The following is a 230,686-nucleotide window of genomic DNA, read 5'->3' as shown; positions in this document are numbered from 1 at the left end:
GCCACGACCGGCGACCGGAGTACCGATCGTGACGTCGTCCGTAGCGGCCAATCGAGCCAGCAGCGACGCGAATACCGCGTGTACGACCATGAACAACGATGCGCCGTTTGCGCGTCCCAGCTCCGACATTCCGCGATGCGTGGCAGCGTCGATGTCGAAGGTATACGCCTGTCCTCGACCCGAGGCCTGTGCCGGTCGTGGACGATCCGTCGGCAGTTCGAGCTGTACCGGAGCATCGGCGAGCGCAGCGGTCCAGAATTCGATCTGGCGTGCCATCGTCGACTGCGGATCGTCTTCGGAACCGAGTACATCGCGCTGCCACAGCGTGTAGTCCGCGTACTGGACCGGCAGCGGTGCCCACGACGGAGCGCCGCCGCGAGTGCGTGCCTCGTACGCGACCATGACGTCACGGGTGAGAGGTCCCATGGAGAAGCCGTCGGTGGAGATGTGGTGAACGACGAACAGAAGTACGTAGTCAGCGTCGTCGACGCGATACAGCGCTGCCCGCAACGGAATATCCGCGCTCACATCGAAACCCGCCATCGCGGACGTCGTCACGGCAGTGGGCAATTCGGCAGCCGTCAACGGCAGGGGTACCAAGTCGAGTGCAACGTCGGCAATCGGCAGGATCTCCTGATATCCGACGCCGTCGATGTCCGGGTAGACGGTCCGCAGCACCTCGTGCCGATCGATCACATCGAGCACAGCAGCACTCAGCGCCGCCACGTCCAGATCGCCTGCGATACGAATCGCGACGGGAATGTTATTGACAGCGGATTCCGGCTCGAGACGGTTCAGGAACCACATGCGTTGCTGCGCAAGCGACAACGGGATCCGATCCGGGCGCGTCTGCGGAACCAGCGGCGCAACCGCGCCGGAGCCTGCATGGGCTTCCAGCCGAGCAGCCAGAGCTCCTACGGTCGACGCCTCGAACAGCGCCCGCACCGGCACTGTGGTGTCGAGAGCCTCGCCCAGCCGCGCGGCAACCCGAGTCGCAATCAGGGAGTTGCCACCGAGGTCGAAGAAGTCGTCGTCACGGCCGACCGGCGAAACACCCAATACCTCGGAGAACACCTGGGCCACGATCGATTCAGCTGCGGTGACCGGCGCGACATACGCCTTGGCCGCAAAAGCCGGCGCCGGGAGCGCCTTGGTGTCGGTCTTGCCTGCCGTGGTCAACGGAATGGAATCGAGCACGAGGACTGCGTCGGGAACCATGTAGCCGGTGAGGAACTTCGCGACGGAATCGATCACCGCGGCAGGTTCAATGGCAGCCCCGGCATCGGGAACCACGTAACCGACAAGACGATCACCGAATTCTTCGTCGGTGTGGACTACTGCAACAGCCTGTGCGACGCCCTCACATCGAGACAGTGCTGCTTCGATCTCGCCCAGCTCGATGCGGAATCCACGAATCTTCACCTGGAAGTCGCTGCGGCCCACGTACTCCACCGCGCGGCCGTCGATCCAGCGGACGACGTCGCCGGTGCGGTACAGCCGATCACCGGCGTCGCCGAACGGGTCGGCAACAAATCGACTTGCCGTCAGAGCGGGCTGGCCGAGGTATCCCCTGGCGACCTGGATGCCCGACACATAGAGCTCTCCTGCAACACCGACCGGGACCGGCTGCATCCGGTCGTCGAGGATGCGTGCGGACATTCCGCGAACCGGTCCGCCGATGTTCATCCGATCGAATGCGGTCAGCGTGTCGCTGATATTGCTGGCCACAGTGGATTCGGTGGGACCGTAGGCGTTGAAGAAGCCGCGTACGGAGCCGTCCGGCAGCGGTACCGCCCACTTGGCAACCAGAGCCCGCGGACTTGCTTCACCGCCGACGACAACAACGCGAAGGGCGTCGAGGCCGGCCGGATCCACCGACGCCAATGCGGCGGGCGTGATGAAGGCGTGCGTCACCGCCTCGGAGTTCAGGATTTCGGCCAGTTCGGCGCCGCCGTAGACAGTGGTCGGCGCGATCACCATAGTCGATGCGGCGCCAAATGCCATGAGCAATTCCAACACCGACGCGTCGAAGCTCGGCGACGCGAAGTGCAGCGTGCGGGCGTCTGCGGTCAACTCGTAGCGTTCGACCTGTACGGCGCAGAAATTCGCCACGCCGGCGTTGTCGACGACAACGCCCTTGGGCAGCCCGGTGGTACCGGAGGTGTAGATGACGTACGCGGCGTTTTCGGCACGGATGACGTCTCGCAGCTCCTCGGCACGAATCGGTGCGCCGGACTCCGCAGCCAAGACAGCGTCTTCGAGCGTGATCCAGTTAGATCCGGCGGGAAGCGCTGAGACGAACTCGTCCGTCGTGAGACCGACTGTGGCACCGGAGTCCGAGACCATGTGCGTGATGCGATCAACCGGATAGGTGGGGTCTACCGGCACAAAGGCCGCGCCGGTTTTGGCGACCGCCCACAGTGCGAGCACGGAATCGGCCGATCGCGGAATGGCAATGGCCACTCGATCTTCGGCGCCGACACCGCGGCCGATCAAGACACGAGCCACCTGGGACGAGCGCTCGTCGAGCTCACGGTAGGTGATCGTCTCCCCGGCGTAGCGGAGAGCCTCAGCGTCCGGGTTCACAGCTGCGGCATCGGTGAGAATTCCGGCCAGAGTTCCCGAAACACCGTGCGCTCCACGCACATCGGTCAGCGCAAGTCGCTCAGAAGATTCGAGAATATCGATGTCGCCCACAGCGACTGCGGGGACCGCGACCACGGATTCGAGAATGCGCACGAATCGGCGGGCAAAGCCCTCGACAGTGTCCCGGTCGAACAGATCGGCAGCGTAGGTGAACTCCGCTGCGATTCCCTGAAGTTCGCCGTGCACTCCGATGGACTCGGACACCGACAGTTCGAGATCGAACTTCGCTGTTGTCGTGTCGATCTCGGAGGCCTTGACTGCCAGGCCGGGAAGTTCCAACTCGGTCTGCGCCAGATTCTGCAACGAGAGAACAACCTGGAAGAGCGGATGCCTGGCCTGGGACCTGGCCGGAGCCAGGACGTCGACCAACCGCTCGAAGGGGACGTCTGCGTGGGCAAATGCGCTGAGCGCGGCATCACTCGACGCCGCTAGCAGTTCCGTGAACGGAGCCGACGTGTCGACGGCGGTGCGCAGGACCAGAGTGTTGACGAACATGCCGACCAGATCGTCGAGCGCTGCCTCGCCGCGGCCGGCGACGGGGGTACCCACCGAGATGTCCGACGTCCCACTCAGTCGGGCGAGCAGCACGGCAAGTGCGGCATGCAGCGCCATGAACAGCGTTGCATTGTGCTCCCGCGCAAGGGCATCGAGGCGAACGTGCAGTTCCGGCGCGATATCGAAGGCGAATCGTTCGCCGCGCATCGACGCCACATCGGGTCGTGCCCGGTCTGCGGGCAGTTCGATCCGGTCCGGCAGACCCGCGAGCGTCTCGCTCCAGAACGAAATCTGCTGGGACATCAGTGACGCAGAGTCGTCCTCGGAGCCCAGGACCTCACGCTGCCACAGCGCATAGTCGGCGTACTGCACCGAAAGCGGTTGCCACTGCGGAACAATCCCGTCCTTGCGCGCCGAGTACGCGATCATCACGTCCCGCCCAAGCGGCGCCATCGACCAACCGTCCGCGGCAATGTGGTGAACCATGATCGCCAGCACGTGCTCGGTGTCGTCGAGCGTCAGCAACTGCGCCCGGATCGGCACGTCAATCGTGATATCGAGGGCTGTGGAACCGACTGCGGCAATGGCGTCGTCGAGGCCGGCGGCGTCGACGGACACCACATCGAGCCCCTGGAAGACATCGTCGACGTCGAGAATCGACTGCACCGGACCGGATTCGGTATCCGGGTACACCGTGCGAAGAACCTCGTGGCGCGCCAGCACGTCCTCGAGCGCTGCTTCCATCGCGGCGACGTCGAGGTTTCCACTCAAGTGAAGCGCGAAGGTGATGTTGTACGCCGCGGACTCGGTGTCGTAACGGTTGAGGAACCACATGCGCTGCTGGGCAAGCGACAACGGAATGCTGCTCGGACGCGTCTGCGCGGCGAGCGCGGTGCGCCCACCACTGCCCGCATGTGTCTCCACCCGTGCGGCGAGTGCCTCGACGCTCGACACGTCGAACAACGTGCGGACCGGCACTGTGGTGTCGAGTGCGGCGCCCAATCGCGAGGTGACCTGCGTGGCGACGAGCGAGTTGCCACCGAGAGCAAAGAAGTCGTCATCGAGTCCGACTCGCTCGACGCCGAGAACATCGGCAATGATCTGTGCGACGATTTCCTCGACCGGCGTTGTGGGAGCACGGAATTCGCGCACCTCGAACACCGGCTCCGGCAGCGCGTCCCGGTCGAGCTTGCCGACCGGCGTCAGCGGAACCTCGTCCAAGGCCATGATGACCGACGGAACCATGTAACTCGGCAGGGATTCACCGACAAAACCGGCGAGGCGTTCGGCGTCGAAACTCGCATCGCCTTCGAGTTGAACATAGGAGACCAGGGCGGTGACTCCCGCGATGCCTTCGCGTCCCACAGTCACGGCAAAGCGAACGTCCTCGTGTGCCGTCAGCGCGGCGTCGATCTCGCCGAGTTCGATGCGGAAACCACGTACCTTGACCTGAAAGTCGCTGCGGCCCATGTATTCCAGAACGCCCTGCTCGTTCTCACGAGAGGTGCCGGCCCACCGCACGACGTCACCGGTGCGGTACATCCGGGAGCCGTCCGACGAGTACGGGTTGGCGACAAACCGCTCCGACGTCAGCGCGTAGCGATCGTGGTAGCCACGGGCCAATGCCGCACCCGCAAAATAGAGTTCACCCCTGGTACCGACCGGGACCGGGTGAAGTCGCTCGTCAAGGACAAGCGCCGACATTCCCTCGACGGGGCGGCCGATGTCGATGGGCAGACCTGCCGTGAGGTGCCCGTACGACGAAATGATGGTGGTTTCGGTGGGACCGTAGCCGTTGAAGTACTCACGTCCCGGTGCCCACGTTGCCAGCAGTTCCGGTGTGGTGACGTCGCCGCCGACGGACACTACGGCCAACTCCGGCAGCTCGGCTGCATCCATCGTGCCGAGCACTGCGGGCGTGATAATCGCGTGGGTGACCTGCTCGTCACGCAACAGTGTGGTGAGTTCGGGGCCACCGATGATCGCCGGTGGAACGATGACAAGGGTGGCGCCGGTGGAGAAAGCCACCATCCATTCGAGAACCGACGGATCGAAACTCGGTGAACAGATGTGCAGGAACCGGGACTCCTCGTCGACTCCGTACCGACGCTGTGCGGCATCACGAACACCGCGGAGGCCGCCGTGGGTAACGCTGACGCCCTTGGGCTTTCCGGTGGAACCGGAGGTGTAGATCAGGTAAGCAACGTGCTCGTCGCGCAGCGGCGTGGTTCGTTCGGAATCGACGACCGTGGCACCCGATTGGGCGTCGACGAGGTTCACAGTGGACGGATCGTCCAGTGCCCACCATTCGGCGGCGGCGGGCAGCTGTCCCAGGAACTCGGATGACGTCAAGCCGATTCGTGCCGCAGAATCCGACAGCATGTGGCGGACACGGTCGTCCGGGTAGTTCGGATCGACCGGAACGTAGGCGGCGCCGGTCTTGGCCACTGCCCACACCGCGCGAACCATGTCATAGGATCGCGGAAATGCCAGCGCAACAGTGCTTTCCGGGCCTATGTCACGGGCGATGAGGGCGCGGGCCAACCGCGACGACTGCTCATCGAGCTCACGGTAGGTAACCGAACGTCCCTCGAATCGCACTGCGACCGATTCCGGATCGGCCGCACCCGCGGTGAGGATGCCGGCCAGGCTCGCTCGCGGCATCGCGTCGTCGGAGGCGACGTAGGTGAGGTCGACGAATTCAGTCGGCGAGAGCAGTTCGAGATCTCCGACCGTCGTCGCCGGCCGAGCCGTGACCGCATCGAGAATCCGGACGAAGCGAGTGGCAAACGTTGCTACGGTCGATGCATCGAACAGATCTGTGGCATAGGTGAAGGTAGCGTCCAGGACATCTGAATCGTCGCTTCCTTCAGGACTTTCCGACACCATGAGCTCGAGGTCGAACTTGGCGACAGGAACTTCCAGCTCGGTGGCGACCGCAGTGATCCCCGAGAACTGCAACTGGCGACGTCCACTGATCTCGGCGGTCAACGCGACCTGGAACAACGGATGACGCGACTGGGAACGCGCCGGATTCAGGACCTCGACAAGACGCTCGAACGGCACGTCCGCGTGTCCGTAGGCGTTCAGGCCCGACTCGCGTACCCGGGCAAGCAAGTCTTCGAACGTTTCGCCTGCATCGACCTCGGTCCGCAACACCAAGGTGTTCACGAACATACCGATGACATCGCTCAGCGCTTCGTCGCTTCGACCGCCGACGGGAGCGCCGACGGCAATATCCGTGGTACCGCTCAGTCGGCTGAGCAGCGCCGCATACGCCGCTTGCAGAACCATGAAGAGCGACGCGTTCTTCGAACGTGCCAACGCGTTCAATTTGCGGGTGGTCCGCTCACTGATGGTGAAGTGGTGCTTGGCACCGCGATTGGATGCAACGGCCGGGCGGGGGCGGTCGGTCGGCAGATCCAGCTGGTCGGGTAGCCCAGCCAGCGACTCACGCCAGAAGGAGATCTGACGTGCGGACTCGGACGAAGGATCATCTTCGGATCCCAGGGCCGCGCGTTGCCAGAGCGCATAATCCGCGTACTGCACGGGCAGCGGCGTCCATGCCGGTGCGGTGTGCTCGCTACGTGCGGAGTACGCGACCAGGAGATCACGGGCCAGCGGGCGGAACGACAAGCCGTCGGCCGCAATGTGGTGCAGCACCATGACCAGTACAAAATCGGTGGCTGTGACCTCGAACAACGTGACGCGCAACGGGATCTCGGTTGCCACGTCGAATCCGCGTCCGGCGATCTCGACAGCGGCGGCCTGCACCTCACGCTTGGAAATCCGCTGCGGAGTGAGATCGATCGACACCTGGTCGATCGGCAGAATCACCTGCTGCGCGGTGCCGTCGGTGTCGGGATAGAGCGTGCGCAGCGACTCGTGTCGCTCGAGAAGATCCATCACCGAGGCGTGCAAGGCCGCAGGATCGACAGAGCCGGTCAATCGCACCGTGAACGGAAGATTGTAAACCGGTGTCGACGGGTCGAGCTTGTTGAGGAACCACATTCGCTGCTGCGCCAAGGACACCGGAATGACGTCGGGACGCGGTTTTGCAACCAGTGGCGCCAGTGGCCGAACATTTCCCGCCAACAATTCGGCCCGAGCGGCAAGCGTCGCCACTGTGGTCGATTCGAAAAGCTCGCGCACACCGAGTTGGACGCCCATCGCGGAGCCAACTCTGGTAACCACTTGTGTTGCCACCAAGGAGTTTCCACCGAGTTCGAAGAAATCGTCGTCGAGACCGACTTGCTCCACACCGAGGACGTCGGCAAAAACGTCGGCGACAACTCGCTCGGTATCGGTGCGCGGTTCCCGGTACTGCTTTGCGCTGGCGAAAACAGGTTCCGGGAGCGCTGCACGATCGAGCTTGCCACTGGTGTTGAGGGGCAACGCTTCCAAGACCATCAGTGCAGCCGGAACCATGTACGACGGCAGGCTTCGGCCGGCAAATTCGCTCAGTGCAGCCGAATCGACGGACCGGCCCGGCCCCGGCACGATGTAGCCGACCAACTGGTCGCCTGTCGGTGTCTGCACCACCAGCACGACAGCCTGCGAGACGTCGGGATGCGCGAGCAGCACCGTCTCGATTTCGCCGAGTTCGATGCGCTGGCCGCGGAACTTCACCTGGAAGTCGGTGCGCCCGATGTAGTCGAGGTTGCCGTCGTCACGTCGACGCACGAGGTCGCCGGTTCGGTACATGCGTTCCCCGGCGGGACCGTAGGGGTTTGCCACAAAACGATCGGAACTGAGGTCGGGTCGACCGACGTATCCGCGGGCCAACTGAACTCCGGCGAGGTACAGCTCGCCCGGCTGGCCGATCGGCGTTGCGCGGAGATGCGAATCGAGGACGTAAGCCTGAGTGTTCCACTGCGGCAAGCCGATCGGGACCGACGTGGTGTCGGAGCGGCGAGCCTCGTAATAGGTCACCGAAACCGCAGCTTCGGTGGGGCCGTACAGGTTGTGCAGATCCGCGCTGCACAATTCACGGAAGGCCGTCGCCGTCTCGGGCGGCAATGCCTCACCGATGACAAAGACGTGGCGCAGTGAATCACACGATCCGGCAGGGGCATTCGCGGTGAACAACGTGAGCATCGACGGGACGAAGTCCGTGACGGTGACACGGTGCTCGGCGATCTTTGCCGCCACGTACATCGGGTCACGATGACCGTCTGGGGTCGCGACCACGAGCGTCGCACCGACCCGCAGTGGCATGAAGAATCCCCACAGAGACACGTCGAAGGTGGTGGCAGTCTTCTGCAGATACACGTCCGATGCGCCGAGGTGATACTCGGAGTTCATCCACTGGAGTTGGTTGTTGATCGCCGCGTGGGTGACCGCAACACCCTTCGGACGACCGGTCGAACCCGACGTGTAGATGACATAGGCCGTATTCGAATACCGCAGGGGCGAGACACGATCCGAATCCGTGACGGGACTGGTGTCGAGTTCCGCGTCGTCGAGTTGGTCGATTTCGAGAACTCTGGTTCCGAGGGGCAGGTCCACCTGATCCCGAGCGGTGGTCAGAACACACACCGGCCGTGCGGAATCGAGGATGTACGCCGTTCGATCTGCCGGATGGTCGGGATCGACCGGCACCCAAGCGCCACCGGCCTTCGCGATCGCATACAGTCCGACCATAAGGTCGAGGGAACGCCGAATAGCCAATCCCACAAGGGATTCCGGACCCACGCCGATGTCGATGAGCTTGCGAGCGAGGCCGTTGACCTTCGCGTCGAACTCCGCGTAGGTGAGTGAGCGCCCCTCGAAGATCAGCGCGGTGGCGTCCGGGGTTCGATCGACCTGACGCTCGAACGGTTCGGTGATGGACTGCGAAAGTACGTGGTACCCGGTGCGATTCCAGAGCGCGACTTTCTTGCGCTCCTCTTCGGACGCGATGGGCAGGTCCCATACTCGGCGAGAAGTTTCGGCGGAGATGAACTTTTCGAGGAACTCGACAAACCGCGAATGGTTGCGCTCGGCGACCGACGCGGAGTAGAGGTTGGGATTCGACTCGAAGTCGATGTGCGTCCGGGTGTCGCCGACGCTCTGGTACAGGTTGACACCGAGGTCTTCGATCAAACCCGTTGACAGGATGTGCAATTCACCGACCAGCGGCCCGAAGGCAAGTTCGGTGGAGAACATCATGATGTTGATCCATGGGCCGAAGAATCCGCCCTGACCTGGTCCGTCACCGTCGCGGACCATGTCTTCGTGCCGGTATCGCTGGTGACGCAGGGCGCCCGACATCTCGCTACCGACGGCGTCGAGTAGTTCCTGGACGGTTGTCGTCGAGGTAATCCTCAAGCGCAATGGCACCACGTTGGACACCATTCCGCCGGATCGCCGGAGCACTGCCGTGGTGCGACCCGAGACGGGCAGCGACAGCGATACGTCCTCGCTTCCGGTCATCTGGGCCAGGTACGCGGCAAACGCGGCGACCACCGTGCCGGCGACCGTCGTCTTCTCGACTCGTTCGAGGAATCGCGCGAGCAGTGCTTCTACGTGGTTGGACAGTGCCGCACTGTTGATGCGACTGACCGGAGTCGGCGGAGCGCTGCGACCGGCGAGGCTCGAAATCTCGTCGAGGTCGGCGATCTTCTCGGCCCAGAAAGTGCGGTCGGTGTCGAACCGATGGGAGTTTCGGTAGGTGTTGTCGACCTCGTACACGTCGCGCAGGTCGGATGCCTCGTTGGGCGTGGGCTCACGGCCTTCGACGCGGGCCGAGTACAACTCGGCGACACGGGTGACAAAGGTGGAGGCGCCGAAACCGTCGAGGATCGTGTGATGGACCCGCGTGTACCAGTAGTAACGGTCCTGTTCGAGGCGGAGGATGGTTGCCGAGATCAAGCGGTCTTCGAGCATGTCCACGGGGCGGCTTCGATCTGCGCGCATCCACCGCATTGCCGCGTCGTGCGGGTCTGCCTCACTGCGGACGTCGACATAGCCGACCGAGTCGTCGAGCGTGTCGTCGATGATCTGGAAAGGCTGTGCATCGACTTCGATGATGCGCACGAAGGCCGATCCGATTTCACGGCCGGCGTCGGCGCACGCCGCCCGGAGCACATCGAGCTGCAATGCGCCACGAAGTTCGACGTACTGCGCGATGTTGACAGGGACGCTGGGATCGAGGTGCTGCGCGAACCACATTCCGAGCTGTGCGGCCGAGAGTGGGAATGCGCCAGATCGCTGAACTTCTTCCGGCGAGCTGCCGACCTCCGACTTACCGCTCTCCAGTTTTCCGTTTCCCAGCGACTTCACGCCCACAGCCTCTCTTCCACACCATTACGCACATGCTGTGACGCACATCTCGCCGCCACAACGTGTACCGATCTCATCTACCCTCAATGAGCCAGAACGATCCATCATCTCCGATGGGCCGCAGGCATGACAAAGCCACACCCAGACATATCGAGTTTGAAGTGAAGGTTCGTTACAGCAACAAGCCACAATTCGCCCACCACGAAGACTCGCCTCGAGATCCGACAATCGCAGCGGACACCCCTCCCCTCACCCCCGATCCGACGGTCACGATCGAAGCAGTTCTCGCGCGCAGGCCATCGCGCGCGCGAATCCCCGCGTAACCGCCCGATAAATGTACAGGCTCGGAGAAAACGCAGGAATCGCGCTGTTCACGGGCCCTTTGATACCGACAAAACGACGATCGCACTTCCGTTCGGGCTCCGCGCCAAGTCCCACACACGCAGAAACGCGCCGGCATTGCGCCGACGCGTTTCTCCGTACCTCACAACTCATTCACACGAGCGTAACGCCCGTCACATTCTGCAGGTGCTCGGCGCTGACGGACGGTGCCAGCTCCACCAGCGAAATACCCTCCGGTGTGACATCCAGCACGGCCAGATCGGTGATGATGCGATCTACCACACCTTGGCCCGTCAACGGCAAAGTGCACCGCTCGAGGATCTTCGGGTTTCCCTCCCGGTCGGTATGCTCCATCACCACGATCACGCGGCGAGCGCCGTGGACAAGATCCATCGCGCCGCCCATGCCCTTGACCATCTTGCCGGGCACCATCCAGTTGGCGAGATCACCGGTACTCGACACCTGCATGCCACCGAGGACGGCAGTATCGATGTGGCCGCCACGAATCATGCCGAAGGACAGAGCAGAGTCGAAGAACGCGGCGCCTGGATTGACGGTGACGGTTTCCTTTCCCGCGTTGATGAGGTCGGCGTCGACCTGATCCTCGGTCGGGTACGGCCCGGTGCCAAGGATGCCGTTCTCGCTGTGCAGGACGACCCTCACGCCCTCAGGAAGGTAGCTGGGGATCAGTGTCGGCAGTCCGATCCCCAAATTGACGTATTCGCCCGGCCGCATCTCCGCAGCCGCACGTGCGGCCATCTCGTGTCGAGTCCAACCGACTCGAGTTCCCTCCGGGCTACTCACTTGGCGCCTCCTGAGACGGTTCGCTTCTCGATCCTCTTGTCCTGCACACCCGTATGTACGACGCGTTGGACGAACACACCGGGAAGATGAACGTGTGCCGGGTCGATTGCGCCAGGCTCGACCAGATGTTCCACCTGTGCGATGGTGATCCGACCAGCCATTGCGGCAAGAGGATTGAAGTTCATCGCGGTCTTGTTGAAGACGAGATTGCCTTCGGTATCGCCGTAATCGGCATGCACCAATGCAAAATCCGCGGTGATCGATTCTTCCAACACATAGCGGCGATCCCCGAAAACGGCGGTCGCCTTGGGTGGGGATGCGACGGCAATGGATCCGTCGGAGTTGTAACGCCAGGGCAACCCGCCCTCTTCGATGGGAGTGCCAACGCCGGCCGGTGTGTAGAACGCCGGAATGCCGGCACCTCCCGCACGCAGGCGCTCTGCCAGAGTTCCCTGCGGCGTCAGCTCCACTTCGAGCTCACCCGAAAGGTACTGGCGTGCAAACTCTTTGTTCTCCCCCACGTACGACGCCGTCACCCGGGCAATGCGATGAGCGCTCAGGAGAATTCCGAGGCCGTAATCGTCGACACCGCAGTTGTTGGAAAATACTTCCAGGTCGGTGGCGCCGCCCTCGGCGATGGCCGCGATCAACGCGTCGGGAATTCCGCACAGTCCGAACCCTCCGACGGCAAGAGTGGCTCCGCTGGCGATGTCGGCAACCGCGTCGAGTGCCGAACTCACAACTTTGCTCATGCGTTGTTTCTCCTTACTCGGGGAGGATACCGGCGCGATGCAGCAGTTTCTCGGCGTGACGCAGAACGGGCGCGTCCACCATCTTGCCTTCGAAGGCAAACACGCCACGTTCGTGGGCAACTGCCGCAAGAACCCTTTGTGCCCAGTCGATTTCCGACTCCGACGGAGCGAAGGCTGCGCGGATGACATCGACCTGGCTGGGGTGAATCGCAACCTTGACGTCGAATCCGACGGCAACGGCGTCGGCGGATTCGACGCCCAGTCCGACGAGGTCCTTGATATCGAGGTACACGGAATCGACAGCCAGTCGGCCGTAGCTCTTCGCTGCCAGCAAGGTATTCGAGCGAACGTGCCTCGCAACGTCGCGGTACGAACCGTCCAGATGACGACTGGCATTGCCGCCGAGACCGGCGATCAGGTCCTCAGCGCCCCACATCACGCCGATGGCGTTGGCCGCCAGAGCGATGTCCTGCACGGCAAGTGCGCCGAGCGGTGACTCGACCAGCGCAACGACCTCGGCGGGGGCCAGCGAGAGAACGTCGTCGGCCGATTCGCACTTGGAGAGCATCAAACGCGTGTAATGAGTGCCGTCGAGGGCAAGCAGGTCGAGTTCATGCTCGCGGGTGCCAACGGGATTGACGCGCACCACGGTGCGTTCCGGGTCGAGCGGTGTGTCGATCAGCGCAGTGCGCGCCGCTTCCTTGTCGTCAGCGGCGACGCCGTCCTCGAGGTCGAGAATGACAACGTCGGCTGCCGCTGCAGCTTTCGCATAGCGCTCCGGGCGATCTGCCGGGCAGAACAACCACGCCGGCCCGGGCGGAATCCACGTCACGACGATTCTCCTTGCGGCCTCAACTGCACCAACGTCTTACGAGTTGCCACGGCGACGACGTCGCCGTGCTGATTTCGGCCGGTGTGGACCAACGTCACGATGCCCTCGCCGGGACGGCTCTTCGATTCACGCTTGTCGGCGATCAACGTCTCCGCATACAAGGTATCGCCGTGGAAGAGCGGCTTCGGGAAACTGATGTCCGAGAACCCGAGATTTGCCACGATGGTTCCCTGCGTCAATTGTGCGACCGAAAGTCCCACGATCGTGGACAGCGTGAACATCGAATTGACCAGGCGCACACCGAACTGTGTGTTCTCGCTGTACGCGGCGTCGAGGTGCAGTGCCTGCGTATTCATCGTCAACGTCGTGAACAGCACGTTGTCGGCCTCGGTGACGGTGCGACCTGGGCGGTGCTCGTAGATCGCGCCAAGTTCGAACTCCTCGAACCAGAGTCCGCGCTGAGTGATCTTCTTCGTCTCTGCGTTGTTCATTTGAGAGTTTGTCACAACCCTGCCTCACGTGCGATGAGCATCAACTGCACCTCGGTAGTGCCTTCGCCGATCTCCAGAATCTTACTGTCACGGTAGTGCCGCGCGACTGCGTATTCGTTCATGAATCCGTATCCGCCGTGGATCTGGGTGGCGTCGCGGGCGTTGTCCATGGCAGCTTCGGAGGAGATGAGCTTGGCGATGGATGCCTGCTTCTTGAACGGCTTGCCGGACAGCATCAGTGCGGCTGCGTCGTAGTACGCGGTGCGGGCTACGTGGGCGCGAGCTTCCATGCGCGCGATCTTGAATGCGATGGCCTGGTTCTGACCGATGGGGCGTCCGAATGCCTCGCGCTCCTTCGCGTACTTGATCGACTCGTCGACGCAACCTTGGGCGGCGCCGACGCTCAACGCGGAAATAGCGATACGGCCTTCGTCCAGAATGCGCAGGAAGTTCGCGTAGCCCCGGCCACGCTCACCGAGCAGGTTCTCTTCGGGGACACGGACATCCGCGAAGGTGAGTGGGTGGGTGTCGGACGCATTCCAGCCGACCTTGTTGTATGCAGGCTCAGCCGTGAATCCCGGCGTTGTGGTCGGCACGAGGATCGTCGAGATCTCCTTCTTGCCACCGTCCTTGACACCCGTAACCGCGGTAACCGTCACGAGCTTCGTGATGTCGGTGCCCGAGTTGGTGATGAACTGCTTGTTGCCGTTGATGATCCACTCGCCGCTGTCGAACTTGGCGGTGGTCTTGGTTCCGCCCGCGTCGCTGCCCGCTCCCGGCTCGGTCAATCCGAATGCGGCAAGCGACTTTCCGCTCGTGAGCTGCGGCAGCCACTCTTCCTTCTGCGCGTCGTTGCCGAATCGGTAGATCGGCATGGCGCCGAGGGACACTCCGGCTTCGAGAGTGATCGCAACACTCTGATCAACCTTGCCCAATTCCTCGAGCGCGAGACACAGGGCAAAGTAGTCACCGCCCATTCCGCCGTACTCCTCGGGGAACGGCAGACCGAACAGGCCCATCTCTGCCATCCCGGCAACAACCTCGTACGGGAAGGTGTGGTTGGCGTCGTGCTCGGCGGCAACCGGTGCAACAACGGTCTTGGCGAAGTCCGCAACGGTCTTGGCCAACTGCTGGTACTCGTCCGGAAGCGCTCCGGTGGCAAGGTAATCGGACATCAGGCTTCTTCCTTCTGAGTCGTGTTCTCGGTGTCTTCTTCTGTGACAGGTACGACGCGGGCCAGAATCTGATCCACCATCACCTGATCGCCCTGACGGACAAGCACTTCCACGGTTCCGTCGATCGGCGAGGTCAGCGAGTGCTCCATCTTCATCGCCTCGACGACCACCAGTGACTGCCCTGCCGACACAGCGGCGCCGTTCTCGACGTTGACCGCGATCACAGCACCCGGCATCGGACTGGCGATTTCGGCGTCACCGGCGTGCGCGTCGTCGCCTCGGACGCTGACCTCGGCAACTTCACGGACATGCCAGGTTCCGCCGCCGGCGAGCCACAGCCCACCCGCGGTCTCGGCCACGACAAACGTGCGGCGTCGCCCCTCGATCACCACAGCCAGGTCCGATCCCGTCAAGCCGGCACTGAAGGCCTGCGGCTGCGAACCTTCGACCTCGACCTTTGCGTCTGCGGGAGTCCCGACTATCGACACGTGCGCAATCCGGGTTCCGGCTGACAGGCGGATGCTGGTCGGAGCCGGAGTCCCCACGCGCCATCCGCTGGGAACGTCCCAGGGGTCTGCCGATGCTGCAGTGGTCCACCGAGCCAGCCAGCGATAGGCCGCAGCGGCGATAAGGACTTCGTCGGTGGCGTCTGCCGCAACAAAGTCTTCTACCCGACGATCGAGCAGGCCGGTGTCGAGGTTGCCCGCGATCACATCCGGATCGGCGAGGAGGAAGCGCGCAAATTCGATGTTGGTGACCACGCCGAGAACCGCGGTGTCGCCGAGCGCACGATCGAGCTTGCGCAATGCACCCACGCGGTCGGAAGCGTGAGCGATGACCTTGCTGAGCATCGGGTCGTAGTCACTGCCGACGACGGTTCCCTCGAGGAGGCCCGAATCGACGCGGACGCCTGATCCCGACGGCTCGACGAGTCCGACGACACTGCCACCGGTCGGCAGGAATCCGCGTCCCGGATCTTCGGCATACACACGGGCTTCGATGGCATGCCCGGACATGGTGATATCGCTCTGCTCGAAAGCCAGCTTCTCCCCGGCCGCGACGCGCACCTGCCACTCGACCAGGTCGAGTCCGGTGACCATTTCGGTGACCGGGTGCTCTACCTGTAGTCGGGTGTTCATCTCCATGAAGAAGAACTCGTCAGGCTTGTCGGCCGAGACGATGAACTCGACGGTGCCTGCACCGGTGTAGTCGACGCTACGAGCGGTGTTGCACGCCGCTGCGCCGATGCGATCACGCGTCACCTGATCCAGCAGGGGTGATGGTGCCTCTTCGATGACCTTCTGGTGGCGCCGCTGCAGGCTGCACTCACGCTCACCGAGGTGAACCACGTTGCCGTGCTGATCGGCGAGAACCTGGACCTCGATGTGCCGGGGCCGCAGGACAAATCGCTCGAGGAACAACGTGTCGTCGCCGAACGACGACGCGGCCTCGCGGCGAGCGCTGCGCAGCGCCTCCGCCAGATTGGCCGGATCTTCGACCAACCGCATACCCTTACCGCCGCCGCCCGCCGACGGCTTGACGAGCACCGGGTAGCCGATGTCCTCGGCTGCCACGATCAGTTCCTCGTCCGTCAGGCCCGGCCGCGCGATACCCGGAACTACCGGGACGTCGAATGCCGCCACTGCGTTCTTTGCGGTGATCTTGTCACCCATCACCTCGATGGCACGCTCGTTGGGCCCGAGGAACGCGATCCCGGCCGCGGCGCAGGCTGCCGAGAAGGCCGAATTCTCCGACAGAAAGCCGTAACCCGGGTGAATACCCTGGGCGCCCGTGGCCTTGGCCGCGTCGATCACCTTGTCGATGACGAGGTAGCTCTCGCGTGCCGGTGCAGGCCCGATGTTGACGGCAGTGTCGGCTTCCCAGACGTGGCGCGCATTCGCGTCGGCGTCGCTGTAGACGGCAACGCTGCGAATTCCCAACTCGCGCAACGTGCGAATCACACGAACAGCGATCTCACCACGGTTGGCAACGAGGACGGTATCTATGGTGCGAAGCTCAGTCATCTCTCTCACATCCTGAAGACGCCGTAGGAGACCGGCTCGATCGGCGCGTTTGCACACACCGAAAGAGCCAGGCCGAGAACAGTTCTGGTATCTGCCGGGTCGATCACGCCGTCGTCCCAGAGTCGAGCAGTGGAGTAGTACGGATTGCCCTGAGCCTCGTACTGCTCACGGATCGGCGCCTTGAACGCTTCTTCGTCGTCAGCCGACCACGGGTTACCAGCGCTGTCGAGCTGTTCGCTGCGAACCGTCGAGAGCACCGACGCGGCCTGCTCGCCGCCCATGACCGAGATGCGCGCGTTGGGCCACATCCACAGGAAACGGGGTGAATACGCGCGTCCACACATCGAGTAGTTGCCCGCGCCGTACGAACCGCCGATGACCACCGTCAGCTTCGGAACGCGTGCACACGCGACGGCCGTGACCATCTTGGCGCCGTGCTTGGCAATTCCGCCCGCCTCGTAATCGCGTCCCACCATGAAGCCCGCGATATTCTGCAGGAACAGCAGCGGAACACTGCGCTTGTCGCACAGTTCGATGAAATGTGCCCCCTTCATGGCTGATTCGCCGAAGAGAACGCCGTTGTTGGCGATGATGCCGACCGGATGGCCCTCGATGTGGGCAAAACCGGTGACGAGCGTCTTGCCGTACTCGGCCTTGAATTCCTGGAACGCGTCACCGTCGACAAGCTTGGTGATCACCTCGTGCACGTCGTACGGCGTACGGGGATCGGTCGGGACGACGTCGTAGAGCTCGCTCTGGTCGGCGACCGGTGGAACTGTCGAGATCACGTCCCACGGGCGCTCGGAACGGGGGCCGAGTGTGGCAATGATGTTGCGCACGATGCGAAGTGCGTCGCGGTCGTCCTCGGCCAGATGATCGGTGACGCCCGAAACCTTGGAGTGCAGATCTCCACCGCCGAGCTCTTCTGCTGTCACGATCTCACCGGTCGCAGCCTTCACCAGCGGCGGTCCACCGAGGAAGATGGTGCCCTGATTACGAACGATGACTGCCTCGTCGCTCATTGCCGGTACGTAGGCGCCGCCGGCGGTGCAGGAACCGAGAACTGCCGCGATCTGGGGAATCCCCTTGGCGCTCATAGTCGCCTGGTTGTAGAAGATCCGGCCGAAGTGCTCACGGTCCGGAAAGACTTCGTCCTGACGCGGCAGGAAGGCGCCACCGGAGTCGACCAGGTAGATGCAGGGAAGGTTGTTCTGCAACGCCACTTCCTGCGCACGCAGATGCTTCTTCACCGTCATCGGGTAGTACGTGCCACCCTTGACCGTTGCGTCGTTGGCGACGATGACACATTCGCGCCCCGACACCCGGCCGATTCCCGTGATCACACCGGCACCGGGGCACTCGTCGTCGTACAGGCCGTTCGCGGCCAGCGGCGACAGTTCCAGGAAGGGACTGCCCGGATCGAGCAGTGAATCCACCCGGTCCCGAGGAAGCAGTTTCCCTCGACTGACGTGCCGATCCCTCGATTTCTGGTTGCCGCCGAGGGCGGCTTGAGCCAGTTTCTTCTTCAGTTCTTCCACCAGAACGGTGTGATCGGATCGGTATCCCGACCCTTGCGTGATTCCACTGGGAGTCATCCCGCCGCCTTCGCCATGAGTTAATGCTCGATAACTGAAACTAGATTAACTATGATTAACTGAGTTGTCCAGGTCACACGCGAAGAAAGATCAAAAGAATGCCCTCTGAGCAGGTAACGGCTCCGACCCGGCGCGATCAGATGAAGGCCGATCGCAGACGTCAACTCCTCGGCGCCGCCGCACGCCTGATCGCCGAACGTGGATTCGTGAGCGTTCGACTCGAAGATCTCGGCGCCGCCGCCGGCATCAGCGGACCTGCCGTCTACCGACACTTCCCCAACAAGGATGCCGTCCTGGTCGAACTGCTCGTCGGGATCAGCACCCGGCTGTACGAAGGCGGTTCGGCCGCAACCGAGACAGCTGACTCCCCGACGTCCGCGCTCGACGCCCTCGTCGAGTTCCATCTCGACTTCGCACTCGGTGAACCGGACCTGATCCGCATCCAGGATCGCGACCTCGAAAGCCTGCCGGCCGACGCGCGACGGCAAGTCCGTCAGACGCAGCGCAAATACGTGGAACTCTGGGTCGGCGTCCTCGAACAGCTTGATCCGACGCTCGACGAAGCCGATGCGCGAATCAAGGCCCACGCCACATTCGGCCTGATCAACTCCACTCCGCACAGCGCCAACCCGGCGTCGCCTGCCCGAACGCGCCGCGTCTTGCGCGCTATGACGCTCGCCGCACTGCGCACACCCTGAACCGGACACCGCAAAATCAGTGGCAGACTGGTTACACCAGCTAACAGATGAGGGTGCCGTGCCGAACGTGGAAGACAGCAGTGGAATCAGTCGAACAGATTTCGCCGAACTGCGAACCGAGTTCTCCCGATTCATGATGCTGTACCAATTCGGTATCGCCGAACTGATGACCAAGGTGAATATCCTCAAGGACGAGTTCACCCACATCAATCAGTACAGTCCGATCGAACACGTCGCATCTCGGGTGAAGACGCCGGAGAGCATCATGCGCAAAGCCGAGCGACTCGGCATTCCGATCACCATCGAGGACATCTCGAAGAACATCTTCGACATCGCGGGCGTGCGCATTACCTGCAGCTTCATTTCCGACACCTATCGGATCGCCGAAATGCTCACCAGCCAGTCGGATCTGCGGGTGATCGAGCGCGAGGACTACATCGCGAACCCCAAGCCCAACGGCTACAAGAGTCTGCACCTCATAGTCGAAGTGCCCGTCTTCATGAGCGACCGCGTCCGGTACGTGCCGATCGAACTCCAGATCCGTACCATCGCAATGGATTTCTGGGCCAGTCTCGAGCACAAGATCTATTACAAGTACAACCGGGACGTGCCGGCCGAACTGCTCGACGAGCTCACCGAAGCCGCAGCCGCCGCACACCGTCTGGACGTCAAGATGGAGCGACTCAACGACGAGTTCGCCAAGATCAAAGCTCTCCCCCATCCCGACGACGAGAGCGTCGAACTCGAACTGCCAACTCAGTTTCTCAACGCCCTGCGTCTACAGCGCGGGCTCTGATCTCTGCCTATACAGATTTCTGCCCAGGCAAAAGTGCGCCCTCCTCTCTGAGGAGGGCGCACTTTTCAGACCAAGCGATATGCCTATTTCTTGCCCGTCACGGCGCTGTAGCCGAGGGACAGAACTGCAGCTGCCGCGATGCTGATGATCCAGCGAATCCAGTCAATTCCGCCGGTATCACCCTTGTCCGAGATGGCGCCCCAAACCCAGTATCCGATCAAGGCACCGGCGACACCGAGGACGATGGTGATGATCATCCCGTACTGCTGCTTACCTGGCAGCACCAGGCGCGCAAGGATTCCGATTACTGCACCGAAAATAATGGTCCCGATGATCTGTCCCATGACAGCCCCTCTCACATGTCGTGCATGCGTGCGGCCGAAAAATCTCCGCCCAGTCGAACAATAACCACAGTTACAGGTAACAGTCGCCTGTTGTCCAAATTATTGTCCGAGATGCAACCTGAAATACACGGCCGCCAGATGCGACCGACACACAGCACACTACACGTGGCGACTCATCAGCAATCCACACTTTCGATGCCCTGGAACACCGAAGAAGTTTGATTCCCACCCTGCCGGACAGCATGTAGTTATCTTGTCGCAATCCACCGTCACCGGTGTGAGCGCCGCCAGGAATTCCACCGCTCGAGGAGATTGATCCCTTCACCGGAAAGAGCATCCCGGCGCCGGAGGCCGGTGCACTTACGAGTGCTTCAACGCAGTGATGCGGTCCTCACTCGAGCGCAACAGCACCCGCTCTCCTCCCCACAGCTCGCGCGGTTGCACCCAGGCGCCGACACCGTCGTCTCCATCCGGTTCCACGCGAACCTCCCAGGTGCGCTGACCTGTTCGCGGATTCACTCCGTACACAACCCCTTCGTCGACGACGAGGTCACCGTCCCACAGAATCTCGCCGGTACGTTCGGTGCGGGTGTCCCACAGGGCCTCCCCGTTGGACAGATCAACGAACCGGATCGTAGCGTCGGCGCTCGTCACTGCAACCACATTTCCGATCACCGCCAAGGATTGCGCAGAACCGAACACCTCCCGGTTGGTCCACAGCTTCTTCCCGGTCTTCCGGTCGAAGCCGCTGTCCCCCAGAATGATCGGAGTCGAATCCCCGGCAGGCTGGTCACGGCTGTAGCGCCAACTGAAATACGATCCCGATCCAGCAGACGAGAAATCCGCCCTGGCAAATTCGTGCCCGTACTGATCAATTGCGTACGCTCTTGTCGCCTGCCCATCGTTTTGGCAATCACGTTCCAAAACCAAGGTGACACCGTCGGAAGATGTGTGCGTGGTCGAGCACGTGGTGTAACCGTGCATCCATCGTTGATCGCCGGTCTTCGGATCGAAACCCAAAGTCACGTCGAGGGAAATCAAACCCAGATCGCCGCGCACCGACATCACCGGCTCGACGTAGCCGGATTCCCACGATCCACTGACATCGAATGCCTTGGACCAGTTGGCTTCCGGATCGTCGACGGTTCCACTGTGAACACGAACGTCACTGTCTTCGATATTGCCTTCGAGGGCCAGGACGTCGTCGCCGGCGACAACAGCGATAATCGGTGACCACGGCGTGACAATGTCTCTACGCTCGCCGCTCTCGATGTCGAAAATCGAATACGCGTCGGCGGAGACATACGGCCCGGAGTAGCACAGCAGCGAACCGTCCAGCAGTGTCGGAGAACACCCACCGATATCGACGGCCGACGCTCGCCAGCGCACCGAGCCGTCTTCGGCATCGAGCGCAACCAGTTCCGCGTCGTCGAGTGCGTACGACTGCCGGTTCGGCATACCTGCCATTGTCACGACAACCGAGGCCGCGTCGATGAATCCGCCCATTTCCATGTTGAATTCGGTTCCGCCGAGCGGGCTGCGAAAGACCGCGAACTCCCGTCCGAGAACCTCGGCGGCGTCGACGGACCACAGCGGCGCCCCGACGTCAACGGGTTGGGCGCGGTTCCCGGCATCGACCACGGTAACCACTGCTGCGGTAACGGTGACTATCGCGGCAACTGCCGCGATGCGGAGACGGCCCCGTGGGGAAAGCCGCTCGGTCATCGAATCTCCAGCCCGTCGATCGTCGCGAGAAACTCCAACTGCTCAAAGGTCATCGGTTCGTTCGACGACGCTGCCGACGAACGAACCGACACCCGTGTGCCATCCGGCCGCGTCAGCGCTACCGACCGACTCTGTTTACTCGTTGCTTCCCGAGTGCCTTCACCATTCCCCATCGGCATGACCGAGTAGGAGTCCTCGTCGCGCACGATCACAGCGCCGTCTTCTGCGGTCACCACCGATTTCGGATGCCCGTCGTACGACGGGTCGTACTTGTTCGGCGCCTTGGGAAGTGGCTGCCCGCTGGTGATCGAAACACTCAGATCCGACTCGTTGCCGCCCGATCGCGCAACAAGATCCTGACAGGCGGTGGTGGTGTCGCTCTCGGCCAGAACCAAGGTCCCGAGTGCGGGTTCGAGAGCTGGCATTCCGGGAGGTGCCGCACGCCAACCTGATTGAAGAGCTCTGCCAAGCTCGTCGACGGTGCCGCGATCCAGCTTCCGCCCTGAGGGGTCGAGCGTCGAACCTTGGCAACCGGGCTGGATAGGGGCCGTACCAGGTGGAACCGGAGCTGTAATGCGCAGTTGCGGAAGGCTGACCAGAGCAATCAGCTCCTCGACCGTCAACGGAACCATGCCACTGATCTCAACCCCGGGGCTACCGGAATAGACCGCATCGGTCGCGCTCGCCTGGATGAAGGTCCTGTCCGCGCCGTACAGAAGCGCCGAACGCGACAGAGTCCGAACGCCGTTGGTTTCGCTCCACGTGTCCTGCGCATCCACGACAGAACCATCGGTGAGGGTGCGACGCTCGATGAGCGAGCCGGCTATGCACGGGGGAACCGGACCGGTGTGCGACGTCACCCGGATGCTGAGTGCTCCGACTTTTCCGTCTCGGACCAGCGTCGCGGCGGCCGTCGTGTCCGCCATCTCCTCGAGGGAGAACCCCTCAGGTAGTTCGGACGACTCCGACGGAACGTGGAGCGGCCCGAAATTCAACGATCGTTCCGGGCTTGCGAACTCGATCACGGCGGAAGCCGGCAACGACCGCTGCACGGCTTCGGACATCACGGTTGCCTTGGGCCCGGAGAACCACGGGAACCGTGGATCGTCGTAGGTTTGCGCCCCGCTCGCCCAGTACGAGATCGATGACAAACCGTCGCCGGGCGACTCGACGCTGGTGCATCCCGGGATGCTCGTCGGGTACACCACCGTTGGTGTTACATAGGTGTACTCCGAATTCTCCTCGGCCTGCATCTCCGCGGTCGACTGCGTCGCTTCGACGGACGACGCGGTCAGTTCACCGGAGTCCGCACCGCTCCATCGATCGACTACTCCAGCAAAGACGATGCCGCCGGCCATCAACGAGACCACCGTGAGCGCGACCGTCCACTTGTCTGTCCGATCGGAACCGGATTTCTTGTCGGCCACCAGCCCTCGCAGTTTCCTCAGGGCGCGCCCGGCAGGCGTTGCCTCTCCCCGGACCTGTCGCGGCGGCACCTAATTTCGTTACCAACCGGATGGTTTCCATTGGAGAAGTCATTACACCCTGACAGGTACCGGATCTGCGTCTGGATCCTGTTCGATCGGGATGAGCCGGATCGCTTCGCCCTCGATATCGACGTTGGGCAGGATCTTGTCGAGCCAGACCGGCAGCTTCCACGCCGAGTCTCCGAGAATCGACATGACCGCGGGAATGACGATCATACGAATGATGAAGGCGTCGAAGAAGACTGCCGCGGCAAGTCCGAAGCCCATCATTTTGCTTGTGGTTTCCGACGACAACATGAACGCGCCGAACACCGAGATCATGATGATCGCCGCTGACGCGACCACACGCGCACCGTGGGTGTACCCCGAGATGATGGCGTCCTTTGCCGACAACCCGTGCACGTACTCCTCGCGCATTCGCGTCACGAGGAATACCTGGTAATCCATTGCCAGACCGAAGACAACACCGATCATGAAGATCGGCAGGAACGAGATGATCGGCTGGGTGTGCTGGATCAACCCGAATGCACCCTCTTGGAAGATCGCCACCGTGGCACCGAACGTGGCGCAAATGGAGAACAAGAATCCGAGAGTTGCGGTCAGCGGAACCAAGATCGAACGGAAGACGACCATCATGATGATGAACGCCAACCCGACGACCACAATCAGATACGGAATGAGCGCAGAACTGAGTTTCGACGACATGTCGGCAACAATCGCCGTCTGGCCCGCGACACCAAGTTCGGCACCCTCCGCTTTCACCGTCGATCCGTATTCGCGGATCTGATCCATCAGCTCGTGTGTTTCGGGACCGCTCGGCGACAGCTGCGGAGTCACGGCGATCAGAGCGGAGTTGGCCCCAACGGTTGGGTTGGCCGCGTCGGGTCCGTTGCCGGTCCACATCAGGAGATCAGGCGTAGCGACGTTGTCCAGGCCCTTGATGTACGCAATCGTCTTGGCTGCGACGGGCGTGATGTCGGTCCCCTCGGGAGAGTCGAGAACAACAAATAACTTGCCGTTGACGCCCTCGCCAAAACCTCGCTGCATCAGCGCGAGTGCCGGTTGCTCCTCGTCCTGAGTGAAGGAAAGCCCGAGCTCGAGTTTTGTCATCGGAATCGCGGCGATCACCAGGAGAACCAACGCAATGCCGGCGATAGGCCACGGGTACTTGGTGACCACCTTCGCCCACCGGTGCCCGTTCGATTCCATCGATTCAGGCTCGTCACCGTGACGCAGCCCGGGGATGCGCGGCGAGAAGGCAAAGCGTCCGAAGACCCCGAGAACAGCCGGGATCAACGTGATCGCGCCCAACACCGCGATAATCACGGCGATCGCAGCCGAGATTCCCATCTGGGTGATCATCGGTACACCCACCACGGCCAGCGCTGCCAAGGCAACCACAACGGTCAGGCCGGCGAAGACGACGGACGAGCCGGCAGTGCCCACCGCACGACCGACTGCTGCCTCCCTGCTACCACCCAGATTGAGTTCACTGCGGTACCGCGAGACGATGAACAGCGCGTAGTCGATCGAGACGGCGATGCCGATCATCGTCACGATGCCCGTGACACCTTCGTTGATGTCGAAGAATCCCGCCCCGAGTGTGACGGTCAGAGTTGCGAGTGCGATACCGAGTATCGCGGTGAACAGCGGAATGAACGCCGCGATCAGTGCACCGAAGGCCACGATCATGACGATGAACGCCACCGCGAAGCCGAGCATCTCCGACAGACCGCCAGCAGCCTGGACCTGCATCAGTGAACCGGTGCCCTCGACTTGCAAACCGCCGGTACGGAATTTAGCCATCAGATCGAGGAAAGCCGTTTTGTTGGCCTGGGTTTGATCCTCGATGCGGATCGACTGGTTGAGTTGGATCAACCCCACCTTGCCGTCGTCGCCCAGCACGGCAGAAGCAAGCGCCGGTTCGGCGGCCGCCAGGGTGACTGGATTGACGATCGTCTCGGGATCAACGATGTCCGGGAGAGTCTTTGCCTGCGCGATCAATTGGTCGATCTGATCACTGTGCGCGGCAAGTCCGTCGTCGGCCGCGACAAGAATGCTGGTGGATGCCTTGCTTTGTTGCTCTGCCGCAGCCGCAAAATTCTCGTTCATGAGTTCGGTGGCACGCTGGGAATCCGTGCCGGGAAGATTGAATTCCTTCGAGAATGTCGGGCTGGTGGCGCCGATCGCGCCTGCAACAATCGCGATGACGATCACCCACGTTGCCAACACAAGGTACTTGTGACGGAATGCAAACTTCCCAAGCCTGTACAAATAGGTAGCCAACGCAAGCCTCTTTCGCCGTGGACTCTCGGTGCCACGTCATACGGTACGGTCCGATTCGTTTTATGGCACTCGATATTTGCCAAGAAGCCCCCACGAAAGGCATTCGCATGACACACGGCCAGAGCGTCGACCGCGACCGACTTCTGTCCGGGCAACGACGTCTCGACGCCCTGGGACCGCGATTGACCGGCACCGACGCGCATCATGCGGTGGTCGAGGAAGTCGCCCGCGAGTTCGTGGATCTCGGACTCGAGGTTCACCGTGATTCGCACACCTTCGAGCGTTGGGATCTACCTCAGCGCGCTGACGGACTGCGCATCGAACTGCCGACGGGACCTGTTCAAGTCTCGTCCGCATTCCCCTACTCCGGACTCACCGGGCCGGCTGGAATCACGGCACGTCTGGTCTATCTCAATGCCAGGCGTCCCTCGTGGTCGAAGGCCAAAGGCGCTGTCGCGGTGATCGAAGTTCCCCACGTCGACCTCCCGCGCTCGCTGCTGGTGAGTGAATGGGGACCGATGGTGACGGGCGAGACCCTGCGAAATCCAGTACTCTCCGCGACGCTGTTGGGGCCGAAACTCGAGAAGGCCCGCAAAGCCGGTGTCCTCGGCGTGATCGCGGTGTGGCGTGGCATCGCCCCGGACAACGCTCTGGGACAGTATCTTCCGTTCACCCAGCCGTATCACGATATTCCGGCACTGTGGGTGGCGGGTGACGAGGGCGCACGGGTCGTTGCTGCCGCTCATTCCGGCCAGCTGGCGACTCTGGTTCTGGACGCGACTTTGCATCCCGGAACAACAACCGACACTGTCTGGGCCGTCTCCCCTGGCTCTGCGCCATCAGAAACGATTCTGGTCATCACGCACAGCGACGGGACGAACGGGGTCGAGGAGAACGGCCACCTCGGCATGATGGAGTTGGCTCGCCATGCTGTTGCACAGCCGCATCGACGGTCGTACGTGTTTGTTCTGACCACCGGTCACCTGCGCATTCCTGCGGTGTCCGAACACGGACAGGCAACGTCGACGTGGCTGGAGGCCCACCCTGACATGTGGAAAGGTGAAGCGGGCCAGGCGCGTGCGGTGGCCGGGATAGCAATCGAGCATCTGGGCGCTCTCGGCGACACCGAGGACACCGCACTCGGCACCTATACGTTGGACGCGACCCCGGAACCGGAACTTCTCTATGCGACCAGCCGGGAAGTCCACGACATCGTCGCACCGCTGTGGCGCGACATCGGTAGCGGCGACCGCCGAATCGTCGCCCCCGGCCCCGTCATTCACTTCGGCGAAGGCGAACCACTGTTCGAGCGCAAGATTCCGGCCGTCGCGTTGGTGACAGCGCCGCAATACCTGCTGGGGTTACGCGAACCGGATGCAGCCACACACGTGGACATCGACGTTATGGTGAAACAGGTCCAGAGCTTCCGCGAGCTACTCGACGCCCTCGACGTGACGGACTCCGCAGCTTTCGGCTCGGTGGTCGGGCGGACGGTGTTCGCGAAATTCTCGGCATTGCTGAAGCTGATGCAGATCCTGAAAAAAGCAAAAACTGCTGTGCGCCATTATTAACCGCGGGCGGTCGACAAAGGCGCACAGCAGGTTTCCTACTTGTCGTGAATGATCACGCCACGGATGTTCTTGCCGTCACGCAGATCCTGGTAGCCCTGGTTGACGTCTTCGAGGCTGTACGTGTTGGTGATCAGTTCGTCGAGCTTGAGTTGGCCGGCGTCGTAGAGACGCAGCAGGCGCACGATGTCGTACTGCGGATTCATGGATCCGAACAGCGTGCCCTTGATCGTCTTCTGGTTCAGCGTCAGGTCGGTACCCGACACGTGCACGGTCAGCTTGGCGGGATCGGCGAGTCCCGTGATCACCACGGTGCCACCCTTGCCGATCACGGCCGTCGCTGCACTGACGACGTCCTCGTCGACGGTGCCGACCAGAATCAGTGCGGCGTCGGCGCCCTGTCCCCAGGTCAGCTCGTTGACCTTGACAGCCGCACTCTCGGCGTCCGCAAAGGCATGCGTTGCACCGAATTTCAGTGCGGTCTCACGCTTGAGAGCGACCGGATCGACCACCACGACGTACTTGCAGCCCGCCGCGACGGCACCCTGGACCGCGTTGATACCGAGGCCACCGATGCCGTAGATGACCGCGGTGTCGCCGGCGCGAAGGTTACCGGCGTTGACGGCGGTTCCCCAGCCCGACGGCACACCGCAACCGACGACCACTGCGGTCTCCAACGGAAGCCAGTCGTCGATCTTGACAACCGAGTGCTGCGAGATGGTGGCCCGCTCGGAAAACGTTCCGAGCATGCACATTCCGCCGAAGTCCAGACCGTTGCCGTGGAAACGGAAGGACCCGTCGGGCATGGAACCTTCGAGGATGGTGGCGCCCATGTCACACAGGTTCTGACGACCGGTCGAGCAGTAGCGACACGTGCCGCAGTTCGGGATGAAGCTACAGACGACGTGATCGCCCGGCTTGACCTTCGTGACACCGGGTCCGACCTCTTCGATGATGCCCGAACCTTCGTGCCCGCCGACAATCGGGTAACGCGGCGGGAGATCACCGTCGGTGAGGTGCAGATCCGAATGGCACAATCCGGCAGCGGTGTACTTGATCAGTACCTCACCCACCCCCGGGCCGTCGAGGTCGAGTTCCATGATCTCGAAAGGCTTTCCGGGCTCGAGTAGTACAGCAGCTTTGGTCTTCACTTGTGATCTCCTTGAATTGTCGGGCGAGGGTTCGAAAGTGGGGATGAACTCAGAGAGCGATGTTGACAGCCTTTGTCTGGGTGTAGAGATCGATGGCGGATGCGCCGAGTTCGCGGCCCCAACCGGACTGCTTGTATCCACCGAAGGGCATTGCGGTGTCGAAGCCGTTGTACTGGTTGATCCACACCGAGCCGGCCTTCAGACGCTTGGCCGTGCGGTGGGCCTTGGAAATGTCACGGGTCCAGATACCTGCGGCCAGGCCGTAGATGGAATCGTTTGCGGCAGTGATGGGCCCGTCGTCCGCGTTGAACGGCAGCGCCGCGACGACGGGTCCGAAGATCTCCTCCTGAACGATGGAGAATTCGGGCTTGACGTCAACGAAGACAGTCGGCTCGACGAAGTAGCCCTGATCGCCCCAGCGGTTACCGCCGGTGAGTGCACGTGCGCCGTCGGCGATTCCCTCACGCAGGTATCCGGTGACCTTGTCGAACTGCTCCTGCGACACCAGCGGCCCGAGTTGAGTGGTGGGATCGAGGCCCGGTCCGATCTTGACCTGGCTGGCGGCGTGGGCAACCGCTTCGGTGAACTTCTCGAAGATCGAGTCCTCGACGTACAGACGGGTTCCGGCGACGCAGCACTGACCGTGATTGAACAACCAGGCATTGAGCGAACCTTCCACCGCTGCATCAAAATCTGCGTCGGCGAACACGATGTTGGGGCTCTTGCCGCCGAGCTCGAGGGTCACCTTCTTGAGGTTGCCCTTGGCCGCGTCGACGATCTTCTTGCCTACCTCGGTGGAACCGGTGAATGCGACCTTGTCGACGTCGTCATGACCGGACAGTGCTGCGCCGGCGTCACCGAAGCCGGGAACGATGTTGACAACTCCGGGCGGGAAGCCGGCTTCCTCGAAGACCTCGGCAAGAAGCAGAGCGGTGAGCGGAGTCTGCTCGGCCGGCTTGAGGATCACGGTATTGCCGGCGGCAAGTGCGGGGGCAAGCTTCCACGACGACATCAGGAGCGGGAAGTTCCACGGCACGATCAGACCACAAACACCGATCGCCTCACGCAGTGTGTATGCATGGAACTCGCCGCCGGGAGAGAAGGGCATGGACACATTGACTGTGCTGCCTTCGATCTTGGTGGCCCATCCCGCGTAGTAGCGGAAAACGTCTGCGGCCCAAGCCACATCGACTGCAGTGGCGATGGCAACGGACTTGCCGTTGTCGAGAGCTTCGAGCTGACCGAACTCTTCGGCGCGGGCACTGAGGATGTCGCCGACGCGCCAGATCATCCGCTCGCGCTCATTTGCCTTCATGCGCGACCACGGTCCGTCTTCGAATGCTGCGCGGGCGGCGCGCACTGCACGATCGATGTCTTCGGACTGGCCGTGCGCCACGTCGGTGAGCTTCTGCCCGTCAGCCGGGTTGTAGGTCGAGAAGGTCTTGCCGGAGGCCGCGTCGACAAATTCGCCGTTTATGTACAGCTTCTTCGGTCCGTTCAGGAATCCCTGTACCGCGGAACTGATGGTGTGCTCGGCTACTGCCGTCATCGGAAACTCCCTGAAGTAATGAGGTGCGAATGTGATGCACGCCATACTTCCGCGCTTCCGCGGGTGCTAACTGTCCGAACTTTGTACAACTGGTTTCGGACAGAAATCTAGACAGTGATATCGAGCGCCCGCATCCGCGTGTAGAGGGTGCTGCGGCTGATGCCGAGCTGCGCCGACGCGTGAACCTTGTTGCCGCCACAGTCTTTCAACGCTCCGATGATGGCTTGACGCTCCGCTTTCTCGCGTCCCGCCAACCGCGACACCTTGGTGGTGGTGCGGTAGTCCTCAGGCAGGTCGGCGACGTCGATGCGATTACTCGCACGATCGTCCGCGGCACGACTGAGCACAACGCGCAACTCAGCCAGATTTCCCGGCCAGCTTGCCGCTGCCAGTGATTCGGCAGCACTGGCGGTCAATCTCAGTTCGGGCGAGATCCCTTCCAGCATCGCCTGGGCCAACTCGGCGATCTCGGCTTGTCGCTCGCGCAACGGAGCGATGACGACTCTGGAAGAGCACCGCGAGACGAGAGCCGCGATGGCGGGCGGTAATTCAGCTACTGCGCCGCTGGTCAGTACGATCCTCGGCCCCTCGGCACTAGCGTCGATCAGGTCCGCGACCATGGGCAACACCGAATCGGGAAGGAGCTGTACCTGTTCGATCACAACAACACCCGAACGCTGACGAGCAGCTCGCACGAGATCGGTGACCCATTGCTCACGTCCGTCGAACGCGATTCGCGTCGCGTCATGCCAACTGGCGTCGACACTGCCGACTACGTCCGATGCTGCCGAAGTTCGACCGGAACCTGCCTCACCCGAGATTGCCACTGCGGACGACGACGCCCGCGCCCGCATCAGATCGCGGCGCAGTCGTTCCCCCGGAGACGGAGCCCGCTCGTGCGTTCGACGAATGGGTGCCCGCTCACGCTGGAGTGGTTCGACCAGGAAAAGTGCTCCGCCGTCGGCGCCGGAAATTCGGTCGGCTTGAACTCGCGCGAGTGCACCGGACGCCAATTCGACTGTCACCAATCTCGATTGGTCCGGGTTGAGGTCGGCGATCAGGGACCGCAGCGATACGTGGTCGGCGGTGTCCAGCAGATCAAGAGCCGTTCGGTTGCTCAGCAGGATGTCGTCACCGATGGCCGCGACGGCAATATTGCGCTGATGCGACACTCTCTGGAACGCGTCGACCAACCGCTGCTCCGACGCCTTCGATCCCTCGAGCAAGCGCTTCTCGATGTCCGCCGCCGCCCGCGCAAGGAACGGCGCGAACAGCGGGTTAGCTTGCGAGACAATACCGGTCATGTCGAGAATGCCTTCGACGCGACGTGTCACGGGGTGAAGGATCGGCTGGCCGTAGCAGCTCAATCCCTTGAGACTGTCGAGGAAATGCTCCTCGCCGTGAATCACCACCGCTCGCCCCACCTCGAGCGGCGTGCCGAGGGCGTTGGTGCCGGCATGTTCTTCACCGAATCGTGAACCGTTGACTACACCTAACCGCTCGATCGTCCGCTCGACGAGACGGTCCGAGTACACCGATGCCACAACGCGGCACTCGCGATCTGCCAGCAGGACACAGAATCCGGTGCCCGCGAGCTGCTGGGCAACTTCGTCGAGGACCGGAGAAGCTGCGCGCAGCAACCGGCTCTCGGCGTCCTGGTCGGCGGTATCGACAGCGATCGCCGCGGACGGGTCGACTCCGCTGAGCCGCGAGCGTTTCCAGGAAAGCGCGATCTCGGGCCGAACCGGATCGCGACCTCCTGAAGAATCGAACACGACTCAGCCCTGCCCGATCAGTTCCACCGCCTGTTCGCGCATCGCGATCTTGCGCACCTTTCCGGTGACGGTCATGGGGAATTCGTCGACAACGTGCACGTACCGCGGAATCTTGTAGTGCGCCAATTTACCTGTGCAGTAGGCACGTACGGCGTCGGCATCCAGTTCGGGTGCGCCCTCGCGCATCTGAATCCACACCATCAACTCCTCGCCGTACTTGGCGTCGGGCACACCGATCACCTGCGCGTCGAGGATGTCGGGATGGGTGTACAGGAACTCTTCGATCTCGCGGGGGTACACGTTTTCGCCGCCGCGAATGACCATGTCCTTGATCCGGCCGGTGATCGCGACGTACCCGGACTCGTCCATCACACCGATATCGCCGGTGTGCATCCACCGGGCGGCGTCTATCGCCTCAGCGGTCTTCTCCGCGTTCTCCCAGTACCCGAGCATGACCGAGTACCCACGCGTGCACAGTTCGCCTGGCTCGCCGCGCGGCACCGTCAATCCCGTTGCCGGGTCGACGATCTTGATCTCGAGATGCGGTCCGACGCGTCCGACCGTCTCGGTTCGCTGCTCGATCGAATCGTCCGAGCGGGTCTGCAGCGACACAGGAGACGTCTCCGTCATGCCGTAGCAGATGGATACCTCTGCCATACCCATGCGATCGATGACCTGCTTCATCACCTCGACCGGGCAGGGCGAACCCGCCATGATGCCGGTTCGAAGGGACGACAGATCGAAGCTGTCGAAGTCCGGCAGCGCCAACTCGGCAATGAACATCGTCGGAACGCCGTAGAGGGACGTGCACTTTTCCGCCTGGACGGCTTCGAGCGAAGCGCGCGGATCGAATGCCGGGCCCGGAATGACCATGGCGGCACCGTGACTGGTGCACGCAAGGTTGCCCATCACCATGCCGAAGCAGTGATAGAAGGGCACCGGAATGCACACGCGGTCGACTTCGGTGTAATGGCACAACTCGCCGACAAAATAGCCGTTGTTGAGAATATTGTGGTGACTGAGCGTCGCACCCTTCGGGAAACCGGTAGTGCCCGATGTGTATTGAATATTGATGGCGTCGTCAGCCGAGAGCGCAGCCTGGGCAGCGGCGAGAGGAGCCGGATCGCTTGCCTGCGCCGCCAATCCGTCCGCCAGCACGCCATCCCACTCGGGTGAACCGAGCAGAATCACCGACGTCAGATCAGGGCACTGCGGCCGCACCGTCTCGATCATCGACGCGTAGTCCGAAGTTTTGAAGCTGGCCGCAGACACCAGGGTGGAAATTCCGGCCTGCTCGAGCACGTACTGCAACTCGTGCGAGCGATACGCCGGATTGATGTTGACCAGGATCGCGCCGATCTTTGCCGTCGCATACTGCGTGAACGTCCATTCCGGACAGTTGGGCGCCCAGATTCCCACCCGATCGCCCTTCCCCACACCACGGGAAAGAAGTCCGGCAGCGAGCCCGTTCACCTGCTCGGCGAACTCCCCGTACGTCCATCGTCGACCGCTGGCGTGGTCGATCAACGCATCGCGGTCGCCATGCGCGGAAACCGTGCGATCGAGATTGTCTCCGATGGTGTCGCCCAGCATCGGACCGTCCCATACTCCGGACGTATAGCTGGGCAGCGGCGTACTCATGTGTTCTGTCCTCTCCGGTTACCTGATCAGGCACCTATGAGAGGGGCCGCCGCAGCGGACCCTCTCATCTACGAATTTACTCGATTCGGTGTGATGCACGACATACTTCCCGGTGTGGGGTGTCCGTAACTGTCTGAAGTCCGGACACCCCGCCCGACATCTGTCATCTGTCCTTACAGCGCGTGGTCCTTGGTCTCGACGAGCGCCCAGGTGCAGACGAGACTCACCACACCGAGGATCGCCAGCATGATGCCGATCGCCATGCTTCCGTACGCCGAGGCCAGCGGGGCTGCGATCAGCGGGGGCACCGCGCCGCCCAGGACACCGGCGAGGTTGTAGCCGAGGCCGGCACCGGTGTAGCGGTAGCGGGTCTGGAACATTTCCGGGAGCAGTGCGCCACACGGGCCGTAGGCGATTCCGAAGATCATCAGAGTGCCGAACATTCCGAGGATGAATGCAAGAGGCGTTCCGGTGTCGAGGAGCGGGAACAGAATGAGCGCCCACACCACGGCCAGGCCGCACGAGATCATGATGACCTTGCGACGTCCGATCCGGTCCGAGTACAGCGCGGAGACGATGATCGCGGCGCCGAAGACAAAGGCGGACGCAATACCGACGGACAGGACGAACGGGCGGGAGAACCCGAGCGTCTTGGTGCCGTAGCTCGTGAGGAATGCCGTACCCATGTAGAAGAAGGCAAACAGGCAGGCCAGCGCACCGGCCGAGAGGAGAATTTCCTTGGTCTGGAAACGCCATGCATCCAGGAACGGGAGGGTGCGAGGTGCTTCGTTCTTCTCCGCTGCGACGCGATCAGCTTGCTCCGCCTTGAAGACCGGAGTTTCTTCGATAGCGAGACGCATGTAGAGGCCGATACCGACGAGCACGATGGAGAACAGGAACGGGATACGCCAGCCGTAATCGAGGAATGCCTGGTTTGTGTCGCCGAGAACTGCGCCGGTGATGAGGAACGTGCTGCTCGAGAGAACAAATGCGATGGCCGGACCGAGCTGCGGGAACATGGCGTAGAGGCCGCGTTTACCGGGTGGGGCGTATTCCGCGGTGAGCAGGGTTGCGCCCGCCCATTCACCACCAACTGCAAATCCTTGACCGAATCGCAAGAGCACCAAGATGATCGGAGCTGCAACACCGATGGTCTCAGCGCCGGGCAGCAAACCGATGAGCAGCGTCGAAATACCCATCAGCAACAGAGTGGAGATGAGCGTCTTCTTACGACCGATGCGATCTCCGAAGTGCCCGAACAACATTGCGCCGACCGGCCGTGCGATGAAAGCAACGGCAAAGGTCGCGAACGACGCCACAGTGCCGGCAGTGGCCCCGAGCGCCGGGAAGAAGACCGTCGGAAAGACAAGCGCCGCAGCGGTTCCGTAGATGAAGAAGTCGTAGAACTCAATGGTCGTGCCGATACAACTGGCGATGGCAACTCGCCGCACACTCGTTGTCTTCGCGGGGGCTGCCGCTGTGCCTGCGGCACTCGATCCCCCTGATGGAGAGACTGTGGTCACTCGATTCCTCCGTGGTCCGGTGGTGTTGCCCTGTGGGCCACACCGTCGATAAGAGGAAAGGTAGTGATCCGGCTCACCCCCGCACTACCCCCGAAAGGGGGTGGGGGTGATGCGCATCACTTTTCATGACCTTAAGTAACGAGTTTCACTTCACTACGACACGACAAAGGCCGTCCGACTCCCAGGAAGTCGGACGGCCCCGACAGCGAGAAGCTTCGCTAACTGCAAGAAGCTACGCTCAGTTTTCGGACTTACCAGCTGCCTCGCACAGCTCCTGACGGATCTCCACCCACACCGTGGCGTACGAGTCGATTCCCGGTTCCGCAATCCACTTCGACTCCCCCGCTTGAACTTTCGCAAGCGCGTCGGCGAACAGGTCCTGATACCGCGACAGGCGCGGAACAAACGCGGACAGATCATCGAACACGTTGGACGCGCGGCGGTCCAGATCTGCCAGCGACGCGGCGTCAGCACTGGCGACGAGAGCAGAGAATTCCTCGTCCAACGGCAGGAAGGCTTCGAGGACCTCGAGAATCGAGTCCTCGTCGATGGACACGCGCTCGGCATCGAGCTGATCGTTCAGCTCGGCGAGACCCTTGTCCGTCAGACTGATCTGATTGTCGCTCTCCACCGCCTTACCCTGTTCGACCAGTGCGTCGTACGCGGCCTGTCCGGATGCCGCACTCACTCCCAGGTGCTCGGCAAGAACACCCGATCCGACGCGTTCCTTGAGCCGCACCGACTGAAGCAGCGCCAATTCGTCCACGTTGCCGGCAAAGGCCATCGTTCTCTCCTCATCACGTGCCGCCTGGGCGGCCTCACACTGGTGCGAAATTACCGAAACAGAAATCGCAAGCCCCGACGGGCTCGACAGCAATCACATCACAGAGGCGGCCACACCAGCGCTGCTACCTGCGATCAGCGGCAAATCCGACGCAGCGGCTTTACCAGGCATACGGTATCTTTGGCGCGTGAAGCCGCACCTTGTGTCCGTGGTGATCCCCGCGTACAACGCCATGGACCACATCGGCGAACAGTTGACCGCCCTCACCTCGCAGGATTACGAGGGAGCGCTCGAAGTCATCGTTGCCGACAACGGCTCCACCGACGGCCTCGCAGCATTCATCGCGGACCATCCGTCTACGGAGGCACTCTCCCTCCGTCTGGTGGATGCGTCGGCCGGACGAGGTGGCGGTTACGCCCGCAACGCCGGAGTTGCTGCATCCGGCGGTGATTTCATCGCATTCTGTGACGCAGACGATCGTGTCCACCCATCGTGGCTCAGTGCGATCGTCCGCGCAGCCGAGAACTCGGATGCCGTTGGCGGAGTGGTGGAAACCGCCTCGATCAACTCGAGCGAGGTTGCCACGTGGCGCACTTTCACCGGAACGCAGCTCGGCAGTGGAGATTTCCTCCCCTACGGCATTACCTGCACCTTCGGCATCTGGCGCTCGGCATTCGACAAGGTCGACGGGTTCGATCTCCGATACGTGAATTCCGGTGAGGACATCGACCTCTGCTGGCGCCTGCAATTGGCCGGCATGACGTTGGCGCACGCGCCCGATGCCGTGGTTGCGTACCGTCTTCGTGACACATATCGCGGTACGTGGAATCAAACCCGCGCCTACGGAATTGCCACGGCGCAGTTGTACTCGCGGTTCCGCGAACACGGTCAGCGGCGGACTGCTCCTCGTATCGTCGCCGCGACCGTGCTTGCTCTGCTTCTCTTCAACCCGCTTGTACCCCGCCGGATCTGCCCGATGCCTCGCGGTAGATGGTTCGTCCACGCCGGCAATCTGGTGGGGAAGGTTCAGGGAAGCATCAAATATCGGGTGCTCTTCATCTGAGCACTATTCGAGGGTCAGCACCTCACCCGAGGCCAACTGGTCTGCCCGCGACGTGTCCTTGAGGTCGACACCGGAACGCCCTAGCTTTCGGGCGCCGGTCACCAATCCCGCAACAACGCGTGCTGCCTGCTCGTAGCCCAGACCTTCCGGTGGATGGATGTTGGAGATGCAGTTTCTATCCGCGTCCGTGCGTCCGACTCGTGGGAGATGGGTCAGATAGATCCCGACGCTGTCTGCAACCGAGAGTCCAGGACGTTCGCCGATCAGGACCACAGCAGTCTGCACACCCATTGCCGCCGCGATGTGGTCCCCCAGTGCCACTCTCGAATTGGTTGCTATGACGGGCGGCGCAATCGAATACGTCGTTCCCAGGACGGCGACAAGCGCTGCGAGCAACTGCTCACCGTGATCCATGAGGGCGCGCGGTGAAAGTCCGTCCGCGAGAATGAATCCAATTTCCTTGTCCGACGTTTCGATCGCACGCAGATCAGCCGGTCGGCGTCCCAAATCGGGTCGGCGTAGGTACTCGCTCCGCGTGGACGCGCCGCTGGTGACCACCACCGGCGCCCCGATTCCGACGGCTTCGACCCGCCGAGCGAGAATCTCCGAATCGAGCGGTACGTGAACGGCATCCCGCGCGGCAGCGTGAGCGGCCTTGAACTCGAGCACTCGTGTGGTGGGCAACGAATCTCCGGTGCGGCCCAACCCGATTCGCGACTGCGTTGTCGCACGAAGCGGACTCCAGAAGTCGACAACCGGTGCCGCGTCGTCGCTCATCGGTTCACCGTCAGTGCTCGCAGCGGCGACACGGAGGCATCTACGGGCAACACTCGTCCATCTCCGTCCGTCATCCCCAAACCGTGAAGCCAGGCCTCGAACTCCGGAGCAGGTTGCAGGCCAAGCACCCGTCGCACGTACAACGCGTCGTGGAATGCCAAACTCTGATACCCGAGCATCACGTCGTCCGCCCCGGGAACCGCGATCACAAATGCGGCACCCGCCACTCCGAGCAGGGTCAACAGGTTGTCCATGTCGTCCTGGTCGGCCTCGGCGTGGTTGGTGTAACACACGTCGACGCCCATCGGCAGTCCCAGCAGTTTTCCGCAGAAATGATCTTCGAGGCCTGCTCGGATGATCTGTTTACCGTCGTACAAGTACTCGGGCCCGATGAATCCGACGACGGTGTTGACCAGGAGTGGCTCGAGGTCGCGGGCCACTGCGTATGCGCGAGTTTCGAGAGTTTGCTGATCGACAGGCGCGCCGCCGGTGCCGAGGTGAGCGCCGGAACTGAGCGCCGAACCCTGCCCGGTCTCGAGGTACATGACGTTGTTCCCGACGGTCCCCCGGTGCAAGGACCGACCGGCTTCGTTACCTTCTCGGAGCAGCGGAATATTCACCCCGAAACCGGAATTGGCGCCTTCTGTGCCGGCAATCGACTGGAAGACGAGATCGACCGGTACACCGGATTCGATCAGTCCGATCGTCGTGGTCACGTGGGAGAGCACGCAGGATTGTGTCGGAATCTCGAATCGCTGCCGGATGTCGTCGAGGAGGTGCAACAGATCCGATGTGGCCTGCGGAGAGTCCGTCGCCGGGTTGATCCCGATGACGGCGTCGCCACAGCCCAGGAGGAGACCGTCGAGAGTCGCTGCGGCAATTCCCCGTGGGTCATCGGTGGGATGGTTGGGTTGTAGCCGGGTGCTCAGCCGACCAGGTAGACCGATGGTGGTCCGGAAGCCGGCGGTGACGGTGATCGCCTTCGCGACGGCAATCAGATCCTGATTACGCATGATCTTGCTGACCGCCGCCACCATCTCCGGGGTCAAGCCTGGGCTCACCGCAGCAAGTTGGGTCGCCGCACCTGGCGCCGACGCAGTCTCGAGAAGCCAGTCCCGCAAGCCGCCGACGGTCAGATGCGCGACCGGTTGAAAGGCCAGACGGTTGTGACTGTCGACGATGAGCCGCGTGACCTCGTCGTCCTCGTACGGAACCAGGAGATCTTCCAGAAATACTTTCAACGGAAGATCCGCCAGAACCCATTGGGCAGCAGCACGTTCGGCGTCGGAGTGCGCCGCGCAACCGGCCAGTTCGTCACCTGATCGAAGTGGCGTCGCCTTGGCCATGAGGTCGACGAGGCTCTCGAACGTGTACGTCGTGCCCGAAACCTGTTGGTGGTACATGCTCATTCCAGTTCTTCTTCCGCCTGTGCAAGTACAGCAAACTCCTCATCGGGCGAGTTGGCAACAAGATGATGTCGACTGTAGAGACCGAAATAGGCCATGAGAACACCGAATGCTGCGAGCGTGAGAAGTGCTGCGATCGGATCGACCAAGAACGTGGCGACCACGGATATCGCTGCGACGACAAGAGCAAAAGAAGTGGTGGCAATTCCGCCGGGAGTCCGATACGGACGGGGCATGTTCGGCTCCCGCTTGCGAAGCACGATGTGGCTCACCATCATCAGCACATAGCTGACAGCCGCGCCGAATACCGCCATGTTCAACAGCATCGCGCCTTCTCCGGTGAGCGAGAGGGCAAACCCGATGACTCCCGGGACTACGAGTGCCAGTGTCGGGGCCTTACGCTTGTTTGTCACCGACAGGTTCTTGGGCAGGTATCCGGCACGCGAGAGCGCAAAGGTCTGGCGGGAGTACGCGTACATGATCGAGAAGAAACTCGCGACCAAGCCGGCGAGCCCGATGTAGTTGACGACCTTGGCCGCGCCGCTGTCGCCGAGCGCCTCGACCAACGGGTTACCGGAGGTGGACAATGCGTCGGCACCCAATGCGCCCGTCGCCAGGAAGAGAACGGCTGCGCCCGTGACGATCAGGATCAGCATGCTGATGATGATGCCGCGCGGAACGTTCTTCTCCGGTTCGCGCGCTTCCTCAGCTGCGAGTGGAACACCTTCTACCGCAAGGAAGAACCAGATCGCGAAGGGAACTGCTGCCCAGATTCCGATCAACCCGAAGGGCAGGAACGACGACGACCCAGCAGCGGAAGTATCGACTGCGATGTCGGTGAGATTCGACGAATCGAACAGTCCCACAGCGGAAACCGCAAAGACGACAAGGCCGACGAGAGCAATGGCGGTAATCACGAACATCGCCTTGAGTGCCTCACCCGCACCGGTGAGGTGAATACCGATGAAGATCGCGTACACCGCGAGGTAGACCCACCAACCGTCGGTGATTCCGAACAGATTGAGCGATTCGACGTAAGCTCCGATGAACGTCGCGATGGCGGCCGGTGCGATGGAATACTCGATGAGAATCGCAGTGCCGGTGGCAAATCCACCCCACGGGCCCAACGCTCGACGAGCGAACGTATAACCACCACCAGCAGCGGGGAGCGCCGACGACATCTCGGCCATGCCAAGCACCATCGCCAGGTACATTCCGGCGATGACGACGGCAGCGATCAGCAGACCGCCGAATCCGCCCTCGGCCAGTCCGTTGTTCCATCCGGCATAATCACCGGAAATCACATAGCTGACACCCAATCCGGCCAGCAGCACCCATCCTGCCGTGCCTTTGCGGAGTGTTCGTTTTTCGAGATACGAATTGTCTTCTGCGTGAAAATCGGCGCCGTCGTGGTGCGCGCCTGTCGACTTGTCCGGCACGTGCTCGGAAAGAGACATGTCCATCCTCTGAATCGGTCAAGAATTCAACGACGCCAGTGCCCTGGCGCCGCGTGGCTCAACAGTATGGGTGAGAAGTAACCAACAATCGCCGCGGCGATGACCGGGCTGTAAAACGCTCAGGCTCGTCCGGCCATGCCCGGAACCGGGCACGCGTCCACCGCTTCGGCGACAACCTGAGGAACTGTTGGCGGAAGGGGGCGCACACCGGCCTCCCACTGGGCGCCGACCAAGATCGCGGACGAGTTGAGTGCATCGTTCTCTTGCGCCGTGAAAGCCCGTGCTCGACTGAGGAATCGGAATCCTTCAGGAGACTCCAGACTGAACCCACTGCCCCGGCCGGGCACCACGTCCAGAACCAACTGGGTATGCTTCCACGCTTCGAATTGGGATCCGGAAATCCAGACCTGCACGGCGTCCGTACCCGAGGGCAGGTCGACGGGTATCTCACCGACCCCGAGCCGCAGATCGATGACGCCGAGCAGTACGTCACGGTCACCGACGATGAATTCACCTGCGGGATAACACATCGGCGCGCTGCCGTCGCAGCATCCACCGGATTGATGCATCATCAGTTCGCCGTGGTTTCCGCTGAGGCGGCGCAGAAGATCAGCCGCCCCAGCGGTGGTCACGAGACGGGGTGGAACGACGCCGGCCGTGTCATCAGGTGCGGTGACATCAGTAGCGTCCATTCCAGCCTCCGTGTGTTCGAATCCTCGTGTTGCCTTTATGTGTTGCGCGAAGCGAGGATCAGAAGAAGCCCTGAGCCTTCTGCGCGTAGCTGACCAGGAGGTTCTTGGTCTGCTGGTAGTGCGAGAGCATCATCAGGTGGTTCTCGCGGCCGATACCGGACTGCTTGTATCCACCGAAGGCTGCGTGTGCGGGGTACTGGTGGTACGTGTTGGTCCACACTCGGCCGGCCTGGATGTCGCGGCCCGCACGGTATGCAACTCCACCATCACGCGACCAGACGCCGGCGCCGAGACCGTAGAGGGTGTCGTTGGCAAGTTCGATGGCCTCGTCGTAATCCTTGAAGGACGTGACGGACACGACCGGTCCGAAGATCTCTTCCTGGAAGATGCGCATCTTGTTGTTGCCGGTGAAGACCGTCGGCTGCACGTAGTAGCCGCCGGAGAGGTCGCCGCCCAGCTGAGCCCGCTCACCGCCGGTGATGACCTTGGCGCCTTCGGCCTTGCCGATCTCAATGTAGGACAGGATCTTCTCGAGCTGGTCGTTGCTGGCCTGCGCGCCGATCATGGTCTCGGTATCAAGCGGATCACCTTGGCGCACAGCCTTGGTGCGGATGGCAGCCATTGCGAGGAAGTCGTCGAAAATATCTTCCTGGATCAACGAACGCGACGGGCACGTGCACACCTCGCCCTGGTTGAGCGCGAACATCGTGAAGCCTTCGAGGGCCTTGTCCTGGTAGTCGTCGTTGGCGGCGAGCACGTCGGAGAAGAAGATGTTGGGGCTCTTGCCGCCGAGTTCGAGGGTGACCGGGATCAGGTTCTGCGACGCGTACTGCATGATCAGACGTCCGGTGGTGGTTTCACCGGTGAACGCGATCTTCTTGATACGCGGGCTCGACGCGAGCGGCTTGCCGGCCTCGACGCCGAAACCGTTGACGATGTTGAGAACACCGGCAGGCAGCAGGTCACCGATGATGCCGATGAGGTGCAGGATCGACACAGGAGTCTGCTCTGCGGGCTTGAGGACGATGGCGTTGCCGGCAGCAAGTGCGGGAGCCAGCTTCCAGACGGCCATGAGGATCGGGAAGTTCCACGGAATGATCTGGCCGACTACGCCGAGCGGCTCGTGGAAGTGGTACGCCACGGTGTCGGAGTTGATCTCCGAGAGCGAACCTTCCTGTGCGCGAATCGCTCCCGCGAAGTAGCGGAAGTGGTCGATGGCAAGCGGGATGTCCGCGTTGAGGGTTTCACGGATCGGCTTGCCGTTGTCCCAGGACTCGGCGAGCGCGATGGATTCGAGGTTCTCCTCCATGCGATCGGCGATCTTGTTCAAGATGATGGCGCGCTCGGCGACCGAAGTCTTGCCCCACGCCGGTGCCGCTGCGTGCGCTGCGTCGAGAGCGAGCTCGATGTCTTCGGCGGTGGAACGTGCCACGTCACAGAAATTCTGTCCGGTCACCGGCGTCGGGTTCTCGAAGTACTGACCCTTGACCGGAGCAACCCATTCGTTGCCGATCCAGTTGTCGTAACGAGACTGGAAGGACATGATCGCGTCGGCGGTACCTGGGCGGGCGTACACGGTCATTGCAAGCTCCTATGTAAACATGATCTTCCTGGGCACAGTCCCGAAATCGGTGACTGCAGTCCCACCCCCCGGCGGGGTGTGATTCACAACACTAGGAGTTGCAACGTTGCAAGTACGTTGCGTCGGTGCAACGCGCCCATTCGGTTGGTGCAACGCGCCTGTTCGGCCGGTGCAACGCGCCCGTTCCTCAGAGTCCGAGTTGCCGGTCCAGCAGGTCGATTTTTGCTTTGACCTGCGAATACAGTGCAGATTTTGGGTCGAGCGTCGACAGGTACGCCTCCCAGACGACGGAATCCTCTCGACCATGGACCGAGGTGGTCCACTTGGCGAGAAGGTTGGCGTCGCCACCGCGAAGAAGCGCGGCCTGAACCCGGGTGCGCAATTCGTCCCGGATCGCGTCGATGCCCGGAGCGGTGGAACCACTCAGGACCGGGCCGGAATACAAGCGCATGGCCGTCGCTGCGTCGCCGCGGTCCAGTGCCTTGCGGACATCGTCGACGTCCGTGGCGAACTCGGTGATGATGCGATAGGGCCTCGACGCCAACCGATCGGCGCCGAATACCTTACGAAGGCGAGACATCTCGGCGCGAATAGTCACACCGTCCAATTCACCTTCGTCGAGGAGAACGGCAAGGTGATCTGCGCTGAGTCCTTCCGGATGTTCGGCGAGCAGAAGCAAGATCTCGGCGTGGCGTTGCGAGACCGGAATTCGCTCACCGCCACGGACGAGAGTCGGCCGTCCGCCGCCGAATGTCTCCAGCCTCGGAGCTGAGGCAGTGAGCGGAATCGGCGAATTGAGCAGGTGGAACCGCAGTTCCGATTCGGCGGCGGCCACCGTTGCACGAATCAACGACAGCACTTCCGGGACGGCAACCCGTGGTCCACCGGTGATGTCGATGGCACCGAGAATTTGACCGGTCGTGGGATCGTGGACCGGCGCTGCCGAACAACTCCAGTCGTGCACGGTGCGGTTGAAATGCTCCGAACCGAAAATCTGCACCGAATGATCGAGTGCGAGTGCTGTCCCGGGAGCATTGGTGCCGACGCGGTCTTCACTCCAGTCCGCGCCTTCGACAAAATTCATCGACAGCGCCCGATCCTTGGCGGCACTGTCGCCCTCCACCCACAGCAACCGACCGTGTGCATCGCTGATCGCGATCAACAGGCCGGTGTCCGCTGCATCCTCTACCAGCAGTTTTCGAACTACCGGCCGAATGAGAGACATAGGATGCGACGAGCGATAGCTCTCGAGATCCAGACCTTCGAGCATCTCCGGAGCACCGACAACGTCCGGATCGACGCCCTTGTTTCTACTACGCATCCAGGATTCGAGCACAACCGACCGCACGCGCGAATCGTCCGCTATTGCAGCTCCGTCATGGGCGTCGATGAAGGACTGATGGGCACTCGACAGTCGCCGTGCCAGCACCGCTACGTCATCTCCGGGCCGTACTGCTACCCACGGGTTGCCGTACACAGCCTGTTCACGTGCCATATTCTGTGTTCCTCCGCTCCCCTGCCACTGTAGTGCCGATCACATCACAATGGTGAAGATGGTCGGTTCCTCTTCACGCCCGGGCAGCGCCACGCACCAGTTCACTTGCCCGTTCAGCCAGCATCACCGCAGTCGCATGGGGACCGCGAGTGGGAATCACCGGCATGATCGATGTGTCGACAATACTGAGTGCGTCGACGCCGAAGACACTGCACCGATCGTTGACAACCGCCCCCGGGTCGAACTCCGAACCCATGACGCAACTACCCGACATGTGCAAGGACGTGCCCAACCGCGATTCGATCCACTCGTCCGAGTACTCGATCTCCGGCCGCTGGATCATTCCGGTCTTCGCGATAGTTTCGAGCAGATCCTCGGCGATCCGCATTCCCTGCCGCAGGACTCGACGATCGTGCGAGGAGTCGACGTAGTTGTATCGGATCCGCGGCGATCCGCCCGGCGCCTTCGGATCGAGTTCGACGGTTCCGCGGCTGTGCGGCGCCATCAGCACCACGCCGATCCCGTGGTCCATCTGCGGAATTCCGGGCACCAGATCTGTGAACGACGCTGTGTACGGCCGGATTTCGAGGTTCGCGTCGTTCAGAGTCATCTCCAGAACCGGGGTCTGCGGGCGCAAGATCTCCGGAACCGAATACCGGTAAGGCAGCAACACTTCCGGGTGATCGACAAATCCCTGCCCCACGCCTGGAAGGTCGACCACCACCGGAACATCATGAGCCACAAGCTGATCAGCCGATCCGACGCCGGAATTGAGGAGCAGGAGCGGCGTGGCAACCGCTCCCGAGCACACCACGATGTGACGCCCGTGGATACGACGCAACGCCGTGCCGTCGAGGACATCGACGCCCACTGCCCGCGTTCCGGCGAACACGATCCGCAGCACGGTGACACCCACATCAACGGTGAGATTGCGGCGTCCCATCGCCGGCAACAGGTAGCCGACCGCAGTACTGATACGACGGTGGTCGGAGATATTCAGCGGGACCGGGCCGACGCCGTTCGAATCCGGCGCATTCTTGTCTGCGTCCTCGGGGAAACCGGCCGCAAGGGCCGCGTCGTGGAACCGACTGCTGAGTGGATGCATGTCGTCGAGTTGGCGCCGACGCACCGGAATCGGACCATTGTCACCGTGGTACGGCCCGCCGAAATCGTAATCGTTCTCCGACTTCCGGAAGTACGGCAGCACTTTCTCGTAGCTCCAGGAATCGGGCCAGAGGTCGAAATCTGTACGCGTGGCCCGCGCGAAGTACGCACCATTTACCGCGCCGCTCCCACCGAGAGTTCGCCCACGCGAGACGACGGCACGTCGACTCGGCGTCAACTCGACCGGATACGTCCAGGTGTGTTCACTGGTCGGCCCCACCGGCAGCAAATACGGATCATCGAGGACACCCGGAAGATCAACCGTCGACCGATATCCACTTCCCGCCTCGAGAAGAAGCACCTGCGCGGCTGGGTCCTCACTGAGTCTCGCCGCGACCACACAGCCCGTGGTGCCGCCACCGACCACCACGAAGTCTGCGTGATCCGGAACGCTCACTTGGTGATTCGGGGCTTCAATGCCGCCGGCTCGCGCGCCTCGATCGCACCGCGCCACAGGCCGAATCCATACGCCACGTCGTCAGCCCGTTTGAACAACACGTACCGAACCGGACCCAAACCACCTGGCTCGCGGTGCCGATACCAGTCCACCAGCCCTTCACTGACGGCTGCGGCAATCGCCAATCGCCGGATCTTGCGTGAGCTGATCACAGCCAACAGCGTCACCGGCCAATAGTGACGGCACATCGCCGACGCCAATTGCCAGAACCCGCCCACAAATCCTTGGGCTGTGAGAATCGCCGCGATGCGCGTCGGCTGCTTCAGACCGGTGAACATCTTGCGCAACCGGAACACGGTGAACAGCAAAGCTCCGAGCGCTCCGGCCAACCCCGATTTGGTGAGCGTTGCTGCAGCAACACACGCGAACAGCGTCGAGACCGACATGGCCATGGGCGGCACCGAACCCGGATGCCGCGCAGCCAACGGCGCAGCCCCGGTTCCGTAGAAAGCTCGTCGGCTGAACCATTTACCGAACTGAACCCGGTGGTCATGAGCGACATTGGCAACCGGTTCGTAGCGCAATCGCCAACCGGCAGACTGCAGACGCCAACAAAAATCGACGTCCTCTGCTACCTCGAGGTTTTCATCGAATCCCTCGCAGTCGAGAGCCACGTCGCGCCGCACGATCATGGCCGCACTGGGCACGTATGACACCGGACTGCCGGACTTGACGGCGGCTTCCTTCCGCCCGAGATCCAACGAGGAGCGCATACTTTCGTACCGAGCCAGTGCCGTCCCGTACGGATCGAGGGCCACAATTCGCGGCGCCACCAGCGCCACACCCGGATCACTGAAATGCCCTAGCATCAGCTCGAGCCAGCCGGCTCGCGGAATGACGTCCGAGTCGAGGAATGCCACGAAACGTGTTTGTGCCGAACGCAATCCCGTATTGCGGGCCGACGAAGGACCGCGCGCGTACTCATGCCGGACAACGGTGACCGTTCCGGTACCCGGGTAGTCCCGGCGCGGATCGAGAGGAACGCCGGACCCGTCGTCGACAACGATCACCGCCAGATCCTTGAGGACAGGCAACAACCGCTCGATGCCGGCAACGTTGTCCTTGACCGGAATCACGACAGTGACGTCAGCCGCCGACGGAGTCGACATGGGCCGAGGATTCGCGACGCCCGAATCGAGCAGATGGCGCGCCACCGCAGCGCTCTGCTGATCGACAACCTCGAGGAAGCCGTCGCCGATCATCGCCGCCGCTGTCGGAGCCAATTTGAGCATGCGCGTCGGCGAACCGCCGATGAGCACGCGGCCACCCGAGTACGTGCGAACTTTGGGATCCAACCGAATGCCGAAGCCGTCGGGGAGTCGTTCGGGTCGCATCAGACGATCGTCAGGGAAAACACCGCGAATCGGTTCGGGTAGATCGCCCGCCCCCCATCGGTAACAACCATCACCGAAGCCTCCCATCCGGGCCCGGACTCCACCGGGCCAGTCCATCCGTCACACGTTGCACCAACTCGTCGAAAATGTGTGCGCCGTCCACGGCACTTGCCTGAACTGGATCACCCAGAACACCGTTATCCGACACAGCGACCATACCGCCCGAACGCAATCCTGGCATCAGGTCTGAGATAGGAGAAATATTTCCGACCTCCGCCAGGTTCATATCCACACATTCCGGCGAAAGGTGCAGTAAGAGGCTGGTTTCTGTCTTGCCCGCGTGGGCGTCCGCCCCCGGAACCGCGCAGGGCACCCAGGCTGCATCCCGGCCTTCGTATCGCAACAGCGCCACAGCCTTTGCCAACGCCGGACCGTTTCCGCCGTGTCCGTTGACAAACAGCACCCTCTTCGCCCACCGGAATGCCGACCGTCCGTACTCGACCACCACCATTTCCATGACCTCGGCACCGATGGAAATCGTCCCGGCAAAACCCTCGTGCTCCCCGCTCGCGCCGTACTCGAGGGCTGGGGCAACCACGACGCCAAGAAGCTCGTTCGACACCGCTCTCGCAATTCGGGTATCGGTGTCCAGTGGCAAGTGCGGACCATGCTGCTCGAACGAACCGACCGGAACCACAACGGTGTGCGCAGACCCCTCGAGCCCTGGGCTCGGGATAGCGGACAGTTCACGGGTTTCGGTCATGATGCGATCATATTCGTCGACAGTTCACGCATGGGCAGTGCACGTGGACAACTTGAATCAATGTCTCGAATATTATTGTAAGTCAACATGTCTCGAGCGTCGAATTGTTCAAACGTGTCCGATATGTCCCTAGGAATCGAAATTCTGTTCGATTAGAATTAGTGCATGGACAGTCGGGAAGCGTGGCAATACGACGGCGAGGGTCTCAAGACAGAGATCCTCGACCTCGCCCGCGCCCGGCACCAGATGCAGTCCCGCATGGCCGGTGATGATCACCGAAATGTTCACCCGCGACACACTCGGCGGCCAAGGATTCCGCGCTATCGCGCAGTGGCTGCACCTGTCCACGAATCTCGAGATCGGCGAATGCAGTCAGTTGGTCGGCCTGGCGCGGTTGTTCATGCTCGAACCTGTTGTCGGGCAATCTTTTCACGACGGCGACATCGATGCATTGAAAGCGCGTCAGGTCGCCCACTTCTGCCAGCACCCACCCAAGAACATGAGCCTCGCCGACGTCGAGAAAGCCCGCGACATCCTCCTGACCCTCGCCTCGAAAAAGGTCACCGACTGCGATTCCGTCCGCGCAGCCATCCGCCGGATTCAGAAGCAGTACGGCAACCGCGCCGACGGGGTACCTGCTGGTGAGGATTCTTCAGCTCAACGAGTTCTACGCCTCCCGCGGCCTGTACGGGCGAGTGAGCGTGAAAGGTGACCTCGACGCCGTCAACGGCGCCCGTCTCATCGCGCTACTGTCCGCGCTGTCGGCCCCCACACCGGAGAAGGACGGTGTGAAAGACGAACGCACCCCCGCACTTCGACGCGCCGACGGATTCTGCGAAATGCTGCGCCGCTACGAAGCCGCGGGCCTCGGCCCCATCGAAGGTGGAGTGAAACCGCACCTGACGATCACCGCCACCGCAAAAGACATGACCGATCTCCAAGCGCTCAAAGACATGTTGCCCTCCACCGAGGAACTCGGATACGCGATCACCAACTGGGCCGGCCCCATCAGCCTCGATACCGCCCGCATGCTCGCCTGCGACTGCGAAGTCACCCGAATCCTCCTCGACGACAACGGTGTTCCCCTCAACCACGGCATGAAAGCGCGACTTGCCAGCGTCCCGCAGCGGCGGGCCCTGACGGTTAGGGACGGAGGATGCGCCTTCCCCGGTTGCGGCACCCCACCGGGCTGGTGCGACGCCCATCATCTGATCCACTGGCTCGATGACGGCCCAACGGACCTCGACAACCTGATCCTGTTGTGCGGGCACCACCACCGGATGATGCATCACACGCAGTGGCGTGTCGATATCGGAGACGACCGAAAAACCCGGTTCTATCCACCCATGTCGGTAGACCCGTACCAAGTTCCGGTACCAGGGAACACACCACCAACAGCAGCCTGAAAAAACAACATGTGCACCGGGGCAGAGACATGCCCCGGTGCACACGCCTGCTTACGTCGTTAGAGGTTTACCGCAACCCGATGACCTTCAATGACTGCACTGTGTGAACGCCTCGGCGACAGGGCATCACCAATTCGATAGACCTCGAAGGAACTGCCACGCAGCGTATTCCACAATTCATCCTCCGGCTCCTGCTGCGTCGCGAACACAACCCAGTCCGCCGCCACAGACTCAGGGACTCCAGTGGGATGATGCACCAGTTCGACACTCACAGGACCTTCGCCGTGCACCGCGGTCACCATCAGATCCGTACGCTGAACTATCGACTTCTCATGTGCCCGGCGGTTCCAGCCTTCGAAATCCAAAGTGATACTCAAATCCTGGGCCACGACCATCCCGTTGGTGGCGATCGTGACGGTGCACCCTCGATCTGCCAGGAACTCCGCAACCGACGCGCCCTGATGGAATCCCAGTTCGTCGAACACCAACACCGAACCGGTCGGCAGCACCTTCCCGTCGAGTACGTCGCGCACACCAACCACTCTGCGAAGGTCTCCCGCCCACGTAGGGCGCACTGGCTTTGCTCCCGTAGCCACAACCACCACATCGGGGGCCAACTCGATCAGCCTCTCCGCCGTCACTTCAGTTTCGAGTTCGATAGTGACGCCGTCTCTGCGACATTCGGATTCGAGATTGCAGATCAGATCGCCCAGTTCCCGGCGAGCAGGCATCACGCTGGCAGTACGAATCTGCCCACCGAGAACGGCGTCGCGCTCGAACAGCGTCACCCGATGCCCGCGCTGCGCGGCGGTAGCCGCTGCCTGCAGACCGGCCGGCCCGCCGCCGACAACAACTACGCTGCGACCCTGCAACCGCGGCAGAGGTAAAGCAACGGATTCCCGTCCCGCCCGCGGATTCTCCGTGCAGCCCAACCAACGGTTGAGCCCCATCCGTCCGACGCATTCCTGGTTGCAGGACAGGCAGGTTCGCACCTGCGACGAGTGGCCCGCGCGTGCCTTGTTCACAAAATCCGGGTCTGCGATCTGACCGCGCACTACCCCCACGAGATCGCAGAGCCCCTCGTCCAACGCCTGCTCAGCCTGTTCCGGTGATTTGAATCGGCCGACACCGATCACAGGTAGTGAGACCACTTCCTTGATCGCCGACGGAATGAAGTTCGCGTAACCCTTCGGCACCGCCATCGACGCCTCGATCAAATGCAAAGTCTCTGTGGCCATTCCGATGGCGGTGTTGATGTAGTCGACCTGACCGTCTGCTTCCACCAACTGCGCAGTCATGACCGCGTCAGGCAACTCGATACCGCCCCGGGTTCCTTCGTAACCGCTCAGCCGGACTCCGAGGATTCGATCAGGGCCGATGCCGCGGCGAAGAACGCGCAAGACTTCCAGCAGGAACTGGGCACGGTTCTCGGCAGAACCGCCGTACCGATCCGTGCGTCGGTTTGTCGACGGTGCCAGAAATGCTCGGACAATCGACGACTGCGACGCCTGCAATTCGACGCCGTCGAATCCGCCCGAGATGCAGTTGCGCGCGACCAGCGAAAAACCGTCGAGGATCTCTGCGATGTCGCCGTCGTCAACAGCTTTGGGGACTTCCCGGAACAGTGGATCGGCTATGGCACTGGGCGCCCACAGTGGGAGCCTCGAATACGTTCCGGCGCCCTGTCCCCCATTGTGGTTGACCTGAGCGAGGATCACCGACCCGTGCGCGTGCACGGCATCGGTGATCCGGCGATAACCCTCGACCACCTCGGACCTGTATCCGGCGATCATCTTCTCGTACGGTCGATCCGACGGATGAGTCGAATGTTCCTCACTGATGATCAACCCGGCACCGCCTCGTGCCCTCGCCTCGTAGTACGCGGCATGCTGCGCCGTCGGTAACCCGTTCTCTGCATAGTTCGTCAGGTGCGCAGAGAACACCACCCGGTTACGCAGGGTGAAATCGCGCAGGCGCAGCGGTGTAAAGAGGCGAGGATACGGCGTCATCAGACCTTGGAGTTACCTTGATCAAGAGCGATGTGACTTGCCGTCACGGTGCGTGAACCGTCACCGGCCAACCACACGACGGTATCGGAGATCTCGTCGGGCTCGGCAAAAGCGGTCTCGGTGAGAATGGGGGTGAAGTTCGGGAGATATTGCGGGTAGTTCTGGAACACGGCGAGGGCGCCCTGATCAACGCCCATCGGGGTATTGACCCCGTATGGATGGATGGAGTTGACGCGGATCCTGTACTCCCCCAGTTCCTTTGCCGCCGCCTGAGTGAGACCGACCAAACCGAACTTTGCGCTTCCGTAGTGCGCTTGACCGGGCATCGCCTTAAGTCCGGCGACCGAACTGATCACGACGATCGAACCACCACGGCCACCCTCGATGATGGACGGCACGGCAGCTTTGAGGGTTTTCCACACACCGGTGAGGTTGATGTCGATGAGGGTTTCCCACTGTTCGTCCGACATCTCCCAGAATCGATTCCAGTTGCAGACGCCTGCATTGGCCACCACGATATCGAGTCGACCGAACTGCTCGACACCGTCCTTCACCACAGCGGCAAGCGCGGCACTGTCGCGGACGTCAGCCTCTCGCGCGAGGATCTTGCCGCCCTCGGCTTCGACCAGGCGGACGGTCTCGGCGAAGTCGTCCGAGGTCGCTGCGTCGTACGTGTTGTGCTCGGCGACAGCACTGCAGACGTCGATCGCAATGATCGACGCGCCCTCCCTGGCCAAGCGAATTGCGTGTGAGCGGCCCTGACCACGCGCCGCGCCGGTAATGAATGCAACACGGCCTTCGAGTGAACGTACCTGGGTCATGAGTCGATCCTCTCCACGGAATTGAAACCTGTTCCAGTAGTAAACCCTGCGCGGCGCCCTTCGTGGATGGATTCGAGAACAGTTCTCGGAGCAATCGTGTCGCCGACGGACGCGCGTGCCGAATAAGTGCCCACCGAATAAGTGCCCACCGAATCGTGCAAGGAACTGTCAGGCAATCGAGGCGAGCAGTCGATGACGGTCGCGCACCGGATTTCTGCAGCAACATCCGTGTAGACGTTCTCGATACGCACGCAGCCGTCGACAACCGCACGTACCCGCGAGGAGCAGATACGGTTCACCCCAGCCTGCTGAAGTCTGGTGTTCGCGCCGACAAGGTCGCCACTCATACCCAACCGCGAACCGACGATTGTGTCAGGTGTGACGATCGAGACGTCGAGTCCGCACTCTGCCAACTCCTCCGCAAGCGCAACGGCTACCGGCCCACCCAACGGATCCACAAGAACAACAGGGCCTTTGATCGAATCGCCGCCAAGCTCGAGCGCTCGCGCCGCGTCCATCCAGAGAACGGATGTGTCCACAGAGTACGTCGGCGGCCTGGAAATACTGCCCGACGCGATCACCACACCACCACGGCCTCGAGTGTCGTCGATCCCCGATGAGCTGATTGTGCACTCGGTCAGCATGGTGACACCGCTGCGACGGCATTCGTCCTCGAGCCACTGCGCAAGCAAGAAAAATCGACTGCGCCCCTTCCCCTGCGCAAAGGTTCGGATCATCCCGCCGAACCGCGATGATCGTTCTGTCACGGTGACTGCAGCGCCTCGCCCGGCCAGGATGCGTGCAGCTTCCAATCCCGCAGGTCCGCCCCCGACCACCAGCACCGGGCCGGTAATCGAATCCTGCTCGCGCTCATCAGGATCTGTCGTCTCGAATCCGGCACTCGGATTTCCGACGCACGTCACCACCGGATTACGCGGATCGCGCACAAGGCACGTTTGATTGCACAAGACGCACGGACGTGGCTGATCTCCGCGGGCTGACTTCACCACCAGGTCCGGGTCGGCGATCTGCGCTCGGGTCATTTCCACAAAATCCACGTGCGCGAGCGCATCGTGGGCCTCCGCGATGTCGACGACGCTCCCCTGCAACACAACAGGAACCGAGACTGCGGCCTTGACGATTCGGCACAGTTCACGATTGAAATTCGGTTCTTCGTGGAAGTCCGGGCGATACCCCGCGGCCGAATAGAGACCGCCGCGCACCACAACGAGCAGATCGAGATACCGCTCCAGTTCGCTCGCATGGCCGGCCGCCAGTTCCGGCGTCACACCCGCCCACGGCGCCTGCTCGTCGCACGACAACCGCAGGGAAACAACATGGTTCGCACCGACAGCTTCGCGAACTACCTGCAGGACTTCCCGCAGGAGCGTCAGCCGATCACGTCCGTACCTGTCCTCGCGCGCATTGGTCAGGCCCGAAAGGAACTGCCGCAGAATGCTCCGCGGGCCGGCATCGATCTCGACGCCGTCCATTCCCGAGCTCACGGCAAACGCTGCCGAGGTACGGAAACCTTCGACCACGACATCTATGTCGCTCTCTTCCATCATCATCGGCAACTCGCGTGTCACCGGATCAGCAACCCTCGACGGACCCCACAGAACCGACTGTGAGTAAGCGCTCGATCCCTGCATTCCCGTGTGCCCCAGCCCCGCGAGAACCAAAGTTCCATGCGGCGCGCATGCCGAGGAGATCGCTTGCCAACCCGGCCCACACCGTGATGCCAGCGGTGCCCGCTCGTAGGGCCAGTCGTTCTCCAGAACCGACGCCGTTTCTGTGACGACGATTCCGGCACCGCCCTCGGCGCGGCGCTGGTAGTACGCACGGTGCCGATCCGAGAAGGCTCTCCCCACACCAAGATTGGTCTCGTGTGGACCGAAAACAACCCTGGACCGGACAAGGCGTCCGGCCAGGGTTGTGTGTTCGTGAAGGCTCAACTCACAGCTCGATCAGAGCCAGAGGTTCAGTTCGCGCCCAGCGTGCGGGTGAAGCCTTCCGGAATCACCAGGTCGTCCTTGCTGAGCTCGGTGATGGACGAGTGGCCCAGACCCATGAGTCCCGAGTCGATGCCCATACGCATGAGGTCGAGAACGTTCTCCACACCGGCCTGGCCGTTTGCCGAGAGGCCCCACAGGTACGCGCGACCGAGCATGACTGCCTTAGCACCGAGGGCAAGGGCCTTGACGACGTCGCCGCCGCGTCGGATGCCGCCGTCGAGAACAACCTCCACCTGATCGCCCACAGCTTCGGCGATACCCGGGAGCACGCGGATCGGCGCCGGAGTGCCGTCGAGGTTGTTACCACCGTGGTTGGAGACGGAGATCGCGGAGACACCGGCGTCGACCGCACGCTTGGCGTCGTCGATACGCATGATGCCCTTGAGCATGAAAGGGCCACCCCACTGCTCACGCAGCCACGCGATGTCTTCCCACGTCGGGAGCGGAGTCTGCATCCATTCGCCGTACGCGCCGAAGAACGTCGGTGCCGGCTGACCGGGAGCCGCGAGGTTGGGTGTTGTCAGGTCCGGAATCTTGCCGGTCTTGGCGAACTCCAACAACCACTTCGGGCGCATGATGCCTTCGGGAGCGAACTGGAACATCGCCTTGAGGTCCATCTTCTCAGGGATGGACGGGCTGCCCCAGTCGCGGCCGTACGAGAAGGACCAGTCGGTGGTGATGATCAGGCCCTTGGCACCGGCAGCGCGAGCGCGCTCCATACGCTGAAGGAGCACGTCGCGGCTGCCGACCCAGTACATCTGGAAGAACACCTGCGGGTTGGCCGCAGCGACCTCTTCGATGGACTTGCTGGCAAAAGAACTCAGGCCGATGGCCGTTCCCCGCGCCGCAGCGGCCCGTGCAACCGCCACCTCACCGTCGGGGTGCACTGCCTGCACACCGGTCGGCGAGATCATCACCGGAAGCGAAATGTCCTGCCCCATAATGGTGGTGGCCATGTTCCGCTCGTTCGGCAATCCGGCCGCATGCGGAGCGAAACCCAGTTCGCTGTATGCCGCGACATTGTCGTCGACAGTCAGACCCTTTTCGGATCCGGCCACCAGCGCCGCATACACGGACTTGGGCAACCTCTTCTGCGCACGTCGCTGTGCTTCAGCGACGGTCTCGAAGAATGCGTTCTTTGCCATCAATCAAACCTCTCGTATCGCAAGTAGCCAGAAAAGCTACTTACATTCCCGCTAGCGGGTTTTCGTCACAAATCTTGGCGGGGGGACGCATCATCAGTGTCAAGGGCACCGATGCACGTGGGGTTTTACGTTGACCCGATCGTGAGTGGTCGACACTGGACTTGGGGATCTCTCCCGCGCCGGCCAACGCCATTTCACCGTTTCCGATGACACACTCGGGATCAGGCCCGTCCATCGGCAGTCCGGTGAAGAACTTGGCTGCCATGCAACCGCCGCGGCACGAGTCGTAGTGGTTGCACTTGCTGCAGGCGCCACCGGTCTGCGGCGAACGCAGCTCCTGGAACAGGTCGGAGTGCTGCCAGACATGCTGGAAGCCACCGTCTTTCACGATGTTTCCGGCGAGGAACTGATCGTGAATCGCGAACGGGCATGCGTAGACGTCGCCGACCGGGTCGATCAGGCACACCACGCGGCCCGCGCCGCACAGATTCAAACCGGGCAGTGCATCGCCGAACGCGGAGAGGTGGAAGAAGGAGTCGCCCGTCAGGACGCCCTCACCGTTGGCGACCAGCCAGTTGTAGAGCTCACGCTGCTGCTCGGGACGCGGATGCAGATCGTCCCACACGTCGGCGCCGCGACCCGAAGGACGCAGGCGCGTGATGCGCAGGGTCGCGTCGTACTTGTCCGCGAGAGCCTTGAACTCGTCGAGCTGAGTGACGTTGTGCCGCGTGACGACCACCGAGATCTTGGCGTCCTTGAAGCCGGCTTCCTTCAGGTTGGCAAGCGCACGCTCTGCCATCGCGAACGAACCCGGTCCGCGCACAGCATCATTGACCTCAGCGGTGGCGCCGTCGATGGAGATTTGCACGTCGACGTAGTCGCTGGCCGCAAGGCGTGCCGCGACCTTCTTGTCGATCTTCACGCCGTTGGTGGAGAACTTCACACCAACCTGGTGGTCCGTCGCGTAGTCGACGAGCTCCCAGAAGTCGGAGCGCACGGTCGGCTCGCCGCCACCGATGTTGACGTAGAAAACCTGCATACGCTGCAGCTCGTCGATGATGGCCTTGCACTGCTCGGTGCTCAGCTCGTTGGGGTCGCGGCGGCCCGACGACGACAGGCAGTGCACGCAGGACAGGTTGCAGGCGTAGGTGAGTTCCCACGTCAGACAGATCGGGGCGTCGAGACCGAGTTCGAACTGGTCGACGAGGCGACCCACCGGAGCGGGCGGGGAGGGCTGTTCAAGAACTGAGGTCATGGCTGTGTCCTCGCAAAGAAATGAAGCGGGCGAACGTGCAGAGGGCTGTTCCGCACGTGGGAGCGAGCGAGCGACTCAGACAGGCACAATCATGTGCGAATCTGCGAGAGTGCTCAGCGCGCGGGCATATTGGGGAGCCGCGTCATCTTCGATGCCTTGCGCACGCAGTGCGGACCGGACATCAGGATGGTCTGGCAACGCCTTGACCACCGCAACGATGGTCGTGTTCTTCAGGAACGAGAGCTTGCGCGTTCCGAAGTGGTAGAGCAACGCCCCGAAAGGTTCGGGGCGAAGCGCTACCTGCGGGTGGAGTTTCCACCCCGCATCGAGATTCAAAGCAGGCACGGTCAGTACACGCCGCACATGCCGTCGATCGAAACCTCTTCGACCAGCGATTCTTCGATGAGGTCGTTGTCGAGTGCCTTATTGTCACGATCGGACATGGATTCCTCCTGAATCTGTGGTCACGAGTGGGACTTCACTGTGACTCGGTTCACCACTGTAATGGCATCGAGTGCAGAATGACAGACTGGGAGCAGAAAAAGAATGCGAAGCCGCAGAAACCCGTCCGCTCGGATAGGTCGTCGCCCCTCCACTACCAGGGAGGGGATCAGTACGATCGGCATCGAACTCTTTTCCACACTCGGCTTCAACGAGGTCAGTGTCGACCAGATAGCCGACGCCGCCGGGATCGCTCGCCGGACGTTCTTCCGCTACTTTCCGTCCAAGAACGCCGTGCCATGGGGCGACTTCGACGGTCACCTGGCTCAGATGCGTGAACACTTCAATTCGCTACCCGCGGACATGCCGCTTGTCGACGCCCTCGAATCCGCGCTGCTGACATTCAACACGTTTCCCCCGGAAGAGACTGCTGTGCACCGTAACCGGATGGAACTCATCCTCACCGTGCCCACACTTCAGGCATACTCGGTGGTGATGTACGAAGGCTGGCGCCAGGTTGTCGCCGAGTACGCTGCCAAGCGAATGAACCTCGAACCGACCGATCACGGCCCGCGGACCGTGGGCTACCTTCTGCTCGGTGTCGCGATGGCCGCCTACGAACAGTGGCTCACCGACGACGCACTGGAACTACCCGAACTTCTGCGAACCGGAACGCAGTCCTTGCGGACCGGCATCAGCATCTGAGGAAGGCCCACCATGTCAGCACCCGCCGCACCGGTCATGGATTCACTTGCGCCCTCGACACCCGGGCGATGGTCGTTCGGCCACGTCACGGTCGAGCGGGTGGCATCGGGTCCGCTCACTCTGGACCGTGGTGACGGCACACTTCTGGTGCGGCATTCCCTGACCGCGGACGACCTCAGCGAACGCCTCGTCGCGGGCGTGACCGCTTCGATCCAGGATGCCGACTTCGGGCAGGACGAATTCGAACTCACGATGGTGGGACTGGTTCGCTCCACCGTCGACGGCGCCCTCGAATCATGGACCACGTACTACCGGAACTCACTGCGCGAACTCCTGGACGGCAGCGCCGATTTCGCGCCCATCCACGAGAAGGCGCACGAACTCGTACGCGGCTCCGTCCTCGACCTCGGGTCGTGTTTCGGATTCCTGCCGTTGCGCCTTGCCGGCGCCGGCATGGACGTCACTGCGACGGATATCCTGCCCGGAACCATGATCCTGCTCGACGCGGTTGCCCCCGAACTGGGCATCACGATCAACACACTGATCTGCGACGCCGGCGAGGTACCCGCACCCGACAAGAGTGCGGATACCGTCACGGCAATCCATCTGCTCGAACATGTCGATAATGCCGTGGGAGAGAAGGTGATCGCGCAGGCCATGCGGATCGCCCGAGAACGCGTTGTGATCGCCGTCCCGTTCGAGGACGAGGCAACGGCCTGCCACGGGCACATCCGCACCTTCGACCTCGAATCACTGCGCGCCGTTGGCGAGAAGACCGGCGCGGCGTTCGAGGTGTTCGAGCATCACGGTGGATGGTTGATACTCGACGCTCGGTAGGTGCTAGACGGCATCTTCCTTCAGGGTATGCGCCACTAGAGCATTGGCATGTCCGTGCCCCAGCCCGTGCTCGGACTTCAGCCAGGTAACCAGTTCCATGTGCTTTGTCAGGTCGGAACTGCGAATCAGTTCCTGCCACTCACTGATCGGCCGTCCGTACTTCTTCTCGATCGACGGAAAATACGACGCTGGGCCTTTCACCGGTTCTGTCATGACCCGGAATCTACCGCCACCATGCGCGCGTCGAGCGTCATTTACGACGATCTTGTGAGGTGCGTCGTCATCGTGTAATTCTTGCTCGGCCCGGTCACCGTCCACTCGACGGACCACACAGCCTGCGAATCTGCTGAGCCTTCCTCGATGTCGATGTCGATGCGGCCGCGGTACGTATCTGCGCCGCACAGATGCTCGACGTCGTCCCCGGGCGCCCAGTCGTGAAACTCTCGACCGTCCTCGAAGGTGACCGTCCAATCGCCGTCATGCTGCTCGATGAACAGCGTGCGGAACACGGGCAACTCCAGGTCCCCGTCGAACAAGGTCCCGCTTTCGTACCAGCGAAGTCGGCCGTCACCGGAATCTTCGATGGTGGTTTTTCCCGCGACGCGTTTTGTCGCTTCTGCACGGCGGTCGACGATCCTTCGTTCGAAGTTCCACTCCCCTACCAGGGCGTTTGGATCGAGGTGTTTGTCGTTGACCATCTGCCGATTCTAGTGGCTCGGTAGGTGGCGTATGTTCCGAGTACAGGCCTACCCGCAGGAGATCCAGAAGAACATGAACGATTCTGCCACCCTTCACCATCGCTCCGTCTACGCCGAAGATCTTCGGATCGGCCAGATCATGGAGTTGAATTCGCACACGGTCTCAGAGCAGGAAATTGTCGATTTTGCGAGGCAATGGGACCCGCAGTGGTTCCACACCGACAAAGAGGCTGCCGAATCCGGCGTGTTCGGCGGCTTGATCGGCAGCGGAGTGCATACCTTGGCCATTTGCCAGAAACTTGTGGTCGCAAGCATTTACGACCGATGGAACGTCATTGCCGGCAAGTCCATGCGCGAAGTGCAATTCCTCCGCCCACTCCGCCCCGGCGACACTTTGAGCGGCACGCTCACCGTAGACAATGTGGTACTCGACAAACGCTCGCGTGGCTTGGTGACGACAACTGCCAAATTAGTTGACGCGCAGGGTAATCGCATGTTCCAAGTTGTCACCGACGCGTATCTCCACTGCCGGCCGACCTCGTGACCGAGCATCTACATTCGGATGTCTCGGCGTGCAAACGCAGCAATCGCCGACGCACCGAGAGCTAGTGCCAGAGCGGTCAACACAACCAGCGGCATCGCCGTTACCGCTTCGGCGGGCGCAGTGGGAACGTGCGTGAACGGTGACAGGTCCAGGACTACCTGGGGCAGCTTGAACAACACGCCGAACTGCCCGAGAACGATGCAGGCCGCAAAAATACTCCAGGACAGCGACGACGCAATCGCCGGAAACAGTCCGAAAACGAGAGCCACGACTGCGAGAACGACCAGCACTGCAGGTAGATAGGCCAGTGCCGCGCCCGTCATCCGCACAGTGTTGCCCGCGATGTCGTCGGTAACCAGACCGAACGCGAACCCGGTGAACGCCCCCGCAAGAATGTGCGCGAGCACCACCCCGCCCACGACGGTGCTCACGTGCGAAAGCATCCACTTCCAGCGCGGAAGAGCCGTGGACAACAGTGGTTCCAACCTTCCGGAGGACTCTTCTCCGTGCATGCGGAGAATGCTCTGAACCGCATATGCCGCAATGACTATCGACAGGAACCCCAACGCGGTAGCCAGGTAGGCATCGACCAATACGGCTGATCCCCCACCAAGCTGCTCGAACAGGTCAGCAGTCTGCTGCGACGAACCCACCAACTCGTCGATCTCGTTTCCGACTGCCCCGTAAGAGAATCCGAGAATGACTACCGAGAAGAGCCACCAGAACATCGTCACTCTCTGCATGCGCCACGCCAGACCCCAAGCAGACGGCAACCAGCGCGTCGCAACCGGTGGCCCCGGCCTCGGCTGGACCAGCCCCGCTCCCTGGTCACGATGGCCGATGAGCATGTAGGCAATCGCAATGTGGACGGCGGCAAAACCGAAGAGCAACAGCAGTATCCACCAGGCATTATCGTCGAACGGTCGTATCTGCTGCGCCCACCCGATCGGCGAGAGCCACGACATCCATCCACTGACCACGCGGGTACCGTCGTCGACCACAGTGCTGTCGACGTCGCCGATCGCCCGCAGCATGAACGCAACTCCGATGGCCGCGCCCGCAATACCGTTGGCGGTGCGAGCGCCGTCGGTGATTTGAGCCGCCACAGCCGCAACGCCGGCAAACGCGATACCGGTGCCGCCGATCGACGCTCCCAGTGCCAGCGAACCGTCCGCCGGAAACCCGATGGCCACCAGTCCGACTGCACTGGCAAGAGCCAGAACGATATTCGCACCGATCGTGACAGCAAGCGCCGACGTCAACAGTGCGCGCCTACCGACAACCGCCGCACCGATCATCTCGGCGCGTCCGGTCTCCTCGTTCTGCCTGGTGTGGCGCACCACCGCCAGCGTGCTCATCAACGCCGCGGCCAACGCAAACACCAGAACGCTCTGGCTGGCGACGATCGCGCCCTCGGAGTACCCCGACACGATGCCGTTGGTTGCCAGCGCCACCGGCGAGACCGCGGATCCGACTGCAACGGAACGTAATTCCTCCGGAGTGCTGTAGAGACCACCGACACTGGCAGCGACGAAGACCAGAAACACGGTCAGCGATATCAGCCACACCGGGAGCTGAATCCGATCACGTCGCAACGCAAGCCGAATCAACCGCGATGTTCCGGTGAACTGGGTTCCTTCGTGAACGTCGACCGGGCTGGTCGTGGCAGTCACGGCCGCGCCCCCGATTCCGCTCGCAGATGCTCCGAACTCTCCTTCGCTCGCTCGTCCCCGTAGTGACGCAGGAACAGTTCCTCGAGAGTGGGTGGCGTGGACGTCAGTGCCACGATCCCGAAGCTGACCAGATGTTCCATCAGTGGGCCGAGCCGAACACTGTCGACCTCGCACTTCGCGTGGTCACCGTCGACGAGCACGTCGTACGTACCTTCGAAGGCGTCCAGGCCGGTGACCGGTGTCCGCGTCGTGACAGACACCGAGGTCCGGGTCAGATGCCGCAGTTCCGACAGCGTTCCGGACTCCACCGTTCGCCCTTCGCGGATGATACTGACTCGATCGCACAGCGCTTCCACCTCTGCCAGAATGTGACTCGACAGCAGTACCGTTTTCCCGGCATCGGCCAACTCGTGCACACAGTCCTGGAAAACCGCCTCCATCAACGGGTCGAGACCGGACGTAGGTTCGTCGAGAACATAGAGTTCGACATCCGAAGCGAACGCGGCAACGAGCGCCACTTTCTGCCGGTTACCTTTCGAGTACGTTCTCGCCTTCTTTCTGGGGTCGAGCTCGAAACGATCGAGTAACTCTGCGCGCGTGGACACATCGATCCCGCCTCGCAAGCCGGCGAGCAAGTCGATGGCCTCACCCCCGGTCAAATTCGGCCACAGATTCACCTCGCCCGGCACGTATGCCAGACGCCGATGCAGGGCGACGGAATCACGCCACGGATCGCCGCCGAGGACCGTTGTCTCGCCCGAATCCGAACGCAGCAGGCCGAGCAGTACCCGAATGGTGGTCGACTTGCCCGAACCGTTCGGCCCGAGAAATCCGTGAATCTCGCCTTCGGAAACCTCGAGATCCAAGCCATCCAACGCTCGGGTCGGCCCGAACGTCTTGACCAGGTCTTTTACCGAAACCGCGGCACCCATAAATTCGACCGTACGCTGATTTCACAAATGTGTGAAGATAGAAAAACGTAAAGATCGGACACTCCCCCCAATGACAGACATGACCGACATGACCGACCGATATGAACCGACCGACCATCCCGACGAGAGCCGGCAGTTGGTCGAGCGCCTCTCGCTGGTGCTGATCAACATGGGCTTCCCGCCCATGCCCGCGCGCGTCTGGGCGGCTTTGATGACCAGCAACCAGCAGTCGTCAACTCCCGGCGATCTCGGTGAGGCGCTCGGCGTGAGCCCGGCAGCCATTTCCGGCGCGGTGCGATACCTACTACAGGTCAGTTTGATCGAACGCGTCGCCGTTCCGGGATCGAGGCGTCAGCACTACCGCGTCAGCGTAGACCTGTGGGCCGACGCATTTGTCACCAAACAGTCTGCGCTGTACCAGGTATCGGAAGTGGCAGCAGACGGCATTCGCGTTCTCGGTGAAGGCACCCGCGGCGGCAACCGGATGACCGACCTTCGTGACTTCTTCGACTTCATGGCCGCGGAGATACCGCGGATGCTGGCCGACTGGCGAGCAACTCGCGTCTAGATCAATCCCTGTTTGCTGGCCGCGTACACTGCCTCGGCACGCCGACTCACCTCGAGTTTACGCATGATGTTGCTGACGTGGAACTTCACCGTCGTGGGTGAGATGAACAATCTCTCACCGATCCTGATGTTGGACAACCCGTTTGCGAGCAACCGCAGGACTTCGAGTTCGCGATCCGTCAATCGGTCCTTGGTTGTGGACTGGCCGTTCAACGAGCGCACCACCGCGGAGGCACTACGCGAGTCGAACGCACTCTCACCACGGGAGACCGCCCGAATTGCACGAACCAGTTCTGTGGTGTCGACGTCTTTCACTACGTATCCACGAGCTCCCGCATGCACAGCCCGAACCACCAGTTGGTCGTCGAGAAATGTTGTGAGTACCAGTAATCCGAGTTTCGGATGCGCCACGGACAACTGCGAGCACAGCGTCAATCCCTCGTAGTCCGAACTTGCCGAGAGCTTGAGGTCCATGAGGACGATGTCGGGGCTCACCCGATCGACAACCGACAATGCCTCCGGCAATGACGATGCCTCGCCGACAATGCGCAGGTCGTTCTCCCGCTCGAGCACCGACCGCAGTCCTTGCCGCAGTATCGCGTGATCATCGACGAGCACGATACGAACAACGCGACTCTCGGTGGGCCTCGACGGATCTCTGGGCCCGACGTGGCCGGCGGAGACGGGGCGTGCTGTAGTCATCATTCCTCGATCTCGGTTGTGGGACAGGTATCTTCGCTGTCGGGCTCGGTCGCACCGGCAAGTGGCACCCGAACCAACACTTGGACTCCCCCGATCCTCGCGCGACGAACATCGAGCGTGCCACCCAATTCGCGTGCCCGGGACTGCATGTTGGCCAAGCCCCTGTGCCGCCCGTCGAGATCGTTGCTCGCCGCAAGCTTGAGGATCAATCGCATCCGCGCTGGGTCTCCGTCACCGTCGTCCGAGATGGACAAGACGACGGTATCCGTGCGATAGGTCAACCGAAGAACCGCCCGAGTGGCGTGGGCGTGAACGGCCGCGTTGAAGAGTGCTTCACCCGCGATCCGTAGCAATGCATGTTCGGTGCCACCGGGAAGCTCGGCCGGCGTGCCCCCGACTCGGAGACTTACGGCCAATTCGTCGGGCATGTGGACCACGCTGAGCTGCTCGAGCATCTCCGGCAACGACGTCCGGTCTTCGTCCGACGAGTGGTTGAGCGCGTAGATCGCCGAGCGCAGTTGCTCCACTGCCCGCCTGGTCAGATCCTTTGCCAGATCCAGTCTTTCACTTCGCTCGGCGTCGGGAATGTCACTGCGACACACTTCGATCTGCATACCCGCCGACAGCACCGCCTGGGTCACGCTGTCGTGCAGCTCACGGGCGATGCGGTGGCGTTCGTCGTCGACGACCTGGTGCCGGTGCGCCACCCCGAGTTGACGTTGTGTCGACTCCAGCTCGCTGTTTCGCACCGCCAGATCGGCGGCAGTTCGATTGGCCTCGGCAAATGCCTCTTCGGCACGCGTCAACAGAAGTTGCCCACGCTGATACAAAGCCGAATTCTGCAGCGCAACAGCCGTTTGACTGGCCAAGATGCTGAGAACGGCGCCATCCGTGGAATCGAGAGTGCGATTCTGCGGAGTCCACGCTGCAAAGGCGCCGACAACACCACCCCCGAGCACGATCGGCACAAACGCGTAATGCGGATCGACCACGGAATTCGATTCGATACTGCCGCACCGAATGTCGTTGAGGCAATCCACCACGTCATCCGGCAGCGGCGGACCCTCGACGTTGTCGACCAGGAACGGAGTGGCGTCCGGGCCGAGAACCAATCGTCGCGGCCCCGCGTCGGGCAAGGTGCCATCGGCGAGCGCAAAGACCACCCACTGCGCACTCAAATGAGCACGCGCCGCCTCGGCAACAGCACAGACCAATGTCTCCGGTCCGTCGACTGTTCGAACCAGCGCCCGCGAAATCAACTCCAACGCATGCACGACGCGCTCGAGCCGTTCGGCAGCGCCGCGGTACTGCGGATAGAAAGTGCTCTTCCCCGAACGCAATCCGGTGAGCCTGGACAGGTCTGCGGTCATGATCTCGCCCGATTCACAGTGCGCTCCGGAACAAGGCCACCATCTGTTCCTGTGTGGCTTCACGCGGATTGGTGGACATGCACGCATCACGCAGTGCAAAACTTGCCAAGCGGCTCAAGTCTTCTTCCCGAACACCCAATTCCGCCAAACCCTTCGGGACACCGACCTCACGGGCAAGCCGCTCGACGCGATCCGCCACAGCCAACGCGGCTTCTTGCGCACTGCCACGTTGCTCCGGAAGGTTCAGCGCCGCAGCAATTGCCACGAACGGTGCCGCGTCGGTCGTGGAATTGAAGCGAATGACGTGCGGAAGCAAGATCCCGTTGATGACGCCATGAGGGAGATCGAGCATGCCGCCCACTTGATGACTCATCGCATGAGCCGCGCCGAGAATCGCGTTGGTGAAGGCAAGTCCAGCTTCGAGACTCGCCTGAGCCATGACGGATCGGGCTTCCATTTCCATCGGCTCGTGAATCGTGCGCACCAGATTCTCGGTGACCAAGCCGACTGCCCGCAGTGCGTGATGATCCGTGAGCGGATTGTGGGCGAGCGATACAAAAGCCTCGATACCGTGCGTCAACGCATCCAATCCGGTTGCGGCATTGAGCCACTCGGGCATCGTTGTCAGCAAGCGTGGATCGATGACCGTGACATCGGGAACCAACGCTCGCCCGATGATCGTGATCTTCGTGCCCCGGGCAGTGTCCGTGACGATGCAGAACTGAGAAACATCTGCTCCCGTACCCGACGTGGTCGGGACCATCACCAGGGGCGGAATCGGCTTGGTCGCCTGATCGACACCCTCGTAGTCGAGGATGTTTCCGCCGTTTGCGGCCAGAACCGCAACACCCTTTGCCGCATCGATGACAGACCCACCGCCGAGCGCGATGATGACGTCGCACTCGCCCTCCTGGTACACCTCGAAGCCGGCCGCGATCTCGTAGTCCTTGGGGTTGGGAGTCAGTCCCGCCCAGACCGTCGGCTGCAGCCCCTGCTCGGCCAAGTGCGCCTCGAGTTCACTGACCCATCCCGATTCGACCAGGCCGGGATCGGTAACGAGAAAGGGGCGAGAACCGCCGAATCGGAGAGTTGCGTGAGCGGCTTCGACCAGGGAACCGATGCCGAACACAATTTCCGGAGCGTGGAACTTGACCAATCTGGCAGCAGTGTCTCGGCGGTGCTCACCTGCGTCATGACGGTGCTCACCTGCGTCACGACGGTGTTCACCTGCGTCAACGACATCCGGAACATCCACCGACACGGCTCCCACTCTCCTCTCACCCGGCGCCGAGTCTGTGATCCACTTAACAAGCGCCGGTTCCGAGACTACGCGGGCATCGACGGACACACACCCGCCCAAGGAGAGGTGAATACCTACCCGATCGGGTAGGTGCTGTGTTTACGCCTCGGCCGCGCCTCCACGGAGGTCCTTACTCGTGACGACGACGATCCCGTCTGCCGATAACCACGAACACGATGCCGGCGAGCAAGCCGACCACGGTCGGTCCGAGGACCAAACCCGAATACAACCACGGGGCAGGCTCTGCGGGGAACAGGTCCATGAAACCGGGTCCGGTGAAACCAGGCTCGGGATCAAAGTATGCGCCGCCCGTGAGGATGTGCGGCGATGCCAACGACTGCCACCACCACTGGAACACTCCCAAGGCAACAAGTCCGCATACCGCGCCGAGTACCGTCAGCAGCAGTACCGGTTTCCAGCGCAGGGTCGACTTCTCTGCCTTCGTCACGGTCATGGATGTCAGTACATCACCACTCTCGGATTACTTGTCACACCTCAGCGAAGGGCGTGGCCAAGTTCCGCAGCCTTGGTCATCAGCTGCGCGGCATCGCGAGCCACCACCACCTCGTCACAGATCTTCGAGTACTCCGGCATCGCACACGAAGCCTGGTTCCAGTATCGCTGCGGTTCCGGCGTGATCCAGGCCAAGCGATGAACCTTGCGTCGTAGTTCTTCGAGCTTCTCCACCTGCGGAGGTAATCCGTTGCATCGCCCGTCACCGACAATGATGACGGACGTTCGTGAGTTCAAGGCGTTGCCGTGCTCGTCCAGCAATTCGGTGAGCACCCGCCCGTAATCACTGCTGGCTTCCAGGTCCAAACCTGGATGCGCCAGGACCGCGGCCAGAGCGCCGTCACCACTGCTGGCGAGCAGGGTGTCCGTGACGTCGACGGGTCGATCGACAAAGGCCAGTACCTCACAGCGGTCGGCACGGCGATGCATTGCCTGGGCCAGCCTCAAGGTGAACGCGGTGACGGGCCTGACCGACAGCGAGACGTCCGCGATCAACAACAGCCGAACGCGTTCGGGGCGAGGCGCTTTCACCACAAGATGGAAGGGAATGCCGTCGGTCCGCAAACTCGACCGTACCGTCCGCCGCATGTCGAGACGTCCGCGAGAGCGTTCGCGCGGGCGCGGCCTCGACGGTCCTCGCATCCGGCGCAACACCTCGTGGCACGCAAGTTCGACGTCGTTGCGAGAGGGACCGGCAGCCGGTTCACTGTCGGGCGCATCGGGAGCGGACTCCGCGAGGGCAGCGGCGGAGAGCGCCTGAACAAACGCTTCGACAGCTTCGACCAGACGATTCAACTGCGCCTGCGTCAGCGGTCCGTCATCGGAAACGTCTGCGTAAGCCTTGCTGGGATCGTACGCGTCGAGCCACGCGAGAATCGACGTCGGATCATCCCAGGACAACGAACCCACCACAGCTGCAGCAACACTCGTACTGAGGTCGCCGACTACGGCCGACGACGCTCTGTCCACGTCCACTGTGTAGCTGACTCCCCGTCGACCCGTCTCGGAACCGGTATCCACCGACAGTTCGGCATCACTCGACGTCATCGACACATCGTCGTCGTCCTTGTGCGGATTGAATCCCTTCTCCGCCTCCGGAGTATCGAAGTAGTCACCCACCTCGGCGGCACGCTCGTTGTACTCCGCGTAGCGGCCGACTTCCTGGTCCTCGTCGATACCGAGTGCGGTGGGCAGACCGTCGGCCACTTCCGCTCTGGAGGCGATCCGTTCTGCCTTCTTGGCGTCTCGTATCGGGCGGAACAACGCGTCGAACGCCCGATCGAAGCCCGGTTGCTCGTGAGAATACTTGGCGCACACCGAACGTAGGCAGGCCCGCAAGACATCACGATCCGACGCCCCGACCATCGCCAGCACCCGCCGAACCTCGATGACCTCGGCCGGGGACGCCGACACTCCGGCCGCCCTCAGCAATCTGCCGAAGCTCGCCGACACCACGTCGAGGACAAACGACGGCTTTTCGGCAGCACTGAGCATCGTCATCGCGACGAGCGGAGTCCGCCGCCACCACGGACCCCTTGTTGATGTGAATCCCGCCCGCCGGTCCCCCGGAATACCGCTGTCGTCGTGTTCGCGGGCTTGCTTGCGACAGTGGCACGTTCGACTGGCTCCACGCCGTTACGCGACGGCGACTCCAGTACTTTGCCGTCGAATCGTTCCTTCGCAAGCGTCACATCCGACGAGTACTTGAGCAGCGCTGCCAGCAGGATGTCGCGCACCGTGGCGTCCGACGACGCACCTAATCCACTGGCCGCGAGAACCGTCGCCGCCCTTGCCGCGTCGATCACCTCGGAGATCGACGGGCTCTTTCGCAGCGGAAGGTCACGCAGGATTCGTGCCAGTTCGACGACCTCGGAGGCGGTGGCTTGATCGACCTCGGGCGCGCGGGCGGTGACGATTTCACGCTCGCGCTCGGACGTCGGGTAGCCGAGATGGTAGTGCAAGCACCGACGCTTGAGCGCCGGAGACAGTTCACGAGTGTCGTTGGACGTCAAGATGACCCAGGGCTGCGACCGGGCCACGAATGTACCGACCTCGGGAATGGTGATTTGCTGCTCGGCCAGAATTTCCAGGAGAAGCGCCTCCATGGATTCCTCGGTGCGGTCCACTTCATCGACCAGAAGCACGACCGGTTCCGGTGACAGAATCGCCTCGAGCAACGGCCTGACCGACAAGAAGTTCTCGGAGTACAAACCGAAATCTTGATCTGCCAGGAACTTCGACGCATCGGTGACACTGTCGAACTCGGCGACCTGATCGCTGATCCGGTCGCGCAGCATCTGCACGTGCAGGAGTTGCTTGGCGTAGTCCCATTCGTAGAGTGCCCGATTGTCGTCCAAGCCTTCGTAGCACTGCAATCGCACGAGCTTGCGTCCACCGATCGCGGCCAGCGATTTCGCGAGTTCCGTCTTGCCGACTCCGGCCGGACCTTCGAGCAGGAGCGGACGCCCCAATGCCGTCGCAAGATGAACTACCACCGCGAACTCGTCGTCGGCGATGTAGTCCTGCTCGCGCAGCGCATCTTTCACTTCGACGCCGGTGGAGAAAGTGCGATTGGACATTGAACACCTTTCATAGGGGGCAAAGCCCCACGTGCGCCTTTCTGGTAGCGCGGGCTACCGGAAAGGCGCACGGGGCCGAAGGCCCTGTCAGAAGTACGACTTGTTGATCGCGTGATCGACAACCGGGATCATCGACTCCACGGTGACCTCACGGGGATTGCCCGGGGTGCACCAGTCGTCCTGAATGTGCTCGGAGATGGCGCGCACAGTCTTCTCGTCACCCTTGATGACATCACCACGACCCTCGTACTTCTTGGTGTTCATCTGGTTCTTCGCGTACGAATCGGTGCGCACCTGACCGAAGTTGTCGGGGATTCCGACGTCCTTGGCCAAACGGATTGCAGCCTCGACGGCAGCGTCGGCGGCCTGCACCGTCGTGAGGTTGCGGGTGTCGACACCGAGAGCACCGGCCAACTGGGCGTAACGCTCGTAGCGCGAGGGCAGGTTGTACTCCCACACCCGAGGCAGCGCGATGGCGTTGTTCAGGCCGTGGTGGCTGTCGAAGAAAGCGCTCACCGCGTGGGAGATCGAGTGAACGATTCCGAGTCCGCCGGAGTTGAAGGCCTGGCCGGCAATGTACTGCGCGTTCATCATTCCCTCGCGGGCCTTGAGGTTCCGCGGCTCGAAGACAGCCTCGCGCAGGTTCTTCGCGACCAACTCGACCGAGTAGATCGCGTTACCGAGGGACGGCGCAAAATCGAGACGAGACACGAAAGGCTCACTGCCATGGGCAAGTACGTCGAATCCGCAGTAGGCCGTGAAGTGCTGCGGGCAGGTGTAGTAGAGCAGCGGGTCGTCGACCGCGAGAGTCACGATGGTCGCCTCGTCGAAGCCCACCCACTTGTGCGGGTTGTTCATGTCCGACGTGTCGGTGATGACGTACGCCCACGACGTCTCGGAACCCGTACCGGCCGTGGTGGATACGGCGATGTGCGGCGGGTTCTCCTTGTTCGTGGACTTGGCAAATCCCTCGAACTCGTTGATGTTGCGACCGTCGTGCGCGATCACGACGCGGGCACCCTTGGCGGCGTCGTGGCTCGAGCCACCACCGATCGAGATGATCGAGTCGCACTTCTCTTTCTGGTAGAGCGCCGCGGCCTCCATGACGTTGTAGTCCTTGGGGTTGGACTCCACCTTGTCGTAGAGAACCACCTCGACGCCCTGGTACTCGATCTTGCCGATCAGTTCCTCGATGATTCCCGAGCCGCGCAGACCTGTCGTCATCAACAAGGTGCGCTTGAACCCGAGGTTCTTGGCTTCGACTCCGATGATGTCGTGAGCGCCCACACCCATGAGCGCGCGGGGGAATGGATGAAATTCCTTGATCGGGAAGTCCCAGATCTGATTGAGCTCGATAGCCATCTTCTTTGCTCCTCGCGAATGCGTGACTGTGACGGTGGGAGTGATAGAAAGCCGCTTGGTTGTGATCGGCATCTCATCTGCACTTCACTGTGGACCGGCCGACAGTCCGAACCGAAGAGTTCGCTGCGATTACCGCCCGGACGCCGTCACCGAACCGCCCGTTCGGGCAGGTCGTGACCGCCCCGGCCCGCCAGGCAGGGACCATCGAGAACGGTCTGATTCCCGCTGATCGGGAACGTTTTGCCGCGCGGCTAGGATCCCCAGTAGCTTTTCATCACTGCTAGCATTGAACTAGAACATGTTCTACCTGCAGCATTTCACTGACCTGCGCTTTACCCAGCTTCTCGAGAGGACTTGCTTCGCGATGACGACAGTCGAGGTACCGCACAGCTCGCGATCGGCGGTACTCACCGTGTCCGGAGTCGTGGAAGAGACTTCGGACGCCCGATCGCTGGTGTTCGACATCCCCGCAGACCTGAAGGGCAAGTTCGACTACAAGCCCGGACAGTTCCTCACCCTGCGCATCCCCAGCGACCAGACCGGGTCCGTTGCCCGGTGCTACTCCCTGGCCAGCTCGCCGTTCACCGACGACGCCCCGAAGGTGACCGTCAAGCGAACCGTCGACGGCTACGGCTCCAACTGGCTGTGCGACAAGGTCCAGGTCGGCGACACCATCGAAGTGCTGCCGCCCTCCGGTGTGTTCACCCCCAAGTCGCTCGATCACGATTTTCTTCTCTTCGGCGCGGGCAGCGGCATCACCCCGGTGATCTCGATCCTCAAGTCCGCTCTCACCCAGGGCAGCGGCAACGTTGTCCTCGTGTACGCCAACCGCGACGAGAAGTCCGTCATCTTCGGTGCAGAGCTTCGCGAACTCGCAACGAAGTACGCCGGTCGCCTGACCGTCATCCACTGGATCGAATCGGTCCAGGGACTCCCGGTCGTATCGCAGCTGGCAACGCTGGCCAAGCCGTTTGTCGCGTACGAAGCCTTCATGTGTGGCCCCGGCCCCTTCATGGACGCCGTGCACAACGCACTCGCCGAAGCCGGCATGCCCCGCACACAGGTCCACGCCGAGGTCTTCAACTCACTCGCCGGCGACCCGTTCAAGGACGTCGAGCTCGCCGAGGTCACCGACGAGGAAGCTGCCGACGCCGCCACGGTCGAGGTCGAACTGGACGGCGAAACCCACACACTCGTCTGGCCCCGCAAGCAGACCCTCGTCGACATCATGCTCGCCAAGGGCCTCGACGTGCCGTACTCCTGCCAGGAAGGCGAATGCGGCTCTTGCGCCTGCACCGTCACCGAAGGTGAAGTGCAGATGGACAACTCCGAGATCCTCGACGCCGAGGACATCGCAAACGGATACATCCTGGGCTGCCAGGCCAAGCCTGTCTCCGACAGCCTCAAGATCGAGTTCTGACACCGGATTCTTCGATACTGTTCGGCCCCTGATTCCCTTCGGATTCGGGGGCCGAACCGTTTTCCCCGGACGCTGAAGTTTCCCCGAACACTGTGTCCGGGCGTGGCCGCATCTGCAACAAAGCAACAATCGCCAGGGAGCTGACCAGGATGAAGCCCTCCCGCAAGATCACCCCGACCGGCACGAGCAGCGGCGACGCATCCATCAACTGCTGTCCCATACTCGGTCCGCAATAGATCACCACCAGAGCCGCAACGAAAACCGCGACGCCCCGACGCGAACGCAGCCGGAACAGTATCGTGACCGCCGCCGGGATCAGGTACACCCAGTGATGAATCCAGCTGATCGGCGACAGAATCGGCGCGCTCAACCCGATCACCAGCGCCGCGTCGACACTACGGCCGTCGAGATATATCCGCCTCGCGATCCACAGTGCCGCTACACCGACCAGCACGATCAACGGCATCACCACCGCATCCGTCCAGGAACCCAGCGCCGCCAGAGTGCCCTGCAGCGAGCCGTTGCCCGAACTGGCAATCGCCTCGCCCGTAAGATCCACGCGGCCGCTCAAACTCCATACGACTTCGGTCCAGAAGGTTCTGCTCAGCGCCGGATCGACCAGTGCGGTAGCAACAGTGGCAGCGGCCGCACCCACCGAACTCCAGATCGCCAGTCGCCATTGCCGGGTCACCACGAAGTAGACGATGAACAACCCCGGAGTCAGCTTGATCGCGGTCGCAACGCCGATCAACAGTCCACGCGGGAAATACCGGCCGAGTATCGAAGTGTCGCGTCGGGTGATGTCGAACAGCACCAGTGCCATCAACAACAGATTCACCTGACCGAACGAGATGTGCGCGCTGACCGTCGGTGTCACCGACACTCCCATCAGAAGTGCCGCCACGACCAACGGACGCAAGCGAACCCACCTCGGAGTGAACCGCGCAACCGTCCACGCCACCAGCAGAATGCACAGAAGCGACCACAGAAGGTACGAAGTCCACCAGTCGAAAAACGCTGTCGGCCACAACAACAACACCGCAAACGGCGTGTAGGTGAACGGCATTCCCTCGGGCTCGATCATCGGACCGAACAAGTTCCCGGCATAGATGTCGCCGCCACTGGCAAACTTCTCGACTGCGTAGCGATAGACGAGGAAATCGACAGGTTCGACAGCGCGCACGACGTACACCAGATATGCCAACACCACGCAAGCTGCCGTAAGCATCGACGCGATGGTTGTCGCTGTAACTAGTCGAGCTGAGGAGGCCGGCACCTCTCGATCGTGTCACAGACCGTTACGGCAAAGTCTCACACCGGCGCACGGAGCGACCGAAAATGCGTCCGCTCCTCCGCACTGAGGTGCTCACACGCATAGCTCAACGCGGTACGACCCATGTTCTGCGCGTGCAACTCCAGAAACCCGGTCAACAAACCCCGGTCGATGCGTTTGCCCACCTCACGCAGCATCCAACCCATCGCTTTCTGAGTCAGATCACGACGATCATCGAGGACGGACGCCGCGAGCTCGAGGGTTGTCGACGCGTCTCCCCGTGTGATGAAGCCGTACGTGGTCAACAAGGCCACGCGCCGACGCCACAGGTCGCCCGAATCCGAGAGCTCGAACACCAGGCTTCGGTCCCGATCGAACAACCATCCGCCGAGGATCTGACCAGCCGACGAATCGACCAGGTCCCAATTGTTCACCCGCCCACGCGTCACCGCGTCGAGGTAGAACTCGACGATTGTGCGTCGGGCTTCGTCGTCGAAAGAACGCTGCCTGCTTACCTTCTCGAACTGCGTTACCAGAATCAACAGGCCGGCGAGGCGATGCTCGTGAACTTCGCTGTCGAGCAGCACACGCACTTCTTCCAACTCGAGATCGCCGAACCGCTTGACCACAGAACGTGTCTTGGGCACCCGAACTCCGATGAAGACGTCGCCCTCGCCGTACTCCCCCGGCCCGGTCTTGAAGAACCGCTGAAGGTGAACGGCATCCTTCGGATCGGACAGGTCGGCCAACGCCTCGCACACCGCACGAGCACTCAGATCACCCATGCCGACACGATCTCACAATTCACAGCGTCCTCACATCGAACGCCCCAGGTAGCCACAGCCTGGTGGGCAACACTGAATACCATGCTCGCAACCGCACTGGCCTTCACCACACTCACACTCATGGCGCTCTCCGGCCACATCGCAGCCACCGCCCCGCGCGGCCTGGTCGCAGCTCGCACCTATGATCACAAATCTTGATACAAACCGGCTCCACGTGCAGGTAACTGCAACCCGAATGCAATTGTCGGAGAGTTGAACTCGACCTCAGGAAGGCGTCTACTCGAGAGTGAAAGAGTCTTTTCGCTCGAGGAGGTTTCGCCATGAAGTCGTGGAATCGAATGCAGGATGCCGTAGCCGTGGTACTCGGTGTCTTTGCCGCACTGTCGCCGATTTGGTTGACCACCAACGACCGGGCTATGTGGTCACTGATCGTCCTGGGTGTGCTCGTTGCACTCGCCGGCCTGGCTCACATGGCACGACCGGCCATGGCCGTCGCCGACTACGCGATGGGTGTCTTCGGCGTTCTGATGTTCATCTCCCCCTGGGTCATGAACTTCCACGCCCTCGAAGGCGCAGCCTGGACAGCCTGGGTTGTCGGAGTCCTCACCGTAGTGGTGGCAGTGAGTGCGATGCCGATGATGGCCGCCAGAATGCATCACGGCGACCACGGAGTGGCCGCCCATTAGTGCAGTGACCACGGAAGTGGCCGCCCATTAGTGCAGAGTGGTCAGGCCCTGATTGCTCCCAGTAACCGTCCAGCGTCGAATGCTTCGGCGCTGGACGGAAGGCTGCCTGGGCGACCGCTCACGAACACCTCGACCGTCCCGGAACCAACGGGAGTGTCCATTGCGGCTGCGTCGATACGGCGCAGTGTCTGCCGTGCGACGGCCTCGGCGCTGTCGAAGAGCAGGACCCCTTCGGGTAGCGCGGCAACAATCTCGTCCCGCAGCAAGGGGTAATGGGTGCAGCCCAGAACTACACCTTCCACTCCGTCTGGTGTCCGGGCCGCTGCGTCGCCGATCGCGGCCAAGGCGCCAGCTCGGTCGCCTCGGTCGATGGCGTCGGCCAAGCCGTGGCACGCGACACCGACCACTTCGGTTCCATCAGCGAATTCCGCGATCAGATCTGCCTGATAGCGGCTGGCCGTGGTTGCCGCCGTGGCCCAGATCGCCACCGACTCACACACGGCAGCCGCTGGTTTGATCGCCGGTACCGTCCCGATTACCGGAATGCCAGGCCCGACCAGCTCCCGGACATGCTCGAGCGCCGTCACACTTGCCGTGTTGCATGGCAGCACGATGACTTCCGCGCCCCGGTCGAGACTTCGCGCCACGGCACCGAGCACCCGGTCGATCACCCACGGCGCCGGCTTCGGCCCCCATGGTGCACCGTCAGGATCCAAGGACAGCACCAGATCCAGTTCGGGACGTAGGCGGCGAAGCCAAGCGGAAGTCGGGAGCAAACCTAGTCCCGAGTCGATGAGCGCAACGATCACCGAACAAATCTAGCGTCCCGAACCCGACCGAGCCGCATCAGCTCGCAGCCCTGTCCATCAACTCACACTCTGTCCGTCAACTCACACTGCTGCGGCTTCCAACACCTCGGCGATCGGAGTACCCGCAGCGATCTTCGCGCGCATCTTCATCACAGCCGCCGGACTGCCACAGCCGACAACGGCTGCCAACACTCCGTCACGCTCGTAGTAGGCGACAAACTTGCGGCCGTCGTCCTTGACGATATGCACCTGATCGGTGGACGACACCGTTCCCAGCGCCTGAATCTTCACGTCGTATTGATCGCTCCAGAAATACGGAACCTGCGCGGGCGCATTCGCGTCTCCGGTACCGGTCAACGCCCCGGCAAGGATCTTTGCCTGATCCCCGGCATTGCTCCAGTGTTCGACGCGCTTTCGCGCTTCCCCGATCGTCCACGCGGCCACGTCACCGATTGCCCACACGTTCTCGACATTTGTCCGGCCCACCGCGTCGCACAGCACTCCGTTGCCGAGTTCGATCCCCGAATCTGCGAGCCAGTCCGTCACCGGCAATGATCCGACGCCAATGGCAACCACGTCGACGGCAATTTCGGAACCATCACCGAGAACAGCCGTGTCGACGACGCCGTCGCCGGACAAAGTCTCCAGCCCGACGCCGACCCGGACGTCGATACCCGCGTCGCGATGTAGCCGCTCGACCAGAGCGCCAACCGTCGTGCCGAGCACCGATGCGAGCGGCGTCGGCTGCGGTTCGAGCAGAACGACGTCAACTCCGTGGGACTTCATGCTCGACGCCAACTCGCAGCCGATGAAACCGGCGCCGACGATCAGCGCTCGCTTGCCCGGCGCAAGATCCGCACGCAGGGCAAGTGCTTCTTCGATCGAACGCAGGACATGCACACCCGCGAGCTCAGGCAGACCGCTGATGCGCCGGGGAGTCAGCCCCGTGGCAATGATCAGATCGTCGTACGTCAACTCCGAACCGTCGCCAAACGCGACGGTCTTGGATGCGGTATCCACCGACAGTGCCGGCGAACCGAGCTTCAAGTCGATCGTGTTCTCGGTGAAGAACTCCGCCGGACGCAGAGTCGTCTCGTCCTTGTCGCCACGGATGACCTCCTTGGACAGCGGCGGACGGTCGTACGGCAGATGCGTCTCACCGCCTGCGAGCACTATCTCGCCCTCGAAACCCGCGCGCCGCAGCTCCTCCGCGGCTCGTAGCCCCGACAAACCTGCGCCCACGATCACAATCCGTGCCACCACACACCCACCCGTCTGATCTTGCGTCACTATCGGCGCCCACTATGAGAGCCGTCACGTAATAACGTCAGACTCTGTCATACCAAATTCGGACGTAGGTGTGGTGCACCCGCTGGGAAGCAGCGGTTGTCACTAGAGTTGACGACAGGTGAGACGCACACACTGAAACTCGAGCAGGGAGCACCGCATGACCAGCGATTCCAGTGGAAGCAGCAGCGTCCAGTTCGGCGCGGACGGCGGCGCCGCGCTCCACAGCACGCAGGGCAAAACGATCATCGCCGACGCCGTGGTCGCCAAGATCGCCGGCATAGCCACCCGCGAGATCAACGGCGTGTACGACGTCGGCGGCGGTACAGCACGCGCAGTCGGCGCACTCCGCGACCGCATCCCAGGGGCCCGCGTCAATCACGCCCAGGGCGTTGCCGTCGAGGTCGGCGAGAAGCAGGCCGCGATCGACATCGGAATCGTCGCCGAATACGGCGTCGCCCTCCACGAGTTGGCACTCGGAATCAGGCGCAACGTCATAGCGGCAGTCGAAAGAATGACCGGCCTCGAAGTCACCGAAGTCAACATCACCGTCTTCGATGTCATGCTCTTCGGCGAAGCCGAGAACCCGGGCACCGAACCGGAAGCGAAGCCGAGAGTTCAGTGAGCGGTCCCGAACGGATCGATCTCGGTAAGGCAGCCGAAACCGTCGCCGACGCCGCGCTGGGCGTTTACGGTGTCGCCGCACTGCACGGCGGCGAGTTCGGTGAAGTGGGAACCTACCTCCCGGGCAAACGCGTCACCGGCGTGGTCATCGACGAAACCGGTTGCAACGTACATATATCCGTCGCTTACCCGGCAAACGTCGTGACCGTCGCGCAGCACGTCCGTGACGCGGTCGGGCAGGTCATCGACGTACCGATCACCGTCACCGTCGGGGACGTCAGCCACCCTGACGATCAATACAACCCCGACGATCACCGCGCACCCCTCATCGAAGAAAGGAACTGATGTGAACAGCACGACAGTCGGCCTGTTGGTCGGTCTGCTCCTCGCCCTCGCCGGAATTCTGGGCGGGTTCAGCGGATTCCTTTTTGCCGTCCTACTCGGAGCAGCCGGTATGGCGATCGGCGCGCACCGCGACGGCCACCTCGACCTCGGCGCCATTCTCCGAAGCCGTGGCCGTGGCTGAGTCCACCACACCCACCCCCTCGACGCCGGGCATCTCGACACCGGGCCCGTCAACACCGGACCCTGTTGACCCCGGCCTTCGCGGCGTGCTGGTCATCAAGGACCGCGCGATGTCGAAAATCGCGACAGCCGCCGCGATCACAGTCCCCGGAGTTGTCCGGCAAACCGGCGGACTCAGCAAGTTGACCGGACGGGAACTGCCGCGGGCAGACATCGCGATGGGCTCCGACGCCGTATCGGTCAATCTCTTCCTTGCCGTCAACTGGCCGTGCTCTGTTGTCGAGCTGACAGGTCGCGTGCACGACGAGGTCGCCACGAGTGTCGAATCCCTCACCGGCTATCCACTGCACGAAATGAACGTCCTGATCGCTGCAACCACCGTCCCCGAAGACAGCGCCGTTCCGGGCATCAGCATTCCCGAAGACACTGCCGAGCAACCGGTTTCACAGTGGACACCCCCTCGAACGCCTGCCGCCGCACCCGCCGCAGCGGTATCGGCAGTAGTGATCGCGTTCGGATTACTCGGCCTCGCCTTTGTAGTATCACGTGAATGGTTCATCAATCGCGGCACCTTCGAATCGGCGCCGTGGATCGCGAACTCCGTTGAATGGGCATCACGTTTGCACTGGCAGACGTGGCTACTGCCGACGGCAATCGCAGCAGTAGTCGCCGGCGTCGTCCTGATCATGACAGCGATGAAGCGACGCGCTAAAACCCATGTGCCACTAGGGAACCCGAATGCCGGTACCGTCTGGATGCGCCCGACCGACATCGCCCGCATGTGCAGTGGACAGGCCGCAACGGTGCCCGGCGTCGAACGCGCCCACACCAGCGTCGACCGCAAACACGCCAAGGTCCATATCGATACCGTCGGCGGGGATCGCGACACACTGATCACGGCCGTCGAAACAGCAGTTCAACCGCACCTCGACGTCCTACAGCGACCCGTACGCCTGACCGTTCTCGCCCGAGAAATCGCTGCAAAACAGAAGGTCGAATCGTGAACCGCTACATAGCCGCGCTCGACCGAATCGTTGTGCTGATCATCGGCATTGCCCTCGTCGTCGCCGGTGCGTACATCATCGCCTGGGATGCCGGCGTCCGCCTGATCCGGACGTGGGTATCACGGCTGGACCGACCGACACTCCTCGGAATTCCCGAGCAACCCTGGTGGCATTGGGTTCTCACCGGAACTTTTGTCTTCTGCATTATTGCCGGATTCGGCTTGCTGTATCTCAACCTTCGACTGCGCCGCGCGCGAGCGGTAACACTCCGACATGCACAGTCCGGCACCGAAATCAGTGTTGATCTCGGTCCGATCGCCGATGGTGTTGCAGCTGAACTCGCACAATTGCCTGGAGTCCGCGCCACTAAGGGCCGAGCCACCGTAGACCGGGGGCTCCCGACGCTCTCCGTGGTGGTCAACGCCGATCCCGGAATCAACGTCGTCGATTTCACCACCAGCGCCGAGAACATTGCGTCGACTACGCGCCGCAACCTCGACGGTTCGGATGTTGCGGTACAGGTTCTGCTCCACCTCGATCGGGTGGACGCCGCACAGTAGGCTCGGCGGCAGTTCCCGAGTGCCAGCACCCTCACTTCACACAGACACGCCACCGGCGACCTAGGGCCGGCGACATCGGGAACATGGCTCCTGGCTGCGGCACTAATGGACCGGGTCGGCCGACTTCCGGAACATCAATGGACCACTCGACACGCTGAGGTGTATCGGCCGCCGCCTCAGAGTTTCCAATATCTCGACGACCGTCTAACGACGGAATCAGTGCGCGCCCACTGGCGCACCCTCGTGACAGCACGGCGAGACACGGCGGTACACCGCCTGGTGGACTTCATCCTCCGCCAACCTGTCGTAGACACCAAGCTCGCTGCATCCGTCCTCGGAATAACGGGGGCGAACGCGCAAATCGCGATCGATCAGTTGGTGGGCGCGAGCATCCTCACTCAGCACCGACGGGCGGCACAACCGAGTCTGGCAAGCCAAGGACGTAGTCCAACGCGAAAACGCTAGCGGTGAACACACAAGAAAGGCGCTCACTCCCCGAAGGGAATGAGCGCCTTTCTGTGCGTGCTATGAATCAGCTAGCAAGACAAGAGTCTCACTTGATGATCTTGGCAACCTTGCCGGCGCCGACCGTACGGCCGCCTTCGCGAATTGCGAAGCGCAGGCCCTCGTCCATGGCGACAGGCTGGATGAGCTTGACGGACATCTCGGTGTTGTCACCGGGCATGACCATCTCGGTGCCCTCAGGCAGCGTCACGACGCCCGTAACGTCCGTGGTACGGAAGTAGAACTGCGGGCGGTAGTTGTTGAAGAACGGGGTGTGGCGGCCGCCCTCGTCCTTCGACAGGATGTATGCCTGGCCCTCGAACTCCGTGTGGGGAGTCGTGGTGCCCGGCTTGACGACAACCTGTCCACGCTCGACATCTTCGCGCTTGATGCCACGAACGAGCAGTCCGACGTTGTCGCCGGCCTGGCCCGAGTCGAGCAGCTTGCGGAACATTTCGATGCCCGTGACGGTGGTCTTGGTGGAGGTCTCCTTGATGCCGACGATCTCCACCTCCTCGTTCACGTTGACAACGCCACGCTCGATACGACCGGTGACAACGGTGCCACGGCCGGTGATCGTGAAGACATCCTCGACAGGCATGAGGAAGGGCTTCTCGGTCTCACGAACCGGAGTCGGGATGGACTCGTCGACAGCAGCCATGAGGTCGAGGATGGACTGGGTCCACTTCGGGTCACCCTCGAGTGCCTTGAGTGCCGAGATCGGGATGACCGGGGCGTCCTCGTCGAATTCCTGGCCGGCCAGCAGTTCGCGGACCTCCATCTCGACGAGCTCGAGGATCTCTTCGTCGTCAACCATGTCGGCCTTGTTCAGGGCGACGAGGATGTACGGAACGCCAACCTGGCGAGCGAGCAGGACATGCTCGCGCGTCTGGGGCATCGGGCCATCGGTGGCTGCAACGACGAGGATAGCGCCGTCCATCTGAGCCGCGCCGGTGATCATGTTCTTGATGTAGTCGGCGTGACCCGGTGCATCGACGTGCGCGTAGTGGCGCTTATCCGTCTGGTACTCAACATGCGAGATGTTGATCGTGATGCCGCGAGCCTTTTCCTCGGGAGCCTTGTCGATCTGATCGAAGGCCGAAGCCTCGTTCAGGTCGGGGAAAGCATCCGCAAGCACCTTGGTGATGGCCGCCGTCGTCGTGGTCTTGCCGTGGTCGACGTGACCGATGGTGCCGATGTTCACGTGCGGCTTCGTCCGCTCGAACTTCGCCTTCGCCACTTTGTGTCCTCCTGGACTGATAATTGCTTGCCGTATGCAGCAGTGCGGTTGGTTATTACTTGGTCGTGCTTCGTGCCGAAAGCAACCGAGGTTACTTACCGGCGCGGGCTGGGGAGCTCGCAGTACTTACTGCTTACTCGCCCGTCGCCTTGGCGATGATTTCCTTCGAGACGTTCGCGGGAACCTCTGCGTAGGAATCGAACACCATGGAGAAGTTCGCCCGGCCCTGGGTCCTGGACCGCAGGTCACCGATGTAACCGAACATCTCCGAGAGCGGAACCAGCGCCTTCACGACACGGGCACCACTGCGTTCCTCCATGGCCTGGATCTGGCCACGGCGGGAGTTGATATCGCCGATCACGTCGCCCATGTACTCCTCGGGCGTTGTGACCTCGACAGCCATAAGGGGCTCGAGAATGACGGGGCCGGCCTTGCGGGCGGCTTCCTTCAGTGCCTGCGAACCGGCAACCTTGAACGCCATTTCCGAGGAGTCGACGTCATGGTAAGCACCATCGAGCAGCGACAGCTTCAGGTTCACGAGCGGGTAGCCGGCGAGAACACCGTACTGCATCGCGTCCTGTGCGCCTGCATCCACGGAGGGGATGTACTCGCGCGGGATACGTCCGCCGGAGACCTTGTTCTCGAATGCGTAGGTAGCACCGTCTTCGCCCACGAAAGGCTCCAGAGCGATGATGACCTTTGCGAACTGGCCCGAGCCACCCGTCTGCTTCTTGTGGGTGTAGTCGTGCTTCTCGACCGTCTTGGTGATGGTCTCGCGGTACGCAACCTGCGGCTTGCCGACGTTGGCCTCGACCTTGAACTCGCGACGCATACGGTCGACGAGGATGTCGAGGTGGAGCTCGCCCATGCCGCCGATGACGGTCTGACCGGTCTCGTCGTCGAGTTCGACCGAGAAGGTCGGGTCCTCTTCGGCGAGCTTCTGGATCGCGATGCCCAGCTTTTCCTGGTCGGACTTGGTCTTGGGCTCGATGGAGACCTGGATGACCGGCGCGGGGAACGACATCGACTCGAGGACGATGGGGTTCGCCTGATCGCACAAGGTGTCACCGGTGGTGGTGTCCTTGAGACCGATCATTGCGTAGATGTGGCCGGCTACGGCCTCTTCTACCGGGTTCTCCTTGTTGGCGTGCATCTGGAAGAGCTTTCCGATGCGCTCCTTCTTGCCCTTGGTTGCGTTGAGCACCTGAGCGCCCGGATCGATACGACCCGAGTACACGCGGACGAAGGTCAGCTTGCCGAAGAACGGGTGAGCAGCGATCTTGAAGGCGAGAGCCGAGAACGGCTCTTCCTTGCTCGGCTTGCGAGTGATCTCTACTTCTTCGTCATTGAGCTTGTGGCCGACAACCTCGCCGATATCCAGCGGGTTGGGCAGGTAATCGATGACTGCGTCGAGCATGGGCTGAACGCCCTTGTTCTTGAACGCGGAGCCACAGATAACCGGGTACAGCTCGGAAGCGACCGTCATCTTGCGGATGGCGCCCTTGATTTCCTCGACCGTGAGCTCTTCGCCGCCGAAGTACTTCTCCATGAGAGCTTCGTCGGACTCGGCAACGGTTTCGAGCAGCTTCTCGCGGTACTCTGCAGCCTTCTCGACGAGGTCCGCGGGGATCTCTTCGATGGTCGGCAGTGCACCGGTCGGAACTACGCCGCGCCAGGTGATGGCACGCATCTCGACCAGGTCGACGACGCCGTCGAAGTCGTCCTCAGCGCCGATGGGCAGCTGGAGAACGAGCGGCTTCGCGCCGAGACGGTCGATGATGGTCTGCACGGTGAAGTAGAAATCCGCGCCCATCTTGTCCATCTTGTTGACGAAGCAGATACGCGGAACGTCGTACTTGGCAGCCTGACGCCACACCTGCTCGGACTGCGGCTCGACACCCTCTTTACCGTCGAACACAGCAACTGCGCCGTCGAGCACGCGCAGCGACCGCTCCACCTCGACCGTGAAGTCGACGTGGCCGGGGGTATCGATGATGTTGATCTGGTTGTTGTTCCAGAAGCAAGTCACGGCGGCAGACGTGATCGTGATGCCGCGTTCCTTCTCCTGCTCCATCCAGTCCGTCGTCGACGCACCGTCGTGCGTCTCACCGATCTTGTAATTGACACCGGTGTAGAACAGGATGCGCTCGGTGGTGGTGGTTTTGCCGGCATCGATGTGCGCCATGATGCCGATGTTGCGGACCTTGTTCAGGTCAGTCAGCACTTCCTGTGCCACAGGTTTCTTCCCCGCTCGTTGCTTGGTTTTTCGGGTGTCGGCCGTATCCGGTGTGTTCCACCGTCAAGGCCATGGTCTTTCAATTATGTCTCTGCCGTGGCAACCCGACCACCTCTGCCCGGATTTAACCGGCCCGATGTGATCAGGTCGCCAACGGCGACAGCGTCGGAGCACCCACCCGATGGCAGTTGCTCCGACGCTTACATCACCAGCGGTAGTGGGCGAATGCCTTGTTGGCTTCGGCCATCTTGTGAGTGTCTTCGCGACGCTTCACAGCTGCACCGAGGCCATTGCTGGCATCGAGGAGCTCGTTGGCGAGACGCTCGACCATGGTCTTCTCACGACGTGCACGCGAGAAGGTGACCAGCCAGCGCAGTGCCAGCGTGGTCGAACGACCGGGACGAACCTCGACCGGCACCTGGTAGGTAGCGCCACCGACGCGGCGACTACGAACCTCGAGTGCAGGCTTGACGTTGTCCAGGGCGCGCTTGAGCGTTACGACCGGATCGGTGCCGGTCTTCTCGCGTGCCTGCTCGAGAGCCTGGTACACGATTCGCTCTGCGGTGGACTTCTTGCCGTCCAGCAGGATCTTGTTGACGAGCTGCGTCACCAACGGGGAACCGTAAACCGGGTCGTTGATGAGCGGGCGCTTCGGAGCGGGGCCCTTACGTGGCATTAGCTCTTCTCCTTCTTGGCGCCGTAGCGGCTGCGTGCCTGCTTGCGACCCTTGACACCCTGGGTGTCGAGGGAGCCGCGGATGATCTTGTAGCGGACACCCGGGAGGTCCTTCACACGACCGCCACGGACGAGCACCATGGAGTGCTCCTGAAGGTTGTGGCCTTCACCGGGGATGTACGCGGTGACCTCGACCGAAGTCGTCAGGCGAACGCGAGCGACCTTACGGAGCGCGGAGTTCGGCTTCTTGGGGGTGGTGGTGTACACGCGAGTGCACACGCCACGACGCTGCGGGCTGCCCTTGAGGGCTGCCGTCTTGACCTTGGCGGTCTTGTCGCGGCGACCCTTGCGGACCAGCTGGTTGATGGTTGGCATTTACCGGCTTTCTACGTCGGAACAGACTGCTCGAAGCAACCTTGGCTGTTCTGAAATTAGGGATCTAGCAGTTGGAGCAAGAGAGCTGCTGCTCCTCACCCACCTCCGATACCGCTGCGCTGCGCAAATGCGCCTCGCTCCGCACCCGAGGTCGGGCGTGTCGCATACCCCCACACAGGCAGCCGGATGCTCGTTCTGAAGCAATAACTGCTCGAACGTGCGCACGGCAATACCTAGCTAGGCACACAGATCGGCCCGGGCATGCCGGACACGACCCATAACGATACCTGCCAGCGTGCTATGTGGTCAAAATGAGCCTGAAGTGATAGGGAACTCACAGCAACGACCAGGTTCGACAGCAGGTTCAAATACTGACATTGAGCGTCAATTCGCCAAGTTTAGTGACTGCCGCGCACGCATCCGTGCCGCCGACCGGCTGGCGTACCCACCAACCGAACACTCCCCCAGCCGGAGCGCCGGCCGTGATGCCACAGCTTTGTGGATCCGCCGGCTGCCGCACGAGGTAGGCGTCACTGCCCTTGACGGTGATCTTTTCGACCACATATCCGAGATGCTCGAATGCTGCGACCTCATGATCGGCAGCGCCGGTCTCGAACCAGTTGAACGTGACATGGACCGGACCTGCGCTGCCCACCCCGTCCCACCGACAGATTGCCCCGTAGAAACTACGGTCGACGCCGTCGGCGCCGACTGCCGCCGCGATCTGCGGGTCGGATACCGCTTCACATTCCTGCAGGATGTTGGCGAACTCCTCGCTGCCACTACCCCCGTAGCCGCCCTCGGCCAGGGGCGTTCCCGTCACTGTCGAGCCGCACCCCGTCAACAGAATCAACGACGCGCCCAGCGCCGCCGCCCGTGCGCGACTCACTGGGCCCTCGAGACGGTGAGTTCCATGAGGCGCTTCCCCACCACACACGGATCGGCAGGCGGGGCGACAAGACCGGAGTTCACGGAGCCGTAGTTCACCGACCAATGGACAAAATCGCCGCCGAAGGAAATACCCAACTCGCACAGCACGCCTTCTCTCGACGCGATGAAACCGGAGTGGCCCTCGATCGTGATGTCGGCGGCAGGTCGACCGAGAAGGTCGGAACCGGCGCGCTCGCGGCCGATCGGGCTGCCTCGATACCAGGAGAACGCGACGCTTGGCCCCAACGAGCCGGCAACCGTCCACTCACAGCCGACACCGTTCCTGGTGACATCGGTGAACGAGAGCCCGAAAGCCGCGACCACCTCTTCCTCCGTCACCGATCCGCATTCCGCGAACATCGGACCGGGATCGGTTGCCGCCTGGGCGGTGGGCGCCGAACCTGTGGACTGATCCGCGGTGCTGTCCTCGGAACCACAACCAGTGACCGACGCCAGCACAGCAGCAGCGACCACCAACGGGGTACTGAAGGACAGGGGTCTGCAGCGCGGCATGCAGGTGACTGTACTTCCGGGATCAGAGCTGCGCGATCACGACACCGGCGCTGACACACGCACGAGAGTCGAGTCGAGTTGCGCCGCCCATGTTCTGACCACCTCGGACCGTCGGCGCGAATCGTCGGTCAAGACATCCGCCAGCCCCAGCCCTCGGGCAAGGTCGAGGGTCGCCTGCACCAGGCGATGCGTCACCGGATCAGTGTCGTCAACTCCCAGACTCTCGACAGCCATCCGGTGAGCGATGCGGCCGAACCGTTCCTCGAGCGGAAGGACGCGGGCACGCAAGTCAGGATCCGAGGCAGCGGCCGTCCACACCTGCAATGCTGCTTTGAACAGAGTTCCGGTGTAGTACTCGACCAAGCGGGAAATGATCGCCTCGGTTCGCCCGGCACCCACCGGAAGATCGGTTGCTTCCTTTCGAGCCTGATCCATCCGGGCGTCGAACATCACCTCGAGCGCTGCGGTGATGAGGTCCTCTCGAGTCGGGAAGTGATGCTGCATCGCACCGCGGGACACCCCGGCCCGCTGCGCGACGACGCTCATCGTCGTTGCGCCCCATCCGAGTTCGGCGAGACACTCCACCGTCACTTCGAGCAGGTGGGAGCGCGTGACTCGACTTCGGTCCTGCTTGGGTTCTCGACTCACCGCGCTGCCATCCCTTCTAGTGCCGTGTTGTGGTGCGCCTGCTCTATCGAGCCCAGGCCGCTGGACGCTTCTGTAAGAAAGACATCATGCCCTCACGGGCCTCCTCGGAGGAAAACAGCCGAGCGGACTGCGCGATCAACTCCTCGCCGTCCCGGTCTAAACCGGCCAAGACCTCCCTGGTCGTGAGCCATTTCGACTCGGCCAATCCCTGTGGCGAGCACCCCCGCAATGTGACCAAAAGTTCAGTGATCCACTCCTCGGTGTCCTGCGACGCGGCGGTGACCAGCCCAATGGCCTCGGCCTTGTTCGGCCCGAACTTTTCTCCGGTGAGCAGGTAGCGACTCGCAGATCGCTGATCGAGCCTCGGCAGGACCGTGAGCGAGATGATGGACGCGGCCAACCCCAGTCGTGATTCCGTCACGGCAAAGGTGCTCGCCGGTCCGGCCACGACCATGTCGCACGCCCCGACCAGGCCCATGCCCCCGGCCCGGACGTGACCGTCGATGCGTCCGATCACGGGCTTGGGAAGCTCGAGGATACTGCGCAAGAGCGTCAGCATTCCCCGTCCTCGTTCTTTGACGGCCTCCTCCGGTGATGCGGACGATCCGGAGGCCTCACTGAGATCGGCTCCCGCACAGAATGTTCCACCGGTGTGGGTGAGCACCACCGCTCGAACTGCCGGATCGGCGGCCGCTGACGTCAGTCCAGCCTGCAACTCCGTGACCAACCGTGTCGAAATCGCATTGCGGTTGCGCGGTGAGTCGAGAGTGATCGTGGCAGCACCGCCGGATACTTCGTACCGTACGTATGGCTTGTCCTCGTCCGTCATGCTTCGCCCTTTCTAGTAAGACCGCGGCAGACCGAGAGAGTGCTGCGAGACGAAGTTGAGGATCATCTCGCGGCTCACCGGCGCGACGCGGGCGATACGAGCCGCGCCGAGCATGGCTGCCAGTCCGTATTCCTTCGTCAGGCCTGCGCCGCCGTGCGTCTGGATCGCCTGATCGAGTGCCTTGATGCTGGCTTCGGCGGCGGCGTACTTTGCCATGTTCGCGGCTTCGGCAGCACCGAAATCGTCACCGCTGTCGTAGAGGACCGCGGCCTTCTGCATCATCAGCTTGGCGAGCTCGAGTTCGATCTTCACCTGCGCAAGCGGATGCGAAATGCCTTGGTGCGCACCGATCGGCGTCTTCCACACCGTGCGCTCGTTGGCGAACTTCACCGCGGCGTTCAGGGCGTAACGGCCCATGCCGATGGCCATCGACGCACCCAGAATGCGCTCGGGGTTGAGGCCGGCGAACAACTGCATCAGAGCGGCATCAGCTTCGCCGACCAGAGCGTCGGCCGGCAGGCGCACATCGTCCAGGAACAGGATGAACTGGTGGTCCGGCTCGATGATGTCCATCTCCATCTGCGTCTTCACGAATCCGGGAGAATCCGTGGGGACGATGAACAGAGCGGGCTTGAGCTTGCCGGTTTTGGAGTCCTCGGTGCGCGCGACGATGAGCACTGCGTCAGCCTGATCGACACCCGAGATGTAGATCTTGTTGCCGCTCAGGATCCAGTCGTCGCCATCCCTGCGTGCCGTCGTGGTGATCTGATGCGAGTTGGAACCCGCGTCGGCCTCGGTGATTCCGAACGCCATGATCTTGGAGCCGTCGGCGAGGCTGGGTAGCCACTGCTGCTTCTGCTCCGCAGTGCCGTACTTGCCGATGATGGTCCCGCAGATGGCCGGCGAGACGACCACCAGGAGTAGCCCCGCGCCCTGCGCCGCCAATTCCTCCTGCACCAGCGCGAGTTCGTAGATTCCGGCACCGCCGCCGCCGTATTCCTCCGGCAGGTTGACGCCGAGGAATCCGAGTTTGCCCGCCTCGTTCCACAATTCGGTGAGCGGCTCACCCTTGCGCGCCTTGGGCAGCACGTAGTCGACGTAGTTGAAGCGCTCACCCAGTTTGGAAACGGATGCCCGCAGTTCCTTCTGCTCTTCGGTTTCGATGAAACTCATCATGCTTCCTCTTCTGTAGCGGGTTCTTCCACACGTGCGAGTACCGATCCGACCTCGACCTGCTGGCCGACAGCGACCGGAAGTTCAACCAGGACACCGGCAGTCGGCGCGGTGACGGTGTGCTCCATCTTCATGGCCTCTAGCCACAGAATCGGCTGGCCGGCAGTGACGGTGTCACCGAGTGCGGCGCCGAGGCGGATAACCGATCCCGGCATCGGAGCGAGCAACGAACCGGCCGCGACTTCCGCCGACGGATCCACGAAGCGCGGGGCTGCCGTCAACGCGACGGGTCCGAGCGAGGAGTCGACAAAAATCTCACTCCCGTAGGCCGCCACGTCGAACGAACGCCGTACTCCGCTCTGCTCGAGCACTACCCGGGCCGCAGTTGCCGATACCAGGCTCACGTCGTCGAAGCCTTCTGCGCTCAGCACGCCGCTTCGGCTCAGGGAGTAGCGGACGTCGTAGTCGCCCGACGCAGTGGAGTAGCTCTTGCTCTGCGGCTGTGACGGGAGGTTGCGCCACCCGCTGGGCAAGCGACCGATGACGCGGGCCGACGACCGGTTGTGCGCGGCATCGGCAAGTGCCGCCGCCAGCGCCGAGAGCCTTTCGGAGTCGTTGTCGGCCAAGGGTGTTGACAGCTTCTCGAGATCGTGAGTCGCGAAGAACGCCGTATCGGTGTCCCCGGCAATGAAGGCCGGGTGAGTCAGGACATTGACGAGCAGGTCGCGGTTGGTGCGCAGGCCGTGAATCCTGGTGCGCGCCAGCGTCGATGCGAGCAGCCGGGCAGCTGCTGTCCGCGTCGGCGCGTACGAGATGACCTTGGCCAACATCGGGTCGTAGTGGACGCCGACAACGCTGCCGTCGACGACGCCGGAGTCGAGGCGAACGCCCTGCTCACGCAGAACACTGAATTCTTGCGGGTCTCCGGGCAACTCGATGTGGTGAACGGTTCCGCTCTGCGGCTGCCAGTTCTTGGCGGGATCCTCGGCGTACAGACGCACCTCGATGGAATGTCCGCGGATCTCGGGCTGCTCGTCCGGAAGTACTTCACCTGAAGCGACCTGCAATTGCAGTTCCACCAGATCCAGTCCGGTGGTGCACTCGGTGACCGGATGCTCCACCTGCAATCGGGTGTTCATTTCCAGGAAGAAGAAGTCGCCCTTTTCGTCAGCCAGGAATTCAACGGTTCCTGCGCCTTCGTAACCGATGGCGTTGGCTGCGAGCCGCGAGGCGTCGAACAGCTTGTCGCGCATGGCTGGGATGCGTTGCACGAGCGGCGACGGAGCCTCTTCGACCACCTTCTGATGCCGACGCTGGATCGAGCACTCGCGCTCCCCCACCGCCCACACCCCACCGTGGCGGTCGGCCATCACCTGGACCTCGATGTGACGACCGGTCTCGAGGTAGCGCTCGCAGAAGACCGTCGGGTCGCCGAACGCGGACTGCGCCTCACGCCGCGCTGCTTCCAGTTCGCCTTCCAGCGCCGACAATTCACGAACGACACGCATTCCGCGTCCGCCGCCGCCCGCCGACGCCTTGATCAGCACCGGCAGATGAGCTGCGGTCACCGTGGCGGGATCGAGTTCGGAGAGCACCGGCACTCCGGCGGCGTCCATGATCTTCTTGGACTCGACCTTCGACCCCATGAGCTCGATCGATTCGACGGGCGGACCGATCCACGTCAGTCCGGCATCGATGACGCTGCGCGCGAACTCCGCGTTCTCGGAGAGGAATCCGTATCCGGGGTGAATCGCGTCGGCACCCGAAGCCTTGGCTGCGGCGATGATGAGCTCGCCCCGCAGGTAGGTCTCGGCAGGCGTGTTACCCGGCAGGCGAACCGAGGCGTCGGCTTCGGAAACGTGCGGGCTGTCGGCATCTGCGTCGGAAAATACCGCGACCGTGCCGATTCCGTTCTTGCGGCAGGTTGCGAAGACACGGCGGGCGATTTCGCCACGATTGGCGACCAGTACTGAAGTGATTGTCACGGCGTGCCTCACATACGGAAGACGCCGAAGTTCTCGGTGCCTTCGATCGGGGCGGTGGCAATGGCCGACAGGCACATTCCCACCACGGTGCGGGTGTCTCGGGGATCGATGACGCCGTCGTCATAGAGGCGCCCGGACAGGAACATCGGAAGTGACTCGGCCTCGATCTGGTTCTCGATCATCGCGCGCATGCCGGCATCTGCCTGCTCGTCGAAGACCTGGCCGCGTGCCTCGGCAGCAGCGCGTCCCACGATGGAGATGACGCCGGCGAGCTGCGCACCGCCCATGACAGCGGACTTGGAACTGGGCCAGGCAAAGAGGAATCGCGGATCGAACGCCCGTCCGCACATGCCGTAGTGACCGGCGCCGTACGACGCTCCGAGCAGGATCGAGATGTGCGGAACCTTGGAGTTGGCTACCGCATTGATCATCATCGATCCGTGCTTGATCATGCCGCCCTCCTCGTATTCCTTGCCCACCATGTAGCCGGTGGTGTTGTGCAGGAACAGCAACGGCGTGTTGGAACGGTTGGCGAGCTGGATGAACTGGGTGGCCTTCTGCGATTCCTCGCTGAAGAGCACTCCACGGGCGTTGGCCAGAATGCCGATCGGGTAGCCGTTGAGCTCGGCCCAGCCGGTCACGAGCGAAGAGCCGTACAGAGGCTTGAACTCGTCGAAGTCCGAACCGTCGACAATGCGGGCGATGACCTCACGCGGATCGAACGGGATCTTCAGATCGGCGGGAACGATGCCGAGCAACTCTTCCGGATCCTCGAGCGGTTCGATGATCTCAGCGCGAGGCGCCGGACCCTTCTTGGTCCAGTTGAGTCGCTTGACGATCGAGCGACCAATGCGGATCGCGTCCTGCTCGTCGGCGGCGAAGTAGTCAGCCAACCCGGACTTGCGAGCGTGCATTTCGGCGCCGCCGAGTGCCTCGTCATCTGATTCCTCACCGGTGGCCATCTTGACCAGCGGCGGGCCTGCGAGGAACACCTTGGAGCGTTCCTTGATCATCACGACGTGGTCGGACATGCCCGGGATGTACGCGCCGCCGGCAGTCGAGTTACCGAAGACCAGTGCAATGGTGGGGATACCGGCTGCGGAAAGCTGTGTGAGGTCACGGAACATACGCCCGCCCGGGATGAACACCTCCTTCTGCGTCGGCAGGTCTGCACCGCCGGACTCGACCAGCGAGATGACGGGAAGGCGGTTCTGCATGGCGATGTCGTTGGCGCGGAATCCCTTACGCAGCGTCCACGGATTGCTGGTGCCGCCGCGCACGGTGGGATCGTTGGCGACGATCAGGCACTCGACACCTTCGACGACGCCGATACCGACCACCGTGCTGGCACCGACCGGGAAGTCACTCCCCCACGCAGCGAGGGGACACAGCTCGAGAAACGGTGAATCCTGATCGAGCAGGAGTTCGATCCGCTCGCGCGCCAGAAGCTTTCCCCGCTTGTGGTGCCGCTCGGTGTACTTCTCGCCACCACCGGCAAGCGCTTTGGCGTGCTCGACCTCGATCTCGGCGAGCTTGGTGTTCATGGTCGATGTTGCGGTCTGATACACCTCGGAATTGGTGTCCAGCGTTGACCGGATGACACTCATGACTGATACCCCAATCGCTTGGCCGCGAGGCCGGTGAGGATTTCGGTGGTTCCGCCACCGATTCCCAGAATTCGCATGTCCCGGTACTGCCTCTCCACTTCACTTTCCTGCATGTATCCGAGGCCGCCGAACAGCTGAACGGCTTGGTTCGCAACCCATTCGCCCGTCTCGACTGCCGTGTTCTTCGCGAAGCACACCTCGGCGATCAGGTCGCCGTCACCGGCCATGTACCGCTCGATCACCGAGTGGGTGTACACCTTGGCGACATCGATCTTGCGGGCCATCTCGGTGACGGTGTTCTGCACGGCCTGCCGACTGATGAGCGGTCGACCGAAAGTTTCGCGGGCGCGACACCATTCGAGGGTCAGCTCCAGGCAACGTTCTGCACTGGCATACGCCTGCGCGGCGAGCGCGACACGTTCGGAAACAAATGCCTGCGCGATCTGCGCGAAGCCGCTGTTCTCTGCGCCGACCAGATTCTCCACCGGAACCCGGGCATCGACAAAGGACAGTTCCGCGGTATCGGATGCACGCCAGCCCATCTTCTCGAGTTTGCGTGAGACGGTGAATCCCGGTGTGCCCTTCTCGATCACGAGCAGTGAAACGCCTCCCGCGCCGGAGCCACCGGTGCGGACTGCGGTGACAACAAAGTCGGCTCGGACGCCGGAGGTGATGAACGTCTTGGCACCGTTGACGACGTAATGGTCGCCGTCGCGCTTGGCCGTTGTCGTCAGGTGGCCGACGTCGCTGCCGCCGCCGGGTTCGGTGATGGCGAGCGAGCCGATCTTGTCGCCGCGCAGAGTCGGCTTGACCCACTTCTCGATCTGCGCCTCGTCGCCGGCCGCAATCAGGTGCGGCACCGCGATGCCGCAGGTGAACAGCGAGGCGAACAGCCCGCCCGACGCACCAGCCTGATGCATCTCCTCACAGATCACGATGGAGTCGACGGCGTCGCCGCCCTCACCGCCGGCCGATTCGGGAGCGCTGGCCCCGAGGAGCCCGAGAGCACCTGCCTTGCGGTGCAATTCGCGCGGAATCTCGCCGTCACGCTCCCACTGCGTCAGATGCGGCAGAATCTCCTGGTTCACGAAGCCGCGCACGGTCTCGCGAAGCGCAAGCCTTTCCGGTGTGGTCCACACGGTCACCGTGAATCCTCTTTCTCGTCAGTTACGGGAAGTAGCGAAATCGGGATGTCGATGTGGCGCGAGCGCAGCCACTCACCAATTCCCTTGGCCTGCGGATCGAACCGGGCCTGCGAGGCCACACCTTGACCGAGGATTCCCTCGATCACGAAGTTGACGGCACGAAGGTGCGGGAGCTGGTAGCGGGTGACGGCCAGCTCCGACGCCTCGGGCAGTAGTTCCTTGACCTTCTCGACGGTGAGAGTGTGCGCCAACCACTTCCACTGCTCGTCTGTGCGAACCCAGACTCCGACGTTGGCGTTTCCACCCTTGTCGCCGCTACGGGCACCGGCGATCGTGCCGAGCGGCACCGAAAGCGAAGACTGTGGCGGCAACGGCTCCGGACGCTCAGGTTCGTCGACAGCTTCGAGGTCCTGCGTCAGCGTCGACGGAGCGATGTCCACGCGAGTGCCGTCAGGCAGTACGGCCACGTGAGGCACCGATCCCGCGTCGACGTAGCCGGGGGTGAACACTCCGTACGGCTGGCCGTTGCTCGGCGGAGCGGTCAGCGAGAAGCCTGGGTAACTGGCAAGCGCCATTTCCACCGCAACCGCAGAGAAGGGACGACCGATCACCTTGGGATCGGAATCGCGAACCACGCAGCGCAGTAACGCACTCGCGGTTTCCTCGGTGTCGGAATCCGGGTGATCCGTGCGAGCGAGAGTCCAGACCAGTTCGGCGGGCTTCTTCGTCAGCCAGGATTCGAGTTGAGTCTTCGCCAGATCGGCCTTGGCCTCGATGTCCAGACCGGTGAGGATGAAGGTGGCCTCGTTGCGGAACCCGGCCAGCGTGTTGAGTGAAACCTTGTACTGCGGCGGCGGAGCCTCGCCCGTGACACCGCTGATCAGCACCCGATCCGGGCCTTCCTGAGTGAGCACTGCGTTGTCGATGCGGGTGGTCACGTCCGGGCCTGCATAGCGTCCGCCGGTGATCTCGTACAGCAGCTGCGCCGTCACCGTGCCGACGCTCACCTCGCCGTCCGTTCCGGCATGCTTGGTGATGACCGAGGATCCGTCCGCGTTGATCTCGGCAATCGGGAATCCTGGCCGACCCAGATTGGGAATCTCGGTGAAGAACGCGTAGTTGCCGCCGGTGGCCTGGGTTCCGCACTCGATGACGTGGCCTGCCGCCACAGCGCCGGCCAGCTGATCGAAATCATCTCGCTTCCAACCGAAATGGTGAGCGGCTGGACCGACGATGACCGATGCATCGGTGACACGGCCCGTGACCACAACATCGGCGTCGGCCGACAATGCTTCGACGATGCCCCAGGCACCGAGGTACGCGTTGGCCGTCAGCGGGGAGCCGAGTCCGAGTTCGTCTGCTCGAGAGATCAAATCGTCGCCCTCGACGTGGGCGATCTTTGCGTTCAACCCCAGCTTGGTGTTGACCTCGCGCAGCGCGTCGGCCAGTCCAGCGGGATTGAGACCGCCGGCGTTCGCAACGATCTTCACGCCCTTGTCGAGCGCAAGGCCGAGAGTGTCCTCCACCTGCCGCAGGAACGTCTTCGCATAGCCGAGCGACGGGTCCTTCATCCGGTCCCGTCCGAGGATCAACATCGTCAGTTCAGCAAGGTAGTCGCCGGTCAGGTAATCGAGTTCGCCGCCCTCGAGCATCTCGCGCATCGCCGAGACGCGGTCGCCGTAGAAACCCGAGCAGTTACCGATCCGAACCGAACTCATTTGTCCACCTTCGCTTCTCGTCCCTCGCCGCTGGGCCCCGCAAACGCCTGCGCAAACCCGAGCCACTCGTCCGCGTCGGCACCAACGGCAACCAGATCGAGATCGGCGCGATTGGCACGCTGAGTGACCAGCAAGCAGAAGTCCAACGCCGGCCCGGTCACCTTCTGTGGCGCATCTTCCGGCCCCCAGGTCCAGATCGAACCGTCGGGCGCCGTCAACTCCACCCGAAAATCCTCGGCGGGCGGGGTCTTTTCATTGACCGAGTACGCAAAGTTCCGCGTCCGCACACCCAGATGAGCGATGTTCTTGATGCGCGCCGTCGGGGCGCGCTCCACGCCGAGAGCGTCGGCGACGTCTTGTCCATGCGCCCACGTCTCCATCAATCGCGCGGTTGCCATGGAGACACCGCCCATGGGCGGGCCGTACCAGGGAAACTTGGTACCGGACGGGGCGGCGGTGAGAGCCTCGACGAGAGCGGTGCGCCCCGCTCGCCAATCGGCGAGCAACTCCGCCGGCGGGCGGGCCGCCTGCTCAGCAGCACCGTCGTCGACAAACCCTGCCGGGTTCACGAACGCCGCCTTCAACTGCTCCGCAAACCCGTCGGGGTCGGTGATCGCCAGGATCGCCGCACTGTCCGTCCAGTGCAGGTGCCCGATCTGATGCGCGATGGTCCACCCTTCTGCAGGCGTCATTGTCGCCCACTTCTCGTCGGGCAGATCCGCAACCAGGGCGTCGAGGCTCTCGCCCTCGGCCCGCAAGTCATCGATGAACGTCTGAAGTTCGGCCATGCGACCAGCATCACACCCGGTTCCATAAAAATCAAGCATGAATGATTGTTATTGCGAAATCCGGTGGTGAGAGACTGAGCCCAACCATCACCGACAAGCAGGAGCACCCATGAGCGACGCCGTACTGATCACCCGCACCGGCGATGTGATCACGTGGACCCTCAATCGCCCGGACACCCGCAACGCCATCTCCGAGATAGACGTGATCGAAGCCCTCGAAGACGCGGTCACCGCGGTCAACCGAGATCAGAGTGTGCGCGCGGTGATCCTCACCGGAGCCGGATCGGCCTTCTCCTCCGGCGGCAACGTCAAGCACATGCGTGACAAGGAGGGCATGTTCGGCGGCGCTCCCGGTGACATCCGCCAGGGCTACCGGCACGGGATCCAGCGCATTCCACTCGCGCTGTACACCTGTGAGGTGCCGACCATCGCCGCGGTCAACGGCCCGGCCATCGGAGCGGGCTGCGACCTCTCACTCATGTGCGACCTCCGCATCGCCTCGACCGCCGCAGTCTTCGCCGAAAGCTTCGTCAAGGTAGGACTCATCCCCGGCGACGGCGGAGCGTGGCTGCTTCCCCGCGCGATCGGCAACGCTCGCGCCGCCGAGATGGCGTTCACCGGCGAGCCGATCGACGCCGCCAAGGCACTCGACTGGGGCCTCATCTCCCAGATCACCGAGCCCGAGGAATTGCTCGCCGCAGCGCACGCGTTGGCAGCCCGAGTTGCCGCCAATCCCCCGCAGGTTCTCCGCATGACCAAGAAACTCCTCCGCGAGGGCCAGCACCAGAGCCTCGAGAGCCTGCTCGAACTTTCGGCCGCCATGCAGTCGATCGCTCACCACACCCGCGATCACCATGAAGCCGTCGCTGCAATGCTCGAGCGTCGAAGTCCTGAGTTCACTGGCGAATGAAAACCGGCAGTCAACTACTACCGGTCGGCGCCGTTCTCACCTCGATACTCTCGCTGCAGTTCGGAGCGGCCTTCGCAACGACGCTGTTCTCGCAGATCGGCCCCGCAGGCGCCACAACACTGCGCCTGACGATCGCCGCGATCATCCTCGGCGTCATCGTCCGTCCGCGATGGAGCAGATGGTCGAACAGACAACGTAAGGGCATCTTTGCGCTCGGCGTTTCTCTGGCCGTCATGAACGGGGCCTTCTACATGGCTCTCGACACCGTCCCGATCGGGACGGCCGTCACCATCGAATTCCTCGGCCCGCTCACACTTGCCGCGGTGCTGTCGAAGCGCTGGGCCGACGGCGCCTGGGTGCTGCTTGCCTTCGGCGGCGTCCTTCTCCTCGGCTTGGGTGATCACGGAGAATCCGGTCTCGACCTCGTCGGCGTGGCCTACGCACTCATCGCGGCCGCGGCCTGGGCGGGATACATCATTGCCGGTTCGCACCTCGCCGCAACACTTCCGAGCGCCGACGGTCTGGCCGGTGCCACGATTGTGGCGGCCATCCTGACCCTGCCGTTCGGCGTGGTCTCCGGAGGTTCCGAACTGCTCGATCCGAAGATGCTTGCCGCCGGAGCCGCCGTCGCCGTTCTCTCGTCCGTCATCCCCTACAGCCTGGAGATGTGGGCGCTGAGATCCTTGGCCAAGAAGGTCTTTGCCGTCCTCATCGCCCTCGAACCGGCAGCAGCAGCGTTAGCCGGCGTGGTGATCATCGGACAGGCGCTCGACTCCATGACCCTTGTTGCCATCGGACTTGTAGTCGTGGCGGGCGTCGGCACCGTTGTCATGAATCGAAAGCCCACACCGAAATAGTCCAGGTACCGTCAGAGCACGTCATTTCAACGCACAGGAGAACCATGACCAACCCGATCATCGCCACCGTTCTCGGACGCACCCCGCAGATCGACGAGAGCGCGTTCATCGCACCCAACGCCACCGTTGTCGGCGCAGTGACCATCGCTGCCGGCGCCAGCATCTGGTACGGCGCGGTCATTCGCGGCGACGCCGAATCGATCTCCATCGGCGCAGACACCAACATTCAGGACAACTGCACGGTACATGCAGACCCGACGTTCCCCGCGGTTCTGGGCGAGCGGATCTCGGTCGGCCACAACGCGGTACTGCACGGATGCACCGTCGAAGACGACGTGCTGGTCGGCATGGGCGCCGTGGTGCTCAACGGCGCGCACATCGGTTCGGGATCGCTTATCGCGGCCGGCGCCGTCGTATCTCAAGGGATGCAGATCCCGCCCGGATCGCTGGTCGCCGGCGTACCCGCCAAGGTCAAACGTGAACTCTCCGAAGGAGAAAAGGCCGGAATCAGCGCCAACGGCGCCGGCTACATCATGCTCGCGAAGGCTCACCAGGACATCGAGCAGGCCTGATCGACACGACGCTCGCGGCCGGTGGCGTCTCCCGCACGCGGAGCACGGCTCCGGGCGCGGGAGCGCCTGAACAGCAAGAGCAGCGGCTAACCTCGGGGCCGCAACGTACTGTTCGGCAGCTCGGGCGCGGGCAGCGCTGGACCGTCGTATCCTGGCACGACACCAAAACGCTGATCGGGGACGCTGCCGTCGAATCCCGAGGCGAGTTCGGCTTGCCACTTGCGCCGATACTCGACGATCTCTTCGTGTGTGCGACCCATGAAGTTCCACCACATGATGACCTGCTCGCCCAACGGCTTACCGCCGAGCAGTAGCAGCCGAGCCGGTTCGGAACCCGGATTGCGCAATGTCAGCTTCCCGAAACCTGGTGCTTGATAACCCAACTCGGCCCAGCCGACAGCGGTACCGCGAAGCACCACCGATCCTTGATCGACGATCACGCCGTGTTCGTGGGAACGATCGATATCGAGGGCAATCTCGGCACCCGGATCGAGAATCACCTCGGCACCGAGCAATTCGGTGAAGGTCGATACCGGAGATGTCTCGCCGGCCAGCGAGCCGAGGAACACGCTGAGTCTGGCGCCGCCAATGGTCACCGGCTCCGGCCGGTAGTGAACAAACGCGGGCGCGGTATCGCGCGCCGCGTCCGGAAGCGCAACCCACAGCTGCATGCCGTGCAGAACCTTCGTGTTCGGAGTCGAGACCTCCGAGTGCGCGATCCCGCTACCGGCCGTCATCAAGTTCAGTTCGCCCGGGCGCACCATTGCGTGAGAGCCAATGCTGTCGCGGTGTTCGATCTCGCCGGTGAACAGCCAACTGACCGTCTGCAATCCGGTGTGCGGATGCGGCGGCACATGCATGCCCGGTCCTGAGCCGACGTCATCCGGACCGTAATGATCGGCAAAACACCATGCTCCGATCAGCGAACGATCACGCTGCGGCAGTGTGCGCCGCACCCGCATTGCCCGTGGGCCACCGAGCGGAACGTCCCGCGGGGTGAGGATCTGAATCTCGCTGTTGTCAGGTTTGCCTTCACATTCCTGCTCTACGGGGTGCATGTCGAGGTTGCTCATCTCTTCATCCTGCCTCGGGTTGCGCCGGGGTGCCTGAGAACTATGCCGAGACCGCGCTGTTGTCACGGGCGGCCTTCATCGACGCGTGAGTGGGCGGGTTGTCGGGGACATGTGCCGGACGACGGGCCGCGAACTCACGACGCAGAACCGGTACAACTTCCTCGCCGAGCAGATCGAGCTGCTCGAGCACCGTCTTCAGCGGAAGGCCCGCGTGATCCATGAGGAACAACTGGCGCTGGTAGTCGCCGAAGAAATCCGCGAACGCGAGAGTCTTCTCGATGACCTGCTCCGGCGAACCGACCGTCAGCGGCGTCTGCTCGGTGAATTCTTCGAGCGACGGTCCGTGACCGTACACCGGCGCATTGTCGAAGTACGGGCGGAATTCCTTGACTGCGTCCTGACTGTTCTTCCGCATGAAGACCTGACCGCCCAGCCCTACGATCGCCTGATCGGCGGTGCCGTGTCCGTAATGCTCGTAACGCTGACGGTAGAGGTTGATGAGCTCGATGTAGTGCTCCTTGGGCCAGAAGATGTTGTTCGCGAAGAACCCGTCACCGTGATACGCCGCGATTTCCGCGATCTCAGGACTGCGAATCGAACCGTGCCACACGAAGGGTGCGATGCCGTCGAGCGGGCGAGGTGTGGACGTGAAACCTTGCAGCGGAGTGCGGTACTCCCCTTGCCAGTTCACTACTTCCTCGTCCCAGAGTCTGCGCAAGAGCTGATAGTTCTCGAGGGCCAACGGAATGCCCGCGCGAATGTCCTTGCCGAACCACGGGTACACGGGCGCCGTGTTGCCACGGCCCATCATGAGGTCGACGCGGCCCTCCGCGAGATGCTGGAGCATCGCGTAGTCCTCGGCGATCTTCACCGGATCGTTGGTGGTGATCAGCGTCGTGGACGTGGACAGCGTGATCTTCTCGGTCTGTGCAGCGATGTAGCCGAGCATCGTGGTGGGTGACGACGGCACGAACGGCTTGTTGTGGTGCTCGCCCGTTGCGAAGACGTCGAGTCCCACGTCTTCGGCGTGCTTGGCGATAGTGGTCATCGCCTTGATGCGCTCGTGCTCGGTGGGCGTGACCCCCGTCGTGGGGTCTGTGGTGACGTCACCGACTGTGAAGATTCCGAACTGCATGGCTACTCCTGTTCAGGGCGTTGATCCCTACGACTGCATGTAGATAATTTAACATTCAACCATCTGGAGCTATTCCCGCACCTCGCACAACGTTGAGGGCGGTAAGCACACAGTGTGCTTACCGCCCTGAACGCAAAAGGATAGTTGTCAGTGCATCATGACCGGGGCAGCTGAATCACCCTCGGCTACAACTCGTGTGGTTTTGCTACGCGGCAGGAAGAACGCCGGGATGAACGTCAGAACGATCAGCACGGTCGCCACCACGAAGGTATTGCCGAACGAATCTGCCAACTGCGAGAAACCGTACGAGAGAACCTCGGGTGGAGTCTGCTCCGCAATCATCGTGGCTTCGGGTGACGAGCCTCGCGAAGCAGCTGCCAGCCCAGCACCCTCATGATTGAGAATCTGGTTGGTCAGCACTACCGACATCACGGCAGTACCGATGGATCCTGCAGTCTGCTGCACGATGTTCATCAGCGAGGAACCGCGGGCGATCTGTTCGTTGGACAGCGTCACGATCGCGGCCGTCATCAGCGGCATCATTGTGCAACCCATACCCATACCCATGACGAACAGTGCGGCCATCAACATCCACGTCGGCGAATCTGCTGCCACCTGAGTGAACACACCAAAGCCGATAAGGATCAGGGGTAGACCCGTGAGAACGATCTTGCCCGGGCCGATCTTGTCGACGAGGCGTCCCGCAACAGGCATCGTGAGCATTGCACCGAAACCCTGCGGAGCCATCAACAGTCCGGCAGCAAGCGTTGTGGAACCGGTGACCTGAATGAAGTAACTGGGGAACAGCAGACCAGCACCCATGAATGCCACGATGAACAACGACGTCGTGATCACTGCGACGGTCAACTGACGGTTCTTGAACAAACGCAGGTCGATCAGCGGATGATCCTTACGTAGCGCATGGAACACGAACGCGACGATCAGAACCAGACCGATTCCCGAGGTGACCAGAACCCTGGCCGATGCCACCGTACCGACTTCGGGAATCGAGGAGACACCGAACAGGAACAGCGCCAGACCCGGCGACAGCAAGAGCATGCCAAGGAAGTCGAACGACTGCGAGGGCTGCGGATCATCGGAGGGAAGCAGTATTACAGCGGCAATGAGGGCGATGATGCCGATGGGCAGGTTGATCAAAAAGATCCAGTGCCAGCTCGCCACGTCGATCAACCAACCACCGAGGATCGGTCCACCGATCGGTCCGAGCAGCATCGGAATACCGAGAACAGCCATGACACGTCCGATCCGCTCCGGACCCGCCGCTCTGGTCATGATCGTCATACCGAGCGGCATCAACATGCCGCCGCCAAGCCCCTGCAGCACTCGGAAACCGATCAACGACGTGATGTTCCAGGCCAGGGAACACGCAACCGAACCGATCACGAACAGAATCAGTGCAGTCATGTACAGGCGCTTTGTGCCGAAACGGTCGGCCGCCCACCCTGTCACCGGAATGACGGTTGCGAGGGCAAGCGTGTACGCCGTCATCGTCCACGCGACTGTGGCGTAGGTCGTCTGGAACTCCTCGGCAAATGTCGGTAGCGCAACGCTCACCACGGTCACATCGAGGATGGACATGATGGCACCGATCACCACCACGGACGCGATCTTGAGGACCGTCCCGTCAAGTTTGTCGGACGCCGGTGCCGGCGCGTTCGGCGATGTCATCGCGAAGTCTCCTGGGTAGATGCTCGCAGGTAGTCACCCGCGAGAATGGGCTCTAGCGCCTCGACAAGTCGAAGCCGTTCCGGCGCGGGCACGCGCGACGCAAAATCACGAAGCTGTCCACGCTTGCATTCGATGTGATTGGACGCGACCTTAACGCCGGCCTCCGACAGGGAAACCCGTTTGACGCGCCGATCACGTTCGTCCCCACGCCGCACGACCAACCCCATCTGCACGAGGTGGTCGATATTGCGTCCCGTCGCCGCCACTGAGAGCCGAAGCTCGTCGGCTACCTCGTTGATCGGAACGGGCGCATCGCACTGCCCGAGCGCGAACAGCACACGTACCTGACTGAACGAGAGATCCAGCTCGATCAACGCATCGATCGACTCCGAATCACCGGCGCTCATCAGGCGAGTGAACAACTCGTCGAGTGCTCCGTACAGGTCATCAGAATCCGAGGCGATCACCTGGCGAATAGTAGTGCGGATGCAACTATTGCCGAAACGTAACTAACGTGCAACTCGATTTCCGGTGAGCAACATCACCCTCGGCGACTCATTCCTGCACCAAAATGGCCTTTCCGAGAACTTTGCCCATTTCCAGATCGGTGAGCGCCAAAGCCGCATCCTCCAGAAGGTATCGAGCCTTGACGAGGGGACGCAACCCGTTTTCGACGTGGCGCACCAGTGACGCATGGACCTCAGCAACTGCGTCGCGATCAGTACGTGTGAACTCACCCCACGCCGCCCCGACGATGCTGATGTTGCGGAACAGCACCCGGTTCACCTTCACCTCGGGAATCCCGCCGCCGGCAAATCCGATCACGACAAGGCGGCCTTCAGGGGCCAGAACGCGGACCGCCTCGTCGAATGCGTCACCGCCGACGGGATCCACCACTATCTGCGCTCCCTTACCGTCGGTCAGCTCGCGAACCCGCTCACCCCAACCCGGCGCTAGTGCCACCACCTCGTCAGCTCCCAACTCGCGGAGGAACTCCTCGACGCCGGCGCGTCGAACCACGGCGATTACCCGAGCACCGTGCGCCTTGGCCAACTGAATGGTCGCAGTACCCACACCGCCGGCCGCGCCGAGAACAACTACGGTTTCACCGGCCACGATCTTGGCGCGACGAGCCAGCGCAAATTCCATCGTCTGGTAATTGATGATCAACGACGCGGCTTCGTCGAAATCCAAGGCTTCCGGGATTCGCAACACCTGCGAAGGGTCGACTGCTATTCGTTCCGCGTATCCCCCGAGATAGGTCGCCGCAAGCACCCGGTCGCCCGCAGTGAATCCCGACTCCGCCGGCGCCGTGATCACGACACCCGAGATTTCCGCACCGGGGACAAACGGGGGCTCCGGCCGGATCTGATATTTGCCGTAGGTGATCAACAAGTCCGGAAAACAGACTCCACTGGCCTTGACGTCGATGAGAACCTTGCCGGACGCATCAGGCTCGGGGATCTCCTCGAGGTCGAGTCCTTGCGGGCCGGACAACTCGGTAACAACCATCGCACGCACAGCAACTCCTCGTCGAGAAAGCAATCGGACATCATCTATTGCCGACCTTAGCCTGCCGTCCGACCATCCCGGCCGATAGAACCGGACGCAAGGTATGAAAACTCGCTTCGCAAGGGTCGCAAGGAAATTCGCCATTGACCACAGGCCACATGGGTTCCCATTCATTCCCTCGGTATGTACGCTTGGGTCATATCGGGATTTCAGTTTGTTTCCGACGTCAGGTTTCGTCCTTCGGAACTCGATTTCGGAGCATCTGAATTCAAATATGTCCGAACCTTGTGCGCTGGAACAAGATACGGAACATCTACCACGTCCGCGCAGACACCACTTCTACGGGGACAATTCACGGTACCGATAACGACCTACGGTGGGATACCCATGCATGATGACGCCCTATACCTCTGTGCCCTGACCCATTTCGCGTCGCCGCCGCGCGAAGGTAACTCGGCAACACAAACGCTTCACGAACTCGTGTGCTACATCGCCGACATATTCGATACCGCAGCAGCAAGCATCACAGTCGCCCTTCCCGATCAACCGGACATCACGTCGGTCAGCTCCCCCGAATTCGATCGATGCGAACGAGAGTTTCGGATAGGGCCGGGTAGGTTACCCCGACTCGACAGCGTGCAGATCACCGATGTGCCGAGCGCCGCATACGCCTGGCCTGCCTTTGCTGCGCAAGCGAGCCACCTTGGCGTCAAAGCCGTGGCGGCGCTTCCGTTTTACCGGGAAGCAAGAAACTCGAGCGGGTCCGCGACCCCCGCACAAACCTCTATCGGGACCCTCACCGTCTTCTCACACGAGATGATCATCTGGGACGACGACGATGTGAGCGCAGCCCAGGCGCTGACCACCGTCGCGATGGGGTTCATTCTCATGTCGCTCGAACTACACGAGCGCGAACGGGAATCCATGCAACTGCAACATGCACTCGAAACCCGAATAGTTGTCGAACAGGCAAAAGGGATCATCTCCAAGGACCACAACACCACCATCGACTCCGCATACCAACTCATCCGCCGACGCGCACGGAGCCACAACGCGACCGTGCTGTCGGTCGCGCGGGCGATTGTCGAACTGGGACTGAAGGTGTGATCGATGCGCGTTGCTTTGGTGACACCGGCATTCCCCCCGTCCATCGGCGGAGTAGAAGACCACGTCGCGCAGTTGGCCACGCATCTGAGCTCAACCGGGATCGATGTCGAAGTTTTCACCGGCAGCCGTCGAGCGGAAACACTGGAGACCTCGAAAGGACACGATCCGATCGTTCACCGCTACCCCGCCTGGACAACCACCGCCATGTCAGTCTCGCCTCGATTGTTGGTGCGAACCCTGCACCTCGACAGTACTTTTGACATCGTCCACGTCCACAGCTATCACGCATCCTCCGCGTTGGCCGCATTGACCGGGTTCCGCAGGCCGGTGGTCTTCACTCCACATTTTCACGGAACCGGGCACACTCGATCCACCCGCATGCTGCATTCGCTCTACCGGAAATTCTCCCGAGCACTCTTCACCTCGAGCTCGGCCGTTGTCTGTGTGTCCGATGCAGAACTCGAGTTGGTGCACTTGTATTTCCCAGGCCTCGATACCTACACGACGGTCATTCCCAACGGCGTCGACGCAGAGGCAGTACGAGCCGCTGCGCCGTATCCCGACGAAACCGCCACGTTGTTGTTTCACGGGCGATTGGAACCATACAAGCGGGTGGATCGGATCATCGAGGCCATGGTCGAATTACCCGACACCGTCCAGCTTGTTGTCGTCGGCGACGGTTCTGCTCGAAATACACTGGCCGCCAGCTCCGCCCGCCTCGGACTCGGTGACCGGGTACGGTTTACGGGACGGCTGGACACTCCCGGTATGCATCGCTGGCTTCGGACGGCGGACGTGTCCATCTCGTTGTCCGAGCATGAAGCATTCGGCATCGCCCCACTCGAGTCAGCCGCAGCCGGATCACGAATCATCCTGAGCGACATACCAGCTCATCGTGAAATTGTTCGACGATTCCTCGGCGTCGGAGCAGTCCTGATCCCACCGACTGCAGGCGCCACATCCATAGCCCGCGCGATTGCACTTCAGTTGAGTGCCGGCATCCCCGGCGACGTGGTCTTGCCTGACTGGGCCGACGTGGCGACCGCAACAGCCCAGGTGTACCGACATGCACTCCGAGCGGAGCCGTAGCGTGGAGAGTCGCCGAGGAGTAAGTTCAAATTAGTCGGCATGCCCTTGTTCCCTGGTACTTCCGCACCGATATTCGGAGCTGCCCCTGATTCCCGGTAGCTCGTCCATCCCCGCACGGACGAGTCAGGTGGCACCCGCAATGAATCAGCCTTCGCTTCCGCACAACCAGCCGCCGTTCGAGACTGTGCCTCCACCTGTCAGCGTGCGGTTGCAGGACGGCGAACGCCGCGGGGTCAGCCTCTCGATACTGATGCCGGTCTTCAACGAGGAACGCACGCTGAAGGCAGCGATAGACCGCGTATTCGCCGTGCGCTATCCGTGCCGAATGGAACTGATAGTCGTCGACGACGGCAGCACCGATCGCACCGCGCGAATTCTCGAAGCACAGCGATCAGACGCTCGGACATCGAAAGACATTGTCGTAGTGACTCATCCGTCCAATCGCGGCAAGGGCGCGGCAATTCGAACCGGATTGGACTACGCCGCCGGAAGTCACCTCGTCATCCTCGACGCAGATCTCGAATATCTGCCAAGCGATATTCCGTCGCTGATCGCACCGGTACTGGCCGGATACTCCGATCACGTGTTCGGCGCGAGGGTCCGCGGAGTCAACGCCTGCTTTCCGTCATTTCGGTTTGCCATCGGCGGGCGCGCAACCACCTTCTTTGCCAACGTGTTGTACGACGCTTGCCTGACTGACATGCACACTTGCCTCAAACTCATCCCGACCGATCACCTGCGCTCCCTGACCTTGGTGGAAGGCGGCTTCGGCCTCGACACGGAAATGACAGCGCGATTATTGCGGTGCGGCATCCGACCTCTCGAAGTGCCTGTGTCCTATCACGGACGATCCGTGTCGGAGGGCAAGAAAATCACCTGGCGAGATGGTGTTGCCTGCCTTGCCGTCCTGGCTCGGATTCGGGTGCAGCACCGACCGGACATCGTGCCGACGGTGCGCCGGATCTCGGTAGTCGCAGCAGCACAGGGTGATCCGCCCGACAATCCGCCCCACAAGGTACTGCATCTGCCGAAGGCTGCGGGGTGATCAGTGTGAACACGGAAGGCAAACTCGAGATAATGCTCGTGGGCCCGGGCTTTCACTTCCTCAGTGGGTTGTCGGCCTACACCTGCACACTTGCGAACGAACTGAGTCGGGAACATGATGTGTCGGTGCTCCTGCTACGGCGGGTCATCCCGCGGCGGTTGTATCCGACTACACGTCGCTCACCGAGTGCCGGAACCGCACTTCGCTACGGCAACAGCATCACTCGCATCGGCGAACTCGACTGGTACTGGTTCCCCGGCCTGTTGGGGGCCCTGGCTCGGCTGCGCTCGGCAAAGCCGAATCTGGTTGTACTGCAATGGTGGACTGCCGCAACACTACACACCTATATCCTCGTTGCATTGGCTGCTCGTGCCCTCGGCATCCGTGTGGCCGTCGAGTTTCACGAGACTCAGGACACCAGTGAGGCGTCGGTCTTCGGCGTCGACATGTATTGCCGACGCGGTATGCCCATTCTGCTCTCGCTTGCCCACGGCGCGCTGGTCCACAACAACCATGATTTACAGTTGCTGCGCAGAACGTTCGGCTCGCGTCAATTCGACCGACTCGACATCGAAACAGCACCCCACGGGCCGTACACACACATCGCCGATGGTTCCGTCGGTTCCCCGGCCTCGCACGATCCCCCGGCTTCTCACGATTCCTGCAGTGGGCCAACCCGACTGCTGTTTTTCGGACTCATCAGACCGTACAAGGGGCTCGACGATCTCCTGGTGGCCTTCAACCAACTCAGCGCTGAGCAGGCAGCACAGTTTCACCTCACGATCGTGGGTGAAACCTGGGAGAACTGGCAGAGTCCGGCAGCACTGATATCCGCCAGTCCACACCGCCGGCACATTACCTTCGTGAATCGCTACGTCAGCGACGCCGAGGCCGGCCAATTCTTCCGCGACGCAGACGTAGTGGTGCTTCCCTATCGGCGCGCGTCGGCGAGCGGTCCGCTGCAGATCGCAATGCACTCCGGGCTGCACGTCGTGCTCTACGCGGTGGGCGGACTGGTCGAAGCAACTCGCACCTACGAAGGCGCCCATCTGGTCGAACCCGACAACGTCGACGCACTCCGTCGCACGTTGATGTCGATTCCACCGGACCGCCACCGACGATTCACCGACCACACGTCATGGTCGACCACCCTGCGTGCGATCGAACGGTTGGCGCGATCATGATCGCACTTGCTCCGATCGACGCCGAACAGACACCGCGGCACCGGTTCTCCGACACTTCACGCTCGGTGCTGCGGTCGTGGGCATCGACGGGAGTTCTCCTTGCGCTCGGAATACTCCTGATCGGTGTGGCGTACCGGATGTCGTCCGAAGGTTCACCGCCACCGCTCTACTACGCGACATTCTGGGTCGGGATGTTGCTCGGGGTGATTCCACTGGCTGCCAAACTGGCGGCTTTCGGGACAACAGTCAATCAACGCATCGGCGCGATAGCGTTGCTCGGGCTCTTCACGGCAGTCCCGAAGTATCTCCGAAACCCTTTCGGCCCGTCGTATCACGACGAATATGCGCACTGGCGTGAATCGGTCGACGTCATGTCGAGCGGCCAACTGTTCCCACCCAATTCGATCATTCCGATCGTCGAATATTTCCCCGGGACGTCAGCTCTGTCGGCCTCTATCGCCCAGCTGACCGGACTTTCGGCCTGGTCCGCCGGCGAAGTATTGATGGTTGTCACCCACGTCATGACGATTCTCGGTGCGTATGTACTCGGAACGTCGCTACTACGTTCCGCCCGTGCAGGTGCCGTGGCAGCGCTGATCTACGCCCTCAATCCGTCTGCCATCTATTTCGACACTCAATTCGCGTACGAAGGTGTTGCCATCACATTCTTCATGTGGGCGTTGGCCTTGACCTCGATTGCCGCACGTTCGGACGATCGTCGTCGGCGAATCGCGTTTCTGTCGATCGCGGTCACCTGCGGCGCTGTGTGCGTCGTGACCCACCATCTGACCACCATCGCCTTGCTCCTGATCTCGGGTGCAATCGCCGTCACCGTCACCGCATTCGGGTTTGTTCGCGCACACCAGAGGCCGTACGCATGGTGGGTTCTGCTGGGCGGCACCGCGGCCGTCGGCGCCGCCTGGCTTGTCTTTGTCGCATCACCGACCGTGAGTTACCTCTCGCCGTATCTCGCCAACTCGGTGGCTCAGTTGAGCAGCATCGCCACGTCACAATCGAGTGGCCGCGAACTGCTCGCCGCCAATGTTCAACCCCTCTGGGAACGAGCCTTCACCGCGGCCGCGCCGGCTGCAGTCGCAGCGATCTTCGCGCTGGGACTGTTGGTGATCGCGCGTGTGCGCAGCAAAGTCACGGCCGCAACCCTCGCGTTCATCGCCATCGGGGCGGTCTACTTCCCGTCCGTTCTGTTCGTGCTGGCGCCATCGGGTGCAGAGGGGGCCAGGCGCTCGTGGGCGTTCAGCTACGTCGGGGTGGCAGTGATGTGTGCCCTTGTCGTCGCATTCCAGGATCGGTTACCTCGCATTGTGATCCGGTTCCGGAAGCTGATTTCGCTCGCCGTCCTGATCGTCTTGCTGATCGGCAATGTCGGCGCCGGCCTCAACGATCCGTACCGATTTCCCGGCCCGTTTCTCTGGGGCTCGGACACCAGATCCGCGAGCGCCGAAGCCCGGACGGTGGCCGAACACATTCGACTGAGAGAAGGTCGTGTGCGCGTCGTGACCGACCGATACACAACGCTGGCGCTGGCGGCGTACGGCGAACTCTACGTCTCCGAACCGTCATCCGATTTTCCGGTGTGGGAGCTGACCCAGACCGACACCGATCCCGACACCAAGCTCGCTACCGACCTGGCCGGGGCCACCTACGACTACCTTGTCGTCGATACCCGAATGGCGGATTCCCCACCCTTCAACGGGGACAACTACGGCAGCGGAGATCCCTTGGCCGGCCTGCCGACCCCGCCGTCGTATCTCGACCGACTCGACCACGCGCCATGGGCGTCGCTGATCATGTCGACTGAACATCTCCGGGTATACCGACTCGATTCGGCGAGCGTCGGCACCGAACTGATCGATCTGACAGGAACGCCATGAAGCGCACTGACATTGCCACTCGGAGTCGCCAAGTCCTAGGCGCGGTACTGACTTCCGATCCCCGTACCGCGTTGAGGGGTGCCGCCGTTGTCGCGGCTCTGTCCCTCGCGGCGATACTGCTCGGCGCCCCGGTGGAAGTTCGGGTGCTTGCACTGGTCGCACTCCTCGTCATACCGGCGTGGGCGGCCGCGGCACTGATTCTCGGTAACACGCCCGGTAGCAGTGCCACACGAGATATCGAGACACGCTTCGACGGTCTCGAAAGACCGCTCCGCGTACTCCTTCCGGCCCTGTTCACCCTCATCATCCTGCTCGAAACCGTTTTGGCGCTGGGCCCCTTGGGATTTCAACTGACCACATCAACCATCGGACTGGCCCTCTTTGCCGTATCAGCAGCGTTGTTAGCCCTGGTGGCCATTCGCATTCGCCGGTCGCCGCGGAAACCTGAATCGCGCGCAGTCCCCGACGTACCGTGGCGCCGGGTCGGGAGAACCGCGCTCGTCTCGATCGCCTTGACGGCCCTGTGCGTCGGAGCGTTGATCGGAGCGCTCGCGATGCAGACAACGCAGCCCGAACGGTACGTCAACACGATTCTCACCGGCCCCGACACCGCTATCGCGGGACAACTCGCCGTAGCGCCCGGTTCCCCGGTCGACATCGAATGGACGTCGTACAGTTACGGATTCCTCTTTCCCGCTCTTCCACCGGACGTGTCCGCGACCATCGGCGGAATCTCACCGACCGATCCGCGGCTTGTCACGACACCACCGACCGCACCCTTCGACACCAACACCAATGCCCGCAGCGCCCAGGTCGGAACGGTGTCGTTCCTCGCACCGAACGAACCCGGCCGGTACCGAGTCGCGATCGACATCGTGATCGCCCAGACCCCCGACACTGTCGGTGTCGGACCGACGTCCCTCGTGCTCTATCTCTCCGTGGCGCCCTGATGAAGGTGACACTCGGCTCTCTTCCCCAGATCGCGCGGACCCGAATAGCCGAAGACTCGATGCTGCGCAACAGTTCCTACATGATGGCGAGCACCGTTCTCACTTCCCTCATGGGCTACGTGTTCTGGCTTGTTGTTGCTCACACGACATCAACCGAGGACATCGGAGTCGGGGCGGCCACCACCAGTGCCATGCAGGCGACGGCATTGATCGCCAGCGTCGGCGCTGCCACTGCGATGGTCGAGTGGCTGCCGCGCACGCTCACCGTTGATCGGTGGCGGCGAATCCTCACCGCCGCAGTGACAGTCGTGATCGTGACTGCGGTGTCCGGGTCTGCAGTCGTGGTTCTCACCTTGGGATACGTTCTGCACACGCTCCCGTCGCTGAGCACCGCTGTCGCTGCAGTGGCATTCACGATGGGAGCGACGTTCTTCGCTCTCGGCACACTGGCCGACTGTGTTGCAGTTGCGCTGCGCCGCAGCGGGCTGCTCCTCGCGCGCAACATGCTGTTCACCGGCTTGCGCATTCCGTTGCTGTTCCTTCCCGTGCTCATCCGAGGCACACACAACCAGATACTGACGGCCTGGAGCGCGGCCGCGGTGATATCGGTCGTGTTCTCGACGTTCTGGTGCAGACGAATTCGCGGCGAGCACAGTATGCGGCCGCTGTTCGGGCACCTCGTCTCCGATGTCCGGGACATGAGCGCGTCACTTCTGGGGCAACACGTCGTGACCGTGGCCGCGAGTGTCACGTCATTCGTACTGCCGATCATCGTGCTCGCCAGACTCTCCGAATCCGACGGCGCCTACTTCTATGCGACGTGGATGCTCGGCGCGGTGTTCTTCATGATCAGTCCGTGCATCGCAATGTCGCTGTTCGCCGAAACCGCAACAGATCCCGAGGACATCCCGACTCTCGCGCGGCGCTGCAGTCGGATCATCGCCGCGTTGCTCGGCCCGCTGATCCTCGTCTACCTCATCGGCGGTGGGTGGGCCTTGCGGGTATTCGGCGAATCGTACAGCGCCCACGGGAAAATGCTGCTGATCGTGCTGACCCTCTCTGCCATCCCGGACGCCGTCACCAACATCGCGGTGGCGGTTCTGCGCGCAGTCGGCAGGCTGCGCGAGGCGATGGCGCTCAACGTGTCGATGCTTTTCATGTGCCTGACACTCTCCTGGATCCTGTTGCCTTCCATGGGAATTGTTGCTGTCGGTATAAGCTGGCTCGCCGCACAGAGCCTCGGCGCGCTCTGGACGTTGGCACGGTGGCGCTACATCATCGTGCCCGCACAGCAGAGGGTTCTTCGGTGAAGGGGGTTCTCCCATGAAGGTCCTCGTGGTCTCCGACAGCTACCCACCGGCGGCCGGTGGACTCGAACGGGCCGTTCATGCACTGGCCACCGGATTGGCCGGCGGCGGAACCGAAGTCACAGTCGCCACACTCAGTCGAAATGGCACAGCGTCGCCTTCGCTCGACGGCCTGGTCACTGTCCACCACCTACCTGGTTGGACGCGATTCCTGCGACCGTTCACGTCCGACCCTACCCACCAATTTCATCCCACCGCACCCGATCCCGCACTGACCAGGCACCTCCAGCGCCTCGTCGATCGACTCCAACCCGATGTCGTGCATGCCCACGGATGGATCCTGCACTCGTGCCTACGATTGCGCTTACCTGAGCGAACCGCACTGGTAGTCACCCTCCACGACTACGGGCTGACCTGTGCCAAGAAAACTCTGGTGCCCAAGAACGCGCTCGACACCGTATGCCCGGGTCCCGGAATCACGCGGTGTCTTCGGTGTGCAAGCGAGTTCTACGGGGCACCGAAGGCCGTGCCACTTGTCCTCGGACTGGCCGAGAGCCAACATGTCCTCGATCGCGTCACGCTCTTTCTGCCGATCAGCACAGCAGTGGCGGAATCATGTCTGGAGGGAGTCGACCGCGATCGGGTAGCCGTAATACCGTCGTTTGTACCCGATAATGTGAGCGATGAAGGACGCGGGAATGGTACACCCGATTTCCTCCCGTCCACCGACTACCTGCTCTTCATCGGTGCTATCGGCCCGCACAAGGGAATCACGACTCTTCTGGACGCGCAGCGGCTCATGCCCACGCCGATTCCACTGGTCGTGATCGGAATGCAACGCCCTGATACTCCACCGATGATCGGCAACTCCGAACGTCCGGTGATCGTGCGCACCAACGCCGGACACGAACAGGTCATGGTTGCCATGCGAAGGGCTCGCGTGGTCTGTGTTCCGTCGAGATGGGCGGAACCACAAGGACTTGTTGCCATCGAGTCGATGAGCGCGGGAACCCCGGTTGTCGCATCCGACATCGGCGGGCTACGGGACGTGATCGACCACAATCGCTCCGGGCTGCTTGTTCCTCCCGGCAATGCCGCCGAACTCGCCCGAGCACTCCAGCGGCTGCTCGACGATCAGGCTCTCCACACACGTTTGGCTGACGGCGGAAGAATCAGAGCCCGCACGTACACCGAATCCACTGTCCTGCCGCAGGTTCGACTGGCTTACGCCAGGGCAATTTCACTACGGGCCATCTCAATTTCACTACGGGCCATCTCACGGCGAGCTGTATGAGAGCGGCGAGCCGTATGAGAGCCGCAGCGTCGTGACGAATTTCTGCGCCGTCCCGAATTTTGCACAATCGCAACAGCGTACGCGTTCCACCACACACTCGATGGCGGCTCGCCTCGATTGCAGGTTCCGTCAGACTCACCGGGATGTTTGACCCACAGGTACGCGTCCGCATGTGCTGCCTGGGTTTGTCTTGTCGGCGCCGACCCCAGCGCGCGATCCGGCGGATTGCACCAATTGAGCGGCCCTTCGGGGGGTGGTCCGGCGCCGTTGCGTGAGGTATCGACAACGTAGGTCTTTCCGCCGGTCAGTGCTGATACGGACTCGCCGTACGCTTCCTGCTCCGCGGTCGTGTAGAAGTTGGCGACATTGAGACTGAATCCCCTGGCTCGATCCACGCCTGCCGATCCGAGTCGGCTCGCCAGCTCGGATGCATCGAGCCATCGAGAATGACCACCGTCGATGTACACCGCCGTATTCGCATCCGCAGAAAGAGCATTCACCGAATAGCGAAGAAGATCCATTCGTTCCGCGACCTGTTCGGAAGACAGGCACGATCGGTCGGTGAGCGCATCCGGTTCCACGATCACCACCGCTTCACGGTTACCGATTCCCGCCGCGACGCTGTCCGACCAGGCCCGGTAGTCCGCGCCATTGCTGTACCCGCCGGCAGAGAAGGAACCGCAGTCACGCTGGGGAATCGCATAGGTGACCAACACCGGAACTGCATCCGCACTGGCCGCGCCGTCGACATACCGCCCCACCTCGTTGGCGACCGCTGACGGCGGAGATGTTGCGCTGAGCCAGAATGCCTGCGGTGTGTCGGCCAATCTGGCGACGGTCGAGGCGGTTTCCGGGTAGTCGACCATCGCGCGCGCCGCACTCGAATTCGGGTCGACGTAGAAGCCTCCGGACGCGACCTGCTGCAGAGTGTCCAGGTCGTCACGCGCTCCCGCAGCGCAACAACTCGAACCTGTCATGAGCACAACCGCGCAGGCACACGCGATGATTCGATTCCATGTCACGGTAGATCCACCCTTGTATCGTGAAGAGTATCGTGAAGACCTGCCAGCATGATCGCCGCCAGTTCTTCGATTTGTGGGCTGTCGAGAATCGAGTCGTGGCTTCCGCACAGAAAGTGCGTGCGCACTCGACCTTCGTGGAAGGTATCCCACCCCAGAATCGGTGTTCGCACTTCCGCCGCCGTCGTCGACGTGACAAATAGCTCGAGTGGCACGCTGTGCCCGCGCTGTTCGTAGCGCGCCATGATGTCCCAGACACCTCGAAGATCGAAATCCTCCGTCGCCGAACGCCGAATGAGTCCCGCGGCAATCAGTTTCTCCCGACCCGACCATCTCAGATTGCGGGCATACTCGGTCACCAGCTTGATCCTGCCGGGCTGGCGCAGTCGCTCGAATCGTCCCGACGACGACTTCCATCGCTTCATCACTCGCCCTGCGGTTTCCGGCGTCGGAGTGTCAAGTATCCCCAGCCATGCGACCTGCTGCCCATCACGATCCAACTGCCGGGCAAGCTCGTACGCCACAAGCCCGCCGAACGAGAAGCCCGCCAATGCATACGGCCCTTCCGGTTGAACGGCACGCATCGCCGACATCATGGGCTCCACGAGTTGCTCGACGGTATCCGAGCGCTCAGGGCGCATCGACGCGGCAAGTGGGAGCAGCGGATACACGCTCTGCTCGTCGCCCCATAGCGCACGCAGGTGCCGCAGACTCATCGCGCTCGGGAGATCGGGAAACACGAAGAAGGCGGGCGGCCGATCCGTTGCGGCCGCATCGTGCGATTCGGCCGGCGACGACGCTCCGTCCACGAGGCGCGCAAGCCCAGCGACGGTAGTTCCCTTGTCGAGGAAGTCGACCAGCGACACCTGCGCACCCATCCGATGTTCGATTTGCGCAACAAGATTCGCAGCCAGAATCGAATGCCCGCCGAGATCGAAGAAGTTCCGATCCAGATCCGACACCTCAGTAGCGAGCAGCATCGACCACAAGGAGGCAACCTTCTGCTCTGTCGGTGTGAGCACCCGCGCAGAAGACCACTCGGAAGTGATTGCCGCGCTGCGATGTTCATCTGCACCCTCGAGCTGCACCCGAGCGCCCACGTCACGCAACGCCCGACGATCGAGTTTCCCACTTACCGAGGTGGGAAGCGCCGGCACTCGAACGATCACGGCCGGCACCATGTACTCCGGCAGTCGTTGCCGTGTCCACGCCCTCAGATTCGCGTCGTCGTCAGGTTGGTTCTGCTCGGATCCGAGCACAGCCGGGACGATGTAGGCAACCAACTGCGGCTGTCCTCGATGGTCGGTGCCGACGTCGACGGACACCGTTGCCACGCCCGGGTGTTCTCGCAGCGTCGCTTCGACCTCACCCAATTCGATCCTGAACCCGCGGATCTTGACCTGATCGTCCAGTCTCCCGAGGTGCCGCAGCCGTCCGTCGGCGAGATACCGCCCGCGATCACCGCTGCGGTAGACGCGTCCTCCGGGCACAAACGGATCCGGAACGAACCGTTGCGCCGTCTCACCCGTGCGGTGGAGATACCCTCTCGACACCCCTGGTCCACCGATCGCAATCTCTCCCGGCACGCCCATCGGCAGTATCCGCCCACTCGAATCCGTCACGTACAGGCGTGTTCCCGGCATCGGTCGTCCCACCGTCACGGATTCATCCGGGGAGACCGATCCGCCGCCGGCGAACACCGTGGTCTCGGTCGGGCCCCACCCGTTCCACACGCCCGCGCAGAGACCGGACAGCGACGTTGCCACCGACTGCGGTAGCGGTTCGCCAACCGCACCCGCGATCAACTCGGGGCGTCCCGCCCAGCCCGATTCGATCAGCGCTGCCCAACTGGTGGGGGTTGCGCTCATCCGCGTGGCGCCGCACTGTTCGATCACGTGCGCTAGCCGACGCGGGTCGTGCATCTCTTCGGTGGTTGCGACCACAAGGCCGGCCCCGATCCCGAGAGTCACGAAGTAGTCGCCAACCGACATGTCGAACGTGTAGGACGCCACCGAGAGCACAACGTCGTCGGAATTCAGATCCAGCGCCACCGGCAACGACGACATCAGATCCAGCACATTACGGTGTTCTACCTGAACACCTTTGGGTGTCCCGGTCGAACCCGACGTGTAGATGATGTACGCCAAATCGTCAGGCCGAACCGCCCCCGTGTACCGAGCGTCGACCAACCGTTCTGTGCTTCGATCCGAGGGCTCCTGACCGTCCACCGTCACGATGGGGCGCTCGACCCACGTCAATTCCTGCGCCAAGGATTCGGCAGTCAGCACTACCGACGCATGCGCGTCCTCGAGCATGAACCGGGCCCGCCGCACCGGTTGCCTCGGCTCGATCGGCAGATAGGCAGCGCCCACCATCAACACTGCCAGGATCGCCGGCACCAGATCGATCGTCCGCGGCATCAACACCGCCACAACACTTCCCGGACCGATACCCACGCGGTGAAGACGTCCCGCAATCGAACGGGCCCGGTTCACCAGTTCGCCGTAGGTCAGGCAAATATCACCCACCGTCACGGCCGGCGCGTTCGGCGACACGGTGGCCCGATTCACGATTGCCTCGTGGATCGTTTCCGGAGGCCTCCCGGCCAGTTCCGACTCGACAGTGGCAGGGTTCAGATTCAGCTGCCGCGCCATGTCCTCGGAATCCGCAAGTGACAACTCGCTCAAGGCAGCGGTGGGATTTTCCGCACACCGACGCAGCAGCAAGTGCAGATGGCGCCCCATCAACGCGACCGTTCCCGAATCGAAAATGTCTGTGTTGTAGCTGATTCTGCCCACCAACCGGCCGTCGTCGCGCTCGTCCAACTCGAGGCTCAGATCGAACTTCACCTGCCCGACTCCGGCGCCGACGGCGTTCTCCATCAACTGCATCGACCACTCGTCGTCGACGGGAACCGCCGGGGGTTCGAGAACCAGGACCGCCTGAAAGAGCGGGTTCATTCGCGGATCTCGCGGCACGTCCAGTCCCCGGACGAGCCGTTCGAAGGGCACCACCCGCCCGAGCGCATCCAGCACTTCGGTGCGAAGGGCAGCGACGGCCTCGGCAAAGGTCCAATGCTCGCAAAGCCGGGCCCGCAACACGGTCGGAGTGAGGCAGTACCCCACCATCGACTCGAGTTCGGACCGTTGACGCAGGTCGGTCGGTGTTGCGAACGTGACATCGCCACTGCCCGTGTAACACTGGAGCCAGTACGCGTACACCGCGGCCAGCGCGTGGAAAAGCGTTGCCCCCTGCCGGCCCGCCGCGGAACGCAACCTCGCAACCGTGTCTGCGTCAACCGAAACCGGCTCCACCGACCCGACAAACCGTGGGCGCGGCGGACGCGGCCGGTCGAGCGGAAGGTCCAAGGCCGGCGCTCCCTCGAAGTGCCGTCGGTAGCATTCAACCCTGTTTGCCACCTCGTCGCCCTCCACCCACTTTCGCTCCCAGGAGGAGTAGTCGCCGTGCTGAACGGGTGACTCACGCAGCGCCGGTAGTGCGCCCGCGATCCGAGAGTTGTACAACGACACCAGCTCCGGAAGAAATATCCGGTACAGCGTGACGCCGTCGAAGATCAGATGATGCAGTCCGAGGTACAACCGATGGCACGAGTCGGACACACGCACCAACTGCGGCCGGATCAGAGGACCCACGCTCGTGTCGTACGGCTGACGTGTCTGCTCGACGGCAAGATCTGTTGCCACACCGACCGCTTCGTCGAACGGTAGGTGGCTCACATCCAAGACTGGCAGCTCCGTCACCGTCGGCGGATGGATCACCTGCCGCGGTTCGTCGCCCACCATCGCAAACGTGGTGCGCCACGCTTCATGCCGACGGATGAACTCGTTGAACGCCCAGCTGAGGGCTTCGACGTCGAAAGCGCCGTCCTTGGTCACGATGGCAAGTTCGTTGTACGCAAGCGCTTTCGGGGCTAGTCGATTGAGGTACCACAACTGCAACTGTGCGGCCGACAGCGGCGCGTAGTGCACACCGGTCTCGCTCCCCCGTCTGCGCGGCACGGACGGTGGTGCACCGTTCGCTTGTGCTCCCCGCAATCGATTCTCGAGCAAAGCTTTCCGTGCCGCGATGCGCCGCTCGTTGTCGAGGGTGGTCATTGCGACCACCGCACGTTCAACGACGCAAGGCCACGTAATCCCAAATTGGGGCGCCACCGGACTGGTCCCGGTTCGAGTTCCAGTCCAGGCAACCGAGCCAGCACAGTCCCGAATGCCGCCTGCGCCTCCATCCGGGCCAACGGGGCACCGAAGCAGAAGTGTCCCGCCCAACCGAATGCGAGGTGACGGTTGGGTGCGCGATGCAAGTCGAGCCGACCAGGATCGGTGAACTTCGACGGGTCCCGATTCGCGGACCCCATCACGGCGATCACCGCTTGGCCTGCCGGGATCGGTTGTCCGGCAATCTCCACCGCGTCCGGAGCAATCCTCGCCGTGTGTTGGCTCGGGCTCTCGAATCGCAGCAGTTCTTCGATCGCTGCGCTCAGACCGGAGGGATCGTCGATCAATTCCTGGAACTGATCGCGGTGACGGAGCAACGTGAGCAAGCCGTTGCCGATCAGATTGGTGGTTGTCTCCTGTCCACCGACCATGGTCACCACGACGTTGGCCACTATCTCGTCTTCGCTGAGACTGTCGCCGTCGATCTCCGCTGCGCAGAGCGCACCGATCAAACCGTCGGTGGGGTGGGTGGCCTCACTGCGCACCGCAGCCTGAAAGTACTCCGTCATCTGCTCCACGCTGCGCAGGACGCCGGCAACACGGCCGGGATTGTGCTGGAAATTGCCGAGCATCTCGGCAAAGTCACTTGACCAGTTCTTCAGCAGTTCATGGTCTTCGGTGGGCACTCCCAACATCTCCGCGGTCACGATGGCGGGCAGAGGGTTGGCCAGGGTGTCCATCACCTCCATGCCCCCGTCGTCGATGACCGCGTCGATCAGCGAGTCGGTGATCTCCTGGATGTGACCGCGCAGGGCCGCAATACGGCGCGGTGTGAAGGCCGCGGCCGCCAATCCCCGAACCCGACCGTGTTGTGGCGGATCGAGGAACAGCATCTGGCGCACCATCACTTGCGCCACCGGAGCCAACTGCTCCATCCCCAACTCGGCCAACTTTGCCGGCGTGGGCGTGCGATCAGCTTTGAACCGTGTGAGTACGTCGGCGACATCGGCGTAGCGAGTCACCACCCACGCGTGTAAGTACGGATCCCACATCACCGGCGCCTCGTCGCGCAAGGATTGGTAGAGCTGGTAAGGATCTGCCAGCACTTCGGGGTCGAGCAGTCGAATCAGACTGGGGGCCTTGGTCGGTGCCGTGGTCATCATTCACTCCGTCCTGCGTCGAGAAGCTCCTGGTCACTCATCCCGGATATCTGCTCCACGACCAGCTGTTCCACCTTGGCTGCCATGTCACGAACCGTGGGGTTGTCGAAAAGCTCGAGCAATGTCATTTCCACGCCGTACATCTCGGCTATGCGAATGATCAACTGAGCGACCAACATCGAATGGCCGCCGAGGACGAAGAAGTTCTCGTCGATCCCCACAGCCGGCAGATCCAGCCGTGTGGCGACGATCTCGGCGAGCGCAGCCTCGACCTCGTTTCGAGGCGCGATCAACGCCCCTCGGTCGACACGAATGCTCGAGTGCGCCAACCGCTCCAACTCCGCGCGATCAATTTTTCCGTGCGCGGTGGTCGGGAACTCGCCAAGTTCGATGATGCAACGAGGCAACATGTGATCGGGAAGTTGCGCCGAGAGATACGTCTGCAGCCCCGATATGTCGGCCGTCTTGTCACCCCGAACGACAAACGCGGCCAGGGATGGATTCTGCCGATCCCCGTGAACGATCACCACGCTGGCCTGCACCGCCGGGTGTCGATCGAGTACCCCGGCGACCTCGCCGACTTCGACCCGGTTACCTCGGATCTGCACCTGATCGTCGCGTCGGCTGGAGAACTCGACATCACTGAATCCGTTGACCCGAACCAGATCACCGGTCCGGTACTCGCGTTGCGCAGGGTCGTCGCCGTGCCGCGAGAACTTCTGCGCGGTCAACTCCGGCAGGCCGAGATATCCGCGGGCTACCGATACACCCCGTATCACCAATTCTCCGACCTCACCGGCACGGACCGGGGACCCGTCCTCACCGACAACCTCGAGATCGACGCCGTCGATCGCGCGACCGAGCGCAGGTAACGCGTCTGCTTGGGTTTCACCGGCGAGCGGATCGACAATCCCGGACACGGAGACAACGCTCGCCTCGGACAGTCCGTAATTATTCACGAGTGTGAACGGCAAGCCAGGCGGCGGACGGTGATACAACACGTCGCCTCCGGTCAACAGAATCCGCAGTGAAGTGTTATCCGGCCAGCTCATCGCAATCAACGATTCTGCGAGTGGGGTGGGCACAAAGCACACGCTCACGCGTTCGGAGACCAGCCAATCACGCAACCGCACCGGATCGTTTTCCAATCCCACCGGAACTACGTGCAACGACGCTCCCGCCGTCAAAGCCGGCCACAGTTCCCACACTGCTGCGTCGAACCCTGGACTCGCGATCAACGTGCATCGATCGTTCGAGGTGACCGCGAATGCCCTTCGGTGCCAGTCGATCAGGTTGAGCAATCCACCGTGCTCGGCGACAACGCCTTTCGGCTCACCGGTCGAACCCGACGTGTAGACGACGTAGGCGGCATCAGTCGGTTGGGTGCTGACAGTCTCGGCGCTGACTGCCTCGCCGTCGATCGGGGTGCCCATCGTGCGCGGCGGAACGATCGGGTCGACCCAATCGAGCCTGGCAGCAACGTCGGGAAAGGCAACTAGCGCGCGAGCAGAACTGTCCTGCACGGCAAACCGAAGTCGCGCATCAGGCTGCCGCGGATCGAGTGCCACGTAGCCGGCACCCACCAAGAGGATCCCCAATGCGCCGACTACACAGTCCGTCGAACGCGGCACACCCAGAGCCACAAGATCACCCGGAACAACCCCGGCAGATCTCAGCTCGTGGGCGAGCGCGCTTGCGCGAGAATGCAGTTGGCCGTAGTCAAGCTCTTCGTCCACCGAGGCGACGGCTACGCTGCGGGGCGCGGATTCCACCACTCGCGCGATCCGCCGCGCCACGGAATCGTCAGGCAAATGTTCGTCAGGCAAATGTTCGTCAGGCAAATGTTCGTCAGGTAAATGAGAGTGAAGATGACGCTGAATGTGATTCATGAGGGCCTGCCTACTCGTCCATCAGATCGGACGAGCCACCAGGCATCAGGGGTAGCTCCACGCACCGCGCCACCAGGAATCAGGGGTGGAACGGCTCTGAATTGAAAGTTACTCCACTGCGGGGTCGATGGCTAGATGCCTTCCATGGCACACCGGCCCGGATCGGTGTAGCTTTCGACTAGGCGGCAGTCTGCCCTTCCTCACCCGGCGGCGCTGCGGGCCCTCTCCAGAGCTACCCCTGATGCCCGGCAGCTCGTCCTCGCTGCGCTGACGAGTAGGTAGCCACGATGAATCTCGAATTCGCCGATCTTCTTGCACATTTTGTGCAGCTGCTGCCGACCGTCTACGTGGTGGACGATGTGATGACGGAGTTGTTGGAAAACAGTGTCGACGCCCTCGGGGTGTCGGGTGGCAGCATCAGTCTGGTCAGCGGGGGCGAACTGAGATGCATCACGTCGATCGGCGATTCCGCTTCCGACATCGAACGATGCCAGGAAGGACTTCAGTCCGGCCCCGGACGGACGGCATACGAGAAGGGCGAGAGGATCGCTGTCACCGATATCCGTCAACGGCACGATCTCTGGCCTGAATTTGCCGAGAACGCCAGACGGTTGAACGTCGCAGCTACTGCGAGTGTCCCGATGTCGATCAACGGCGAAACGATCGGCGTTGTGAGTCTGTACTCGCACGAGCCACGCGCGTGGTCCGCCGACGACATCGTGTTCACGTACCTGGTGGCGAACATGGCAACGGGGTACTGCGTCAACGCGTCGAAACGCCATCAATTGCAGCAGATTCGTTCTCAGCTACAGGAATCGTTGAAGGTGCGCATCATTCTCGAACAAGCCAAAGGCATTACCGCCGATGCGCGGCGCACCGGAATCGACGAAGCGTACGCGTTGATCCAAGCTCACGCACAGTCGTGCAACGCCTCGGTATCCGCTGTCGCTCGGGCAATAGTCGATGTCGGACTACGGGTGTGAAGGCGTCAGAGTTGTCGCCCGTAGGGTCGGCGACCTGCGCCCTGCGCGCAGCATCGCAGCGATACGGTCGGATTTCACCGGTGGGCTGAAGAGAAATCCTTGCGCATATCGGCATCCGAGATCGAGCAGGATTTGCGCTGCCCGACCGGAGTCGACGCCTTCTGCGACCACGTCCAGCCCGAAGGAATCTGCAAGTCCGACAATCGAGTGGACTATCGCCAGATCGTCGTGATCGATTCCCAGTTCATGAACGAATCCCCGATCGATCTTGACCGTATCGACCGGCAACACCTTCAACTGAGCCAAAGAACTGTACCCGGTTCCGAAATCGTCGAGAGCGATGCGAACGCCGAGTTCCTCCAGTCCACGCAGGGTTACCAACACATGCGCCAGATCGTGCATCACCGCCCTCTCCGTGATTTCAACGCACAAACTGCTACCCAAGAGGCCATGCGTTTCCAACTCGATTGCAACGGAATCTACAAAGTCGCTGGTAATCAACTGTGCCGGTGATACATTCACGCACATGAACATCGGAACCCCTGAAATCGTCCCGTTCCACTGCGCCAGTTGACGGCAAGCTTCGCGCAGAACCTGCCGCCCGAGTTCCCCCGACAGGTTGGCGGCCTCGGCGATGTCGATGAACGAATCCGGTTGAAGCACACCACGAACCGGGTGGTTCCACCGCACCAACGCTTCCACACCAGCCATCACACCCGACGCCAGATCGATGACGGGTTGGTAGTACACCTCCAACTGACCGTCGCGTATCGCAGCACGCAGGTGCATCTCCATCTCCGCGTGATCGTCGTTGGCTGCCCGCATCTCGTCGCTACACACGACTACCGCATTTCCTCCGTCGGATTTTGCGGTAAGCACGGCCTCGTCGGCGCACCGGAGCAATTCGCCCACGCTGCATTCACCTGGCTTTGCCACCGCGATGCCGATACTCACGCTTCGCCCCACCTCTTCGGTTCCCAGCGAGATCGGCGTGGAAGCGACCACCTGTGCTTCTCGCGCAATCACTTCGGCCTCGTCGGCGTCCATCGGTTTCGACATGACTATGACGAACTCGTCACCGCCGAGGCGGACGACGACGTCATCCTGGAATCTACCTTCGAGGCGGTTTCCGAGTTCGTGAATGAACGCATCGCCCGCATTGTGTCCCAGTAGATCGTTGACCACCTTCAGCCTGTCGACGTCCAGGAACAGAAGCGCAACGGGCCCGGGTTCCCCCGGTTGCAGACGTCGTTCGAGTTCACTGAGAAGCATCCTCCGATTGGACAGCCCGGTCAGCTCGTCATGATCAGCCAAATAGCGCAGACGCCCCTCCGCAGCCACCCTCGCCTGCAATTGAGCGAACAGAGTGGCAATGGCGTTGAGTGCATTGATCTCTCGAGTTGACCACTCCCGGTCGCCGAACTTGATGAATCCCAGGACCCCCGTGGTGACGGGACCCGACAGCAACGGCACTGCGGCCATGGACGTCTCGAAGACACCTGCGCCGCTTCGGATCCTATCTTGATACCCGCTCGGTTCGGGGCGGATGATCACTGCTTCGCGCGCATTCTCGGCAGCCGCAAAAACCGGGTCCGCGTCCCGAAAGTACACCACTCCCAACGGGTCCGGATCGGGAATATCCTGGCGCTGCGGCCACTCCGCCACCAGCACCGTCGCACCGATCGTGTGATCGTTGCGCCGCAGGAAGCTGACGTCGACGCCGAAGTAGTCGACCAGGTCACGAAGGACCTCGGTGGCCGCTGCGACCGACGTCGTCGAATCGGCCGGCATCAGTCGACCGGCAACGTCGGTCACCAACTGTTCGAGGCTACGTCCGTCCATGATTTCGCCTGCAACTTTCTCTACGGTGCGTCAGCGCCGAATACTGTTCGCGGGCAGTCGCGCACTGCGCACAGTGTCCGGTGGACAATGACTCAGACGCAGCACCAATGCAATGGACTCCTCGCCATCCAAATCGAGGAGCCCTCGCATGCGCAGACGCAACGCATCGAGTTCGCTCGCAAACGGGTCGGACAATCGCGCGCAGTCATTACCGTCGCGGGCGTACAGGAACACCGGTGACATGGGTTGCACACCCAATCCGTGCTCCTGGGCGCACACCCACACCGCTTCGGCAGCCGAACCGCCGCGAACATAGTCATCGAGACGGGAACCATCCACGGTCACCACACCAAATGCCGAACTCGACGCGATGCGATCACGAGCGCTGATCCCCAATACTTCTCCCGCGCCCCATCGCGCCAGCCGGCTCACAACGTCACTGCGCCGGACGACGTCGAGGAATGCCACCTCACTGTCATCGAGCCCCAGTGTGCGGATATCGATCCCCGTACTTGCGGTTCCCGATCCCGGCCAACGCAGTTCGCTGATCATCTGCTCGTGCAGCATCGGCGTCAGGTACCGGATACGGTCAGCTGCGCCCACGACGTCCCCGAACGCACCGAGATCACGCGGGTCCGTGTACAGACGAAGACGACCACCTTCATCGTGCGCGGCGCCCCGCAGAGCATCCTCGAGGTCGCGGCCGATCGGTGCTGGTACACCCACTCCGCGATTGGTACGTCTTTCCAGCATCGCCGGGTAACGCTGCGCCAGAATCTGATTCATATCCTCACCGAGCTTGACACTCGCCACCAGATCTACCGAATCCGGATCGGGAAGAAGAACAGTGCCACCAAGAATTCCGTGTGCCGCGGCTGCGACCTTTGCGTTGTAGACGGCGGCACCGATCGCCACATGGGTTGCGCGGCCCTCTACATCCATCAACGACGTTCGATCACGATCCGCATGGACGTGGATCACCGGCCCGTCGACCTGGACAGACCAGGGCTGGGCATTTCCCCCCGAAGGCGCCCACCTGATCGCCTCGAGCACGGCCTCGACGCCGTCGGCCGGCATCGTCGGCGACGCACTCGTTTCAGGAACATCGCTCCCCGAGCCACCCTCGTCGATCAGCGGATCACGCAGGCAATTCAGCCGGGCACCCGAGTCGATCCGGATCCGGCCCGACGGCAGTGACTCCCCCAAACCGAACCGGCGCACCGCGGTCGCCACCGCGGATGCCCCGGAAAAGCATTCACTTCCGAGTTGCGGCCATGTCGAGAGCGTCGACCCGACTTCGACCAGCGAGGCAGCCATCGCCGCCGACAACTCGGCTGCCGACAGAAGCGCCAACGCATGGGGGATCTTCTCCTGAGCCGTCAATCCGGCCAAGGTTGCTGCATCAACATTGCCGAGAAGCCCGTGAAACAGCGGCCGCTGCGGCTCGAGATCGAAACGTTCGATGTCCAGAAGCCCACGATCGGTCGTTTCCATGATCACCGGGATGCCACGACCGCGTGCTGCCCGTCGTACCGACAGCTTGGCATCCAGCGAATCACATTCCTCGACAACCAGATCCAGACCGTCGACAATCGCGTCGACGCTCTCCTCCGTCACACCGGCCGTAAACACCGACACCGGAAGATACGGGTCGAGTTCGGCAACACGTCGTGCTGCGACCACCGCCTTGTTGACACCCACGTCAGTGATTCCCACCGGGATTCGGTTCAGGTTCGAGAGGTCGATACTGTCGAAATCTGCCAATCTCAGCTCGCCGCACAACCCTTCGAGCGCCAGAACCTGCGCGATGGCATTCCCGACGCTCAACCCCACGATCCCTACACGCAGACGTCTCAATCGAGCCTGCTCGTCACGCGTGATCTTGTTCCGGTTCCGGTCCAACCGGAGAAGTGAAAATGATTGCGGGCCGATAATTCCCACCAGCTCGCGCCGCCACGGGTAATACACCCACCGACACGGTTCGTCGACAACCCGGCGATCAGGCAGGTCGCGAAGTCCCGACAACTCGTCGCGGAACCGAGCCCGATGGTCGAGTGTCAATGTATCCGGTTGTCGCCTAACTGCTTCCAACGACGCAACGTCGGCGGCGTCACGCTCATCGAACACTCTCGCGCGCCAGAGCGCCTCATTCCCGGCCGACACCATCGCCGAGTCCATCTTCCGCGAAGCTGACAGACGGCACTCGCGCCCCCTCGAGTTGGGCTGCCTCCGCCAGGAGTGCCGGCAACTGAGTGTGGTGCGTCTTGTCCACGTAGGTTCGTTTGTCCCACCACATCATGCGGGTCAGATACCGCTCGTCCGGATACGGAACCCCGGGAATGGAATCTTCCATGACGCCACCACAGGTAGCCCAGCGGTCGAGCACGTACCCCGCAGCCGTCGCGAATGCGAACCTGACTCCGAGGAGCGACAACGCGTGCGGCGCGATGCGCGACAACGCGGACGTCAGCTCACCACGTCTCTCCGCTTGCGCGCCACACCAGGCAGTCTTGAGTTCGATCACACCACTTGGGATACGCCCGTCGATCATGGCGTAAACCTGTGCGATACCAGGGTGGTCGGTCCATTCCTGTACAGCGTGTGCCTGGTCAGCACACATGTACGGTCCCTGCACACGCACGCCACCGACAACACGTCCCACATCGTCGAGAGCCACGAAAAACAGCGTTGTCGAGAGCCCGTCCACTATGTCGTCGTATTCGACGACACTCTCGACTCCGTGATGGCGATAGTTCTCCCGCGCACCATCGAGATATTCGCGCCATAATCGCGGATGGGACGCTGGTGTTGCAACAAGGAACCAGCACCGGGACGTAGCGTCGAAATAACCACATTCCGATGCTGTAGTCGGGGGTGCTGTAGTCGTAGGTAAAGCAGTAACAGAAGGTGCGCTCGCCGCTCGAGTCATGACAGTCCCGTCCACACCAGAAGGTGCGTAGTCGAAGCGCGAGGAGAGAATTTCATTGTCGCAAGAAATCGGCACAAGTGCTCGAATCCCTGCCCCAACTGACCACCTGGCAGAATTCAAGCAATCCCTCGGCGAACAGGAATCACTTTCGTGAACTCAGATCTCGCACTCGCGCCGCAACCCGACCGCGGACCGATTTTCGTGAAAACACGCCCGGTGCGCACCGGTGACGTCGACGCAGCCAAGCAGGTCAGACTCGACGCCGTCGCCCGCTACCTGCAGGACATCGGCAACGACAACATCGAAGCCGCAGGGGCCATCGACACGCATCCGCTCTGGATAGTGCGTCGCAGCGTCATCGACGTCATCCGTCCGGCTGTCTGGCCGGAGAACCTGACAATGACCCGATGGTGCTCAGCATTCTCGACGAGGTGGGCAAACATGCGTGTCCGCTTCGACGGCAGCAACGGTGCGCTGATCGAGACGGAAGGGTTCTGGATCCACATCAGTGCAGAGTCCGGTATGCCCACCCGGATGAGCGACGACTTCATGAAACCACTCGAGGAATCCACCGACGAACACCGCCTCAAATGGAAGCGTGTGATCGCCGACAATGCACCGGACGCCGAAGCACCCGGCGTCCTCGACACTCCGTTCACCCTGCGTGTAACGGATATCGACCCATTCGATCACGTCAACAACGCCGTCTACTGGCAAGCCGTCGAAGAGGTGATCAGTACTCGCACCGAACTGCGCAGCACACCTCATCGCGCGGTGATCGAATACCTCTCGCCCCTTGTTGCCGGCGACGACGTGGTTCTACGAAGCCGCGTCGAGGGTTCTCGCCTCACCGTCTGGTTCCTGGTGGACGGTGCGCTACGCGCCGCCGCGCAGGTGAGCGCCCTCTAACGCAGCTTGCGAGTAGCTACTGCCGCAACGCCGAACACCAGAGCGAGAAGGATCGCGGCCCAGAAACCGAAGAGCCACCACACGACACCGAAGACGACAACAGCCGGCGCCACAGTGATGAGTGCGATGGTGGGGCTTTCCCGTACCACCTCGAGAGCCGTTCGAGCATGCGTGCGATCGAGCTTCTTGCCTGCCATGGAAACCTCCTTCAAGGTCCTGACTATCCAGAGTAACCGGACCAGCAGCCACAAAGCGGATAACGTGAACGCATGGCAGACCACCGCACCCTCGTTCTCATGAGACACGGAAAGTCCAGCTATCCCGAAGGCATTCGCGATCACGAGCGGCCACTCGCCGAACGGGGAGTCCGCGAAGCCCGCCTCGGCGGCGAATGGATCCGCGAGAACGTCCCGCCCATCGACGCCGTGTTGTGCTCGACGTCGCGGCGCACCGTCGACACCCTGGCCGCCACCGCTGTCGACGCCCCAACCGGCTTCGACAAGTCGATCTACGGCGGGTCCCAGGCCGATGTCATCAACGCAATCCGGACCACGTCCGCCAATGTCAGCACGCTCCTCGTCATCGGCCACGAACCGGGAATTCCGTGGACCGCACTGGATCTGGCATCGAACGAGAATTCCGAAGCAGCCCAACGGATTCGAGACAAGTTTCCGACGTCGGCAATCGCCGTCCTGTCCGTGCCCGTTCCGTGGTCGGAACTCGACGACGCCGCGGCCGCGCTGCTGGAGTTCCACGTTCCCCGCTAGATCACCTCGCGCAGTACGCGATCCGAGTGTTCCAGAGCGGCGCGGTCGAAGGTCGACGTCGATGCCAGCAGCTCGTCTGCGCCCGTCCGCTCGACCAGATCACTCAGGTGCTGCTTCACCTCGATCGCGGTCCCGTACATGGCCGAAGCCATGAACGAGTCGATACGCCTGGTGGTTCGATCGCTGAGCGCTGCGCCCCTGATCTCCTCCACCGACACGAGCGGCGGAAACTCCCCTGTCCGTGACGATTCCGCGAGCGCGTACGCCTCCGGAATCAACAGTTCACGGGCCGCCTCCGTGGTATCGGCGACCATGACTTCGAGCGAGACCACAACATACGGATCGGGATGGGCGTCGCTGGGCTGGAAGGTCCGGCGATACTCGGCCAGCGCCGGCGCCTGGCCGGCAGTGCCGACTCCGAGCAACGGCCCGCCCACGACTACCGGAAGCCCCAGCTGCGCTGCCACTTTCAAACCTGTACGCGTCGCGAGTACGAAGATCGGCACCCCGGTCTCCGACGCCGGACGAGCCGTGACGACGGCAGTTCCGTCCAGATAGCGTCGTAGTTCCTCGACATCAGCGGCAAACGTGTCGGGCGCGTCCTTGCTCCGTCGTAGCGCCTGGCGAACCGGTTGCGTGAAGCCCAAGGACCGGCCGAGACCCAGATCGATTCGACCCGGATACAGGGCGTCCAACATCAGGAACTGTTCGGCGACAACCAACGGTTGATGATTCGGCAGCATGACACCGCCGCTACCCAGGCGAATGTCTCGCGTCTGCGCGCCGATCGCCGCGAGCAGCACAGCCGGCGACCCACTCGCGATACCCGGAACCGCGTGATGCTCGGCGACCCAGAACCGGTGGTAGCCGAGAGCGTCGGCACCTTCGGCTCGTTCAAGGGAATGAGTCAGAGCGGCGGAGTCGGGGTATCCGCTCCGGGTTCGGGATCGGTCGAGCAGTGAGAGAAGCACTCTCGAAGCAACAAGAAATTCGGAAAGTTTCATCCGATCCGCAATCGAGGACCGTTTCTGACCGCAATACCCGCAACACTGGACCTGTCGCCGGAATTCACCATCACATGAAGGGCACGTCATGGACATCAAGCTCGAACTGGTCGCCATTCCCGTCACCGATATCGACCGCGCCAAGGACTTCTACGTTCGCCTCGGTTTCAACGCCGACCACGATCACACGGTCAGCGAGGACCTGCGTTTCGTCCAGCTGACCCCACCCGGATCTGCCTGCTCGATCTGCATCGGCAAGGGAATCACCGACGCCGAGCCCGGTTCAGTCGTCGGCATGCAGGTGGTAGTCAAGGACATCGAAGAGGCCGAGCGCGAGTTCAAGAGCCGCGGGATCGACATCAGCCCGATCGACGACCAGGCCTGGGGACGATTCATCTACTTCGCCGACCCCGACGGCAACAAGTGGGCCGTCCAGGAGATCGTCATCCCGGACCTCAGCGGCAGCAACTCCTGAAAACAGCACTCCTGAAAAGCACGAAACCCCCTACCTCTTTCGAGGTAGGGGGTTTCTCACGAACTAACCGCTAGCGGTAGTCGTTGCTGAAGCCGTAGTCGTCCAGCGGAACCGCAGCACCGGTGTTCTGGCCGAAGCCGTCCGGGCTGTAGTACTGGTCGTCGTACGCGGGCACTGCGTAAGCAGCGGCGCGGGCCTCTTCGGTGGGCTGAACCTGGATGTTGCGGTAACGGTTGATACCGGTACCGGCAGGGATCAGCTTGCCGATGATGACATTTTCCTTCAGACCGATCAGCTTGTCCGAGCGGCAGTTGATTGCAGCGTCGGTCAAGACACGAGTGGTCTCCTGGAACGATGCCGCGGACAGCCACGAATCCGTCGCGAGCGACGCCTTCGTGATACCCATGAGCACCGGACGGCCTGCTGCGGGCTCGCGGCCCTCAGCGACAACGCGGCGGTTGGCCGACTCGAACTCGGCGCGCTCAGTGAGCGAGCCGGGCAGGAACTCGGTGGCACCGGAATCGATGATCGTCACGCGACGAAGCATCTGGCGCACGATGACCTCGATGTGCTTGTCGTGGATCGACACACCCTGGCTCCGGTACACCTCCTGGACCTCGTTGACCAAGTGGATCTGAACCTGACGCGGACCCATGACTCGCAGGACCTCGTGGGGATCGGCAGCACCTTCCATGAGCTGCTGTCCGACCTCGACGTGGTCACCGTCTGCCAGAAGGCGGTCTTCGCCGTCGCTGTGCTTGAAGCTACGCAGACGCTGACGCTTGGAGAGCTTGTCGTAGACAACCTCTTCGCCGCCGTCGTCCGGCACGATCGTGATCTTGTAGAAACGATCGCCGTCTTCGAGCTGCACCCGACCGGTGACGTCCGCGATAGGAGCCTTGCCCTTCGGCACACGTGCCTCGAACAGTTCCTGGACACGCGGCAGACCACCGGTGATGTCGGCGCCGGCCACACCACCCTGGTGGAAGGTACGCATGGTCAGCTGGGTACCGGGCTCACCGATCGACTGTGCGGCGACAATACCGACAGCCTCACCGATGTCGACCAGCTTGCCGGTGGCCATGGAGCGGCCGTAGCAAGTGGCGCAAACGCCGGTGCCGGTGGTGCAGGTCAGGACCGAACGGACCTTGACCTGCGTGATACCGGCCTCGAGCAGGGCGTCGATCGCGGGGTCGCCGAGATCGTGTCCACGCTCGACGATGACCTTGCCGTTCTCGTCGACTGCGTCAGCAGCCAACGTGCGGGCGTACGTGCTGGTCTCCACGTGAGCATCGCGGATGATCGAGCCGTTGGCCTGCTTCTCCGAGATCGTGGTGACGATGCCGCGCTCGGTGCCACAGTCGGTCTCGCGAACGATGACGTCCTGCGACACGTCCACCAGACGACGGGTCAGGTAACCCGAGTCGGCGGTACGCAGAGCGGTATCGGCCAGACCCTTACGAGCACCGTGCGTGTTGATGAAGTACTCGAGAACGGTCAGGCCTTCCTTGAAGGAAGACTTGATCGGACGCGGGATGAACTCACCCTTCGGGTTTGTCACCAGGCCCTTCATACCGGCAAGCGAACGAACCTGAGTCATGTTGCCGGCTGCGCCGGACTTCACGATCATCGGGATCGGGTTGTTGTCGGGGAAGTGAGCCTCCATGGCCTTGCCGACCTTTTCGGTCGCTTCCTGCCAAATGGTGACCAGAGCGCTGTTGCGCTCCTTCTTGTCCAAAGCACCACGCTGGTACTGCTTCTCGATCTTGTCGGCCTGAGCCTCGAAGTCCTCGATGATGGCAGGCTTCTCCGGCGGAACCAGAACGTCCGAGATGGAGATCGTGACACCGGAACGCGTTGCCCAGTGGAAGCCGACATCCTTGAGCTTGTCGACAGTCTGAGCAACCACGATCATCGGGTAGCGCTCGGCAAGATCGTTGATGATCGTTGCCTGACGCTTCTTCGGCATCTGCTCGTTGACGAACGGGTAGTCCGCCGGAAGCAGCTCGTTGAAGAGCACGCGACCCAAAGTGGTGACAGCGGTCCAGCCGTCGCCGTAGTTCCAGCCCTCGGGGAACAGTTCCGCTTCGCGATCACGCGGCGGACGCTGGTTGGTCAGACGCACCTTGATCTGCGACTGAACCGTCAGCGCGCCACGATCCACTGCCATCTGAGCCTCGGCGGGGCTGGAGTACACGCCCTGCTCCGGACCCTCGGACGTAGCTGCAGCGAGCTCACCGACGACGCCCTCGTCGAGACGCGTCAGGTGGAACAGACCGGTCACCATGTCAAGACGCGGCATGGCGAGCGGGCGACCCGAAGCAGGCGAGAGGATGTTGTTCGAGGACAGCATCAGGATGCGTGCCTCGGCCTGAGCCTCTGCCGACAGCGGAAGGTGAACAGCCATCTGGTCACCGTCGAAGTCGGCGTTGAAGGCCTCACACACCAGCGGGTGGAGCTGAATGGCCTTGCCCTCGACGAGCTGCGGCTCGAATGCCTGGATACCCAGACGGTGCAGCGTAGGTGCACGGTTGAGCAGCACGGGGTGCTCGGCAATGACCTCTTCGAGGACATCCCACACCTGGACGCGCTTGCGCTCGACCATGCGCTTGGCCGACTTGATGTTCTGCGCGTGGTTCAGATCCACCAGACGCTTCATCACGAACGGCTTGAAGAGCTCGAGAGCCATCAGCTTCGGCAGACCACACTGGTGCAGCTTGAGCTGAGGACCGACGACGATCACGGAACGACCCGAGTAGTCGACGCGCTTTCCGAGGAGGTTCTGACGGAAACGACCCTGCTTGCCCTTGAGCAGATCGCTCAGGGACTTCAGCGGGCGGTTACCCGGTCCGGTGACCGGACGTCCACGACGACCGTTGTCGAACAGGGCGTCGACAGACTCCTGCAGCATCCGCTTCTCGTTGTTGACGATGATCTCGGGAGCACCGAGGTCGATCAGTCGCTTGAGGCGGTTGTTGCGGTTGATGACGCGGCGGTACAGATCGTTGAGGTCGGACGTCGCGAAACGTCCACCGTCGAGCTGAACCATCGGGCGAAGCTCCGGCGGGATCACCGGAACAGCGTTGAGGACCATGCCCATCGGCGAGTTGCCGTTGGTCTGGAAAGCCGCAACCACCTTGAGGCGCTTGAGAGCACGGAGCTTCTTCTGGCCCTTGCCGCTGCGGATGGTCTCGCGAAGAGACTCCGCCTCGGCGTCGAGGTCGAAGTTCTGCATCAGGATCTGGATGGACTCTGCGCCCATCGCACCCGTGAAGTACTCGCCGTAACGGTCGACAAGCTCGCGGTACAGGAGCTCGTCGATGATGAGCTGCTTGACGCTCAGCTTGGTGAAGGTGCTCCAGATCTCGTCGAGACGATCCAGCTCACGCTGCGCGCGGTCACGGAGCTGACGCATTTCGCGCTCGCCGCCGTCCTTGACCTTGCGGCGGACATCGGACTTGGCGCCCTCTGCCTCCAGCTCGGCGATATCGGCTTCGAGCTTCTGCGCGCGTGCCTCGAGATCGGCGTCGCGCTGATCTGCGACAGCCTTCTTCTCGACCTGCATCTCGGCTTCGAGGGTGGACAGCTCGTTGTGACGGAGCTCCTCGTCGACACCGACGATGACGTAAGCCGCGAAGTAGATGATCTTTTCGAGATCCTTCGGAGCCAGGTCGAGCAGGTAACCGAGGCGGCTCGGTACACCCTTGAAGTACCAGATGTGCGTGACCGGTGCGGCCAGTTCGATGTGACCCATGCGCTCACGACGAACCTTGGCGCGAGTGACCTCGACGCCACAGCGCTCACAGATGATGCCCTTGAAGCGGACACGCTTGTACTTACCGCAGTAGCACTCCCAGTCCCGGGTGGGGCCGAAGATCTTCTCGCAGAAGAGGCCGTCCTTCTCGGGCTTGAGCGTGCGGTAGTTGATGGTCTCCGGCTTCTTGACCTCGCCGTAGGACCAATTGCGGATGTCCTCTGCGCTGGCCAAGCCAATGCGGAGTTCATCGAAGAAGTTGACGTCGAGCACGTAACTTCCTTTCCCCGTTGGGGTTACGGTTGCCGGTCACCCGGCAACCTGACTGCCAATTCAAATGTGAACTACGCCCCCGGGCCGCTCTTTCACAGAGCAACCCGGGGACCGAAACCTAGTTCGCGAGGTCGTCGACCGTTGCCGCTTCGTTCCTGGACAGGTTGATGCCCAAGTTCGCCGCAGCTCGCTCCAAGTCCTCGTCGTCGCCGTCCGCCATCGTGATGGCAGCGCCGTCCGAGGACAGCACCTCCACGTTGAGGCAGAGCGACTGGAGCTCCTTGAGGAGCACCTTGAACGACTCGGGGATGCCGGGTTCCGGGATGTTCTCGCCCTTGACGATGGCTTCGTACACCTTCACGCGACCAACCACGTCGTCCGACTTGATGGTCAGCAGTTCCTGCAGCGTGTAAGCCGCGCCGTAGGCCTGCATAGCCCAGCACTCCATCTCACCGAAGCGCTGGCCACCGAACTGGGCCTTACCGCCGAGAGGCTGCTGCGTGATCATCGAGTACGGACCGGTCGAACGAGCGTGAATCTTGTCGTCGACCAAGTGGTGCAGCTTGATGATGTACATGTAACCGACCGAGACCGGGTACGGGAACGGCTCGCCGGAGCGGCCGTCGAACAACGTGGCCTTTCCGTCGGGGCCGACCATCTGCTCGCCGTCGCGGTTCGGCAACGTGGACTCGAGGAGACCAGTGAGCTCGTCTTCCTTCGCGCCGTCGAACACCGGGGTGGCGATGTTCGAGTCGGCAGGAGCGGCGAGCATCTCTTCCGGAAGGGTCGCAGCCCAATCCGGACGAGTGCCGTCAGCGGCGATCTGAACATTCCAGCCGGTCTTGCCGATCCACCCGAGGTGGGTCTCCAGGACCTGACCGATGTTCATACGACGCGGGACGCCGTGCGTGTTCAGGATGATGTCGACAGGCGTGCCGTCCGAAAGGAACGGCATGTCTTCCTGCGGGAGGATCTTGCCGATAACACCCTTGTTGCCGTGGCGGCCGGCGAGCTTGTCGCCGTCCTGGATCTTGCGCTTCTGGGCCACGTACACGCGAACGAGCTCGTTGACACCGGGAGGCAGATCGTCGTCGTCATCGCGCGAGAAGACGCGGATGCCGATGACCTTGCCGGTCTCACCGTGAGGAACCTTGAGGGACGTGTCACGAACCTCGCGAGCCTTCTCACCGAAGATGGCGCGAAGGAGGCGCTCTTCGGGGGTCAGTTCGGTCTCGCCCTTCGGCGTGACCTTTCCGACCAGCACGTCGCCGTCACGAACCTCGGCACCGATACGGATGATGCCGCGCTCGTCGAGGTCAGCGAGGACCTCGTCGGAGACGTTCGGGATGTCGCGAGTGATTTCCTCGGCACCGAGCTTGGTGTCGCGGGCATCGATCTCATGCTCCTCGATGTGAATCGAGGTCAGGACGTCCTCTTCTACGAGGCGCTGCGACAGGATGATCGCGTCCTCGTAGTTGTGGCCTTCCCACGGCATGATCGCCAGGAGCAGGTTCTTACCGAGAGCCATTTCACCGTTTTCGGTGCAAGGGCCGTCAGCGAGGACCTGGCCGGCGTCGACGCGCTGTCCCTCGTCCACGATCGGACGCTGGTTGGCGCACGTGCCCTGGTTGGAACGTGCGAACTTGCGCATCCGGTAGGTCTTGCGGCTTCCGTCGTCGGCCATGACCGTGATGTAGTCCGCGGAGACCTCTTCGACAACACCGGTCTTCTCGGTGATGACGACGTCACCGGCGTCGACAGCTGCACGCAGCTCCATGCCGGTACCGACGAGAGGCGCTTCGCTGCGAACCAGCGGAACAGCCTGACGCTGCATGTTCGCACCCATCAGGGCGCGGTTTGCGTCGTCGTGCTCGAGGAACGGGATCATCGCGGTAGCGACGGACACCATCTGGCGCGGCGAGACGTCCATGTAGTCGATGTCGGAGGACGAGACGAACTCGACCTCGCCACCCTTACGACGAACGAGAATCTTCGCGTCGGTGAAGCGGCCGTCACGGTCGATGGCCGAGTTGGCCTGTGCGACGACGTGGCGATCCTCTTCGTCAGCGGTCAGGTAATCAACCTGATCGGTGACCTGGCCGTCGACAACCCGGCGGTACGGCGTCTCGATGAAGCCGAACGGGTTGACGCGTGCGTACACCGACAGCGAACCGATCAGGCCGATGTTCGGGCCTTCCGGGGTCTCGATCGGGCACATGCGGCCGTAGTGCGACGCGTGAACGTCACGAACCTCGAGGCCGGCGCGCTCACGGGACAGACCACCCGGGCCGAGGGCAGACAGACGACGCTTGTGCGTCAGCCCCGACAGCGGGTTGTTCTGGTCCATGAACTGCGACAGCTGGGACGTTCCGAAGAACTCCTTGATCGCAGCGACGACCGGGCGGATGTTGATCAGGGTCTGAGGCGTGATTGCCTCGACGTCCTGCGTGGTCATGCGCTCACGAACCACACGCTCCATGCGGGACAGGCCCACGCGGATCTGGTTCTGGATGAGCTCACCGACGGTGCGCAGACGACGGTTACCGAAGTGGTCGATGTCGTCGACCTCGACGGGAACCTCGACGCCGTCCGGTGCCGTCATCGAGGTGTCACCAGCGTGCAAACGCACGAGGTACTCGACGGTGGCGACGATGTCTTCTTCGGTCAGCGTCGAAGCAACAATCGGCTGACCTGCGTTGAGGCCGAGCTTCTTGTTGATCTTGTAACGACCCACGCGAGCGAGGTCGTAACGCTTGTCCTTGAAGAACAGGTTCTCCAGAAGGGTCTGCGCGCTCTCCTTGGTGGGGGGCTCGCCCGGACGCAGCTTGCGGTAGATGTCGAGCAACGCCTCATCGGTACCGGCGGTGTTGTCCTTCTCCAGCGTGGCCATGAGGATCTCGGAGAAGCCGAAGCGCTCCGTGATCTGCTCCGTGGTCCAGCCGAGTGCCTTGAGCAGGACGGTGACGGGCTGACGACGCTTACGGTCGATGCGGACACCAACGGTGTCGCGCTTGTCGACGTCGAACTCGAGCCATGCGCCGCGACCCGGGATCACCTTGACGCTGTGCAGGTCCTTCTCGGTGCTCTTGTCGACGCTCTTGTCGAAGTACACACCGGGGGAACGCACGAGCTGCGAGACAACGACGCGCTCCGTGCCGTTGATGATGAAGGTGCCCTTGTCGGTCATCATCGGGAAATCACCCATGAAGACCGTCTGGCTCTTGATCTCACCAGTGTTGTTGTTGATGAACTCCGCGGTGACGAACAACGGCGCCGCGTAGGTCATGTCCTTGTCTTTGCACTCGTCCGTCGAGGCCTTGACCTCGTCGAATCGAGGATCAGAGAAGGAGAGTGACATAGAGCCGGAGAAATCCTCGATCGGAGAAAGCTCCGCGAGGATGTCTTCGAGACCGCCGGACACTGCATTGTCGCCGAGAGCTGCTGCTCGTTCGCGCCAACTCTGCGCGCCGATCAACCACTCGAACGAATCGGTTTGAACATCAAGAAGCCCGGGAACTTCGAGGGGTTCGCGAACTTTCGCGAACGAAACCCTCTTCGGGGCTCCGGGGATTCCGGAAACTGCCTTGGTCTGGCTAGAGACTGCCAAGATGCGTCCTTCCAGCACCTCACGCGGGCCGCTCCGTACTGTTGCGACCGCCGCTGTATCTGCTTCGAATTTCGCTGGTTACAACCCGAACGAAACCCGTCGCAGAAAGCAAGAAGTACTTGACTTCGCAGCGGTTGAGACGAGGGGTGGACAGGAGGCAGCCAGCGCAACGTCCAAAAGTACACCCTTACTCAGGAAATGTCGAGTCGGGTGTAGCTGAGGGTCTGATTCAGGTGCTGACGTGAGACTGCCGATCACTCGTCCGTGCATGTTCACCGATCAGAGTGGACCTTACGGACCGCCCCGTCAAGAGCGCCGCGGTAAGTCGTGGCATTCGAACAGTCGACCGACTCGGTTCGAACACCGTCGTCGGTAGTGTAGCCAGTCACTGACCCGGATACGAAAAACTGGACCGGAATCCATTTCCGGTCCAGCTCGTCGTGCACCTTTGTCAGCGGTCGCGGATCTCCGAGATCAGCCAATTACCGTCCTGCTTCTCCAAGCTGACGACAACCATCCCGGACCGGGAACCGGCAGCAACACCGCTCTGCGTCGAACTCACGTTCAACTGCGCGAGCAGTTGCGCTCGGTCCTCCTCGAGCCGGGTGACACCGATCTCCGTGACATCCGCCGTAGTCGCCGTCTGGGTTTGTTCGACGCCGGCTTTCTGCGTGTCCTTGTACTCGGTCAACTGATCACGCATGGCCTGGTTCAGACCCTGTAAGCCCTTGTCGAAATCAGCGTCGAAGGTGCCGGGCGCAAACGTGAACACCGCCTCGAGCGCCGGCGGAGTCACCCGCAGGACTTCGGCGGTCGCGCCCTCGTCGACCCATGCCACGTCGTCCATCTGGGCGCCGACCTTGAAAAAAGCCAGACCCGCGAGCACTGCGACTACCACCGCTGCCGCGCCTACCCCGACAACCAGCGGCCATGAGGTTCGACTCGCTTCCTCCTCCACCGCTGGCTCCGGAGCCGGCGGTTCCTCCGCGAGACTCGGCTTGGCTTCCTTCTCGAGACTGGGCTTGGCTTCCTTCTCGAGACTCGGCTTGGGCGCTGCTTCTGCCTCGACGGCCTCCGTTTCGACCGCCTCGGGCTCGACTGCCTCCGTCTCGACTGCCTCCGTCTCGACTGCCTCCGTCTCGACCGCCTCGACCTTCACCGGCTCCTCGGCCGACGTCCCCGCGGGGACGTTCAACGAGCGGGCCGATCCGGCTATCTTCGGCCGGCGGTTCTGGTTTGCCGGCGGCATCCCGACTCTGCGCTTGGGTGGCATTACGCGCTTCTCCTTCGGATGGCTGATCGAGGCTGACTACTGGCCACCGGAATCGCCCCCTACGCTCGGTGCGGGCGTCTCGGTGGGCGCTGGTGCGCCCTCGGTTGCCGGCGTCGACCCATCGGAACCGCCGGTACCGTCGGCGCCCGGCAGTGTGCCCGACTCCAGATCGATCCGGTTTCCGACGGGTTCGGCCGAACTGGCCTTCCAGATACCGTCCACCTCGACCATGCCCAATCGCATACCGACTTGGTTCTTCACGTACTGGTTGCCCTGCGTGGTGGTGACCTTGACGACCACAAGAGCCGTCGCAGTCCTGTCGTCCGTGTTGAGTTCGGTGAGCGCAGCAGACATCACCTCGGCGTCGGCCTTGGAGCCGGAGTTCCGCAGTTCGTCCGTGATGGAGTCTTGGACACTTTGGAGGTACACCGTCATCTCGTCGCCGGTAACCGAAGACCGCATGGTCTCGATCGACGCATCGAGATTCGCCGAGTCGGCATTGTTGAGGTTGATCGCAACCTGCTGGGCGCCGATCAACGCCTCGTCGCGAATCTCTGCGGTATTGCGGTCGGTGGTCAACGCCTTCACGTATGGGACGCCGAACACACCTAGCGCAACAAGTGCGGCTACGAGGAGAACGCCAACCGCAACAAGCGGCGCCGTCACCCCCTTCGGACTGCTTTTCTGAATCACGCTCACTACCCTACTTACCTGTTCTGTCCGGATTCTGGCAGCACTAGCTCCATTGCCGCGAATCCTCAACTGCCCCAACCCAATAGCACACCTCGGGACACATCTATTTCGGCGTCACTCCGAGAATCGGCGCCAACTGGGTAGCAATCGGATTGAGATTCAACTTGTCAGGATCGACCTTCGGCTTGAAGTCCCACGGTTGAATCGTGTCGGGATCGGCGTAGATAACCCGGTTGGCACTGCGAACGCCCGTCTCGCTGCCCAGCGGGACCTCACAGGACGCCGCTGTGTTCAACGGGAAGTCCTGCTGCGTGTCGTCGAAGTTGGGATCCTGACGCTTCATGTCCGCGAGAATCGCCATGGTGCCTTCGTACCCGACGGTGCACGACAACGGATTGTTTGTCTCCAGCACCAACCCCTGATGCACGGTTCCGTCACCAGGAGCAACTGTCGGCCCCGCCGCAGCCAGCCCCGGCAGAAAGATCAGAAACGGCTGCAGCGCAATGGCACGAGGCGCAAACGTCCTGCCGAACGATGCCAGATTTGTCAGGTCCGTGGTCAGTGCCGGACCGGTCTCGTTGACGAGGGCCCCGATCTGCTCGCTGGCCGGGATGCCGTTGTCGATCAGACGCCTGATGTCGGGGTCACTGGTCCGCAGTTGTGCGGCAATGACATCGAGGTCGGCACTGAACTGCTTGATCGACGACGACTGGTCGGACTGGGTCGTGAGCACCGTCTGGCTGTCACGGATCAATCCGAGCGTCTGGGGCAAGGTGTCGAGGCCGGACTGCGAGAGTCCGGACAACGAGTCGGCCAGAACCTGGATGTCCTCACCCTTGCCGTTGAAGGCTGCGCCGAGTTCGACCGCGACGGTGTGCAGTGCATCGACGGGCACTGAATGGACCAAGCCGTTTGCACTGGTCAACACTTCTTCGACCGGAACCGGCGTCGCTGTGTCACCCACTGCAATCACAGAACCGTCCTCGAGGAACGGACCCTGATCGGTATCGGGGATCAGATCGACGAACTGTTCGCCGATTGCAGAACGGTTGGCCACAACAGCCCTCGTCGACGCCGGGATCGGCGGTGCATTGTTGTCGATCTTCAGATCGACCTCGATCCCGTCGTCCGTCAGTGACAAGTCACCAACCCGTCCCACCGGCACACCGCGATACGTCACCTCGGCGTTGGTGAAGATGCCGCCCGACGTCTGCAGTTCCGTCTTGACCGTGTACTGCCCGAAACCCAGGAGGTTGTCGAGGCGCACGTACTTGCCTCCCACATAGACGAGCCCTAGGAGCGCGACCAATACAAAGCCCACTAGCTGCCACTTGACCAGAGCAGATCTCATTGTCCACCACCGATTCCGAACTGATCGAGCATTCCCTGAATGGGGTTGAGCGGGGCACCGGCTGCAGGTGCCATCGGCAACTGCGGCAGGATCGGCGCAATCGGGAGCAGTGACACCGTGGGCCAGCCCGGTCGCGGTCCGTTTCCGTTGTAATACGGATTGGACGGATCCACCACCGGCTTGGGATCACCGAACTTGGGCTGGCGATACTCGGGATCTCCCTGTCCGACACCAAGCCCGGAGAGCGTATTACCGATTTGCAAGTCGACAGCGAGGAACAAATTGACCGACCCACCTTGCGTGATCTTCTCGACTCCGTCCGGGAACGGGAACGTCGGAAGCAGCGGGAGCGCGCCGACGAGGTCGTCACCGGATGCAGCGAGTGCCTGCAATGTCGGACGAAGTGCCTGAAGATCTGCGATCAGATCGTCCTTGGACTGTGTCAGGACGTCGGTACCGACGGTTCCGAGACGGTCCACCTGAGCGAGCATCTGCGTCAACTGCGGGCGCTGCTCGTTGAGTACCGATATTGCCACGGGCAGTTCGTCGAGGACCTTGGCGATCTTCTCGTTCTGCTCGTTCACCCGGCTGGACAACACGTCGAGACCGTCGAGCGCGCGAGTGATGTCCTCACGCTGTTCGTTCAAGCCTCCGATGAGAGTATTCGCCTGTTCCAGAAGACTTCTGGTTGTTCCCTCACGGCCGTCGAACGCCGCACCGAGCTCCTTGACGATGGGCTGCAACTGGCCGACACCGCCGCCGTTGAGCAGGAGCGACAATGCACCGAGCACCTGTTCGATCTCGGTGGCGTGGCGAGTGCGATCCAACGGAATCAGGTCGCCGTCCGACAACTGGGCCGTAGTGTCCGCGCCACTAGGAGGCGCTGACAGCTGAATGAATTTCTCGCCGAGCAGGTTGGTCTGCTCCACGGCGGCAACGGCATTGGCCGGCAAATCCACCGAGGAATCCAATATGATCCCCACGTCGGCGGTCCACCCGTCCGGTCCGACTCCGATCTTCTCTACTCGCCCGACCGGAACACCGTCCACCTTGACCGCGGACTGTGGAACCAGATCGAGGACGTCGTCGAATTGAATGGTCAGATTCATGGGATTCGATCCCACGTCCGGCCCACCCGGAAGTGGCACCGCATAGATGCCCTCCGACGAGCAGGCACTCGCACCGAGCAGGACCACAAGTCCCGCGCCGGCAATCACTGTGCGCTTCACTCGCCCTCCCCGATGTTCAGTCGCGGTGACACGACACCGGGCACCGTGCCCGGAACAACCTGCATCTGACGCTCGGGACCGGCCAGGATGCCGAACGGGAGATTCATGTTCTTGGCCTGGTCGGCCGCATCCGTCATTGCGGCCACCGCCACACACTGATCGATGGCGGGTTGCATCTGTCGTCCCAACTCCTCGAACTGAGGATTACCTGGCACCAGTTTGCCGAGATCCATCAACTTGCACAGCACCTCGGCCGGGTTCTGCAAGTCCGGGAAAGCCAGACGTGAAGCGAGAACTCCGGATTCGGCGTCATACGAGTTCACCAGATTGGAAATGGCGAGAGGCAACAAGGTCAGGGTGTTGGCGAGCGCTTCCTTGTTGTTCGCCAGCGTCTGAGTCGGCGCGATCAGGCCTTCTGCAGTGGTCGCCAACTGATCGCGGTTGTCTGCCACGAACTTCGCGACATCACCGAGCGTCAAGGACAACTGATTCAGAGCGGCACCCAGATCATCGCGCTCGCCCGCCAGAAATCCGGTGAGGTCGGACAATTGAGTGTTGAACTGGCGCACCTGTTGATCGTTGGTCGCCAACGCTCCGACAAAAGTATTGAGATTCTTGATGGTCACCGCGATGTTGTCACTCGAGTCGTTCAACGTACGAGCCGCGTCGGACAGCTGGGTGATGCTCTCCCCCAACGCTGCTCCGTTGCCGTCGAGGTTCGCGGCACCGGTCTCGACGAACTTGGACAGCGCACCGTCCTTGTTCGCGCCTTCGGGTCCGAGCGCCGACGCGAGGTCGTTGATGCTCGCGTACAACTGATCGACCTCGACCGGGGTGGCGGTGCGCTCGATCGGAATCACCGAACCGCTGGCCATCGTGTCGCCGCCCGTGAACACCGGCGTCAACTGAATGTAGCGGTCCGCCACTACTGACGGAGTCACCTGCGCCGCATTGGCATCCACCGGAATATCGATTCCGCGATCCACGCGGAGGTCGACCTTGACCTGATCGCCCTGCGGTTCCACCGAGGTGACTGTGCCGACCTTCACGCCCAGAACTCGCACGTCGGAACCGTCGTAAATACCGATGGACTTGTCGAAGTACGCCGTGATCGTTGTTGTGCCCGCGCGGGTGAACACCCACCACAAGGCGCCGCCAACCACCAACACGCCAATCAACGCTGCGGCAATGATCGCCAGAGTTCGTTTCTTGGAGCCACTTTCGGCTTCAGTGATATCAGCCATCAGTTACCTCCCAACGTGCGAATCGGATCACGAGGGCCCGGAATCAGAGGCAGACCAGGTGGCAGGAGGTTGACAACTACCTGGTCGAACCAGCGGCCGTTGCCGACCACGTTGGCGTACAGGCGAATAAAGGGTTCGTAGAGCTTCAGAGCCTTGTCCAAGTTCTCGTTGTTGGCTTCCAGGATGTCGATGACACCGTTGAGTTGGGTCAACGCAGGCCCGATTGCCGCCTCGTTGTCGCGGACCAGTCCGGTGAGTTGCTGTGACACCCGCTGAGTTCCGGTGAGCAACTGGGAGATCGCCTGCTGGCGGTTGTTCAACTCCTGCACCAGCAGAGCGCCGTCGCTGATCAGTTGAGTGAACTCCTTGTTCCGGTCCGCCAAGATTTGCGACGTCTTGCCCGTTGCCTCGAACAGTTTCTGCAGGTCCTGATCACGGCTGGCGATAGTCTGCGACAACCGACTCACACCGTCCAATGATGCTCGGACGTCGTCGGGCGTCTCGGAGAAGGCCTCCGACAGCGTTTCCATGCTCTGCGCCAACTGCTCCGTGTCGATGTCACCGACAGTGTCCGCAGCCGACGAGAAAGCCTCGACAACGTCGTACGGAGCAGTCGTGCGCTCCAACGGAATTCGGTCCTTCGGATCCAGATTTTCGGTGCCACGCGGATCCAGAGCCAGGTACTTCTGCCCCAGAATCGTCTTGATCTGGATGGACGCCGACGTCTGATCGCCGACCCACGCATCCTTGACTTTGAAGTCGACCAGAACGCGGTCACCGTCGAGGTCGACCGATGTCACCTTGCCGACCTTCACACCCGCGATGCGGACCTCGTTACCGGGCTTGAGCCCCGCAGCTTCCGAGAATTCCGCTGCGTACGAAGACCCTGCGCCCACAAAGGGAAGTGAGTCCATGAAGAAGGCGGACAACGTTGCCAGGAGCACCACGACGATGCCTATGGCCCCGGCCATTGCCGGACTACGACGCTTTTTCATCGGCCCTGCAACTCCTTCATTCCGTCTTGAGTGCATCGCTTGGCCGCATTGGTGTAGATCGGCATATTGACCGTCGGCAATCCGGTCGGCAAGTTCAATGTCGCCGACTGACCGGGACCTGCAATGATGTCGATTCCGCACAGGTAGAACTGGAACCACGATCCGTAACTGGCTACACGGGTCAACTTGTCGAGCTTGACGGGCAAGGTTTCGAGGACGGCATTCACGTCGTCGCTACGGCGGTTCAGCGTTGTGGCCAAAGTGTCCAGTGCCGTGATCGATCCCTGGATGGACGGCCGCGTCGGCTCCAGCAGATCCGCCGTTGCATCTGTCAATCCGGCGAGCGACGTGACTGCTGACCCGACAACTCCGCGCTCGTTGGCGAGTCCGGTGACCAGCTGTTGCGTGTTGACGATGAGCGAATCCAGATTCTTGTCGTTCGCATTGACTGTCGACAGCACTTCGTTGAGGTTCTTGATCACCGCGCCGATGACAACGTCCTTGTCCGCCACCGTGTTTGTCAGGCTCGCCGTGTTGCGGACGAGTTCGCTGATCGTTCCCGACTCGCCCTGGAAAACCTGGATGATCTGGTACGACAGCTTGTTGACATCCTCGGCACTCAAAGTCGTGAACAACGGCTTGAAGCCGTTGAACAGGGTCGTGAGATTGACGGCCGGGCGGGTCTGCTCGAGAGGGAGCGTTTCGCCGGCGGTCAGCTTCTTGCCCTGGCTGCCTTCGCCCTGAGACAGCGAGATGTAACGCTGCCCGACCAGGTTCCGGAAACGGATCGTGGCAATGGAACTGGCAGGCAACCAATCTCGATCGGAGACCGAGAACTGCACTTCGGCTTGGTTGTCGTTGACGATGGCGATCTTCTCGACCTGACCGACACGCACACCTGCAATCCGAACCTCGTCGCCCTCGTTCAGTGAGGTCACGTCGGAGAACACGGCGTTGAACTTTGTCCCGCCTCCCCCTCCGAGGTTTGCGATACTCGCCGCCAGCAATCCTGTTGCCAGAATCGTGACCACGACAAAAATGATGAGCTTTGTCAGCGGTGCTGCGAGACCTCTCATTGGAAGCTCACCTCCGCACCGGTAAATGCGGGAGCGCTGACCATAGTGGTCCACGACGGAACATTCTCCGGTGCAACACCATTTGCCTGGCCGTAGATGACCTTCAACGTATCCTCTTCGAGTTGCGAGCCCGCATATCCGGCTTGCTGCACCGGACCGGTGGTGTTGGTCGAGAACATCTGCGGTCCCGAACCTTCCGGAGCCTGCAAGAACTCCATCGTTTCGGGGCCACCGTTGCGGGAGGGAACCTGGTACGAGCCGTCACCGTACGATCCGCCGGGATACTGTGGGAAGGGTCGACCGGGCTCGGTGACATTGTCGTAGCAAACCGGTCCCCGATTGTCGACGAGTCGAGGCTCATCCTGGTTGGGGATGTAACGCCCCTTCGGGTTGACGATCTGAATGTTTGCCCGAACACCGGGATCAGGCGCGTCAGCCGAGAGAATCTTGGCGGCCTTCGGCGTAGTCTCGGCGAATCCCTTGAAGGTGCACCCGAACGTCGGCGAGTACTGAGCCAACAACTGCAGTGCCTCTCGTGAGTCTGCGGCAATTGTGATGATGGACTGCGCGTTTGTCTCGAGGAACGCAGCGGTGGTCGACGACGTCGCCGTCAACGAAGCCAACAGGGTGTTGACCTGATTCTGCTTCTCCACCACAGTGTTTCCGGTGGTGCGCAGAGTGTCGAGTGCATTCACCAGATCCGGCGCGGCCTCCGAATATGTCTGTGAGAAGTCAGCGAATTTGCGCAGATCCTCCTGCACAGCAGGGAGTTCGGTGTTGACCTCACGGAAAATCTCCTCGAGACGGTCAACAGTGAACCCCAACTCAGCGCCGCGGCCGGTCAAGCCTTGTGCCAGCGAACCGAGGGTGTTCGCGAGATCCTGCGGCGGAATCGCCTGCAGCAACGGGAGCAAACCATCCAAGACCTCGCCAACCTCGATCGCGTTGCCGCTCTTGTCCTGATGAAGCACGGTTCCGGCCGAAAGAGGCGGAGCCGTTGTCCCCTCCGGGATGATCAGCGAGACGTACCGCTCACCGAACAGTGTCTTCGGGAGCAAACGAGCTGTCGCGTCGGAGGGAATCAACTCGGCTTTGTCCGGTTCGATCGCGAGAACCGATGTGACGACACCATCGGTTGTCGACGCAGATCGCACCTCACCGACCAACATTCCACGAACTTTGACATCCGCGTTGGGGGGTAACGCATTTCCCACGGAATCGGACAGGAGATCGACCTTCACGACGTCTGTGAATGTCTTGTTGAACGCCCCGATCGTGAAAGTGAGAAACAGCGCCAACACAACGAAGAACACAATTCCCAGCACACGGCGGCGCAGAACGGACGGAGCCTCGATCATCCGGCCACCCTCACTGTTGTCGTGGTCCCCCAGATTGCGAGGCTGAGGAAGAAGTCAAGCACTGCGATCGTCACGATTGCCGCACGAACGGCGCGACCGACGGCCACACCGACGCCTGCCGGGCCACCCGAAGCGTGAAATCCGTAGTAGCAGTGGATCAAGATCAGAACAAAAGCAAAGACCAGAACCTTGGCAAACGAATACAACACGTCCTGCGGTGGCAGGAACAAGTTGAAGTAATGGTCGTAAGACCCCGTTGACTGGCCGTTGAATACCGTACTGATCACGCGCGAGGCCAGATAGGCGGCAAGCAAGCCGACGATGTACAGCGGGATGACGGCCACAAAGCCGGCGATCATGCGAGTCGTCACCAGGAACGGAACCGACGGGACTGCCATGACCTCGAGCGCGTCGATCTCCTCGGAGATACGCATAGCACCGAGTTGTGCGGTGAAACCACACCCGACCGTCGCTGAAAGGGCCAGCGCGGCAACAATCGGCGCGATCTCGCGAGTATTGACGTAGGCAGACAGGAAGCCGGTCAGGACCGAGCTACCCAACTGTTCCAGCGCCGCGAACCCCTGCAATCCCACAACGACGCCGGTGAATCCGGACATCATCGCGATGACGCCGATAGTCCCGCCGATGACGGCCAATGCGCCACTGCCGAAGGTCACTTCAGCGAGTAGACGCAGAGTTTCCTTGCGGTAGCGGTGCAGTGTGCGCGGCGTCCAGGCAATGGCCCGCGCGTAGAACGACATCTGTTCACCCGCGCGGTCAAGCACGTTGAGCGGCATTCTGGCTACTTTGCGGCTCTTCAGCAGAAACTGATCGCCGCGGCCTCGTGCGATGGTCATGTAGTCAGGATCCCTTCGCCGGCACGATCTGGAGGTACACCATCGTCAGAATCAGATTGGCGAAGAACAACAACAGGAACGTGATGACAACGGCCTGGTTGACCGCCTCACCAACGCCTTTGGGCCCACCCGAGGGGTGTAGTCCCTTGTAGGCCGAGATGACTCCGGCGATGACACCGAAGACCGCAGCCTTGATCTCGCCACTCCAGATATCCGGCAGCTGCGCAAACGCCGAGAACGATGCGATGTACGCGCCGGGGTTACCGCCCTGCAAGATCACGTTGAAGAAGTAGCCACCCGCGATACCGACGACGGATACCAGCCCGTTGAGCAATACGGCAATGAGCACCATCGCCAGCACACGTGGAACAACAAGTCGCTGAATCGGATTGATGCCAAGGACTTCCATGGCGTCGATCTCTTCGCGGATTGTCCGCGAGCCGAGGTCAGCAGTGACCGCCGAACCGGCAGCACCAGCGACAAGCAGAGCAGTCACCAGTGGACTTCCCTGCTGAATCACCGCAAGAACACTGGCCGCGCCGGTGAACGATTCAGCGCCCAATTGCTTGATCAGTGAACCGGTTTGCAGCGAAACAACAGCGCCGAACGGAATCGCGACAAGCGCCGTCGGCAAAATCGTGACGCTGGCGATGAACCAGGCCTGCTCGATGAACTCGCGAAACTGAAACGGCCGCCTGAATGTGTTCTTCACGACCTCGACAAAGAGTTCGACGATGTTGCCGGCCTGAGTCAGTGCCCCGTGTACAGGACTCAGAACCGAGTTGCGGGAACCCGCCATTCGTTATGCCTACCCTTGTCCGTGAGTCGTGTTTCCGTAGGGATCACCCTCATAAGCTGGAATTACCTGTGTGTCTTGCGAGCTTCCGTCCCACTCCCCCTGATACTCGCTCGCGTCCGCGTACGCGTGGTCGAACTGGCCGGCCTCTTCGTTGAGACTGTCCTGGATTGCCGCCTGCGCGTTTACCGGCAGCGTGTGCATGATCTGACGGACCCGCTCCTGACGACGACGAACAGCCTGGCGCTCCGGATTACCGGGCGTCGCCTTCATCTGCGGCACAATGCCCTCGACATCGTCGACACCACCGGCATGGTGACCGGCATCCACGAGCGCCTGCTCGTGCGCCATCTGAGCCTCGTCCTTCTCCTCCGACATACCGATCGGACCGATCATCGTGCCGTTCAGGAACTGCTTGACCACCGGCTCATCCGAGGTGAGCAACACCTCACGCGGACCGAACATCACCAACTGACGACGGAACAGCATCCCGATGTTGTCGGGAACCGTACGAGCGAGATTGATGTTGTGCGAGACAATCAAAATCGTGGCATCGGACTGAGCATTGATGTCGATCAACGTCTGACTGATGTACGTCGTACGCACCGGGTCCAGACCCGAGTCCGGCTCGTCGACCAGGATGATCTCCGGATCGAGAACCAACGCGCGAGCCAGACCGGCACGCTTACGCATACCACCGGAAATCTCACCGGGAAGCTTGTCCTCCGCACCGACCAGACCCGTCAGATCGAGCTTCTCCATCACGATCTTGCGGATATCCGACTCGGACTTCTTCGTATGCTCACGCAACGGAAACGCGATGTTGTCGTACAAATTCATCGAACCGAACAACGCACCGTCCTGAAACAGCACACCGAACAACTTACGAATCTCGTAGAGCTCCTTCGAGGAACACTGCAAAATATCCGTGCCGTCGATCACGATGGAACCCTGCTCGGGACGGAGCAAACCGATCAAAGACTTCAAAAACACCGACTTACCGGTACCCGAAGGCCCCAGCAACGCGCTCACCTCACCAGCCGGAAGCGTCAACGACACGTCCTGCCAAATCCTCTGCGACCCGAAAGACTTAGTCAGCCCGTCTACCGCTACCTCTACTCCCACCACTACCTCCGCGCCGTCCGATGCATCCACCCGATGTGGGTTGGGTCACTCTATCGCATGGAAGTGTTACCCGTGACTGCGAATACTACTAACGAGTAAGTACGAAGCACAAACTAACACGCACCCTGAATCGGACACGCATCCGACCTGCGCCGATCCGGACATTCCGGCCGGACGCGCCCAACAAAAAAGAGGGCCACTTCCCGTAGGAAGTGACCCTCTTTTCGACTACTCGAGGTGAGCAGCAGAGAAAACCGTCTTACTTGACGGAGATCTTTGCGCCGGCGCCTTCGAGCTTTTCCTTTGCAGCTTCAGCTGCTTCCTTCGAAACCTTCTCCAGGATTGCCTTCGGAGCGCTCTCGACGAGATCCTTGGCTTCCTTCAGGCCGAGGCCGGAAACGACCTCACGGACGACCTTGATGACCTGGATCTTCTTGTCGCCAGCCGACTCGAGGACGACGTCGAACTCGTCCTGCTCTTCAGCAGCTTCTGCGCCGGCAGCCGGTGCGCCTGCAGCGGCGACGGCGACGGGAGCAGCAGCGGTGACCTCGAAGGTCTCCTCGAATGCCTTAACGAACTCCGAGAGCTCGAGGAGGGTGAGCTCCTTGAACTGGTCCAACAACTCTTCGGTGCTGAGCTTCGCCATTGTGGCGGTCCTTCCTGTAAGTCCCATGTCGCTGATCCGCGACCGGGCGGGGTTATAGCAGTGATGCGCGGGTGCGGATCAGCTTTCGGCTTCGGCCTCGGCCGGAGCCTCGGTAGCAGCCTCTGCGGCAGCAGCCGGAGCTTCTGCAGCTCCGCCTTCTGCGGCCTTCTTCTCCTGCAGTGCAGCGGCCAAACGGGCCATCTGCGAAGCGGGAGCATTGAACAGGCCTGCGGCCTTTGCCAAGTTGCCCTTCATCGCGCCGGCGAGCTTTGCCAACAGGATTTCGCGGGATTCGAGATCCGCGATCTTGTTGACCTCGTCCACGGACAGCGCAGCGCCGTCCATGTAGCCGCCCTTGATGATGAGCGCCTTGTTTTCCTTTGCGAAGTTCTTCAGTGCCTTCGCAGCGTCGACCGGTTCGCCCTTGATGAATGCAATGGCGGTCGGTCCGACGAACAGGTCATCAAGGCCCTCGATGCCGGCCTCAGCGGCGGCACGCTTAACCAGGGTGTTCTTGGCGACGGAGTAGGTGGCACCTTCTCCGAGAGCGCGTCGCAGTGTCGTGATGTTGCCCACTGAAAGACCACGGTATTCCGTGACCACAGCAGCGGTCGAACCCTTGAACTGCTCGGTGATTTCCGCAACTGCGGAAACCTTCTCAGGCTTTGCCATACTTCGCCTCCTCTCGTGACAGTCGTTATCCCACTTCGGAACCGCCGCGGCTCACCAGGAGAACCTGACAAGCCACAAGTCCTAGACATGCAAAACGCCCCGGCGCAGGGCGCACGGGGCGTACAGAGGAGACAAACGGAAGCGAAAAAACCACCACAGAATGCGTTCCCCCTTACCTCGTCCTCCTGCGTGGGTCGCCGGACACTTCCGGACTTTCAACTGCACTCATCGCTAAGCGCAATAACCAACGGTCTTGGGTAGAACATGATTTTGGGGTGAAGTTCATATCCAGCACTGAACTCCGCGTCGAAGACTACCGCACCGGGCGACACATCACCAAATCGTCCCCGAACACGCTCCCTGAAAACAAAAAGAAGGCCGACAGGGAGTAAATCCCTGCCGGCCTTCTTTCAGTTCAGCGGACTGCTTACGCGTCTGCAGCATCCTCGAGGAGGTTGCGGGTACGGTTCGGATCCACCGGGATGCCCGGACCGGTGGTGGTCGAAACCGTGATCTTCTTCACGTAGCGGCCCTTGGCCGACGAGGGCTTCGCACGCAGGATCTCGTCCAGCGCTGCGCCGTAGTTCTCCACCAGCTTCTCATCGTCGAACGATGCCTTGCCGATGACGAAGTGCAGGTTGGCCTGCTTGTCGACGCGGAAGTTGATCTTTCCGCCCTTGATGTCGTTGACAGCCTTCGTGACATCCGCGGTAACGGTGCCCGTCTTGGGGTTCGGCATCAGGCCACGGGGTCCGAGGACACGGGCGATGCGGCCGACCTTGGCCATCTGATCAGGAGTCGCGATTGCGGCGTCGAAATCGACCCATCCACCCTGGATGCGCTCGATCAGGTCTTCTGCACCGACTACGTCAGCGCCTGCAGCCTCAGCTTCTGCTGCCTTCTCGCCAACGGCGAACACGATGACGCGAGCGGTCTTACCGGTGCCGTGGGGCAGGTTGACCGTTCCGCGGACCATCTGGTCTGCCTTACGGGGGTCGACGCCCAGACGAACTGCAACCTCAACGGTTGCATCCATCTTGGTGGACGACGTCTCCTTGGCGAGCTTTGCAGCCTGAAGCGGGCTGTAGAGCTTGTCTGCGTCGATCTTCTCAGCGGCGGCGAGGTACGCCTTGCTGCGCTTTGCCATTTCTTCTGTCCTTACTTATCACTGCAGAGAGTTACTTGATGCAGTGGTGAATGGTTCAGTTGTGGTCAGGGCCTGGCCGGCCCTCCCACGTGATGCTGTGGAGCTGCTGAATTAGCCCTGGATCGTGATGCCCATGGAACGAGCGGTGCCGGCGATGATCTTCGCAGCCTGCTCGATGTCATTGGCATTGAGGTCTTCAGCCTTGGTCTTCGCGATTTCGCGCACCTGATCCATGGTCACCGAGGCAACCTTGGTCTTGTGCGGTTCGCCGGAGCCCTTGGCTACGCCGGCTGCCTTGAGGAGCAGTCGGGCAGCGGGAGGGGTCTTCAGCTTGAAATCGAAGGTCCGGTCTTCGTAGACCGAGATCTCGACCGGCACAACGTTGCCGCGCTGGGACTCAGTCGCCGCGTTGTAGGCCTTGCAGAACTCCATGATGTTCACGCCATGCTGACCGAGCGCGGGACCCACGGGAGGTGCAGGGTTAGCCTGACCTGCCTGGATCTGCAGCTTGATGAGCCCGGCGAGCTTCTTCTTCTTTGGGGGCATCTCTAGTTCCTAGTTTCTAGCTTGGGTGTGTGTCTTGCGTCTAACAGTGCAAGTGTGGGGGTTAGATCTTCGCGACCTGGTTGAAGTTCAACTCAACCGGAGTTTCACGACCGAAGATCGATACGAGGACCTTGAGCTTCTGCTGCTCTCCGTTGACCTCGCTGATGCTGGCAGGCAATGTCGCGAACGGGCCGTCCATGACCGTGACGGATTCGCCGATTTCGAAGTCCACCTCGATGACGGGCTTGCCGAAGGACTCGACCGGTGCCTCGCCTGCTGCGACGGCAGCTGCTGCAGCCTGCTGCTTCTTCTGCTCTTGCTGAGGAAGCAGGAACTTGACGACGTCGTTGAGTGACAGCGGCGACGGACGCGAAGTGGCTCCGACAAATCCGGTGACGCCAGGCGTGTTGCGCACTGCGCCCCACGATTCGTCGTTGAGTTCCATGCGGACCAGGATGTAGCCGGGGAGAACCTTGCGGTTGACCTGCTTGCGCTGGCCGTTCTTGATCTCGGTGACCTCTTCGGTGGGAACTTCCACCTGGAAGATGTAGTCGCCGACGTCGAGGTTCTGAACGCGGGTCTCGAGGTTGGTCTTGACCTTGTTCTCGTAACCGGCGTACGAGTGGATGACGTACCAGTCACCTGGTGCGCGGCGCAGAGCAGCCTTCAGTTCCGCAACCGGATCCTCTACTTCGATGTCGGCTGCCGGAGCAGCGTCGTCGGAGTTCTCGGCGTCCTCGGAGATGACGTCCTCGGTTGCCTCGGTCTGCGCGGCTTCGGTGCCGTCTGCAGCGTCTTCGGCAGCGTCGGTATCGGTGCCTTCGCCAGCCTCGACGTCTACTTCGGCTGCCGCCTCGGCAGAAACACGCTCTTCGGCCAAAGCCTCATTCGTGTCGTTCTCGGGGGTGCTCACTGGGGCACTCGCTTCCTCTCGTTACTCGGACCCGTGCGGGTCTTTCTCGCGCTCGCAGGCAAAGACGCCCGACGATTCGACAATCAGCCGAACAGCCAGGTAACGCCCTTGATCACAGCGATATCGACGCCGCTGATGAAAGCGACCATGAAGACCACGAATGCCAGCACGACGCTGGTATAGGTGACCATCTGCTTACGGTTCGGCCAGATGACCTTGCGGAGTTCTGCGATGACCTCGCGGAAGAACTTGCGAAGGCGCTTGAAGAGGTTGTCCTTCTTCGCCTTGGGGTTCTTACCGGGGTTCTTTGCAGTCGCCTTCGGCGACGCCGTCCGAGCCGGAGTCTTCACGGTGGACGCTGCAACCGAGGCGCCGCGTGCAGCGCGCTTGCCGGTCGGCTTGTTGGAAACCCCACTCGATGCGGAAGGCGCCTCTGCGGCAGCTTCCTTGTCCAGCGAAAGATCGGAACGCGTGGCCGCGTCAGCTGCAGTGTCGTCGACAGCCTTCGAAGCGGAAGACGGTGAAGTCTCCGCGTCCGAAGCGTCGGCGTCGCGCTTGTCGCGATCCTCGCTCACGTCGTTCCTCTCAGTCGCTGGCATCCGGGGGCAGGGGCGACAGGACTTGAACCTGCAACCTGCGGTTTTGGAGACCGCTGCTCTGCCAGTTGAGCTACGCCCCTTTGGTTGACGTCCGCAGCCCGGCACTTTCATGCCCTGCTGGTTCAGTTAACCGCTCTGCGATCACACAACATACGCGCTACCCGACGTGAACATCTTGCGACGTTCAGGGCAGCGCGCAGCGCTGAGGAATCCCAGAAATCTCAGTGTACTTCAAAGCCCCGGAACAAACACAATCTACCCGGCTATCAGGCCAGACGGACTGTGGCCGTGGCGCGGCCGAAGATTTTCCTACCTTCGGATTTTGCCACAATTGCCAGTACTGCAGTCTTGCTGTCTTCGTCGATCGACTTCACCTTGGCGGTGAACTCGATCTCCGCAGCCTTGTCGGCTGCCACGATCACCGGACTAGTAAACCGTACATTGTATTCGGTTACCGCACCCGGGTCCCCTAGCCATTCGGTGACGTATCCGGCACCCATGCCCATGGAGAGCATGCCGTGCGCCACCACATCGGGCAGGCCGGCAAGTCGAGCTACCTCGTCACTGAAGTGAATCGGGTTGGGATCTCCCGATACGCCCGTGTAGTTGACGAGGTTTCCACGCGTGAGAGTGACGGTCTTCTCAGGAAGAAGATCGCCGACATTCACGTCGGAAAATTTACGGAGCGACATGCATCATCACATCCTTGACTGCGTGGGCGATGTTCTCGTCCACCTCACCACCGGTGCGGGCAACCAAGGTTGTCCACATCGTGACGGTCTCTCGGCCGTGCTGATTGATGATGATGTTCTTGGTCACGATGATGTCGCTACCTGCAGCCTGCCTGAACGAATCCAGATAGACGTCGCAGAACAGTCGATCCCCCACCTGAATCGGTTCGTGAAGCACGATCCGTTGATCCGTATGGAGAATCTGACTCAAGTCGTAGCCGGTGACAACTTCTTCGAAGAGTCGACGTTGGGCAATGCCGCCGACGATCGCAACAAACGTCACCGGTGCAATCAGGCCGTCGTATCCGAGGCCCTTTGCAGCGGTTTCGTCGTAATGCGCAGGATGCGAATCCTGGACGGAGCGAGCGAACTCGCGCACCTTCTCGCGCCCGACCTCATAGAAGTCTTCGACACGATAATGGTGACCGACCATCTGGACGGCATGAGCGGCCGGGTCCGTTGGGACCTCGGCCGCTGCCTTGTTCTCTTGCAAATCAGTCACGCGGAGAAACTCTCTTCTAGCTAGGACCCGAAGACGCAGGCCCCAAGAGGGTCTTCCGCGAAAATCGTCGCCCCGTTAAGGACTTGCTACTTCGACTCGCGATGCGACTGGTGGGTTCCGCAGTTGGGGCAGAACTTCTTGAGCTCCAGGCGATCGGGGTCGTTGCGCCGATTCTTCTTGGTGATGTAGTTACGGTGCTTGCATACCTCGCAGGCCAAGGTGATCTTGGGCCGAACGTCGGTCGAGGAGGCCACGGGATGCCTTCTTTCGGGTGTATCTGATTACGAACAATCAGGGTGGATCATGCATATTGTGTAGCGGTGACCGGACTTGAACCGGCGACGCAACGATTATGAGTCGTTTGCTCTACCAACTGAGCTACACCGCCTCGGTGTCGAGTGTCGCGCAAAAAGCGCGGCACCACAATCCAGCGAGCCCCCTAACGGAATCGAACCGTTGACCTTTTCCTTACCATGGAAACGCTCTACCGACTGAGCTAAGGGGGCGTGGCTTCCGGAGTGCGTTGCCGCTCTCTTGAAGCCTCCGAAAGATTACACACGAACGCGCTCCAGCACCAAATCGCCAGGTCATCGGGGCAAAATCAGTGCCGCAGCCCATTGTTGCACCGATCCGAGCCCATGGCGAGGCCTTTGATGCAACGGATATCGGCCCAATTGCGGCCGCTCGTGCCTGAGAACGGCCCCTCGTGCCTGAGAACGGCCCCTCGTGGAGGACGACGACCCTGAGCGCGGCGATACAGCGCCGCGGCCGACTGCCCACCGCTTCTCTGTATCTACAACTACTGCTCCACAACTACTGCTCCACAACTACTGCGCCTTCGATCTGCTGGACGCGATCGGACCCGAGCAGTCGGAGCCTGAGCCGGACACAAAAAAGTCAGCCCCGATCCTGGTTCAGGATCGGGGCTGACTTGGTGTGGCAGATGTAGGATTCGAACCTACGTAGGCATACGCCGACGGATTTACAGTCCGCTCCCATTGGCCGCTCGGGCAATCTGCCGTGCTGCACCAGGCCTTGATCCGATGCACTCGCAAGTATATCGCGGCGCGCAGCGGCCAAGAACGGCTTCCTTGGTGCGGAAAGAAGAATACAACGAACCCACCCCCATTTTGCAAACCGGGTGGTGAGCGGCGGTCCCGACCCGATAACGTCGAGATGTCCACCGGCACGGAAGGTGGGCAGACCTCGATGTTGTGACTACCGGAAAGCGGGAGTGTAGAAGTGGCTGATTCGTCCTTCGACGTGGTGAGCAAAGTAGACCGTCAAGAGGTGGACAACGCCCTGCATCAAGCTGCCAAGGAGCTGACCACACGCTTCGACTTCCGGAACACCGGTGCGTCGATCGAGTGGTCGGGTGAAGAAACGATCACGTTGAACGCCGATACCGAGGAGCGCCTGCTGGCGGCCCTCGAGGTGTTCAAGGAAAAGTTGATTCGCCGGGACATCTCCCTGAAGGCATTCGATGCGGGAGAGCCGGCACAGTCCGGAAAGATCTACAAATTGTCCGGAACGTTGGTCCAGGGCATCACCAGTGAGAACGCAAAGAAGATCACCAAGAAGATCCGCGACGAGGGCCCCAAGGGCGTCAAAGCGCAGATCCAGGGTGAGGAGCTGCGGGTCAGCAGCAAGAAGCGTGACGACCTTCAGGGTGTCATCTCCCTACTCAAGGGTGAGGACTTCGGGATCGCCCTGCAGTTCGTGAACTACCGGTAGTAGGGCTGCGCCCCTGTGCGTAGTAGGGGCTGCGCCCCGGTGCGCCTTTTTTGGTAGTTCCGACGACCAGAAGGGCGCGCCGGGGCCGAAGGCCCCTACATCCCCGCCATCTTCTCCAACCGCTCGATCCGCTCTGCCATCGGCGGATGCGTCGAAAAGAGCTTGCTCATCTTCTCCCCCGCGCGGAACGGGTTTGCGATCATCAGGTGCGACTGCGCCGCCAAACGAGGCTCAGGGGGCAATGGAGCCGCCGCTACACCTGCCTCCAGCTTTCGTAGCGCCGACGCCAGCGCCAGCGGGTCACCGGTGAGCTCGGCTCCCGATTGATCGGCCTGATACTCCCGTGAGCGCGAGACGGCCAGTTTGACCACGGTGGCGGCGATCGGCCCCAGAAGCGAGACCAGCAGCAAAGCAATCGGGTTACTTCCCTGACCGTTGCCTCGTCCGCCGAAAATGCTGGCGTACATCGCAAAGTTCGCCAGGCCGGAAATGACGGCAGCCATGGCCCCGGCGACCGACGAGATCAGGATGTCCCGGTTGTAGACGTGCGAGAGTTCGTGCCCGAGTACTGCTCGCAGTTCACGTTCGTTCAACAAACCCATGATTCCGCTGGTCACACATACCGCAGCGTGGCGCGGATTCCGACCGGTCGCGAAGGCGTTCGGTGCGTTGGTCGGGCTGATGTAGAGCCTGGGCATCGGCTGATGCGCTGTAGTCGCCAGTTCACGCACGATGCGATAGATAACCGGCGCCTCGACCTCGGTGATGGGCTGGGCATGCATCGAACGCAATGCCAGCTTGTCGCTGTTGAAGTAGACGTAGGCGTTCATTCCGACGGCAAAAAGTACGGAAAACCACAAGACGGTCGGGTTGCCGAACAACGATCCGATGAACACGATCAGGGCAGACATGCCCAGCAGCAGCCCGAAAGTCTTGGCTCCGTTTGCGTAGCCGTGCACAGCGCTCACCCCTTACCCGTGACGAGCTCGACTGCTCGCGTGTAACTTCGCGGCTTTTCCAGCCGACCCGTTAGCACAACGAAGAGCAGGGGTATTCGGGTTCCCCGCAGGAAGGCGGAGGGCAAATGCGGTTAAACGTCAGCCAACCCGTCGAACCGTGTAGTCGATCAAGCGAACGAGGGCGTCGTTTGCCGGGCCTTGCGGCAACTCTGCGAGCTGAGCCAGCGCTGCGTCGACATATTCACCCAGCTTTGCTTTGGCCTTGACCATTCCCGGCGAGCGTTCGAGCAAGGCGAGCGCTTCCTCGACGTCAGCATCCTCGGTGACCGGGCCGGCAAGCAGCTCGCGAAGGCGATCCGCGTCGGCGCCCTCTTCCTCGAAGGCGTACAGCACAGGAAGCGTGTGGACCCCTTCACGCAGGTCGGTGCCAGGGGTTTTACCCGACTGTTCCGAAACAGAGGAGATGTCGATGATGTCGTCGACGATTTGGAATGCGGTGCCGACGGCGTCGCCGAGACGCTCGAGTCGCTCGATGTGGGTGGCGTCGGATCCGGAGAAAGTTCCACCGAATCGACCGGAAGCGGCGATCAGCGAACCAGTTTTCTCCCACACGACCTTGAGGTAGTGCTCGATCGGATCCTGTTCCTGCCTTGCACCGATCGTCTCGCGCATCTGTCCGGTGACCAACTCGGCAAACGTTTCCGCGATGATGCGAACGGCTTCGGGCCCGAGCGTCGACACCAGTCGTGACGCGTGAGCGAACAGGTAGTCACCGGCGAGGATGGCAATACTGTTGCCCCACCGAGCATTTGCACTGGGTGCGCCGCGGCGCATCTCCGCCTCGTCCATGACGTCGTCGTGATAGAGCGTCGCGAGGTGCACGAGTTCGGTGACCGTGGCAGCGGTGACGATGGACGGATCGGTCGGATTGGGTCCGAGCTGGGCCGTCAAGATCGTGAACAGCGGCCGGAACCGCTTGCCACCTGCCCGAGCGAGGTGCAGGGCGGCTTCGGTGAGGAAGTCCTCCCCGTCGGACAGCTCGCTGACCAACAACTCTTCGACATCGGCGAGTCCACTACGGACAACATCAGCAAGCTTCTCGTCGCCCAGGTCTATGCCCGCTACGACGGTGCTCACTGCCGTTGCGTCGGCAGCAGTTTTTTCGGTGCTCACGATGTCAGTACCCATTCCTGTCGTCAGTGACGGCTCGGTTCCCACGGTAGTGAACCTAGCGGTTCGCACTTGGCACGGCCTCGCCACGGTCTCGATCACGAGCCTGGGAAGATGTGAGTGTGTCCGCCGAAGAGCAGTCCCCCGCCGTGAATTCCCAGCCGAACGAAACTGACATTGTGGTCATCGGTGCAGGTCCTGCGGGTTCTTCGGCCGCTGCATGGGCCGCGCGCAGTGGCCGCGACGTCGTTCTGATCGATGCGGCCGTGTTCCCCCGAGACAAAACATGTGGTGATGGACTCACTCCGCGGGCCGTCGCCGAGCTTGATCTACTGGGCCTCGGAGAGTGGGTTAGATCACACACGACGAACAAGGGACTCCGCCTCTCGGGCTTCGGCCAAGAGCTGGAAATGGAGTGGCCGTCTACAGCCTTCCCGTCCATCGGCAGCGCTGTCCCCCGCACGGAGCTGGACGATCGGATCCGGCGATGCGCGATCGAGTCGGGCGCGGTGATGCGCGAAGGCACCAAAGCCGTCGACGTCGAACGTGACGGTGATCGGGTCAGTGCAGTTGTCCTGTCCGGCCCCTCCGGAACCAGCACTCTGCGGTGCAAGACTCTGATAGTCGCCGACGGCGTTCGTTCGACGCTCGGCAAGAAGCTGGGACGGCAGTGGCATCGGGACACTGCGTACGGAGTGGCCGCGCGTGCTTATGTCGGCACTCCCCGCAGCGCCGATCCCTGGATCACCTCGCACCTGGAACTGCGTGACGGCGACGGCACCTTGCAGGCGGGATACGGCTGGATTTTCCCGCTGGGCACGGGCGAGGTGAACATCGGCGTCGGCACCCTGGCGACAGCCAAGCGGCCGGCCCCCGGAGCATTGCGCCCGCTCCTGGATCTGTACACCGATCAGCGCCGAGGCGAATGGCAGTGGAACAGTGAAATCCATTCCGTTGCTTCAGCTTTGCTACCGATGGGCGGCGCAGTATCCAATATCGCGGGCCGCAACTGGGCGATCATCGGCGACGCAGCGGCGTGTGTGAACCCACTCAACGGCGAGGGCATCGACTACGGCCTCGAGGGAGGACGGCTGATCGTCGAACACCTCGGCGACGGCGATCTGACCGAGCTGTGGCCGAGCGTCCTACGGGAGCATTACGGGCAGGCGTTCTCCGTTGCGCGGCGTCTGGCGGGGCTGCTCACGGTTCCGCGGTTCCTACCCGCGTCGGGCCCGATCGCGATGCGATCGAAGGCAATGATGACCGTCGCGGTCAGGGTGATGGGCAACCTCGTCACCGACGCCGACGCCGATTTGACGGCGCGGGCCTGGCGAGCGTCGGGAGCCGCATCCCGAAGGATCGACTCCCGTCCGCTGTTCGGCTGATTACCTGCTCAGCGCGTTGCGTGATGTAGCGCCACGACACCGCCGGTGAGGTTGCGCCACTTGACGTTCTTCCACCCGGCCGCCTGGATTTTGCGTGCCAGTTCTTCCTGCGTCGGCCAGGCGCGAATGGATTCGGCGAGGTAGACGTACGCGTCGGGGTTGCTGCTGACGGCGCGCGCCACCTGTGGGAGTGCCTTCATGAGGTACTCCATGTAGACGGTGCGGAAGGGCCCGAAGACGGGCGTCGAGAACTCGCTGACGACAAGGCGTCCACCTGGCTTGGTGACGCGGGCGATCTCGCGCAAGCCGGCCTCGAAGTCGGAGACGTTGCGCAGGCCGAAGGAGATGGTCGCGGCGTCGAATACGTCGTCGGCGTAGGGCAGGAACATGGCGTCGCCTGCCACCATCGGGACTTTGCGGGAGCGACCTGCCTGCAGCATGCCCTTGGAGAAGTCGGTGGCGACGCACCACGCGCCGGAGCGTCCCAGTTCGACCGTCGAGACTCCGGTGCCTGCGGCGAGGTCGAGAACCTTCTCGCCCGGCTTGAGGTCGAGGGCCTCACGGGTTGCCTTGCGCCAGCCTTTGTCCTGGCCGAAGGACAGCACGGTGTTGGTCAGGTCGTATCGCTCGGCGACGTCGTCGAACATCGACGCGACCTCGCGCGGTTGTTTGTCGAGAGTTGCCCGGGTTCCGTGTGTAGTCGCCACACGTCAAACGCTACCAACACTCGCGAAGTGGGCGGGTTCAGGCTGCTTGCGCACCGGTTCGCCGGCCTAGACCTTGCACATCCTCGTAGTGGCTGAGCAACTCGTCGCAGATAGCCGGCCACGTCCGATGCAGCACAGAGCGCCGCGCGGCCGAACCGAACTGCACTCGCAGATCACGCTGACGGAGGGCGTCGATCGCGCTGGGTAGAAGTTCACCGAATCTGTCCACCGGCAGGAGGTAGCCGTTGCGGCAATGCGAGACGAGATCACGAGGGCCGCCCGCGTCCGGCCCTACGACGGGTACACCGCTCGCCAGCGCTTCCTGGACGGCTTGGCAGAACGTCTCGTGCTCTCCCGGGTGCACGAACACGTCCAAACTGGCATAGGCGTCGGCAAGATCGGTTCCGCCGAGCGCGCCGGTGAAGATCGCGTCGGGCAACAGCGTGCGCAAGCGCTCTCGGTCCGGGCCGTCGCCGACGATCACGAGTTGCAGGCTGCGATCTTCGGCCAACGCGGACAATCGTTCGACGTGCTTCTCCGGTGCCAGCCGTCCCACAAAGCCGACAACCAGACGATCGGTGTCCCCGATCCAGGTGCGGCGCAAATCGGAGCTACGACGCGACGGCGCGAATCTCGCAGCGTCGACGCCCCTCGCCCATTTGTGTACGCGCGGAATTCCGTGCTCGTCGAGCGCGTCGACGGCAGAGGTGGACGGCGCGAGGGTTCTGGTGCAGCTCTTGTGAATTCGTCGGGTCCACGCCCACGCTGCCCTGCTGGTGAGGCCGAGTCCGTAGCTTTCGGCAAAACCCGCGACATCGGTTTGATAGACGGCGACGGTAGGAACGTGCAGCCGTTTGGCGATGCCTACTCCCCCGGCGCCGAGGAGGAAGGGCGACGCGAGGTGCATGACGTCGGGGGCAAAGGCGCGGACGGCAGCGGTCAATCGCGGTTGTGGCAAGCCCACCGGTAGTGAGCTGACTTTCGGAACCATGACGGCAGGCACTCGGAGTACCGTGACGCCTTCGTGCTGCGTGGGGGCGTGCCCACCTCCCACGGCGTCGGGCGCGATGACCAACGCGTCATGGCCGGTTCGATCGAGATGTTCGAGCACGCGTAGTACCGAGTTGGTGACGCCGTTCATGTTGGGCAGGAATGACTCCGCAACGATGGCTACTCTCACACCGATCACGGTGACAGTGCGAAGAAAAGTCCATGCCGTGTTCGTGTGAAGCGCAGGCTAATTCGAGGTGACGGGCTCCGGTGTGCGCACCAGGGCCTCACGTTTGCGCAAGTACCAGACGGCGGGTCCGGCGAGGAGCCACGTCACGACGATGACCGATCCGGCGGGGATCAGCGCAACACTCGCACTGCGGCCGGCCACCCGGACCAGGTCGGGATCGGTCTTGTAGTACTCGACCTCGATGCGTTGTCCCACAGTCAGATTGGTGGGATAGAGCACGCCGAGCTCAGGGTTGTGGTTCGCACCGTCCGGCGTCACGAAGCTGATCGCGGACCGCAGCGAACCGGCGGAGAGCACCTCGGCGGTTGCGGTCCCCAGATTCGATTCGATGGTCCGGTCGTTCCGCCAGGCACCGAGTACGAGAATGACCGCGAGAACCGAAATGCCGATCGCAACGACGAGGATTCCGATGCGGAAACGGCGCAGAACCACGTCGCTCACAGTTGCGCTCGCACTGATGCGTGCAGTTCCCGCAAACCGCTGCGGTCGGTGGGAACTTCCAGAACCCGGATGCCTGCAGCGGGTTGTGCCAGCGCTTCCGTGAGCTTGTCGACGCTCACTGCGGTGTGGGGAACGCGGTAGGCGGCGCACAGTGCCGCCAGGTCCATCCCGTGTGGCGTGCCGAAGACTCGCTCGAACACTCCGGCGTACTGCGGATCGCCTTGCTCGAGCAGTTCGAATATTCCGCCGCCGTCGTCGTTGGCGACGATGATCGTGAGGTCGTGGGGCCGTGGTTCCCCGGTCCCGATCAGGAGGCCGGAGGCGTCGTGCAGGAACGTGAGGTCGCCCATCAGGGCGATTGTTCGTCCCTCGTCGTAGGCCAGCGCAGCGCCGACGGCAGCCGAGACCGTGCCGTCGATGCCGGCGACGCCGCGGTTGGACAGCACTCGCACCGACGGCTTCGGGTAGCTCACCAGCGCCGCGTCGCGCACCGGGTTGGACGCTCCGAGCAGCAGCTGGTCGCCGTCGCCCAGAGAACCCATCACCGCTGCGGCCACGTGCAGGCCGGTGGCCTTGGGGTGGGCAGCCAGCTGCTTGGCGACGGCCGCGTCGGCGTGCTCGGTCAGCGACATGCATCGCGCGATCCAGGCCGGGTCCGGTGTTCCGCTCACGACGGCCCGGGTTCCGGTGGCAAGGACGTTGCCTGACACGTCGGGCCAGCGCGGCCCGGTAGTCAACGCGTAGACATCGACGCTCGGGTCGGCCAGCACCTTGGACACCTGACGATGCAGCGTGGGGCGGCCGGTGATGACTACCTGCCGGGGTTTGAGTTGCGCCAAAGCCAGGGGATGCAGCGCAATTCCGTGCAGCGGCGCGGTGGGTTCGGCGACGGTCGGCAGTCCGGCGAGTTCCGGTCGCAGCGCGCTGCCGTGGCCGGAGACGACAACGGTGTCTGCGGTCAGATCCAGGTCGAGGGGGACGTCGAGCGTTGCGTTCTGCGTGGTGGTCCACGCTGCGCCGCCTGGCCGACCTTCCGGAACCGGTCCCTGCATGTGCACGTCGGGAACCAGCGGTTCGCGCAACGGTATGTCGAAATGCACTGGCCCGGCGTTGCCGGACCGGGTTCCACGGGCAGCGGCGAGCACCCGGCACACTGCGGAACGCCACTGGCTGTTCTGCGTCGTATCGTCTTCGGCCAGCCCGAGACTGATGGTGGCGCGCACCTGGCTGCCGAACAATCCGAGTTGCTCGATGGTCTGGTTGGCGCCGGTTCCGAGCATTTCGTACGGCCGGTTGGCGCTCAGGACTACGAGCGGCACTCGCGCGTAGTTCGCTTCGAGCACTGCGGGTCCGAGGTTCGCGACGGCGGTTCCGGACGTCATCACGATGGGCACTGGTCGCTTGCCGGCGATTGCCAGTCCGAGCGCGAGGAAGCCGGCTGTCCGCTCGTCGATCCGCATGTGCAGACGCAGGCGTCCCTCGATGTCTGCGGCCTGAAGGGCAAATGCGAGCGGCGCGTTGCGTGAGCCTGGGCAGAGCACGACTTCGCGCACGCCACCACGAACCAGTTCGTCGACGACGGCTGTGGCTTGTGCTGTGGACGGATTCACGCCTTCAAGAGTGTCAGATGTTCGGGCCGGACCGTTCCGAGGGGCGAGTCTGCGGCACCATGTGTGAGTGCGCACACTCTTCGATCCCTCCGACACCTCACCCCGCCGGTTCTATCAGTTGCTCACGGCGACGGTGGTTCCGCGGCCGATCGCGTGGGTGTCGACGCTCTCGGCCGACGGCGTCGGCAATCTGGCGCCGCACAGCTTCTTCACCGTGGCCAGTGCGGCGCCGCCGGTGGTGCAGTTCACCTCGGTAGGCCGCAAGGACAGTTTGCGCAACATCGAGGCGACCGGCGAGTTCGTGATCAACGTGGCATCGGCGTCGTTGTTCGACATGATCAACGACAGTTCTGCCCCCTACGCTCCCGGCGCCGACGAGTTTCTCGAGTTGGGCATTCGCAGTGAGCCGAGTGAACGCGTGCGCCCGCTTCGGGTCGCGGAATCGCCGGTTGCGATCGAGTGCACGTTGCGCCAGGTCATCGAGGTCGGTGATTCGTTTGTGGTGATGGGCGACGTTGTTGCCGTCGCGGTTCGCCCGGACGCGTTGGCCGACGACGGGTTGCCGGAGTTCGCGGCGTTGGCACCGCTGAGTCGGTTGGGCCGCTCGGAGTGGGGCCTGCCGCCGGAGGTTGTCGTCAAAGAACGGCCCAGTAGACCGAAGCATTAAGTTAGGATTGCCTGACCTACTGTCGTCGATCGAGGGTTCCGTCATGGCCAAGCGCTCCAAATTCGTGAAACCGGTGTCACGCAGCATCACGTCTGCCGAGGTTGTGGCGAACAAACGGATCAGTCCCACCTTCATCCGCATCACGATTGCCGGCGAGGAACTGGGCACCATCACCCCGATGGGCGCCGATCACTGGTTCCGCCTCTTCATCCCGCAAGCCGGCCAGAGTGAGCTGCGACTGCCGTCCGCGGCAAACAACCTCTGGTACGCGCAATACCTGATGATGCCCAAGGACACTCGTCCCGTGGTGCGCAATTACACGATCCGCGGGTACCGGCCGGCCGGATCCGGGTTCTTCGGCGACACAGCGGAAATCGATATCGACTTCGCCTTTCACGGCGATATCGGTCCGGCATCCGCGTGGGCTGACACGGCCTCGAGCGGCGACAAGGTAGCGCTTCTCGACGAGGGCTGCATTTACAACCCGATTGCCGATTTCACCTGGCAACTCCTGGTCGGAGACGAAAGTGCCCTACCGGCGATCGCCGGAATTCTCGAGACCGCAGACGCCGATCTGCGGGCCGAGGTCTTCATCGAGGTCCCGAACATCGAGGACAAGCAGGACCTCCCGCAGCTCGCTCACGTGAACGTGCATTGGATTATCCGAGAAGACGCAGACGCCAAGCCCGGAGCTCTTGCCCTCGAGGCAGTTCGCGCAGCCGAACTTCCCGCAGGGCCGTCGTACACATTTGTCGCCGGTGAGCAGGCCCTCACCACCGGGCTACGACGCCACCTCGTGAACGACCGCAAGTTCCCGAAAACCGACATCACCTTCACCGGGTTCTGGCGCGACGGCCACGCTGCGAACTGAGTGGCCCCGCGCACGCGAAGAGCGGCCCGGGAGTGAAACCTCCCGGGCCGCTCTGTGTCGTGCTGGTCGAACTTATGCGGCGTGCTTCTGGATCAGATCACCCAGACGCGGCAGGGCGGCCGTTACGTGCTTCTGCGCCGAACCACGCAGCTTGGAGTACATCGACTTGACGACGGCCTTGTCGCTGCCTTCGATGCGCTCGTCCGTCACCTGGAGCAGTGAGTTGGCAACGGCGTCGCCGCGAGCCGTGATGAACTCCGCGAAGCTTCCGCCGCCCGAGGCGGAGAATTCCTGCCAGTACGGCTCGAGCTTTGCCACGAAGTCAGGCAGAAGTGCGGTGACCGCGTCCGGCACGATGGACGGGCTCACCTTCTTGACTGCGCCGTAGCCGCCCTTGAGAGCTAGCCCTGAGGCCCCCGACTTATCCGAAACCTCTGCGTCGATCAAGGTCTGCACGTCCGCGACGACCGCGGGAAGCCGTGAATCCTCGAGCAGGGTTTCGTTCAGAGCTGCAACCACTTTCGATCCCTTCATTCTTGACTGATGTTCATCAGGTCGGGCCCGACACTATACGAAATTCAGCGCGCCTCGTTGATCGAGTATCCGATGACAACGGCGGACGCGGCCCAGCCACCACGCAGCGCGTTCGGGCGTGGCCGTCAGCTGCGCGAGGATCGACGGATCAGGCTCGACGTCACCTACGGACAGAGCGCCCGAGATCGCCGGATCGACAACTGCGACGTCCCGGACGAACAGCCCGCCAGTTCCCAATCCGCACGCAAACGGCAACTCGGGCAACGCCGCTGCGGCCGCGAGCCCCGACGCCATCCCGACCGCCGTATCGAGCGCACTGGAGACAACCACCGGCACGCCGTACTCGGCCAGTTGAGTACTCAACGTGACCACCGCGCGCATGCCGCCGAGCGGGGGCACCTTAACTATCGCGACGTCTGCTCCCCCGGCGCGCACCACTCGCAGCGGATCTTCCGCGCGTCTGATGCTCTCGTCCGCGGCAATCCGCACACCGGTCCCCGCTGCACGCACCCGTACCAGTTCCTCGACGCTTGCACACGGCTGCTCCGCGTACTCGAGTTCACCGTCTTCGGTCAGCGCCCGCAGCGCCACAACGGCCTCGTCGACGCTCCACCCACCGTTCGCGTCGACACGCACGTTGGGGATGTGGCGACGAACCTCGTTCACCCGGGCAACGTCGTCCGCCAACGACTGTCCCTTTTCGGCGACTTTGATCTTGGCTGTTCGCGATCCTGGGAAACGTTCCAACAATTCCGGGACCGCCGACGCGTCGATCGCAGGAATCGTGGCATTGACCGGCACCGTGGCCCGAAGCGCCGGCGGGGGGCCGAGCCACGCGGCCTCGATGCCGGCGCGCAGCCAGTGCGCGGCTTCCTCGTCGTCGTACTCGACAAACGGCGCGAACTCCCCCCATCCTGCGGGGCCGCGCAGCAGCAGCGCCTCACGCGTCGTGATCCCGCGAAAACGCACCCGCATCGGCAGGCTCACCACAACTGCGTCGGCGATCAGATCGTCGAACGACGGCAACTCGAATGTGGAAGACATGTCAGGGCTGACCGGGGAGTAGCTCGATCATGAGCGCGTCACCGTCGACAAGGAGCTTCCCGTCGAGGTCGGTCAGCCGCGCGCTGACAAATGTCTTGCGGCCCTCCACCCGATCCACTTTTCCTTCGATCACCAATTGCGTGTTCAGTGGTGTGATCGCGCGGTAGTTGATGTGCAGGTATCCGGTTCTCGACATCGGGCGGCCACCAGCGTGGGTGGTCATACCGAAGATGTCGTCGAACAGCAACGGCACGATTCCGCCGTGCGCCGCGCCGTTGCCACCGAGGTGGTAGCGGCGAAACATGCCGGTACTGCGCACACCTTCGGCGTCGAATCTCTCGATTGTCCAGGGCGGCATGAGGAGACTGCCACGACCAGGCAACTGAATGTTCGAGCCTGCAGGCGACGCCCCTTCTGGCACCTCGTGCGGGGCCAGTCGATCCGCAAGTTCCTCCGCTTGCGTTGCGATCTCCGCCAGAACCTCGTCAGGGACGTGCGTCGACACCGCAAGGTCCTGCAATCTGCGCATCGCCTCGACAAAACGACCGAAGTTGGGACCTGCAGGTGTGTGGCGGAAGACCGGGAAACCGCCCCGACGCTCGTCGGGAACGACGGTCTCCTTGCCTTCTACGGTGGGTTCACTCATGACCTGCACGTTAGCGCGTGTGGGAACATGTTCTACTCCAGGTACTCGTCGGGGTTACGATGCCTGCCTCTATCGTGGCCTACGTGACCTTCAACCCGCAGCTTTGGCGCCCCGTTCCCGGATTCGAGAATCTCACCGACATCACGTATCACCGGCATGTCAGTCAAGGCACCGTTCGTATCGCCTTCGACCGCCCCGAGGTACGTAATGCCTTCCGCCCACACACCGTCGACGAGCTGTACCGGGCACTCGACCATGCCCGGATGACGTCCGACGTCGGCGCCGTGCTGCTCACCGGCAACGGACCGAGCGAGAAGGACGGCGGCTGGGCCTTCTGCTCGGGCGGCGATCAGCGCATCCGGGGCCGCAGCGGCTACCAGTACGCGGAAGGCGAAACGGCCGACACCGTCGACAAGGCTCGTGCCGGACGACTCCACATCCTCGAAGTGCAGCGGCTGATTCGTTTCATGCCCAAGGTGGTCATCTGCCTGGTCAACGGTTGGGCCGCCGGCGGCGGACACAGCCTGCATGTCGTCTGCGACCTCACCCTGGCGAGTCGCGAACATGCCCGCTTCAAGCAGACCGATGCCGACGTCGGAAGCTTCGACGGCGGGTACGGCAGCGCCTACCTCGCAAAGATGGTGGGCCAGAAGTTCGCTCGCGAAATCTTCTTCCTCGGTGATACCTATTCCGCCGAGGAAATGCACCAGATGGGCGCCGTCAACAAGGTCGTCGATCACGCCGAACTCGAGAACGTTGCCATCGAGTGGGCAGGCAAGATCAACGGTAAGTCCCCGCAGGCTCAGCGCATGCTCAAGTACGCATTCAACCTGCAGGACGACGGCTTGGTCGGCCAGCAGCTATTTGCCGGTGAGGCAACACGTTTGGCATACATGACCGACGAAGCCGTCGAGGGCCGCGATTCCTTCCTCGAGAAGCGTGATCCCGACTGGTCGCCGTACCCCTGGTATTTCTGATTGCCGAGCATTTCTGTAATCGCAGAGTGAGACATGGAAGGATGGTTCCGTGGAGATTCTGAGCAGCCGAACCATATTGCGCCCCGACGACTACGAGCTCACGCTGAGCTTCTACCGGAACACGCTCGGGCTGGCCATCGCCCGTGAATACCCCGGCGGCACAGTGTTCTTCGCCGGTCAAGGGTTGATCGAGGTCGCCGCACACGGCGCCGCGGGCAACGGTGGGTTCCGAAGCGCGATCTGGCTGCAGGTTCGCGATCTCACGGCCGTTCAAACGGAATTGGTACTCGCCGGAGTCAAGATTGCCCGCGAGGCACGCCAGGAACCGTGGGGTTTGCACGAGATGTGGATCGCCGATCCTGACGGGACGCCGATCGTCATGGTGCAGATTCCGGACGACCATCCGATCCGGCGTGATTCCCGAACGCCGCAGTAGTCGCCGAGCGCCGCAGTAGTCGCCGAGCTGAAAAGGCCCGCCACGGTTTCCGTGGCGGGCCTTAGCGGTTGGGCCTGGTTCAGATGCGGGTGTTCAGTGCCTGTGCGATCTGATCGGTCTGGGCCTGGCCTTCGAGCAGCTGACGCACCAGCCACAACCGCAGAACCTTCGCGACGGACGCGGCGATGAACATCGCCGCTCCGATGACCGTCAACGCCAGGAACGCGATCGCCAAGATCTGGTACGACGCGATGTTGCGCAGATCCGATTCCGTGAGCGAGGAAATGTAGAGCACGAACGCGCCGACTACCCCCACCACCATCAGGATCAGGCCGCCGAACAGTGTTTTCGCGTCGCCGCCGGACTGGCCCTTGTCGAGTTTGAGGTCGGTGATGTTCTTCTTGAACTCATCACGGCGATCTTCAACTGTAGTCATCGTCATCCTCCTAGATAACTGGTAGAAAGTTCTTCTTCGATCTCATGCGGGTCACCGACCCGAGTAACGCGACCCTGCAACATCAACGCCGCCGACGTCGCGATCGGCAACACCGCCCGCGCGAACTGCTCCGCCACGAGGATGGAAATACCTTCCGCGGCAAGTGAACCCACCACGTCGTACATCTGCGAGACAATTCGAGGTGCCAAACCCATCGACAACTCGTCGAGCAGCAACACCGTCGGATGCGTTCCCAACGCCCGCGAGAGTGCCAGCATCTGCTGCTCACCGCCCGACATCGAACCCGCCAACTGACTACGGCGCTCCCCCAGGATCGGGAACCGTGTGTAGGCAACCTCTTCCAGGTCGGCGAGCGAGGCTCCGGTGCCGGTGGCGATCCACAGGTTCTCCCGCACCGACAGGTTCGCGAAGATCCCACGCCCTTCCGGGATGGAACACACACCCAATCGGGCGAGTTCGGACGCCTCGATACCGTTGACGACCCGTCCGGCGAGCTTGAACTCCCCGCGTGTGAGCGGCAGGACACCCGAGCACACCTTCAACGTCGAGGTTTTTCCGCCGCCGTTGGGGCCGAGCAACGCCACCACGGCGCCGGGCTGCAGGACGAGGTCCACGCCGTGCAGGACTTCGATGGAGCCGTAACCGGCACGCACACCCGATAATTCGAGCAACGGCTCCGCGCGGCCCGCGTCGGCCGCTGCCGGGTCGATCGTTGCTGCGGTCATACTGCTTCCTCCTCGGTGCCGATGTACGCGGCGATCACATCCGGGTCGGTGCGGATCTTCTCCGGATCACCCGAGGCCAACACCGCTCCGTAGTCGAGCACGTGAATCGTCGAGCACACCTTCATCACCAACGGAATATCGTGCTCCACCAGACAAATTCCGAGACCCCCGGCTGCGAGGTCGGTGAGCATCTGCGCGAACACTTCCGTTTCCTGCTCTGTCTGACCCGATGCCGGCTCGTCGAGAAGCAGAATCCGCGGATTCGTCATCAAGGCCCGCGCTACCTCCACCACGCGGGCGCGGCCGGTGGGGATGTCGGAGACATCTTTGTCCGCCACATCGCTCAGGCCGGTCAGCTCGAGCAGTCGATCCGTTTCGGCGTCGACGTCGATCTTGTTGCCGCTGTTCGCTTTGTGGATGTCCCCGGCGACGCGCAGGTTGTCGCGCACCGACAACGAGACGAACAACTCGAGGCGCTGGAACGTGCGCGCCAAACCTTTGTTGGCGCGTTTGTGCGGCGCCAACTTCGTCACGTCCACCCCGTCGAGGAAGACCTGTCCGGACGTCGGTTTCTGCAACCCGGTGATGGTGTTGAACAGGGTGGTCTTCCCGGCGCCGTTCGGGCCGATCAACCCGGTCACCGTTCCCGGAGCCACCGTCAGGGACACATCCTTGACGGCCACGTGACCACCGAAACGCACCGTGACACCACGAGTTTCGAGCAAAGGTGTCTCAGACATGAGCGGCCAACTCCTTTTCGGACTTGTCGAGGTCGATGCCGAGTTCGCGGTCGAGTTCCTCGCGGACCTCGTCGCTGTACGGGACGTCGATCCCGACCTCCTCGGGCACCAGCGTCTTCTTCGCCGCCAACTCGTCGGGGGTGAGAACCGCTGCCGGCATGACCATTTCACCGATCACCGGCAACAGGAACACCACCGCGATGGTGATGGACGCGAACCACCAGTTCCCGAGCACCCCGGTCAGAGCGAGCAGGTACGTCACCGCGATCACGGCGGCGCCGCCGTAGAGGACCGGTGTGGCGTTCATCAACCGGCGGTACCCTTCGACGACCTGGTGGATGGTGCCACTGGGGTTCGCGCCGACACCGATACCGATCAACGCCGGACTCACCGCGGCAATGTTGCCCAGCAGCAACCACATTCCCTCGAGCTCCGGCTGCGCCGACGCGAGGTTCGTGAAGGAAACCATGATGACGGCAAAACCGATACCCGCCATCAGACCACCGAACAGTGCGCCACTGACGTAGCCGATTCCGGCGACGACGGTGAGCATCAACAGCGACAGCGAGACCATGATCGCGAAACTCTCGCCCGAGACCGAGCCCATCGCGCTCGACATCAGGATCCCGCCCAATCCGGCGATGCCGGAGGAGATCATGAACACGCTCAGCTTGAGCCGCACCAACGATTGGCCGAGCATCGCCGAACCGGCGGGGCTGTCCTTCATCGCCGCGAGACGACGCCCGTAACCGCTGTTGCGCAACGCGATCACTCCGACACCGAGCACGGAGAACAGTGCGGTCACGGTCATCAGGAACACCGTGTCGTTGCTGAGATCGAGCGGCCCGACCTTCAGCGGCGGGATCGCGATATTGCCGTCCTTGAACAGCGAGTACCGGATGCCGAACATCTCGTGTTCGGTGGTATCACGCAAAACCATGTTCGAGAGGAACACACCGAACGCCATCGTCGCGAGCGCCAGATACAACCCGCGCAGACGCAGCGCCGGCAACGCGACGAGGCCACCGATGACGGCAGTGACGAGCACGCCGACGATGATGCCCCACAGGTTCAGATGCGCCGCCAACCCACTACCGGAAATCCCGAAATGGAACGCCACGATGGTGGCAATCGCACCGAAAGAGACCGGCGCCAAGTTCAATTCACCCGCATACCCGGTCAACAACGTCAGCGAGAGCGCGATGATCGCGAACGTCATACCGATCGTCAACGTCGTGATCGCCGACGTCACCATCAGCAGACGCAGCAGATACACGATCACGATCAGCGCGACACCCCAGATGACGGCCTTGCGGACCGACGGGACGTGATACCGCTCGCGGGTACGGGTCACTGCGCCGCGCAGACGGTCCTGCGGCAGCACGATCAACACCACGAACAGCGCGATCATCGGCAGGGAGACACGGAAATTCGACGTCCAACTCCAACTCGTCGGGAAGTACGCCAACACGTACGTACCCGCCAAACCGAGAACCACAGCGCCGACAAACGTACGCGGAATACTGCGCAACCGACCGAACATCGCCGCAGCGAACGCGTCGATCACCAACAGCGTCAACATGTTCGCCTCGAGGGTGCCGCCGCTGATCGGGGTGATCAAAATACCCGCCAACACCGCCAACGTCGAACCCATCGCCCACGACAACGCCGCCAAGCGTTCCGGGTTATGACCGTTCAGACGCAACAAATCCGGATCGTCGACGACACCGCGCATCGCGACACCCGCGCGGGATTTGGTGAACAAGATCCGCAGACCCACCGCGATACCGATCGCGACCAAAATGCAGATCAACTCGTGGTAACGGATGCTCGCACCGAACACCGTGATCTTGGACTGATCACCGAAGAACATCTGCATCGTCCGCGCGGTCTCCGGATGCCAGAACCAATGCGAGATCGAGAGCATACCCAGCAGGATCGACACCGTGACAACAATTTTGGTGACTTCCGCGGTATCACGCAGGCCCTTCATGATCAGCACATACAGGCCCAGCCCCATCAACGGGCCGACCACAACAAGAGAAATCAACAGAGCAACCACGGTCGGAAGTTCCCAGCCGTACCGCAACTGCCAGTAGATGAACGCGCCGAGCATCGCCTGAGCGCCGTGCGCGAAATTGAAAATTCCGGACGTGTTGTATGTGAGCACCAACCCGGAAGCGGCGATCGCATACACCGATCCCAGGACCAAACCCAAGATCGTGAAGGTGACAAAAGTGTTCATAACTGAACCCTCGTTAGGGGAGGAAAGGCGGCACGCTGCGCGCACTCGAGGCACACGGAGCGCGCCACCTACCTCAGGTGAATCAGGACTGCGGCTTGATCACATTCGCGTTCTGGTACTTCGTGGAGATGCGATCGGCATCCAGATCGGTGCCCCACGTGCTCTTGTCCGTGGCAACCATGTACTTGGGGTCGCACTTGAACTCGCCTGCTGTCGTCGGGAACGCCTGTGAGTACTCGGCGCCCTTCAGCGAAGTCATCAGGCCACAAGTGGCCGGCATGTTCTTGCCCGGATCGGTAGCGGCATGCAACCCGCCGCCGTCCCAGTCGTCGATCTTCGACAGTTCGTTGACCATGCACTGACGCGTCAGGTCGCTGCCGCACTCATCAGCAGCGGTGGCCCACAGCAGGAAGGACGAGGCAGCCTGCATACCGAGGAGTGCCGTCTTGCCGCCCTGCTCGTTGACCAGGTCGACGTACTTCTTGACGGCAGGAACCTTGTCTGCGTTCTCCAGCATCTGGAACGTCATGCCGGCGCTCAAGTTGTCGAGCAGTCCGGTGTCCTTGTTCCAGGAGGCGATGGACTCGCCGTACCAGGTGGCCTCACCGAAGAAGATCGGATCGATACCGACCTGATCGAGAGACTTGACGAAGTTCAGCTCGGCCGGGCTGGCTGAACGGGACGTCCAGATGCCCTTGACACCACATTCCTTGAACTTCTCGGCAAACGGCACGTAGCTGGACTCACCCTCGTAGTTCAGCGTCACGCCGCAGTCCTTGAGCTTGAAGCCCGCAGCCGCGGCGATCGACCGAATCTTGTTGGTGGACGTAATGATCGTCGGCATCGTGCTGTTGACGACGTCGAAGTCGTTGACCATGTCCGGGTGCATCTCGGCCATCTGGAACCACTGCGAACCGTTGGCGTAGTCGACGGGGAACGGGACACCCTGGAACGTCATCGGTCCGTTGGCGGCGTCGGGCGACACCGTGAATCCGGGAACGGCAACCATGTTGCAGGCGACACGGGTCTGCTCTGCGGTCTGGTCCATCGCAAATCCGTGGCCGACCAACATGAACTGGCTGGCGCAGGCTTCCTGCATGACCGAGTTGGCCTGCGTCATCGCCGCGTCGTAATCGGTGCCGACAACCTTGCGGCCGTTGATGCCGCCCTGATCGTTACACCAGGAGATGAGGGCGTTGACCGCGTCACTCATTTCCTTGTTGAGGCCGGGCGACTTCACGTAGCCACGGTCGTCGCCGAAGCCGATCTTGATCTCGGTGTCGCTGACGCCTTGATCCGTGGCGCCCTTTGCATCGCCGTCGCCGCAGGGCGAATCCAGGGTTCCGAACTTGGCATCGGAACTCTTCGACGCGGCGTCGGCCGTCGCAACGGATGCACCGTTCGACGTCGCCGACGGGTCGTCACCGCGGTCGCCTGCACAGGCAGAAACCAATGCAGCAGTTGCGGCTAGGGCCACAACCAGCTTCGCGGTCTTGTTGGGCTTCACTTCGAAACTCTCCTTCTCACACACGTGCACTGCCGAACAGCGCGCTCAGTGCCGTAGGTAATCAGCGATCAAAGGACGAAGAATGTGCTTTCCCGGTCAGTGAGATGGAAAAGTGAAACGCAACACAAGAGTTCGGAGCAGTGTCTCTGAACACGCCCTCAGCTGCGGTAGTGCAGCCCACGCGCCCGCCTCTACCGCATGTCACGGAAGGTCACATCCCGTTGGCTGTACATTTACGCGTTCGATACGCACAATTCACGTTGTGACCGCAGAGCTCGTAATCCTCCTGGTGGTAGTTGTCACCGCCCTCGCGTTCGATTTCACGAACGGATTTCACGACACAGGCAATGCAATGGCCACATCCATTGCCACCGGCGCACTCAAACCGAAGGCCGCGGTCACACTCTCCGCAATCCTGAACCTGGTTGGCGCCTTTCTGTCCGTCGAAGTTGCGGCGACGGTCGCCAAAGGCGTCGTCAACCTCGGCGCCGTCAGCGGGCAGGACCTTCTGCTGATCGTTTTTGCCGGTCTGGTCGGCGGCATCATCTGGAACTTGGCGACGTGGTTGCTCGGTCTCCCGTCGAGTTCGTCCCACGCACTGTTCGGCGGTTTGATCGGCGCGGCGATTGCCTCCATCGGAATGGGCGGCGTCGAGTGGGGTGGCGTCCTCACCAAGGTTGTGGTTCCGGCACTCCTCGCCCCCGTCGTGGCGGCACTGGTTGCCGGCGTCGGCACCAAGCTCGTCTACCGGATCACCGCGTCCGTCAAGGAAGACGAGCGTGAGCGCGGATTCCGTTTCGGTCAGATCGGCACCGCTTCACTGATATCGCTTGCGCACGGCACCAATGACGCCCAGAAGACAATGGGCGTCATCTTTTTGGCCTTGGTGGCTCACGGATCCATCACCGCCGAGACGGAGATGCCGTTCTGGGTCAAGTTCACGTGTGCGGTCGCTATCGCATTGGGCACGTACCTCGGTGGATGGCGAATCATCCGCACACTCGGCAAGGGACTCGTCGAGATTTCCGCACCTCAGGGACTGGCCGCCGAAGCATCCTCGGCTGCAATCATTCTTACGTCGAGCCACCTCGGACTCCCTCTGTCCACAACTCACGTCGCCACCGGATCCATCCTCGGCACCGGTCTCGGCCGCAAGGGCGCCGAAGTTCGCTGGGGCGTCGCCGGACGCATGGGCGCTGCGTGGCTGATCACTCTCCCGTCGGCCGCAATCGTCGGCGCGATCTGCTGGGCAATCGCACATTTCATCGGCGGACTCGCCGGTGTTCTCGTCGTCTTCGCAGCGTTGATCGCCTTCGCGGTCTTCATGTATGTGCGTTCACGTAAAGAACCCGTCGACGCGGCCAACGTGACCGCTGAGTGGGACGAGAATCAAGCTGTGCCCGTCGCAGATCCGACACCGACCCCCGAGACCACCCACAACTCCTGAAAGGGGTAGACGAGAATGCATCTCCTCACCGACACTCTCGAATCACTCTGGCAGGTAGTTGCCGTGGGCCTGCTCTTCGGCGCCGGACTGCCCGCGATCTTTGCGCTCGGCCTCAAATCGCTGAGTCTGCAGAGCGCCGACGGCACCGACGGGCCCACTCCGCTCGGCAAAGCCGGGGCGTATCTGTGCTTTGCCGTGGTGCTGATCACCGTCTTCGCTGGGATACTGCTGCTGATGAAGAACTTCCTGGCCAGCACGTTCGGAATCAACGTCTTCTGAGTCGAGTTTCAGGGCTGTCCGACTCCACCATCGATACGAAAAAGAGGCCGAGGATTTGAGCAAGTATTCATTGCGCAGCGTGCTCGACTGGCTGCGGGCGGGATACCCCGAAGGAATCCCGGACAAAGATCATTTTGCACTGCTCGCCGTATTGCGTCGACGCCTGACCGACGAAGAAATCGAACAGGTCGTCGCGATGTCCATCGAATCCGCGCACGAAGTACCGGACCGGCACGTCGACTACGACACCCTCCGCGCGATCATCGCGGGAATCCTCAACGAGGAATCCTCCGAAGAGGACGTCGAACGTGTGACTGCGCGTCTGCGCGCCGGCGGGTGGCCCGTCACTGACGACAACGCCGAACACGAAGTTCGAGATGTGAGCTGACGGCATGGCCCTTCCGCCCTTCCTCACCTCGATAGTCGGTTGGTTGCGGGCCGGCTATCCCAATGGCGTTCCCGAACAGGACTACATCCCACTGTTTGCTCTGCTGACGCGTCGACTCTCCGAAACGGAAGTCGACGCGGTTGCCGACGCGTTGATCGAAGACGGTGATCTCCCGATCGAGAAGACCGACATCCAGGTCCTGATCACCAAGATCACCAACGAGATGCCCCTGGAGACCGACGTCGATCGTGTCCGCAGTCATCTTGCTACCGGCGGTTGGCCGCTGGCCGGACCCGACCTTCGCCGATGAATATCCTCGAAGCACTACCGATTCCGCAGGGCGCTGCTGTCCTCGAGGTTTTGCCGCAGATCGTCCGGATACTCGACGGCCGGGGCCCCGCCGTCCTTCCTGTCCCGGCCGCTGATTCGCGCGAGAGAGCCAGGCTCTCCGACGCTCTGCATCCCGGCGAACCCATCGACGACGGCATTGCCCTGGTTGTGGCGACATCGGGAACCACCGGGACACCGAAGGGCGCGATGCTGCGCGCCGACGCTCTACGTGCGAGCGGCGAGGCCACTCACGAGTACCTCGGCGGTCCCGGTTCCTGGCTACTGGTCCTTCCGCCGCACCACATCGCGGGCATGCAGGTTCTGCTGCGCAGCGCACTCGCCGGAACCGAACCTGTTGTCGTCGACGTCAGCACAGGCTTTGATCCCGCCGTGCTTCCCGCTGCGGTTGCCGCGATGAGCGGCCCACGAAAGTACACCTCGTTGGTGCCGACGCAGTTGTTCAAGGCGCTCGCCGACCCCGGTGCCGTCGACGCGCTTGCCTCCCTCGACGCCGTACTACTCGGTGGTGCCGCAACTCCCGCACCGGTGCTCGAACAAGCCACCGCAGCGGGCATCAATGTTGTGCGGACCTACGGCATGAGCGAGACCGCCGGCGGATGCGTGTACGACGGAATCCCCTTGTCCGGGGCAGAGATTCGCATCGACAACGGCCGGGTACTGCTGGGCGGGCCGATGCTCGCATCCGGGTATCGAGGACTCCCCGACCACCCCGCTTTCGCCGAACCCGGCTGGTTTCGCACCGACGACGCCGGATCGGTGGTCGACGGTGTTCTGCGCATCAGCGGGCGCCTCGACGAAGCGATCTCCACCGGCGGGCTGACAGTGGTGCCGCAGGTGGTCGAAGCCGCGCTCGCCGATCATCCCGCTGTTCGGGAGTGCGCTGTCATCGGCATCAGCGATCCTCGCCTCGGCCAACGGGTAGTGGTGTGCGTTGTACCCGAAGGCGCACCTCCGACGCTCGAGGAATTGCGCGCCCATGTTCAGCGAACGCTTGATGTGACGGCAGCGCCGCGCGAGCTGTTCATCGTGGACGCACTCCCCCTCCGTGGCCCAGGCAAACTCGACCGGGCGGCACTGGTGGCCAGGTTCGGCTAGAGCTCGACCAGCTCCCGCAGGCCGAATGTTCAGCCGCAGGCCTGATCACCCGCGCGTACGAATATTCAGCGCGCGGCGCGGCGCAAGCACGCCCGATCGAAGCGCTCCCGCACCCGTTCGAAGTCCCGCAGATCCGCCCACACCCACCGGAACACCTCGAACCCCGCGTCCCGGATTGCGTCCTCGCGCAGTTTCTCGCGCTCCAACACCGCACCCGGATTTTCGCTGCGGTACTTCACCATGCCGTCGAACTCCCCCACCACACCATGTTCTTTCCAGAAGAAGTCGACCCTCCCGATGAACCGTCCACCGAAGCGGATCTCCTGCTGCAAGGTCGGCGTCGGCCAACCGTCGGCGCGCATGCGCACCCGGCTGATGGACTCCCCTGGACTCTCTGCACCTGATTCGATGAACTCGGCAACCACCCGCGCTCGGCTCATTCCGCGGCGGCCGTGCAAACGTTCGAGCACGGATGCCACATCCTCACGTCTCATCCCGCGGCGCAGTGCGCAGTCACCGATCACTACGGCGTCTTCGAACGATGTCGTGCGCGCGATATCGACAAGCGTGCGCGCCAGCGACGTCGTTGCCACACCGTCGACACGCACGATCTCCTCCGAAACCAGCGGCGCCGCGTGAAGGTGGAAGGTGACGCTCTTTCGCCCACCTGAGCTTCTGTTCCGCGTCACGTGCACAATATTCAGGCCTAGCGCGCCGCAGTCGAGACCGTGCATCACGGCCGCGGATGCATGACTGACGATTGCGCCTGGTCCGCAGGCCGCAACGGTGGCGAGGGTGGTGTAGCGGTGACGGGCTCGCGCATCGAGTTCGCGGTAGTGGTCGGCCCGCATGTAGATTCCCGCTGCGATTCGGTACAGCTCGCCGCGCTTGACGGCACGCTGCAACTGCGCGTCGCTGATGCCGTCCCGATGGGCCTGTGCCCGCGTGAGAATTCCCATGTGGCGAGCGTGCCGCCTGTATCCGCGTTCACCAGCAACAAATATTCGGCTGGGGATAACGCGGCAGCTGTGGAGAACCCCGACGTTGTCGAGAAACGCTGCCGCGCGCAGAATCAGCGCACGCGTGCTTGATCGCCCCTGCGGCGGCGCAATTGCCCTGCGGCGCGGCGGCCTGTAACCCGCGCAAGGCCCACGCAAGGCAAATGCAAGCGCACTCTGTCACGCTTGATCCCATGAACCACACAGCTTCACCTCTTGCCATCGAGGCCGAGGGGCTAGTCAAGATGTTCGGTGAACAACGCGCTGTCGACGGAGTCAGCCTCACCGTGCCCACTGGATCGGTGTTCGGAGTACTCGGCCCTAACGGCGCGGGCAAGACCACCACCGTTCGCATGCTCGCCACCCTCCTGCGCCCTGACGGCGGTGAGGCCCGCATCTTCGGCCGCGACGTCGCCCGCGAACCCGTTGCAGTGCGATCCCTGATCGGCGTGACCGGGCAATACGCGTCCGTCGACGAGGACCTGACGGCCACCGAGAACCTGGTGATCTTCTCCCGCTTGCTCGGTCTGAGCCGCAAGGACTCCCGAAAGAAATCACTCGAACTCCTCGAGGAATTCGACCTCACCGAGGCCGCAGCCAAACCTCTCAAGAACTTCTCCGGCGGCATGCGTCGACGCCTCGACCTCGCGGCCAGCCTGATCGCCCGCCCACCACTGTTGTTCCTCGACGAACCCACGACCGGTCTCGATCCGCGTACCCGCGCCCAGATGTGGGAGACGATCAGACGACTGGTCGCCGAGGGTTCGACGGTCATGCTGACCACGCAATACCTGGACGAGGCCGATCAGTTGGCTGATCGGATCGCGGTGATCGACCGTGGCCGAGTGATCGCAAACGGCACAGCCGACGAACTCAAGGCATCGGTGGGTATTTCGTCGTTGCACCTCAAACTGGTCGAGCGGGATCGAACCGACGAAGCCCGATCCGTTATCGCGTCGATGCTCGGTGTCGAGGTGGGTGTCACTCTCGAGGTCGGACGGATCACCGCACCGCTGCGCGACCCATCCGTGACCGCTGATCTCCTGATCCGATTGCGGGAGCGCGGCATCGCCGTCGACGAGATCAACGTGCAGAAGCCCAGTCTGGACGAAGTGTTTCTCACCATCACTGGGCATCAACCCGAAGACCAGGGACGCAACGACGCCGATTCCGACAACAACTCCGATCGGATTCCCGCATGACCACTACTCTCACCACTACCAAATCCCAAGTCGCCGATCCCACTTCGGCTCCGCGACGGATCAGTCTCGAGCAGAGTTTCGCGAACACGTTCACGATGGCGTACCGCGGCATTCTCAAGATCAAGCACAATCCCGAGCAACTGTTCGACGTTGTCATCCAGCCGATCATCTTCACTCTGATGTTCACGTACATCTTCGGCGGCGCCATCGCCGGCGACGTCACGGCGTATTTGCCGACGATCATCCCCGGCATTCTCGTCCAGACGGTCATCACCGGTTCCATCGTCACCGGCACTCAGCTTCGTGAAGACATGGACAAGGGTGTGTTCGATCGCTTCAAGTCGTTGCCGATCGCCCGTATCGCTCCGCTGTCCGGCGCATTGCTGGCCGACGTCGTGCGGTACGGCATCGCCACCACCATCACGTTCATCGTCGGTTTTGCCATGGGATATCGCCCAGCGGGCGGTGCGATCGGCATCCTGTCTGCCGCGATTCTGGTGATGGTGTGCGCGTTCTCGATCAGTTGGATCTTTGCGCTCATGGGCGTGATGATGAACAAAGCGTCTACGGTGCAGGGTGTTTCGATGCTCGTGCTGTTCCCCCTGACGTTCATGTCGAATGCGTTTGTCGATCCTGCCACCATGCCGAGCTGGCTTCAGAAGTTCGTGAACGTCAATCCGGTCTCACAATTGGTTACCGCAGTCCGCGAACTCGCGAACGACGGCCACTTCGGTATTCACGTGGTGTGGTCGCTCGTCGGGGCGGCAGTCATCGTGGCCGTGATGGCACCACTGACGGTGCGGATGTACATGCGCAAGACGTAAGCGAGGCGATTACACACGCGATCCGCGAAGCGCGGCAAGAACTGCTTCGCGGGTCGCGGCGCGTGGATATCGCGAAACTGTATTCACCGCGTCAAACCACTGTTCGTCACCGACAATTCCGCGCGCGAATTCGATGAGTCGTACATGCTGCAGCGAGGCAAAATCCTGCCGTCCCCGCATCACGACGGCGAGGGCCAACAGCTGTGTGCCAGGTCCGACGTTCCCGGTCGACAGATCGTAGGCACCGACGGCCGCCGCAACCGAACCCGTCAGTGGCAGGTCGGTATATCCGTTGGGATGCAACTTGATCAGACTCGACTCGACCATCCGGTGCACGTGATCCGCAACCTGGCCCGACTGCCCAGCCAGCGCATGCGCGCATACCGCGGCAGCGCTGAGCAGGATGACAAACGGATCTCCGTACACATTGCCCATCGCGTCGCCGAGCAAATCCAGCGCCTCTCGATACTGGCGCAGACCGAGTTCGACATGGCCCTCCGCCAGGTCTGCCTCGGCAAGATTGGCCGACATCGCCGACCGACGCTGATGATTCTCGATCGCAGAGCTGGCGCCGACCTGCGCCAACGCGGGCCGCAGTTGATCCAGCAACGCGCGTCCGCCCGTGAAATCCCCGTCGGCAATCAGCGCGCTCGCTTGAAATCCGATGAGCTGCACCGCTTCTTCGTGAGCTCCCAGTCTTTCGCTGGCCGCTGCGGCCAGCGCGTAGTACTCGGCAGCTTCGGCATACCTCGTCGATTGACTGTGGACCGAGCCGACATGTTGAGCGGCCATCGCAACGCCCCACTCGTCCCCGACCTCTCGGGCGTACCGCAGCAGATCCTCGGCATCACTACGGGCACCACGCACGTCGCCGATGTTCTCGCGCAAGTTCGACCGCGCGAACAACGCCGCCGTCCGTGTCTCGGTGTCAGCGCTACGGACTCCTTCCGCCAACAACCGCGCAACGCCGTACCCGGACCGCGGACTGTTCAGCAATCGGATGAAGAAAACGAACATCGGCCGCAGATCGCCGCGCTCGCGCAGCATCTTTCGGAGCCGAACCCTTGCCCAAGCGTGATCGCGACTGAGTTCGGCGAACAGTAGATGCATCGCGACCAACATGAACGTCGTGGCCGCCAAGTCGCCGTCGACGTCACGTAGGTCGTGATCTCGGGTCGCTTCGATCACCTTCGGTGCCCAGTTCGCCACTTCCGTGTGTGCACCCCGAATCGACCAGAGCACGCCGAGAACCGGAAAGACACTCGCTGTGGTCACGCCGTCTTTGCCGTCGACTGCCCAACGCAGCACGGCAAGGAGATTGTCGTGTTCGGCGTCGATCTCACCGACAAGGCGCAGCTGATCGGAACGAACCCGTCGGCGCGCATCCTCGGCGATCGCGACGGCCCAGCCACTAAGTCTGCGAAGAACTTCCGTCCCCTCACCGAGCTCGCCGAGCTTCTCCTCGCCGTATTCGCGAACCGTCTCGAGCATGTGGTAGCGCAACCCGCCCGGCCCGTCGACGACGGTGAGCAACGACTGGTTGACCAGAGCCTCGATCGCGTCGGCTATGTCATCCACGCCGTCCCATTCCGCGACCGCTCGTGCCGAAGAGAACGTGAAACCTGCCGGGAATCGGCACAACCGAGCCAGTGCCACTCGATGCTCGGGGCCGAGCAGATTCCAACTCCAGTCGATCACCGCGTGCAGAGTGCGATGGCGATCCGGCGACGTGGGGTCACCGGATCGCAAGAGCGCGAAGCGATCACTCAGGCGCGCCGAAATTTCCTCGACGCTCATCGTCCGCACGCGGGCCGCCGCGAGTTCGATGGCCAACGGCAAGCCGTCGAGCGTCGCGCACAGCTTTCCGACGGCCACGAAATCAAGATGTACGGACGGTCGCACGGCTCTGGCCCGAGCCGTGAACAATTCCACCGCGGACCCAGAATCACCGTGAATCTCCAACGGAGGCAACGGATAGACGGCCTCTGCACTGAGCATGAGCGGTGATCGGCTCGTCGTCAGAACGGTCAACTGAGCACTGGCTGCGATCATCTCGGCAACGATGTCCGAGCAGGCCCCGATCACATGTTCACAGTTGTCGAGAATCAACGTCATCGGGCCGGCCGAAAGAACTTCGACCAACCGGTCGCGGGCGGAGTGCGTTCGCCCGACTGTCAGACGACCGGGTGCCAGATCAGCTTCACTGATTCCGAGGGTGCTACCGATAGCCGCGATCACGTCGTCGCTGCTTCGCAACGACGCCAGCTCGACCAGAACCACGGATGTGCGCGCCGAGGCCCGCGACCCCAATTCGTGTGCCAGACGGGTTTTTCCCGCGCCGCCGGGTCCGAGGATCGTGACGACGCGAGACCGTTCGAGGAGTGCCTCGATGTTCTCGATATCGTCTCGGCGGCCGAACATCACGTTGGGCGCCGCGCGCAAACCGATCGCGCGGGAACTCCGGACCGGCGCAGTCGGCGCAGCGAGCAACTCCACGTTCAGCTCCACCAGAGCCTGCGACGGATCAACGCCCAACCGGTCAGCCAGGCGCTCTCGGTGCACCGCGAACATCTCGAGCGCCTCGTTGACGCGATCCGAGCCCGCGAGCGACCGCATCAGGTTACCGGCAGCGGTGTCGTCGAAAGGATTGTCGGCGTGCGCTTCTCGCGCAAGGGGAAGTGCCTCGGAGAAATCCCCGAGCTCGAGCAGCGAGCGCAGTCGCAGTGCGACAAGTTCGCCGCGCAGGCTCTGGGCACGCGAAGCCAACTGCTCACCCGCCGGCCCGACGACATCGTCGCCTGGGCTCCCCCGCCAGAGATTCAGAGCTGCAGTGACTCTCGTCAGCAACTCGCGCGGGTGCACGTCAGCGCCGCGAAGCGCTCGGACCTCGTCCTCGGCTCGCGCGAGATCAACCTGATCCCGTGTCACCGTGAGCCGATAGCCCGCCGACGTTACCTCCAGGGCGCCTTCCGGGAGCGCGGATCGCAGCCGGGACACCTGCGTGTGTAGAGCATTGGTCGGTGAGCGCGGCGGCTCCTGCCCCCAGATGTCGGAGATCAGGCTCTGCGGCGCACAGGGATGCCCCGGATCGAGCGCCAACGCGGCGAGCAGGGCGCGCGCTCGCGGCCCGGGCACTCCAACCCACCGGTCCGCTGCCCCAATCGCCACAGGACCGAGCAGAGTTATGCCAGTCACGTCTCGAGTCTTGTCTTGATCCACCGCATTCGATCGTATTGCACAGTGCAAAGATCGTTGTATGGCTACAGCTGCTCAATGGATCGAAGGCGCGAGACCGCGCACCCTCCCGAATGCGATTGCCCCGGTGCTGGTCGGCACCGGAGCAGCGGCGTCACTGGATCACGCAGTGTGGTGGAAGGCGCTCCTCGCGCTGATCGTTTCCCTGGCTTTGATCGTCGGGGTGAACTTCGCGAACGACTACTCCGACGGAATTCGCGGGACGGACGACGATCGCGTCGGGCCGATTCGCCTGGTCGGATCGAAGCTGGTCAGCCCCGGCACCGTCAAGGCCGCAGCCATCGGTTGCTTCTCGGTCGCGGCTGTCGCCGGATTTGCCCTGGCCGCAACGACGGCGTGGTGGCTGGTCGCGGTGGGCGTGTTCTGCATCATCGGCGCCTGGTACTACACCGGAGGCAAGAAGCCGTACGGGTACAGCGGATTCGGCGAGATCGCCGTTTTTGTGTTCTTCGGCCTGGTCGCGGTTCTGGGAACTCAATTCGTGCAGGCGGAACGCATTGATCTTGCCGGACTTGCCGGCGCCGTTGCCATCGGCTCCTTCTCGAGCGCGGTTCTCGTGGCCAACAACTTGCGAGATATCCCGACGGACTCCGAATCCGGCAAGATCACCCTCGCCGTCCGTCTCGGCGACGCGAGGACCCGCACGTTGCACGTCGTCTTGCTGGCTGTTCCGTTCATCGCGACACTGCTGCTTGTTCTGCGAACGCCGTGGGCGCTGCTCGGACTGCTCGCGTTGCCACTTGCAGTCCGAGCCAACGCACCACTGCGCTCGGGCGGTCAGGGCATGGCTCTCATTCCTGCCCTGCGCGACACCGGACTCGCAATGCTTGTCTGGGGTGCCGCGACGGCAATTGCACTGAGTCTGGCCTGATCAGCGAAAGCCCGATCAGCGATTCTCGGGCACAAACGCACTGAGCACGAAGTTCACGACCGAGATGATCAGTGCGCCCCAGACGGCGGTCCAGAATCCGTCGACGGTCAGGCCGGCGTCCAGTGACGTCGAGATCCAGGCCGTCAACATCAGCATGAGCGCGTTGATGACGAGCGTGAACAACCCGAGCGTGAGAATCAGCAACGGGAGGGACAGTAGCTTCAGCAATGGCTTGATGAACGCGTTGACGACGGTGAAGATCAGCGCAATTATCGCGATGACCAGGATGTTTCCCCACGTATCGTCTTGATTGCTGTCGATGGTGATTCCGGTGACCCACATGGAGGCGAGCCAGATAGCTATTCCGTTGACTATGAGACGTGCCAGAAATGTCATATCTGAATGCTGGCATACAACCCCGTCAAGTCGTGCTCTCTAGGCCGCTCGACCCATCGCCGATTCCAATCGGCTACGAATCTCGGGGATGCTGACCTGCGTTTCGAGTGCCGTGCGCGTCGGACCGTCGGCGACACGCAGGATGCCGAGGAGGATGTGCTCGGCGCCGATGTGATTGCTCTTGTGCGCGATCGCTTCACGCAGAGACAGTTCGAGAACTTTCTTCGCGTCCTTCTCGAATCTCGAGCGTGGGAAGGCGAATTTGCTACGACGCGAACCGATCCCGGCAGGCACGGCAGCGTCGTCGAGCGCTCCCTTCCCGAACGCTTGCTCGAGGCTCTCCCGAATGGCGGCCAGGTCGATGCCTATCGACGCCAACACGTCGGCGTCTTGATCAAGATCATTCGTCGGAGTTTCGGTGTGCAGCGATTCGGTGGTGACACCGCACTCGCGCAGGGTCGTGGTGGCGATACCTCGATCCGTGGCCAGAAGTGCCGCCAACAATTCCCGGGGAGTCACCTGATCGGCACCGCCGACTGCGTCGACGACAACCGCGCGGGCGTCTGCAGTAAACCTCTCGAACATTTCCCTACCTGCCTTTCCCTCGTCGCGACTCTGCGTTTGCGTGCTTCTTGTGGACGGCCTGGCGGCTCACCTCGAGGGTCTCGGCAATCGCTTGCCAGGACCATCCCTGCTTGCGCGCGTTGGCAACTTGGATGGCTTCGAGTCGTTCGAGTAGTCGTCGCAGCGCCCGAACGGCCCGCAGGCCCTCGGCTGGATCTGGACTGCCTGCCGCGGTGGCGAGTGAGGTCGCTTCGGTCATGTTGTCAATATAGGTTGACAACATGCGGACGTCAACCAGAGTTGACACATTTATGCAAAGGGCAGGCAGCGATCAGTAACTCGCCACGGCGCCGTCCACCGCACGCTGCAGATCACCCTGCACGACGCGAGCGATGTCCATCGGTTTTGCACCGAGGTCGACTACCGGAGTGCCGATGAAAACCCGGGCACTCTTGACATGACCCGCCTCCGGCCCATAGCTGATCCCAACCGACAGGAGCGCAGGCGAGCATCCCAATTTCTCTGCGCGCGAGACGATGTGGCCGATTCCACTGTTGACGTGCTGCAGCGTCCGGGGATCCTCCGTGTTGCAGGTTCCTTCGGGAAAAATCGCCAGACAGTCCCCCTCGCTCAAGCGCTGCGCCGCGACGTCCATCATCACGCGGCCCGCGTCCGACACGGCCCGCAGTCCGTGATTCTTACTGCGGAACACCGGAATACTGCCCATCATGTCGACCTTCTTACGCTGGGCCGGATCAGCAAACAGTTCATCCTTGGCCAGTACGCGAGTCCGTCCGATCACCCGCCGCAGTGGGGTGCGCCACGCCGTCGCCGCGAGCGTGAATTGGTCACTCTCCGTAAGGTGATTGACCGCAACCACCAACCGCGTCCCACTCCCGAGTAGAGCCGCCAACGCCGCTTCCGCACCGGGCGCATAGGCAATTCGCGGACGATATTTCAGCGCCAGCGCGGCGTAGGCAAGCTTGGCCACGAACCGATTCTGCTGGTGACCGCGGTAGTACTCGTACACAGCCTCGTAGTTGTCGAGCGAAACCTCGGGAGCGTCCATGGATCAAACGATACACAACCTACGGTGCCGTAGGTTTGGGATTCGCCGCTGCTCAGTTGGGCGAAATTCGGCACTCGAGGTACAACGGATTCTGTGATTCGCCTGGCCGTCCCCAATGACCTACCTGCACTACAACTGATCGAAACAGCCGCGGGTGAGCCCTTCCGAGACATCGGAATGGACTCCATCGCCGACGATCCGCCCCCAACTCTGGACGAACTCACGCAGTACCTCGAAGCCGATCACATCTGGGTGATTGACGCCGCCAACGCACTTATCGGATACGCCCTGGTCGACATCATCGACGTCGGGGTTCATCTCGAGCAGGTGTCAGTGCACCCCGCGCACTCACGCAAAGGCCTCGGTGCGCAGTTGATCGACTCCATCGCCGACTGGGCAGCTGCACATCATCACGACGTGGTGACCCTGACTACGTTTGTCGACGTCCCCTGGAACGCGCCCTACTACGAGCGACTCGGATTCGAGCGCATACCCGAGGGCACACTCTCCCCCGATCTCATCCGGATCCGCGCGCTCGAGCAAGCGGCCGGACTGGATTCATGGCCCAGGGTCACGATGAGCCGGCCCGCACTCAGACGTCGGCCGTCCACGTCCCGGATCGGATGAACTCGTCGAGAACCGCTGTCGACGTCTCGAGTGAAATACCCTCCGACGCAACCCAATCGTCGTTGTAGTAAGTCCCCGAATAGCGTTCTCCGCCGTCACAGAGCAAGGTGACGACGCTGCCGCTTCGTCCTGCCGCCATCATCTCCGCAATCAAGGCAAATGAGCCCCACAGATTTGTTCCGGTAGAACCACCGACCTTGCGCCCCAACGCATCACTGGCGTGACGTGCGGCCGCAATGGAGCCGGCGTCTGGCACCTTGATCATCCGATCGACGACCTGACCGACAAACGAAGGTTCGACGCGAGGTCGACCGATGCCTTCGATTCGCGAGCCGCGAGTACCGACGACGGACGGATCACCGGCCCGCCAGGCGTCGAAGAACACCGAGTGTTCGGGATCGACCACACACAGCCCGGTGTCGAATTTGCCGTAGCGCAGGAAGCGGCCGATGGTCGCGCCCGTTCCACCGGTGCCTGCGCCGACGACAACCCACTCCGGAACCGGGTTTTCCTCACGTTCGAGCTGAGTGAAGATCGAGGCGGCGATGTTGTTGTTTCCACGCCAGTCCGTTGCGCGCTCGGCATGAGTGAACTGATCCATGTAGTGCCCACCCGACTCGCGCGCGAGTCGCTGGGATTCGGAGTAGATCGACGACGGATCGGTGACGAAGTGGCAACGTCCGCCGTGCGCTTCGATCAGGGCGATCTTCGCAGGACTGGTGTGAGCGGGCATCACAGCCACGAATTCGAGCCCCAGCAACTTCGCGAAGTACGCCTCACTGACAGCCGTCGATCCGGACGAAGCCTCGATAACGGGAGTGCTTTCGGTAACCCAACCGTTGCAGATGGAATACAGGAACAACGAGCGCGCGAGACGGTGCTTGAGGCTCCCGGTGATATGGGTCGACTCGTCCTTGAGATAGAGCTGGACGGGCCAGTCGTTCGGTAGCGGGTACCGCAGGAGGTGGGTGTCGGCGCTGCGCTGAGCGTCGGCTTCGATCAGTCGGACCGCATTGTCGACCCAACTTCGCGCACTACGGCGCGAGACGTCGACCACCTCCGACGTCACCGCTGATCACCACGCAGTTTGGCGCGCAAATCGTCACGGTCTTCGCGACGTTGAGCGTCAACTGCGGCAATGCCGGCATTGACTCGCTTACGCAACTTGGCAAACAGCAGAAGCGAGAGCGGAAGCGCGATCAACACGGCAAACAAGGCAGCTACGAGCAGGGGAACCTCTGCACCGACAGCCTTTCCACCGAACATGATGACGGCACCGATGACGACTACCAGCACGAGTCGGGCAACCGAGTACAGCACGACATCTCTCGCCAATTGCCCCTTCGTGACAACTCCACCAGAGGCAATTGCTTGCCCAGAGTTAACGGGCTCCGACTTGGTCAGGTCGGGCGTAGAAGGCTGGTTTTCCGGACGTTCAGGCAACTTACTCACACTGCAAGGTTACCTACTCCGGGCGACTAAAATAATCAGCCCGCTTTATCCGGTTTGTCCTTTACTTTTCCTTTACCAAAATATTAAGGATCGACTAACTGGGCAACTCTGTGCAAACATTGCGCTACCAATCCAAAAAAGGTCGAACGTGGGCAGGGGCCACCGAAACAAACTCGGCGTAGGTTTTGAGCTACTGTTTCGACACACATGTTCGACGCCAAGACGGAGGAACATCAGATGAGCGCACCAACATACAACGTAGCCGCAGACGCACTCATGACACCCGGCCAGGTCGCGGCTCTGTTTCACGTAGATCCCAAGACTGTGACCCGCTGGGCACACGCCGGCCGACTCGGATCACTTCGCACTCCGGGCGGACACCGGCGCTTCCGCGAGACCGAGGTCATGCAGCTTCTGCGCTCGCTGACCACCGAAGCCAACTGAAATACCGGAGCTCACGCTCTACCCACATGCTCTACCCGAATACAGCACGGCGCACCAAGCCGTACCCACGTCCCAGGGCTTCTGGTGATCCAGACCCGAGACTGAGTAGGCTCTTCCTTGTACTTGAAGGAGGTGCGCCGTGCTGTATCTGTTGGCGTTAGTAGGTTTGGTGACATTGGTCGTCCTGATGTGGAAAGCATTCGGACCGTCCCCCACTTCCCGAGCCTCGGGTGGCGGAGTGAAGGGGCCTGACGACGATCCCGAGTTCCTGTGGAACGTAAATCAGCAAACTCGACGCAAGCAACAGGGAGGCCAGGACGGCGCTCCGACCGATTCGTCGCAGTAGGTCCTATTCGTCGCAGAAGGTCCTATTCGTCACCGTAAGCCCCGAATGGTCACAGCAAGTCCCCCGCCAGGGCGATCGCCCCTACCGGCATCAACAAGTAGGGCGGTCGCCCTGTGCCTGTTGTAGGGCGGTCGCCCTGTGCCTATTTCAGCGCTGCAGCGGACGGCCGTAGTGCGAACGCGGGAAGTCGTCGGCAACGGCGGCGGCAAGTTCGAAGAGAGCGTCCCGAGTACCGGGCCGTAGTCGATCGAGATCAACCTCGGCGCCTTCTTCGAGGTGCGGATCGAACGGAACCAGCTGAACGGTGCGGCACCGCTGTTCGAAATGCTCGACTACCCGGGGTAGATCTACCTTCCCGGAACCAGGCCGTACCGCATTGATAACGGCAACGGCGTTGGAAACCAGCGCGCTGTGACCATGTGCATCGAGCCAGTCCAAGGTGGCGGAGGCACTGCGAGCGCCGTCGACCGAACCGGAACTCACGACGATCAACGAATCTGCCTGTTCGAGAACCGCTGTCATTGCCGAGTGCATCAATCCGGTTCCGCAATCGGTGAGAACAATGCTGTAGAACTTTTCGAGCATGGTGACGGTGCGGGTGTAGTCCTCCCCGCTGAATGCTTCGGACACTGCCGGATCACTGTCGGAGGCAAGCACTTCCAGACGGTGCCGACTCTGTGACGTGTAGCCGCGAACGTCGCTGTACTTCTCGATGGTCGCTTCGTCGCGCAAAAGGTTACGGACGGTGGCCGGGGTTTCGAGAGGAACTTTCTGGCTGAGCGTTCCACGATCCGGATTCGCATCGATTGCGATGACACGATCACCGCGCACGGATGCAAACGTCGAGCCGAGAGTCGCTGTTGTCGTTGTCTTCCCAACTCCGCCCTTGAGGCTGAGCACCGCGACTTTGTAGCAGCCCTGCATGGGCTGATTGATCTTGTGAGTCAACTCGAGCATCTGCTGATCTTTGGCGCCGTTACCGAGGTTGAGAGTCCGTCCCGACAACGTGTAGACGGCCTTGCGCCAGCCGCCGACCGGAGCGGGCTTCACGGGCTTGAGCAACAGCGCATTGGAGAGATCTTGCGCCGACATCGGCAGCGATGATTCCGGCCGACCAGCCGCGGGCTGCGTTCCCACCATCGACGCCGAACCCACGGCAGGCGGGCGCGGGACAGGCATCTGCGGGTTGGGCATGGGCGGGTTGGGCATGGGCGGCGAAACCGGTACCCTAGCAGCGGGCGGCATCTGACCTGAAGGTGCAGGCGCAGCCGGAAACTGCGGTCGAGGCGCCGGAGCTTGTTGCGCCGCAACAGGATTAACTGCAACGGGATTCGCCAGACCAGGATTGGCCGCACCCGGATTGACTGCACCCGGATTGACTGCACCATTCGTCCGGCCGACCCCCGGCGACGGTTCATAGGTCTGCGGCGGCAGCGCGGCCGCGAATGGCCCGGACGCAAAACGCCCGTTGGCCGGGCCGGGAGGACCACCGGGGTACTGAATGGCAGGCGCACGCCCCGCGTTGGGCGCAGGCGTCGAATTCGGGGCAGGCACCGGATTCGACGCTGCAGCCGGGGCAGTAGTAGCAGGCGGAGGAGTCGGCGGCGCCGGATACATCGGTACGGAATCATGGCCGTTGGCGCGCGGCGCTGCGTTGTCCGTCGGCGCGACGAACAAGCTTCGCATTCCCGGATCGACGTCCTTGGGTGACGCGGGTGCCGGTGCATGAACAGGCTTCGGCGCGGCTTGCTGATGCGGAGCAGCCGCCGGACGCACCGGTTCCCAGATCCCCGCTCCCGCGTCGTCCTTCTTCTCAGCCATGTCCGCCCCTGTCGAAATCTTTTCCGTGTCGATCACCCAGCCCGGTGTGTCACCCAGCCCGATATAGACACGACCATACAGCTATCGCGTAGCTAGTTTCGTGGCTGGTACCCGCGGGAAAAAACCCCGACCGGTCGGCGACAACCCACCGTACCGGATCGACTCAGGTCAGTCCCGCGTAGGAATGCAGGCCGGACACGACCATGTTGATGATGAACAGATTGAAGAGCATTGCCACAAATCCTGCGATGTTGATCCAGGCGGCTTTCGTCTCACGCCAACCGGATGTTGCTCGGGCGTGCAGATACGCGGCGTAGATCACCCATGCAATGAAGGACACCGTTTCCTTGGGATCCCAGCCCCAGAACCGACCCCAGGCCGCTTCCGCCCAGATAGCACCCAGAATGACTCCGGCACCGAACAGCGGGAAGGCGATGATGGTGCTCTTGTACGCCAGGCGGTCAAGCGTCTGTGCGTCGGGAAGCCGCTCGGCGATCCGGCCACCGATGCCCGAACCTTCTTCACCGGGCGGGAACTTCAGGCGCAGCAGGAACAAGATGCTGGCGATGCCACCGATCATGAAGATGCCGGATCCGACGCTCACGATGGTCACGTGAATCGGCAGCCAGTAGGACCGTAGTGCGGGGACAACCGGTGCGGCGTCGGCGTAGAGAACAGTGCCGGCAAGGAACATCAAGATCAGCACCGGTACGAGCAGGAAGACCCACATCGACCGGTACGTTGCCTTGGCCAGCAGAACGTGACCGACCAACAACGCGGCAGCACACGCCATGGCAACAAACTCGTACATGTTGCCGAGCGGGAATCGTGAGGTGGCAAACCCACGGAGCACGATCGACGCGATGATCAGAACGGTGCCGACAACCAGGACTGCGCGGCCCATGCCACCGAAGCGCTCGGAGAGCGCCTTGACCGGCTCCTCGGTCACGCGACCCGGAGTGAGGGCGTCCCCACCCCCCGCGGCAACCAGTTCCTTCTCCTGAACGGATTTGGCGCGAGCCGACGCGTACTCCACGATCAGCAGCACAAACGCCAGAACCAGCACCGTAAAGGCTGATTTGAAGGCCCAGTCGCTGTACTGAGCGAGAGTCTCGTTGGTTGTCATCGGGCATTCTCCTGCACGTGCGGTGTGGTCACCGAGTTAGTCGAGTTGCTGTCTAATAGTCGATCTGCGAGACGATCGAACTCGTCGCCCCAGCCGGCGTGGTCGGTACGGGCAAGTCCGCCGAGCTCTACTACCGTACGTCGTTCGTCGTCGAGATAGATACGGGCCCAGATTCTGCGACGCTTGATCAGCAGCGAAACCAGTAGCCCCGCCATCATCGTCAGTGCCGAGACCAGGACCCACTGCTGAGCCGGGTCATGAGAAACCTGCAGGTTGACGAAGTCGACGGCGCCGTCGAATCGTACCTGCGTGCCGTCCGCCAATGTTGCGCTCTCGCCGGGCATCAAGTTGACACGTTCCTGCTTGACCAGCCGGCCCTGATTGATGAGTTCGGTGTTGAGCTCGAACAGCGACTGCGGATTACCGGTGTCCAGTCCGGTGTCACCTTTGTAGATGTCGATGGCAACGGCCGGATCGTTCATCGCCGGGAAGCTCGACGACAGCAGATTTCCGTGGAACAGTGCCGTCGGCGCGAACAGTCCTTCGATGGCGATCTGATTCTTGCGTCGCTCGTCGGCATCCGGGTACATGCCGCCTGGCGGGTCGAAACGCATCGCACCACTGCTCAGGAAGGTGACGGCGTCGTCGGGTCGCCACTGCAAGGTTTCGGTGCGGGTCTCCCCGTTGGGGAAAGTGACTGTGAAGGTAGGTGCGTAACCGTGGCCCTGCAGGTACACACGATCACCGGCAATGCGCAGTGGGTGGTTCACCGCGATGGTCGTGTCGCGCCAGGTGTTGGAGTCGATGTCATCGCCCGACTGGTACGCGATGTCCGAGGTGAACATCTCGGCCTGACCGGTTTCGAGGTAGTCGGCCTCGAAGTTCTTGACCCGCAAACACAGCGGCGTCATCCCGGTGCCGTCGAGCTCGAGTCCGGCGATGAAGGAGTCGAAGGCGGCAGGTGACGTGGTGCAGAATCCCGGTCCGTCGTTGGCGATCACGATGCGGTTGCCCTCGTAGCCGAACAGCTTTCCGGCGGCGATGGCAATCAGGAGTCCGACGAGCGAGAGGTGGAATACGAGGTTTCCGAATTCACGGAGGTATCCCTTCTCCGCCGAGATCGTGATTTCACCGTCGTGCTTCGACCGCTCGTCGTCGGTGCGGGTCTCGACGCGCCATCCTTTGAGTTCCTTGGACAGACGCGCCGCCAACTGTTCGGGCGTCTCGCCAGGGACGACGGCCGACGTGTGGTGCGGCAAGCGAGAGAGGTTGCGCGGCGCCGCCACGGGGCGGGTACGCAGTGCCTTTGCGTGTTCGACGCAGCGCGGCAGGATGCAGCCGACCAGTGAGATGAACAGCAGGGCGTAGATCGCGGTGAACCAGAAACTGCTGAACACGTCGAACAGTTCGAGCTTGTCCATCCACGGGCCCAAGGTGGGCCGCGCGGCGATGTAGTCGGTGACCTTGCCCTCGTTGAGGGAACGCTGTGGCAACAGTGCGCCCGGGATAGCAGCGATTGCGAGGAGGAACAGCAGCACGAGCGCCGTCTTCATCGAGGTGAGACCGCGCCACGTGTTGCGTCCGAGCGCGATGACTCGGCCGATCAGCGATTGCCGAGGCAATGCCGCAGTCGAGTTGTCGTGATTGTCGTCAGCTGTCATATCGGCAGCGTCACCTCCGAGATAAATGCGTCACGGACCCAGCCGACGAACTGGTCCCACGCGCCCGTGACGAGGGCAATGCCCACCGCCACCAACATGATTCCGCCGAAAATCTGAATTGTTCGCGCGTTGCGGCGCAGCCACCCGACACCGTTCAAGGCGCGAGCCGACCCGAGGGCCAGAATGATGAACGGCAAGCCGAGCCCGATGCAGTACGCCACGATCAACGTGACACCGCGAGCTGCGGTCATGCCTTCGGTTCCGGCGGCCACGGACATGACACCGGCAAGCGTCGGGCCAAGGCAGGGCGTCCAGCCGAGTGCAAAAACACCCCCGAGCAGCGGAGCACCCACCAGAGAGGACACTCGACGCGGCTCGAAGCGGACGTCTTTCTGCAGCGCGGGCACCAGGCCGATGAACACGAGGCCCATCGCGATAGTCACAACGCCGCCGACGCGCATCAGCACGTCGCGGTTGATCAGCAGTGTGGAGATGACCCCGAACACGGAGGCCGTAGCCAACACGAAGACGACGGTGAAGCCGGCCACGAACAGTCCGGCGGCCCCTGCAACTCGCAGACGGCTACTGCGGGCAATAGTTCGCGTCCTGGCTTCGTCTGCCGAGATTGCCGGAGCGTCAGCACCGACTACCCCGGCCAGGTAGGACAGGTAACCGGGAACGAGCGGCACTACGCACGGTGAGGCAAACGACACCAGACCGGCGAGCAGGCATGCGCCGAGCGCGAGAAATAGCGGCCCGGACGAGGCGGCATTCTGAAATGCTTCACCGACGCCCGCTCCGAGTGTTTCAGTACTTGCGAGTGTCATTGCTGCGCAGGCTCTTCCGCTGCCACTCGTTCGACCACGGGCAGGAGATCCTCGGCAAGCAATTCCTGCAGGAACACAGCGGCGACGCGGTGCTGGCGATCGAGAACGATGGTGGTCGGGATGACCGACGTCGGGTATCCCTCGCCGAACGCGATCAACGAGCGCATCGACGGGTCGTAGATCGACGGGTACGAGACCTTGTTGTCGATTACAAAGTCCTGTGCCTTGTTCTTGGTCTCGTCGCGAACGTTGATGCCGAGGAACTGCACTCCGGAATCACGCGTCTGCTCGTAGACCTGCTCCAAATCGTCGGCTTCGGCGCGGCACGGACCACACCACTGACCCCAGACATTGAGGACGACAACTTTGTCCTCGAAATCGCTGAGGGCGATAGTTGTGTCTTCGGTCATCAGATCGGGTCCGGTGAGCTTTCCGATGGTGCCTCGATCGGACGGCGGATCGTAGAAGATCTTCGTCTGGCCACCCGGCGAGACGAAGTCGAACGTGCCGCCCGTAGCGACGGCGTCGTCGCCGGTCGCGCAGGACGAGAGAACGAGCATCGCCGCAGCAGTCGTGGCGACTGCTGCTGCGACCTTGCGGAAAATCATGCGCTCGGAGCGGAGCGGAGTCATGCCCCGGTCACTCTCGGATCGGATGCGCCTGCAGGCTCGGAGTAGATGATGTCGACGAGAGTGTCACCTTCGTAGACGAGCGACGTGAGTGACGCGAGGCCGCACTGGCGGTGACGCGGGTCGTGCCACAGGCGTTCGCCCTGTAGGAACCGTCGCAGAGTCCACACCGGCAACTGATGGCTGACGATGACAGCTTCGTGTCCGACGGCAGCAACGCGAGCGGCATTCACGGCAGCGAGCATGCGATGCGCAATCTGCAGGTAGGGCTCGCCCCATGACGGAGTGAACGGATCGCGCAACTTCCACCAGTGCCGCGGGCGCGAGAGTGCGCCGTCACCGACGGCAACCTTGAGGCCCTCGAACTCGTTGCCGGCTTCGATGACGTTGTCGTCGGTCGTGATGTCGACGCCGTGAGCCTCGGCGATCGGAGTCGCGGTTTCCTGCGCCCGCTGCAACGGCGACGCGACAACATGGGTGATGTCGTGATCGGCAAGAACAGCCGCGACTGCCCGTGCCTGCGCCTCACCCGCCACCGACAACCGGAATCCCGGTAGCCGTCCGTACAGGATCCCGCGCGGGTTGTGCACTTCACCGTGGCGGAGCACATGCACGATCGTGCGGGTGGACGTGTGGTCTGGATGGTCGACGTCGGTCACAGTCGAGAGTCCTAGCTGAAGTAGGTACGGGATGAAGGAATGGCGGAAGCGTGCAGATCTCAGGGCTTGACGGCTGCCGCGGCAGCCTTTGCTGCGTGCGGCAGAGCGTCGGCGATGATCGAGAACGCCCGATCGTCGAGCGCGGCCGAGACGAACCACGCTTCGAATGCGCTCGGCGGCGGGTACACACCGCGAGCGAGCAGTTCGTGGAAGAACGCGGGGAACCGCCACGTCTGCGCGGCCTTTGCCTCGTCGTAGTTCGTGACGGTGTTTTCGGAGAAGAACACGCTGACCAGTGTGCCCGCGTACTGCACCTTGTGGACGACGCCTTCTGCGGTGAGCGCATCGGACATGAGTGTGCCGAGGGTGGTGGCGCTCTTTCCGAGCTTGGCGTACACCTCGGCGTCGGCAGCGCGAAGGTTGGCGAGACCGGCAGCGACGGCTACGGGGTTACCGGAGAGGGTGCCTGCCTGGTAGACCGGGCCGTCCGGTGCGAGATGACCCATGATGTCGGCGCGACCGCCGAACGCGGCGGCCGGAAGACCACCGCTCATGACCTTGCCGAAGGTGTAGAGGTCGCCGGCGACGTTGTCGATGCCGTACCAACCGGACGCACTGACGCGGAATCCCGTCATCACCTCGTCCATGATCAGCAAAGCGCCGTGCTCGCGCGTGAGTGCGCGCAGTCCCTCGTTGAAACCGGGCAGCGGCGCGACAGCACCCATGTTTCCGGCAGCGGCCTCGGTGATGACACACGCGACGGCGTCCGGGTTGGCCGCGAATGCTGCGGCGACGGCGTCGAGATCGTTGTAGCGGACCACGATGGTGTCTTCGGCCTGTGCGCCGGTCACTCCGGGTGATGTGGGCAGTCCGAAGGTGGCAAGTCCCGATCCGGCGTCGGCAAGCAAGGCGTCGACGTGACCGTGATAGCAACCGGAGAACTTGATGATCTTGGTACGGCCGGTGAATCCGCGGGCCAGGCGCACGGCGCTCATGGTGGCCTCGGTGCCGGAGTTGACCAGGCGAACCTTCTCGACGGGGGCGACCCTGGCAACGATTTCTTCGGCCAGTGCGATTTCACCTTCGGTGGGAGCACCGAAGGAAAGTCCGCCGAGGGCTGCCTCCCGGACCGCTTCCACGACTGCGGGGTGGGCGTGTCCGAGGATCATCGGCCCCCACGACGACACGAGATCGACGTACTTGTTGTCGTCGACATCGGTCAGTGTGTAGCCGGATGCCTCACGGATGAATCGGGGTGTTCCACCCACCGAACCGAACGCTCGGACCGGCGAATTGACGCCGCCTGGAATCACGTTGCCGGCACGCTCGAAGAGCCGAGCCGAGTTCGTTGCATGCACGTCGAAATCACCGGAAGACACAGTCACGACCTCCAGTGTCCCAGTTCTGTCGAATCTGACAACGACAGGGTGTAGGAGTTGTGGCGCCGAAATGCGTTTTCCGGCCCCAACAGGCCAATTATGGGACTATTTGGGCTATGAGGCGACTGCTGACCACGCTGTTGATTCCAGTTGCGATTCTTGTCACATCCTGCAGTTCCGACGGGGAAACCAAGGCCCCGAGCGCTACGACGGTGACATCCGCTGCCAGTTCGTCCGTCAGTTCGGTCCCTGCCGCGCCCCGCACCGAGCCTGCCTTTCTCGGCGGTTGCTCGGCCGTTTCGGTCTACGTCACGCAGCAGACGCAGAGCGGCGGAGCCCCGGCAGACGCTGCGGCGGACTTCCTGAAAATCGTGGAGAACGACCCGTCGTATCAAGCGATGCCGGACGCTGACAAACAACTGTTCAGAGAAGGAATCGAAGCCGGCGCCGCTGGAAACTGCTGAGGAAACGGATGACAGGTCCCACCCTCGCGCTAGGGTCGATCCCATGGCCACCACAGCGGACCACCTCAGGAATACTCTCGACGGACGCTGGCGGGAGGTGCGTGAGCGAGTTCGCGGCGAACTGTCCGACGAGCGATTTGCTCCGCATTTCACTCCTAATCTCGCCATCGCCCGTACCAAGGCTCTCGAACAGATGCGAGTCCTTGCCGATCTCGGTTATGCCGCAAACGGTTTCGCGGTAGCGCACGGCGGAACCGGAGATGCGGGCGGCGCCGTCACCAGTATCGAAATGCTCGCAATGTCCGACTTGTCTCTCATGGTCAAGGCCGGCGTCCAATGGGGACTGTTCGGCGGAGCCATCGAGAACCTCGGCACTGAACGCCACCACCAGGCCTACGTCAAACCCCTCATCGACCTGGAACTTCTCGGGTGTTTTGCCATGACCGAGACCGGACACGGCAGTGACGTCCAGGAACTCGAGACCACCGCGACCTACGACGCGGCCACCGGCGAATTCGTGATCGACTCCCCCACTCCGTCCTCGCGTAAGGACTACATCGGCGGGGCCGCCGAACACGCCACCGTCGCAGCCGTGTTCGCGCAACTCATCACCGGAGGCGAAAGCCAAGGCGTGCACTGCTTCGTCGTTCCGATCCGCGATGCCGCCGGAAACGACCTCCCCGGCGTCACGACGTCGGATTGCGGATTCAAGGGTGGACTGCCCGGAGTCGACAACGGGCGCATCATGTTCGATCACGTGCGAATTCCCCGCGACAACCTGCTCAACCGTTACGCCGACGTCGCCGAGGACGGCACGTACAGTTCCGCAATCGACAACCCGAACCGGCGCTTCTTCACGATGGTGGGGACGTTGGTTCGTGGACGCGTCACCGTCGGCGGCTCCGCAGCAGCGGCAGCACGTGTCGGCTTGGCAATCGCGGGCCGATACGCCTTGCAACGCAGACAGTTCAGCGCCCCCAAGAGCGACAACGAAGTCCTGATCATGGACTACCTCGTCCACCAGAAGCGCCTGTTGCCACTGATCGCCCGCTCGTACGCATTGCAGTTCGCGCAGAACGAACTTGTTGCCGCGATGCATGACATCCAAAGCAGCGAGAACCCGGATCCGCAGGAGCAGCGCGAGCTCGAGGGGCGCGCCGCCGGCCTCAAGGCCGCCAACACGTGGCATGCCACTCGCGCTATTCAGGAGGCACGCGAAGCCTGCGGCGGCGCAGGCTATCTCGCGGAGAACCGTCTCACCGCACTGAAAGCCGACACCGACGTCTTCACGACTTTCGAGGGCGACAACCATGTTCTGACGCAGTTGGTCGCCAAGGAACTGCTCACTTCCTACGCCGACGAAGTTCGCGGCATGAGCCCGGTCGACTGGATGCGTTTCGCCGCTACGACGGTCTCCGATGTGGTCAAGAAACGTACTGCGGCCCAACAGATCCTGCAGACGATTGTCGACACGCGACAGGACAACGAGGAGGACGGCAGCCTCTTCAACCGCGGCACCCAGATGAAGATGTTCGAGGACCGCGAGGAGTACCTGCTTTCCACGGCGGCACGGAGGTTGCAAGCAGCGCAGAAGCGGGAGGAGAATCCGTTCGACGCCTTCAATTTCGTACAGGACCACGTACTGAAAGCAGCGCAAGCGCACATCGAGCGCGTCATCCTGGAAGCCTTTGTTGCCGGTATCGATTCGTGCGAGGACGAGGTCGCGAAAGATCTTCTCGGCGAGGTGTGCGACCTCTATGCACTCTCCGTGATCGAAGCAGACAAGGCCTGGTTCATGGAGCATCGGCATCTGTCGGTCGAGCGCTCGAAGGCCGTCACTCGCGGTATCAACGAACGCTGCCGCACCCTGCGCCCGCATGTCGCGACCCTGATCGACGGGTTCGGGATCCCGGAATCTCTGCTGGGCTCGGCGATGCTCGACGGAGACGGCACGGACGCGGTACGGCTGAAGTAGAGATCTGGTGGGGCCGGGAGTATCCGGCCCCACCAATCTTATTGCGCTGCTGCCTTCTTCGACTGACGGGATGCGACCAGTCCAGTGAGCCCGAGAGCCGCAACCAACCAGATACACAGAACGACGAGGTGCGGGCCGGCGCCGTTGCCGTCGAAATAGATGACGGACCGAATGGGCTCCATGGCGGCTGATCCGAGCCAGAACGAATGAATGTGCTGCCAGAACCCCGGCAGGAACGACACCGGGATGGCGCCACCCGAACTCGGGAAGTTGATGAAGACCAGCACCGTCAACACCGCAAAGATCGCGGCTTGACCGAGCAGTCGATTCAGCAGAATGCACACTGCACCCACGGTGAAGGTGTAGACCATCGAAATCCCCAGCAGTTGCAGGATCTCACCGAACGACGCACCAAACGCGCGCATGAAGATACTGGTGATCCCGAACGCGATGAGCGGGGTGAGGATTGCCGCACCGGCGAGAATCGAATATTGCTCTCTCAGTCGCATTCTCGGCGCGACCTGACTGAGCACAGTCATGGTCAGGTAGCCACCGAGGGTGCAGACGATCAGGAAGTAGAACAGTCCGACGGTCGAGGAATCACGCGCGGTCACAGGAGCCGAGTCCACCGTGGTGACCTGCTGCCCCGTCTGATCCGCAATGGAATGGGCCAACGCTGTCACTACCGATACCGTGGAGGTACCGGCACCTGTCGCAATGTGCGCGGTGACGGTGTCACCGATTTCGATGGCGCCGATGGCGTCACGGTTGTCGATCCGAGCGATGGCATCGGCTGCATTATCCGTTGCAACGATGTCGAATTTGCCGCCAGACGTTGCTTCGATTCCGTCGATCACGGGCGCCGTCACCGACGGCGGGCCCACCACGACGATCGGCGCCTGATTCGGCGCCGGCGCGTGGAACGCGCTGACGTAACACAGGCAGAACATGATCACGAAGAACAGCGGAAATGCGAGCCCGCCGCCCACCATCTTCCAGTTTGTGGGTGGATCAATCGCCTTCGCCGCTGCACTCGGCACTTTGACGTCGGTATCTGTCATATTTCACACTCTTTTCGCTAACCGCATATAGCTGTCAACGCTGTTGACAGACTCAACAGTCAACACCGTTGACACGATATCGTCAACAGCGTTGACAACGAGGTCGGCGTGAGAGCGAGCACAGAGGTCGATTAACGTGACAACCAGTGGACAGATGCCAGAGCCGGAACAACCCTCGACATCCGAGGCGATTCGCACCGCGGCATTCCAACTGTTCGGCGAGCACGGATTCGGTGGCACCTCGGTACGGGCCATCGCCAAGGTTGCCGGCATCGATCCGGCTCTGGTCATCCGGCATTTCGGATCCAAGGAAGCGCTGTTCCTGGAAACCACGCCGGTCGAGGATTACTTCGAGGGTCAGTTCGACGGCCCACTCGGCACACTCGGCGAGCAAATCGCATCGTTTGTCCTCGGCAAGGCCGACGCCCGAATGCTCTCGGTGTTCACAGCGCTGACACGCGCCTCCGACAGTCCCCGCATCCGCGGACGACTACGGGAAATGACAAGCACATTTGCCACCAACCTCGCCGCCCGTTTACCGGGCGACGACGCCTACACCCGGGCACTGCTTGTCTCCGCCCAGGTGTCGGGACTGCTGAGCGCACTCAGCACCGAGAGCATCGCGCCGACCGCAGATCGGGCCAAAGTGGCAAAACTCTACGGCCGGGCGATGCAGACGTTGATAGATCAGCACTGAGTAGATCGGTACCGGAAAATTCAGTACTGCGAAATTCAGTACTGAGAAATGACCTCATCGGCAAATTTTCGAATCGAGTCGAGTCGCCCCTGACGATCTCCGGGGTCGATGCCGTAGCGGTACCACGGCGACACCCTGATTTCCGTGACCCCCAACGCCTCGAGTTCGCGGTATCCATCGATGTCGCGGACGTCGGTCGGCGAGACGTTGATCTCGAAGGGGACGTCGGAACGACCGAACTCGGCTCGCAACTGCGTCAGACGGTCGATGGCAGAGGCTAATTCATCTTTGGTTGTGTTCACCGACATCCAACCGTCTGCCAGCCTCGCGGCGCGTCGCAATCCCGGTTCGCTGTGCCCGCCGATAAAGATCGGTACGGTAATCTCCGGAGCCGGACTGATCATCAGTGCGTCGAAATCGTAGTGCTTGCCGTGGTATTCAACCCACTGCGGGCCACGGCCGGCACATACGGCCTTGATGATCTCGATCGCTTCGTCGGTACGCGCGCCACGAGTGCGCATCTCGGTGCCGGTAAAGGTGAATTCCTCGGGAATCCACGACAAGCCGACGCCGATCGCGATACGGTTCCGCGACATCACGGCCATGGTTGAAACCTGCTTGGCCGTCAACAACGGATCGCGCAGCGGAAGCTTGAACACATTGGTGTAAAACTGAATTCGAGACGTCACCGCAGCCATTGCCGTCATCGCTATGAAAGGATCGGGCATCGGAGTCTCGGGTGCCCACATACGCTTGCCGTCAGCGGTGTACGGATACGGCGCCGACACCTGCTCGGGATAGAACACGGAATCCGGCATTGCGATACCGTCGAAGCCCGCCTCCTCCGTAACCTGGGCCAACTCGCACAGTTCCAGAGCGTCGATCATCGCGCCCGCCAACGACCATTTCATCGTTCCACCATTTCATCGCTTCTCGACTGACATGTCAGACCCGACCGTATTGTCTTGCAGCAGGCAATCACTCGACTGATCCTGATGACCGGGACGGCCATCAGGATCGTCTCGCACAGTCCACTTACTTCGGCGAGATCCAGGCGTCGTCGAAGAACATGATGTCCGTGATGTTGCGCTTGACGCCGTGAATGTTGTCGTCCCACGCCGTCAATACCGCTGCCGGGCCCCAGATTACGTACGGCACAGCCGCGTTGGCATACTCCTGCACCTTGCTGATGGCGTCGCGGACAGCATCGTCGGTGGGCGCAGTCTGCACAGCTGTGATCAGCGTGTCCATCTCCGGGTCTGCGAAACCGGAAGGATTGTTCTTCGAATCGCTCGCCATACTGTTGTACAAATTGATGTAAGGCGCTTCTTCCCCGACCGGAGCGCCGCCTCTGGTCATGTCAAAATCGTGGTCTTTGTACACCTTGCGAACCAAATCCGTGACGTCGGTTGCATAGTCGATGGTGACGTCGAATCCGATTGCGTTCAGCGACGCCTGCACCGTCAATGCCGTGGCCTGCTGGCCGGGCTCCGACGTCGTGAGGTACCGGAGTTTGCCGTCGTACCCGTCCGCTTTCGCCTGATCGAGCAGGGTCTTTGCCTTCGACGAATCGAACGGTATGCCTTCGGTGTTGTTGTACCAACGCGACGACACCGGTACCAGTTCGGAACTGGCAGTGCCTAATCCGTTGTTCGCACGTGTATTGACCGCTACCGGGTCCACCCCGTAGGCGATTGCCTGGCGGACGCGAACATCAGCTCCTGGCCTGCCCTCACGGTTGTTGATCGTGCCGATCCCGTTCTGGCCGGTGGGACTGAGATAGCCGGAGTATCCCTCGTCGAGAGCGCGTTTGATAACAGCCTCGTCGCGAAGGATGTACGTCATGTCGATCTGACCGCTCTTCAGCGATTCGTACTGAGCCTGAGCTCCCGAGGTGGGAACAAAACGCACTGTGTCCAGCGGAGGTTTGCCTCCCTGATACTCCGTGCGCGCGGCGAGTATCAGCTCTTCATGCGGCGCGAACTTGGCCAAGGTAAACGGCCCCGCCCCGATCGGAGTGAACGCTCCCCCTGCGTCGGAACCTCGCGCAACGATCATTCCGGGTCCGAGCGACAACAGTGCCGGAAATTGACGCCACGGCCGTTCGAGCACAAACTCGACAGTGGTCTCGTTCGGCGTATCGACGTGCTCGACAATGTTCAGCCAGGACTGCGACACATCGCCCTTGCCTGCGACAAATCGATCGATGCTCCACTTCACCGCTTCCGCGTTGAGCGGGCTTCCGTCGCTGAAGGTCAAGCCCTCGGGCAGGGTAATCGTGTACGACGTGAAGTCGGGATTATTCGTCAGCGTCTTCGCCAGCTGCGGCACGAAACTCCCGCTTGCAGAGTCACTGCGCACAAGCGTGTCGTACAGTGCGGCCATTTCGGTTCCGCCGGTCGAGCCGGCGGCCTGAGTTTTAGTCGGATCCAATGACGAAGGGAACGAATAGGAGCCGAAGGTGAGAACACCTCCGTCAATCGGCTCCCCGGCGTCTTGTGCGCCGACGTAACCAGCTGCACCACTGCGCGTCTGGGAGGTCGCATCCGAGGAGTCGCCGCTACCCGACGCGCAGCCGGTCAACAACAGGGCACCGGCAATACCGAGTGCAACCAGGCGGGTAGTGGATCGAATTATCTTGGTGTGCATACGATTCCCATACTGAAGATGAATCAGTGACATTATCCCGCGCAGCAAACGTCGTACTACGCGGTCGATACGACCGCGTAGTACGACTATTCACACAGGACCGAGTGAGCCTGCCTGCTTTAGAGCTTGACTACCTTCGACGTCGGGATCGGGTGCGAGTCCGCCTTGATCCAGCGCATCGCCCATGTCCCCTCCGCGTGCGAATCGGTGTTGATCCAGTTTCCGTATCCCGGGTCCTTCGCCGCCACCACGATTGTCAGGGTGCCGTCGTCGTTGAGCTTCGCGGTGTGGTTGTTGATGTAGATGTTCGTCCGGTTGTAGTCGAGCGACTCCACCCAGAAGTTCTGCAGCACAAAGTTGAAGTACTCGCAGTTCGGAACTTCTGTCTCGATGACCCACGCCTCGTCCTCGGCGAGCTTCCAGTATCCGTGCAAGTAGAAGATCGTCGGATCGCCGCCGGCGTTCTGGAAGTAGTCCTGTCCCCAGTCGAAGATCTCGTTGGCGCGAGGCTGGAATTTGCGCGACCATTCGAGGAAGGTCTCCGCCATCCCCTTCACGATCCCGACCGACTTGCCCAGGCGCACGCCCAACTCTTCCGGACTCAGCGGCTCGAAGTCACCGTCCGGGTTCAGGCACTCGATGCTCAGCTCACCGGGTACCTCGGTGCGCCGATCCCGATACGTCTGCCGGACGGAGATGAGATTGCTGTCGGCTGCCAGCGGCAGCCAGGCACCTTCCGCCGGCTTGTCCACGCTCGCGATGAACTCGAAACGGCCGTTCTCGTCAACCTCGAGGTCGTAGATGTGCAGGTCGCCGGTCTGCAGCATGGTGCCGTCGATGTGGTATCGATTGATGCGTGAACCGAACGTGATCAGCGGAACCGTGCCCCGACTGCCGATGATCCGGTAGCTGTATTTACCGGAAATGTTGGCGCGCATGTAAACGTTGTCCGGGTTGTCGGCACCGATCTTCGTCATCATGTTCGGGTTCGGTGCGGACGTGAACTGCGGCCACCGCGGGTCGGTGTACTCGACGCAGTTGATCGTGCCGTACCGAAGCAACCGACTGAGGTAGCGGACGCCCTCGGCCTGGGTCAGCGGGTCCTGAGGGACGATCTCGTCCTCGAGGACCTTCCCGACCTCGAGCAGATCTGCGCAGAACTTTTCCCAAGTAGCGTTCATATGAGTCTCCTTGTTCTAGTAGATTTTTCGAGCAATCATCTGGCGGCGAACTTCGCTTCGACGTCGGCGGCGCTCACGCCGAACTCCTCGAGCGAATACCGGTGCGACGGACGGCGATGTTCTGCCAGGCTCGCCTGATGCGACGCGTCCACCGCGGCCCGAGCCTCGTCCGTGAATGGCAAATCGAACTGCGCGTAAATTTTCTCGACGGTGCCGACCGCGTCGGAGATGAAGTCCTTGTAGTCGACGTCGATGAACTGATCCGGGTTGTAACGGGTTCGGGCACTGTTGAAGTTCGCGTTACCGCGCGCCCACAGGTCGAGTTGGGTGCGCCCGATGGCCGGACGGTCGAATGCCTTCGACATGTCGTGTCCTCCCTGCTCCGCAAGGCTGAAAGTGGACGCCATCGATGTCAGCGGGTCCCGGAAAGTGCGAACGAACAACGCATCCGGATAGACCGACATGATCTCGTCGATCGCGAAGACGTGGCTCGGACTCTTGAGCACCCATCGCCGGTCCGAGTCGTGCAGACCGATCAACTGCAGGTTCTTCTTGTGCCGCGCATACGTTTCGGTCCAGTCCTGCTCTGCCAGCCACCGGGTGTAGCTCGGAACGTACGCAACGGTCTCGAACGCGGTGGAGAGCATCGTCTGCTGTAGCAGGCGCCAACATTCCTCGACCTCTTCTGCCCCCATGAAATGGACTTTCATCAGATCTGCCTCGTTGCGCTGACGCGCTCGGTAGAAGGCATCCGAGCGAACGTAATCTTCGTTCTCCGACCACTTGTCGCGCTCAGGGCGCGGCTGCGGCGTCTCGGCGAGCCACATCTCGGCACCCTGATGTGCCGGGTCAGCGCCCAGCAAGCGGTGTAGCGCGGTGCTGCCGGTCCGGGTCAACCCGACTACGAAGATCGGACGCTCGATCGGAACGTCGACGTGCTCGGGGTATTTCGCGAATCCAGCCTCGCTCTTCAGTCGTCCAGCGAGAGCGCCGATGATCATCTTGCGAGCGATCACCTTGCCGTGCGGAGTGAGGTCCGCCTCCTGCTGGAACGACTCGAGCAGAACCTGAAGCCCCTCGAGATAGCCGTTGCCGCCGAAGTCGTCGTACCCGGCTTCTTCGCGCGCGGCCTGGTGCAGGTCCTCGATGGAACCGATGCCGTCGTAATCCTGTGTCATGGCTAGTCCTTGTATGAGTTGATCAGTGGTGCGTGTGACCGCAGTTGACATCGAGACATTGCCCGGCGATGGCCCTGGCCGAATCGGACAGGAGGAAGACGACAGCATTGGCGATGTCGTCCGGCTCCGGTAACCGGCGCAGATCGGCGCCCGCTGCGATCTCGTCGTAGATGACCTTGGGGTCGACTCCGGTGGCCGCCGCCTTCTTCTCGAACATGTTCTTGACCGAGTCCGCCCAGATATAGCCGGGAGCAACCGAGTTCACTCGAATCCCCTTGGGACCGAGGTCGATCGACAGACTGCGCGCCATTGCCAGGAGTCCGGCTTTCATCACACGGTATGCCCCGAACCCGGGAAGCTGATTGCGCAGCACCATGGACGTGACCATCACGACGGACCCCTGCGCCTCGGTCAATGCCGGCACCAATGCGCGCGTGACGTTCAACGCCGCAAGCAGGTTGATGTCGATGCCCGACTGGATGGAGGCCATGTCGGCTTCGAGCAGTGGAACCTGCGCCGGTTGGACAAAGGCATTGTTCACAAGGCAATCCACGGCACCGAACTCAGCGACAGCCGTCTGCGCCAACGACGCAATCGAATCGACGTCGGTGAGATCCGTCGGCACCGCCAAAGCGATTCCGCCTCGATCACGGATCTCGGTTGCCACCGATTCCAGACGCTCGGGCGTGCGGGCGGCCAGAACAACCTTCGCACCGGCCGCCGCACTCTGCATGGCAATCGAACGACCCAGTGCCGGGCCAACTCCCGAGACCACGACCACTTTGCCGGCCAGCAGGCCCTCGGCGCTCAACACAGTGCCTGCGGATCGAGAACCACACTCAGAGAAACGATCTTGCAGTTCTGGTCGAACTCGAACAGGTCGGAGGCAGCGAAGTCGGCCATACCGTCGCGCTGCACCCGAAGCTGCATAGCTGCGTACTTTCCCGTCACCGAAATCGGACCGAGCAGACTGACGGTGAAGTCGACCTGCGCGTTTGCCGTGTCGAATGCGCGAATCTCGTCGACCCCGCGATAGGTCGTGACACCCAACGGTTCGTGCTGAACGGCGTCCGCCGCAAACAGCGCAACCAGATTGTCGACATCGTGGCTTCCGAGATACTTGACGTAATCTTCTACGGCAGAAATGATTTCAGCCCTGTCAGGCACAGCTACTCCTCGTTGTTCGGCGGATCGGGAAAGTAGTTCTACGGGTCAGGCAGGTAATGCGACGGATCAAGAAATAGTGCCGCGGGCACGGAGGTAGTCGACGATCACGCTCGCAGCATCCTCGGTCGTCGTGACACTGGTGTCGATGTGAATATCGGGGCTCTGCGGCGCTTCGTACGGTGAGTCGATGCCGGTGAAGTTCACCAGCTCCCCACGTCGAGCCTTCTTGTACAGGCCCTTGGGATCTCGCTCCTCTGCGACGGCAAGAGTGGTATCGACGAAGATTTCGACGAACTGGTTGTCCCCGATCAATTCACGGGCCGCATGACGCTCGGCTTCGAACGGCGAAATGAACGACGCGAGGACGATCAGACCGGCGTCCGCCATCAGGCGGGTCACTTCGGTGACACGTCGGATGTTCTCGACGCGGTCGGCGTCGGTGAACCCGAGGTCCCGGTTCAACCCGTGACGGACATTGTCTCCGTCGAGGAGATAGGTGTGTGCGCCGAGAGCGTGCAGTTGGCGCTCGACGTCGTTGGCGATAGTGGACTTTCCCGACCCGGAGAGCCCGGTGAACCACAGAACGGCGGGTTTGTGTCCCTTGAGCCTGGTGTGTGCGGCCTCGTCGACGTCGACGGATTGCCAGTGAATGTTGTCGGACCGGCGCAGCGAGTGTGTGATCATGCCGGCGCCGACTGTGCCGTTGGTGAGGCGGTCGATGAGGATGAAGCTGCCGGTGTCTCGGTTGCCCGTGTACGGATCGAACGGGACCGCACGATCGAAACTGATGTTGCACACACCGATTTCGTTGAGCTCGAGGGTTGTCGTTGCGGTCTTCTCGAGGGTGTTGACGTTGATCTTGTGCTTCGGTTTCGTGATGCGCGCAGTGACTGTGACGGTACCGATCTGGCACAGGAACGGTCGTTCGGGCAGCATGGGAGCCTCGCCCATCCACACGATGTGGGCCTCGAACTGATCGGCTACGGCCGGCGGATTGTCGCCGATGGACAGCACGTCGCCGCGGCTGATGTCGATCTCGTCGGTGAGCGTGATGGTGACCGAGCGGCCGGCACCGGCGACCTCGAGGTCGCCGCCCATCGTCACGATGCGCTCGACGGTGGACGTCTTTCCACTGGGGAGCACGCGGATCGGATCGCCGGGAGAGACTGTCCCGGAGACGATCTGGCCGGAGAATCCTCGGAAGTCGAGGTCGGGTCTGTTGACCCACTGCACCGGCATCCGGAACGGGGCCGAGGCGGCAGCATCGTCGATGTCCACGCTTTCGAGATGTTCGATCAGGCTCGGTCCGGAGTACCACGGCGTGCGATCGCTGCGCTCGGTGAGATTGTCACCCATGTATGCCGACATCGGAATGGCAACGAACCCGTCGAGACCGATCTCGTGAGCGAACTCTGCGTAATCCGCGGTGATGGCGTCGAAGACCTCCTGCGAGTAGTCGACGAGGTCGAGTTTGTTGACTGCGAGCACCACGTGCTTGATCCCGAGTAACGACACGAGATACGAGTGCCGACGGGTCTGCGTCAGGATGCCTTTGCGGGAGTCGACGAGGATCACCGCGAGATCGGCTGTCGATGCGCCCGTCACCATGTTTCGGGTGTACTGCTCATGGCCCGGGGTATCGGCAACAACGAACTTGCGACGTTCGGTCGTGAAGTAGCGGTAGGCGACGTCGATCGTGATGCCCTGCTCACGTTCGGCTGCGAGACCGTCGACGAGGAGCGCAAAATCGAGCCCTTCGCCCTGGGTGCCGCTCTTGCGGGAATCCGCTTCGAGTGCCGTCAGTTGGTCGTCGAAGACGAGTTTCGATTCGTAGAGCAGACGGCCGATCAAGGTGCTCTTGCCGTCGTCGACGCTGCCGCACGTGATGAATCGCAGCATGCTCTTGTTCGCGTGGCGCGCGAGGTAGGCCTCTATGTCGTCGGCGATCAGATCCGAGGAAACAGTCATCAGAAGTACCCCTCTTGCTTCTTCTTCTCCATCGACGCACTCGAGTCGTGGTCGATGACCCGTCCCTGGCGTTCGGAGGTGGTGGTGAGCAACATTTCCGAGATGATCTCGGTCAAGCTGGTGGCGGTCGATTCGACAGCACCGGTCAGCGGGTAGCAGCCGAGGGTGCGGAACCGAACACTCTTGAGTTCGGGAGTTTCTCCCGGCAACAACGGCATCCGGTCGTCGTCGACCATGATCAGTGCGCCGTCACGTTCGACGACGGGACGCTTGTCGGCAAAATACAGCGGAACGATCGGAATCTCTTCCTGGCGTATGTATTCCCACACATCGAGCTCGGTCCAGTTCGAGAGCGGGAAGACGCGCAGGCTTTCACCCGGCGCTTTGCGGACGTTGTACATCCGCCACAGCTCCGGTCGCTGCTGCTTCGGATCCCAGCGGTGTGCTGCCGATCGGATCGAGAAGATGCGTTCCTTGGCCCGGGATTTCTCTTCGTCACGGCGGGCACCGCCGAATGCTGCGTCGAACTTGTAGTGATCGAGGGCTTGTTTGAGGCCTTCGGTTTTCCACATGTCGGTGTGGACAGCGCTGCCGTGAGTGAACGGGTTGATCCCCTGCTTCACGCAGTCCGGGTTGGTGTAGACGATCAGATCGAGATCGCCTGCAGCAGCGGTACTGTCACGGAGTTTGTACATTTCGCGGAACTTCCACGTGGTGTCGACGTGCAGCAGCGGAAACGGCAGCTTCGACGGGTAGAAAGCCTTGCGCGCCAGGTGCAGCATCACGGCGGAGTCCTTGCCCACCGAGTACAGCATTACCGGGTTCTCGCTCTGCGAGGCAGCTTCACGCATGATGTGAATGCTCTCGGCTTCGAGGCGTTCCAGGTGCGTCAGTGTCGTGGTCATCGGCCCAGTTCCTCCAGTGCTTTCGGGGCGAGTTCGGGTCGGCAGATCAGCAGATCCGGCAACCACGGGTTTTCCTGGTTGTAGCGCAGTTCGCTGCCATCGATACGCGAAACATGCAGTCCCGCAGCGCGTGCGACGGCAACCGGGGCCGCCGAATCCCACTCGTACTGTCCACCTGCATGTGCATAGATATCTGCGTCGCCGGATACAACCGCCATCGCTTTGGCGCCGGCGGAGCCCATCTCGATCAGCTCCGCGCCCATCGAGTCAGCCATGCGCATGACCGGTTCCGGACGCCGCGTCCGCGACACGACGACGCGTACCGGCGTCGTAGCGCCGCGCTCGGTTCGATCGTCACTACTTGCATAGGTGACGCCGAGGGCGGGCATTGCGACCGCACCTGTTGTGAGGAAACCGTTTTCGGTCAGTGCGACATGTACGGCCCAATCCGATCGGCCGGCTTCTCCGTACTCGCGGGTGCCGTCGAGCGGGTCGACGATCCACACGCGATCCGAAGTCAACCTCGCGAGGTCGTCTGCGCCTTCCTCCGACAGCACTGCATCCGTAGGGAAGCGTCGGGCAAGTTCGGCGACGATGAAGTCGTGACTGAGCCGATCGGCAGCGTCCTTGAAAGCCGCGGCGTCGACGTCGTTCGCACCGAGGGATTTCCGGTGTTCGAGCAGAAGTTCTCCAGCCGCAGCGGCGATCTCGATCGCCGCGCGTTCATCGTTTGTGCGTGTCATAGGTACTCCACAACTGTGTAGACCTCCCGATGGGTACGGGAAGAAACGTCAGGCCGACCGCAGAGTGTCCAGCGCTACGCACTGGTCTCGATGTGGTCTGCGCCATAGCGTAGCACCAGAATGAACGATGTTCATTCTATTTCGAACAATGTTCTTTCTGTGATTCACATCACTGAACAGCGAAAGGTATGGTCAAGAACGAACGACGTTCATTTGCAATTGAGGTTGCGGACCGTCACGACTACGGTGATCAAATGAGCAGTACCAGCACTAACTCGATCTACGGCGACGCCGAAGCGCGCCGACGCCGTACCTTGGACGCGGCGATCGCACTCCTCGACGAAGGCGGCTACTCCGCCCTCACTATCCGTGCGGTGGCAAAACGCTCGGGAACCAGCACCGGCCTGATCTACCAGTACTTCGTCGACAAGCAGGACATCTTTGCCGCCCTGCTCAGCGAGAGCCAACTGGAAATGGCGGACTTTGTAAGCTCGCTCCCCCGCGAGCAAGGACTGACGCCGCTCCTCGAGTCCATGATTCCCGAATTCGCGCGGCATTGGGCACGAGTCGGCAGACTCACCACCACGTGGCGCGACATCGAGGGAATGGCCGGATCCGACCGCGACAGCATGCGGGAACTTCACGCATCAGTGGCGGTCTTCAACTCGGCGTTGATTCGAGCGCTCACCGAATCTGCTGCAGCCGAAGGAAGCCGGTTGATCGAAGACCCCGCGCTGATCCATGTTGTGCTCTCCGGACTCAAGGGCCTGTCGGACACCATCGTCATCAACGTCGCCAAAGAAATCACACCCGAGCATTTCGTGAACTTCTCCGCCCGCGCGCTCGCGCGGGCCATCACGGAGTAAACCGAACAGCTACTCAGGAACGAACGAGGCGAGCGATCGCTGCCTGAGCTTCCTTGATCTTGGCGTCGGCTTCCGGACCGCCTTGTTTGGCGGCTTCGACAACACAGCCCGCAAGGTGCGCGTCGAGAAGCTTCAGGGACACGGACTGCAACGCGCTGGTTGCGGCCGAGACCTGCGTCAGGACGTCGATGCAGTACCGATCGTCGGCAACCATGCGCGAGATACCCGCGACCTGACCTTCGATGCGGCGAAGACGTTTGAGCAGATCGTCCTGCTCGGGGCTGTAACCACTCATGACGCCACTATACCCCCTACCCGTATAGTGCTTACTCGGATGCGACGTAGGCCATACGGAGCCGACGCGTCACATCGATCGCCATGAGCCCGGCCAGCAAGAGAGCCAGACCGGCACCGGAGATCCACAGTCCGTCGTAGTGGGTGCCCACAAATGACGGTGCGCCCTCGATAATCGGAGCGAAGGTCGACGTGGTCAGGCCTGATCTCCAGCACACGACGGCCAGCGTCAGCGCGGCGACCATACCGAGAACACCTACCAAGGTCTTGGCATCGACTTTTCTAGTCATCGGACACCCTCTCGGAATCTCTGGCACTTTCTGCTTCGCCGCGGCGCGCCATTACCTGATTCAACGCCTCACGCAACGCAAAGTCGTCCTTCGCCCAGGCTCGGACCAGACCACCCGTCGTCAGTCGCAAGCCGATGCTGTGACGACGACGTGGAACTCCGGACAGTTCGCCCAGCGCGCGGGCGGTTTCCCACGGCTCCATTTCGTCTTCGTAGGCGGCGTCGTCCGATTCGGGAAACACCTCGGCGATTTCGTCGACCGGAACCTCCTCGGTGCCCTGACGAAGCATCGCGTCGGTCAACTCGACGCTCACATGCCGGCGCGCGGCAGTGACCTGCACGTAGACCAAGCCCGTCAGAATCACCGCGAACATTGCCAATCCGAACCAGTGCACCACCGGCCCGGTGAACAATTCGATCACCAGCGCCACAAGACAGAACAGCGGACCGAGCGCTACAGCTGACATCCGCGAACCGGGCTCGTAGAACAGAACCTCGGACGCGTCGTCAGCCATGAGCAAACCAGCTGCGCGTCGAGCCCCGATAAATCGAGACCCCGGCGCTGATCAGCATCACGGGAACAACCAAAGCCAGAGCCGTACTGATACCGGTAATCACCAGTGCCAGCTGGAGCCACACGAAGACTCCCGAATAGATCACGAGTATCCGTCGACACAGACTTCTGCCTAGCCGCGTCGGGCCGGCCAAGCCGCCGATGATCAATCCGCTGAGCAACAGCGCCACACCGGACACACGAACGAATGTCACGTAGGTATCGATGTTGTCCGTCGGTACGCCCTGATCGGCGAACTGCTCCCGAAGCTCGTACGAAGCGCTGGAGAGGTTGATCAAGCCGAACAGGATCAGGAGGAATGCACTAGCTATCCACAACCAGAAGGCAGCGTTGACAGCGGTGGGGGGCCGGACCTTCTTCGATGTCGTCACGGGCGTCGAGTCCGCGCTAGCCACTCACGACTCCTGGCACGACAACGAGGAGTGCGGTGGCGATCACGGATATTCCCAACAGCAGAAATACGATCATTTCGGTTCGCGAGCTGCGTCGCGGTCGTGGGGCGTCATGTGTGCCCTCGGCGTTCAAAGCGTCTCGAGAATGCACTGCGCTTGCCTCTCCCAACTACCGTCGTGACCTGATTCACAGTACCCCGCATGGCGCCTCACCGGGACCGTGGGGGGAACCTCAGAAAGTACGGATTCGAGTCCTTGCGATGCATCATCACGATGGCACCGACGGCCGCGACAGCTTGCAGGATCTGCGCGCCGCCGAACAGCAGGGTGGAACCGTCGCCGCCACCGAGACCGAGAATCACCGGAATCGCGGAGACCACCATGAAGACTCCACCAAAGGTCAACAGCATGCGCGCCCAGTTCTTGCCGCGGCTCATCGATCGCACGACCAGCAGGAAAAGCGCAGTGAACACCAAGATCATGATCACCGACACCACCACAGCCATCGGGAAAACACTCTCGATGTCCGAGCGGGTGAGTCCTGCGTCGGCGGCGGCGGGATTGCTCATCATCTCGTCGATGAACGACGACTTCTGACCGAGCATCATCGCGATCATCGCGCCGCCCTGCACCACACCGAGTACAGCCACTGCCCACCACAGCTGAATCGCCGTCACCACGTCGGTCGGCGGCTCGGACTTCTGCGTGCCGGAAGGATGCGACGACGGATTGGTCGGCATCGGGCCCAGCGGATGAAACTGATTCTGGAACTGCTGGTTCTGATACTGCTGATTGTCGTACGACGGTTGGTTGTCGTACGGCGGTTCCTGGCGAGGAGGCTGCCACGGCTCGGTCATACCGACAGCCTATCTGTCCGGGACTTCACTATCATCCGGCTCAATCCGTCGCTCACAACCAACCGGCGACCTCGGACGCCCAGTACGTGAGAACGACGTCGGCACCGGCACGTCGAATGCTGGTCAGTGATTCGAGAACTGCGGCGTCACGATCGATCCACCCGTTCTGCGCGGCCGCTGTGATCATCGAGTACTCCCCCGAGATCTGATACGCGGCCACCGGCACCGGCGAACGGTCTGCAGTCTCGCGCAGGATGTCGAGATACGACATAGCGGGCTTCACCATCACCATGTCCGCGCCCTCGGCGATGTCGAGATCAACTTCGCGCAACGATTCACGACGGTTCGCCGCGTCCTGCTGATAGGTACGGCGGTCACCCTGCAGCGAGGATCCCACTGCTTCACGGAACGGCCCGTAGAACGCCGACGCGTATTTTGCCGCGTACGCCAACTGACCTACCTCGGTGTACCCCGCCGCGTCGAGTGCACCGCGAATCGCCCCGACCTGCCCGTCCATCATTCCGCTCGGTCCGAGGAGGTGCGCACCCGAATCTGCTTGAGCCAACGCCATCTCGATGTAGCGAAGCAAGGTCGCGTCGTTGTCGACGGCGCCGGCAGGTGTCAGCACTCCGCAGTGCCCGTGATCGGTGAACTCGTCGAGGCAGGTGTCGGCCATGATGACCGTCGAATCACCGAGTTCGTCTGCGAGAGCTCGCAATCCGACGTTGAGAATTCCGTCGGGGTCGATGGCGCCCGATCCCTGTGCGTCCTTGTCCTCGGGCTTGGGCACACCGAACAGCATCAGACCGCCGACGCCGGCGCTCACCGCCTCGGTAGCCGCTGCGCGCAACGAGTCGAGCGTGTGCTGGTACACGCCGGGCATGGAGGAGATCTCACGCGGAGCGGCGATCCCGTCCGCCACGAACATCGGCAGCACGAGATGCCGCGGTTCGAGCGTCGTCTCCGCTACCAGTCGCCGAAGCGCAGGTGTTCGCCGGAGTCGGCGCGGACGATGAGTAGGAAACACGAGACGGGTTCTCCTTCGTCGGACGTTGCTGTGCGCCTTTTCGGTAGTGAGCACTACCGAAAAGGCGCACAAGCGCTTCAGCGCCTACGTGACTTCTTGCGCGGAGGAGGCAACGCACCCTCGGCACGCAGGCGGGCAGCGTGCTCGGCCAGTGCCTCGACCAGCGGTCCTACCTGCGAGGTTTCGGGCTGCACGTCGACGCGCAATCCGAATTCGATAGCGGTTTCGGCGGTCTTCGGGCCGATGCACGCAACCAGAGTGCGGGCGTGCGGCTTACCGGCGATACCGACGAGGTTGCGCACCGTCGAGGACGAGGTGAAGCACACGGCGTCGAATCCGCCGGTCTTGATCATCTCGCGGGTCTCGGCGGCAGGCGGTGCGGCGCGCACCGTGCGGTACGCGGTGACGTCGTCGATTTCCCAGCCACGTTCGCGCAGGCCTTCGGCGAGGGTTTCGGTCGCGATGTCGGCGCGGGGCAACAGAACTCGGTTGACCGGGTCGAAAACGTCGTCGTACGGCGCGAATTCGGCCAGCAGTCCTTCACTGGACTGATCACCCTTCGGCACCAGTTCGGGGTTGATACCGAACGAGCGGACCTTGGCTGCGGTGGCTTCGCCGATGCAGGCGATCTTCACGCCGGAGAAAGCGCGGGCGTCGAGGCCGAACTCTTCGAACTTCTCCCACACTGCGCGAACAGCATTGGTGGAGGTGAAGACCACCCACTGGTAGCGGCCGTCGACGAGTCCCTTGACGGAGCGTTCCATCTGAGCGGGGCTGCGCGGCGGTTCGACGGCGATGGTCGGGACCTCGATCGGGATGGCGCCGTGAGTGACCAGACGGTCACTCATTTCGCCGGCCTGATCCTTGGTGCGCGGCACGAGGACGGTCCAGCCGTACAGTGCGCGTGATTCCCACCAGGACATCTTGTTGCGTTGGGCGACAACCTTGCCGACCGTGATGACCAGGGAGCCGACCAGTTCGGAGCCGGCCTCGTTGAGCGTCGCCAACGTTGCTTCGACGGTGCGCTGCTGCCGGGTGGTGCCGCGCACGGTGATCGCTGCGGGGGTCTGCGGAGCCATGCCGTTCTCGACCAGCGCGCTGGCGGTCTCGGCGAGGTGCCCGGACGTAGCGTGCAGGACGAGCGGTCCCGGTGCTGCGGCCAGTGCGGCCCAGTCGACCTCGCCGCGCACGTCGGCTTCGGTGTGTCCCGAGCCGAGTGCCATGCCGGCGTAGCTGGGAACCGCTGAGCCGGAGGGCAGTCCTGGCAGGACCTCGAACTGAACCTGGGTGCGTGCCACTGCGGTGACCTCGGCGATCACGGAATCCGTGGTCAGCGGATCACCCGAGACGAGACGGACGACGTCGTGGCCGTTCTTGGCTTCGTGCACAAGAGTTTTGGCGACCTCGGCCGGTTCCCCGAGTGCGGGACGCACGTCGGCGATCAGTTCACCGGTTTCCTCGTCGCGACCCATGTCGATGCCCACGAGAGCGACGACGCCCTTGTCCACATCAGGATCGGTGAAGGCCAAGGCTGCGCCGGTGAGGACGTCGCGTGCGCGAACGGTGAGCAGGGCGGGGTCGCCCGGTCCCGATCCCACGAACAGGATCCGTCCGGGAGTGTTCTTTCGGACTCGGGTCATCGGTGATTCTCCAGTGCGCTGTATCGAAATGGGAACTTGGTGCAAGTGCAATAGGTTGTGTCAAACATCGGCGGCCTCGCCTGTGGTCACGTTCATCAACTCTCGGGCGCCGAGTTCGAGTAACTCTCGGGCCACCGCTCTGCCGAGTTCCTCGGCGTTGTCCGGTGCACCGACTGCACCGGTACGGATGACGTCCGAACCGTCGAATGCGGCTGCGCAGCCGCGGATCGACAGTTCGTCGAAAATTTTGCCGTTGTCGTCGATTGATTCGACAACTTCGGCGAGTGCCCCTACGGGGGCAGTACATCCCGCTTCGAGTTCGGCCAGCAGGGAGCGTTCGGCGATGACCGCCGCACGAGTATCCGCGTGGTCGAGCTCTGCGAGTATCGCCACCAATTCTTCATTGGCAGAGAGACATTCGACTGCCAGCGCGCCCTGCGCCGGCGCCGGAAGCATCTGAACGGGCTCGATGTTCTCGGTGATGAGATCAAGGAGGCCGATGCGGGACAGGCCGGCGCGAGCGAGAATCACGGCATCGAGTTCACCGGATTCGACCTTGCCGAGACGGCGCTGCAGGTTTCCGCGCAGCGGCACGATGTCGAGCCCGAGTCCGAGGGCCGCGAGCTGCGACACTCGTCGCGGCGCAGACGTTCCGACCTTGGATCCTGCCGGAAGTTCACCGAGCACCAGGCCGTCACGGGCAACCAGCGCGTCACGCGGATCTTCGCGAGGCGGGATCGCGGCGATCACGAAACGCTCGTCCCGCGCAGTGGGCAAGTCCTTGTACGAATGCACGGCAACGTCGACGCGATTGTCCGCCAACGCTTCTCGAAGCTCCGCCGTGAACACACCGACGCCGATCTTCTGCACGGGATCGGTGGACTGATCACCCTTGGTCTTGATGATGACCAGTTCAGCCGGGTGCCCGGCCGCGATGAGTGCGTCGCGCACGGTCCCGGCTTGCGTGGTGGCGAGAAGGCTTCCGCGAGTACCGATCCGCAGGGTGCCCTCGGAGTGCAGTGGTGTGGTGCTCATGCCTGCTTGTCCCTTCCGCCGCGATCGCCGTCTACACGATCGGTGGGTGCGGCCACTGCCGCGGGCAATGCCGGGCTGAGTTCGAATAGTTCACGCAATGCGGCCGCGTATGAATCTCCGCCAGGCGCCGACGCCAGTTGCTTGACGCGCACGGTAGGTGCGTGGAGCAGTTTGTCCACGACGCGTCGCACGGTGCGGGCTACTTCGTCGCGTTGCGGATCGTCGAGATCGGGCAACCGCGAGTCGAGGCGCATCAGTTCGGATTCGACGACGTCTGCGGCGCGCTGCCGAAGGGCCGTCACCGTGGGTGTGACCTCGGCGAGCCGTTGACCGGCCAGGTACATCGCCAACTCACCGGCGACGATGGCGCGGGCGGCGTCGGCGTCCGATGCTGCGGCACCGGCAGCGGGATCTCGTTGCAGCGCTTCCATGTCCAGGACGGTGACGCCGGGCAGACCCGATACCGCCGGGTCGATGTCGCGGGGCAGACCGAGGTCGCAGATGACAAGGTGCTTGTTCGGGTCGCGATCGGGTTCGGCGAGCGCGCGGTGCGCGTCGGCCAATGTGACTACCGCTCCGACCGCGCCGGTACAGGTCACCAACACGTCCGCCTGCGCCATGACGGCTGAAAGCTGCTCGAAATCAACAGCTTCGGCGATGACGCCGTTGGAACGAGCGGTGTCCGCCAGGTGCTCGGCACGCTCGCGGGTGCGGTTGACGACGATGATGCGATCGATTCCGGCGCGGGTCAGGTGCGCGACCGACAGTCCGCCCATCGCGCCTGCGCCGACAACCACTGCGGTCCGTCCGACCAATCCACCGTCACCGAGGATTCCGGCAGCGCGGTCGAGCGCTACCGATACCACTGATGCTCCGGCAGAATCTATTCCGGTTTCGGAGTGCACCCGCTTGCCGACGCGCAGCGCCTGCTGGGCAAGCTCGTGCACCACTCGCCCTGCCGCCTGCTGCGCGTCGGACGACGCGTAGGCAGTGCGAATCTGGCCGAGGATCTGCTGCTCGCCGATCACCATCGAGTCGAGTCCGCTCGCGACGGCAAAGAGGTGCTCGACGGCAGCTTCGCTGTACCGCACGTAGGCGTGGGCATGCAGAGCCGTGAGGTCCAGACCGGAATGGTCGGAGAGGATCTCGCCGACCTCGGTGAGAGCGCCGTGGAATGCGTCCACGACTGCGTAGACCTCTACCCGATTGCAGGTGGAGACGATCATCGCCTCGGTGATGTGCGACGACGCCAGAAGCTTGTCGATCAACTTCGGACGGTCGGTGTCGGTCACCGCCACTCGCTCGAGAACCGGCACGGGCGCAGTTCTATGCGAAACCCCGACAAGCAAAACACTCACGGCGCGATCACTGATCCGTTTCTTGTCGAACCTGCTCCGACCGGAGCGGGTGAACTTGTGGAGGGACGGGACGAAGCGGGTGCCGCATGAGCGACGCGCACTCGAGGTGCAGCTGATGCCTGATCTGCGTTGCGTGCACTGTTGAACGAGAGAACCTGCATTTCGACTGCCAAGTCGACCCGTCGAAGCTCCACGTGATCGGGAACGTCGAGCGCGATCGGCGAGAAACTCATGATGCAGAGCAGACCGGCGCGAACGAACTGATCGCACACGTCCTGCGCGGCCTCGTCCGGAGTGGAGATGACGCCGATGGTGGCTTTCAGTTCGCGGCACGCGAATTCGAGTTCGGCGGTGTCCCGCACGGTCAGATCCCCTACCTGGGTTCCGACGCGAGCGGCGTCGCTGTCGAAGAGTCCGACCATTTCGAATCCACGACGACTGAAGCCGCCGTAGCCGACAAGTGCTTTCCCGAGGTTTCCGACGCCGACGAGAACAACCTTGTGCCCGCGGTCCAGCCCGAGCGCACGCTCGATGCGGATGCGAAGTTTGGTGACGTCGTACCCGACGCCGCGAACACCGTTGGGGCCGAGGAACGAAAGATCCTTGCGCAACTTCGCTGATCCGACGCCTGACGCCTGCGCCAGTTCTTCACTGGAGACGATGGATGTACCGCGATCGGACATGACTCCGAGGACCCGCAGGTATGCCGCCAACCGGGTCACCGTAGCCTGGGGGATGACGCGATCCTGCGTAGTTGCGGAATCGGCCTCAGCGGTAACTGGAGCAGCAGTAGTGACAGGACGGCCCGCAGCGCCGGTGACGCGCTGAGCCAATGGCTCGTGCGTCTGGTGCGGTTCGGTCACGTCGTTGGCTCCTCGTCCGACCGACACAGTTGTCGACCTCCACGATGCTCCGGGGGGAATGTTCACACCACGGTAACCGCTTGTGAACCCATGCACAAAGTTGCTTGGAACGGGTTCGATGTGCCTTTAACCTGCAGAGCGGCAGATTTCCCCATAATTAGCGTTGCCTTACTTGCGTAAATCGGCCCGAAGTCTCTCTTCGTCGACTTCCCAGTAACCGTGCTCGCGCCCATCGAGAAGAATGACCGGTAGGCGGTCCCCGTACTCGGCCCGCAATTCGGGGTCGCTTGCTGCGGCTTCGTCGACGTCGATGCACGTCACTTCAAGCTCGAACTCGCCGCAGACCCGCGCCAGCACCTCCGCCGCGCCTACACAGGAGGCACATCCCGCACGGGTCAACAAGGTCACTTCATGGGTGTTCACAGTCATCGAGTAAGGACCCTTCCTCAGGCGCGATGTTCATCTACCAGTCGGTCAAGTCTGCCTTTTATGCCCACCCCGATACCAAATCGCCCGAGAGGAAGGTCACACACACGGACACTCATCGCCATCCACCCCTTGGAGCCTCAGCGCGGAGGATAGGCTGACTTCAAGAGTTCTCTGCTCAACGGTGCAACACGGGAGGTGCGGGTGCCTGCGCGATCACTACCGAACGGTTCCGGATTCGGGTCGGGGCTGGCCGGGGTCATTCTCCCCGGTCGTCGCCGGGTCAAGAATCCGCTGGGACCGAGCGAATCGGAAGTTCGAGCCAACCTCGCCGGTGAGGCCAGCGTGGACGCGGCCCTGGCACTCACCGCGGCCGCCCATCCCGAAGAGCCCGCGACCGACGACGCTGTACCGGCGGTGCCGCGAGACCTCACTGCTGCGGCGTTCTTCGACGTCGACAACACCATGGTCCAGGGTGCGTCCATCATTCACTTCGCACGTGGGTTGGCCGCCCGGAAATACCTGAAGACGTCGGATCTGGTGGATTTCGCCTGGAAACAGATCAAGTTTCGGGTCACCGGACGCGAGAGCAGTGACGATGTTGCCGAGGGCCGCGAGAAGGCTCTCTCGTTTGTCGCCGGCCGGTCAACGGCCGAACTCGCCCGTCTCGGTGAGGAAATCTACGACGAAGTGATCGCAGACAAGATCTGGGCGGGCACCCGCGCATTGGCTCAGATGCACTTGGACGCAGGCCAGCAGGTCTGGTTGGTGACGGCTACCCCTGTCGAACTCGCGCAGGTCATCGCCGAGAAGTTGGGTCTGACCGGAGCCTTGGGCACCGTCGCGGAGAGCGAGGACGGCGTCTTCACGGGCCGTCTTGTCGGTGACATCCTGCACGGAATGGGCAAGGCGCATGCCGTCCGCACGCTGGCGGTCCGCGAGGGCCTCAACCTCAAGCGGTGCTCCGCGTACTCCGACTCTCACAACGACGTCCCGATGCTGTCCCTGGTCGGGACCGCTGTTGCGATCAATCCCGACGCCGATCTTCGTGAACTCGCAAAGAACCGCGGCTGGGAAGTGCGTGATTTCCGCACCGCGCGCAAAGCGGCCAAGATCGGTGTTCCCACGGCGCTGGTGCTCGGGGCGATCAGCGGTGCACTCGCCGTCATCCTTGCGCGTCGAAAAGAACAGAACGCCTGACGGAGTCGAAAGTCCGGATCGAATCCGATCCGGACTTTCAGTTCAACCCAGCTTTCAGTTCAACCCAGCTTTCAGTTCAACCCAGCTTTCAGTTCAACCCAGCTTTCAGTTCAACCCAGGAAGATGTTGCGGCGCTTGGCCAGCAGCCGGTAGAGCGTCTGCTGGATGGTCTCGCGCACGTGGTCGGTCACTTCGAAGAGAACCATCGGATCCTCTTCTGCACCTGCGTCGTACGTGTCCGTGACGATCGGCGTCCCGAATTCGATGTGCCATTTCGACGGCAGCGGAACCAGCCCGAGCGGTCCCAGATGCGGAAACAACGGAGTGACCGGGAAATACGGAAGGCCCAACAACCGCGACAGCGTCGTCAAGTCGCCGATTTTCGGGTAGATCTCTTCCGAGCCGACTATCGAGCACGGGATGATCGGAACACCGGTACGCATTGCGGCCGAAACGAATCCGCCGCGTCCGAACCGCTGCAACTTGTAGCGTTCACTGAACGGTTTTCCGATTCCCTTGAAACCTTCGGGGAAGACCGCCGCCACTTCACCCTCACGCAGAAGTCGCTCGGCGTCCGGGTTGCAGGCAAGTGTATGCCCGGCTTTGCGCGCGAGTCCGCCGACCAGCGGCATCTCGAATGCCATGTCCGCAGCCAACATTCGCAGTGGCCGGTGCGCCGGGTGGTGATCGTGTACGGCAACGGACGTCATCAACCCGTCGATCGGAATCACGCCGGCATGATTCGCGACAACCAGAGCGCCGCCGGTAAGGGGGATGTTCTCGATTCCGCTGACCTCGACACGAAACCACTTCTCGAACAGTGGCCGGAGCATCGGCATGACGATGTGGTCCGCGAAGTGCGGGTCGAACCCGAACTCGTCGACCTCGTAGTCACCGGCCACCCGGCGCCGTAGGAACTCCGCCGTCGACGCGATCTGATCGACAAGTCCTGAGCGGACGGTGTCGACAAACGACCCGTCGTTCGGAGTCTTGGGTGGCAACGCCCCACTCGAAGGATGCCGGCGCTCGCTCTGCTCTCGCACCGATCGCTGCGCGCCGGTTACCGATTCATGTGAGCGCGCTTCGCTTCGGGCCGGATGCGGCCGCAACGGAATTACCTTTGCCACGTCACTCATCGCTCCACTACACCTCGGTCCGGGGTCGTCATCGACATCACGTCGGCGCTCGGTGACGCCGAGGCTCCGTTGCCGCCGACAATCGCGGTCAACGTTTTCTCCGCCCGGTCGATCCACTCGGGCCCGATGATCCGCCGCGTCTGCATGGCCCGGACGAAGTCGTCGAGCGCCTGCATCGTCGTCCACCTCGGCTCGAATCCCATCTCGCTGCGCATTCGTGTGGTGTCCAGACCGCAACCGAACCGGAAGTACTCGAGTTGTTCGTCGGTGTACAACCTCATCGACGAACCGACCAATGCGTTGCCGACGCTACGGAACAGCGCCAGCGGCATCGGAACTTCGATGCGTCCGGCTCGCCTGATGGCCTGCGACAGCATCACAACCCCGTCTGCTGCGATGTTGTACGTTCCCGCCACCGGGGTGATGGTGGCGCATTCGAGTGCGGCAAGCGCGTCCTCGGCGTGCAGCAATTGCAGTCGCGCATTGCGTCCGGCGATGGTGGGAACCACCGGTGCACTGACGTAGTGCCCAACCGTCGCGGTGAGTTGGGGGCCGATCAGCGGAGCAAGTCTCAGAATTGCGACGTCGATGTCGGGCCGGCGACGTCCCATGCCTCGGAGGTACCCCTCGATTTCGAGGGTGTCCCGGGCGTAGCCTCCGGGCGGGCGCCGACGCGCACTCATCTCTTCGGTGAATTGGGCGGGATCTTTGGCACTGCACCCGTACACGACCGACGCGGATCGGAGAACGACTTTGCGAACGGTGGGCGCCTTCTGGCACACAGCGAACAACTGCATCGCGCCGATGACGTTCATGTCCTTCATCGCTGCGCGTGAACCTGATTTGGGGGCCTTCTGCAGGGTCGACGCGTGTACGACGGTATCAACTTCGGCGCCTCGGATGACCTTGCCGATGAGGGGGTTGCGGATGTCTGCGCGCACGAATTCGGCACGTCCCATTCGGCGCAACATGTCTTTGCTGGGGCTCACCGAGTCAACGGCGATCACTCGCTCGATTGCCGGATTCTGCGCCAGCCTGGTTACCAGGTAACCGCCCAGAAATCGGCTTGTGCCGGTCACGAGAACCACGCGGGGAACTACATTGTCCGATTTTGTGTCGCCTGCTGATTTTTCGTCGGCTGCTGTGTCACGAACTACCACCAAGTACCCCCATATCCAGGACGGACGATCGCTCCCGAATCACTTTTGTGACAAGTTTCCCCCACCATACGGCCAGTCGGGGTCTCGCGCTGTTTACCCGCATCGCGCTCATTCAAGACATATCTCCCACGGAGTGGGACGGCGTGTCCATACCCCCGAACAGACAGTCCATAGCCCCCGAACACACAACGATGCCCACCGCTTCCGAAGAAGTGGCGGGCATCGACGCTTAGTGCACAGTACTGCTTATTTACCGAGTTTCCTGCGCTGCACTCGGGTACGACGAAGCAACTTGCGGTGCTTCTTCTTGGACATGCGCTTGCGACGCTTCTTGATCACTGAACCCATAGCGGGTGTCCCTCACGTTCTTCTATAGCGTTCCTGCGCACGCCGGTCACGTACGCCTGCGCCAAGCAACTGGCGCCTGGCCCTCGTTTTAACTAGCTCAGCGCCTTACGACACCAGCTTGCTGGTACGACAGTTGATTATCGTACCGGTGCGGACTCACTCGACATAAACCGAGCCTCCGGCACAGCTTCTGCTGTGCCCGCGACAGGGCTTACGACGAGCTCGTCCTCTCCGAATCGGCTGGTCAGCCGGCGTCGAAGTACGAGGTTTCGAGATAATCGTGCACCGCTTTCGCATGTACACGGAACGAACGTCCCACTCGAACAGCGGGCAATTCGCCGCTGTGCACCAAGCGGTACACAGTCATCTTCGAGACCCTCATCAGCGTTGCCACTTCGGCAACAGTGAGGAATTGTGTTCCGGCCACAGCCGGCTTCCCGTCGTGGGACGAACCCATGGACGGCTTGTTTGCAGACACCATAAATCCACATACCTCCAGTACGACTCGCGCCGCCGGCTTCCCCTCCGGCGGAACAGACACGTACGTACTAACCCGAGCTTAGCTGTACTTGTGGGGTTAAAGCGACGGGTGTGGCGTAATGGGCGACTATTCGACAGCGGCACCCATCGCCGCAGAACGCGTCTTTGCAGCCTCGAGAGCGCTGTAGAACGCGGTTCGAAGACCGCCTGCCTCTAGTTCACGAACCGCTGCGGCGGTGGTACCCCCTGGCGAGGTCACGGCGGCCCGAAGATCCCCCGCGCTGTCTCCGGTGCGATCGAGCATCGCGGCCGAACCGACCATCGTCTGAACAACCAATTCGGACGCCACTGCGCGAGTGAGGCCGAGACTGACGCCTGCATCGATCATCGCTTCGGCGACCAGGAACATGTATGCCGGACCTGAACCGGAAACGGCCGTGACAGCATCGATCTGTGATTCGGGCACCGTAACGACCTTGCCGACGCTACCCAGAATTCCGCGCACCAATTCCAGGTGCTCGGGCTTGACGTGTCGGCCCGGAGCCAGAACGCTGACCCCTTCGCCGACCAGCATCGGTGTATTCGGCATGACCCGAATCACCGGGAACCCTGCGGGAAGCCGCGTTTCGTAGAACCCGATGGGGATACCGGCGGCGAGCGAGACGATCAACTGCTCGAGATCACCGTCGAGATCTACCTTCGACAGCGCGGTCAGAGCTGCCTCGACGTCGTTCGGCTTGACGGCGATCACGATAACGTCAGCACCCTCGGCTGCGTCCTCGATCGTGGTGACGCGGATGGAGTACTCGGCAATCAGTTCGTCCACGCGCGGCTGATACTGCTCGGCAACAACCAGATCCTTGATCGCATGGCCTGCGTGCAGCAACCCGGAGATCAGCGCTTCGCCGATCTTGCCGCCACCGATAATCGCAATTCTTGTCATGCCGTCAAGCCTGCCACGGCCACATCGAGCGGAATTACCGGGGCATCATGGCCAACTGCCTACTCTGCACCACCACTGCCCCGGTGGAATCGAGAATGTCGTGGTCCTCTTCGAACCACGTGCTGCCCAACACATCCGAACTCGCCCGAACCCGCAGCCAGCCCGGGGCAGGCAGCCTGCGCAGGTACGTCGTCAACTGCACGGTCGGGGCCCAGCCGAAAAGTCCACGGTTCATCGTGACCGGAGCGCTGATGTCTCCCGCCATGATCGCGAACAACACCGCGGTGTCGACATCCGCTTCGTCGTCGGGCCGAGCGCGCACCCACATCCGCACCTCCGGCTCACCCTGGGCACCGGTGAGAAAGTGCGCGGACGTCGTGTCGATCCGCATGTCGCAGCCCTGACCGACATGCACGATCTGCGCCATCGGATGATCACCCTCTACCGCTGCGGCGTGCTCCGACGGTTCCGCAGGCATGTCGTCGATCGACGAGGCGCTCACGAAGGCAGGCACGTCGCCGTCGGGAATGCCGAGTGTGACCGCGGCGCGGACGGCGATCCTTCCCCCCTGACTCAACTCGACGTCCACCAGCGACACCTGACGCCCCTGCTTCTGCACTGTCACTGCCAAATCGACGTCACCCGGATCTGGTGCGGCAAGGTAATTCGCGCTCACAGCGATAGGTTGCATCGCGCGCACACCGTCGTTACCACCGCTGTCGTTGTCGGAAGCGCCGTCGCGCAACGCCGCTCTCGCAGCCGCCGCGCACACTGCCATCATCGACCCGCCGTGAACCTTGGGTCCGATGGTCCAGATCGGGTCGATCGTTGCGCGGAAACGGCCGTTGCCAATCGATTCCAGTCGGTTCAGATCACGAAAAGGGCTGGTGCTCATCAATTTTCCTTCATCTGGGTTGTCGTGTGCTCCGCAGGTGACGTGAACTGTGCGGATCCTAGGTCTTGGTGCGCCAAGCGTCGAAGTGCTGTCAGGACCGGTTCGTACATCGCGGTCCCCAGGACCGCGTACCGAACTGCTTCTTCCGTCGAACCGAGCGGCATCAGATCGATTTCCACTTCGGCGATTCCTCGAATGTGTTCTCCGTAAGCCCGCAGTCGTTCCTCGCTCAACGTCAGACCTGCTCCTTCGAGACCGATCAGCGCTTGTTCCAGATGAGCGACGGCGACGTACCGCGGGTCGTACACCTGCCCGAGAAACTCCAGCACCTTCTGCGCCCGCGGAAAATCGTGCACCGGATCGTGTTCGACGTGGGGTGGCAGCTGGGCGATGGCGCGTCCGATCCGCTCGAATTCGGAGAGGTCAGTCGCCGAGACGAGATCGAGAATCGCGCGAATACGCGGAATGGAGAGGCCCGCCCCGGAAAGCGCTCTGATCAGGCCAAGCCGACGAACGTGATCGTCGCCGTACTGCGCGCCGGTCGCACTGGTGGGCTCGCCCGCCATCAGCAGACCCTCACGCAGGTAGTACTTCACGGTGGGCAGTGCTACGCCGGATCTGGCCGACAGTTCGGAAATCTTCATCGCTCTCCTCGCTCCCGAATTAGATACCGATACTATCCAACCGAACTCCACCCCTGTTCCAGCCCCTGTGTGGACTATCCTCGGACGTTCTAGCGAACACTAAGAATCGATTGTCGAGCGGAGCTCACAGGCACAATGGCAAGAAAACCTTCGGCACCGCCA

Annotated in this window: 209 protein-coding genes, 4 tRNA genes and 1 pseudogene (2 of these 214 cut by a window edge); 54 read left to right on the top strand and 160 right to left on the bottom strand. The window is 62.2% G+C overall.

Going from position 1 to position 230,686, the window contains the following annotated elements:
* The 8 genes from V2B23_RS22345 to V2B23_RS22310 form a co-directional block, all read right to left on the bottom strand.
* Nucleotides 1–10,404: part of a non-ribosomal peptide synthase/polyketide synthase coding region (locus V2B23_RS22345; protein ID WP_430952321.1), annotated on the bottom strand (this coding region is incomplete at its 3' end). 11,619 nt of the annotated region lie to the left of the window's left edge; the window shows 10,404 of its 22,023 annotated nt.
* A gap of 495 nt (nucleotides 10,405–10,899) precedes the next feature.
* Complete coding sequence (locus tag V2B23_RS22340; protein WP_430952320.1) at nucleotides 10,900–11,550, bottom strand: 3-oxoacid CoA-transferase subunit B; 651 nt, start codon at nucleotides 11,548–11,550, stop codon at nucleotides 10,900–10,902.
* A complete protein-coding gene (locus V2B23_RS22335; protein WP_430952319.1) occupies nucleotides 11,547–12,302 on the bottom strand; it encodes a CoA transferase subunit A in 756 nt (251 codons plus the stop codon). The genes V2B23_RS22340 and V2B23_RS22335 overlap by 4 nt, the downstream gene beginning before the upstream one ends.
* Before the next feature lie 13 nt (nucleotides 12,303–12,315).
* Nucleotides 12,316–13,134, bottom strand: a complete 819-nt coding sequence (locus V2B23_RS22330) for an HpcH/HpaI aldolase/citrate lyase family protein (RefSeq protein WP_430952318.1) — start codon at nucleotides 13,132–13,134, stop codon at nucleotides 12,316–12,318.
* Nucleotides 13,131–13,625, bottom strand: coding sequence for a MaoC family dehydratase (locus V2B23_RS22325; RefSeq protein WP_430952317.1), 495 nt, complete (start codon nucleotides 13,623–13,625; stop codon nucleotides 13,131–13,133). Before V2B23_RS22325 ends, V2B23_RS22330 begins: the two co-directional genes overlap by 4 nt.
* Nucleotides 13,626–13,636: 11 nt before the next feature.
* A complete protein-coding gene (locus tag V2B23_RS22320; protein WP_033236942.1) occupies nucleotides 13,637–14,800 on the bottom strand; it encodes an acyl-CoA dehydrogenase family protein in 1,164 nt (387 codons plus the stop codon).
* A complete protein-coding gene (locus tag V2B23_RS22315; RefSeq protein WP_430952316.1) occupies nucleotides 14,800–16,824 on the bottom strand; it encodes a biotin carboxylase N-terminal domain-containing protein in 2,025 nt (674 codons plus the stop codon). The genes V2B23_RS22320 and V2B23_RS22315 overlap by 1 nt, the downstream gene beginning before the upstream one ends.
* Before the next feature lie 5 nt (nucleotides 16,825–16,829).
* Complete coding sequence (locus tag V2B23_RS22310) at nucleotides 16,830–18,419, bottom strand: carboxyl transferase domain-containing protein (protein ID WP_430952315.1); 1,590 nt, start codon at nucleotides 18,417–18,419, stop codon at nucleotides 16,830–16,832.
* 98 nt (nucleotides 18,420–18,517) lie between these two features.
* On the opposite strand from V2B23_RS22310, the gene V2B23_RS22305 reads away from it, so the two are divergent.
* Together V2B23_RS22305 and V2B23_RS22300 are read left to right on the top strand one after the other, a co-directional pair.
* On the top strand, nucleotides 18,518–19,117 hold the full coding sequence (locus V2B23_RS22305) for an SACE_7040 family transcriptional regulator (RefSeq protein WP_033236945.1): 600 nt from the start codon (nucleotides 18,518–18,520) through the stop codon (nucleotides 19,115–19,117).
* A 67-nt stretch (nucleotides 19,118–19,184) separates the two neighbouring features.
* A complete protein-coding gene (locus tag V2B23_RS22300; protein ID WP_430952339.1) occupies nucleotides 19,185–19,913 on the top strand; it encodes a GTP pyrophosphokinase in 729 nt (242 codons plus the stop codon).
* 83 nt (nucleotides 19,914–19,996) lie between these two features.
* Here the strand turns inward: V2B23_RS22300 and V2B23_RS22295 are convergent, their stop codons facing one another.
* From V2B23_RS22295 to V2B23_RS22280, 4 genes are all read right to left on the bottom strand, one after another.
* Nucleotides 19,997–20,257 (bottom strand): GlsB/YeaQ/YmgE family stress response membrane protein, encoded by a 261-nt coding sequence (locus tag V2B23_RS22295; RefSeq protein ID WP_033236946.1) that lies wholly within the window; start codon nucleotides 20,255–20,257, stop codon nucleotides 19,997–19,999.
* Nucleotides 20,258–20,617: 360 nt separating this feature from the next.
* Complete coding sequence (locus V2B23_RS22290; RefSeq protein WP_430952314.1) at nucleotides 20,618–21,982, bottom strand: PQQ-binding-like beta-propeller repeat protein; 1,365 nt, start codon at nucleotides 21,980–21,982, stop codon at nucleotides 20,618–20,620.
* Entirely contained in the window at nucleotides 21,979–23,478 is a 1,500-nt protein-coding gene (locus V2B23_RS22285) for a hypothetical protein (protein ID WP_430952313.1), read from the bottom strand. The genes V2B23_RS22290 and V2B23_RS22285 overlap by 4 nt, the downstream gene beginning before the upstream one ends.
* A 42-nt stretch (nucleotides 23,479–23,520) precedes the next feature.
* On the bottom strand, nucleotides 23,521–25,755 hold the full coding sequence (locus tag V2B23_RS22280) for an MMPL family transporter (RefSeq protein ID WP_430952312.1): 2,235 nt from the start codon (nucleotides 25,753–25,755) through the stop codon (nucleotides 23,521–23,523).
* Nucleotides 25,756–25,862: 107 nt separating this feature from the next.
* Here V2B23_RS22280 and V2B23_RS22275 point away from each other — a divergent pair, with 107 nt between their 5' ends.
* The gene (locus V2B23_RS22275; protein ID WP_430952311.1) at nucleotides 25,863–27,326 is read left to right on the top strand and encodes a hypothetical protein; all 1,464 of its coding nucleotides are present in this window, start codon (nucleotides 25,863–25,865) and stop codon (nucleotides 27,324–27,326) included.
* A gap of 35 nt (nucleotides 27,327–27,361) precedes the next feature.
* Here V2B23_RS22275 and V2B23_RS22270 read toward each other — a convergent pair whose 3' ends face one another.
* From V2B23_RS22270 to V2B23_RS22245, 6 genes are all read right to left on the bottom strand, one after another.
* Entirely contained in the window at nucleotides 27,362–28,474 is a 1,113-nt protein-coding gene (locus V2B23_RS22270) for an NDMA-dependent alcohol dehydrogenase (protein ID WP_430952310.1), read from the bottom strand.
* A gap of 49 nt (nucleotides 28,475–28,523) precedes the next feature.
* Nucleotides 28,524–30,023: an aldehyde dehydrogenase family protein gene (locus V2B23_RS22265; protein ID WP_430952309.1), complete on the bottom strand. Its 1,500-nt coding sequence runs from the start codon at nucleotides 30,021–30,023 to the stop codon at nucleotides 28,524–28,526.
* Between the two features lie 107 nt (nucleotides 30,024–30,130).
* A complete protein-coding gene (locus V2B23_RS22260; RefSeq protein WP_430952308.1) occupies nucleotides 30,131–31,798 on the bottom strand; it encodes a sigma-54-dependent Fis family transcriptional regulator in 1,668 nt (555 codons plus the stop codon).
* 3 nt (nucleotides 31,799–31,801) lie between these two features.
* Nucleotides 31,802–33,439, bottom strand: coding sequence for an AMP-binding protein (locus tag V2B23_RS22255; RefSeq protein ID WP_430952307.1), 1,638 nt, complete (start codon nucleotides 33,437–33,439; stop codon nucleotides 31,802–31,804).
* A 173-nt stretch (nucleotides 33,440–33,612) separates the two neighbouring features.
* On the bottom strand, nucleotides 33,613–34,962 hold the full coding sequence (locus V2B23_RS22250; RefSeq protein ID WP_430952306.1) for an MFS transporter: 1,350 nt from the start codon (nucleotides 34,960–34,962) through the stop codon (nucleotides 33,613–33,615).
* 238 nt (nucleotides 34,963–35,200) lie between these two features.
* On the bottom strand, nucleotides 35,201–35,746 hold the full coding sequence (locus tag V2B23_RS22245) for a hypothetical protein (protein WP_430952305.1): 546 nt from the start codon (nucleotides 35,744–35,746) through the stop codon (nucleotides 35,201–35,203).
* Nucleotides 35,747–35,933: 187 nt separating this feature from the next.
* On the opposite strand from V2B23_RS22245, the gene V2B23_RS22240 reads away from it, so the two are divergent.
* Nucleotides 35,934–36,809 carry a glycosyltransferase gene (locus tag V2B23_RS22240; protein WP_430952304.1) on the top strand — a complete coding sequence of 292 codons (876 nt, stop codon included), beginning with the start codon at nucleotides 35,934–35,936 and terminating at the stop codon, nucleotides 36,807–36,809.
* A gap of 3 nt (nucleotides 36,810–36,812) precedes the next feature.
* Here V2B23_RS22240 and eutC read toward each other — a convergent pair whose 3' ends face one another.
* The 9 genes from eutC to mftE all read right to left on the bottom strand — a co-directional run bounded on the left by eutC (nucleotide 36,813) and on the right by mftE (nucleotide 47,936).
* Complete coding sequence (eutC, locus tag V2B23_RS22235) at nucleotides 36,813–37,586, bottom strand: ethanolamine ammonia-lyase subunit EutC (RefSeq protein WP_430952303.1); 774 nt, start codon at nucleotides 37,584–37,586, stop codon at nucleotides 36,813–36,815.
* Nucleotides 37,583–38,995 carry an ethanolamine ammonia-lyase subunit EutB gene (locus V2B23_RS22230; RefSeq protein WP_430952302.1) on the bottom strand — a complete coding sequence of 471 codons (1,413 nt, stop codon included), beginning with the start codon at nucleotides 38,993–38,995 and terminating at the stop codon, nucleotides 37,583–37,585. Before V2B23_RS22230 ends, eutC begins: the two co-directional genes overlap by 4 nt.
* Nucleotides 38,992–40,455 carry an ethanolamine permease gene (eat, locus tag V2B23_RS22225; RefSeq protein ID WP_430952301.1) on the bottom strand — a complete coding sequence of 488 codons (1,464 nt, stop codon included), beginning with the start codon at nucleotides 40,453–40,455 and terminating at the stop codon, nucleotides 38,992–38,994. Before eat ends, V2B23_RS22230 begins: the two co-directional genes overlap by 4 nt.
* Nucleotides 40,456–40,568: 113 nt before the next feature.
* Nucleotides 40,569–41,141, bottom strand: a complete 573-nt coding sequence (locus V2B23_RS22220) for a DUF779 domain-containing protein (RefSeq protein ID WP_430952300.1) — start codon at nucleotides 41,139–41,141, stop codon at nucleotides 40,569–40,571.
* Nucleotides 41,142–41,199: 58 nt separating this feature from the next.
* Nucleotides 41,200–42,723: an aldehyde dehydrogenase gene (gene adh, locus V2B23_RS22215; protein WP_430952299.1), complete on the bottom strand. Its 1,524-nt coding sequence runs from the start codon at nucleotides 42,721–42,723 to the stop codon at nucleotides 41,200–41,202.
* Between the two features lie 187 nt (nucleotides 42,724–42,910).
* On the bottom strand, nucleotides 42,911–44,218 hold the full coding sequence (locus V2B23_RS22210; protein ID WP_430952298.1) for a transcriptional regulator: 1,308 nt from the start codon (nucleotides 44,216–44,218) through the stop codon (nucleotides 42,911–42,913).
* A 73-nt stretch (nucleotides 44,219–44,291) separates the two neighbouring features.
* Complete coding sequence (gene mftG / locus V2B23_RS22205; RefSeq protein ID WP_430952297.1) at nucleotides 44,292–45,779, bottom strand: mycofactocin dehydrogenase MftG; 1,488 nt, start codon at nucleotides 45,777–45,779, stop codon at nucleotides 44,292–44,294.
* The gene (gene mftF, locus V2B23_RS22200; RefSeq protein ID WP_430952296.1) at nucleotides 45,776–47,173 is read right to left on the bottom strand and encodes a mycofactocin biosynthesis glycosyltransferase MftF; all 1,398 of its coding nucleotides are present in this window, start codon (nucleotides 47,171–47,173) and stop codon (nucleotides 45,776–45,778) included. Before mftF ends, mftG begins: the two co-directional genes overlap by 4 nt.
* A gap of 70 nt (nucleotides 47,174–47,243) precedes the next feature.
* The gene (gene mftE, locus V2B23_RS22195) at nucleotides 47,244–47,936 is read right to left on the bottom strand and encodes a mycofactocin biosynthesis peptidyl-dipeptidase MftE (protein ID WP_430952295.1); all 693 of its coding nucleotides are present in this window, start codon (nucleotides 47,934–47,936) and stop codon (nucleotides 47,244–47,246) included.
* A gap of 165 nt (nucleotides 47,937–48,101) precedes the next feature.
* On the opposite strand from mftE, the pseudogene V2B23_RS22190 reads away from it, so the two are divergent.
* A pseudogene (locus V2B23_RS22190) lies at nucleotides 48,102–49,342 on the top strand (DUF222 domain-containing protein).
* 59 nt (nucleotides 49,343–49,401) lie between these two features.
* Here V2B23_RS22190 and V2B23_RS22185 read toward each other — a convergent pair.
* The 7 genes from V2B23_RS22185 to mftA form a co-directional block, all read right to left on the bottom strand.
* Nucleotides 49,402–51,351, bottom strand: a complete 1,950-nt coding sequence (locus V2B23_RS22185) for a mycofactocin system FadH/OYE family oxidoreductase 2 (RefSeq protein ID WP_430952294.1) — start codon at nucleotides 51,349–51,351, stop codon at nucleotides 49,402–49,404.
* On the bottom strand, nucleotides 51,351–52,172 hold the full coding sequence (locus V2B23_RS22180; protein ID WP_092801761.1) for a mycofactocin-coupled SDR family oxidoreductase: 822 nt from the start codon (nucleotides 52,170–52,172) through the stop codon (nucleotides 51,351–51,353). The genes V2B23_RS22185 and V2B23_RS22180 overlap by 1 nt, the downstream gene beginning before the upstream one ends.
* On the bottom strand, nucleotides 52,169–54,127 hold the full coding sequence (locus tag V2B23_RS22175) for a mycofactocin system FadH/OYE family oxidoreductase 1 (protein WP_430952293.1): 1,959 nt from the start codon (nucleotides 54,125–54,127) through the stop codon (nucleotides 52,169–52,171). Before V2B23_RS22175 ends, V2B23_RS22180 begins: the two co-directional genes overlap by 4 nt.
* 26 nt (nucleotides 54,128–54,153) lie before the next feature.
* A complete protein-coding gene (gene mftD / locus V2B23_RS22170) occupies nucleotides 54,154–55,332 on the bottom strand; it encodes a pre-mycofactocin synthase MftD (protein ID WP_430952292.1) in 1,179 nt (392 codons plus the stop codon).
* A gap of 40 nt (nucleotides 55,333–55,372) precedes the next feature.
* Nucleotides 55,373–56,587 carry a mycofactocin radical SAM maturase gene (mftC, locus tag V2B23_RS22165; RefSeq protein WP_430952291.1) on the bottom strand — a complete coding sequence of 405 codons (1,215 nt, stop codon included), beginning with the start codon at nucleotides 56,585–56,587 and terminating at the stop codon, nucleotides 55,373–55,375.
* A 75-nt stretch (nucleotides 56,588–56,662) separates the two neighbouring features.
* Nucleotides 56,663–56,950 carry a mycofactocin biosynthesis chaperone MftB gene (gene mftB, locus V2B23_RS22160; protein ID WP_033236400.1) on the bottom strand — a complete coding sequence of 96 codons (288 nt, stop codon included), beginning with the start codon at nucleotides 56,948–56,950 and terminating at the stop codon, nucleotides 56,663–56,665.
* Nucleotides 56,935–57,030 (bottom strand): mycofactocin precursor MftA, encoded by a 96-nt coding sequence (gene mftA, locus V2B23_RS22155; protein ID WP_072782308.1) that lies wholly within the window; start codon nucleotides 57,028–57,030, stop codon nucleotides 56,935–56,937. Before mftA ends, mftB begins: the two co-directional genes overlap by 16 nt.
* 103 nt (nucleotides 57,031–57,133) lie before the next feature.
* Here mftA and mftR point away from each other — a divergent pair, with 103 nt between their 5' ends.
* Together mftR and mftM are read left to right on the top strand one after the other, a co-directional pair.
* Complete coding sequence (gene mftR, locus V2B23_RS22150) at nucleotides 57,134–57,733, top strand: mycofactocin system transcriptional regulator (RefSeq protein WP_430952290.1); 600 nt, start codon at nucleotides 57,134–57,136, stop codon at nucleotides 57,731–57,733.
* A gap of 12 nt (nucleotides 57,734–57,745) precedes the next feature.
* Nucleotides 57,746–58,570 carry a mycofactocin oligosaccharide methyltransferase MftM gene (gene mftM / locus V2B23_RS22145; protein WP_430952289.1) on the top strand — a complete coding sequence of 275 codons (825 nt, stop codon included), beginning with the start codon at nucleotides 57,746–57,748 and terminating at the stop codon, nucleotides 58,568–58,570.
* Between the two features lie 3 nt (nucleotides 58,571–58,573).
* Here the strand turns inward: mftM and V2B23_RS22140 are convergent, their stop codons facing one another.
* On the bottom strand, nucleotides 58,574–58,783 hold the full coding sequence (locus V2B23_RS22140) for a DUF4287 domain-containing protein (RefSeq protein WP_430952288.1): 210 nt from the start codon (nucleotides 58,781–58,783) through the stop codon (nucleotides 58,574–58,576).
* 41 nt (nucleotides 58,784–58,824) lie between these two features.
* On the bottom strand, nucleotides 58,825–59,268 hold the full coding sequence (locus V2B23_RS22135) for a DUF6314 family protein (RefSeq protein WP_430952287.1): 444 nt from the start codon (nucleotides 59,266–59,268) through the stop codon (nucleotides 58,825–58,827).
* 73 nt (nucleotides 59,269–59,341) lie between these two features.
* Here V2B23_RS22135 and V2B23_RS22130 point away from each other — a divergent pair, with 73 nt between their 5' ends.
* On the top strand, nucleotides 59,342–59,812 hold the full coding sequence (locus V2B23_RS22130; RefSeq protein WP_430952338.1) for a MaoC/PaaZ C-terminal domain-containing protein: 471 nt from the start codon (nucleotides 59,342–59,344) through the stop codon (nucleotides 59,810–59,812).
* Nucleotides 59,813–59,820: 8 nt separating this feature from the next.
* On the opposite strand, the gene V2B23_RS22125 is transcribed toward V2B23_RS22130, so the two are convergent.
* Both V2B23_RS22125 and V2B23_RS22120 read right to left on the bottom strand, forming a co-directional pair.
* Nucleotides 59,821–61,485 (bottom strand): ABC transporter permease, encoded by a 1,665-nt coding sequence (locus tag V2B23_RS22125; RefSeq protein ID WP_430952286.1) that lies wholly within the window; start codon nucleotides 61,483–61,485, stop codon nucleotides 59,821–59,823.
* A complete protein-coding gene (locus V2B23_RS22120) occupies nucleotides 61,482–62,417 on the bottom strand; it encodes an ATP-binding cassette domain-containing protein (RefSeq protein WP_430952285.1) in 936 nt (311 codons plus the stop codon). Before V2B23_RS22120 ends, V2B23_RS22125 begins: the two co-directional genes overlap by 4 nt.
* Nucleotides 62,418–62,487: 70 nt before the next feature.
* Here V2B23_RS22120 and V2B23_RS22115 point away from each other — a divergent pair, with 70 nt between their 5' ends.
* On the top strand, nucleotides 62,488–62,985 hold the full coding sequence (locus tag V2B23_RS22115) for a GbsR/MarR family transcriptional regulator (RefSeq protein ID WP_430952284.1): 498 nt from the start codon (nucleotides 62,488–62,490) through the stop codon (nucleotides 62,983–62,985).
* Here the strand turns inward: V2B23_RS22115 and V2B23_RS22110 are convergent.
* The 7 genes from V2B23_RS22110 to mdo all read right to left on the bottom strand — a co-directional run bounded on the left by V2B23_RS22110 (nucleotide 62,982) and on the right by mdo (nucleotide 70,810).
* Nucleotides 62,982–63,686: a MadR family response regulator transcription factor gene (locus V2B23_RS22110; protein WP_430952283.1), complete on the bottom strand. Its 705-nt coding sequence runs from the start codon at nucleotides 63,684–63,686 to the stop codon at nucleotides 62,982–62,984. The genes V2B23_RS22115 and V2B23_RS22110 overlap by 4 nt on opposite strands.
* A complete protein-coding gene (locus V2B23_RS22105; RefSeq protein WP_430952282.1) occupies nucleotides 63,686–65,056 on the bottom strand; it encodes a MadS family sensor histidine kinase in 1,371 nt (456 codons plus the stop codon). The genes V2B23_RS22110 and V2B23_RS22105 overlap by 1 nt, the downstream gene beginning before the upstream one ends.
* Nucleotides 65,057–65,069: 13 nt before the next feature.
* Nucleotides 65,070–66,212: an iron-containing alcohol dehydrogenase gene (locus tag V2B23_RS22100; protein ID WP_430952337.1), complete on the bottom strand. Its 1,143-nt coding sequence runs from the start codon at nucleotides 66,210–66,212 to the stop codon at nucleotides 65,070–65,072.
* 274 nt (nucleotides 66,213–66,486) lie between these two features.
* Nucleotides 66,487–66,810, bottom strand: a complete 324-nt coding sequence (locus tag V2B23_RS22095) for a hypothetical protein (RefSeq protein ID WP_430952281.1) — start codon at nucleotides 66,808–66,810, stop codon at nucleotides 66,487–66,489.
* A gap of 41 nt (nucleotides 66,811–66,851) precedes the next feature.
* Nucleotides 66,852–68,369: a MadC family VWA domain-containing protein gene (gene madC, locus V2B23_RS22090; RefSeq protein ID WP_430952280.1), complete on the bottom strand. Its 1,518-nt coding sequence runs from the start codon at nucleotides 68,367–68,369 to the stop codon at nucleotides 66,852–66,854.
* Nucleotides 68,366–69,448 carry a MadB family AAA-type ATPase gene (locus V2B23_RS22085; RefSeq protein ID WP_430952279.1) on the bottom strand — a complete coding sequence of 361 codons (1,083 nt, stop codon included), beginning with the start codon at nucleotides 69,446–69,448 and terminating at the stop codon, nucleotides 68,366–68,368. The genes madC and V2B23_RS22085 overlap by 4 nt, the downstream gene beginning before the upstream one ends.
* A gap of 87 nt (nucleotides 69,449–69,535) precedes the next feature.
* Complete coding sequence (gene mdo, locus V2B23_RS22080) at nucleotides 69,536–70,810, bottom strand: NDMA-dependent methanol dehydrogenase (RefSeq protein ID WP_033236488.1); 1,275 nt, start codon at nucleotides 70,808–70,810, stop codon at nucleotides 69,536–69,538.
* Nucleotides 70,811–71,174: 364 nt separating this feature from the next.
* Between mdo and V2B23_RS22075 the strand changes: the two genes are divergently transcribed.
* Nucleotides 71,175–72,230 carry a 2Fe-2S iron-sulfur cluster-binding protein gene (locus V2B23_RS22075; RefSeq protein ID WP_430952278.1) on the top strand — a complete coding sequence of 352 codons (1,056 nt, stop codon included), beginning with the start codon at nucleotides 71,175–71,177 and terminating at the stop codon, nucleotides 72,228–72,230.
* On the opposite strand, the gene V2B23_RS22070 is transcribed toward V2B23_RS22075, so the two are convergent.
* Both V2B23_RS22070 and V2B23_RS22065 read right to left on the bottom strand, forming a co-directional pair.
* Entirely contained in the window at nucleotides 72,214–73,458 is a 1,245-nt protein-coding gene (locus tag V2B23_RS22070) for a glycosyltransferase family 87 protein (protein ID WP_430952277.1), read from the bottom strand. The genes V2B23_RS22075 and V2B23_RS22070 overlap by 17 nt on opposite strands.
* Before the next feature lie 83 nt (nucleotides 73,459–73,541).
* Nucleotides 73,542–74,288, bottom strand: a complete 747-nt coding sequence (locus V2B23_RS22065; RefSeq protein ID WP_430952276.1) for a DNA alkylation repair protein — start codon at nucleotides 74,286–74,288, stop codon at nucleotides 73,542–73,544.
* A 320-nt stretch (nucleotides 74,289–74,608) separates the two neighbouring features.
* Here V2B23_RS22065 and V2B23_RS22060 point away from each other — a divergent pair, with 320 nt between their 5' ends.
* Nucleotides 74,609–74,974 carry an SPW repeat domain-containing protein gene (locus V2B23_RS22060; protein ID WP_430952275.1) on the top strand — a complete coding sequence of 122 codons (366 nt, stop codon included), beginning with the start codon at nucleotides 74,609–74,611 and terminating at the stop codon, nucleotides 74,972–74,974.
* 41 nt (nucleotides 74,975–75,015) lie between these two features.
* On the opposite strand, the gene V2B23_RS22055 is transcribed toward V2B23_RS22060, so the two are convergent.
* Both V2B23_RS22055 and V2B23_RS22050 read right to left on the bottom strand, forming a co-directional pair.
* Nucleotides 75,016–75,783, bottom strand: coding sequence for a glutamate racemase (locus V2B23_RS22055; protein ID WP_430952274.1), 768 nt, complete (start codon nucleotides 75,781–75,783; stop codon nucleotides 75,016–75,018).
* A gap of 81 nt (nucleotides 75,784–75,864) precedes the next feature.
* Nucleotides 75,865–77,043 carry an NAD(P)/FAD-dependent oxidoreductase gene (locus V2B23_RS22050; RefSeq protein WP_430952336.1) on the bottom strand — a complete coding sequence of 393 codons (1,179 nt, stop codon included), beginning with the start codon at nucleotides 77,041–77,043 and terminating at the stop codon, nucleotides 75,865–75,867.
* A 187-nt stretch (nucleotides 77,044–77,230) separates the two neighbouring features.
* On the opposite strand from V2B23_RS22050, the gene V2B23_RS22045 reads away from it, so the two are divergent.
* The 5 genes from V2B23_RS22045 to V2B23_RS22025 are packed head-to-tail and all read left to right on the top strand — an operon-like array spanning nucleotide 77,231 to nucleotide 79,783.
* Entirely contained in the window at nucleotides 77,231–77,695 is a 465-nt protein-coding gene (locus V2B23_RS22045) for an Asp23/Gls24 family envelope stress response protein (RefSeq protein WP_138869597.1), read from the top strand.
* Nucleotides 77,692–78,039: a hypothetical protein gene (locus V2B23_RS22040; protein ID WP_430952273.1), complete on the top strand. Its 348-nt coding sequence runs from the start codon at nucleotides 77,692–77,694 to the stop codon at nucleotides 78,037–78,039. The genes V2B23_RS22045 and V2B23_RS22040 overlap by 4 nt, the downstream gene beginning before the upstream one ends.
* A 1-nt stretch (nucleotide 78,040) precedes the next feature.
* Complete coding sequence (locus V2B23_RS22035) at nucleotides 78,041–78,220, top strand: hypothetical protein (protein WP_033236416.1); 180 nt, start codon at nucleotides 78,041–78,043, stop codon at nucleotides 78,218–78,220.
* Nucleotides 78,207–79,223: a DUF6286 domain-containing protein gene (locus V2B23_RS22030; RefSeq protein ID WP_430952272.1), complete on the top strand. Its 1,017-nt coding sequence runs from the start codon at nucleotides 78,207–78,209 to the stop codon at nucleotides 79,221–79,223. Before V2B23_RS22035 ends, V2B23_RS22030 begins: the two co-directional genes overlap by 14 nt.
* Nucleotides 79,220–79,783 carry a hypothetical protein gene (locus V2B23_RS22025; protein ID WP_430952271.1) on the top strand — a complete coding sequence of 188 codons (564 nt, stop codon included), beginning with the start codon at nucleotides 79,220–79,222 and terminating at the stop codon, nucleotides 79,781–79,783. Before V2B23_RS22030 ends, V2B23_RS22025 begins: the two co-directional genes overlap by 4 nt.
* Before the next feature lie 553 nt (nucleotides 79,784–80,336).
* On the opposite strand, the gene tuf is transcribed toward V2B23_RS22025, so the two are convergent.
* The 14 genes from tuf to V2B23_RS21955 form a co-directional block, all read right to left on the bottom strand.
* Nucleotides 80,337–81,527 (bottom strand): elongation factor Tu, encoded by a 1,191-nt coding sequence (gene tuf, locus V2B23_RS22020; RefSeq protein WP_430952270.1) that lies wholly within the window; start codon nucleotides 81,525–81,527, stop codon nucleotides 80,337–80,339.
* Between the two features lie 133 nt (nucleotides 81,528–81,660).
* A complete protein-coding gene (fusA, locus tag V2B23_RS22015) occupies nucleotides 81,661–83,763 on the bottom strand; it encodes an elongation factor G (RefSeq protein WP_138869600.1) in 2,103 nt (700 codons plus the stop codon).
* Between the two features lie 205 nt (nucleotides 83,764–83,968).
* Nucleotides 83,969–84,439 (bottom strand): 30S ribosomal protein S7, encoded by a 471-nt coding sequence (gene rpsG, locus V2B23_RS22010; RefSeq protein ID WP_003941856.1) that lies wholly within the window; start codon nucleotides 84,437–84,439, stop codon nucleotides 83,969–83,971.
* A complete protein-coding gene (gene rpsL / locus V2B23_RS22005; protein ID WP_003941908.1) occupies nucleotides 84,439–84,813 on the bottom strand; it encodes a 30S ribosomal protein S12 in 375 nt (124 codons plus the stop codon). Before rpsL ends, rpsG begins: the two co-directional genes overlap by 1 nt.
* A 364-nt stretch (nucleotides 84,814–85,177) precedes the next feature.
* On the bottom strand, nucleotides 85,178–85,702 hold the full coding sequence (locus tag V2B23_RS22000; protein ID WP_430952269.1) for a DUF3558 domain-containing protein: 525 nt from the start codon (nucleotides 85,700–85,702) through the stop codon (nucleotides 85,178–85,180).
* Nucleotides 85,699–86,256 (bottom strand): DUF3558 domain-containing protein, encoded by a 558-nt coding sequence (locus V2B23_RS21995; protein ID WP_430952268.1) that lies wholly within the window; start codon nucleotides 86,254–86,256, stop codon nucleotides 85,699–85,701. Before V2B23_RS21995 ends, V2B23_RS22000 begins: the two co-directional genes overlap by 4 nt.
* Nucleotides 86,257–86,292: 36 nt before the next feature.
* Nucleotides 86,293–86,904 carry a TetR/AcrR family transcriptional regulator gene (locus tag V2B23_RS21990; RefSeq protein ID WP_430952267.1) on the bottom strand — a complete coding sequence of 204 codons (612 nt, stop codon included), beginning with the start codon at nucleotides 86,902–86,904 and terminating at the stop codon, nucleotides 86,293–86,295.
* A 43-nt stretch (nucleotides 86,905–86,947) separates the two neighbouring features.
* Complete coding sequence (locus V2B23_RS21985) at nucleotides 86,948–87,733, bottom strand: enoyl-CoA hydratase family protein (protein WP_430952266.1); 786 nt, start codon at nucleotides 87,731–87,733, stop codon at nucleotides 86,948–86,950.
* A 12-nt stretch (nucleotides 87,734–87,745) separates the two neighbouring features.
* Complete coding sequence (locus tag V2B23_RS21980) at nucleotides 87,746–88,906, bottom strand: acyl-CoA dehydrogenase family protein (RefSeq protein WP_029536739.1); 1,161 nt, start codon at nucleotides 88,904–88,906, stop codon at nucleotides 87,746–87,748.
* Nucleotides 88,906–90,891 carry an acetyl/propionyl/methylcrotonyl-CoA carboxylase subunit alpha gene (locus V2B23_RS21975; protein ID WP_430952265.1) on the bottom strand — a complete coding sequence of 662 codons (1,986 nt, stop codon included), beginning with the start codon at nucleotides 90,889–90,891 and terminating at the stop codon, nucleotides 88,906–88,908. Before V2B23_RS21975 ends, V2B23_RS21980 begins: the two co-directional genes overlap by 1 nt.
* Nucleotides 90,892–90,899: 8 nt before the next feature.
* Nucleotides 90,900–92,498, bottom strand: coding sequence for an acyl-CoA carboxylase subunit beta (locus V2B23_RS21970; protein ID WP_019744291.1), 1,599 nt, complete (start codon nucleotides 92,496–92,498; stop codon nucleotides 90,900–90,902).
* A complete protein-coding gene (locus V2B23_RS21965; RefSeq protein ID WP_378647023.1) occupies nucleotides 92,495–93,643 on the bottom strand; it encodes an acyl-CoA dehydrogenase family protein in 1,149 nt (382 codons plus the stop codon). Before V2B23_RS21965 ends, V2B23_RS21970 begins: the two co-directional genes overlap by 4 nt.
* Nucleotides 93,640–95,361, bottom strand: a complete 1,722-nt coding sequence (locus V2B23_RS21960) for an acyclic terpene utilization AtuA family protein (RefSeq protein WP_430952264.1) — start codon at nucleotides 95,359–95,361, stop codon at nucleotides 93,640–93,642. Before V2B23_RS21960 ends, V2B23_RS21965 begins: the two co-directional genes overlap by 4 nt.
* Entirely contained in the window at nucleotides 95,358–96,149 is a 792-nt protein-coding gene (locus V2B23_RS21955) for a TIGR03084 family metal-binding protein (RefSeq protein WP_430952263.1), read from the bottom strand. The genes V2B23_RS21960 and V2B23_RS21955 overlap by 4 nt, the downstream gene beginning before the upstream one ends.
* Nucleotides 96,150–96,258: 109 nt before the next feature.
* Here V2B23_RS21955 and V2B23_RS21950 point away from each other — a divergent pair, with 109 nt between their 5' ends.
* Genes V2B23_RS21950 through V2B23_RS21940 form a run of 3 tightly spaced genes read left to right on the top strand, consistent with a single transcriptional unit; the run spans nucleotide 96,259 to nucleotide 98,488 of the window.
* Entirely contained in the window at nucleotides 96,259–97,059 is an 801-nt protein-coding gene (locus V2B23_RS21950; RefSeq protein WP_430952262.1) for a crotonase/enoyl-CoA hydratase family protein, read from the top strand.
* Nucleotides 97,056–97,916, top strand: coding sequence for an EamA family transporter (locus V2B23_RS21945; protein WP_430952261.1), 861 nt, complete (start codon nucleotides 97,056–97,058; stop codon nucleotides 97,914–97,916). The genes V2B23_RS21950 and V2B23_RS21945 overlap by 4 nt, the downstream gene beginning before the upstream one ends.
* A 44-nt stretch (nucleotides 97,917–97,960) precedes the next feature.
* Nucleotides 97,961–98,488 carry a gamma carbonic anhydrase family protein gene (locus V2B23_RS21940; RefSeq protein WP_033236431.1) on the top strand — a complete coding sequence of 176 codons (528 nt, stop codon included), beginning with the start codon at nucleotides 97,961–97,963 and terminating at the stop codon, nucleotides 98,486–98,488.
* 86 nt (nucleotides 98,489–98,574) lie between these two features.
* On the opposite strand, the gene V2B23_RS21935 is transcribed toward V2B23_RS21940, so the two are convergent.
* The 5 genes from V2B23_RS21935 to V2B23_RS21915 all read right to left on the bottom strand — a co-directional run bounded on the left by V2B23_RS21935 (nucleotide 98,575) and on the right by V2B23_RS21915 (nucleotide 103,906).
* The gene (locus V2B23_RS21935) at nucleotides 98,575–99,561 is read right to left on the bottom strand and encodes a pirin family protein (protein ID WP_430952260.1); all 987 of its coding nucleotides are present in this window, start codon (nucleotides 99,559–99,561) and stop codon (nucleotides 98,575–98,577) included.
* A gap of 40 nt (nucleotides 99,562–99,601) precedes the next feature.
* On the bottom strand, nucleotides 99,602–100,696 hold the full coding sequence (locus V2B23_RS21930) for an LLM class flavin-dependent oxidoreductase (RefSeq protein WP_317823453.1): 1,095 nt from the start codon (nucleotides 100,694–100,696) through the stop codon (nucleotides 99,602–99,604).
* A 147-nt stretch (nucleotides 100,697–100,843) separates the two neighbouring features.
* A complete protein-coding gene (locus V2B23_RS21925) occupies nucleotides 100,844–102,385 on the bottom strand; it encodes a DHA2 family efflux MFS transporter permease subunit (protein ID WP_430952259.1) in 1,542 nt (513 codons plus the stop codon).
* The gene (locus V2B23_RS21920) at nucleotides 102,382–102,852 is read right to left on the bottom strand and encodes a MarR family winged helix-turn-helix transcriptional regulator (protein ID WP_430952258.1); all 471 of its coding nucleotides are present in this window, start codon (nucleotides 102,850–102,852) and stop codon (nucleotides 102,382–102,384) included. Before V2B23_RS21920 ends, V2B23_RS21925 begins: the two co-directional genes overlap by 4 nt.
* An 88-nt stretch (nucleotides 102,853–102,940) precedes the next feature.
* The gene (locus V2B23_RS21915) at nucleotides 102,941–103,906 is read right to left on the bottom strand and encodes an NADPH:quinone oxidoreductase family protein (RefSeq protein ID WP_430952257.1); all 966 of its coding nucleotides are present in this window, start codon (nucleotides 103,904–103,906) and stop codon (nucleotides 102,941–102,943) included.
* 378 nt (nucleotides 103,907–104,284) lie between these two features.
* Here V2B23_RS21915 and V2B23_RS21910 point away from each other — a divergent pair, with 378 nt between their 5' ends.
* From V2B23_RS21910 to V2B23_RS21875, 8 genes are all read left to right on the top strand, one after another.
* Nucleotides 104,285–105,004 carry an ANTAR domain-containing response regulator gene (locus V2B23_RS21910; protein ID WP_430952256.1) on the top strand — a complete coding sequence of 240 codons (720 nt, stop codon included), beginning with the start codon at nucleotides 104,285–104,287 and terminating at the stop codon, nucleotides 105,002–105,004.
* 3 nt (nucleotides 105,005–105,007) lie between these two features.
* On the top strand, nucleotides 105,008–106,093 hold the full coding sequence (locus tag V2B23_RS21905; RefSeq protein ID WP_430952255.1) for a glycosyltransferase family 4 protein: 1,086 nt from the start codon (nucleotides 105,008–105,010) through the stop codon (nucleotides 106,091–106,093).
* A gap of 139 nt (nucleotides 106,094–106,232) precedes the next feature.
* Nucleotides 106,233–107,138, top strand: coding sequence for a glycosyltransferase family 2 protein (locus V2B23_RS21900; RefSeq protein ID WP_430952254.1), 906 nt, complete (start codon nucleotides 106,233–106,235; stop codon nucleotides 107,136–107,138).
* A 5-nt stretch (nucleotides 107,139–107,143) separates the two neighbouring features.
* Complete coding sequence (locus V2B23_RS21895; RefSeq protein ID WP_430952253.1) at nucleotides 107,144–108,322, top strand: glycosyltransferase; 1,179 nt, start codon at nucleotides 107,144–107,146, stop codon at nucleotides 108,320–108,322.
* Nucleotides 108,319–110,214, top strand: a complete 1,896-nt coding sequence (locus tag V2B23_RS21890; RefSeq protein ID WP_430952252.1) for a hypothetical protein — start codon at nucleotides 108,319–108,321, stop codon at nucleotides 110,212–110,214. The genes V2B23_RS21895 and V2B23_RS21890 overlap by 4 nt, the downstream gene beginning before the upstream one ends.
* Nucleotides 110,211–111,164, top strand: coding sequence for a hypothetical protein (locus V2B23_RS21885; protein WP_430952251.1), 954 nt, complete (start codon nucleotides 110,211–110,213; stop codon nucleotides 111,162–111,164). Before V2B23_RS21890 ends, V2B23_RS21885 begins: the two co-directional genes overlap by 4 nt.
* Entirely contained in the window at nucleotides 111,164–112,474 is a 1,311-nt protein-coding gene (locus V2B23_RS21880) for a lipopolysaccharide biosynthesis protein (RefSeq protein WP_430952250.1), read from the top strand. The genes V2B23_RS21885 and V2B23_RS21880 overlap by 1 nt, the downstream gene beginning before the upstream one ends.
* Before the next feature lie 13 nt (nucleotides 112,475–112,487).
* On the top strand, nucleotides 112,488–113,765 hold the full coding sequence (locus tag V2B23_RS21875) for a glycosyltransferase (RefSeq protein WP_430952249.1): 1,278 nt from the start codon (nucleotides 112,488–112,490) through the stop codon (nucleotides 113,763–113,765).
* Here V2B23_RS21875 and V2B23_RS21870 read toward each other — a convergent pair.
* Genes V2B23_RS21870 through V2B23_RS21855 form a run of 4 tightly spaced genes read right to left on the bottom strand, consistent with a single transcriptional unit; the run spans nucleotide 113,696 to nucleotide 122,008 of the window.
* Complete coding sequence (locus tag V2B23_RS21870; RefSeq protein ID WP_430952248.1) at nucleotides 113,696–114,787, bottom strand: glycoside hydrolase family 6 protein; 1,092 nt, start codon at nucleotides 114,785–114,787, stop codon at nucleotides 113,696–113,698. The genes V2B23_RS21875 and V2B23_RS21870 overlap by 70 nt on opposite strands.
* Nucleotides 114,784–118,899: a non-ribosomal peptide synthetase gene (locus V2B23_RS21865; protein WP_430952247.1), complete on the bottom strand. Its 4,116-nt coding sequence runs from the start codon at nucleotides 118,897–118,899 to the stop codon at nucleotides 114,784–114,786. The genes V2B23_RS21870 and V2B23_RS21865 overlap by 4 nt, the downstream gene beginning before the upstream one ends.
* On the bottom strand, nucleotides 118,896–120,119 hold the full coding sequence (locus tag V2B23_RS21860; RefSeq protein ID WP_430952246.1) for a cytochrome P450: 1,224 nt from the start codon (nucleotides 120,117–120,119) through the stop codon (nucleotides 118,896–118,898). Before V2B23_RS21860 ends, V2B23_RS21865 begins: the two co-directional genes overlap by 4 nt.
* Entirely contained in the window at nucleotides 120,119–122,008 is a 1,890-nt protein-coding gene (locus V2B23_RS21855) for a non-ribosomal peptide synthetase (RefSeq protein WP_430952245.1), read from the bottom strand. Before V2B23_RS21855 ends, V2B23_RS21860 begins: the two co-directional genes overlap by 1 nt.
* Before the next feature lie 287 nt (nucleotides 122,009–122,295).
* On the opposite strand from V2B23_RS21855, the gene V2B23_RS21850 reads away from it, so the two are divergent.
* Nucleotides 122,296–122,991: a GAF domain-containing protein gene (locus tag V2B23_RS21850; protein ID WP_430952244.1), complete on the top strand. Its 696-nt coding sequence runs from the start codon at nucleotides 122,296–122,298 to the stop codon at nucleotides 122,989–122,991.
* Here the strand turns inward: V2B23_RS21850 and V2B23_RS21845 are convergent.
* Genes V2B23_RS21845 through V2B23_RS21835 form a run of 3 tightly spaced genes read right to left on the bottom strand, consistent with a single transcriptional unit; the run spans nucleotide 122,980 to nucleotide 127,510 of the window.
* Nucleotides 122,980–124,833, bottom strand: coding sequence for a putative bifunctional diguanylate cyclase/phosphodiesterase (locus V2B23_RS21845; protein WP_430952243.1), 1,854 nt, complete (start codon nucleotides 124,831–124,833; stop codon nucleotides 122,980–122,982). The genes V2B23_RS21850 and V2B23_RS21845 overlap by 12 nt on opposite strands.
* Before the next feature lie 30 nt (nucleotides 124,834–124,863).
* On the bottom strand, nucleotides 124,864–127,011 hold the full coding sequence (locus V2B23_RS21840; protein WP_430952242.1) for an Rv1355c family protein: 2,148 nt from the start codon (nucleotides 127,009–127,011) through the stop codon (nucleotides 124,864–124,866).
* The gene (locus tag V2B23_RS21835; RefSeq protein ID WP_430952241.1) at nucleotides 126,980–127,510 is read right to left on the bottom strand and encodes a hypothetical protein; all 531 of its coding nucleotides are present in this window, start codon (nucleotides 127,508–127,510) and stop codon (nucleotides 126,980–126,982) included. Before V2B23_RS21835 ends, V2B23_RS21840 begins: the two co-directional genes overlap by 32 nt.
* A gap of 402 nt (nucleotides 127,511–127,912) precedes the next feature.
* Here V2B23_RS21835 and V2B23_RS21830 point away from each other — a divergent pair, with 402 nt between their 5' ends.
* Entirely contained in the window at nucleotides 127,913–128,671 is a 759-nt protein-coding gene (locus tag V2B23_RS21830; protein WP_430952240.1) for an acyl-[acyl-carrier-protein] thioesterase, read from the top strand.
* Here V2B23_RS21830 and V2B23_RS21825 read toward each other — a convergent pair.
* Nucleotides 128,668–128,868, bottom strand: coding sequence for a hypothetical protein (locus V2B23_RS21825; protein ID WP_033236447.1), 201 nt, complete (start codon nucleotides 128,866–128,868; stop codon nucleotides 128,668–128,670). The genes V2B23_RS21830 and V2B23_RS21825 overlap by 4 nt on opposite strands.
* 72 nt (nucleotides 128,869–128,940) lie before the next feature.
* On the opposite strand from V2B23_RS21825, the gene V2B23_RS21820 reads away from it, so the two are divergent.
* Nucleotides 128,941–129,438, top strand: a complete 498-nt coding sequence (locus V2B23_RS21820) for a SixA phosphatase family protein (protein WP_430952239.1) — start codon at nucleotides 128,941–128,943, stop codon at nucleotides 129,436–129,438.
* Here the strand turns inward: V2B23_RS21820 and V2B23_RS21815 are convergent.
* A complete protein-coding gene (locus V2B23_RS21815; RefSeq protein WP_430952238.1) occupies nucleotides 129,435–130,442 on the bottom strand; it encodes an LLM class flavin-dependent oxidoreductase in 1,008 nt (335 codons plus the stop codon). The two genes, V2B23_RS21820 and V2B23_RS21815, sit on opposite strands and share 4 nt — an antisense overlap.
* A gap of 88 nt (nucleotides 130,443–130,530) precedes the next feature.
* Between V2B23_RS21815 and V2B23_RS21810 the strand changes: the two genes are divergently transcribed.
* The gene (locus tag V2B23_RS21810; protein WP_003942070.1) at nucleotides 130,531–130,917 is read left to right on the top strand and encodes a glyoxalase superfamily protein; all 387 of its coding nucleotides are present in this window, start codon (nucleotides 130,531–130,533) and stop codon (nucleotides 130,915–130,917) included.
* Between the two features lie 70 nt (nucleotides 130,918–130,987).
* Here V2B23_RS21810 and V2B23_RS21805 read toward each other — a convergent pair whose 3' ends face one another.
* The 26 genes from V2B23_RS21805 to V2B23_RS21680 all read right to left on the bottom strand — a co-directional run bounded on the left by V2B23_RS21805 (nucleotide 130,988) and on the right by V2B23_RS21680 (nucleotide 157,324).
* Nucleotides 130,988–134,944: a DNA-directed RNA polymerase subunit beta' gene (locus tag V2B23_RS21805; RefSeq protein ID WP_430952237.1), complete on the bottom strand. Its 3,957-nt coding sequence runs from the start codon at nucleotides 134,942–134,944 to the stop codon at nucleotides 130,988–130,990.
* Nucleotides 134,945–135,062: 118 nt separating this feature from the next.
* Entirely contained in the window at nucleotides 135,063–138,569 is a 3,507-nt protein-coding gene (rpoB, locus tag V2B23_RS21800; RefSeq protein WP_033236452.1) for a DNA-directed RNA polymerase subunit beta, read from the bottom strand.
* A 433-nt stretch (nucleotides 138,570–139,002) separates the two neighbouring features.
* A complete protein-coding gene (locus V2B23_RS21795; protein ID WP_430952236.1) occupies nucleotides 139,003–139,824 on the bottom strand; it encodes a hypothetical protein in 822 nt (273 codons plus the stop codon).
* A 36-nt stretch (nucleotides 139,825–139,860) separates the two neighbouring features.
* Nucleotides 139,861–140,517, bottom strand: a complete 657-nt coding sequence (locus V2B23_RS21790; protein WP_430952235.1) for a hypothetical protein — start codon at nucleotides 140,515–140,517, stop codon at nucleotides 139,861–139,863.
* A 103-nt stretch (nucleotides 140,518–140,620) separates the two neighbouring features.
* Nucleotides 140,621–141,868: an MCE family protein gene (locus tag V2B23_RS21785; RefSeq protein ID WP_430952234.1), complete on the bottom strand. Its 1,248-nt coding sequence runs from the start codon at nucleotides 141,866–141,868 to the stop codon at nucleotides 140,621–140,623.
* The gene (locus V2B23_RS21780) at nucleotides 141,865–143,097 is read right to left on the bottom strand and encodes an MCE family protein (RefSeq protein WP_430952233.1); all 1,233 of its coding nucleotides are present in this window, start codon (nucleotides 143,095–143,097) and stop codon (nucleotides 141,865–141,867) included. Before V2B23_RS21780 ends, V2B23_RS21785 begins: the two co-directional genes overlap by 4 nt.
* Nucleotides 143,094–144,341, bottom strand: a complete 1,248-nt coding sequence (locus V2B23_RS21775; RefSeq protein ID WP_430952232.1) for an MCE family protein — start codon at nucleotides 144,339–144,341, stop codon at nucleotides 143,094–143,096. The genes V2B23_RS21780 and V2B23_RS21775 overlap by 4 nt, the downstream gene beginning before the upstream one ends.
* A complete protein-coding gene (locus V2B23_RS21770) occupies nucleotides 144,341–145,336 on the bottom strand; it encodes an MCE family protein (RefSeq protein ID WP_430952231.1) in 996 nt (331 codons plus the stop codon). The genes V2B23_RS21775 and V2B23_RS21770 overlap by 1 nt, the downstream gene beginning before the upstream one ends.
* Nucleotides 145,333–146,412, bottom strand: a complete 1,080-nt coding sequence (locus tag V2B23_RS21765) for an MCE family protein (RefSeq protein ID WP_045070992.1) — start codon at nucleotides 146,410–146,412, stop codon at nucleotides 145,333–145,335. Before V2B23_RS21765 ends, V2B23_RS21770 begins: the two co-directional genes overlap by 4 nt.
* On the bottom strand, nucleotides 146,409–147,770 hold the full coding sequence (locus V2B23_RS21760; RefSeq protein WP_430952230.1) for an MCE family protein: 1,362 nt from the start codon (nucleotides 147,768–147,770) through the stop codon (nucleotides 146,409–146,411). The genes V2B23_RS21765 and V2B23_RS21760 overlap by 4 nt, the downstream gene beginning before the upstream one ends.
* Entirely contained in the window at nucleotides 147,767–148,627 is an 861-nt protein-coding gene (locus V2B23_RS21755; protein WP_033236461.1) for an MlaE family ABC transporter permease, read from the bottom strand. The genes V2B23_RS21760 and V2B23_RS21755 overlap by 4 nt, the downstream gene beginning before the upstream one ends.
* Nucleotides 148,628–148,631: 4 nt before the next feature.
* Nucleotides 148,632–149,426, bottom strand: coding sequence for an MlaE family ABC transporter permease (locus tag V2B23_RS21750; RefSeq protein ID WP_430952229.1), 795 nt, complete (start codon nucleotides 149,424–149,426; stop codon nucleotides 148,632–148,634).
* Between the two features lie 9 nt (nucleotides 149,427–149,435).
* Complete coding sequence (locus V2B23_RS21745) at nucleotides 149,436–150,551, bottom strand: ABC transporter ATP-binding protein (RefSeq protein WP_430952335.1); 1,116 nt, start codon at nucleotides 150,549–150,551, stop codon at nucleotides 149,436–149,438.
* 256 nt (nucleotides 150,552–150,807) lie between these two features.
* Nucleotides 150,808–151,194: a 50S ribosomal protein L7/L12 gene (gene rplL / locus V2B23_RS21740; RefSeq protein WP_033236464.1), complete on the bottom strand. Its 387-nt coding sequence runs from the start codon at nucleotides 151,192–151,194 to the stop codon at nucleotides 150,808–150,810.
* 78 nt (nucleotides 151,195–151,272) lie between these two features.
* Nucleotides 151,273–151,866: a 50S ribosomal protein L10 gene (rplJ, locus tag V2B23_RS21735; protein WP_138869647.1), complete on the bottom strand. Its 594-nt coding sequence runs from the start codon at nucleotides 151,864–151,866 to the stop codon at nucleotides 151,273–151,275.
* 427 nt (nucleotides 151,867–152,293) lie between these two features.
* On the bottom strand, nucleotides 152,294–153,013 hold the full coding sequence (gene rplA, locus V2B23_RS21730) for a 50S ribosomal protein L1 (RefSeq protein WP_003941982.1): 720 nt from the start codon (nucleotides 153,011–153,013) through the stop codon (nucleotides 152,294–152,296).
* A gap of 111 nt (nucleotides 153,014–153,124) precedes the next feature.
* On the bottom strand, nucleotides 153,125–153,559 hold the full coding sequence (rplK, locus tag V2B23_RS21725) for a 50S ribosomal protein L11 (RefSeq protein ID WP_430952228.1): 435 nt from the start codon (nucleotides 153,557–153,559) through the stop codon (nucleotides 153,125–153,127).
* 61 nt (nucleotides 153,560–153,620) lie between these two features.
* Nucleotides 153,621–154,472, bottom strand: a complete 852-nt coding sequence (gene nusG / locus V2B23_RS21720) for a transcription termination/antitermination protein NusG (protein WP_430952227.1) — start codon at nucleotides 154,470–154,472, stop codon at nucleotides 153,621–153,623.
* 83 nt (nucleotides 154,473–154,555) lie between these two features.
* Nucleotides 154,556–155,047 (bottom strand): preprotein translocase subunit SecE, encoded by a 492-nt coding sequence (secE, locus tag V2B23_RS21715; protein ID WP_430952226.1) that lies wholly within the window; start codon nucleotides 155,045–155,047, stop codon nucleotides 154,556–154,558.
* Nucleotides 155,048–155,078: 31 nt separating this feature from the next.
* Nucleotides 155,079–155,151 (bottom strand) — tRNA-Trp (locus V2B23_RS21710).
* Nucleotides 155,152–155,337: 186 nt separating this feature from the next.
* Nucleotides 155,338–155,763 carry a (3R)-hydroxyacyl-ACP dehydratase subunit HadB gene (gene hadB, locus V2B23_RS21705; RefSeq protein ID WP_092801960.1) on the bottom strand — a complete coding sequence of 142 codons (426 nt, stop codon included), beginning with the start codon at nucleotides 155,761–155,763 and terminating at the stop codon, nucleotides 155,338–155,340.
* Nucleotides 155,750–156,235: a (3R)-hydroxyacyl-ACP dehydratase subunit HadA gene (gene hadA, locus V2B23_RS21700; protein ID WP_172936632.1), complete on the bottom strand. Its 486-nt coding sequence runs from the start codon at nucleotides 156,233–156,235 to the stop codon at nucleotides 155,750–155,752. The genes hadB and hadA overlap by 14 nt, the downstream gene beginning before the upstream one ends.
* A 155-nt stretch (nucleotides 156,236–156,390) precedes the next feature.
* Nucleotides 156,391–156,558 carry a 50S ribosomal protein L33 gene (gene rpmG, locus V2B23_RS21695; RefSeq protein WP_003941903.1) on the bottom strand — a complete coding sequence of 56 codons (168 nt, stop codon included), beginning with the start codon at nucleotides 156,556–156,558 and terminating at the stop codon, nucleotides 156,391–156,393.
* 61 nt (nucleotides 156,559–156,619) lie between these two features.
* Nucleotides 156,620–156,692: transfer RNA gene (locus tag V2B23_RS21690), tRNA-Met, on the bottom strand.
* Nucleotides 156,693–156,737: 45 nt separating this feature from the next.
* Nucleotides 156,738–156,810: transfer RNA gene (locus V2B23_RS21685), tRNA-Thr, on the bottom strand.
* A 431-nt stretch (nucleotides 156,811–157,241) separates the two neighbouring features.
* A tRNA-Tyr gene (locus V2B23_RS21680) sits at nucleotides 157,242–157,324 on the bottom strand.
* 222 nt (nucleotides 157,325–157,546) lie between these two features.
* On the opposite strand from V2B23_RS21680, the gene V2B23_RS21675 reads away from it, so the two are divergent.
* A complete protein-coding gene (locus V2B23_RS21675; protein ID WP_430952225.1) occupies nucleotides 157,547–158,038 on the top strand; it encodes a YajQ family cyclic di-GMP-binding protein in 492 nt (163 codons plus the stop codon).
* A 95-nt stretch (nucleotides 158,039–158,133) separates the two neighbouring features.
* On the opposite strand, the gene htpX is transcribed toward V2B23_RS21675, so the two are convergent.
* Together htpX and V2B23_RS21665 are read right to left on the bottom strand one after the other, a co-directional pair.
* Nucleotides 158,134–158,997: a zinc metalloprotease HtpX gene (gene htpX / locus V2B23_RS21670; RefSeq protein WP_430952334.1), complete on the bottom strand. Its 864-nt coding sequence runs from the start codon at nucleotides 158,995–158,997 to the stop codon at nucleotides 158,134–158,136.
* Between the two features lie 138 nt (nucleotides 158,998–159,135).
* Nucleotides 159,136–160,185: a polyprenyl synthetase family protein gene (locus tag V2B23_RS21665; protein WP_430952333.1), complete on the bottom strand. Its 1,050-nt coding sequence runs from the start codon at nucleotides 160,183–160,185 to the stop codon at nucleotides 159,136–159,138.
* Between the two features lie 104 nt (nucleotides 160,186–160,289).
* Here V2B23_RS21665 and V2B23_RS21660 point away from each other — a divergent pair, with 104 nt between their 5' ends.
* Complete coding sequence (locus V2B23_RS21660; RefSeq protein ID WP_430952332.1) at nucleotides 160,290–161,552, top strand: geranylgeranyl reductase family protein; 1,263 nt, start codon at nucleotides 160,290–160,292, stop codon at nucleotides 161,550–161,552.
* An 8-nt stretch (nucleotides 161,553–161,560) separates the two neighbouring features.
* Here V2B23_RS21660 and V2B23_RS21655 read toward each other — a convergent pair whose 3' ends face one another.
* Genes V2B23_RS21655 through menD form a run of 4 tightly spaced genes read right to left on the bottom strand, consistent with a single transcriptional unit; the run spans nucleotide 161,561 to nucleotide 165,550 of the window.
* A complete protein-coding gene (locus tag V2B23_RS21655; protein WP_430952224.1) occupies nucleotides 161,561–162,259 on the bottom strand; it encodes a demethylmenaquinone methyltransferase in 699 nt (232 codons plus the stop codon).
* A gap of 37 nt (nucleotides 162,260–162,296) precedes the next feature.
* Nucleotides 162,297–163,439 (bottom strand): glycosyltransferase family 4 protein, encoded by a 1,143-nt coding sequence (locus tag V2B23_RS21650; RefSeq protein ID WP_430952223.1) that lies wholly within the window; start codon nucleotides 163,437–163,439, stop codon nucleotides 162,297–162,299.
* Between the two features lie 57 nt (nucleotides 163,440–163,496).
* The gene (locus V2B23_RS21645) at nucleotides 163,497–163,940 is read right to left on the bottom strand and encodes a DUF3592 domain-containing protein (RefSeq protein ID WP_430952222.1); all 444 of its coding nucleotides are present in this window, start codon (nucleotides 163,938–163,940) and stop codon (nucleotides 163,497–163,499) included.
* Entirely contained in the window at nucleotides 163,937–165,550 is a 1,614-nt protein-coding gene (gene menD, locus V2B23_RS21640; protein ID WP_430952221.1) for a 2-succinyl-5-enolpyruvyl-6-hydroxy-3-cyclohexene-1-carboxylic-acid synthase, read from the bottom strand. The genes V2B23_RS21645 and menD overlap by 4 nt, the downstream gene beginning before the upstream one ends.
* Nucleotides 165,551–165,617: 67 nt before the next feature.
* Between menD and V2B23_RS21635 the strand changes: the two genes are divergently transcribed.
* Together V2B23_RS21635 and V2B23_RS21630 are read left to right on the top strand one after the other, a co-directional pair.
* Nucleotides 165,618–166,217: a flavin reductase family protein gene (locus tag V2B23_RS21635; RefSeq protein ID WP_430952220.1), complete on the top strand. Its 600-nt coding sequence runs from the start codon at nucleotides 165,618–165,620 to the stop codon at nucleotides 166,215–166,217.
* Between the two features lie 43 nt (nucleotides 166,218–166,260).
* Nucleotides 166,261–167,088: a siderophore-interacting protein gene (locus V2B23_RS21630; RefSeq protein ID WP_430952219.1), complete on the top strand. Its 828-nt coding sequence runs from the start codon at nucleotides 166,261–166,263 to the stop codon at nucleotides 167,086–167,088.
* Nucleotides 167,089–167,160: 72 nt separating this feature from the next.
* Here the strand turns inward: V2B23_RS21630 and V2B23_RS21625 are convergent, their stop codons facing one another.
* From V2B23_RS21625 to V2B23_RS21615, 3 genes are read right to left on the bottom strand one after another with little or no spacing between them, the layout of a single operon-like run.
* Nucleotides 167,161–167,607: a DUF6918 family protein gene (locus tag V2B23_RS21625; RefSeq protein WP_378653198.1), complete on the bottom strand. Its 447-nt coding sequence runs from the start codon at nucleotides 167,605–167,607 to the stop codon at nucleotides 167,161–167,163.
* 48 nt (nucleotides 167,608–167,655) lie between these two features.
* Nucleotides 167,656–168,666: an o-succinylbenzoate synthase gene (locus V2B23_RS21620; RefSeq protein ID WP_430952218.1), complete on the bottom strand. Its 1,011-nt coding sequence runs from the start codon at nucleotides 168,664–168,666 to the stop codon at nucleotides 167,656–167,658.
* 1 nt (nucleotide 168,667) lies between these two features.
* Nucleotides 168,668–169,312: a PaaI family thioesterase gene (locus V2B23_RS21615; RefSeq protein ID WP_430952217.1), complete on the bottom strand. Its 645-nt coding sequence runs from the start codon at nucleotides 169,310–169,312 to the stop codon at nucleotides 168,668–168,670.
* An 83-nt stretch (nucleotides 169,313–169,395) separates the two neighbouring features.
* Between V2B23_RS21615 and V2B23_RS21610 the strand changes: the two genes are divergently transcribed.
* The gene (locus V2B23_RS21610; protein WP_033236506.1) at nucleotides 169,396–170,289 is read left to right on the top strand and encodes a 1,4-dihydroxy-2-naphthoyl-CoA synthase; all 894 of its coding nucleotides are present in this window, start codon (nucleotides 169,396–169,398) and stop codon (nucleotides 170,287–170,289) included.
* Nucleotides 170,290–170,338: 49 nt separating this feature from the next.
* A complete protein-coding gene (locus tag V2B23_RS21605; protein WP_430952216.1) occupies nucleotides 170,339–170,725 on the top strand; it encodes a VOC family protein in 387 nt (128 codons plus the stop codon).
* A gap of 79 nt (nucleotides 170,726–170,804) precedes the next feature.
* Here the strand turns inward: V2B23_RS21605 and V2B23_RS21600 are convergent, their stop codons facing one another.
* From V2B23_RS21600 to V2B23_RS21580, 5 genes are all read right to left on the bottom strand, one after another.
* Nucleotides 170,805–171,167: a hypothetical protein gene (locus V2B23_RS21600; RefSeq protein WP_174557328.1), complete on the bottom strand. Its 363-nt coding sequence runs from the start codon at nucleotides 171,165–171,167 to the stop codon at nucleotides 170,805–170,807.
* Entirely contained in the window at nucleotides 171,164–171,907 is a 744-nt protein-coding gene (locus V2B23_RS21595; RefSeq protein WP_430949581.1) for an ABC transporter ATP-binding protein, read from the bottom strand. The genes V2B23_RS21600 and V2B23_RS21595 overlap by 4 nt, the downstream gene beginning before the upstream one ends.
* Entirely contained in the window at nucleotides 171,904–172,647 is a 744-nt protein-coding gene (locus V2B23_RS21590; protein WP_430952215.1) for an ABC transporter ATP-binding protein, read from the bottom strand. Before V2B23_RS21590 ends, V2B23_RS21595 begins: the two co-directional genes overlap by 4 nt.
* Nucleotides 172,640–174,892, bottom strand: a complete 2,253-nt coding sequence (locus V2B23_RS21585) for an ABC transporter permease (RefSeq protein WP_430952214.1) — start codon at nucleotides 174,890–174,892, stop codon at nucleotides 172,640–172,642. Before V2B23_RS21585 ends, V2B23_RS21590 begins: the two co-directional genes overlap by 8 nt.
* Before the next feature lie 82 nt (nucleotides 174,893–174,974).
* Nucleotides 174,975–176,399 carry an ABC transporter substrate-binding protein gene (locus V2B23_RS21580; RefSeq protein WP_430952213.1) on the bottom strand — a complete coding sequence of 475 codons (1,425 nt, stop codon included), beginning with the start codon at nucleotides 176,397–176,399 and terminating at the stop codon, nucleotides 174,975–174,977.
* A 262-nt stretch (nucleotides 176,400–176,661) separates the two neighbouring features.
* Here V2B23_RS21580 and V2B23_RS21575 point away from each other — a divergent pair, with 262 nt between their 5' ends.
* From V2B23_RS21575 to menE, 5 genes are read left to right on the top strand one after another with little or no spacing between them, the layout of a single operon-like run.
* Nucleotides 176,662–177,846 (top strand): inorganic phosphate transporter, encoded by a 1,185-nt coding sequence (locus tag V2B23_RS21575; protein WP_430952212.1) that lies wholly within the window; start codon nucleotides 176,662–176,664, stop codon nucleotides 177,844–177,846.
* A 15-nt stretch (nucleotides 177,847–177,861) separates the two neighbouring features.
* Nucleotides 177,862–178,125, top strand: a complete 264-nt coding sequence (locus tag V2B23_RS21570) for a hypothetical protein (RefSeq protein WP_430952211.1) — start codon at nucleotides 177,862–177,864, stop codon at nucleotides 178,123–178,125.
* Between the two features lie 55 nt (nucleotides 178,126–178,180).
* Complete coding sequence (locus tag V2B23_RS21565; RefSeq protein WP_430952210.1) at nucleotides 178,181–178,513, top strand: DUF3349 domain-containing protein; 333 nt, start codon at nucleotides 178,181–178,183, stop codon at nucleotides 178,511–178,513.
* A gap of 4 nt (nucleotides 178,514–178,517) precedes the next feature.
* On the top strand, nucleotides 178,518–178,823 hold the full coding sequence (locus tag V2B23_RS21560) for a DUF3349 domain-containing protein (RefSeq protein ID WP_430952209.1): 306 nt from the start codon (nucleotides 178,518–178,520) through the stop codon (nucleotides 178,821–178,823).
* Entirely contained in the window at nucleotides 178,820–179,959 is a 1,140-nt protein-coding gene (menE, locus tag V2B23_RS21555; protein ID WP_430952208.1) for an o-succinylbenzoate--CoA ligase, read from the top strand. The genes V2B23_RS21560 and menE overlap by 4 nt, the downstream gene beginning before the upstream one ends.
* A gap of 65 nt (nucleotides 179,960–180,024) precedes the next feature.
* Here the strand turns inward: menE and V2B23_RS21550 are convergent, their stop codons facing one another.
* Nucleotides 180,025–180,918, bottom strand: coding sequence for a type IV toxin-antitoxin system AbiEi family antitoxin domain-containing protein (locus V2B23_RS21550; RefSeq protein WP_430952207.1), 894 nt, complete (start codon nucleotides 180,916–180,918; stop codon nucleotides 180,025–180,027).
* Between the two features lie 233 nt (nucleotides 180,919–181,151).
* Between V2B23_RS21550 and V2B23_RS21545 the strand changes: the two genes are divergently transcribed.
* Nucleotides 181,152–182,159: an ATP-binding cassette domain-containing protein gene (locus V2B23_RS21545; protein ID WP_430952206.1), complete on the top strand. Its 1,008-nt coding sequence runs from the start codon at nucleotides 181,152–181,154 to the stop codon at nucleotides 182,157–182,159.
* Entirely contained in the window at nucleotides 182,156–182,983 is an 828-nt protein-coding gene (locus V2B23_RS21540) for an ABC transporter permease (protein WP_430952205.1), read from the top strand. Before V2B23_RS21545 ends, V2B23_RS21540 begins: the two co-directional genes overlap by 4 nt.
* 9 nt (nucleotides 182,984–182,992) lie before the next feature.
* Here the strand turns inward: V2B23_RS21540 and V2B23_RS21535 are convergent, their stop codons facing one another.
* Nucleotides 182,993–186,178, bottom strand: a complete 3,186-nt coding sequence (locus V2B23_RS21535; RefSeq protein ID WP_430952204.1) for an ATP-binding protein — start codon at nucleotides 186,176–186,178, stop codon at nucleotides 182,993–182,995.
* Between the two features lie 61 nt (nucleotides 186,179–186,239).
* Between V2B23_RS21535 and V2B23_RS21530 the strand changes: the two genes are divergently transcribed.
* Nucleotides 186,240–187,109 carry a 1,4-dihydroxy-2-naphthoate polyprenyltransferase gene (locus V2B23_RS21530; RefSeq protein ID WP_430952203.1) on the top strand — a complete coding sequence of 290 codons (870 nt, stop codon included), beginning with the start codon at nucleotides 186,240–186,242 and terminating at the stop codon, nucleotides 187,107–187,109.
* Between the two features lie 15 nt (nucleotides 187,110–187,124).
* On the opposite strand, the gene V2B23_RS21525 is transcribed toward V2B23_RS21530, so the two are convergent.
* From V2B23_RS21525 to V2B23_RS21510, 4 genes are all read right to left on the bottom strand, one after another.
* On the bottom strand, nucleotides 187,125–187,505 hold the full coding sequence (locus V2B23_RS21525; protein WP_033235458.1) for a phage holin family protein: 381 nt from the start codon (nucleotides 187,503–187,505) through the stop codon (nucleotides 187,125–187,127).
* A gap of 39 nt (nucleotides 187,506–187,544) precedes the next feature.
* The gene (locus V2B23_RS21520; RefSeq protein WP_430952202.1) at nucleotides 187,545–188,090 is read right to left on the bottom strand and encodes a Clp protease N-terminal domain-containing protein; all 546 of its coding nucleotides are present in this window, start codon (nucleotides 188,088–188,090) and stop codon (nucleotides 187,545–187,547) included.
* Nucleotides 188,091–188,094: 4 nt separating this feature from the next.
* Nucleotides 188,095–188,328 carry a helix-turn-helix domain-containing protein gene (locus V2B23_RS21515; protein WP_430952201.1) on the bottom strand — a complete coding sequence of 78 codons (234 nt, stop codon included), beginning with the start codon at nucleotides 188,326–188,328 and terminating at the stop codon, nucleotides 188,095–188,097.
* Between the two features lie 72 nt (nucleotides 188,329–188,400).
* Entirely contained in the window at nucleotides 188,401–189,138 is a 738-nt protein-coding gene (locus V2B23_RS21510; RefSeq protein ID WP_430952200.1) for a lysophospholipid acyltransferase family protein, read from the bottom strand.
* Nucleotides 189,139–189,231: 93 nt separating this feature from the next.
* On the opposite strand from V2B23_RS21510, the gene V2B23_RS21505 reads away from it, so the two are divergent.
* Nucleotides 189,232–189,765 (top strand): GNAT family N-acetyltransferase, encoded by a 534-nt coding sequence (locus V2B23_RS21505; protein WP_430952199.1) that lies wholly within the window; start codon nucleotides 189,232–189,234, stop codon nucleotides 189,763–189,765.
* Here V2B23_RS21505 and V2B23_RS21500 read toward each other — a convergent pair.
* Nucleotides 189,731–190,834 (bottom strand): PLP-dependent cysteine synthase family protein, encoded by a 1,104-nt coding sequence (locus V2B23_RS21500; protein WP_430952198.1) that lies wholly within the window; start codon nucleotides 190,832–190,834, stop codon nucleotides 189,731–189,733. The genes V2B23_RS21505 and V2B23_RS21500 overlap by 35 nt on opposite strands.
* The gene (locus V2B23_RS21495; protein ID WP_430952197.1) at nucleotides 190,831–191,217 is read right to left on the bottom strand and encodes a DUF4229 domain-containing protein; all 387 of its coding nucleotides are present in this window, start codon (nucleotides 191,215–191,217) and stop codon (nucleotides 190,831–190,833) included. The genes V2B23_RS21500 and V2B23_RS21495 overlap by 4 nt, the downstream gene beginning before the upstream one ends.
* Before the next feature lie 237 nt (nucleotides 191,218–191,454).
* On the opposite strand from V2B23_RS21495, the gene V2B23_RS21490 reads away from it, so the two are divergent.
* Together V2B23_RS21490 and V2B23_RS21485 are read left to right on the top strand one after the other, a co-directional pair.
* The gene (locus tag V2B23_RS21490) at nucleotides 191,455–191,661 is read left to right on the top strand and encodes a BldC family transcriptional regulator (protein ID WP_033235774.1); all 207 of its coding nucleotides are present in this window, start codon (nucleotides 191,455–191,457) and stop codon (nucleotides 191,659–191,661) included.
* Nucleotides 191,662–191,800: 139 nt separating this feature from the next.
* Nucleotides 191,801–192,007, top strand: coding sequence for a hypothetical protein (locus V2B23_RS21485; protein WP_033235464.1), 207 nt, complete (start codon nucleotides 191,801–191,803; stop codon nucleotides 192,005–192,007).
* 147 nt (nucleotides 192,008–192,154) lie between these two features.
* On the opposite strand, the gene V2B23_RS21480 is transcribed toward V2B23_RS21485, so the two are convergent.
* The 7 genes from V2B23_RS21480 to hemL form a co-directional block, all read right to left on the bottom strand.
* The gene (locus V2B23_RS21480) at nucleotides 192,155–193,828 is read right to left on the bottom strand and encodes an AAA family ATPase (protein ID WP_430952196.1); all 1,674 of its coding nucleotides are present in this window, start codon (nucleotides 193,826–193,828) and stop codon (nucleotides 192,155–192,157) included.
* A 163-nt stretch (nucleotides 193,829–193,991) separates the two neighbouring features.
* Entirely contained in the window at nucleotides 193,992–194,954 is a 963-nt protein-coding gene (gene ccsB, locus V2B23_RS21475) for a c-type cytochrome biogenesis protein CcsB (RefSeq protein ID WP_430952195.1), read from the bottom strand.
* A complete protein-coding gene (gene resB / locus V2B23_RS21470; protein ID WP_430952194.1) occupies nucleotides 194,951–196,615 on the bottom strand; it encodes a cytochrome c biogenesis protein ResB in 1,665 nt (554 codons plus the stop codon). The genes ccsB and resB overlap by 4 nt, the downstream gene beginning before the upstream one ends.
* On the bottom strand, nucleotides 196,612–197,442 hold the full coding sequence (locus V2B23_RS21465; RefSeq protein ID WP_430952193.1) for a cytochrome c biogenesis CcdA family protein: 831 nt from the start codon (nucleotides 197,440–197,442) through the stop codon (nucleotides 196,612–196,614). Before V2B23_RS21465 ends, resB begins: the two co-directional genes overlap by 4 nt.
* Nucleotides 197,439–198,050 (bottom strand): TlpA disulfide reductase family protein, encoded by a 612-nt coding sequence (locus tag V2B23_RS21460; RefSeq protein ID WP_430952331.1) that lies wholly within the window; start codon nucleotides 198,048–198,050, stop codon nucleotides 197,439–197,441. The genes V2B23_RS21465 and V2B23_RS21460 overlap by 4 nt, the downstream gene beginning before the upstream one ends.
* A 20-nt stretch (nucleotides 198,051–198,070) precedes the next feature.
* Nucleotides 198,071–198,730 carry a histidine phosphatase family protein gene (locus tag V2B23_RS21455; protein ID WP_033235469.1) on the bottom strand — a complete coding sequence of 220 codons (660 nt, stop codon included), beginning with the start codon at nucleotides 198,728–198,730 and terminating at the stop codon, nucleotides 198,071–198,073.
* A gap of 59 nt (nucleotides 198,731–198,789) precedes the next feature.
* Nucleotides 198,790–200,115, bottom strand: coding sequence for a glutamate-1-semialdehyde 2,1-aminomutase (gene hemL / locus V2B23_RS21450; RefSeq protein WP_430952192.1), 1,326 nt, complete (start codon nucleotides 200,113–200,115; stop codon nucleotides 198,790–198,792).
* A gap of 110 nt (nucleotides 200,116–200,225) precedes the next feature.
* Here hemL and V2B23_RS21445 point away from each other — a divergent pair, with 110 nt between their 5' ends.
* Together V2B23_RS21445 and V2B23_RS21440 are read left to right on the top strand one after the other, a co-directional pair.
* On the top strand, nucleotides 200,226–200,573 hold the full coding sequence (locus tag V2B23_RS21445) for a hypothetical protein (protein WP_430952191.1): 348 nt from the start codon (nucleotides 200,226–200,228) through the stop codon (nucleotides 200,571–200,573).
* Between the two features lie 43 nt (nucleotides 200,574–200,616).
* On the top strand, nucleotides 200,617–202,548 hold the full coding sequence (locus tag V2B23_RS21440) for an acyl-CoA dehydrogenase (RefSeq protein WP_430952190.1): 1,932 nt from the start codon (nucleotides 200,617–200,619) through the stop codon (nucleotides 202,546–202,548).
* Between the two features lie 38 nt (nucleotides 202,549–202,586).
* Here the strand turns inward: V2B23_RS21440 and V2B23_RS21435 are convergent, their stop codons facing one another.
* The gene (locus V2B23_RS21435) at nucleotides 202,587–203,609 is read right to left on the bottom strand and encodes an ABC transporter permease (protein WP_430952189.1); all 1,023 of its coding nucleotides are present in this window, start codon (nucleotides 203,607–203,609) and stop codon (nucleotides 202,587–202,589) included.
* A gap of 136 nt (nucleotides 203,610–203,745) precedes the next feature.
* On the opposite strand from V2B23_RS21435, the gene V2B23_RS21430 reads away from it, so the two are divergent.
* Nucleotides 203,746–204,306 carry a TetR/AcrR family transcriptional regulator gene (locus V2B23_RS21430; protein WP_430952188.1) on the top strand — a complete coding sequence of 187 codons (561 nt, stop codon included), beginning with the start codon at nucleotides 203,746–203,748 and terminating at the stop codon, nucleotides 204,304–204,306.
* A 35-nt stretch (nucleotides 204,307–204,341) separates the two neighbouring features.
* Here V2B23_RS21430 and V2B23_RS21425 read toward each other — a convergent pair whose 3' ends face one another.
* From V2B23_RS21425 to V2B23_RS21385, 9 genes are all read right to left on the bottom strand, one after another.
* Entirely contained in the window at nucleotides 204,342–205,217 is an 876-nt protein-coding gene (locus V2B23_RS21425) for a TIGR03619 family F420-dependent LLM class oxidoreductase (RefSeq protein ID WP_430952187.1), read from the bottom strand.
* A gap of 124 nt (nucleotides 205,218–205,341) precedes the next feature.
* On the bottom strand, nucleotides 205,342–206,955 hold the full coding sequence (locus tag V2B23_RS21420; RefSeq protein WP_430952186.1) for an ABC transporter substrate-binding protein: 1,614 nt from the start codon (nucleotides 206,953–206,955) through the stop codon (nucleotides 205,342–205,344).
* A 119-nt stretch (nucleotides 206,956–207,074) separates the two neighbouring features.
* On the bottom strand, nucleotides 207,075–208,136 hold the full coding sequence (locus V2B23_RS21415; RefSeq protein WP_430952185.1) for a DUF1214 domain-containing protein: 1,062 nt from the start codon (nucleotides 208,134–208,136) through the stop codon (nucleotides 207,075–207,077).
* Nucleotides 208,137–208,171: 35 nt separating this feature from the next.
* Nucleotides 208,172–209,314 carry a sulfotransferase family protein gene (locus V2B23_RS21410; protein ID WP_430952184.1) on the bottom strand — a complete coding sequence of 381 codons (1,143 nt, stop codon included), beginning with the start codon at nucleotides 209,312–209,314 and terminating at the stop codon, nucleotides 208,172–208,174.
* A gap of 22 nt (nucleotides 209,315–209,336) precedes the next feature.
* On the bottom strand, nucleotides 209,337–210,128 hold the full coding sequence (locus V2B23_RS21405) for an SDR family oxidoreductase (RefSeq protein WP_430952183.1): 792 nt from the start codon (nucleotides 210,126–210,128) through the stop codon (nucleotides 209,337–209,339).
* Nucleotides 210,122–210,481: a nuclear transport factor 2 family protein gene (locus V2B23_RS21400; protein ID WP_430952182.1), complete on the bottom strand. Its 360-nt coding sequence runs from the start codon at nucleotides 210,479–210,481 to the stop codon at nucleotides 210,122–210,124. Before V2B23_RS21400 ends, V2B23_RS21405 begins: the two co-directional genes overlap by 7 nt.
* Before the next feature lie 66 nt (nucleotides 210,482–210,547).
* Nucleotides 210,548–212,449 carry a sulfate adenylyltransferase subunit CysN gene (gene cysN / locus V2B23_RS21395; protein ID WP_430952181.1) on the bottom strand — a complete coding sequence of 634 codons (1,902 nt, stop codon included), beginning with the start codon at nucleotides 212,447–212,449 and terminating at the stop codon, nucleotides 210,548–210,550.
* Entirely contained in the window at nucleotides 212,449–213,354 is a 906-nt protein-coding gene (gene cysD / locus V2B23_RS21390; RefSeq protein WP_045063838.1) for a sulfate adenylyltransferase subunit CysD, read from the bottom strand. The genes cysN and cysD overlap by 1 nt, the downstream gene beginning before the upstream one ends.
* Nucleotides 213,351–214,097: a 3'(2'),5'-bisphosphate nucleotidase CysQ gene (locus tag V2B23_RS21385; protein WP_430952180.1), complete on the bottom strand. Its 747-nt coding sequence runs from the start codon at nucleotides 214,095–214,097 to the stop codon at nucleotides 213,351–213,353. Before V2B23_RS21385 ends, cysD begins: the two co-directional genes overlap by 4 nt.
* A 254-nt stretch (nucleotides 214,098–214,351) precedes the next feature.
* On the opposite strand from V2B23_RS21385, the gene V2B23_RS21380 reads away from it, so the two are divergent.
* Nucleotides 214,352–214,963: a TetR/AcrR family transcriptional regulator gene (locus tag V2B23_RS21380; protein WP_430952179.1), complete on the top strand. Its 612-nt coding sequence runs from the start codon at nucleotides 214,352–214,354 to the stop codon at nucleotides 214,961–214,963.
* Nucleotides 214,964–214,976: 13 nt separating this feature from the next.
* Here the strand turns inward: V2B23_RS21380 and V2B23_RS21375 are convergent, their stop codons facing one another.
* From V2B23_RS21375 to V2B23_RS21325, 11 genes are all read right to left on the bottom strand, one after another.
* Complete coding sequence (locus V2B23_RS21375; protein ID WP_033235483.1) at nucleotides 214,977–215,258, bottom strand: metal-sensitive transcriptional regulator; 282 nt, start codon at nucleotides 215,256–215,258, stop codon at nucleotides 214,977–214,979.
* Nucleotides 215,259–215,289: 31 nt separating this feature from the next.
* Nucleotides 215,290–215,547: a hypothetical protein gene (locus tag V2B23_RS21370; protein WP_430952178.1), complete on the bottom strand. Its 258-nt coding sequence runs from the start codon at nucleotides 215,545–215,547 to the stop codon at nucleotides 215,290–215,292.
* Nucleotides 215,540–216,061, bottom strand: coding sequence for a hypothetical protein (locus V2B23_RS21365; protein ID WP_430952177.1), 522 nt, complete (start codon nucleotides 216,059–216,061; stop codon nucleotides 215,540–215,542). The genes V2B23_RS21370 and V2B23_RS21365 overlap by 8 nt, the downstream gene beginning before the upstream one ends.
* Entirely contained in the window at nucleotides 216,054–216,515 is a 462-nt protein-coding gene (locus tag V2B23_RS21360; RefSeq protein ID WP_430952176.1) for a hypothetical protein, read from the bottom strand. Before V2B23_RS21360 ends, V2B23_RS21365 begins: the two co-directional genes overlap by 8 nt.
* Before the next feature lie 206 nt (nucleotides 216,516–216,721).
* Complete coding sequence (locus V2B23_RS21355) at nucleotides 216,722–217,369, bottom strand: hypothetical protein (RefSeq protein WP_430952175.1); 648 nt, start codon at nucleotides 217,367–217,369, stop codon at nucleotides 216,722–216,724.
* A 52-nt stretch (nucleotides 217,370–217,421) separates the two neighbouring features.
* Entirely contained in the window at nucleotides 217,422–218,396 is a 975-nt protein-coding gene (gene hemB / locus V2B23_RS21350; RefSeq protein WP_430952174.1) for a porphobilinogen synthase, read from the bottom strand.
* Between the two features lie 77 nt (nucleotides 218,397–218,473).
* Nucleotides 218,474–220,036: a uroporphyrinogen-III synthase gene (locus tag V2B23_RS21345; RefSeq protein ID WP_033235488.1), complete on the bottom strand. Its 1,563-nt coding sequence runs from the start codon at nucleotides 220,034–220,036 to the stop codon at nucleotides 218,474–218,476.
* A gap of 60 nt (nucleotides 220,037–220,096) precedes the next feature.
* Entirely contained in the window at nucleotides 220,097–221,071 is a 975-nt protein-coding gene (gene hemC / locus V2B23_RS21340; RefSeq protein ID WP_430952173.1) for a hydroxymethylbilane synthase, read from the bottom strand.
* Nucleotides 221,068–222,429 (bottom strand): glutamyl-tRNA reductase, encoded by a 1,362-nt coding sequence (locus V2B23_RS21335; protein ID WP_430952172.1) that lies wholly within the window; start codon nucleotides 222,427–222,429, stop codon nucleotides 221,068–221,070. Before V2B23_RS21335 ends, hemC begins: the two co-directional genes overlap by 4 nt.
* The gene (locus V2B23_RS21330) at nucleotides 222,426–223,319 is read right to left on the bottom strand and encodes a redox-sensing transcriptional repressor Rex (protein WP_430952171.1); all 894 of its coding nucleotides are present in this window, start codon (nucleotides 223,317–223,319) and stop codon (nucleotides 222,426–222,428) included. The genes V2B23_RS21335 and V2B23_RS21330 overlap by 4 nt, the downstream gene beginning before the upstream one ends.
* 141 nt (nucleotides 223,320–223,460) lie before the next feature.
* Nucleotides 223,461–223,721 carry a glutaredoxin family protein gene (locus V2B23_RS21325; protein ID WP_430952170.1) on the bottom strand — a complete coding sequence of 87 codons (261 nt, stop codon included), beginning with the start codon at nucleotides 223,719–223,721 and terminating at the stop codon, nucleotides 223,461–223,463.
* Nucleotides 223,722–223,922: 201 nt separating this feature from the next.
* Between V2B23_RS21325 and V2B23_RS21320 the strand changes: the two genes are divergently transcribed.
* A complete protein-coding gene (locus tag V2B23_RS21320) occupies nucleotides 223,923–224,918 on the top strand; it encodes an HAD family hydrolase (protein ID WP_430952169.1) in 996 nt (331 codons plus the stop codon).
* A gap of 110 nt (nucleotides 224,919–225,028) precedes the next feature.
* Here V2B23_RS21320 and V2B23_RS21315 read toward each other — a convergent pair whose 3' ends face one another.
* The 7 genes from V2B23_RS21315 to V2B23_RS21285 all read right to left on the bottom strand — a co-directional run bounded on the left by V2B23_RS21315 (nucleotide 225,029) and on the right by V2B23_RS21285 (nucleotide 230,524).
* Entirely contained in the window at nucleotides 225,029–226,054 is a 1,026-nt protein-coding gene (locus V2B23_RS21315) for a lysophospholipid acyltransferase family protein (protein WP_430952168.1), read from the bottom strand.
* Nucleotides 226,051–227,142 (bottom strand): NAD-dependent epimerase/dehydratase family protein, encoded by a 1,092-nt coding sequence (locus V2B23_RS21310; RefSeq protein ID WP_430952167.1) that lies wholly within the window; start codon nucleotides 227,140–227,142, stop codon nucleotides 226,051–226,053. Before V2B23_RS21310 ends, V2B23_RS21315 begins: the two co-directional genes overlap by 4 nt.
* A 318-nt stretch (nucleotides 227,143–227,460) precedes the next feature.
* Nucleotides 227,461–227,562, bottom strand: coding sequence for a 30S ribosomal protein bS22 (locus tag V2B23_RS21305; RefSeq protein WP_003402602.1), 102 nt, complete (start codon nucleotides 227,560–227,562; stop codon nucleotides 227,461–227,463).
* A 244-nt stretch (nucleotides 227,563–227,806) separates the two neighbouring features.
* A complete protein-coding gene (locus tag V2B23_RS21300) occupies nucleotides 227,807–228,043 on the bottom strand; it encodes a helix-turn-helix domain-containing protein (protein WP_003941845.1) in 237 nt (78 codons plus the stop codon).
* A gap of 126 nt (nucleotides 228,044–228,169) precedes the next feature.
* Complete coding sequence (gene proC / locus V2B23_RS21295) at nucleotides 228,170–228,985, bottom strand: pyrroline-5-carboxylate reductase (protein ID WP_430952166.1); 816 nt, start codon at nucleotides 228,983–228,985, stop codon at nucleotides 228,170–228,172.
* Nucleotides 228,986–229,019: 34 nt separating this feature from the next.
* Nucleotides 229,020–229,880 (bottom strand): thioesterase family protein, encoded by an 861-nt coding sequence (locus V2B23_RS21290; protein ID WP_430952165.1) that lies wholly within the window; start codon nucleotides 229,878–229,880, stop codon nucleotides 229,020–229,022.
* Nucleotides 229,880–230,524 carry a MerR family transcriptional regulator gene (locus V2B23_RS21285; RefSeq protein ID WP_430952164.1) on the bottom strand — a complete coding sequence of 215 codons (645 nt, stop codon included), beginning with the start codon at nucleotides 230,522–230,524 and terminating at the stop codon, nucleotides 229,880–229,882. The genes V2B23_RS21290 and V2B23_RS21285 overlap by 1 nt, the downstream gene beginning before the upstream one ends.
* A 135-nt stretch (nucleotides 230,525–230,659) precedes the next feature.
* Between V2B23_RS21285 and V2B23_RS21280 the strand changes: the two genes are divergently transcribed.
* Nucleotides 230,660–230,686: the beginning of a TetR/AcrR family transcriptional regulator gene (locus V2B23_RS21280; protein ID WP_430952163.1), read on the top strand. The gene runs 639 nt beyond the window's last position; 27 of the gene's 666 nt are visible here — the first part of the coding sequence; its start codon is at nucleotides 230,660–230,662; its stop codon lies beyond the right edge, outside the window.

The organism is Rhodococcus sp. 24CO, assembly GCF_050586165.1.
Taxonomy (GTDB): Bacteria; Actinomycetota; Actinomycetes; order Mycobacteriales; family Mycobacteriaceae; genus Rhodococcus_F.
The sequence above is the reverse complement of the archived record's forward strand: the minus strand, read 5'-3'. Positions and strand labels throughout refer to the sequence as shown.

Excerpts from the sequence above, each read along its gene's own strand:
- rplJ (WP_138869647.1), bottom strand. The coding sequence starts at position 151,866 with ATGGCAAAGCCTGAGAAGGTTTCCGCAGTTGCGGAAATCACCGAGCAG.
- V2B23_RS21380 (WP_430952179.1), top strand. The coding sequence starts at position 214,352 with ATGAGCAGTACCAGCACTAACTCGATCTACGGCGACGCCGAAGCGCGC.
- V2B23_RS22070 (WP_430952277.1), bottom strand. The coding sequence starts at position 73,458 with ATGCTTACGGCAGCTTGCGTGGTGTTGGCATATCTGGTGTACGTCGTG.
- V2B23_RS21355 (WP_430952175.1), bottom strand. The coding sequence starts at position 217,369 with ATGACCGAGCCGTGGCAGCCTCCTCGCCAGGAACCGCCGTACGACAAC.
- mftD (WP_430952292.1), bottom strand. The coding sequence starts at position 55,332 with ATGGCAAAGAACGCATTCTTCGAGACCGTCGCTGAAGCACAGCGACGT.
- hadA (WP_172936632.1), bottom strand. The coding sequence starts at position 156,235 with ATGGTCGGTCACCATTATCGTGTCGAAGACTTCTATGAGGTCGGGCGC.
- V2B23_RS21995 (WP_430952268.1), bottom strand. The coding sequence starts at position 86,256 with ATGCCGCGCTGCAGACCCCTGTCCTTCAGTACCCCGTTGGTGGTCGCT.
- V2B23_RS21925 (WP_430952259.1), bottom strand. The coding sequence starts at position 102,385 with ATGACATCGCCGAACGCGCCGGCACCGGCGTCCGACAAACTTGACGGG.
- V2B23_RS21345 (WP_033235488.1), bottom strand. The coding sequence starts at position 220,036 with ATGACCCGAGTCCGAAAGAACACTCCCGGACGGATCCTGTTCGTGGGA.
- V2B23_RS21850 (WP_430952244.1), top strand. The coding sequence starts at position 122,296 with ATGAATCTCGAATTCGCCGATCTTCTTGCACATTTTGTGCAGCTGCTG.
- cysD (WP_045063838.1), bottom strand. The coding sequence starts at position 213,354 with ATGACCACGACACTGACGCACCTGGAACGCCTCGAAGCCGAGAGCATT.
- V2B23_RS22265 (WP_430952309.1), bottom strand. The coding sequence starts at position 30,023 with ATGACGGCAGTAGCCGAGCACACCATCAGTTCCGCGGTACAGGGATTC.
- V2B23_RS22045 (WP_138869597.1), top strand. The coding sequence starts at position 77,231 with ATGACCAGCGATTCCAGTGGAAGCAGCAGCGTCCAGTTCGGCGCGGAC.
- mftM (WP_430952289.1), top strand. The coding sequence starts at position 57,746 with ATGTCAGCACCCGCCGCACCGGTCATGGATTCACTTGCGCCCTCGACA.
- eutC (WP_430952303.1), bottom strand. The coding sequence starts at position 37,586 with ATGAGCGACGACGCGGCACCGGTTGTCGACTTCTGGAGTCCGCTTCGT.
- V2B23_RS21435 (WP_430952189.1), bottom strand. The coding sequence starts at position 203,609 with ATGACAGATACCGACGTCAAAGTGCCGAGTGCAGCGGCGAAGGCGATT.
- V2B23_RS22140 (WP_430952288.1), bottom strand. The coding sequence starts at position 58,783 with ATGACAGAACCGGTGAAAGGCCCAGCGTCGTATTTTCCGTCGATCGAG.
- V2B23_RS21885 (WP_430952251.1), top strand. The coding sequence starts at position 110,211 with ATGAAGCGCACTGACATTGCCACTCGGAGTCGCCAAGTCCTAGGCGCG.
- V2B23_RS22210 (WP_430952298.1), bottom strand. The coding sequence starts at position 44,218 with ATGGCACGTGAACAGGCTGTGTACGGCAACCCGTGGGTAGCAGTACGG.
- V2B23_RS21300 (WP_003941845.1), bottom strand. The coding sequence starts at position 228,043 with ATGGTGTCTGCAAACAAGCCGTCCATGGGTTCGTCCCACGACGGGAAG.
- V2B23_RS21970 (WP_019744291.1), bottom strand. The coding sequence starts at position 92,498 with ATGAGTGTCATCCGGTCAACGCTGGACACCAATTCCGAGGTGTATCAG.
- V2B23_RS22095 (WP_430952281.1), bottom strand. The coding sequence starts at position 66,810 with ATGACCGTGACGAAGGCAGAGAAGTCGACCCTGCGCTGGAAACCGGTA.
- V2B23_RS22110 (WP_430952283.1), bottom strand. The coding sequence starts at position 63,686 with ATGACTACAGCACGCCCCGTCTCCGCCGGCCACGTCGGGCCCAGAGAT.
- V2B23_RS21510 (WP_430952200.1), bottom strand. The coding sequence starts at position 189,138 with ATGGACGCTCCCGAGGTTTCGCTCGACAACTACGAGGCTGTGTACGAG.
- V2B23_RS21460 (WP_430952331.1), bottom strand. The coding sequence starts at position 198,050 with ATGATTTTCCGCAAGGTCGCAGCAGCAGTCGCCACGACTGCTGCGGCG.
- V2B23_RS21760 (WP_430952230.1), bottom strand. The coding sequence starts at position 147,770 with ATGATCGAGGCTCCGTCCGTTCTGCGCCGCCGTGTGCTGGGAATTGTG.
- V2B23_RS22305 (WP_033236945.1), top strand. The coding sequence starts at position 18,518 with ATGCCCTCTGAGCAGGTAACGGCTCCGACCCGGCGCGATCAGATGAAG.
- V2B23_RS21945 (WP_430952261.1), top strand. The coding sequence starts at position 97,056 with ATGAAAACCGGCAGTCAACTACTACCGGTCGGCGCCGTTCTCACCTCG.
- V2B23_RS21365 (WP_430952177.1), bottom strand. The coding sequence starts at position 216,061 with ATGGCTGACGACGCGTCCGAGGTTCTGTTCTACGAGCCCGGTTCGCGG.
- V2B23_RS21855 (WP_430952245.1), bottom strand. The coding sequence starts at position 122,008 with ATGAATCACATTCAGCGTCATCTTCACTCTCATTTACCTGACGAACAT.
- adh (WP_430952299.1), bottom strand. The coding sequence starts at position 42,723 with ATGACCGTGTACGCCCGCCCAGGTACCGCCGACGCGATCATGTCCTTC.
- hemC (WP_430952173.1), bottom strand. The coding sequence starts at position 221,071 with ATGAGCACCACACCACTGCACTCCGAGGGCACCCTGCGGATCGGTACT.
- V2B23_RS21325 (WP_430952170.1), bottom strand. The coding sequence starts at position 223,721 with ATGACTGTGAACACCCATGAAGTGACCTTGTTGACCCGTGCGGGATGT.
- V2B23_RS21905 (WP_430952255.1), top strand. The coding sequence starts at position 105,008 with ATGCGCGTTGCTTTGGTGACACCGGCATTCCCCCCGTCCATCGGCGGA.
- V2B23_RS21515 (WP_430952201.1), bottom strand. The coding sequence starts at position 188,328 with ATGACCGAAGCGACCTCACTCGCCACCGCGGCAGGCAGTCCAGATCCA.
- V2B23_RS21490 (WP_033235774.1), top strand. The coding sequence starts at position 191,455 with ATGAGCGCACCAACATACAACGTAGCCGCAGACGCACTCATGACACCC.
- V2B23_RS22310 (WP_430952315.1), bottom strand. The coding sequence starts at position 18,419 with ATGACTCCCAGTGGAATCACGCAAGGGTCGGGATACCGATCCGATCAC.
- V2B23_RS21860 (WP_430952246.1), bottom strand. The coding sequence starts at position 120,119 with ATGACCACGGCACCGACCAAGGCCCCCAGTCTGATTCGACTGCTCGAC.
- V2B23_RS21770 (WP_430952231.1), bottom strand. The coding sequence starts at position 145,336 with ATGAAAAAGCGTCGTAGTCCGGCAATGGCCGGGGCCATAGGCATCGTC.
- V2B23_RS21980 (WP_029536739.1), bottom strand. The coding sequence starts at position 88,906 with ATGAGTTTCATCGAAACCGAAGAGCAGAAGGAACTGCGGGCATCCGTT.
- V2B23_RS22335 (WP_430952319.1), bottom strand. The coding sequence starts at position 12,302 with ATGAGCAAAGTTGTGAGTTCGGCACTCGACGCGGTTGCCGACATCGCC.
- V2B23_RS22290 (WP_430952314.1), bottom strand. The coding sequence starts at position 21,982 with ATGACCGAGCGGCTTTCCCCACGGGGCCGTCTCCGCATCGCGGCAGTT.
- V2B23_RS22130 (WP_430952338.1), top strand. The coding sequence starts at position 59,342 with ATGAACGATTCTGCCACCCTTCACCATCGCTCCGTCTACGCCGAAGAT.
- madC (WP_430952280.1), bottom strand. The coding sequence starts at position 68,369 with ATGACGATGCTCAGTGCTGCCGAAAAGCCGTCGTTTGTCCTCGACGTG.
- cysN (WP_430952181.1), bottom strand. The coding sequence starts at position 212,449 with ATGACTGTTTCCTCGGATCTGATCGCCGACGACATAGAGGCCTACCTC.
- V2B23_RS22180 (WP_092801761.1), bottom strand. The coding sequence starts at position 52,172 with ATGACCCAGGTACGTTCACTCGAAGGCCGTGTTGCATTCATTACCGGC.
- V2B23_RS21875 (WP_430952249.1), top strand. The coding sequence starts at position 112,488 with ATGAAGGTCCTCGTGGTCTCCGACAGCTACCCACCGGCGGCCGGTGGA.
- V2B23_RS21775 (WP_430952232.1), bottom strand. The coding sequence starts at position 144,341 with ATGGCTGATATCACTGAAGCCGAAAGTGGCTCCAAGAAACGAACTCTG.
- rplL (WP_033236464.1), bottom strand. The coding sequence starts at position 151,194 with ATGGCGAAGCTCAGCACCGAAGAGTTGTTGGACCAGTTCAAGGAGCTC.
- V2B23_RS21890 (WP_430952252.1), top strand. The coding sequence starts at position 108,319 with ATGATCGCACTTGCTCCGATCGACGCCGAACAGACACCGCGGCACCGG.
- mftR (WP_430952290.1), top strand. The coding sequence starts at position 57,134 with ATGCGAAGCCGCAGAAACCCGTCCGCTCGGATAGGTCGTCGCCCCTCC.
- V2B23_RS21305 (WP_003402602.1), bottom strand. The coding sequence starts at position 227,562 with ATGGGTTCAGTGATCAAGAAGCGTCGCAAGCGCATGTCCAAGAAGAAG.
- V2B23_RS21820 (WP_430952239.1), top strand. The coding sequence starts at position 128,941 with ATGGCAGACCACCGCACCCTCGTTCTCATGAGACACGGAAAGTCCAGC.
- V2B23_RS21985 (WP_430952266.1), bottom strand. The coding sequence starts at position 87,733 with ATGACGGACGAGGACAAGCCATACGTACGGTACGAAGTATCCGGCGGT.
- V2B23_RS21530 (WP_430952203.1), top strand. The coding sequence starts at position 186,240 with ATGGCTACAGCTGCTCAATGGATCGAAGGCGCGAGACCGCGCACCCTC.
- rpsL (WP_003941908.1), bottom strand. The coding sequence starts at position 84,813 with ATGCCAACCATCAACCAGCTGGTCCGCAAGGGTCGCCGCGACAAGACC.
- V2B23_RS21465 (WP_430952193.1), bottom strand. The coding sequence starts at position 197,442 with ATGACACTCGCAAGTACTGAAACACTCGGAGCGGGCGTCGGTGAAGCA.
- V2B23_RS21825 (WP_033236447.1), bottom strand. The coding sequence starts at position 128,868 with ATGGCAGGCAAGAAGCTCGATCGCACGCATGCTCGAACGGCTCTCGAG.
- V2B23_RS21810 (WP_003942070.1), top strand. The coding sequence starts at position 130,531 with ATGGACATCAAGCTCGAACTGGTCGCCATTCCCGTCACCGATATCGAC.
- V2B23_RS21930 (WP_317823453.1), bottom strand. The coding sequence starts at position 100,696 with ATGCAGTTCGGAATCTTCACAGTCGGTGACGTCACCACAGACCCCACG.
- V2B23_RS21525 (WP_033235458.1), bottom strand. The coding sequence starts at position 187,505 with ATGACATTTCTGGCACGTCTCATAGTCAACGGAATAGCTATCTGGCTC.
- V2B23_RS21560 (WP_430952209.1), top strand. The coding sequence starts at position 178,518 with ATGGCCCTTCCGCCCTTCCTCACCTCGATAGTCGGTTGGTTGCGGGCC.
- V2B23_RS21955 (WP_430952263.1), bottom strand. The coding sequence starts at position 96,149 with ATGGCCGAACTTCAGACGTTCATCGATGACTTGCGGGCCGAGGGCGAG.
- V2B23_RS22075 (WP_430952278.1), top strand. The coding sequence starts at position 71,175 with ATGACGACAGTCGAGGTACCGCACAGCTCGCGATCGGCGGTACTCACC.
- rplK (WP_430952228.1), bottom strand. The coding sequence starts at position 153,559 with ATGCCCCCAAAGAAGAAGAAGCTCGCCGGGCTCATCAAGCTGCAGATC.
- mftC (WP_430952291.1), bottom strand. The coding sequence starts at position 56,587 with ATGACCTCAGTTCTTGAACAGCCCTCCCCGCCCGCTCCGGTGGGTCGC.
- V2B23_RS21570 (WP_430952211.1), top strand. The coding sequence starts at position 177,862 with ATGCATCTCCTCACCGACACTCTCGAATCACTCTGGCAGGTAGTTGCC.
- V2B23_RS21415 (WP_430952185.1), bottom strand. The coding sequence starts at position 208,136 with ATGAACGCTACTTGGGAAAAGTTCTGCGCAGATCTGCTCGAGGTCGGG.
- V2B23_RS21815 (WP_430952238.1), bottom strand. The coding sequence starts at position 130,442 with ATGAAACTTTCCGAATTTCTTGTTGCTTCGAGAGTGCTTCTCTCACTG.
- V2B23_RS22135 (WP_430952287.1), bottom strand. The coding sequence starts at position 59,268 with ATGGTCAACGACAAACACCTCGATCCAAACGCCCTGGTAGGGGAGTGG.
- menE (WP_430952208.1), top strand. The coding sequence starts at position 178,820 with ATGAATATCCTCGAAGCACTACCGATTCCGCAGGGCGCTGCTGTCCTC.
- V2B23_RS21795 (WP_430952236.1), bottom strand. The coding sequence starts at position 139,824 with ATGCCACCCAAGCGCAGAGTCGGGATGCCGCCGGCAAACCAGAACCGC.
- V2B23_RS21420 (WP_430952186.1), bottom strand. The coding sequence starts at position 206,955 with ATGCACACCAAGATAATTCGATCCACTACCCGCCTGGTTGCACTCGGT.
- V2B23_RS22185 (WP_430952294.1), bottom strand. The coding sequence starts at position 51,351 with ATGACGCCGTATCCTCGCCTCTTTACACCGCTGCGCCTGCGCGATTTC.
- V2B23_RS21585 (WP_430952214.1), bottom strand. The coding sequence starts at position 174,892 with ATGAACACTTTTGTCACCTTCACGATCTTGGGTTTGGTCCTGGGATCG.
- V2B23_RS21935 (WP_430952260.1), bottom strand. The coding sequence starts at position 99,561 with ATGAGCAACCTCGACATGCACCCCGTAGAGCAGGAATGTGAAGGCAAA.
- V2B23_RS21595 (WP_430949581.1), bottom strand. The coding sequence starts at position 171,907 with ATGACCGCAGCAACGATCGACCCGGCAGCGGCCGACGCGGGCCGCGCG.
- V2B23_RS21940 (WP_033236431.1), top strand. The coding sequence starts at position 97,961 with ATGACCAACCCGATCATCGCCACCGTTCTCGGACGCACCCCGCAGATC.
- V2B23_RS22325 (WP_430952317.1), bottom strand. The coding sequence starts at position 13,625 with ATGAACAACGCAGAGACGAAGAAGATCACTCAGCGCGGACTCTGGTTC.
- V2B23_RS21410 (WP_430952184.1), bottom strand. The coding sequence starts at position 209,314 with ATGACACAGGATTACGACGGCATCGGTTCCATCGAGGACCTGCACCAG.
- V2B23_RS21755 (WP_033236461.1), bottom strand. The coding sequence starts at position 148,627 with ATGACCATCGCACGAGGCCGCGGCGATCAGTTTCTGCTGAAGAGCCGC.
- hadB (WP_092801960.1), bottom strand. The coding sequence starts at position 155,763 with ATGTCGCTCCGTAAATTTTCCGACGTGAATGTCGGCGATCTTCTTCCT.
- V2B23_RS21620 (WP_430952218.1), bottom strand. The coding sequence starts at position 168,666 with ATGTCTTCCACATTCGAGTTGCCGTCGTTCGACGATCTGATCGCCGAC.
- V2B23_RS21445 (WP_430952191.1), top strand. The coding sequence starts at position 200,226 with ATGAGGCGACTGCTGACCACGCTGTTGATTCCAGTTGCGATTCTTGTC.
- V2B23_RS21600 (WP_174557328.1), bottom strand. The coding sequence starts at position 171,167 with ATGACGATGACTACAGTTGAAGATCGCCGTGATGAGTTCAAGAAGAAC.
- ccsB (WP_430952195.1), bottom strand. The coding sequence starts at position 194,954 with ATGACAACCAACGAGACTCTCGCTCAGTACAGCGACTGGGCCTTCAAA.
- V2B23_RS22295 (WP_033236946.1), bottom strand. The coding sequence starts at position 20,257 with ATGGGACAGATCATCGGGACCATTATTTTCGGTGCAGTAATCGGAATC.
- V2B23_RS21960 (WP_430952264.1), bottom strand. The coding sequence starts at position 95,361 with ATGAGTTCGGTTCGGATCGGTAACTGCTCGGGTTTCTACGGCGACCGC.
- V2B23_RS22220 (WP_430952300.1), bottom strand. The coding sequence starts at position 41,141 with ATGGACGCTACTGATGTCACCGCACCTGATGACACGGCCGGCGTCGTT.
- V2B23_RS21285 (WP_430952164.1), bottom strand. The coding sequence starts at position 230,524 with ATGAAGATTTCCGAACTGTCGGCCAGATCCGGCGTAGCACTGCCCACC.
- V2B23_RS21385 (WP_430952180.1), bottom strand. The coding sequence starts at position 214,097 with ATGACACGCACAAACGATGAACGCGCGGCGATCGAGATCGCCGCTGCG.
- V2B23_RS22105 (WP_430952282.1), bottom strand. The coding sequence starts at position 65,056 with ATGACCGCAGACCTGTCCAGGCTCACCGGATTGCGTTCGGGGAAGAGC.
- V2B23_RS21590 (WP_430952215.1), bottom strand. The coding sequence starts at position 172,647 with ATGTCTGAGACACCTTTGCTCGAAACTCGTGGTGTCACGGTGCGTTTC.
- V2B23_RS21785 (WP_430952234.1), bottom strand. The coding sequence starts at position 141,868 with ATGAGATCTGCTCTGGTCAAGTGGCAGCTAGTGGGCTTTGTATTGGTC.
- V2B23_RS22065 (WP_430952276.1), bottom strand. The coding sequence starts at position 74,288 with ATGGGTGATCTGAGTGCTCGTGCGGTGTGCGAGGCGTTGGCCGACCTG.
- proC (WP_430952166.1), bottom strand. The coding sequence starts at position 228,985 with ATGACAAGAATTGCGATTATCGGTGGCGGCAAGATCGGCGAAGCGCTG.
- V2B23_RS22230 (WP_430952302.1), bottom strand. The coding sequence starts at position 38,995 with ATGAGCATGTACCACCAACAGGTTTCGGGCACGACGTACACGTTCGAG.
- V2B23_RS21665 (WP_430952333.1), bottom strand. The coding sequence starts at position 160,185 with ATGGGTACTGACATCGTGAGCACCGAAAAAACTGCTGCCGACGCAACG.
- V2B23_RS21425 (WP_430952187.1), bottom strand. The coding sequence starts at position 205,217 with ATGAAATGGTCGTTGGCGGGCGCGATGATCGACGCTCTGGAACTGTGC.
- V2B23_RS21840 (WP_430952242.1), bottom strand. The coding sequence starts at position 127,011 with ATGGACTCGGCGATGGTGTCGGCCGGGAATGAGGCGCTCTGGCGCGCG.
- V2B23_RS21910 (WP_430952256.1), top strand. The coding sequence starts at position 104,285 with ATGCATGATGACGCCCTATACCTCTGTGCCCTGACCCATTTCGCGTCG.
- V2B23_RS21865 (WP_430952247.1), bottom strand. The coding sequence starts at position 118,899 with ATGACCACCCTCGACAACGAGCGGCGCATCGCGGCACGGAAAGCTTTG.
- V2B23_RS21375 (WP_033235483.1), bottom strand. The coding sequence starts at position 215,258 with ATGAGTGGTTACAGCCCCGAGCAGGACGATCTGCTCAAACGTCTTCGC.
- V2B23_RS21750 (WP_430952229.1), bottom strand. The coding sequence starts at position 149,426 with ATGGCGGGTTCCCGCAACTCGGTTCTGAGTCCTGTACACGGGGCACTG.
- mdo (WP_033236488.1), bottom strand. The coding sequence starts at position 70,810 with ATGGCTATCGAGCTCAATCAGATCTGGGACTTCCCGATCAAGGAATTT.
- V2B23_RS21480 (WP_430952196.1), bottom strand. The coding sequence starts at position 193,828 with ATGGCTGAGAAGAAGGACGACGCGGGAGCGGGGATCTGGGAACCGGTG.
- V2B23_RS22255 (WP_430952307.1), bottom strand. The coding sequence starts at position 33,439 with ATGAGTACGCCGCTGCCCAGCTATACGTCCGGAGTATGGGACGGTCCG.
- V2B23_RS21520 (WP_430952202.1), bottom strand. The coding sequence starts at position 188,090 with ATGTTCGAGAGGTTTACTGCAGACGCCCGCGCGGTTGTCGTCGACGCA.
- mftF (WP_430952296.1), bottom strand. The coding sequence starts at position 47,173 with ATGCGACCCGAACGACTCCCCGACGGCTTCGGCATTCGGTTGGATCCC.
- V2B23_RS22085 (WP_430952279.1), bottom strand. The coding sequence starts at position 69,448 with ATGTCCAATCGCACTTTCTCCACCGGCGTCGAAGTGAAAGATGCGCTG.
- V2B23_RS21550 (WP_430952207.1), bottom strand. The coding sequence starts at position 180,918 with ATGGGAATTCTCACGCGGGCACAGGCCCATCGGGACGGCATCAGCGAC.
- V2B23_RS21950 (WP_430952262.1), top strand. The coding sequence starts at position 96,259 with ATGAGCGACGCCGTACTGATCACCCGCACCGGCGATGTGATCACGTGG.
- V2B23_RS21315 (WP_430952168.1), bottom strand. The coding sequence starts at position 226,054 with ATGAGTGACGTGGCAAAGGTAATTCCGTTGCGGCCGCATCCGGCCCGA.
- rplA (WP_003941982.1), bottom strand. The coding sequence starts at position 153,013 with ATGGCAAAGCGCAGCAAGGCGTACCTCGCCGCCGCTGAGAAGATCGAC.
- V2B23_RS21615 (WP_430952217.1), bottom strand. The coding sequence starts at position 169,312 with ATGAGTGAACCCACCGTAGAAGGCAAGGAGACCGTCGTTCCCGACGAG.
- V2B23_RS22060 (WP_430952275.1), top strand. The coding sequence starts at position 74,609 with ATGAAGTCGTGGAATCGAATGCAGGATGCCGTAGCCGTGGTACTCGGT.
- mftE (WP_430952295.1), bottom strand. The coding sequence starts at position 47,936 with ATGACCGAAACCCGTGAACTGTCCGCTATCCCGAGCCCAGGGCTCGAG.
- V2B23_RS21370 (WP_430952178.1), bottom strand. The coding sequence starts at position 215,547 with ATGACTAGAAAAGTCGATGCCAAGACCTTGGTAGGTGTTCTCGGTATG.
- V2B23_RS21765 (WP_045070992.1), bottom strand. The coding sequence starts at position 146,412 with ATGAGAGGTCTCGCAGCACCGCTGACAAAGCTCATCATTTTTGTCGTG.
- eat (WP_430952301.1), bottom strand. The coding sequence starts at position 40,455 with ATGGACATGTCTCTTTCCGAGCACGTGCCGGACAAGTCGACAGGCGCG.
- V2B23_RS21545 (WP_430952206.1), top strand. The coding sequence starts at position 181,152 with ATGAACCACACAGCTTCACCTCTTGCCATCGAGGCCGAGGGGCTAGTC.
- V2B23_RS22115 (WP_430952284.1), top strand. The coding sequence starts at position 62,488 with ATGACAGACATGACCGACATGACCGACCGATATGAACCGACCGACCAT.
- V2B23_RS21540 (WP_430952205.1), top strand. The coding sequence starts at position 182,156 with ATGACCACTACTCTCACCACTACCAAATCCCAAGTCGCCGATCCCACT.
- V2B23_RS22120 (WP_430952285.1), bottom strand. The coding sequence starts at position 62,417 with ATGGGTGCCGCGGTTTCGGTAAAAGACCTGGTCAAGACGTTCGGGCCG.
- V2B23_RS21630 (WP_430952219.1), top strand. The coding sequence starts at position 166,261 with ATGGCCAAGCGCTCCAAATTCGTGAAACCGGTGTCACGCAGCATCACG.
- mftA (WP_072782308.1), bottom strand. The coding sequence starts at position 57,030 with ATGTCCGATCGTGACAATAAGGCACTCGACAACGACCTCATCGAAGAA.
- V2B23_RS22245 (WP_430952305.1), bottom strand. The coding sequence starts at position 35,746 with ATGGCCTTTGCCGGCAACGTGGACGAATTGGCGCTGCTTCAGTCGGTG.
- V2B23_RS21440 (WP_430952190.1), top strand. The coding sequence starts at position 200,617 with ATGGCCACCACAGCGGACCACCTCAGGAATACTCTCGACGGACGCTGG.
- V2B23_RS21880 (WP_430952250.1), top strand. The coding sequence starts at position 111,164 with ATGAAGGTGACACTCGGCTCTCTTCCCCAGATCGCGCGGACCCGAATA.
- rpsG (WP_003941856.1), bottom strand. The coding sequence starts at position 84,439 with ATGCCACGTAAGGGCCCCGCTCCGAAGCGCCCGCTCATCAACGACCCG.
- resB (WP_430952194.1), bottom strand. The coding sequence starts at position 196,615 with ATGACAGCTGACGACAATCACGACAACTCGACTGCGGCATTGCCTCGG.
- V2B23_RS21900 (WP_430952254.1), top strand. The coding sequence starts at position 106,233 with ATGAATCAGCCTTCGCTTCCGCACAACCAGCCGCCGTTCGAGACTGTG.
- V2B23_RS22320 (WP_033236942.1), bottom strand. The coding sequence starts at position 14,800 with ATGTCCGATTACCTTGCCACCGGAGCGCTTCCGGACGAGTACCAGCAG.
- V2B23_RS22275 (WP_430952311.1), top strand. The coding sequence starts at position 25,863 with ATGACACACGGCCAGAGCGTCGACCGCGACCGACTTCTGTCCGGGCAA.
- V2B23_RS22315 (WP_430952316.1), bottom strand. The coding sequence starts at position 16,824 with ATGACTGAGCTTCGCACCATAGATACCGTCCTCGTTGCCAACCGTGGT.
- V2B23_RS21845 (WP_430952243.1), bottom strand. The coding sequence starts at position 124,833 with ATGGACGGACGTAGCCTCGAACAGTTGGTGACCGACGTTGCCGGTCGA.
- V2B23_RS21290 (WP_430952165.1), bottom strand. The coding sequence starts at position 229,880 with ATGAGCACCAGCCCTTTTCGTGATCTGAACCGACTGGAATCGATTGGC.